General features: G+C 36.0%; 198 protein-coding genes, 5 tRNA genes, 1 other RNA gene and 1 pseudogene (2 of these 205 running past the window's edge). 94 read left to right on the top strand and 111 right to left on the bottom strand.

Going from position 1 to position 230,686, the window contains the following annotated elements:
* Positions 1 to 235: the 5' portion of a gliding motility protein GldC gene (gene gldC, locus EWU22_RS09355; protein ID WP_109323067.1), read on the bottom strand. The gene continues 116 nt to the left of window position 1, outside the view; the window shows 235 of its 351 coding nt (coding positions 1-235); its start codon is at positions 233 to 235; its stop codon lies beyond the left edge, outside the window.
* Positions 236 to 319: 84 nt separating this feature from the next.
* Here gldC and EWU22_RS09350 point away from each other — a divergent pair, with 84 nt between their 5' ends.
* Positions 320 to 1,573, top strand: a complete 1,254-nt coding sequence (locus EWU22_RS09350) for a competence/damage-inducible protein A (protein ID WP_130925316.1) — start codon at positions 320 to 322, stop codon at positions 1,571 to 1,573.
* A gap of 11 nt (positions 1,574 to 1,584) precedes the next feature.
* Positions 1,585 to 2,844 carry a dihydrolipoamide acetyltransferase family protein gene (locus tag EWU22_RS09345; protein ID WP_317127120.1) on the top strand — a complete coding sequence of 420 codons (1,260 nt, stop codon included), beginning with the start codon at positions 1,585 to 1,587 and terminating at the stop codon, positions 2,842 to 2,844.
* Between the two features lie 905 nt (positions 2,845 to 3,749).
* On the opposite strand, the gene EWU22_RS09340 is transcribed toward EWU22_RS09345, so the two are convergent.
* The 5 genes from EWU22_RS09340 to EWU22_RS09320 form a co-directional block, all read right to left on the bottom strand.
* Positions 3,750 to 4,511 carry an acyl-CoA desaturase gene (locus tag EWU22_RS09340; protein ID WP_109323063.1) on the bottom strand — a complete coding sequence of 254 codons (762 nt, stop codon included), beginning with the start codon at positions 4,509 to 4,511 and terminating at the stop codon, positions 3,750 to 3,752.
* Positions 4,512 to 4,600: 89 nt separating this feature from the next.
* Positions 4,601 to 5,260 (bottom strand): DUF4159 domain-containing protein, encoded by a 660-nt coding sequence (locus EWU22_RS09335; RefSeq protein WP_130925314.1) that lies wholly within the window; start codon positions 5,258 to 5,260, stop codon positions 4,601 to 4,603.
* Complete coding sequence (locus tag EWU22_RS09330) at positions 5,250 to 5,966, bottom strand: RsmE family RNA methyltransferase (RefSeq protein ID WP_130925313.1); 717 nt, start codon at positions 5,964 to 5,966, stop codon at positions 5,250 to 5,252. The genes EWU22_RS09335 and EWU22_RS09330 overlap by 11 nt, the downstream gene beginning before the upstream one ends.
* Positions 5,967 to 5,968: 2 nt before the next feature.
* Positions 5,969 to 6,526, bottom strand: a complete 558-nt coding sequence (locus tag EWU22_RS09325) for a hypothetical protein (protein ID WP_130925312.1) — start codon at positions 6,524 to 6,526, stop codon at positions 5,969 to 5,971.
* 11 nt (positions 6,527 to 6,537) lie between these two features.
* Positions 6,538 to 8,745 carry a glutamine synthetase III family protein gene (locus EWU22_RS09320; RefSeq protein ID WP_130925311.1) on the bottom strand — a complete coding sequence of 736 codons (2,208 nt, stop codon included), beginning with the start codon at positions 8,743 to 8,745 and terminating at the stop codon, positions 6,538 to 6,540.
* Positions 8,746 to 8,989: 244 nt separating this feature from the next.
* Here EWU22_RS09320 and EWU22_RS09315 point away from each other — a divergent pair, with 244 nt between their 5' ends.
* Both EWU22_RS09315 and mtaB read left to right on the top strand, forming a co-directional pair.
* Positions 8,990 to 10,003, top strand: coding sequence for a glutamine synthetase beta-grasp domain-containing protein (locus tag EWU22_RS09315; protein WP_109323059.1), 1,014 nt, complete (start codon positions 8,990 to 8,992; stop codon positions 10,001 to 10,003).
* Positions 10,004 to 10,090: 87 nt separating this feature from the next.
* A complete protein-coding gene (gene mtaB, locus EWU22_RS09310) occupies positions 10,091 to 11,416 on the top strand; it encodes a tRNA (N(6)-L-threonylcarbamoyladenosine(37)-C(2))-methylthiotransferase MtaB (protein WP_130925310.1) in 1,326 nt (441 codons plus the stop codon).
* Positions 11,417 to 11,515: 99 nt separating this feature from the next.
* Here the strand turns inward: mtaB and EWU22_RS09305 are convergent, their stop codons facing one another.
* The 3 genes from EWU22_RS09305 to EWU22_RS09295 form a co-directional block, all read right to left on the bottom strand.
* Entirely contained in the window at positions 11,516 to 12,859 is a 1,344-nt protein-coding gene (locus EWU22_RS09305) for an ammonium transporter (protein ID WP_109323057.1), read from the bottom strand.
* Positions 12,860 to 12,880: 21 nt separating this feature from the next.
* Complete coding sequence (locus EWU22_RS09300; RefSeq protein WP_130925309.1) at positions 12,881 to 14,035, bottom strand: porin; 1,155 nt, start codon at positions 14,033 to 14,035, stop codon at positions 12,881 to 12,883.
* Positions 14,036 to 14,389: 354 nt separating this feature from the next.
* Positions 14,390 to 14,737, bottom strand: coding sequence for a 4Fe-4S dicluster domain-containing protein (locus tag EWU22_RS09295; RefSeq protein ID WP_130925308.1), 348 nt, complete (start codon positions 14,735 to 14,737; stop codon positions 14,390 to 14,392).
* A 148-nt stretch (positions 14,738 to 14,885) separates the two neighbouring features.
* On the opposite strand from EWU22_RS09295, the gene EWU22_RS09290 reads away from it, so the two are divergent.
* The gene (locus tag EWU22_RS09290) at positions 14,886 to 15,899 is read left to right on the top strand and encodes an acyl-CoA reductase (protein WP_130925307.1); all 1,014 of its coding nucleotides are present in this window, start codon (positions 14,886 to 14,888) and stop codon (positions 15,897 to 15,899) included.
* Here the strand turns inward: EWU22_RS09290 and EWU22_RS09285 are convergent.
* The 3 genes and pseudogenes from EWU22_RS09285 to trpS form a co-directional block, all read right to left on the bottom strand.
* Entirely contained in the window at positions 15,872 to 16,420 is a 549-nt protein-coding gene (locus EWU22_RS09285) for a phosphatase PAP2 family protein (protein WP_130925306.1), read from the bottom strand. The two genes, EWU22_RS09290 and EWU22_RS09285, sit on opposite strands and share 28 nt — an antisense overlap.
* A gap of 2 nt (positions 16,421 to 16,422) precedes the next feature.
* Positions 16,423 to 17,169, bottom strand: a complete 747-nt coding sequence (locus EWU22_RS13560; RefSeq protein WP_262708125.1) for a tryptophan--tRNA ligase — start codon at positions 17,167 to 17,169, stop codon at positions 16,423 to 16,425.
* A 111-nt stretch (positions 17,170 to 17,280) separates the two neighbouring features.
* A pseudogene (trpS, locus tag EWU22_RS13500) lies at positions 17,281 to 17,787 on the bottom strand (tryptophan--tRNA ligase); the annotation flags it as partial.
* 116 nt (positions 17,788 to 17,903) lie between these two features.
* On the opposite strand from trpS, the gene EWU22_RS09275 reads away from it, so the two are divergent.
* From EWU22_RS09275 to trxA, 3 genes are all read left to right on the top strand, one after another.
* Positions 17,904 to 18,587, top strand: a complete 684-nt coding sequence (locus EWU22_RS09275) for a DUF2461 domain-containing protein (RefSeq protein ID WP_231962867.1) — start codon at positions 17,904 to 17,906, stop codon at positions 18,585 to 18,587.
* A gap of 3 nt (positions 18,588 to 18,590) precedes the next feature.
* Positions 18,591 to 22,154: a DNA polymerase III subunit alpha gene (dnaE, locus tag EWU22_RS09270; protein ID WP_130925305.1), complete on the top strand. Its 3,564-nt coding sequence runs from the start codon at positions 18,591 to 18,593 to the stop codon at positions 22,152 to 22,154.
* 64 nt (positions 22,155 to 22,218) lie between these two features.
* Positions 22,219 to 22,542: a thioredoxin gene (trxA, locus tag EWU22_RS09265; protein WP_109323049.1), complete on the top strand. Its 324-nt coding sequence runs from the start codon at positions 22,219 to 22,221 to the stop codon at positions 22,540 to 22,542.
* Here the strand turns inward: trxA and EWU22_RS09260 are convergent.
* Positions 22,539 to 23,741 carry an aspartate aminotransferase family protein gene (locus tag EWU22_RS09260; protein WP_130925304.1) on the bottom strand — a complete coding sequence of 401 codons (1,203 nt, stop codon included), beginning with the start codon at positions 23,739 to 23,741 and terminating at the stop codon, positions 22,539 to 22,541. The genes trxA and EWU22_RS09260 overlap by 4 nt on opposite strands.
* A gap of 132 nt (positions 23,742 to 23,873) precedes the next feature.
* Here EWU22_RS09260 and EWU22_RS09255 point away from each other — a divergent pair, with 132 nt between their 5' ends.
* Positions 23,874 to 26,462 (top strand): DUF5686 and carboxypeptidase regulatory-like domain-containing protein, encoded by a 2,589-nt coding sequence (locus tag EWU22_RS09255; RefSeq protein ID WP_130925303.1) that lies wholly within the window; start codon positions 23,874 to 23,876, stop codon positions 26,460 to 26,462.
* 66 nt (positions 26,463 to 26,528) lie between these two features.
* Positions 26,529 to 28,697, top strand: coding sequence for a sodium-translocating pyrophosphatase (locus EWU22_RS09250; protein WP_130925302.1), 2,169 nt, complete (start codon positions 26,529 to 26,531; stop codon positions 28,695 to 28,697).
* A gap of 208 nt (positions 28,698 to 28,905) precedes the next feature.
* Here the strand turns inward: EWU22_RS09250 and EWU22_RS09245 are convergent, their stop codons facing one another.
* The 3 genes from EWU22_RS09245 to EWU22_RS09235 form a co-directional block, all read right to left on the bottom strand.
* Positions 28,906 to 29,472, bottom strand: a complete 567-nt coding sequence (locus EWU22_RS09245; RefSeq protein WP_109323045.1) for a 50S ribosomal protein L25/general stress protein Ctc — start codon at positions 29,470 to 29,472, stop codon at positions 28,906 to 28,908.
* 59 nt (positions 29,473 to 29,531) lie between these two features.
* Positions 29,532 to 30,473: a ribose-phosphate pyrophosphokinase gene (locus tag EWU22_RS09240; protein ID WP_109323044.1), complete on the bottom strand. Its 942-nt coding sequence runs from the start codon at positions 30,471 to 30,473 to the stop codon at positions 29,532 to 29,534.
* 85 nt (positions 30,474 to 30,558) lie between these two features.
* On the bottom strand, positions 30,559 to 32,823 hold the full coding sequence (locus EWU22_RS09235) for an aconitate hydratase (RefSeq protein WP_130925301.1): 2,265 nt from the start codon (positions 32,821 to 32,823) through the stop codon (positions 30,559 to 30,561).
* 224 nt (positions 32,824 to 33,047) lie between these two features.
* Here EWU22_RS09235 and EWU22_RS09230 point away from each other — a divergent pair, with 224 nt between their 5' ends.
* From EWU22_RS09230 to EWU22_RS09220, 3 genes are all read left to right on the top strand, one after another.
* A complete protein-coding gene (locus EWU22_RS09230; RefSeq protein ID WP_130925300.1) occupies positions 33,048 to 35,297 on the top strand; it encodes a DUF5686 family protein in 2,250 nt (749 codons plus the stop codon).
* A 108-nt stretch (positions 35,298 to 35,405) separates the two neighbouring features.
* Positions 35,406 to 37,895 carry a type I DNA topoisomerase gene (gene topA, locus EWU22_RS09225; protein WP_130925299.1) on the top strand — a complete coding sequence of 830 codons (2,490 nt, stop codon included), beginning with the start codon at positions 35,406 to 35,408 and terminating at the stop codon, positions 37,893 to 37,895.
* Between the two features lie 22 nt (positions 37,896 to 37,917).
* Positions 37,918 to 38,808, top strand: coding sequence for a bifunctional 5,10-methylenetetrahydrofolate dehydrogenase/5,10-methenyltetrahydrofolate cyclohydrolase (locus EWU22_RS09220; RefSeq protein ID WP_130925298.1), 891 nt, complete (start codon positions 37,918 to 37,920; stop codon positions 38,806 to 38,808).
* 6 nt (positions 38,809 to 38,814) lie between these two features.
* Here the strand turns inward: EWU22_RS09220 and EWU22_RS09215 are convergent, their stop codons facing one another.
* Genes EWU22_RS09215 through EWU22_RS09195 form a run of 5 tightly spaced genes read right to left on the bottom strand, consistent with a single transcriptional unit; the run spans position 38,815 to position 43,025 of the window.
* Positions 38,815 to 39,720: a class I SAM-dependent methyltransferase gene (locus EWU22_RS09215; protein WP_231962864.1), complete on the bottom strand. Its 906-nt coding sequence runs from the start codon at positions 39,718 to 39,720 to the stop codon at positions 38,815 to 38,817.
* A 2-nt stretch (positions 39,721 to 39,722) separates the two neighbouring features.
* Positions 39,723 to 41,336 carry a hypothetical protein gene (locus EWU22_RS09210; RefSeq protein ID WP_130925297.1) on the bottom strand — a complete coding sequence of 538 codons (1,614 nt, stop codon included), beginning with the start codon at positions 41,334 to 41,336 and terminating at the stop codon, positions 39,723 to 39,725.
* Positions 41,337 to 41,341: 5 nt separating this feature from the next.
* Positions 41,342 to 41,746: an EVE domain-containing protein gene (locus tag EWU22_RS09205; RefSeq protein ID WP_109323038.1), complete on the bottom strand. Its 405-nt coding sequence runs from the start codon at positions 41,744 to 41,746 to the stop codon at positions 41,342 to 41,344.
* Position 41,747: 1 nt separating this feature from the next.
* Positions 41,748 to 42,572: a 1,4-dihydroxy-2-naphthoyl-CoA synthase gene (gene menB, locus EWU22_RS09200; protein ID WP_109323037.1), complete on the bottom strand. Its 825-nt coding sequence runs from the start codon at positions 42,570 to 42,572 to the stop codon at positions 41,748 to 41,750.
* Positions 42,573 to 42,575: 3 nt separating this feature from the next.
* On the bottom strand, positions 42,576 to 43,025 hold the full coding sequence (locus EWU22_RS09195; RefSeq protein WP_109323036.1) for a DUF2452 domain-containing protein: 450 nt from the start codon (positions 43,023 to 43,025) through the stop codon (positions 42,576 to 42,578).
* An 83-nt stretch (positions 43,026 to 43,108) separates the two neighbouring features.
* On the opposite strand from EWU22_RS09195, the gene EWU22_RS09190 reads away from it, so the two are divergent.
* The 11 genes from EWU22_RS09190 to EWU22_RS09140 all read left to right on the top strand — a co-directional run bounded on the left by EWU22_RS09190 (position 43,109) and on the right by EWU22_RS09140 (position 55,882).
* Positions 43,109 to 44,191 (top strand): AMP-binding protein, encoded by a 1,083-nt coding sequence (locus EWU22_RS09190; RefSeq protein WP_130925296.1) that lies wholly within the window; start codon positions 43,109 to 43,111, stop codon positions 44,189 to 44,191.
* Entirely contained in the window at positions 44,178 to 44,927 is a 750-nt protein-coding gene (locus EWU22_RS09185; RefSeq protein ID WP_109323034.1) for a hypothetical protein, read from the top strand. The genes EWU22_RS09190 and EWU22_RS09185 overlap by 14 nt, the downstream gene beginning before the upstream one ends.
* Positions 44,928 to 44,932: 5 nt before the next feature.
* On the top strand, positions 44,933 to 46,348 hold the full coding sequence (locus EWU22_RS09180; RefSeq protein WP_130925295.1) for an aldehyde dehydrogenase family protein: 1,416 nt from the start codon (positions 44,933 to 44,935) through the stop codon (positions 46,346 to 46,348).
* A 47-nt stretch (positions 46,349 to 46,395) separates the two neighbouring features.
* On the top strand, positions 46,396 to 49,149 hold the full coding sequence (locus EWU22_RS09175; RefSeq protein WP_130925294.1) for a hypothetical protein: 2,754 nt from the start codon (positions 46,396 to 46,398) through the stop codon (positions 49,147 to 49,149).
* Positions 49,150 to 49,250: 101 nt separating this feature from the next.
* A complete protein-coding gene (locus EWU22_RS09170) occupies positions 49,251 to 50,231 on the top strand; it encodes a tetratricopeptide repeat protein (protein ID WP_161566825.1) in 981 nt (326 codons plus the stop codon).
* Positions 50,232 to 50,284: 53 nt separating this feature from the next.
* Complete coding sequence (gene thrS, locus EWU22_RS09165; protein ID WP_130925292.1) at positions 50,285 to 52,225, top strand: threonine--tRNA ligase; 1,941 nt, start codon at positions 50,285 to 50,287, stop codon at positions 52,223 to 52,225.
* 118 nt (positions 52,226 to 52,343) lie between these two features.
* Entirely contained in the window at positions 52,344 to 52,904 is a 561-nt protein-coding gene (gene infC, locus EWU22_RS09160; protein WP_109323029.1) for a translation initiation factor IF-3, read from the top strand.
* 86 nt (positions 52,905 to 52,990) lie between these two features.
* Positions 52,991 to 53,185, top strand: a complete 195-nt coding sequence (gene rpmI / locus EWU22_RS09155; RefSeq protein WP_109323028.1) for a 50S ribosomal protein L35 — start codon at positions 52,991 to 52,993, stop codon at positions 53,183 to 53,185.
* An 82-nt stretch (positions 53,186 to 53,267) separates the two neighbouring features.
* Positions 53,268 to 53,612: a 50S ribosomal protein L20 gene (gene rplT, locus EWU22_RS09150; protein WP_109323027.1), complete on the top strand. Its 345-nt coding sequence runs from the start codon at positions 53,268 to 53,270 to the stop codon at positions 53,610 to 53,612.
* A 96-nt stretch (positions 53,613 to 53,708) separates the two neighbouring features.
* A complete protein-coding gene (locus EWU22_RS09145; protein ID WP_130925291.1) occupies positions 53,709 to 54,839 on the top strand; it encodes a cysteine desulfurase family protein in 1,131 nt (376 codons plus the stop codon).
* Positions 54,836 to 55,882, top strand: coding sequence for an XdhC family protein (locus EWU22_RS09140; protein ID WP_161566824.1), 1,047 nt, complete (start codon positions 54,836 to 54,838; stop codon positions 55,880 to 55,882). The genes EWU22_RS09145 and EWU22_RS09140 overlap by 4 nt, the downstream gene beginning before the upstream one ends.
* Before the next feature lie 96 nt (positions 55,883 to 55,978).
* On the opposite strand, the gene dnaK is transcribed toward EWU22_RS09140, so the two are convergent.
* Positions 55,979 to 57,868 (bottom strand): molecular chaperone DnaK, encoded by a 1,890-nt coding sequence (gene dnaK, locus EWU22_RS09135; RefSeq protein WP_130925289.1) that lies wholly within the window; start codon positions 57,866 to 57,868, stop codon positions 55,979 to 55,981.
* A 171-nt stretch (positions 57,869 to 58,039) separates the two neighbouring features.
* Here dnaK and EWU22_RS09130 point away from each other — a divergent pair, with 171 nt between their 5' ends.
* Positions 58,040 to 59,041, top strand: a complete 1,002-nt coding sequence (locus EWU22_RS09130) for a fatty acid desaturase (RefSeq protein ID WP_109323024.1) — start codon at positions 58,040 to 58,042, stop codon at positions 59,039 to 59,041.
* Between the two features lie 46 nt (positions 59,042 to 59,087).
* Here the strand turns inward: EWU22_RS09130 and EWU22_RS09125 are convergent, their stop codons facing one another.
* Together EWU22_RS09125 and pgmB are read right to left on the bottom strand one after the other, a co-directional pair.
* Positions 59,088 to 61,388: a family 65 glycosyl hydrolase domain-containing protein gene (locus EWU22_RS09125; protein ID WP_130925288.1), complete on the bottom strand. Its 2,301-nt coding sequence runs from the start codon at positions 61,386 to 61,388 to the stop codon at positions 59,088 to 59,090.
* A gap of 30 nt (positions 61,389 to 61,418) precedes the next feature.
* Positions 61,419 to 62,066: a beta-phosphoglucomutase gene (pgmB, locus tag EWU22_RS09120; RefSeq protein WP_130925287.1), complete on the bottom strand. Its 648-nt coding sequence runs from the start codon at positions 62,064 to 62,066 to the stop codon at positions 61,419 to 61,421.
* Positions 62,067 to 62,244: 178 nt separating this feature from the next.
* On the opposite strand from pgmB, the gene EWU22_RS09115 reads away from it, so the two are divergent.
* From EWU22_RS09115 to EWU22_RS09090, 6 genes are read left to right on the top strand one after another with little or no spacing between them, the layout of a single operon-like run.
* Positions 62,245 to 63,951 carry an alpha-amylase family glycosyl hydrolase gene (locus EWU22_RS09115; RefSeq protein ID WP_130925286.1) on the top strand — a complete coding sequence of 569 codons (1,707 nt, stop codon included), beginning with the start codon at positions 62,245 to 62,247 and terminating at the stop codon, positions 63,949 to 63,951.
* A gap of 20 nt (positions 63,952 to 63,971) precedes the next feature.
* The gene (locus EWU22_RS09110) at positions 63,972 to 64,763 is read left to right on the top strand and encodes an N-acetylmuramoyl-L-alanine amidase-like domain-containing protein (RefSeq protein WP_161566823.1); all 792 of its coding nucleotides are present in this window, start codon (positions 63,972 to 63,974) and stop codon (positions 64,761 to 64,763) included.
* On the top strand, positions 64,760 to 65,896 hold the full coding sequence (locus EWU22_RS09105; RefSeq protein WP_130925284.1) for a MalY/PatB family protein: 1,137 nt from the start codon (positions 64,760 to 64,762) through the stop codon (positions 65,894 to 65,896). The genes EWU22_RS09110 and EWU22_RS09105 overlap by 4 nt, the downstream gene beginning before the upstream one ends.
* Before the next feature lies 1 nt (position 65,897).
* Complete coding sequence (locus tag EWU22_RS09100) at positions 65,898 to 66,548, top strand: hypothetical protein (RefSeq protein ID WP_130925283.1); 651 nt, start codon at positions 65,898 to 65,900, stop codon at positions 66,546 to 66,548.
* Entirely contained in the window at positions 66,545 to 68,260 is a 1,716-nt protein-coding gene (locus EWU22_RS09095; RefSeq protein ID WP_130925282.1) for an IlvD/Edd family dehydratase, read from the top strand. Before EWU22_RS09100 ends, EWU22_RS09095 begins: the two co-directional genes overlap by 4 nt.
* 54 nt (positions 68,261 to 68,314) lie before the next feature.
* Complete coding sequence (locus EWU22_RS09090; protein WP_109323016.1) at positions 68,315 to 69,064, top strand: SDR family NAD(P)-dependent oxidoreductase; 750 nt, start codon at positions 68,315 to 68,317, stop codon at positions 69,062 to 69,064.
* Between the two features lie 99 nt (positions 69,065 to 69,163).
* Here EWU22_RS09090 and EWU22_RS09085 read toward each other — a convergent pair whose 3' ends face one another.
* Genes EWU22_RS09085 through fucP form a run of 10 tightly spaced genes read right to left on the bottom strand, consistent with a single transcriptional unit; the run spans position 69,164 to position 78,626 of the window.
* Positions 69,164 to 70,231: a dipeptidase gene (locus EWU22_RS09085; RefSeq protein ID WP_130925281.1), complete on the bottom strand. Its 1,068-nt coding sequence runs from the start codon at positions 70,229 to 70,231 to the stop codon at positions 69,164 to 69,166.
* 1 nt (position 70,232) lies between these two features.
* The gene (locus EWU22_RS09080; RefSeq protein WP_130925280.1) at positions 70,233 to 71,324 is read right to left on the bottom strand and encodes a D-TA family PLP-dependent enzyme; all 1,092 of its coding nucleotides are present in this window, start codon (positions 71,322 to 71,324) and stop codon (positions 70,233 to 70,235) included.
* Position 71,325: 1 nt separating this feature from the next.
* Positions 71,326 to 72,108 carry an L-fucose dehydrogenase gene (locus tag EWU22_RS09075; protein WP_130925279.1) on the bottom strand — a complete coding sequence of 261 codons (783 nt, stop codon included), beginning with the start codon at positions 72,106 to 72,108 and terminating at the stop codon, positions 71,326 to 71,328.
* Positions 72,108 to 72,938 carry an amidohydrolase family protein gene (locus EWU22_RS09070; RefSeq protein ID WP_130925525.1) on the bottom strand — a complete coding sequence of 277 codons (831 nt, stop codon included), beginning with the start codon at positions 72,936 to 72,938 and terminating at the stop codon, positions 72,108 to 72,110. The genes EWU22_RS09075 and EWU22_RS09070 overlap by 1 nt, the downstream gene beginning before the upstream one ends.
* 1 nt (position 72,939) lies before the next feature.
* Positions 72,940 to 73,788, bottom strand: coding sequence for a fumarylacetoacetate hydrolase family protein (locus EWU22_RS09065; RefSeq protein WP_130925278.1), 849 nt, complete (start codon positions 73,786 to 73,788; stop codon positions 72,940 to 72,942).
* A gap of 23 nt (positions 73,789 to 73,811) precedes the next feature.
* A complete protein-coding gene (locus EWU22_RS09060) occupies positions 73,812 to 74,489 on the bottom strand; it encodes an SGNH/GDSL hydrolase family protein (RefSeq protein ID WP_109323010.1) in 678 nt (225 codons plus the stop codon).
* Between the two features lie 10 nt (positions 74,490 to 74,499).
* Positions 74,500 to 75,264 (bottom strand): SDR family NAD(P)-dependent oxidoreductase, encoded by a 765-nt coding sequence (locus EWU22_RS09055; protein ID WP_130925524.1) that lies wholly within the window; start codon positions 75,262 to 75,264, stop codon positions 74,500 to 74,502.
* Between the two features lie 14 nt (positions 75,265 to 75,278).
* Positions 75,279 to 76,934: a UxaA family hydrolase gene (locus EWU22_RS09050; protein ID WP_130925277.1), complete on the bottom strand. Its 1,656-nt coding sequence runs from the start codon at positions 76,932 to 76,934 to the stop codon at positions 75,279 to 75,281.
* A gap of 14 nt (positions 76,935 to 76,948) precedes the next feature.
* Entirely contained in the window at positions 76,949 to 77,260 is a 312-nt protein-coding gene (locus EWU22_RS09045; protein WP_231962856.1) for an L-rhamnose mutarotase, read from the bottom strand.
* A gap of 22 nt (positions 77,261 to 77,282) precedes the next feature.
* Entirely contained in the window at positions 77,283 to 78,626 is a 1,344-nt protein-coding gene (gene fucP, locus EWU22_RS09040; RefSeq protein ID WP_109323007.1) for an L-fucose:H+ symporter permease, read from the bottom strand.
* Between the two features lie 222 nt (positions 78,627 to 78,848).
* Between fucP and EWU22_RS09035 the strand changes: the two genes are divergently transcribed.
* Positions 78,849 to 80,285: an alpha-L-fucosidase gene (locus EWU22_RS09035; protein ID WP_130925276.1), complete on the top strand. Its 1,437-nt coding sequence runs from the start codon at positions 78,849 to 78,851 to the stop codon at positions 80,283 to 80,285.
* On the opposite strand, the gene EWU22_RS09030 is transcribed toward EWU22_RS09035, so the two are convergent.
* Genes EWU22_RS09030 through ligA form a run of 4 tightly spaced genes read right to left on the bottom strand, consistent with a single transcriptional unit; the run spans position 80,251 to position 83,885 of the window.
* Complete coding sequence (locus EWU22_RS09030) at positions 80,251 to 80,700, bottom strand: hypothetical protein (RefSeq protein WP_109323005.1); 450 nt, start codon at positions 80,698 to 80,700, stop codon at positions 80,251 to 80,253. The genes EWU22_RS09035 and EWU22_RS09030 overlap by 35 nt on opposite strands.
* Entirely contained in the window at positions 80,681 to 80,983 is a 303-nt protein-coding gene (locus EWU22_RS09025; protein WP_130925275.1) for a Dabb family protein, read from the bottom strand. The genes EWU22_RS09030 and EWU22_RS09025 overlap by 20 nt, the downstream gene beginning before the upstream one ends.
* 4 nt (positions 80,984 to 80,987) lie before the next feature.
* A complete protein-coding gene (dapA, locus tag EWU22_RS09020; RefSeq protein WP_130925274.1) occupies positions 80,988 to 81,881 on the bottom strand; it encodes a 4-hydroxy-tetrahydrodipicolinate synthase in 894 nt (297 codons plus the stop codon).
* Positions 81,882 to 81,884: 3 nt separating this feature from the next.
* Positions 81,885 to 83,885 carry an NAD-dependent DNA ligase LigA gene (gene ligA, locus EWU22_RS09015; protein WP_130925273.1) on the bottom strand — a complete coding sequence of 667 codons (2,001 nt, stop codon included), beginning with the start codon at positions 83,883 to 83,885 and terminating at the stop codon, positions 81,885 to 81,887.
* Positions 83,886 to 83,966: 81 nt separating this feature from the next.
* Here ligA and rpe point away from each other — a divergent pair, with 81 nt between their 5' ends.
* From rpe to EWU22_RS08990, 5 genes are read left to right on the top strand one after another with little or no spacing between them, the layout of a single operon-like run.
* Entirely contained in the window at positions 83,967 to 84,629 is a 663-nt protein-coding gene (rpe, locus tag EWU22_RS09010; RefSeq protein WP_130925272.1) for a ribulose-phosphate 3-epimerase, read from the top strand.
* 5 nt (positions 84,630 to 84,634) lie between these two features.
* Positions 84,635 to 86,662, top strand: a complete 2,028-nt coding sequence (locus tag EWU22_RS09005; RefSeq protein ID WP_130925271.1) for an OmpA family protein — start codon at positions 84,635 to 84,637, stop codon at positions 86,660 to 86,662.
* A complete protein-coding gene (locus EWU22_RS09000; RefSeq protein WP_130925270.1) occupies positions 86,662 to 87,786 on the top strand; it encodes an acyltransferase family protein in 1,125 nt (374 codons plus the stop codon). The genes EWU22_RS09005 and EWU22_RS09000 overlap by 1 nt, the downstream gene beginning before the upstream one ends.
* 1 nt (position 87,787) lies before the next feature.
* Positions 87,788 to 88,537, top strand: a complete 750-nt coding sequence (locus EWU22_RS08995; RefSeq protein WP_109322998.1) for a glycosyltransferase family 2 protein — start codon at positions 87,788 to 87,790, stop codon at positions 88,535 to 88,537.
* On the top strand, positions 88,534 to 89,925 hold the full coding sequence (locus tag EWU22_RS08990; RefSeq protein ID WP_130925269.1) for a protoporphyrinogen/coproporphyrinogen oxidase: 1,392 nt from the start codon (positions 88,534 to 88,536) through the stop codon (positions 89,923 to 89,925). The genes EWU22_RS08995 and EWU22_RS08990 overlap by 4 nt, the downstream gene beginning before the upstream one ends.
* Positions 89,926 to 89,932: 7 nt before the next feature.
* On the opposite strand, the gene EWU22_RS08985 is transcribed toward EWU22_RS08990, so the two are convergent.
* Positions 89,933 to 90,505, bottom strand: a complete 573-nt coding sequence (locus EWU22_RS08985; RefSeq protein WP_130925268.1) for a carboxymuconolactone decarboxylase family protein — start codon at positions 90,503 to 90,505, stop codon at positions 89,933 to 89,935.
* A 46-nt stretch (positions 90,506 to 90,551) separates the two neighbouring features.
* A complete protein-coding gene (locus tag EWU22_RS08980) occupies positions 90,552 to 91,100 on the bottom strand; it encodes a peroxiredoxin (RefSeq protein WP_109322995.1) in 549 nt (182 codons plus the stop codon).
* A gap of 101 nt (positions 91,101 to 91,201) precedes the next feature.
* Between EWU22_RS08980 and EWU22_RS08975 the strand changes: the two genes are divergently transcribed.
* Positions 91,202 to 92,122, top strand: a complete 921-nt coding sequence (locus EWU22_RS08975) for a hydrogen peroxide-inducible genes activator (RefSeq protein ID WP_130925267.1) — start codon at positions 91,202 to 91,204, stop codon at positions 92,120 to 92,122.
* Here the strand turns inward: EWU22_RS08975 and EWU22_RS08970 are convergent.
* The 4 genes from EWU22_RS08970 to EWU22_RS08955 are packed head-to-tail and all read right to left on the bottom strand — an operon-like array spanning position 92,109 to position 98,295.
* Positions 92,109 to 93,422: an MFS transporter gene (locus tag EWU22_RS08970; protein WP_231962849.1), complete on the bottom strand. Its 1,314-nt coding sequence runs from the start codon at positions 93,420 to 93,422 to the stop codon at positions 92,109 to 92,111. The genes EWU22_RS08975 and EWU22_RS08970 overlap by 14 nt on opposite strands.
* Positions 93,423 to 93,424: 2 nt before the next feature.
* Positions 93,425 to 96,142: a DNA gyrase/topoisomerase IV subunit A gene (locus EWU22_RS08965; protein ID WP_130925266.1), complete on the bottom strand. Its 2,718-nt coding sequence runs from the start codon at positions 96,140 to 96,142 to the stop codon at positions 93,425 to 93,427.
* A 9-nt stretch (positions 96,143 to 96,151) separates the two neighbouring features.
* Entirely contained in the window at positions 96,152 to 96,727 is a 576-nt protein-coding gene (locus EWU22_RS08960) for an NUDIX hydrolase (protein WP_109322992.1), read from the bottom strand.
* Positions 96,728 to 96,735: 8 nt separating this feature from the next.
* Positions 96,736 to 98,295 carry an NAD(P)/FAD-dependent oxidoreductase gene (locus EWU22_RS08955; RefSeq protein ID WP_130925265.1) on the bottom strand — a complete coding sequence of 520 codons (1,560 nt, stop codon included), beginning with the start codon at positions 98,293 to 98,295 and terminating at the stop codon, positions 96,736 to 96,738.
* Positions 98,296 to 98,335: 40 nt separating this feature from the next.
* Between EWU22_RS08955 and EWU22_RS08950 the strand changes: the two genes are divergently transcribed.
* The gene (locus EWU22_RS08950; RefSeq protein ID WP_130925264.1) at positions 98,336 to 100,285 is read left to right on the top strand and encodes a thioredoxin domain-containing protein; all 1,950 of its coding nucleotides are present in this window, start codon (positions 98,336 to 98,338) and stop codon (positions 100,283 to 100,285) included.
* Here the strand turns inward: EWU22_RS08950 and ruvC are convergent.
* The gene (gene ruvC / locus EWU22_RS08945) at positions 100,278 to 100,850 is read right to left on the bottom strand and encodes a crossover junction endodeoxyribonuclease RuvC (RefSeq protein WP_130925263.1); all 573 of its coding nucleotides are present in this window, start codon (positions 100,848 to 100,850) and stop codon (positions 100,278 to 100,280) included. The two genes, EWU22_RS08950 and ruvC, sit on opposite strands and share 8 nt — an antisense overlap.
* 20 nt (positions 100,851 to 100,870) lie before the next feature.
* On the opposite strand from ruvC, the gene EWU22_RS08940 reads away from it, so the two are divergent.
* Both EWU22_RS08940 and EWU22_RS08935 read left to right on the top strand, forming a co-directional pair.
* Positions 100,871 to 101,500 (top strand): polysaccharide deacetylase family protein, encoded by a 630-nt coding sequence (locus tag EWU22_RS08940; protein ID WP_130925262.1) that lies wholly within the window; start codon positions 100,871 to 100,873, stop codon positions 101,498 to 101,500.
* Complete coding sequence (locus tag EWU22_RS08935; RefSeq protein ID WP_130925261.1) at positions 101,497 to 102,270, top strand: TatD family hydrolase; 774 nt, start codon at positions 101,497 to 101,499, stop codon at positions 102,268 to 102,270. The genes EWU22_RS08940 and EWU22_RS08935 overlap by 4 nt, the downstream gene beginning before the upstream one ends.
* On the opposite strand, the gene EWU22_RS08930 is transcribed toward EWU22_RS08935, so the two are convergent.
* Entirely contained in the window at positions 102,256 to 103,005 is a 750-nt protein-coding gene (locus EWU22_RS08930) for an ATP-binding cassette domain-containing protein (protein WP_130925260.1), read from the bottom strand. The genes EWU22_RS08935 and EWU22_RS08930 overlap by 15 nt on opposite strands.
* A 14-nt stretch (positions 103,006 to 103,019) precedes the next feature.
* On the opposite strand from EWU22_RS08930, the gene EWU22_RS08925 reads away from it, so the two are divergent.
* On the top strand, positions 103,020 to 104,495 hold the full coding sequence (locus EWU22_RS08925) for a xylulokinase (protein ID WP_130925259.1): 1,476 nt from the start codon (positions 103,020 to 103,022) through the stop codon (positions 104,493 to 104,495).
* A gap of 34 nt (positions 104,496 to 104,529) precedes the next feature.
* On the opposite strand, the gene EWU22_RS08920 is transcribed toward EWU22_RS08925, so the two are convergent.
* Positions 104,530 to 104,613: transfer RNA gene (locus EWU22_RS08920), tRNA-Leu, on the bottom strand.
* 71 nt (positions 104,614 to 104,684) lie between these two features.
* Positions 104,685 to 105,923, bottom strand: a complete 1,239-nt coding sequence (locus EWU22_RS08915) for an ABC transporter permease (RefSeq protein ID WP_109322984.1) — start codon at positions 105,921 to 105,923, stop codon at positions 104,685 to 104,687.
* A gap of 65 nt (positions 105,924 to 105,988) precedes the next feature.
* Between EWU22_RS08915 and EWU22_RS08910 the strand changes: the two genes are divergently transcribed.
* Positions 105,989 to 107,260: an asparagine synthetase B gene (locus EWU22_RS08910; protein WP_130925258.1), complete on the top strand. Its 1,272-nt coding sequence runs from the start codon at positions 105,989 to 105,991 to the stop codon at positions 107,258 to 107,260.
* On the opposite strand, the gene EWU22_RS08905 is transcribed toward EWU22_RS08910, so the two are convergent.
* Genes EWU22_RS08905 through EWU22_RS08880 form a run of 6 tightly spaced genes read right to left on the bottom strand, consistent with a single transcriptional unit; the run spans position 107,257 to position 116,060 of the window.
* A complete protein-coding gene (locus EWU22_RS08905) occupies positions 107,257 to 109,236 on the bottom strand; it encodes an ArnT family glycosyltransferase (RefSeq protein ID WP_161566822.1) in 1,980 nt (659 codons plus the stop codon). The genes EWU22_RS08910 and EWU22_RS08905 overlap by 4 nt on opposite strands.
* Before the next feature lie 40 nt (positions 109,237 to 109,276).
* The gene (locus EWU22_RS08900) at positions 109,277 to 110,347 is read right to left on the bottom strand and encodes a DegT/DnrJ/EryC1/StrS family aminotransferase (protein WP_130925256.1); all 1,071 of its coding nucleotides are present in this window, start codon (positions 110,345 to 110,347) and stop codon (positions 109,277 to 109,279) included.
* Positions 110,348 to 110,349: 2 nt separating this feature from the next.
* A complete protein-coding gene (locus EWU22_RS08895) occupies positions 110,350 to 111,570 on the bottom strand; it encodes an ABC transporter ATP-binding protein (protein WP_130925255.1) in 1,221 nt (406 codons plus the stop codon).
* A gap of 5 nt (positions 111,571 to 111,575) precedes the next feature.
* On the bottom strand, positions 111,576 to 112,379 hold the full coding sequence (locus tag EWU22_RS08890) for an ABC transporter permease (RefSeq protein WP_130925254.1): 804 nt from the start codon (positions 112,377 to 112,379) through the stop codon (positions 111,576 to 111,578).
* A 5-nt stretch (positions 112,380 to 112,384) separates the two neighbouring features.
* Positions 112,385 to 113,443 (bottom strand): hypothetical protein, encoded by a 1,059-nt coding sequence (locus EWU22_RS08885; RefSeq protein WP_130925253.1) that lies wholly within the window; start codon positions 113,441 to 113,443, stop codon positions 112,385 to 112,387.
* A gap of 4 nt (positions 113,444 to 113,447) precedes the next feature.
* On the bottom strand, positions 113,448 to 116,060 hold the full coding sequence (locus tag EWU22_RS08880; protein WP_130925252.1) for an SLBB domain-containing protein: 2,613 nt from the start codon (positions 116,058 to 116,060) through the stop codon (positions 113,448 to 113,450).
* Between the two features lie 122 nt (positions 116,061 to 116,182).
* Between EWU22_RS08880 and EWU22_RS08875 the strand changes: the two genes are divergently transcribed.
* Positions 116,183 to 118,063 carry a DNA topoisomerase IV subunit B gene (locus tag EWU22_RS08875; protein ID WP_394364565.1) on the top strand — a complete coding sequence of 627 codons (1,881 nt, stop codon included), beginning with the start codon at positions 116,183 to 116,185 and terminating at the stop codon, positions 118,061 to 118,063.
* Here the strand turns inward: EWU22_RS08875 and EWU22_RS08870 are convergent.
* Positions 118,060 to 118,368, bottom strand: coding sequence for a tetratricopeptide repeat protein (locus tag EWU22_RS08870; protein ID WP_130925251.1), 309 nt, complete (start codon positions 118,366 to 118,368; stop codon positions 118,060 to 118,062). The two genes, EWU22_RS08875 and EWU22_RS08870, sit on opposite strands and share 4 nt — an antisense overlap.
* A 56-nt stretch (positions 118,369 to 118,424) precedes the next feature.
* Between EWU22_RS08870 and EWU22_RS08865 the strand changes: the two genes are divergently transcribed.
* The 8 genes from EWU22_RS08865 to EWU22_RS08830 are packed head-to-tail and all read left to right on the top strand — an operon-like array spanning position 118,425 to position 124,242.
* The gene (locus EWU22_RS08865) at positions 118,425 to 119,156 is read left to right on the top strand and encodes an electron transfer flavoprotein subunit beta/FixA family protein (protein WP_130925250.1); all 732 of its coding nucleotides are present in this window, start codon (positions 118,425 to 118,427) and stop codon (positions 119,154 to 119,156) included.
* 1 nt (position 119,157) lies between these two features.
* Entirely contained in the window at positions 119,158 to 120,114 is a 957-nt protein-coding gene (locus EWU22_RS08860; protein WP_130925249.1) for an electron transfer flavoprotein subunit alpha/FixB family protein, read from the top strand.
* A 43-nt stretch (positions 120,115 to 120,157) separates the two neighbouring features.
* Entirely contained in the window at positions 120,158 to 120,751 is a 594-nt protein-coding gene (locus EWU22_RS08855; RefSeq protein ID WP_130925521.1) for a bifunctional nuclease family protein, read from the top strand.
* The gene (locus EWU22_RS08850; protein ID WP_130925248.1) at positions 120,748 to 121,632 is read left to right on the top strand and encodes a cell division protein FtsX; all 885 of its coding nucleotides are present in this window, start codon (positions 120,748 to 120,750) and stop codon (positions 121,630 to 121,632) included. The genes EWU22_RS08855 and EWU22_RS08850 overlap by 4 nt, the downstream gene beginning before the upstream one ends.
* 1 nt (position 121,633) lies before the next feature.
* A complete protein-coding gene (locus EWU22_RS08845) occupies positions 121,634 to 121,846 on the top strand; it encodes a DUF3098 domain-containing protein (RefSeq protein ID WP_130925247.1) in 213 nt (70 codons plus the stop codon).
* Positions 121,846 to 122,634 carry an undecaprenyl-diphosphate phosphatase gene (locus tag EWU22_RS08840; protein ID WP_130925246.1) on the top strand — a complete coding sequence of 263 codons (789 nt, stop codon included), beginning with the start codon at positions 121,846 to 121,848 and terminating at the stop codon, positions 122,632 to 122,634. The genes EWU22_RS08845 and EWU22_RS08840 overlap by 1 nt, the downstream gene beginning before the upstream one ends.
* On the top strand, positions 122,622 to 123,311 hold the full coding sequence (gene truB, locus EWU22_RS08835; protein WP_317127118.1) for a tRNA pseudouridine(55) synthase TruB: 690 nt from the start codon (positions 122,622 to 122,624) through the stop codon (positions 123,309 to 123,311). The genes EWU22_RS08840 and truB overlap by 13 nt, the downstream gene beginning before the upstream one ends.
* Positions 123,295 to 124,242: a bifunctional riboflavin kinase/FAD synthetase gene (locus EWU22_RS08830; RefSeq protein WP_130925244.1), complete on the top strand. Its 948-nt coding sequence runs from the start codon at positions 123,295 to 123,297 to the stop codon at positions 124,240 to 124,242. Before truB ends, EWU22_RS08830 begins: the two co-directional genes overlap by 17 nt.
* On the opposite strand, the gene pheA is transcribed toward EWU22_RS08830, so the two are convergent.
* Positions 124,216 to 125,295, bottom strand: a complete 1,080-nt coding sequence (pheA, locus tag EWU22_RS08825; protein ID WP_130925243.1) for a prephenate dehydratase — start codon at positions 125,293 to 125,295, stop codon at positions 124,216 to 124,218. The two genes, EWU22_RS08830 and pheA, sit on opposite strands and share 27 nt — an antisense overlap.
* Positions 125,296 to 125,384: 89 nt before the next feature.
* Here pheA and EWU22_RS08820 point away from each other — a divergent pair, with 89 nt between their 5' ends.
* Entirely contained in the window at positions 125,385 to 126,479 is a 1,095-nt protein-coding gene (locus tag EWU22_RS08820) for a glycosyltransferase family 4 protein (RefSeq protein WP_130925242.1), read from the top strand.
* Here the strand turns inward: EWU22_RS08820 and EWU22_RS08815 are convergent.
* From EWU22_RS08815 to EWU22_RS08805, 3 genes are read right to left on the bottom strand one after another with little or no spacing between them, the layout of a single operon-like run.
* Positions 126,469 to 127,662 carry an MraY family glycosyltransferase gene (locus tag EWU22_RS08815; protein ID WP_109322965.1) on the bottom strand — a complete coding sequence of 398 codons (1,194 nt, stop codon included), beginning with the start codon at positions 127,660 to 127,662 and terminating at the stop codon, positions 126,469 to 126,471. The two genes, EWU22_RS08820 and EWU22_RS08815, sit on opposite strands and share 11 nt — an antisense overlap.
* Positions 127,663 to 127,666: 4 nt before the next feature.
* A complete protein-coding gene (locus tag EWU22_RS08810) occupies positions 127,667 to 128,215 on the bottom strand; it encodes a WcaF family extracellular polysaccharide biosynthesis acetyltransferase (protein ID WP_130925241.1) in 549 nt (182 codons plus the stop codon).
* Positions 128,212 to 129,096 (bottom strand): glycosyltransferase family 2 protein, encoded by an 885-nt coding sequence (locus EWU22_RS08805; RefSeq protein WP_130925240.1) that lies wholly within the window; start codon positions 129,094 to 129,096, stop codon positions 128,212 to 128,214. Before EWU22_RS08805 ends, EWU22_RS08810 begins: the two co-directional genes overlap by 4 nt.
* Positions 129,097 to 129,299: 203 nt before the next feature.
* Here EWU22_RS08805 and EWU22_RS08800 point away from each other — a divergent pair, with 203 nt between their 5' ends.
* A complete protein-coding gene (locus tag EWU22_RS08800) occupies positions 129,300 to 130,439 on the top strand; it encodes a glycosyltransferase (RefSeq protein ID WP_130925239.1) in 1,140 nt (379 codons plus the stop codon).
* On the opposite strand, the gene EWU22_RS08795 is transcribed toward EWU22_RS08800, so the two are convergent.
* The 11 genes from EWU22_RS08795 to EWU22_RS08745 all read right to left on the bottom strand — a co-directional run bounded on the left by EWU22_RS08795 (position 130,425) and on the right by EWU22_RS08745 (position 142,259).
* Entirely contained in the window at positions 130,425 to 131,612 is a 1,188-nt protein-coding gene (locus EWU22_RS08795; RefSeq protein ID WP_130925238.1) for a glycosyltransferase, read from the bottom strand. The two genes, EWU22_RS08800 and EWU22_RS08795, sit on opposite strands and share 15 nt — an antisense overlap.
* 22 nt (positions 131,613 to 131,634) lie before the next feature.
* Positions 131,635 to 132,933: a hypothetical protein gene (locus EWU22_RS08790; RefSeq protein WP_109322960.1), complete on the bottom strand. Its 1,299-nt coding sequence runs from the start codon at positions 132,931 to 132,933 to the stop codon at positions 131,635 to 131,637.
* Positions 132,934 to 132,990: 57 nt separating this feature from the next.
* Positions 132,991 to 133,064, bottom strand: a tRNA-Arg gene (locus EWU22_RS08785).
* Between the two features lie 60 nt (positions 133,065 to 133,124).
* Positions 133,125 to 133,198 (bottom strand) — tRNA-Pro (locus tag EWU22_RS08780).
* A gap of 11 nt (positions 133,199 to 133,209) precedes the next feature.
* A tRNA-Ser gene (locus EWU22_RS08775) sits at positions 133,210 to 133,296 on the bottom strand.
* A gap of 63 nt (positions 133,297 to 133,359) precedes the next feature.
* Positions 133,360 to 134,856: a glutamate synthase subunit beta gene (locus tag EWU22_RS08770; protein ID WP_130925237.1), complete on the bottom strand. Its 1,497-nt coding sequence runs from the start codon at positions 134,854 to 134,856 to the stop codon at positions 133,360 to 133,362.
* A gap of 9 nt (positions 134,857 to 134,865) precedes the next feature.
* Positions 134,866 to 139,434, bottom strand: coding sequence for a glutamate synthase large subunit (gene gltB / locus EWU22_RS08765; RefSeq protein ID WP_394364564.1), 4,569 nt, complete (start codon positions 139,432 to 139,434; stop codon positions 134,866 to 134,868).
* 202 nt (positions 139,435 to 139,636) lie between these two features.
* Entirely contained in the window at positions 139,637 to 140,074 is a 438-nt protein-coding gene (locus EWU22_RS08760; protein ID WP_130925236.1) for an STAS domain-containing protein, read from the bottom strand.
* A complete protein-coding gene (locus EWU22_RS08755) occupies positions 140,064 to 141,011 on the bottom strand; it encodes a phosphoribosylaminoimidazolesuccinocarboxamide synthase (RefSeq protein ID WP_130925235.1) in 948 nt (315 codons plus the stop codon). The genes EWU22_RS08760 and EWU22_RS08755 overlap by 11 nt, the downstream gene beginning before the upstream one ends.
* A 2-nt stretch (positions 141,012 to 141,013) precedes the next feature.
* A complete protein-coding gene (locus EWU22_RS08750; protein ID WP_130925234.1) occupies positions 141,014 to 141,556 on the bottom strand; it encodes a hypothetical protein in 543 nt (180 codons plus the stop codon).
* Between the two features lies 1 nt (position 141,557).
* Positions 141,558 to 142,259 carry a hypothetical protein gene (locus tag EWU22_RS08745; RefSeq protein ID WP_109322955.1) on the bottom strand — a complete coding sequence of 234 codons (702 nt, stop codon included), beginning with the start codon at positions 142,257 to 142,259 and terminating at the stop codon, positions 141,558 to 141,560.
* Positions 142,260 to 142,321: 62 nt separating this feature from the next.
* Between EWU22_RS08745 and EWU22_RS08740 the strand changes: the two genes are divergently transcribed.
* Together EWU22_RS08740 and EWU22_RS08735 are read left to right on the top strand one after the other, a co-directional pair.
* A complete protein-coding gene (locus EWU22_RS08740; RefSeq protein WP_130925233.1) occupies positions 142,322 to 143,533 on the top strand; it encodes a pyridoxal phosphate-dependent aminotransferase in 1,212 nt (403 codons plus the stop codon).
* Complete coding sequence (locus EWU22_RS08735) at positions 143,530 to 144,267, top strand: queuosine precursor transporter (RefSeq protein ID WP_109322953.1); 738 nt, start codon at positions 143,530 to 143,532, stop codon at positions 144,265 to 144,267. The genes EWU22_RS08740 and EWU22_RS08735 overlap by 4 nt, the downstream gene beginning before the upstream one ends.
* Here EWU22_RS08735 and EWU22_RS08730 read toward each other — a convergent pair.
* A complete protein-coding gene (locus EWU22_RS08730; RefSeq protein WP_130925232.1) occupies positions 144,264 to 144,992 on the bottom strand; it encodes a TrmH family RNA methyltransferase in 729 nt (242 codons plus the stop codon). The genes EWU22_RS08735 and EWU22_RS08730 overlap by 4 nt on opposite strands.
* Before the next feature lie 3 nt (positions 144,993 to 144,995).
* Between EWU22_RS08730 and tamL the strand changes: the two genes are divergently transcribed.
* Positions 144,996 to 147,278 (top strand): translocation and assembly module lipoprotein TamL, encoded by a 2,283-nt coding sequence (gene tamL / locus EWU22_RS08725; protein ID WP_130925231.1) that lies wholly within the window; start codon positions 144,996 to 144,998, stop codon positions 147,276 to 147,278.
* Position 147,279: 1 nt separating this feature from the next.
* Here the strand turns inward: tamL and EWU22_RS08720 are convergent, their stop codons facing one another.
* From EWU22_RS08720 to sucC, 5 genes are read right to left on the bottom strand one after another with little or no spacing between them, the layout of a single operon-like run.
* Entirely contained in the window at positions 147,280 to 148,230 is a 951-nt protein-coding gene (locus EWU22_RS08720; RefSeq protein WP_130925230.1) for a transketolase family protein, read from the bottom strand.
* A gap of 9 nt (positions 148,231 to 148,239) precedes the next feature.
* Complete coding sequence (locus EWU22_RS08715; protein WP_109322949.1) at positions 148,240 to 149,097, bottom strand: transketolase; 858 nt, start codon at positions 149,095 to 149,097, stop codon at positions 148,240 to 148,242.
* Positions 149,098 to 149,106: 9 nt separating this feature from the next.
* Positions 149,107 to 149,553, bottom strand: coding sequence for a thioredoxin-dependent thiol peroxidase (bcp, locus tag EWU22_RS08710; protein WP_130925229.1), 447 nt, complete (start codon positions 149,551 to 149,553; stop codon positions 149,107 to 149,109).
* A gap of 1 nt (position 149,554) precedes the next feature.
* The gene (locus EWU22_RS08705; protein ID WP_130925228.1) at positions 149,555 to 150,166 is read right to left on the bottom strand and encodes a fumarylacetoacetate hydrolase family protein; all 612 of its coding nucleotides are present in this window, start codon (positions 150,164 to 150,166) and stop codon (positions 149,555 to 149,557) included.
* Positions 150,167 to 150,176: 10 nt separating this feature from the next.
* Positions 150,177 to 151,367, bottom strand: coding sequence for an ADP-forming succinate--CoA ligase subunit beta (gene sucC, locus EWU22_RS08700; protein WP_109322946.1), 1,191 nt, complete (start codon positions 151,365 to 151,367; stop codon positions 150,177 to 150,179).
* Positions 151,368 to 151,462: 95 nt separating this feature from the next.
* Here sucC and EWU22_RS08695 point away from each other — a divergent pair, with 95 nt between their 5' ends.
* The 11 genes from EWU22_RS08695 to EWU22_RS08645 all read left to right on the top strand — a co-directional run bounded on the left by EWU22_RS08695 (position 151,463) and on the right by EWU22_RS08645 (position 161,469).
* The gene (locus EWU22_RS08695) at positions 151,463 to 152,116 is read left to right on the top strand and encodes an ABC transporter ATP-binding protein (protein WP_130925227.1); all 654 of its coding nucleotides are present in this window, start codon (positions 151,463 to 151,465) and stop codon (positions 152,114 to 152,116) included.
* Positions 152,117 to 152,168: 52 nt separating this feature from the next.
* The gene (gene miaB, locus EWU22_RS08690; RefSeq protein ID WP_130925226.1) at positions 152,169 to 153,587 is read left to right on the top strand and encodes a tRNA (N6-isopentenyl adenosine(37)-C2)-methylthiotransferase MiaB; all 1,419 of its coding nucleotides are present in this window, start codon (positions 152,169 to 152,171) and stop codon (positions 153,585 to 153,587) included.
* Between the two features lies 1 nt (position 153,588).
* A complete protein-coding gene (locus tag EWU22_RS08685; RefSeq protein WP_109322943.1) occupies positions 153,589 to 154,899 on the top strand; it encodes a sigma-54 interaction domain-containing protein in 1,311 nt (436 codons plus the stop codon).
* Positions 154,877 to 155,383, top strand: a complete 507-nt coding sequence (locus EWU22_RS08680) for an LptE family protein (protein WP_130925225.1) — start codon at positions 154,877 to 154,879, stop codon at positions 155,381 to 155,383. Before EWU22_RS08685 ends, EWU22_RS08680 begins: the two co-directional genes overlap by 23 nt.
* Before the next feature lie 3 nt (positions 155,384 to 155,386).
* The gene (locus tag EWU22_RS08675; protein ID WP_130925224.1) at positions 155,387 to 155,929 is read left to right on the top strand and encodes a hypothetical protein; all 543 of its coding nucleotides are present in this window, start codon (positions 155,387 to 155,389) and stop codon (positions 155,927 to 155,929) included.
* Positions 155,930 to 155,936: 7 nt separating this feature from the next.
* Positions 155,937 to 156,263: a preprotein translocase subunit SecG gene (gene secG / locus EWU22_RS08670; protein ID WP_109322940.1), complete on the top strand. Its 327-nt coding sequence runs from the start codon at positions 155,937 to 155,939 to the stop codon at positions 156,261 to 156,263.
* 134 nt (positions 156,264 to 156,397) lie between these two features.
* Positions 156,398 to 156,676, top strand: a complete 279-nt coding sequence (locus EWU22_RS08665; protein ID WP_109322939.1) for a co-chaperone GroES — start codon at positions 156,398 to 156,400, stop codon at positions 156,674 to 156,676.
* Between the two features lie 46 nt (positions 156,677 to 156,722).
* The gene (gene groL / locus EWU22_RS08660; RefSeq protein ID WP_109322938.1) at positions 156,723 to 158,354 is read left to right on the top strand and encodes a chaperonin GroEL; all 1,632 of its coding nucleotides are present in this window, start codon (positions 156,723 to 156,725) and stop codon (positions 158,352 to 158,354) included.
* A 62-nt stretch (positions 158,355 to 158,416) separates the two neighbouring features.
* Positions 158,417 to 158,941 carry a 5' nucleotidase, NT5C type gene (locus EWU22_RS08655; RefSeq protein WP_130925223.1) on the top strand — a complete coding sequence of 175 codons (525 nt, stop codon included), beginning with the start codon at positions 158,417 to 158,419 and terminating at the stop codon, positions 158,939 to 158,941.
* A gap of 12 nt (positions 158,942 to 158,953) precedes the next feature.
* Positions 158,954 to 160,090, top strand: coding sequence for an MFS transporter (locus EWU22_RS08650; protein WP_130925222.1), 1,137 nt, complete (start codon positions 158,954 to 158,956; stop codon positions 160,088 to 160,090).
* A 65-nt stretch (positions 160,091 to 160,155) separates the two neighbouring features.
* Positions 160,156 to 161,469, top strand: coding sequence for a sugar porter family MFS transporter (locus tag EWU22_RS08645; protein ID WP_130925221.1), 1,314 nt, complete (start codon positions 160,156 to 160,158; stop codon positions 161,467 to 161,469).
* A 19-nt stretch (positions 161,470 to 161,488) separates the two neighbouring features.
* Here the strand turns inward: EWU22_RS08645 and EWU22_RS08640 are convergent, their stop codons facing one another.
* Together EWU22_RS08640 and EWU22_RS08635 are read right to left on the bottom strand one after the other, a co-directional pair.
* Positions 161,489 to 161,941, bottom strand: coding sequence for a GNAT family N-acetyltransferase (locus EWU22_RS08640; protein ID WP_130925220.1), 453 nt, complete (start codon positions 161,939 to 161,941; stop codon positions 161,489 to 161,491).
* Positions 161,922 to 162,965, bottom strand: coding sequence for an RluA family pseudouridine synthase (locus EWU22_RS08635; RefSeq protein ID WP_130925219.1), 1,044 nt, complete (start codon positions 162,963 to 162,965; stop codon positions 161,922 to 161,924). Before EWU22_RS08635 ends, EWU22_RS08640 begins: the two co-directional genes overlap by 20 nt.
* On the opposite strand from EWU22_RS08635, the gene EWU22_RS08630 reads away from it, so the two are divergent.
* The gene (locus tag EWU22_RS08630; RefSeq protein WP_161566820.1) at positions 162,958 to 163,827 is read left to right on the top strand and encodes a 1-aminocyclopropane-1-carboxylate deaminase/D-cysteine desulfhydrase; all 870 of its coding nucleotides are present in this window, start codon (positions 162,958 to 162,960) and stop codon (positions 163,825 to 163,827) included. The genes EWU22_RS08635 and EWU22_RS08630 overlap by 8 nt on opposite strands.
* 1 nt (position 163,828) lies before the next feature.
* Here the strand turns inward: EWU22_RS08630 and sufB are convergent, their stop codons facing one another.
* Both sufB and EWU22_RS08620 read right to left on the bottom strand, forming a co-directional pair.
* Entirely contained in the window at positions 163,829 to 165,277 is a 1,449-nt protein-coding gene (sufB, locus tag EWU22_RS08625; RefSeq protein WP_130925217.1) for a Fe-S cluster assembly protein SufB, read from the bottom strand.
* An 81-nt stretch (positions 165,278 to 165,358) separates the two neighbouring features.
* The gene (locus tag EWU22_RS08620; protein ID WP_109322930.1) at positions 165,359 to 165,823 is read right to left on the bottom strand and encodes an Lrp/AsnC ligand binding domain-containing protein; all 465 of its coding nucleotides are present in this window, start codon (positions 165,821 to 165,823) and stop codon (positions 165,359 to 165,361) included.
* A 407-nt stretch (positions 165,824 to 166,230) separates the two neighbouring features.
* Here EWU22_RS08620 and EWU22_RS08615 point away from each other — a divergent pair, with 407 nt between their 5' ends.
* Genes EWU22_RS08615 through pgi form a run of 3 tightly spaced genes read left to right on the top strand, consistent with a single transcriptional unit; the run spans position 166,231 to position 169,316 of the window.
* Positions 166,231 to 166,866, top strand: coding sequence for a peroxiredoxin (locus tag EWU22_RS08615; RefSeq protein WP_109322929.1), 636 nt, complete (start codon positions 166,231 to 166,233; stop codon positions 166,864 to 166,866).
* 33 nt (positions 166,867 to 166,899) lie between these two features.
* Positions 166,900 to 167,664 carry a glycoside hydrolase family 25 protein gene (locus EWU22_RS08610; protein ID WP_161566819.1) on the top strand — a complete coding sequence of 255 codons (765 nt, stop codon included), beginning with the start codon at positions 166,900 to 166,902 and terminating at the stop codon, positions 167,662 to 167,664.
* A gap of 5 nt (positions 167,665 to 167,669) precedes the next feature.
* Entirely contained in the window at positions 167,670 to 169,316 is a 1,647-nt protein-coding gene (gene pgi / locus EWU22_RS08605) for a glucose-6-phosphate isomerase (protein ID WP_130925215.1), read from the top strand.
* A 48-nt stretch (positions 169,317 to 169,364) separates the two neighbouring features.
* Here the strand turns inward: pgi and hisS are convergent, their stop codons facing one another.
* Complete coding sequence (gene hisS, locus EWU22_RS08600) at positions 169,365 to 170,723, bottom strand: histidine--tRNA ligase (protein ID WP_130925214.1); 1,359 nt, start codon at positions 170,721 to 170,723, stop codon at positions 169,365 to 169,367.
* 89 nt (positions 170,724 to 170,812) lie between these two features.
* On the opposite strand from hisS, the gene EWU22_RS13495 reads away from it, so the two are divergent.
* The 11 genes from EWU22_RS13495 (at position 170,813) to EWU22_RS08550 (ending at position 181,506) form a co-directional block, all read left to right on the top strand.
* Positions 170,813 to 170,956: a hypothetical protein gene (locus EWU22_RS13495; RefSeq protein ID WP_193495299.1), complete on the top strand. Its 144-nt coding sequence runs from the start codon at positions 170,813 to 170,815 to the stop codon at positions 170,954 to 170,956.
* Positions 170,957 to 171,043: 87 nt separating this feature from the next.
* The gene (locus tag EWU22_RS08595; protein WP_109322925.1) at positions 171,044 to 171,799 is read left to right on the top strand and encodes a 3-keto-disaccharide hydrolase; all 756 of its coding nucleotides are present in this window, start codon (positions 171,044 to 171,046) and stop codon (positions 171,797 to 171,799) included.
* A 61-nt stretch (positions 171,800 to 171,860) separates the two neighbouring features.
* Complete coding sequence (locus EWU22_RS08590; protein WP_109322924.1) at positions 171,861 to 172,625, top strand: class I SAM-dependent methyltransferase; 765 nt, start codon at positions 171,861 to 171,863, stop codon at positions 172,623 to 172,625.
* Positions 172,626 to 172,629: 4 nt separating this feature from the next.
* The gene (locus EWU22_RS08585; RefSeq protein WP_130925213.1) at positions 172,630 to 173,925 is read left to right on the top strand and encodes an aminopeptidase P family protein; all 1,296 of its coding nucleotides are present in this window, start codon (positions 172,630 to 172,632) and stop codon (positions 173,923 to 173,925) included.
* Positions 173,926 to 174,141: 216 nt separating this feature from the next.
* Entirely contained in the window at positions 174,142 to 175,929 is a 1,788-nt protein-coding gene (lepA, locus tag EWU22_RS08580) for a translation elongation factor 4 (RefSeq protein ID WP_109322922.1), read from the top strand.
* Between the two features lie 72 nt (positions 175,930 to 176,001).
* The gene (locus EWU22_RS08575; protein WP_130925212.1) at positions 176,002 to 177,612 is read left to right on the top strand and encodes a 2-oxo acid dehydrogenase subunit E2; all 1,611 of its coding nucleotides are present in this window, start codon (positions 176,002 to 176,004) and stop codon (positions 177,610 to 177,612) included.
* A 61-nt stretch (positions 177,613 to 177,673) separates the two neighbouring features.
* Positions 177,674 to 178,537, top strand: coding sequence for an ATP phosphoribosyltransferase (gene hisG / locus EWU22_RS08570; RefSeq protein WP_130925211.1), 864 nt, complete (start codon positions 177,674 to 177,676; stop codon positions 178,535 to 178,537).
* Positions 178,538 to 178,541: 4 nt separating this feature from the next.
* Complete coding sequence (hisD, locus tag EWU22_RS08565; protein WP_394364567.1) at positions 178,542 to 179,810, top strand: histidinol dehydrogenase; 1,269 nt, start codon at positions 178,542 to 178,544, stop codon at positions 179,808 to 179,810.
* Positions 179,807 to 180,856, top strand: coding sequence for a histidinol-phosphate transaminase (hisC, locus tag EWU22_RS08560; protein ID WP_130925209.1), 1,050 nt, complete (start codon positions 179,807 to 179,809; stop codon positions 180,854 to 180,856). Before hisD ends, hisC begins: the two co-directional genes overlap by 4 nt.
* A 4-nt stretch (positions 180,857 to 180,860) precedes the next feature.
* Entirely contained in the window at positions 180,861 to 181,382 is a 522-nt protein-coding gene (locus EWU22_RS08555) for a hypothetical protein (protein WP_109322917.1), read from the top strand.
* 50 nt (positions 181,383 to 181,432) lie between these two features.
* Positions 181,433 to 181,506: transfer RNA gene (locus EWU22_RS08550), tRNA-Ala, on the top strand.
* A gap of 194 nt (positions 181,507 to 181,700) precedes the next feature.
* Here EWU22_RS08550 and nspC read toward each other — a convergent pair.
* From nspC to EWU22_RS08530, 4 genes are all read right to left on the bottom strand, one after another.
* A complete protein-coding gene (gene nspC / locus EWU22_RS08545) occupies positions 181,701 to 182,849 on the bottom strand; it encodes a carboxynorspermidine decarboxylase (RefSeq protein ID WP_231962835.1) in 1,149 nt (382 codons plus the stop codon).
* A complete protein-coding gene (locus EWU22_RS08540) occupies positions 182,839 to 184,053 on the bottom strand; it encodes a saccharopine dehydrogenase family protein (RefSeq protein ID WP_130925207.1) in 1,215 nt (404 codons plus the stop codon). The genes nspC and EWU22_RS08540 overlap by 11 nt, the downstream gene beginning before the upstream one ends.
* A gap of 61 nt (positions 184,054 to 184,114) precedes the next feature.
* The gene (locus EWU22_RS08535) at positions 184,115 to 184,630 is read right to left on the bottom strand and encodes a C40 family peptidase (RefSeq protein ID WP_130925206.1); all 516 of its coding nucleotides are present in this window, start codon (positions 184,628 to 184,630) and stop codon (positions 184,115 to 184,117) included.
* A complete protein-coding gene (locus EWU22_RS08530) occupies positions 184,623 to 187,949 on the bottom strand; it encodes a UvrD-helicase domain-containing protein (protein WP_130925205.1) in 3,327 nt (1,108 codons plus the stop codon). The genes EWU22_RS08535 and EWU22_RS08530 overlap by 8 nt, the downstream gene beginning before the upstream one ends.
* Positions 187,950 to 188,050: 101 nt before the next feature.
* Between EWU22_RS08530 and EWU22_RS08525 the strand changes: the two genes are divergently transcribed.
* Genes EWU22_RS08525 through EWU22_RS08510 form a run of 4 tightly spaced genes read left to right on the top strand, consistent with a single transcriptional unit; the run spans position 188,051 to position 193,843 of the window.
* Entirely contained in the window at positions 188,051 to 189,700 is a 1,650-nt protein-coding gene (locus EWU22_RS08525) for a CTP synthase (protein ID WP_109322912.1), read from the top strand.
* Positions 189,701 to 189,716: 16 nt separating this feature from the next.
* Positions 189,717 to 191,534: a membrane protein insertase YidC gene (gene yidC, locus EWU22_RS08520; RefSeq protein WP_130925204.1), complete on the top strand. Its 1,818-nt coding sequence runs from the start codon at positions 189,717 to 189,719 to the stop codon at positions 191,532 to 191,534.
* A gap of 2 nt (positions 191,535 to 191,536) precedes the next feature.
* The gene (gene hemL / locus EWU22_RS08515) at positions 191,537 to 192,829 is read left to right on the top strand and encodes a glutamate-1-semialdehyde 2,1-aminomutase (protein WP_130925203.1); all 1,293 of its coding nucleotides are present in this window, start codon (positions 191,537 to 191,539) and stop codon (positions 192,827 to 192,829) included.
* A 27-nt stretch (positions 192,830 to 192,856) separates the two neighbouring features.
* Positions 192,857 to 193,843, top strand: coding sequence for a glycosyltransferase (locus EWU22_RS08510; protein WP_130925202.1), 987 nt, complete (start codon positions 192,857 to 192,859; stop codon positions 193,841 to 193,843).
* Here EWU22_RS08510 and rfaD read toward each other — a convergent pair.
* The gene (rfaD, locus tag EWU22_RS08505; protein WP_130925201.1) at positions 193,824 to 194,789 is read right to left on the bottom strand and encodes an ADP-glyceromanno-heptose 6-epimerase; all 966 of its coding nucleotides are present in this window, start codon (positions 194,787 to 194,789) and stop codon (positions 193,824 to 193,826) included. The two genes, EWU22_RS08510 and rfaD, sit on opposite strands and share 20 nt — an antisense overlap.
* Before the next feature lie 132 nt (positions 194,790 to 194,921).
* On the opposite strand from rfaD, the gene EWU22_RS08500 reads away from it, so the two are divergent.
* Both EWU22_RS08500 and lpxB read left to right on the top strand, forming a co-directional pair.
* Entirely contained in the window at positions 194,922 to 195,344 is a 423-nt protein-coding gene (locus tag EWU22_RS08500; RefSeq protein ID WP_130925200.1) for a 6-pyruvoyl trahydropterin synthase family protein, read from the top strand.
* Entirely contained in the window at positions 195,345 to 196,451 is a 1,107-nt protein-coding gene (gene lpxB, locus EWU22_RS08495; protein WP_130925199.1) for a lipid-A-disaccharide synthase, read from the top strand. It abuts the gene before it with no gap.
* Here lpxB and EWU22_RS08490 read toward each other — a convergent pair.
* From EWU22_RS08490 to EWU22_RS08455, 8 genes are all read right to left on the bottom strand, one after another.
* Positions 196,439 to 196,999 (bottom strand): 1-acyl-sn-glycerol-3-phosphate acyltransferase, encoded by a 561-nt coding sequence (locus EWU22_RS08490; RefSeq protein ID WP_109322905.1) that lies wholly within the window; start codon positions 196,997 to 196,999, stop codon positions 196,439 to 196,441. The two genes, lpxB and EWU22_RS08490, sit on opposite strands and share 13 nt — an antisense overlap.
* The gene (locus EWU22_RS08485) at positions 196,990 to 197,628 is read right to left on the bottom strand and encodes an HAD family hydrolase (protein WP_130925198.1); all 639 of its coding nucleotides are present in this window, start codon (positions 197,626 to 197,628) and stop codon (positions 196,990 to 196,992) included. Before EWU22_RS08485 ends, EWU22_RS08490 begins: the two co-directional genes overlap by 10 nt.
* Before the next feature lie 5 nt (positions 197,629 to 197,633).
* Entirely contained in the window at positions 197,634 to 198,590 is a 957-nt protein-coding gene (locus EWU22_RS08480; protein ID WP_130925197.1) for an acetyl-CoA carboxylase carboxyltransferase subunit alpha, read from the bottom strand.
* A gap of 33 nt (positions 198,591 to 198,623) precedes the next feature.
* Entirely contained in the window at positions 198,624 to 200,048 is a 1,425-nt protein-coding gene (locus EWU22_RS08475) for an MBL fold metallo-hydrolase RNA specificity domain-containing protein (protein WP_130925196.1), read from the bottom strand.
* A gap of 75 nt (positions 200,049 to 200,123) precedes the next feature.
* A complete protein-coding gene (locus tag EWU22_RS08470) occupies positions 200,124 to 201,173 on the bottom strand; it encodes a DUF6807 domain-containing protein (RefSeq protein ID WP_130925195.1) in 1,050 nt (349 codons plus the stop codon).
* A gap of 72 nt (positions 201,174 to 201,245) precedes the next feature.
* Positions 201,246 to 202,922, bottom strand: a complete 1,677-nt coding sequence (locus EWU22_RS08465) for a RagB/SusD family nutrient uptake outer membrane protein (protein ID WP_130925194.1) — start codon at positions 202,920 to 202,922, stop codon at positions 201,246 to 201,248.
* An 11-nt stretch (positions 202,923 to 202,933) separates the two neighbouring features.
* On the bottom strand, positions 202,934 to 205,933 hold the full coding sequence (locus EWU22_RS08460) for a SusC/RagA family TonB-linked outer membrane protein (protein WP_231962833.1): 3,000 nt from the start codon (positions 205,931 to 205,933) through the stop codon (positions 202,934 to 202,936).
* A gap of 313 nt (positions 205,934 to 206,246) precedes the next feature.
* Positions 206,247 to 206,816, bottom strand: coding sequence for an RNA polymerase sigma factor (locus EWU22_RS08455; RefSeq protein ID WP_130925192.1), 570 nt, complete (start codon positions 206,814 to 206,816; stop codon positions 206,247 to 206,249).
* A 266-nt stretch (positions 206,817 to 207,082) separates the two neighbouring features.
* Here EWU22_RS08455 and EWU22_RS08450 point away from each other — a divergent pair, with 266 nt between their 5' ends.
* Entirely contained in the window at positions 207,083 to 208,492 is a 1,410-nt protein-coding gene (locus EWU22_RS08450; RefSeq protein WP_130925191.1) for an APC family permease, read from the top strand.
* Here the strand turns inward: EWU22_RS08450 and EWU22_RS08445 are convergent.
* The 11 genes from EWU22_RS08445 to EWU22_RS08395 form a co-directional block, all read right to left on the bottom strand.
* Positions 208,477 to 209,328 carry an alpha/beta hydrolase gene (locus tag EWU22_RS08445; RefSeq protein WP_231962831.1) on the bottom strand — a complete coding sequence of 284 codons (852 nt, stop codon included), beginning with the start codon at positions 209,326 to 209,328 and terminating at the stop codon, positions 208,477 to 208,479. The genes EWU22_RS08450 and EWU22_RS08445 overlap by 16 nt on opposite strands.
* 50 nt (positions 209,329 to 209,378) lie before the next feature.
* Positions 209,379 to 210,302, bottom strand: coding sequence for an EamA family transporter (locus tag EWU22_RS08440; RefSeq protein WP_109322895.1), 924 nt, complete (start codon positions 210,300 to 210,302; stop codon positions 209,379 to 209,381).
* Between the two features lies 1 nt (position 210,303).
* A complete protein-coding gene (gene trmD, locus EWU22_RS08435) occupies positions 210,304 to 210,978 on the bottom strand; it encodes a tRNA (guanosine(37)-N1)-methyltransferase TrmD (protein ID WP_109322894.1) in 675 nt (224 codons plus the stop codon).
* Entirely contained in the window at positions 210,968 to 211,501 is a 534-nt protein-coding gene (gene rimM, locus EWU22_RS08430; RefSeq protein WP_130925189.1) for a ribosome maturation factor RimM, read from the bottom strand. The genes trmD and rimM overlap by 11 nt, the downstream gene beginning before the upstream one ends.
* A gap of 65 nt (positions 211,502 to 211,566) precedes the next feature.
* Positions 211,567 to 212,205 (bottom strand): 30S ribosomal protein S16, encoded by a 639-nt coding sequence (locus tag EWU22_RS08425; RefSeq protein WP_130925188.1) that lies wholly within the window; start codon positions 212,203 to 212,205, stop codon positions 211,567 to 211,569.
* A gap of 93 nt (positions 212,206 to 212,298) precedes the next feature.
* Positions 212,299 to 212,656: RNase P RNA component class A (gene rnpB / locus EWU22_RS08420), an RNA gene on the bottom strand.
* Between the two features lie 20 nt (positions 212,657 to 212,676).
* Positions 212,677 to 213,957 carry a DUF4403 family protein gene (locus EWU22_RS08415; RefSeq protein ID WP_161566817.1) on the bottom strand — a complete coding sequence of 427 codons (1,281 nt, stop codon included), beginning with the start codon at positions 213,955 to 213,957 and terminating at the stop codon, positions 212,677 to 212,679.
* Positions 213,954 to 215,768, bottom strand: a complete 1,815-nt coding sequence (locus EWU22_RS08410; RefSeq protein ID WP_130925186.1) for a hypothetical protein — start codon at positions 215,766 to 215,768, stop codon at positions 213,954 to 213,956. Before EWU22_RS08410 ends, EWU22_RS08415 begins: the two co-directional genes overlap by 4 nt.
* Complete coding sequence (gene fabG, locus EWU22_RS08405; RefSeq protein ID WP_109322889.1) at positions 215,768 to 216,514, bottom strand: 3-oxoacyl-[acyl-carrier-protein] reductase; 747 nt, start codon at positions 216,512 to 216,514, stop codon at positions 215,768 to 215,770. The genes EWU22_RS08410 and fabG overlap by 1 nt, the downstream gene beginning before the upstream one ends.
* Before the next feature lie 18 nt (positions 216,515 to 216,532).
* On the bottom strand, positions 216,533 to 219,079 hold the full coding sequence (locus EWU22_RS08400; RefSeq protein ID WP_130925185.1) for an ATP-dependent Clp protease ATP-binding subunit: 2,547 nt from the start codon (positions 219,077 to 219,079) through the stop codon (positions 216,533 to 216,535).
* 44 nt (positions 219,080 to 219,123) lie between these two features.
* Positions 219,124 to 219,735 carry a WbqC family protein gene (locus EWU22_RS08395; protein WP_130925184.1) on the bottom strand — a complete coding sequence of 204 codons (612 nt, stop codon included), beginning with the start codon at positions 219,733 to 219,735 and terminating at the stop codon, positions 219,124 to 219,126.
* 63 nt (positions 219,736 to 219,798) lie between these two features.
* On the opposite strand from EWU22_RS08395, the gene EWU22_RS08390 reads away from it, so the two are divergent.
* Positions 219,799 to 220,671 carry a lysophospholipid acyltransferase family protein gene (locus tag EWU22_RS08390; RefSeq protein ID WP_130925183.1) on the top strand — a complete coding sequence of 291 codons (873 nt, stop codon included), beginning with the start codon at positions 219,799 to 219,801 and terminating at the stop codon, positions 220,669 to 220,671.
* Here EWU22_RS08390 and EWU22_RS08385 read toward each other — a convergent pair.
* The 5 genes from EWU22_RS08385 to EWU22_RS08365 are packed head-to-tail and all read right to left on the bottom strand — an operon-like array spanning position 220,668 to position 224,749.
* A complete protein-coding gene (locus tag EWU22_RS08385) occupies positions 220,668 to 221,294 on the bottom strand; it encodes an L-threonylcarbamoyladenylate synthase (protein ID WP_109322885.1) in 627 nt (208 codons plus the stop codon). The two genes, EWU22_RS08390 and EWU22_RS08385, sit on opposite strands and share 4 nt — an antisense overlap.
* Entirely contained in the window at positions 221,275 to 222,225 is a 951-nt protein-coding gene (locus tag EWU22_RS08380; RefSeq protein WP_109322884.1) for a YihY/virulence factor BrkB family protein, read from the bottom strand. Before EWU22_RS08380 ends, EWU22_RS08385 begins: the two co-directional genes overlap by 20 nt.
* 1 nt (position 222,226) lies before the next feature.
* Entirely contained in the window at positions 222,227 to 222,631 is a 405-nt protein-coding gene (locus tag EWU22_RS08375; protein ID WP_130925182.1) for an acyl-CoA thioesterase, read from the bottom strand.
* Positions 222,632 to 222,633: 2 nt separating this feature from the next.
* A complete protein-coding gene (gene mltG / locus EWU22_RS08370) occupies positions 222,634 to 223,668 on the bottom strand; it encodes an endolytic transglycosylase MltG (protein WP_130925181.1) in 1,035 nt (344 codons plus the stop codon).
* Position 223,669: 1 nt separating this feature from the next.
* Positions 223,670 to 224,749 (bottom strand): Ldh family oxidoreductase, encoded by a 1,080-nt coding sequence (locus EWU22_RS08365; RefSeq protein ID WP_130925180.1) that lies wholly within the window; start codon positions 224,747 to 224,749, stop codon positions 223,670 to 223,672.
* Positions 224,750 to 224,860: 111 nt separating this feature from the next.
* Between EWU22_RS08365 and EWU22_RS08360 the strand changes: the two genes are divergently transcribed.
* Genes EWU22_RS08360 through EWU22_RS08350 form a run of 3 tightly spaced genes read left to right on the top strand, consistent with a single transcriptional unit; the run spans position 224,861 to position 229,594 of the window.
* Complete coding sequence (locus EWU22_RS08360; protein ID WP_130925179.1) at positions 224,861 to 226,450, top strand: FMN-binding glutamate synthase family protein; 1,590 nt, start codon at positions 224,861 to 224,863, stop codon at positions 226,448 to 226,450.
* Between the two features lie 23 nt (positions 226,451 to 226,473).
* Complete coding sequence (locus EWU22_RS08355; RefSeq protein ID WP_130925178.1) at positions 226,474 to 228,354, top strand: ABC-F family ATP-binding cassette domain-containing protein; 1,881 nt, start codon at positions 226,474 to 226,476, stop codon at positions 228,352 to 228,354.
* A 4-nt stretch (positions 228,355 to 228,358) separates the two neighbouring features.
* Positions 228,359 to 229,594: a type IX secretion system plug protein gene (locus tag EWU22_RS08350; protein WP_130925177.1), complete on the top strand. Its 1,236-nt coding sequence runs from the start codon at positions 228,359 to 228,361 to the stop codon at positions 229,592 to 229,594.
* On the opposite strand, the gene ychF is transcribed toward EWU22_RS08350, so the two are convergent.
* Positions 229,595 to 230,686 carry the 3' portion of a redox-regulated ATPase YchF gene (gene ychF, locus EWU22_RS08345; RefSeq protein WP_130925176.1) on the bottom strand. Its footprint extends 12 nt past the window's final position, so 1,092 of the gene's 1,104 nt are visible here — the last part of the coding sequence; its start codon lies beyond the right edge, outside the window — the gene reads right to left on this strand; it ends in the stop codon at positions 229,595 to 229,597.

Raw genomic sequence — 230,686 nt, 5'->3', positions numbered from 1 at the left:
CTGAAACAGTACCTAAGATTTCAATGAAAAAACGCTTCATGTCCAAAACCTCCATGTCTTTGGTCCAAAGAGGTAAGGTTAATGTACCTTTGTGGTATGGATCCCATGTCGCCACTAAAATCGCTTTGGTTTCTTCTATTCCTTCGTTAGGGTTATCAGTAGCTGACCAAGAAATTTGTTCAGGAATGTTATTTTCGTCTAAACTAATTTTGAAATTTATCTCTGATTGTTTCATCGCTTAATTTGAATTGTTTTTCGATTCATGGACTAAATTCTATCCCAAATAAATCGTATTTTCGTACAAAAGTAAGAAAACTTAATGGTTCGAGCAGAAATTATTACGATTGGGGACGAGATTCTTTATGGGCAAATATTGGATACCAATACCCAATGGATTAGCCTTGAATTAGATAAAATAGGAATTAAAACCATCAGAAAGTCGTCCGTAGGCGATCAAGAAAGTGAAATTTTAAGCATTCTGGAAGAAGCTCAACATCGGGCCGATATCGTATTCATTACTGGAGGATTAGGGCCAACCAAAGATGATTTGACCAAAAAAGTTCTAGCTAATTTCTTTGATTGCGACATGGCGTATCATCCACAAGCATTGGAAGATGTACGTGTTTTCTTTGAGAAAAGAGGAAGAGAATTAAGTGACTTGAATCGAGATCAAGCTCTGCTGCCTATCAAAGCGCAATATGTACAAAATAAGCAAGGTACCGCACCAGGCATGTGGTTTGAAGAAAAAAATACGGTTTGGGTATCTATGGCAGGTGTTCCATTTGAAATGAAAGCGATCATGGAAGATTTGGTCTTGCCTCGAGTAGCCCAACATTTTAAAACGCCAACCATTGTGCATAAAATTGTAAAAGTGGTAGGCATAGGTGAATCCTATTTGTCAGATATGATACAGGATTGGGAATTGTCTTTACCCAGTCATATTAAATTAGCGTATTTGCCTTCTTTGGGAATCGTTAAATTGCGTTTGACGGGCTTTGGAGACAGTGTTACTCAATTGAATCAAGATATTCAATTGGAAATAGACCGTGTCATGCCCCTCATTAAACCCTATGTGTTTGGTTATGAGCAAGACGAATTATCACAAGTTATAGGTCAATTATTGATCGAAAAAGGCGCTAATATTTCCGTGGCAGAAAGTTGCACGGGTGGTTATTTAGCACATCTATTCACAGAAATAGCAGGAAGTTCAGCCTATTTTAAAGGTGGAGTTATTTCTTATGCCAATGAAGTTAAAATAGAAACATTAGGTGTTTCTCATGCTATATTAGAAAACGATGGAGCTGTCAGTGAAGCTTGTATCATAGCTATGGCCAATGGGGTCAGAGAGAAATTACAAAGTACTTTATCTCTAGCCACTTCTGGAATTGCTGGTCCAGATGGAGGTACTGAGGAAAAACCTGTAGGAACGGTATGGATTGCTTTATCTCATGCTGATGGTGTCATTACTCGTAAATTGCAATTAGCTGGTACTAGGAAGCAAATAATACATATGACGGCCCTGAACTGTCTGAATTTAGTTAGGAAATTTTTGTTAAACGAATTGACTCAATAGTTATGGCCATCATGGAAGTCATCATGCCTAAAATGGGTGAAAGTATCATGGAAGCTACCGTATTAAACTGGTTAAAAAAACCAGGTGATTATGTGGAAGCAGATGAATTTATTTTGGAGGTAGCTACTGATAAGATAGATACCGAAGTACCAAGCCCCGTTTCAGGTTATTTACAGAAGATTATTATCCCTGTTGGCGAAATAGCTACCATTGGAAAGGCCATTTGTGTCATTGATTCTACGGAAAATTCTGCTGAACCCTCTCCTAGTACTTCTACCGTTACCATGTTTCCGCAACAGGAAGAATTAGCTTTATTGACAGATGTAAGCTTAGGGATTTTAGGTCAAAATGAAGAAAAATCAAACCCTTGGATTTCACCATTGATCAAACAAATTTGCTTGCAAGAAAATGTCACTCAGCGTGAACTAAGCACTATTAAAGGTTCGGGTCTAGACCAAAGAGTTACCAAAAAAGATGTTTTGAATTATATCGCTGTTCGGAATTCCAAGCGGATGATAGCCTCAGGAACGCTGAGTCAAGGTCCAGGCTTACGTTTACCAGGTGATGTGGTGATAGAAATGGACCGTATGCGCAAGATGATTTCTGAGCGTATGGTAGACTCTAAGCGTATTGCTCCTCACGTTACCTCATTTTTGGAGGCTGATATGACAGCTATGGTTACTTGGCGCGAAACTGAAAAGGCCAATTTTTTGGCCAAATACAAAGAGCCAATTACCTATACCCCTTTGTTGATTATGGCGACAGCCAAAGCTTTGAAGGATTTCCCGGGGATGAACATTTCTGTGGAAGGAAATTATTTAGTACAGCATGAACAAATCAATATTGGCATGGCAGTAGCCTTACCTAATGGTAATTTGATTGTTCCAGTTATTCATGAGGTAGATAAATTATCATTATTGGAATTGACTAAAAAGGTCAATGATTTATCTAATCGAGCTAGATTGAATAAATTAACACCATTTGATTTAGAAGGAGGCACTTATTCTATCTCAAATATTGGTTCATTTGGCAATTTGATGGGTACTCCTATCATTGTTCAGCCACAAGTAGGGATATTGGCCTTTGGAGTAATTGAAAAGAAACCTGCGGTCATTTCTGGGCCTCAAGGTGATCAGATTGCGATTCGTCAAAAGATGTTCATATCACATTCATATGACCACCGAGTAATCGATGGTTCTTTGGGTGGAGGTTTCTTGAAACGAGTTTCCGATTATCTAGAGAAATTCAATATTTCTGATCACGAATTGTAGTCAGATCTTTATTTTACATGAGGCTCAGGTTGTTATTTAACGTTACTTGTTTTAGATTTTTCGACATAATTTTTGAAGCAATATATGTTATTTTATATCGTACTCTACTTTAATACCAATACTTAGGTATTTCTTTTTTTCAAAAAAAAAGAAACAAAAAAAACAGATGATTACGGTTAATCCTAAGACGAATTCCGCTACGCGGAACCGATGTTCACTTCGCATACGGCTTTAATCTTTGACGCTAACACACATAGCCTATGCGCTGGGTCAAACATCCGCCTTACGCTTCGCTTATGCTACGTTCCCATCTTTCGTTGGGATTAACCTCATTAGTTGTTAGTTATTTGAATTAAGTTTTAGAATGAAGTTTGATATTTTTTGATAGAAAATACATTCGGTCAGCACGAGCGAAAGATGATGAACGCAGCGGTAGACGAGGTTTTGACCTTAGCAAAGGCGATGTGTGTCGGCGTCAAAAATATAGGCGATAGCGTAGTGAATCACGGTTTCGCGAAGCGAAATTCGCCTTTGCTGACCGACAAGAAAAGAAGTTTTTTTGTTTCTTTTTTTTCAAAAAAAGAAATACCATAAAATTGTGTTTTAAGTGATGGTATTTAGGTTAGATTCAACAGAACCATAATCATATCATTTACTTTGGCCTTTTATCAGGACAAGACAACACTTTGAACATTTTAAATAAAAAAGACTCAGAATCTAAGTATTGGCATTAAAGTAAAGTACGATATAAAATAACATGGATTGATTCAATTATTACATATCGGAAAATCTAAAATAGTATTGACCAACTCTGTCGACCTAAAAACTGTCAACTTATTTCAGGACGAGACATGTTAATAAAAAAGCCCTGAATAAATCCAGGGCTTTTTTGATGTTTTGTGTAATTAAAACTTGGAATTCGGGTCCTTGACATTAGGACGAATAATGCGTAACCAAGTTAATAATTTAACCATTGGATAGGTTGGATCAATCTCAAACCATTTGGTAGCAAAATTGACACGATTCGGTAATTTATGGTGATTATTTTGGAACAACTCTCCCATCATCAACACATCCACGACTAAAGAGTTCTTTGAGTGATCATGATTGTCATAATTTTGGTAGCCGTACTTGTGCCCAGACCAGTTAACAATAGCACCGTGAACAGGTCCCATTAAAAAGTGTACGGGTAACAAAAAGAAGAATGCCCAGTGCATATCAAAATATTTATAGGCAACAATGTAGAATGAAGCGTAAGCAACTCCCCATCCAATTCTTGAAATCCATGAATCGCCAATTTTTTCAATTGTTTTAGAAACTGGATAATCATGCTCAAAACGTTCTTCTACTTTTTGAGAACGGTTTAAAACCGCATTGTAAATGTTCTTTGTTTTCCACATCATCGTGAAGACATTGCTAGAGAACATCGGCGAGTGTGGATCTTTAGGTGTATCAGAAAATGCATGATGCATTCGATGTAGAATGGCATAAGCTCTTGGACTTAAAAAAGAAGACCCTTGAGATAAATAAGTAAGGAAATAGAAAAATTTCTCCCAGAACTTGTTCATTAAGAACATTTTATGTGCTGAATAACGGTGTAGGAAGAAAGTTTGACTAAATAAAGATACGTACCAATGAATAATAAAAGCTGGAAGTACTAATTGCATAAAAGTAATAATAAGGTATGGCCACAAATTTAGCCATGAAAACTCAAAGAATCTCTAGTATTCCAATATACTTTTATGATTTTTATCAGTTATGGGTGTAGGAAGGCGTATTGAAGGATATTGACTCCCATTTTAAGGGCAGCCTCTCTTTTTTCTGCCGGATCGTGGTAAATACTTTCATCTTCCCAGCCATTTCCTAAATCGCATTCATAGGAATAAAAACAGATGAGTCGGCCTTGATGAATCAATCCAAATCCTTGAGGAGCTTTGCCATCATGCTCATGCACTTTGGGCAAACCTTTGGGGAAAGAATATGCTTGAGAATAAATGGGATGATTAAAGGGTAATTCAACAAAACTTAATTCTGGAAAGACTTTCGCCATTTCTCTACGAATGGATTTATCTAAACCATAATTATCATCAATATGCAGAAAACCACCCCCTAATAAGTATTGACGTAAGCTCTTTTGTTCTTCTTTATCGAAAAGCACATTACCATGACCCGTCAAATGGATAAAAGGATAATTCCAAAGCATAGGGCTTGTTAATTCTACGGTCTCTGGATTAGGATCAATGCCCATTTTTTTCTGCTGGTTAGCAAATTGAATGAGATTAGGTAATGATGTCTTATTGGCATACCAATCTCCTCCCCCTTTGTATTTTACTTTAGCAATTTTAAACAAAGGGTTTTGAGCCAAAAGCTGTTGACTGAATAAAAATATTAAGAAAAGCAGTGCCTTAATTCTCATGTAATAAATGTATGGCATGTGTAGCAGCTAATCCTGCTGTTTCTGTTCTTAAAATAGCTTTTCCAAGGCTAAATGGAGTCCAATCGCTCGCTAGTAAAGCCTCACTTTCTTCTCGTGAAAAATCTCCTTCTGGACCAATTAAAATATGATAAGGGTGATTCAGTTGAATACTTTTAGATAGACTCGGACATGGTGGCTCGGAAATATAGGCAAATAGTTTTTGTTCAACTGGCTTGTTTTCCATTTGATGAACAAGCTCTTTTAAAGAAATGATGGGGTAAATAGCAGGTAAAAACAGGTTTTTCGACTGTTTTAATGCAGAAATGACAATTTTTTCTAAACGGTGAGTCTTAATTTCCTTTCTTTCAGAATATCGGGATTGAAAAAAACCAATAGATTGAATTCCAAATTCAGCACATTTCTCCACCATCCATTCCATACGTTCCATTTGTTTGGTTGGCGCTATCCAAAGATGAATAGCATAGGTAGGCTTGGCCTCATTTTCAATTTCTTTAAGTTGATGAAATGAGGTCTTTTTACTAGTTGATTGGTCAATCTTAGCTTCAAATTTTTGACCTTTCCCATTTAAAATAAAAATCGGGTCTCCCGCTTTTAAACGGAGGACACGATGGGCATGAATGGATTCATCTTCGCTTAAAAAAGGGCTAGCAATAGGATTTGGCTCATAAAAAACCGGAATACTCATGCTTACTCTTCTTCAGATTTAAACGAATATAAAGATGTATCTAATTGTAAAGCATCTGCATTAAAGTCATGAATGAATTCCTCAATAACCTCGTCAGTTAATGCTGGAACGTATAAAGCAGCCTCTAAACCGATACCAAAATCAAAATCTTTATCTACTTCTACGTATTCACTCACCTTGATTTCATCATTTTCCTCCATTTCTTCGATGATTTCCAAAACCATCATTTCCACTTCCTCGTCTAATGAATCATTGGCTTGATATGTTTCATCTCTATTTTCAATAGGGACATATAACGGAAAGTGTTGGATAGCCTCTCTTTCCGCCGCTTCATACAACAAGCTAGAATAATGTAATTGTAGCGTGCATAGGATGGCATCATAAATAACCTCCTTTTGCTCAAAATGGCCCACAAACTGTATGTGGACCATTTCTCTATCATTGCTTACCGGAAGATCTTCGTCTTCGATCAAAATAAAAGTACGTTGTTCGGTCGCGCAAAGCTCCTTTAAACGTTTGATTTCCTCTGGAGAAAATCCGGGATTGCTAATTTGTGTCATATGGTGACAAACTATTTAATCATTAATAATTCTCTGTACTTTGGCAATGGCCACTCATCGTCGTCAATGATTAATTCCAGTTTATCCACTGCGTATCGAATATCTTCGAAATATCCTTTGACCTTAGAGCCATACAAGAACGCTCTTTCTTCGATATTTTCCACATTGTTTGCCTCTTTTCTTGCTTCCGTCATATCATTTTGTAATAAAACGATTTTCGACGTATACTCAGAGATTTTTTTAATCATTTCAACGGTAGGTGCATAATATTGAGGATCAATACCAATTTCTTTCTGACCTTTCACATTTTCTACCAATTGAGTTTGGTATTTTAATGAAGTAGAAACAATATGGTTAATCGCCATATCACCTAATACACGAGATTCAATTTGGATTTTCTTGATGTAGTTTTCCAATTCGATCTCATAACGAGCATGCATTTCCTCCTTAGAATAAATGCCGTATTTAGTGAATAATTCAATCGACTCTGGGCGAGTGTAAACTAAAAGTGCCTCTGGAGTAGTTTTCATGTTTGATAAACCTCTCTTTTCTGCCTCTTCTACCCATTCATCGGAATAGCCATTTCCTTCAAAACGGATTTTTTTGGATTCTTTGGCATAACGCTTTAACACATCCATGATTGCCAATTCTTTCTTCACTCCTTTTTCTAAGATAGCATCTACCTCTTTACGGAATAAGATTAATTGGTTCGCAACAATTGTATTCAAAATCGTCATTGGTGCAGCTGAATTAGCAGATGAACCTACAGCGCGGAATTCAAATTTATTTCCAGTAAAAGCAAATGGCGATGTTCTGTTACGATCCGTATTATCCAAAATCAAAGAAGGGATTTTATTGATACCTAATTTTAGGTACACATTATCTCCTTTTTCTAATTGGAATTCTTCGATATCCTTCATATTCTCTAAATCATCCAACACATTATTCATGGTTGATCCTAAGAATACAGAAACGATTGCTGGAGGTGCTTCATTAGCTCCTAAACGGTGTTCATTTCCTGAAGAAGCAATCGATGCACGTAATAAATCAGCATTATCATGCACGGCTTTTACTACGTTTACAAAGAAAGTCAAGAAACGAAGGTTTTCTTTTGGCTTAGATGATGGTCCCAATAAATTGACACCCGTATCTGTACCTAAAGCCCAGTTGTTATGTTTACCTGATCCATTGATACCAGCAAATGGTTTCTCATGGAACAATACTTTTAATTTATGTTTAACAGCTACTTTCGACATCAAATCCATCAAAAGGGCGTTGTGATCACAAGCTAAGTTAGCCTCTTCAAAGGTTGGAGCAACTTCAAATTGCGCAGGAGCCACTTCGTTGTGACGCGTGCGAACTGGCATACCCAATTTTAAAGCTTCAATTTCAAAATCAACCATGAAAGCATTCACACGTGTTGGAATTGATCCAAAATAGTGATCTTCTAATTGTTGACCTTTTGCTGGTGCATGACCGAATACTGTTCTGCCTGCCATCATCAAATCGGGACGGGCATTGTAAAGAGCCTCATCAACTAAGAAGTATTCTTGTTCAATACCTACTGTAGGAACAACTTTCGTTACATCGCGATTGAAATATTCTTTCACAACTGCCGTTGCAGCTTTGTCGATTAATTCAATGGATTTTAATAATGGAGTTTTATAGTCAAGTGCCTCACCTGTATAAGAAACAAATACTGAAGGAATACATAATGTAGCCGTTCCTGCTGCATTTTCCATGATAAATGCAGGTGAAGAAGGATCCCAACCTGTATAACCACGAGCTTCAAATGTAGAACGAATTCCACCATTAGGGAATGAAGAAGCATCCGGCTCTTGTTGTACTAAAGCTGATCCTTTGAATTTTTCAACTGCCTTACCTGTACTTAAATCAATATCAAAAAACGAATCATGTTTTTCAGCAGTAGTACCTGTTAAAGGTTGAAACCAGTGCGTGTAGTGAGTCGCTCCTTTAGAAATAGCCCAAGATTTCATCGCTGCTGCAACCTCATCAGCCGCATCACGGTCGATTTTGGAACCAGTATTAATGGCTGTTGTAATCTTAAGGTATGCTTCAGGAGATAACAATGAGCGCATTACCTCATCATTAAATGTCATATTGCCGTAATAATCACTAACTTTTTCAGTAGGGATTTTCACAACGGCAGTAGCTCTACTTTGAGCTAATTCAAGAGCTTTGAATCTAGTTATTGCCATGGTTGGAATTTGGTTATCAAGAACGTAAAAATAGGATTTTTGCTTGTTACTTGAAACAAATTTAATCTCTTTTTCCCGTATTTCTCGTTAATTCTAATAAATGTCATGTTTTTTATTTTCAAAATTAATCGTGACGAAATTGTATAATTTTTATTTCAAAAAATTGTTTTTCTTAAAAACAGGTTTATTTTTGCATTGTATTTGGTACAAAAAATGAATTTTTAATAAAAACACGTTTAAAATCATGGCAAAATCTAAACTTGAATACATTTGGCTTGACGGTTACAAACCTACTCAGAGTTTACGTTCTAAAACAAAGATTGAAAATAACTTCAGTGGCAAACTAGAAGATTGTGATATGTGGTGCTTTGATGGCTCATCGACTGAGCAGGCTCCAGGTGGTTCTTCTGACTGTCTTTTGAAACCTGTGTTCATTTGTCCAGATCCTGCTAGAAAAAGTGCTTACTTAGTGATGTGTGAAGTGTTGAATTCTGATGGATCAGCACACGAAAGTAATGGTCGTGCGACTATCGAAGATGATGATAATGATTTTTGGTTTGGTTTTGAGCAAGAATACTTCTTGTGGGATCCTGAAACTAATAAGCCTTTAGGTTTCCCTTCTAATGGCTATCCAGCACCACAAGGACCATACTATTGTTCGGTTGGTGCTAAAAATGCATTTGGTAGAGATATTGTAGAGGAGCATTTAGACATCTGTTTAGAAGCAGGTTTAAATGTGGAAGGTATTAATGCCGAAGTAGCTGCTGGTCAGTGGGAATTCCAAATTTTCGCAAAAGGAGCTAAAGAAGCAGGTGATCAAATTTGGGTTGCTCGTTATTTATTGGAAAGATTAGGAGAGAAATACGGTGTAGCTATTAACTGGCACTGTAAGCCTCTTGGAGAATTAGATTGGAATGGATCAGGTATGCATGCTAACTTCTCTAATACTGCTTTACGTACATGTGGAGAAAAAGGTACTTATGACGCTATCTGCTCTGCATTTGCTCCAGTAGTGAAAGAGCATATTGAAGTATATGGTGCTGATAATCACTTGCGTTTAACAGGAAAACACGAAACACAATCTATCCACCAGTTCTCTTATGGAGTTTCTGATCGTGGAGCTTCTATTCGTATCCCTATCGCTACGGTAGAAAAAGGATGGAAAGGTTGGTTAGAAGATCGTCGTCCTAATTCAGCAGCTGATCCATATAAAGTAGCTTCAAGAATTATTAAGACTGTTAAAACGGCTAAATATTAGTATTTAGAGGTTCGATTCATTCATAATTGATTAAAATGGCGGATTTATCCGCCATTTTTGTTTTAAATTTGCAGCTTATTATTCCGAATGAAAAAATTAGCTTTTTATACCTTAGGTTGTAAGTTGAATTTTGCCGAGTCTAGCACCATTGCTCGTTCCTTGGAACCCATGGGCTTTGAACGGGTAGAATTCCAGCAATCTCCTGATTTATTTGTCATAAACACATGTAGTGTGACAGATCAGGCCGATAAAAAGTGTAAAAAAGTAGTTAAGGAAGCAAAAAAAATCAATCCTGAGTCGGTCGTGGTGATATTAGGTTGCTATGCTCAATTGAAACCTGATGAAATTGTTCAGATTCCAGGAGTTGATTTAGTTTTAGGGGCTAATGAGAAATTCCAATTAGCGGATATTATTTCACCCTATTTTGTTTCCGATACTAAAAAGTCCCTTCCCAAAGTCATAGCTTCTGAGATTCGGTACGATTTAGATTACCATGCCTCCTATTCAGTGAATGACCGGACTCGTACTTTTTTGAAAGTTCAGGATGGTTGTGATTATCCTTGCTCCTATTGTACCATTCCTTTGGCACGAGGACAAAGCAGATCGAGTACTATTGAAAATGTGTTAGGCTTAGTGAAGGAAATTGCAGAAAAAGGAGTAAAAGAAGTGGTTTTGACTGGTGTAAACATAGGCGATTTTGGTATTCAACAAGGTAAACGAGTAGAATCCTTTTTTGATTTGGTGAAATCTCTTGATACTCAAAGTGATTTGAATCGCTTTCGTATTTCGTCCATTGAACCTAATTTATTACACAGCGAGTTATTACAATATTTGGCCGAATCACAGCATTTTGTACCTCATTTTCATGTACCGTTGCAGTCTGGTTCCAATGCCGTTTTGCGTTTAATGAAACGTAGATACCAAAGAGAATTGTACGCTGAACGTGTTCGAGAAATTAAATCATTGATGCCTCATGCTTGTATTGGTGTAGATGTCATTGTCGGTCATCCAGGAGAAACTGAGGAGATGTTTTTAGATACCTATCATTTTTTGAATGATTTAGATATCTCTTATTTACATGTTTTTACTTATTCTGAAAGGGCAAATACCTATGCGGTTGATATTCAGCCTAAAATAGATGCCAAAGTGAAAGCAGAGCGCTCGAAAATGTTGCATATACTTTCTGATAAGAAACGTCGTGCATTTTACGAAACTCAATTGGGGAGAAAAGGTAAAGTGCTTTTTGAAGAAGCTTCTTCTGATGGTTTTATGGAAGGGTTTTCTGAGAATTACGTGCGTGTTCGTGTTCCTTATGATCCGCTTTTAATTAATACCATTCAACCTGTTCGTTACAAATCTTTGGATGAAGAAGGTTTAATGCGTGCTGATATCTTGCTAGAACAATTCGTTTAGTTTATAGAAAACAAAAAAGCCGGAAACTAGAAGCTTCCGACTTTTTGATTGAAACAAAACCACAAGAACCATTACTTGCGGCTTTGTCTATATGTTAGACTATTCCGAGATCGACTCGTCGTGTTGCGAAATGTCTAAACCTAATCTTTCTTCTTCCTCATTAACACGTAATGGAATGATTTTGTCCGTTACAATTAAAAGGATATAAGATACGCCGAATGCAAAGGCAGAAACGATTGCAAGAGCTAAAATATGTTTTACGAATAAATCAGTTTCTCCGTAGAATAAGCCGTTTCCTGCAACAGCTGAGTTTACAGCGCTAGTAGCGAAAATACCTGTCATTAACATACCCATCATTCCACCTACACCATGGCAAGGGAATACATCTAACGTATCATCTAAGTTAGAAGAAGCTCTCCAGTGTGCGATGATGTTAGATACTAAGGCTGCAATAACACCGATGAAGATGGCTACTGGCAATGTTACGAAACCAGCTGCAGGTGTGATAGCAACTAAACCAACCACAGCACCGATACAGAAACCTAATGCAGAAACTTTTTTACCACGAGTTACATCAAACAATATCCAAGATAAACCTGCAGATGCTGCGGCAATGTGCGTAGTTGCGAATGCTGTTACAGATAAAGAGTTAGCACCTAAAGCAGAACCAGCATTGAAACCAAACCATCCGAACCATAATAAGGCAGTACCTAATAATACGTAAGGAATATTAGCTGGAGGCAAAATGTTAGATTCAATATGTGATTTTCTACGACGAAGGTAAAGAGCACCTGCTAATGCAGCCCAACCAGCTGACATGTGAACTACTGTTCCACCAGCAAAATCCAAAACTCCTAAATTGAATAAGAATCCGTCTGGGTGCCATGTCCAGTGAGCCAATGGCGAATATACACAGATGCAGAAAAGCACCATGAATAATACGTAAGCTTTGAAGTTAATTCTTTCTGCTAAAGCTCCAGAGATCAAAGCTGGCGTGATTACAGCGAACTTCATTTGGAAAAAAGCAAATAGAGCAAAAGGAATCGTGAATTTAATTTGATCAGAAGATCCTAATGATAATTTGTGGTCAAACACATGATTGAACATAAAAAAGGTAGTTGGATCACCTATCCAGCCGCCAATGGAATCTCCAAATGCTAAGCTGAATCCAAAAATCACCCAAATAACACTGATTACACCCATGGCAATGAAAGATTGCAACATAGTAGAAATCACATTTTTATGATTTACCATTCCCCCATAGAAATAAGCTAATCCAGGAGTCATTAGGAGTACCAAGCCAGAGGCAACAATTAGCCAGGCTGTGTCACCTGTGTCAATACCTTCTGTAGGAATTGTTCCAGGTAGATCGGTAAACAATGCAAGCACCGCAACTGCAAGTAATACTAGAAGCGGAATCCAAGTTGGTTTTTGTGTTGTCATGTCCGTAAAAGTTAAGTTAAATTAAAATTTGTATATAAAGACTGTTCCAAATGTGGCTTGTGATTTTTGAGACTTTCCATCGCCATCCACAAATTGGGCAGTTTTGAATGAGTCTGTTCTTAATTCTGGTTTAATCAATAAGTGTCCTTCTGCTGTTGTGAAAGTAGCTGTCAATGTGAATGAACTAACATCGGTTCCTACTGTCTCGCCTGCTGCATTAATTCCACGTAGAGCTCTAGCGCCACTTGTATTATCAAATACCTCGTAACGGCCTCCTAAGCTGAAGTGGTCTGTGAAAGCATAGTTGGAGTAAAGTGCTACGCCGCCCCAAGTTTTGCTATTACCTACATTTCCACCACCTTGGAAATCACCTGTTTGAGAACCGTATGCAGCGTTTAAACCAATTAAATATTTAGGGCTAATTTGATATGAGGTGGTTAAGTCTAATAAGTTGTAACTGCCCGAATCATCTTTTCCGCTAGCCAATGGAGCAGATTCATTGGAAGTAATTCCGTTGATATACACATTCCAACCTTCTTTAGGAGCAAAAAAGAATTGTCCAATGAAACCTTTAGAAGAGTTATTATCATTCAAATTGTCTACATTGTTCACGATACCTAACATCAAAGCAGATTTAGCTGAGAAAGCATAGTTGGCTTTGGCTCCAATGTGATAGAATGGACCGTTGTTGAATAAGTTAGATAAGGAATAATTATAATTCACTGGAGCATCAATGACTTCATATCCAATGTGTGTGCCAAACTGGCCAACAGTAAATGTCCATTTGTCGCTTGGCTTCCAGTTGAAATACGCTTGCTTGATGGCTAAAGCTGTAGTAGCTTTTCCAGCGCCCAATGGTCCGATCACGTTTCCGTATTGACCAAGATCTGCATTAGGTCCGAAGGTTAAATCAACCACAACATCAGATGTTTTTGTAGCATAGCCGAACTTAGTTTGTACCAAGCCTAATGAGAATTGATTTGATTTTTGATCAAATGCTCTTTCGTTTCCTGCAACACCTAGATTGCTGCGATTTGTCGGATTGTTAAAATTTAACATATAGTACGAATCGATGTAACCCGAAAATGTAAATTTTGAGCTCTCAGCTTCTTTTTCTTGGGAAAATCCCAAAAAGCTAATTCCTGACAATAAGAGGGTAAAGATTGATTTTTTCATATTCTTTAAATTTTAATGGGAAAATAAATGCTTGACTACGGGACAAATATTGGTTTAAAAAAAATACAAAACAAGAATTATTGATAAAAATTAAACCTAAAAATGATATTTATTCAAAAATATTACAATTTGAGGTTAAAAATTAAACCTAAAATTTGAATAATTACAAAAATGAATAAAAATGACACTTGAAATGAAACTGGTTTTTGTAAAAAATGAAATTTTGGTAGAAGTAATCTTAGAATAATATAAATTAAGTATTTAGACTAGCGAAAAGTCTGTTTGGATTAAACTGAGGCCAAAAAAAAAGACCTGCACTAGGCAGGTCCTCATATTAATCTATATTATGACTAATTATTCAGCATGTAACCATGCTTTTTTAGCTAATAAGGTATCTTTATCTTCTACATGATCCGGATCTGGAACGCAACAATCCACTGGACAAACGGCCGCACATTGTGGCTCTTCATGAAATCCAGTACATTCAGTACACTTGTCAGGTACGATATAATAAAACTCTTCTGAAACTGGCTCAACAGGTGCTTTGGCATCCATGGTTGAACCATCTCCTAATTCTACTTCTGTTAAAGCAGTTCCCCCAGCCCATGTCCACTCTACACCACCTTCATAAATTGCTGTATTAGGGCATTCCGGTTCGCAAGCCCCACAGTTAATACACTCATCAGTAATAATAATAGCCATAATCTTTTGTTTAAGACTTTAATCGTCCTTTTTGAAAGAAATTTGTGCAATTTACATCCAAAATTTTGAATACTATATATTTTTAAAAGACTATTGCAAAATTTTTAGAACTTTGCAATCCTATTGCAAGCTAAGAACCATTCCATTTATGAGAAAAGAGTCATTTTTACAGCTCATTGCCTTTTTGTCGGATTATTTCACAAAGTCATCTAACAAGGAAAAAATAGAACTTTTTATAGATAGAGCTAAAAATGAGAATCCTTGGTTCTCTGAACACCTGATTCTTGAAGCCATGGAAGCGGTTCATCTTCAGTTTTTTGATATAAAATCTTGGGAAATATTTTTTGAGAATCATCCACACCAAGTTCATTCAAGTAAAAAAGTGGGCTTGATTTTGGCGGGTAATCTCCCGGCTGTTGGAATTCATGATGTATTGATGACTTTAGCTAGTGGAAATGAAGCTTGTATCAAATTAAGCTCTCAGGATAAGTCCATCATGCTGCTTTATGTGCAAGCAATGCAAGAATTTAGTGTCGATGCCCCCATTCAGTTGATTGAACGATTGCAAGGTATGGATGCCGTTATTGCCACTGGAAGTGATTTTTCAGGGTCCTATTTTGCTCATTATTTTGCTTCCACACCACATATCATACGTAAGAACAGAACCTCCATTGCTATTTTAGATGGTTCAGAATCTCAGGAGGATTTTCATCAATTGGCTAAAGATGTATTTTCTTATTTTGGTTTAGGTTGTAGAAATGTTTCTACCATCGCCATTCCTGAATCGTATGACCCCACTCCTCTTTTTGATGTGCTGACTCAGTATCACTGGGTGTTAGATCATACTAAGTATTCCAACAATTATCAATATCATAAAACCTTGTTTCTCTTAAATCAGATTCCTCATTTTGATTTAGGAAACTTATTGATTCAAGAAAGTCAGGATTTAGTCTCACCTGTAGGTGTGGTATATTTAAGGAGATATTCTTCTGAAGACGAATTAGAAGCTTGGATACATGCCTCAGAAGAAAAAATTCAGTGCATTGTTGGAGCAGATTCAGCCAAAAAGAATCAAGTGGGTTTTGGTAAAAGCCAAGAGCCAGGATTAAGCGATTTTGCAGACGGAATTGATACTTACGCCTTTTTGACCAGCTTGTCGTAAATGAGGTATTTTAATATATACGTTCCCAAAATACCCACTATAGCTCCAGTAATAACATCCAAGGGATAATGAGCTCCCAAGTAAACGCGGCTATAGGAGACTAGAAAAGCCCAAACTAATAATAAATTTCGCGCTATTTTGTTTTGGGTCAATATATAAAAGCCAAATGCTAAAGCAAATGAATTGGCAGCATGGGACGAGCAAAACCCATATAATCCTCCACAGCCATCTGGTAAATGGATCCAAGAGCTAAATGCTGGAACATGGCAAGGTCTTAATCGTTGAAAATACGGTTTCAAAACACTAGATGATATTTGGTCAGCCCAAACGATGCTCAAAACTAAATAAGATATGGATGCTAAAAATAGCTTTTGCTTTTGTTGGTATATGACGTATATCAAATAAAGGTACATGGGAACCCATATCCATCGATTGGATAATAGCACCATGATTTCATCCAGACCACTCGCATGCGCTTGGTTGATCCATTGAAATACATCACTATCCCATTGTGGCCACATGATTAAAACTGAAAAATTTCACGTACTCGTTGGATGGTAGCTTCTGCAATAGGTTTTACACGAGCCTCTCCTTCTTCTAATTTGGCTTCTATTTCATTAGGATTAGCCATATAATAATCGAATTTTTCACGGGCTTCTTTGAAATAAACCAAAACAGCCTCATATAAAGCTTGTTTAGCATGCCCGTATCCATAGCCTCCTTGTAAATAATTTGCTTTCATCGTAGCTATTTGCTCAGGAGATGCAACGAGTTGATACAATTTAAAGGTAATATCTTCGTCTGGATTCTTGGGATCTTCTAATGGAGTGGTATCCGTTACAATCTTTTTGATTTGTTTCAGTAAATCTTTTTCTGGCAAAAACACATCAATGTAATTGTTTAAAGATTTGCTCATCTTTTGACCATCGATACCTGGGATCGTCATGACATGTTCCGAAATTTCAGCTTCTGGGATGACGAAAACACTAAATGGTGAATAGTTTGAAATTTTATATTTAGAAATAAATTCAACTTTATCTTCATGATCAAAAGTGCCGTAATATGAACTTTCTGGTAAAAACTTAATCAAATTTGAATCAATAGATTCGGAAATTTTAATTATGTTATTTAAAATTGTGATATCCAGATTGTCCAATCTGATATTAGATGGCCTAGACAGGAAGTTGTTATTAACAGCAATGATTTTTTCATTTAAATGGAATATTTCATTTAATATTTGATTGGAAAAAACTTTATTTTCTTCAATCATTAATTCAAAATGAAATTTAAAATTTGAGTTAATTCTATTAATAATGATATTAAGATTATCAATTTTTTTAAATACTGAACCTAATATTTCATTAAAATCATTTTTGAAATTATTATAGAATAAACGATTAATCACCCCTGCCATATCCCTCGTCATTTCTATATGCTGACGCTGATCTTTACCTACTGGTATCAAATTGGCATCATACAATAAGATATCAGCAGCTTGTAAAACGGGATAAGTAAATAAACCCGCATTCACATCGGCCAATTTATTGGATTTATCCTTAAAACTATGCGCGTTCGCTAGCATCGGGAAAGGCGTCACGCAAGATAAATACCACAATAATTCCGTATGGTAAGGAGCCAATTTCGATTGGCGATAAAAATAGGTATGTTGGGTATCCAATCCACAAGCTAACCAAGCGGCAGCTATGGATAAGGTATTGGCTCGGATGGTGGCACCATCTTTTAAACTCGTTAAGGTGTGTAAATCGGCTATAAAAAGGAATGATTCATTACCCGTTTTCTTAGAAAGTTCAACCGCTGGTAGAATCGCTCCTAATATATTTCCTAAATGTGGTCTACCAGAAGACTGAATGCCCGTCAGAATGCGCATGCTTAAAAATTTAATGTTTTACAAAAATCAAGAAAATAGCGCGAAACTCCCAAAGTTTGCGGGCAAGTATTGACTAATTTATTTAAATTCGTTTATAATTTTTCATTAATAGGCCCATGTCCATTCCAAGTTCCCTTTTGACCTTTTTATCTGATTTAAAAGAAAACAATACAAGAGAATGGTTTGGTGAAAATAAGGATAGATTCCTGGAACAAAAGACGGCCTTTGATCAATTTACCATTCAACTCATATCGCTTTTTTCGGAGTTTGAAAACATGGATGGTGTAGAATTGAAGCATTGCTCTTATCGGATTTACCGTGATGTCCGCTTTGCCAAAGATAAGGCTCCCTATAAAACTTGGTTTTCAGCTAGTTTTTCAGAAGGTGGTCGCAAATCGGGTTTAATGGATTATTATGTTCACATTGAACCTGGTGGAAAATCCTTTTTAGGTGGTGGAATGTATAGCCCTACGCCCGAGCAATTGGCCTTATTTCGACAAGAAATTGATTATAATGCCAAGCATTTAAAAGGTATCATTCACTCTCCTACCTTTTTGAAGGTATTCGGGGAGCCTGTAGGCGATGCTCTAAAAACTATGCCCAAAGGATATCCAGTTGAACATCCTGAAATCGAATTGTTGAAGAAGAAACAATTGTTTTTTTGGAGGAAATATAGTGATTCCGAAGTGTTAAGTCCCTCGTTTGTTGAAACACTTATTCAAGATGCACAGGTATTAAAACCTTATCTAGATTTCTTGAATGCCATTTTTTTTGATAAAGAACCCTTTTCTATTAAGTAATATATGCAGTTTTCGCATTTGCACAATCACTCTCAGTTTTCCCTTTTGGATGGTGCGTCCAAGATATCTTCTATGTTTAAAAAAGCCAAGGCTGACAATATGCCAGCGGTGGCTATTACAGACCATGGAAATATGTTTGGAGTATTTCAATTTGTTGCCGAAGCAGGCAAACAGGGAGTAAAACCGATTGTGGGGTGTGAGTTTTATTTAGTGACAGACCGTCATAAGCAAAGCTTTACTAAAGAGCAAAAGGATAAAAGGTATCACCAACTATTTCTTGCTAAAAATCCTGAAGGGTATCAAAACCTAGTGAAATTATGTTCTCTAGGATTTATGGAAGGCATGTATTCCAAATATCCCAGGATAGATAAAGAGTTGGTTTTGAAATACCATAAAGGCTTGATTGCTACCACTTGTTGTTTAGGAGCTAGTGTCCCTCAAGCTATTTTGCGTGCTGGAGAAGCTGAAGCCGAAAAGGAATTTAAATGGTGGTTGGATTTATTTGGAGAAGATTATTACATCGAGGTACAGAATCACCATATTCCAGAGCAACAAACCGTCAATGAAGTCTTGTTGCGATTTGCCAAGAAATATAATGTGAAAGTTATTGCTTCCAATGATAGCCATTATTTGGATCAAAAAGATGCCAATGCACATGATATTTTATTGTGTATCAATACAGGAGAAAAGCAGTCCACTCCTACTTACAAGGATATAGAAGGAGATTTTGACATGAAAGGAAAGCGTTTTGCTTTTTATAATGATCAATTTTATTTCAAGACGACGGAGGAAATGACCCAATTATGGTCACACATTCCTGAGGCCATAGACAATACCAATGAAATCGTTGGTAAAGTGGAAACCTTGGAATTAAAAAAGGACGTGCTATTACCCAATTTTCAAATTCCAAGCACCTTTTTAAGTCAGGATGATTTCTTAGAACATTTGACCATGGAAGGCGCTAAAAAGCGTTATGTGGATATCAATCAAGAGATTGAAGAGCGTTTGCGTTTTGAATTGCATACCATTCGGACCATGGGATTTGCGGGTTATTTCTTAATTGTAGCCGATTTCATTAATGCAGGTAAGGATTTGGGTGTTTATGTGGGCCCTGGTCGTGGATCTGCAGCAGGTTCCGTAGTGGCATATTGTTTAGGTATTACTAATATCGATCCCATTAAGTACAATCTGCTATTTGAACGTTTCTTGAATCCAGATCGTAAGTCATTACCCGATATAGATACGGACTTTGACGATGAAGGTCGACAAAAAGTTATTGATTATGTAGTCGAGAAATACGGTCGCAACCAAGTAGCACATATAGCCACCTACGGTACTATGGCTGCCAAAATGTCCATTAAAGACGTTGCTCGTGTATTGGATTTGCCTCTTTCTGAATCCAATGCTTTGGCCAAATTGGTGCCAGATAAGCCGAAAATATCCCTGGAACGTGTGATTAATGCACCATTAACGGGTGATGGCAGTTTGGCAGATAAAGAAAATTTATCGAGTGAGGAATTAGAGCAAGTGAAGCAATTAAGGCAAATTAAGGCCGATGGAGGTTTAGCCTCTCGGGTTATTGAAAATGCCTTGGTTTTGGAAGGTTCCGTTCGAGGAACAGGAATTCACGCGGCGGGTATCATCATAGCCCCCAATGATCTAACAGATATTTTACCCGTTGCCACATCGAAAGACGTCACTTTATTGATTACCCAATTTGATGGTTCTGTTATCGAAAACGCGGGTGTAATTAAAATGGACTTTTTGGGCTTAAAAACCTTATCCATTTTAAAAGAAGCCATCCGATTAATAAAGCAAAATCATGGAATCATCATTGATTTGGACAGTCTTCCACTGGATGATGTAAAAACTTTTGAATTGTATCAAAGGGCTGAAACCAATGGTACTTTCCAGTTTGAATCTCCTGGGATGCAAAAGCACCTCAAAGATTTAAAGCCCGATCAGTTTTCTGATTTGATTGCCATGAATGCCTTGTTTAGACCAGGTCCTATGGTTTATATTCCCAATTACATTGCTCGTAAGCATGGAAGGGAAAAGATTGAATACGATTTGCCAGAAATGGAAGAGTATTTAAGTGATACATATGGTATTACGGTTTACCAAGAGCAGGTGATGTTGCTTTCTCAGAAATTGGCCAATTTCACCAAAGGTGATGCGGATGTTTTGAGAAAGGCCATGGGTAAAAAGGATAAGGCTACGATTGATAAAATGAAGGGTAAGTTCATGGAAGGTGGACAAGCTAATCAACATCCTGCCGATCGATTGGAGAAAATATGGACTGACTGGGAAGCATTTGCTCAATATGCCTTTAACAAATCGCACTCAACGTGCTATGGCTTAGTGGCTTACCAAACGGGATACTTGAAAGCAAACTATCCTTCTGAGTTCATGGCCGCGGTACTTTCCAATTCCTTGGGAAATATTGAGAAGATAACATTCTTCATGGACGAATGTAAACGCATGGTAATACCATTATTGGTTCCAGATGTAAATGAATCGGAAAGGTATTTTGCGGTTAATAAAAAGGGGCATATTCGTTTTGGTCTGGGTGCCATCAAAGGTGTGGGTGAAGCAGCCGTAGATGCCATTGTGGAAGAGCGGGCTAAAAATGGAGAATATACCGATATTTTTGATTTTGTTTCAAGAATCAATGTGCGTCAGGTAAATAAAAAAAGTTTAGAATCCTTGGCATTCGCCGGAGCTTTTGACTGTTTTTCAGAAATACCTCGCTCCCATTATTTTTATGTGGATCAAGAGAATACCACTTTTATTGAGAAGATTGTCAGATATGCCTCACGCATGGCTGAGTTAAAAGCTAGCGCTACCCAGTCTTTGTTTGGCGAATTAGGTGCTGGAACAGGCAATGACATAGCCAAACCTAGAATACCAATTGCCGAGCCTTGGTCAGTGATGGAGCAATTGAAAAATGAAAAAGAAGTGGTAGGTGTCTATATTTCAGGACACCCATTGGATGAATACCGAATAGAAATCAATAATTTCTGTAATTCTAGTGTCTCTCAATTGGAATTAAAAGGTGGAAATGTACAGTCATTTGCCGGTATTGTAACCAAAATGAATGTGAGAACATCTGGAAATGGGAATCAATTCATGATTTTCAGTTTGGAAGATTTTACGGGAACCACCGAGTTTGCTCTTTTTGCTAAGGATTATATTGAGTTTGAACGATTTATAGGACTCGATAGGCTTTTATTTATACAAGGAGTTTATAAAAATAAAAACTCTTATTCAGATCAAAAAGCATTCAAAATTCAATCCATTGAGCTATTATCAGAAATTTTGTCTTCGAGGACCAAGGAAATGAAACTTTCTTTGAACTTACATAGTTTAAACAAAACTTCACTAGATTATTTACTAGAAACCTTAGAAAGACATAAGGGAAATAAAAAGCTAGTGATCGAGGTATATGATGAGGTTGAAAGATTGCAACTTGATTTTATGTCGCGTAAAATGCAATTGAATATAGAAAAGTCTTTAATGGACGAATTGGCTGAAATAGAGAATATTACAGTAAAGTTGATATCTTAATTAGCCTGTTTATCCAATAGAAATAATAAAAATGTTAATTTTGAATCTTAATAATAAATAAATCATGGGAAAATACGTAGAGGCTACTGATGCCAATTTTCAAGAGTTAATAGGTTCTGATACTCCGGTATTAGTGGATTTTTGGGCAGAATGGTGTGGCCCATGTAAAATGATTGGACCAGTAGTGGAAGAATTGGCAGGTGAAGTAGAAGGTCAAGCGATTGTTGCTAAAATGAATGTCGACTTAAATTCAGCGGTACCAGCTTCTTTGGGTATTCGTTCTATTCCAACTTTGATGGTTTTCAAAAATGGAGAAATGAAAGAGCGTTTAGTAGGTGGAAACTTACCAAAATCAGTATTAGCTGAAGCTTTATTGAAGCACGCTTAATTTTTTGAAGAAACTTGTTCAATAGCCTGTAGCAAAATGTTGCAGGCTATTTTTATTTCCTCTACTGTAATTACTAATGGAGGAGCAATGCGAATGGAATAATCGCAAAACAAAAACCAATCGGTGATTAAGCCTTGTTCAATACAAGTATCAATGACAGCTTTAACAGTTTGGAAGGAATCCATTTCCACGGCTAGCATTAGACCTATTCCTCGAACTTCTTTGATACTTGGATGAATTAAAAGGTCTTTAAAAAGTCGACTTTTCTTTTCAACATCATCTAATAAACATTCCTCAAAGACCGTTTCTAAAGTAGCTAAAGATGAGGCGCAAGAAACGGGGTGACCTCCAAAAGTAGTGATATGCCCTAAAACAGGTCTAATAGTTAAGGTCTGCATGATATCTTCTGGAGCAATAAATGCCCCGATGGGCATGCCCCCTCCCATTCCTTTGGCAGAAAGTAAAATATCAGGTTCAATATCCATGGCCTGAAAAGCCCAAAATGTCCCTGTTCTTCCAAAACCTGTTTGTATCTCATCAATAATCAATAAACAACCAGTTTCTTGACATCGCTGCTTTAAGGCCTTAAAATAAGCCTTGGAAGCTAAACGCACACCTGATTCCCCTCCCACTATTTCGATGACTATAGCAGCTGTTTTATGAGTAATTTGAGTCAAATCATCCAGATTTCCATGTCGAATGTGGCGTATATCAGGCAAAAGGGGTCTGAAACTATTCTTAAAATTTTCATCACCAGCTAGCGACAAGGCACCTTGGGTAGCCCCATGGTATGCTTGAAAGCAAGATATGATTTCAGTTCTTCCCGTGAATCGTTTGGCCAGTTTCATGGCTCCTTCTACCGCTTCCGTTCCTGAATTGGTAAAATAGACTTGATTCAATTTTGAGGATTGGGTTGATTTAACTAGAGCTGCTGCAAGTTTGACCTGCGGGCTTTGAATATATTCTCCATAAACCATTAAATGCATGTAGTCATCTAATTGGTTTTTAATGGCAGAAATTACTTTAGGATGCCGATGACCCACATTTGATACAGCAATACCTGAAATTAAATCGATATAGGACTTTCCATGAACATCATATAAATAGATATGTTCCGCTTTTTCAATTTCTAAAGCTAGTGGTGCATCAGAAGTTTTAGCAAGATGATTAAGAAATAGTTGTCGATGTGTAATAGCCATAATCAAAAGAAAAACAAATTTATCTTCTTTACGTTAGGATTGGTAATTCTACTTACTACTTTATTTTACCCTTTGTCATAAAATCAGTTTACTTATAATATCTCATTCTATTTTTGTAGTAAATCCCTAAATATGAAATCCATAAAACTACTTTACTCTTTAACTATATTAATCGTTTTTGCATCGTCCGTAAATGCCCAACAAATTCATGGAATTATTCGAAACAAGCAAGGTGAAATAATGCCTTTTGCTACTGTTTGGGTATCGAATCTAAATAAAGGAACCACTGCCAATGAAGAAGGTAATTATTCGATTAAAACAGGGATTGGAAAACATACCTTGGTTTTTCGTTTTTTAGGACATAGTCCCAAGACTTATACAGTGGAATTAGAATCAGCGAATTCAGATAAAAAATTGGATGTGGTTTTAGAAGAGCAAGCTGTAGCCTTAGCAGAAGTCAATGTGGGAGGTTTAAAAGAAGATCCTGCCATTGGTATTATGCGTCGAATGATTGCTATGGCACCATTTCACTTAAAAGAATTAGATGCATATGAAGCCAAAGCTTATGTCAAAGGTTCGGGCAAGGTAACTGAAGTGAGCGCTTTGGTCAAAATGTTAGGAGGAAAAAAGATTGAAAAGGAAATGGGGGTAAAAGTGGGAAGCACTTATGTATTGGAAGGGATCAACCAAATCAGCTATCAAAAGCCGAATCGATTGCAGGAAAAGGTGATTTCGAATCGGAATAATCTTCCTGCTGCTATTAATCAAGGATTAAACTTACGCGTGACCCAGACCAATTTTTATCGTCCTAAAGTATGGGGAAGTTTATGGTCGCCCTTTGGTCCTCAAGCATTTCAACTCTATAAATTTGCCTATTTAGGTAGTTTTACACAAGATGGAATGACCATCAGTAAGATTCAGGTCCAGCCTAGAGCAAGCTACGATGATTTATTTGAAGGTACGGTACAAGTAGTAGAAGATACTTGGAGTATTTATTCATTTCAGCTAAGATTTAAAGATCCCAATGGCTCTTATGGCTTTACACAGCAAAATGCTTTATTTCAGGGTGTTTGGATGCCCATTCAATATGATTCACAAGTCAATTTTGATGCATTTGGTATCAAAGCCAATTTTAGGTACATCACCCAAATTAAGCAATATCAAATTAAGGTTAATCCAGCTTTTGTAGTCAAACCAGCTATTATCGAAGAACGATTAAATAAGGAATTAGCCAAGGAAATCAATCGAGAGAAAGTAAAAGATCCCAAACAGGCCTTGGGTAAAGAGCTTACTAGAAAGAAGTTAAAAGAAGTATTGAAGGAGGTAGATAAATTAGAGAAAAAAGAGAATTTGGCTAAAATGGATGGTTTGACTTCTGATTATACTTTTGAAGTAGATTCAATGTCGAGAAATAAGTCGGAAGGCTTTTGGGAAGAAGAACGACAAGTACCTCTAACGGAGGCTGAAAAAGTAGGATATAAAGAAGCGGATAGTTTATGGATAGCTGGTGCAGATAAACGAAGGAAAGATTCCATCAATGCCTTACCTAAATTCCATTTTGGCCAATTGTTCTCAGGGAAATTTTATAATTATGAAAAGAATTTGATCGGGAAAAGTTTGAATCTAAGTTCATTCGGTGGTGGATTTAATGCTGTGGATGGCTTTTATCTCGACCGAAGTTTAACTTATAGAAATCGATTTGGTAGAAATAACTATTTGACATTGGGTGGCAATGTGCGATATGCTTTTGCTCGTCATAACTGGAATGGTGATGTATTTTTGGAGCGTAATTTTGATGAAAATCGACAGTATTTGAAAGCAGAAATAGGAAGTAATGTTTTTCAAATAAACCGTAGTAATCCTATTTCACCATTTTTGAATATGTTTTATTCTTTATTAGTATCAGAAAATTATGTTCGCTTATTCCAAAAGAATTATGTGAGTTTGAACTATCAATATCAATTCACTCCAAGCATACGATTTCTTTCATTATTTGAATATCGAAATAGGGAAATATTGACGAATTCAGTGGAGCATGGTTGGTTGGATCAGGAAAAGCACTTTGAACCCAATATGCCATCCAATACAGCTTGGGGGAATCAAATCCCAGCTCGCGGTAATCAATTTGCTAGTTCATTAGGGTTTCGTTGGCAACCCAAAGCTACTTGGAATCGATTTAATGGCGTTCGGCGAATTAATAATAATGAAGGCCCATCCTTTAATTTCATTTATGCATTCGGAACAGGTGATGATCAATTTCAACGCTTGAATGTAGATTACAACCAGTACATTAATTTGGCTCGATTAGGTACATTGAATCTTCATTTTAATTATACCACATATTTACAAACGGCAACTAATTTTTTAGATTATACACACTTTAATGGCAATCAAACCATTTTTATAAGTGCAAACGATCAATCGTTTCGAGCATTACCATATTATGCATATAGTACAACCGATAATCATTTTAAAATGCATGTAAAATGGGAACCTCGGAAATTGATGTTGAGTCAATGGAATGTTTTGACTCAATATGGGATTCGAGAATATGTGGTTTACAATCGACTTCAATTACTTGCTGGGGTAAATCAAGGGGCATATCAAGAGCTTGTCTATGGTATTTCGGGAATAGGCAAATTTCTTGGTTTAGAGGTAGCTTATCCTATGAGTAATTGGGTTCCGGAGCGCTTCAAGCTCTTGCTTAGATTTCCTTTTTAGTTGTTTTATATGCCAAAATTCTTATTTTTGTAACAAATTTTTTTGGAATAATCTAAAACACACTTTATGGATTCAATTGTTTACTTAGTTCCTGCTTTTGGAATAGTAGGATTGTTGTACACGGCTTGGAAGTTTAGCTGGGTATCGAAGCAAGATGCTGGAAATGACACAATGAAAGAGCTTTCGGGTTATATTGCAGACGGTGCGATCGCCTTCTTGAAAGCAGAATGGAAAATATTAGCCTATTTCGCTATTCCCACAGCGATATTATTGGCATGGTTAGGAAATCAGGAAGGTCCTGGATTTCACTCTTCTCCCCTTATTGCAGTTGCCTTTTTAATTGGAGCTATATTTTCTGCTACGGCAGGTTATATAGGTATGATTGTGGCAACTAAAGCCAATGTTCGTACAGCAGAAGCGGCTAGAACTTCTTTAGCTAAAGCTTTATCTGTTTCATTTACAGGAGGTTCTGTTATGGGAATGGGAGTTGCTGGATTGGCTATCTTAGGTTTAGGAGGTTTGTTTATTACTTTCTATCAGATTTTTGCTCAAGGACAAGCGCTGACTTCCAATGAGATGAAAACGGCTATCGAAGTTTTAGCTGGTTTTTCATTAGGAGCTGAGTCAATTGCCTTGTTTGCTCGTGTTGGTGGTGGTATTTATACCAAAGCTGCAGACGTAGGAGCCGATTTAGTTGGTAAAGTAGAAGCTGGAATCCCAGAGGATGATGTTCGTAATCCGGCAACAATTGCGGATAACGTAGGAGACAATGTGGGTGACGTAGCCGGTATGGGAGCCGATTTGTTTGGTTCTTATGTAGCAACCATTCTTGCAACGATGGTTTTAGGACAGGAAATTGAAGTTAGCGATAACTATGGTGGCTTCTCCCCTGTTTTATTACCGATGTTAATTGCTGGTGTAGGTTTATTAGCCTCTTTAGTTTCTACCTTCTTTGTACGTATTAAAGATGAAACATCTTCAGTACAAAATGCATTGAACACTGGAAACTATTTATCTATTGCCATTACGTTTGTTACTTCCTATTTCTTAGTGAAGAACATCTTGCCTGAAACTCTGGTATTACGTGGATTTAGTTTTACAGCTATGGATGTATTTTATTCCATCATCGTGGGACTTGTGGTAGGGACCTTAATGTCAATCATTACGGAATATTACACGGCTATGGGAAAACGCCCAGTTGATTCAATCGTTCAGAAATCAGGTACTGGTCATGCGACAAATATCATTGGAGGTTTGGCAGTAGGTATGGAATCTACGGTATTACCTATTTTGGTATTAGCTGCAGGTATTTACTTCTCTTATTTCTTTGCTGGAATTTACGGGGTATCCATCGCTGCTGCGGGTATGATGGCAACTACTGCTATGCAATTGGCTATTGATGCATTTGGACCGATTGCAGACAATGCAGGAGGTATTGCTGAGATGTCACAATTGCCAGCTGAAGTTCGTGAGCGTACAGATAATTTAGATGCAGTTGGAAATACAACAGCTGCTACGGGTAAAGGATTTGCTATTGCTTCTGCGGCATTGACTTCCTTAGCTCTTTTTGCTGCTTTCGTTGGTATTTCTGGAATTACACAAATCGACATTTACAAAGCAGATGTGTTAGCAGGTTTATTTGTGGGTGGTATGATTCCATTCATTTTCTCTGCCTTGTGTATTTCAGCAGTAGGAAAAGCGGCTATGGAAATGGTGAATGAAGTTCGTCGTCAGTTCCGTGAGATTCCAGGAATTATGGAATATAAGGCTAAGCCAGAATATGAAAAATGTGTTGCTATTTCTACCGAAGCATCTATTCGTCAGATGATGTTGCCAGGAGCCATTGCATTATCGGTACCAGTTATCGTTGGATTTATCATGGGACCTGAAGTATTGGGAGGTTTATTAGCAGGTGTTACTGTATCAGGTGTGTTGATGGGTATTTTCCAATCGAACGCAGGTGGTGCTTGGGATAATGCCAAGAAATCATTTGAGAAAGGAGTATTGATTGATGGAGTAACTTACAAGAAAGGTTCGGAGCCACATAAAGCTGCTGTTACTGGAGATACTGTGGGTGATCCTTTCAAAGATACTTCTGGTCCATCCATGAACATCTTGATTAAATTAATGTCGATCGTTTCCTTGGTTATTGCTCCTTATATTGCAAAAACAGATGGTAAAGTTTCTCATGTAGAGAAAGCACCTATTGTGATGAAAGTAGTAGCTAAGAAATAAGTATCATCTAGTTATTTTAAAAGAGGTCAATCCGTCAGGGTTGACCTCTTTTAGTTATTAGATATTAGGGTTTAGTGTTTTATTAATAATTAATGAACAATTTATATCCCCAATTCGATACTCAGTAAATCCTCTAATAACTAATAACTAAAAAAGCCTTCCGATTGGAAGGCTTTTTTGAATCTCTATCAGAAAGATATTCCTAGAATTAAGCAGTTAATTTACCTCTTAATGCTCTTGGGATATCGATCGTTGCAACTGGGTTAGACATTGGATTCAATATCTCACATCCTTCAACAACTAATTTGTTAACTTTTACTGTTTGTCCTAGATCTAATCCAGAAATATCAGCAGTAACAAAATCAGGAATGTTTTCAGCTAATCCTTTCAAAGTTACTTTACGTAACTTTTGGATCATTTTACCCCCTTTAATAACACCTGGAGAGTTTCCAATAATTTTGATAGGTACATCGATCTTGATAGCTTTGTTATCAACAATTTCTAAAAAGTCAACGTGTAAAATCATTTCATTTACTGGGTGAAACTGCGCATCTTGTAAAATAGCGCGGTATACATCACCTTCTATGTTTAATGCTACTTCGTAAACATCTGCTGAGTAAAGTAAATCACGGAAAAGGATCATTGGAACAGCGAAGTGAACCTGCTCTTTTCCACCATACAATACACAAGGAGCTAAAGCTTCAGTACGCAAATCTTTTGCGCCCTTACTTCCGAGATTCGCTCTTTTATACCCTACAATCTCTAATTTTTTCATGTTGTTTTTGTTAAGTTTCCAGTCTTTCGCTTTTTGCTATCCCCTGAAAACGGTTGAAATTAATATTTAATAAATAATGAACTGATAGATTCGTGATCTCGAATTCTTCCGATTGCTTTTGCAAATAATTCTGAAACGGTAAGAACTTTAATTTTGGCGCATTCTTCTTTTAGTGGTATGGTGTCTGTCACTACTAATTCCGTTAACACAGAATTAGAAATGTTTTCATAAGCCTTACCAGATAAAACTGGGTGAGTCACAATTGCTCTCACCGATTTAGCACCTTTGTCCATGATCAATTGAGCGGCTTTACACATTGTACCACCTGTATCAATTAAATCATCTACTAAAACGACGTTTGCACCCTCCACATCACCAATTAATTGCATGGATGCAATTTCATTAGCACGTTTTCTGTGTTTGTCGCAAATAACCATGTTGGCGTTGAAAAACTTCGCCATGTTTCTTGTTCTAACCACACCACCCACATCAGGAGAGGCAAAAGTTAGATTTTCAAGTTCTAAGGATTTCAAATAAGGAATAAAAATGGCCGTTCCTTCCAAGTGGTCCACTGGAAAATCCATGAAACCTTGAATTTGACCGGCATGTAAATCAATCGTCATTAAACGATCAGCGCCAGCAGCAGTCAACAAGTTGGCAATTAATTTTGCACCAATACCTACTCTAGGACGATCTTTACGATCTTGACGAGAGTATCCAAAATAAGGAATAACCGCGGTAACATAGTGTGCGGAAGCTCTTCGGGCTGCATCAATCATCAATAGTAATTCCATCAGATTATCGGCCGATGGGAATGTAGACTGAATGATAAATACATCACAACCACGTACAGACTCATCAAAACTTGGAGACATTTCTCCATCTGAAAAGCGCAATGTAGTGGCTGCACCCAAATCTTTTCCGTAGTATTTAGCAATTTCTTTGGCCAAATAATTGGACGCTGAACCTGAAAATATTTTTACTGCATTAATCGCTGCCATCTGGAAAAATTAAGGAACAATGGTTGGTTTATCTGAAATAAGGCGCAAAACTAGTGAATTTTGCGCCCTTTTACAATTTTATACTTTATTTAATCGATGCACGAATGATATTCAAAGCTCCACCAGCTTTAAACCACTCAATTTGCTGTGCATTATAAGTATGATTAACAGGGAAACTATCTGTGCTTCCATCTGCGTGAACTAATTCAATTGTTAATGGCTTTTCAGGAGCAAAATCATTCAAACCAACAATATTAATGCTGTCATCTTCTTGGATTTTGTCGTAATCAGCTTCATTAACAAATGTTAAAGCTAACATACCTTGCTTTTTCAAGTTCGTTTCGTGAATACGAGCAAATGATTTTACTAATACAGCACGAACGCCTAAATGACGAGGTTCCATAGCAGCATGCTCACGAGAAGAACCTTCACCGTAATTGGTATCACCCACTACGATGGTTCCGATTCCTGCAGCTTTATAAGCACGTTGAGTATCAGGTACAGCACCATAAGCTCCTGTTAATTGGTTTTTAACATTGTCTGTTTTTTCATTAAAGAAATTCACAGCACCAATCAACATATTGTTGGAGATATTGTCTAAGTGTCCACGGTATTTCAACCAAGGCCCAGCCATGGAGATATGGTCAGTGGTACACTTACCTTTTGCTTTAATTAATAATTTTAAGCCTTTCAAATCAGTTCCTTCCCAAGCTGAGAATGGAGCTAATAATTGAAGACGATCAGAAGTTGGAGCTACTTTAACTTGAACACCTGATCCATCAGCTGCAGGAGCTTGATATCCAGCATCCTCAACAGCAAATCCTAATTTTGGTAATTCATCTCCTGTTGGAGCTTCTAATTTCACTTGTTCTCCTTTTTCGTTAGTCAACGTATCAGTCAAAGGATTGAAAGTTAAATCACCTGCAATAGCTAATGCTGTTACGATTTCTGGTGAAGCTACAAAAGCATAGGTATTTGGGTTACCGTCGGCACGTTTGGCAAAGTTTCTGTTAAAAGAGTGAACAATGGTGTTCTTTTCTCCTTTTTCAGCACCTGGGCGAGCCCATTGTCCTATACAAGGTCCACAAGCATTTGAAAATACAGTGGCACCGATGGAATCAAATGTCGAGATAAAACCATCTCTTTCGATCGTGTAACGTACCTGCTCAGATCCTGGAGTTATGGTAAATTGTGCTTTAGTTTTTAAACCTTTCGCTGCTACTTGTTTAGCTAATGATGCTGCACGAGCAATATCTTCATAAGAAGAGTTAGTACATGAACCAATCAAACCAACCTCTACTTTAGTAGGCCAGTTGTTTTTGATCGCTAATTCTTTCAATTTAGAAATAGGCGTAGCCAAATCTGGAGTGAATGGACCATTTACATGTGGTTCCAATGCATCCAAATCAATTTCAATTACTTGGTCAAAATAAGCTTCTGGATTGGCATAAACCTCAGAATCAGCCGTTAAATGCTCACGAATGCCATTTGCTAAAGCAGCAACGTCAGCTCTACCTGTAGACTCTAAATAACGAGCCATTGAATCATCATAACCAAAAGTAGATGTGGTAGCACCAATTTCCGCTCCCATGTTACAAATGGTTCCTTTTCCTGTGCAAGACATAGATGTAGCTCCTTCTCCAAAATATTCAACCACACATCCAGTACCACCTTTAACCGTTAAAATACCTGCTACTTTTAAGATAACATCTTTGGCAGATGTCCATCCGTTTAATTTACCAGTTAATTTAACACCAATCAACTTAGGGAATTTTAATTCCCAAGCTAAACCAGCCATTACATCACAAGCATCAGCTCCACCTACACCAATGGCAATCATACCTAAACCACCTGCATTTACAGTGTGGGAGTCTGTACCAATCATCATTCCACCTGGGAATGCGTAGTTTTCTAAAACAACTTGGTGAATAATACCAGCTCCTGGTTTCCAGAAACCAATACCATATTTATCTGAAACAGATGATAAGAAATCATACACTTCTTTATTCTTGTCAACCGCCACTTTAAGGTCAGTTGTAGAAGCTACTTTAGCTTCAATTAAGTGATCACAGTGTACAGTAGAAGGAACGGCAACTTGCGGACGACCTGCCTGCATAAATTGCAATAAGGCCATTTGAGCCGTCGCATCTTGCATCGCAACACGGTCTGGAGCAAAGTCCACATAGGAACCCCCACGCGTAAATGTGGTAGAAGGGGTACCTTCCCACAAGTGACTGTAAAGAATTTTTTCCGTTAAAGTAAGCGGTTTTCCTGTCAATGCACGTGCTGCGGCAATTCTAGCCGGCATGCGGTCATAGACAGCTTTAATCATTTCAATATCAAAGGCCATGAGTCAATGTTGGTTTTAATAAATTGTTCGTAAAATTAATAGATTACTGCCACCTTTTTGCCACTTTTTGTAAATATCATTTCCTTTGCACCAGTTTTTTGTGAATTTTACATTTTAATTGAGTTTTTATCGAGTAAATTCTCGTTTTTGAAACCATTGTTAAGCCCAATTTGAGATTTAAGCAGATTTCTTCTTTTTGTTTTCTCGTTTTCTTTTCTGGAAGCATGGCAGCCTTCGGTCAAAAAACCAATGCTATGGATAGCTTGATCAATAGGGCTTTGGAATTAGCACCTCAACATAGTGCGTTGATGGGGCAATTTTCAGCGGAGGTTATAACGAAAGAAAAAGGTCGTTTTAATCAGGTTCTTGGCTTAGCTAAAAATCGATTGAAAAAAAATGAAGGAATTCAGGAAGGCCAATGGTATGGAAATCAAACACATGCTAAAGTATATGTAAAAAGTTTGAATCAAATGATACATGAGGTCATTGATGTCAAAGGATTTCAAAAAAAATACCCTAGGCCTACCCTATTTTTCTGGCCTGACTTCTATCAAGATTTCATTGGTACTAATTGCGTTTCTCCTTTGAATTATCATGGTCGAGATTATTATTCTTATGATTATCAAGGAGATACCTTGGTTGATGGTCAAATTGGTTACCAATTTAACGTTAGACCATCCTCCTCTGGAGATCGGTTGTTTTCAGGTAAATTGACATTAAGTAAGACGGGTTGGATTATTCGTTGGGAAGCTCAAGTAGAGTCTGATGCTTTACTTTATCACATGGATTTGCAACATCAATGGGTAAATCAAGCTTGGCTACCTAAATCAGCTTACTTTAAATTGGAAGGTGGACTCATGGGCAATTATGGGGAATTTCTTTTACAAGAAGAGGTTCAACAGAAACCTCAAACTTGGAAAGCAGAATCAGGATTTCAAATTCCCAACCAATCCCAAGAGCGTTTAAATATTGCAGAAATAGGATTTGATGAGGTCTTTGCAACCCAATTGTTAGGTAATTTTCATCAATCATTATTAAGAAAATGGAAATCGCGCCCGCAAAGTGGACTAGTTACTTTGGACTCCGTTCGATATGTGAAGCGGGAAGAAGTTTTACACAATACCCAAGAAGATCAATTTTTCCAAGGGTCTATGACTTCCAATTTATTAGAAGCATCCATTGATACGTTGAGAAAAAGTCCTTTTTCTTTGAATCAATTGCTGTTTTCAAAATCGTTCTATTACGGTCCTCGACAAAAGGATTTTTATCCATTTGAGATATACTATAAATCTCCTGTATTTGATTCGAATTTCAATACGGTGGAAGGTTTTGTTGCTAACGCTGGATTAGTATTTAGAAAACGTTGGGCCAGGTATCGATTTTTAGAAGCAGAATTTTTGGGAAGGAGATCCTTTGGTTTGAATCGAAATACGGGATACATTAAATTGAGATATAAGACTGATTCATTTGATATTTCCTTAGCTCAAGGGGATTTTGTCCAACAAATGAATCCAGATAATTCCATTTCTCCTGAGATGAATTCCCTTTCAACACTTTTGTTGAAAAATAATCAAATGAAAATCTATCGCAAAGAATATTGGAATTTAGCTCTCACCAAGCGTTTTTCTTCTAAATTTTTCTTTAAAAGTAGTTTTGAGTGGTCGCGCAGAAGTCAAATGGATAATACGACGGATTATTATTGGTTCAATTACCTGAACCGTAAATTCACGTCGAATAATCCTCAAAATGAGGAATATAAGCAAGATGGATTTCAAACTCACAATTCATTTATAAGTCAAATTACCTTAGGATTTAGACCATTCTTAACTCAGTATTATCGTAACCATATTCGAGAAAGCGAATGGGGCTCTTCTCCTCTTATTTTATTCAAATATCGTGCAGGATGGAAAGGTGTAGCTGAATCATCAGCTCCATTTACGATGGTGGAGTTATCGTATTTACAAAATATGGCACTTTCTCCATGGGTAAAATCTGGTTTTATCATCAATGCTGGTACATTCATAGGGGAAGCACCTCAGTATTTTGTAGATTTTAAGCATTATAATGGTACGATGAATTTGGTACAGGCTGGAGAAATGTTGGCGTCCCACCGACTAGTCGGCTACTACCAAAATTTCACATCAGGGGCTAATCAGCGACTGAATGTAAATCACTATTCATATAGTACTGCTGGTGCTTATGTGGAAGGATTATCTTTATTTCAGTTTTCTAATTTGTGGTTGAAACCCATTTTAGGAATGAAAAAGTCCTATGTGAAAGAATTGTTGATTGCCAATACGGTATATATCCACAATCAAAAACTTTTATACTCTGAAGTCGGTTATGGATTAGATGGTTTATTGAAAATATTTCGATTAGAGGCAATTGGAAGTTTTATCAACGGTCAATTTAATTACGTCGGATTACGCTTAAATCTTAATTCAAGAATACGAATTGGTAATATCCCAGATTAATTGAACAAATAGATTTTTTTTGATTGCTTCTTTATCATTGGCTAGAAATTCATTTTAAGCAAGTATATTTGAGGTCATTTTTTAGTTTACATTATTCAATTTAATAGAATGGCAAAAAATTTGGTCATCGTGGAGTCGCCTGCAAAAGCTAAAACCATCGAAGGGTATTTGGGTAAAGATTTTGTGGTGAAATCTTCGTTTGGTCACGTGAGGGACCTTCCTATCAAAGGCGATAAGGCAATTGATATAGAGCATGACTTCACGCCAACCTATGTGATATCACCCGATAAAACCAAAGTGATTTCAGAATTGAAAAGTTTAGCTAAATCATCTGAAGAAGTTTGGTTAGCAACTGACGACGACCGTGAGGGAGAATCCATTTCTTGGCATTTAAAGGAAGCATTAGGATTAAAAGATGATACAAAAAGGATTGTCTTTAGAGAAATTACGAAATCGGCTATTCAAAACGCGATTTTAGCTCCTCGAAAAATAGATATGGATTTGGTGAATGCTCAACAAGCTCGCCGTATCATGGATCGATTAATAGGATTTGAATTATCACCTGTTCTTTGGTCTAAAGTTCAAAAAGGTCTTTCTGCAGGACGTGTACAATCAGTGGCAGTTCGATTAATTGTTGAAAGAGAGAAGGAAATTGAAAAGCACGAAAGTGTAGGAACCTATAAAATTTCAGCCTTATTCAATTTGCCTGGCAAAAAGGTGTTGAAGGCCGAATTACCTAAGAATTTCGCGACAGAAGATGAAGCAGTCGCTTTTTTGAAAAAATGTGTTGGTGCAGACTTTAGTATCAAGAGCTTAGAAACGAAACCCGCTAAGAAATCTCCCGCACCTCCATTTACTACGTCAACTTTACAGCAAGAAGCATCCAGAAAATTGGGGTACTCGGTAGCTACTACCATGCAGATTGCTCAAAAATTATATGAATCAGGACGTATTTCTTACATGCGTACTGACTCAACCATGTTATCTCAAGAAGCTAGAGATAAGGCAAAAGCAGCCATTGAGGCAGCTTATGGTGCTAAATTTCATCATGCTCGCCAGTTTAAAACTAAGAGTGAAAGTGCACAAGAGGCTCACGAAGCCATTCGTCCTACTGATTTTGAAGTAAATTCTATATCAGGTGATGCACGTGAAAAACGTTTATATGAATTAATTTGGAAACGGGCCATTGCTTCTCAAATGTCAGAGGCTGTGATTGAACGTACTACGGCTCAAATCCAAATTTCTAGCACTTCAGAATTGTTAATTGCACAAGGAGAAGTGGTTACTTTTGAAGGATTTTTAAAGGCATATTTAGAAGGAAAAGACGATGAGGAAGAAGATGAAAATAAAGATATGCTACCTCCTTTATCCATTGGTCAAGTACTTGACTTATCGGAATTAAAGGCCCAGGAGCGTTTTTCTAGACCAGCGGCCCGCTATACTGAGGCTAGTTTGGTGAAAGCATTGGAAGAAAAAGGCATTGGCCGTCCTTCTACCTATGCTCCTACTATTTCTACCATCATCAAGCGAGCTTATGTGGTAAAAGAAGATCGTGCTGGAAAAGAACGTGAGTTTCAAACGTGGATATTAAAAGATCAAGAGATTGTTGGTCAAAAGAATACCGAGGTTGTTGGAACAGAAAAAGCTAAACTATTTCCGACTCATATAGGTACCTTAGTTACTGATTTTTTGGTTGAGAATTTTGAAGATGTTGTGGATTATACCTTCACAGCTGAAATGGAAGATGAGTTTGATAATGTTGCCAAAGGAAAATTAGCCTGGACGCAATTAATGAAGAATTTTTATGGTTCTTTCCATCAAACCATTGAAGATAGCAAGTCGATTTCACGTAGTTCTGTTGGTGGAGGAAGAGAATTGGGAGTTGATCCAGTTTCAGGAAAGAAAATATCGGTTCGTTTGGGAAAATTTGGACCATTCGTTCAATTAGGGGAATCTGGAGAAGACGAAAAGCCTGTTTTTGCTAATCTTTCGAAAGACCAATCCATTTCTAATCTAACATTAGAAGAAGCTATTGCTTTATTAGAGCGTCCAAAATTACCTCGGGAAGTAGGAATTCATGAGGATAAACCTTTGATTATTGGTGCAGGTAAATTAGGTCCTTACATTAAGTATGACGGCAAATTTACTAGTTTACCAGACATAGAAGATCCATTTACCTTAGATATGGCTGGAGCTATTCGTGTGTTAGAATCAGCACAAAAAGTGGCTGAAGCGGAAAGTCTAGGTACTTTTGAAAATGAATTAATTTCTACCGGAAAAGGTCGATTTGGCCCATATGTTAAACATGCGGGGAAATACTATTCATTAGGTAAAACAGATAATTTGGCTAGTTTAACTTCTGAACGAGCTATTGAAATCATTTTAGCTAAGCGTAATTTAGAAGCCAATAAATTCATTAAAGAATTTGCAGAAAATGATCAAGTAAAAATTGTCAATGGTATGTATGGTCCATACATTCAAATAGGAAAACGCAATGTCAAAATTCCTAAGGATCAGAATCCTTCTGAATTGACATTAGAACAGTGCTTAGAACTGGGTGAACAAGCTCCAGCACCTAAAAAAGGTAGAAAAAAGTAATATTAACATTTAATTTAAGGGTATGAGTCAAATTATTGATGGCAAATTTGTTTCTGAAACAATGAAAGCCTCGATTGCCAAAGAGGTACAAGAATTAGTAGCAGCAGGTCATAGAGCACCTCATTTAGTAGCTATTTTAGTGGGAAATAATGGCGCATCTGAAACCTATGTGGCTAATAAAGTCAAATCTTGTGAAGAATTAGGATTTACGTCTACCCTTTTACGTTTTGAACCAAGCATTACAGAAGCTGAATTGTTGGCCGCTGTTCAAGGTGTAAATGATAATCCTGATATGGATGGTTTGATTGTTCAATTACCCCTACCCGATCATATTAATCCGGATAAAGTGATGGAAACGATTCATCCTTCTAAAGATGTAGACGGATTTCATCCAATCAACATAGGTCGAATGGCTAAAGGCTTACCTGCTTATATTTCAGCCACTCCTCAAGGGGTATTGGATTTATTGGCTTATTACAATATTCAAACGGCCGGTAAACATTGTGTTGTAGTCGGTAGAAGTCAAATTGTAGGTTTGCCAATGTCGATTTTGATGCAAAGAAACCACCCTCAAGGAAATTGTACAGTTACATTGACTCACTCAAGAACTCCTAACTTGGAAGAAATTTGCGCTCAAGGTGATATTGTCATTGCCGCATTGGGTAAACCAGAGTTCATTAAAGCGGCACACATTAAAGATGGAGCTGTGGTGATTGATGTAGGTTTGACCCGAGTAGTAGACGAAAGCAAAAAATCAGGTTTTGCTTTAAAAGGAGACGTGGATTTTGCAGATGTAGCCCCTAAATGTTCTTACATCACTCCAGTACCTAAAGGTGTAGGTCCAATGACAATTGTTTCATTAATGAAAAACACCTTATTGGCTGCCAAAGGGACAATTTATCCCAAAAATTAAGCCCATTTATATGTGATTATAATAGCGATGAAAGACTCCCAAAGGAAGTTTTTTGTCGCTATTGTCATTTAAATAGAGTTCTCCTGATTCGGCACTTGAAGGCACATCAAATATACCATTCATGAGATTTTCAACCACTAAAGTGGAGAAACCAAGTGAATACACATTACTTAATAACAAGTGCTCTTCTGGATCCAATATTTCTTTGACAGAAAGTAATAAATCTTCAATTTGCTCTTCTAACACCCATTTTTCACCATCAGGTCCACGTCCATAGGCTGGAGGATCTAGCAATATTCCTTGATAGAAATTACCTCTTCTAGCCTCTCTTTTGACAAACTTTAGGGCGTCTTCAGCCATCCAACGTATGCCGTCAAGTTTGGATACTTCCATATTTTCTCTAGCCCATGATAATACAGGCTTGACAGAATCTACATGGGTTACTTCTGCTCCCATTTGTCGACATACCAAACTTGCTCCCCCTGTATAGGCAAATAGGTTTAAAAACTTGGGATTGGGTCTTTTAAAGAGAGGAATTTTTTCTGCCAAAAACTCCCAATTGGAGGCTTGCTCAGGAAATAATCCCACATGTTTAAATGAGGAAAGAGAAATTTTGAAAGAAAGTTGAAGGCGATCAGATTGATAAGGCATGAACCATTTGTCGGGTACTTTGCCTTTCACTTCCCATTGTCCACGTTCCTGGCTTCCCTTTTCCTTTTTAAAATGGGCATGACTCAATTTTTGCCATTCATTTTCAGCAAGTGATTTACCCCAAATAGCCTGAGGTTCAGGCCGTCTAACGGTGAATTCTCCAAATTTTTCCAGCTTTTCAAATCCACCTGAGTCGATTAACTGATAATTATTTCCCCAAAATTGAGGTGTTTCAATGGCAATGGATGTGGACTGCTTCAAAATTATTTTTGGATTTCTATCTTATTTAAATAATATACCGATCGGCGACCTTCTTCGTTGGAAATCGTCTGGTATCCATTGGCTAGGAAATAGGGTCCAAACCAATAATTTAACTCAGAACGACTACTTCTTCTGATTTTGTCACCCTCATTTTCCGTACTGATGTTTTGTATACTCTCACTTTCTGATTTACCTTGATTTTTAATGGTCTTGGTAATAATTTGATTATCTAAGTTAAAGGAAAGTACGATTTGATCTCCCTGAATGGATGTTTTGATTTTTTGAATCAATTTAGGTTCTTTAAGGTCTTTCATGTCAATGCAGTGATCCCAAAGTAATTCTCCTTTTTCATCCAATTCAACGATAACCGCATGGGTGTAAACCCAACCATCAAATTGTTGTTGGTTTCCATAATAATTGTATCCACGGTATCCCCAAGGACTATAATAACTTGAATAAGGGGAATACAAACCATAATATCCATAACCCCAACGGTAGGGATTATACATCATGCTCCATGGTGAATAAAAGCTTCCTAAGCCCATCATTGAGCCATAAGGGCCAAAATTATTGTATTTGTAATCAGGATAAAATGCTTCAGCCACCACTATGTAGTGATCTCCCTTTTTAATGATTTCATGAATTAATAAACGATAATCAAGTCGAAGATCCTCACCCTTACTTTCCTTATCCTTGATTTTCTTCTCTTGTTTTTCTTTTTGTTTGGGAGTCAAGAAATTAAAGAAGTTCGAAAATTTAGTAAAACTATGAAACTTAGATTGAAGCAATTCCCCATCTAAATATGAGTTAAAATAGATCCCTTGAGAACTTGGTCCTTTAGATGAACCAATGGTGGTCTTGTGCCCATAAGTGCCCACAATTACCTGCAACGAGTCATTTAACTGAGTTGATTTTGCATTCATCATAGCAAATTCTTCATTGGGATTCATGACAATTTGTCCAATTTGTCCGCCATCTTCATCAAATGATTTAATGATTAATTGATAGTTTTTAGCTCGATTTCCAACAGAATAGGTCACATTTACCTGCTGTTGGATGGAGTCTAAATCCATGGACTGAATCTCTGCTTGTCCTTTAACTACGGAAGGAAGAATTCGGGTTTTGCGTTCTTTTAAATTGGTAAATAAAATGACAGGTTGATTATTGACAATTCCACCAATGAACAAAGACTCGTTTAAGGCTTTAAAATTGGAAATTTCCATTCGATCCACGGAATAGATTTGGAATTTTTCAAACGAACCTTTCGATACATTAACACGCACTATTTGGTAGGAATTACTCTTAAATCGACTGAATAATAGATTTAACGATTTACCGTCGAAACTATAATTTACATAATCCAAGCCATTATCAATTGTTCCAGAGGTATACCAAACTTGCTCCAAGTTGGTGGAGAATTTTTGTATACTAAATTCTTGCTTGCCTAATTGGTTTAAGATGATAACTCCCTGATTACCAATAGGTATGGTGAAGGATTCTAAGTCTTTACCTCCTACTGGAAATTCAATTCGTTGACCAACTTGGGCTTGCGCTTGAAACAAGGTTGAAAGCAAAAGGCTACACAACACTAGCTTGAATTGATGAAAACGTTTCATAATATTTATTCTGTTAGGCTCATGATAATATCAAATTCAGGCTTGTCAACTGGCGTTACTGAAAGTCTAGATTGCTTTAATAAGGCCAAATTCCCTAAGCGATCATCTGATTTCATCTGTTTTAAGGTTACTGTTTTATTAAACTTCCTTATAGGAATCAGTTCAACAACTACCCAGCGAGGATCATCCGTGGTAGGATCAGGATAATGTTCCTTACTTACCTCGGCTAATCCAACCACTTCAAGGCCTTCATTGGAATGATAAAAATACACCCAATCACCCTTTTTCATGGCCATCAAGTTATTTCTGGCTTGGTAATTTCTTACTCCATCCCAAACGGATTTACCTTCTTTAACGAAATCATCCCAAGAATATTTGAAAGGTTCTGATTTTACTAACCAATGATTCATATCAAGGAAATTTAGGGAATTTAGAGAAATCTGGCTTTCTTTTTTCTAAAAAGGCATTTTTACCTTCCTTAGCTTCATCGGATAAATAATATAACAAGGTGGCATTGCCAGCTAATTCTTGAATTCCTGCTTGTCCATCTAACTCAGCATTGAATGAAGATTTTAGCATACGAAGAGCTATTGGACTTTTCTCCAATATTCTTTCACACCAAGAAATGGTAGTAGCTTCTAACTGATCTAAAGGAACCACTTTATTTACCAAACCCATTTGTAAAGCTTCTTGAGCATCATATTGATCACATAAATACCAAATTTCTCTGGCTTTCTTTTGTCCAACCACACGCGCTAAATAAGATGCACCAAAACCACCATCAAAAGACCCTACATTGGGTCCAGTTTGACCAAAACGGGCATTATCTGCTGCAATAGATAAATCACAAACTACATGTAAGACATGTCCACCACCAATGGCCCAGCCAGCAACCATGGCAATTACTGGTTTTGGTATAGTTCTAATTTGTCTTTGTAAATCCAAGACATTTAATCGGGGAACTAAATCTTGACCTACATATCCCCCATCACCCCTAACACTTTGATCTCCGCCTGAGCAGAATGCCTTTCCACCCTCGCCAGTTAATATTATGACGCCAACTGTTGTGTCTTGTCGCGCTAATTCCATCGCTTCAGACATCTCCTGCACCGTTTTTGGTGTAAAAGCATTGTGTTTATGAGGGCGATTAATGGAAATTTTGGCGATTCCATTGTATTGTTGAAATAGAATTTCTTCGTACTCCTTGATCGTTTTCCAGGGAAAATTAGATGTCATGGTTTATTCGTTTTCTTGGTTATAAATCACATCCCATGTATGGTCTGCTAATAATGTTACTTGGGCTAAAAATCGACTGTATTTAAAAGAACGGCCCCATTCATGTGGAGCTACTAAAGATAGTAAATCCGTTCCATTCTCTTTTTCATATAGATAATACGTTTCACTGATGATAGGTTCAAAACCCATAGCTGCATCGTAAATTCGCTCCGATATTTCTTTTCTTTCAGCTAATAATTTGGCTTGTTTAGCCAATACCTCCATTTGTTCATACAACTGGTTCATTTGGCGGTCTGTTTGCTGCCGCATTGCTTTCACCGATCTACCTTTCGATTTTCCCATGTCCTCAGGCTTAATGACAGCAGAACCAGCCGTATGCGCATAAGGTAAAAGTCCAGGGTTTTGGGCTACTTTTTCTGGATTAATGGGATTTAAGAAAGGATCTTCAGACATGCTCAATTAATTAAGGTAAATCCTAGCTGTAACCCTCAAAATTAGAGAATGTTTGGTTAATTTTGGAATGATTCACTGATTATATGCTGGTAATTTCTCCAAAGTCCAATGTGTTCCCTGTTCCATCCACTCCTTTTGAAGCTGAGGTGATTGAATTTTGTCAATCGTGGAACGCAGGAAATGAGTGGTTTAACTTCCATACGTCGGGGTCAACTGGGCAACCCAAAGCTATTCGAATTCATCGAGATCAAATGATTCATTCTGCTCAATTGACTGGAAATTGGTTGGGATTGGAAGCTGGCGACCGTGCATTATTGTGCTTGCCCGTAAAATTTATTGGAGGCGTGATGGTTGTAGTAAGAGCCTTAGTTTGGGATTTACAACTTATCATTGTTGAGCCTAGTAACCAGCCAGATATTCCCATTGATTTATCCATACAATTGACCTCCCTCGTTCCTCCTCAATTACAACATATACTGCAAAATGACTCTTTATTGAAGCCTTTTCATCTTGCAAAAGGGGTTTTAGTGGGTGGTGCAGCTATTTCTGTTGAGATTGAAAGTCTAGCGATGAAACAAGATTTTCCAATTTTTCTTACTTATGGGATGACAGAAACGGTTTCACACATAGCTTACAGACCTATTTCTTTACAAATTGATGATTACCTAAGTCCACTTCCAGGAGTGAAACTAAAATTGAATGAGGAAGGCTGCATTTGTATCCGAGCAGAGGTGACTAATCGAGCATGGATAGAAACCAATGATTTAGCTGAATTGAATGAAGATCAACGTTTCAAGATTTTGGGACGAAAAGACTTTGTCATTAATTCTGGTGGAATGAAATTGTTACCTAGTCAAATTGAAAAACACGTTCAAGCCTATTTTTTAGAAAATGGCATTTCTAAACATTCTTTTGTAGCTGGTATTCCGGATATATTTTACGGGCAAAAAGCCGTACTTTTTATCGAATCACCTGAAGAAGTGTCATTTGAAGGTCATTTAAAACAATATTTATTACAGCATTTGTCTTCAAAACAAATCCCTAAGTCGATTATTTGCCTTCCAAAATTCTTATTTAATTCAAATGGTAAATTGGATAGCTTGAAAACGGTAGCTTTGTACCTCCAATCTTTATCCAAAGAATCTTCTGCCCATGACAAATTTTAATTTATTTTACGAGAGTGCTAACAATGTGCCAGCTCCTTACCATTTTGAATCATTAATTCGATTTATTGAATTTGGAACTCCGCAGGCGTCTTTGGAAGTGGAGATTCAATACACTGATCGGGATGATTTTTCTAAAGAAGAATTGATCGCTGAAGGTTTACCTACTGAAGAATCATGGGCCTGGAAAGGAAGCATATCACCAGCATGGCAACAAAGATTAGCCATTAGATTTGAAACATATAAATCGGGATCATGTAAGCCAAGAGATGAAGAGCCGTTTATTATGTTGGAATATCCCAATTCGACCACTAAGGTGCCAAGGATGTTGGAAATAGAAGAAAATTTAATTCAAGAATTCATTCAATCCATTTTCGAGACGGCCGGTAGAGAATTGCCTTTGTTTCTAGGGTTTCAGTTTAAAAATGAATTGGATGAATGGATTAGGATTGAAGGAGAATTATCTTTCCAAAATTTGAATTTCACTTATCAAGAATCAGGTTCAGTGCTTAAAACAATTTCAGATTGGGATCGTTTACAGACTTTAATGAATACTGTTTATATTGCTGATTTTCAAGCGGATAAAGCAAAAGAGGAATTGAGAAGCACACAGTCATTTGCTGTTTACCCTGGGGATGGCTTATGGTATGTGGCTGGAGATTCTTTAAGAAAACCTTCGGGAAATAACCGGTATTTTGATGGATTAGAAAACAGTTTAAGAGAATTATTTAAGTCTTAAAAGCTATGGTTTCACTAATAGAAGATCAAATTGCAGAAGTATTTTGGATTCAAAAATCGTCTTTATCTCGTCTTAAAAATACGACCCATAAAGAACGTATTGACAAATTGAGATCCATTGAGAAATACATGATTTCTCATAAAAAAGAATTGTTTGATGCTTTGTATGACGATTTTAAAAAACCATCTTCTGAGGTCATTTTAGCAGAACTTTTAGGTGTAAAAAGAGAAATAGATCATATATGCGCTCATCTGAAATCCTGGATGAAGCCTCAAAAAGTAGATACTCCACTCCTATTGTTAGGTACACAAGGATACGTGCAAATGGAAGCCAAGGGGATGTGTTTGATCATTGCTCCTTGGAATTATCCCTTTAACTTGGCTATCTGTCCACTCCTATTAGCTATAGCTGCCGGCAATGCAGTCATGCTAAAACCTTCTGAATTAAGCCCAGCCACTTCTACTTTTATTAAAAAAATGATTACATCACTATTTGATCGTAGTGAAGTAGCTGTATTTGAAGGTGATGCAGCGGTTTCGACCTGTTTATTAGACCAGAAATTCGATCATATATTCTTTACAGGTAGTCCCATGATTGGCAAATTAGTCATGAAGGCTGCTGCCGAACATTTAACTTCTGTTACCTTAGAATTAGGAGGAAAATCACCAGCAATTATTGGCCCTCTGGCTGATATTGAAGCTTCAGCACAAAAAATTGCCTGGGGTAAGTTTTTGAATAATGGACAGACTTGTATTGCTCCAGATTATGTATATGTACATGAGAAGCATTATTTCGCATTTTTAGAAGCACTAGAAAAGTCGGTTAATTCGTTTTATAATCCTGATAAAAAAGGTGTTCAGCAAAGTAAAGATTATGCTAGAATTGTCAATTCCAGACATTTTAGTAGGATAATGAATTTAGTGGAGGACGCTAAACTGCATGGAGCCAATATTCTATTTGGTGGAGATACAGATGAGCAAGATTGTTTTATTGCACCTACGGTATTGACTAATTGCCACCATGATATGAAAATCATGCAGGAGGAGATTTTTGGACCGATTTTACCCATTTTAGTTTATAAAGATGAGCAAGAAATTATCGACAAATTAGCAAGAGAAGAAAAACCCTTAGCATTGTATATTTTTTCAGAAAATGAAGAGTTTACTCAGCATATTCTGAAAAATACAAGTTCGGGTGGTGTAGTTGTTAATGATTGCCTTATCCATTATGGGCATGGCGAGTTACCTTTTGGAGGTGTTAATAATTCTGGAATTGGTAAAACAGGGGGTAAATACGGATTTATTGAGTTCTCAAATCAGAAATCAGTGTTAATTCAACATAGTCGAATGATGAAGTTTTTATATCCCCCTTATCAGTTAAAAGTTCGTTGGATGCTTGATTTTATTCTCAAATGGCTTTAAAAAAAGTATTCATATTCTTGTTGTGTTTGGGCATTGCCCCAATGACTATGGCACAGTTAAATTATGCCTTATTAGATCAAAATCCAGCATCAGTTCAATGGAAACGCATTCAAGTTCCTAATCATGCCATTCAAATTATTTATCCTGAAGATGCTGATAGTTTAGCTCAATTAACAGCGTTTTACCTTGAAAAACATGTAAATCAAGTTGGAAAGACTCTACCCAGCAAACTGCATCCTTGGAAAATTGTATTACAAAACAAAGGGATATATTCTAATGGTTTTGTTAGTTTGAACGCCCCTAGGGCGGAGTTTTTCTCTATTCCCACACAAAGTCCAGCTTTAGTGGGTACCAATGAATGGCTTGAGATGTTGGTGAGTCATGAAACTCGACATATGTTTCAAAATGAGTTGGGTCGACAAGGTTTAGCCAAGGTATTTAGAAGTTTATGGGGAAGTAATGGCCAAGCCTTATATTCCAATTTAATAGTACCTAATTGGCTTTGGGAAGGAGATGCTGTGGAAACAGAAACAAAGTTAAATCCTATTGGCCGAAGTAAAATACCAGAGTTCTATTTGCCTCTTCACGCGTATTTATCGGAATTTGGTATTCCATCTTACGGAAAATTGATGGGGAAATCGTTCCGAGAGTTTGTCCCTAATCACTATGTATTTGGCCAGTATTTGAGTCAATATATTCGTCAAAAACAAGGTGAATTTGCCATAGGTCAGATTTGGCAAAACGCCTTACAGCGCCCTTATCCTTTTGCATTTTCTTCGGTGGTAAAGCAAAGAACGGGATTGAGTATAGATCAGCTGAGTCAATTGGCTTTAAAGGAATTAAGTGATTCTATTCAATTGAAACAGCAAGTTAACGTCGATAATGCGGTGCAAATTAGTCCCAAGGTTTCTAAAGGATATACTCCTTATGAATATCCTTGTTGGATTTCAGATAATACATTTGTGGCAATTAAATCGGGATTTTCAAGTATTCCTGTGCTGGTAGAAGTTAGTCAGGGGCAAGAAAAGGAGTTAACGAAGCTAGGACCAATAGCAGAAATGAATATGCTTTCTGCCTCACCCAACTGGATTGTATGGTCAGAAATCAAATTTGATGTTCGTTGGGGGCAAAAGCAAGGGACTCGTTTGGTCTTATTTAATCGTGAAACAAAGGAAAAGACATTTTGGGATGGAGATGAAAAATGGATAAACCCTTCCATCAGTCAAGATGGAAAACAAGTATTAACCCTAGTCCAAAATAATTCAGGCTCATCTCATTTGTTATTATTGGATGTAGAAACCAGACAATTGATTAAAAAAATAGCTATAGCTTCTGGAGAACAGGTACTTCATGCTCGATTGGCTGACCAGAACAGGATGGTATTTGTTGTAAAAAGACAACATCAGAAATCCATTCGAGTGATGGATTTGGTGCATTTTAATCAGTTGTATGAGATTGGATTAGGGGCTAATAATATTGGTGCACCTTACTTACAAGGAGATTATGTTTATTTCAATGAACCAGTTAATGGCATTGATCAAATTGTTCGCATTCATTTAAAAAATAAACAGCAACAAATCTTAACGCATTCGCAATTTGGAGCTTATTCTGCTCAGGCTTTTAATGATGAAAAGATCATATATCAATCCTACAGAGCCTCTGGTGATGCAATCATGCAGACAAATTTGAAGAATGAGGATTGGAAACCATTCGTTTCAGAAGCTTCACCAACGTACAATCACTTAGTGAATCCTAATTATGCTGCTCAAAAATATTCTAAATGGAATATTTTTAATGTGTATTCATGGGGACCATTAATAGCAGCTCAGGGAAATCAATTGGAAGTAAGTTTATTGTCTAAAAATATAACCAATACCTTTCAGGCTGGTTTGGGGTATCAATATGATCCCAATGAGCGTGCTGGTACTCAGTTTGCTCGCTTTTCTTACCAAGGATTATTTCCAGTATTTGATGCATCGTTTCAAAATAGTCAACGTAGTACAAGTTTATATATTGATAAAAGAGCACCATTTGATAGTTTGAGGACAGATAGTTGGACGCAAACGAAAGGAGATTTGGGTATACGTTTACCTTTTAATTTGACACATTCAGCGTATTCAGAGTTTTTAACCATTTCGTCTACCTATTCTTTTTTTCAAGTCAGTGGTTATGATTTACCATTAAGATTTAAAAGTGAGGCATTTAATGGCATGTATTCATCCATGACGCACGCACTCTCCTATTCAAAATTGTTGAATAAGGCATATTGGGATGTTCAGTCACCTTGGGGATATCAAATTGGATTGCATTGGCAAGGAACCCCATTTAGTCAAAATTTGAATTCAGAAATTTGGTCTGCTCAACTAAAAGCATTTGTTCCTGGCCTATTTAAACACCATGGTATTTCCTTAAGAGGAGCCTACCAGCAGCAATCTAATGGAAACTATACATTTGCTAGTACATTAGCCTTGCCACGTGGATACACCACCGTGTTGTATAATCGATTATATTCTTTTTCTGCAGACTATAAGTTTCCTATTGCCAATACGGATTTCAATGTAGGTAGATTATTGTATGTGAAGCGATTAAAAGGTAATTTGTTTTTTGATGCATCTCAAGGAGAAAATATACTAAAAGATGGAACTACCTCCACGACTTTCCAATCATTCGGTGTAGATTTGTCGTCTCAATTTCATTTGATGCGATTTTCTCAAACATTTGAAATCGGAGTTCGTTGTTTATATAAATCTCAAACCAAGCAAATCGAGTGGTATCCTTTGGTAATCGATATAGGTTTTTAATTTTTTCTTGGATTGGACTGCTTGGATTAAGCTTTTTTTTACTTTCCTGTGAAACAAATCAAGATTCAAAAGGCGAAAAAATACCTCCTTCTACCGCATTTTTGAAAGGTGAAGATCCACAGCGGGTGATTCAATACGTCAGCGCCATTTTAGAAGATAAACCATCTTCCTCCTTATATTATATACGTTCCAAAGCTTATTTTACTCAAAGAAAGTATCTGAAAGCCTATGAAGATATACAAAGGGCCTTACAGATAGAATCCGGTGATTTGGACTTTTTATTTCTGTCGGCACAAATCCACTACCATTTAGAAGAATATACCGACGCTTTAAAAGATGCGAAATCATTAGAAGAAGCGGGTTTTTCTGCCCCAGGTTTATGGATTTTACTTGCAGAAATATATGCCCAACAGAAGCAAATTAAAATGGCCAATTACTATTTGGCTAAAAGTCTAAAAGTAGGTTTATCACCCAAGGATAGAGCTTATGTTTATACTTTGCGTAATTTATCTGTGGGCGATACTTTAGCATGGATGAAGTCTGTACGTGATAGTAGTAACATTTATCTATCTGAAACTCCCTTAGCTCGATTGTATTTTCAACATCAAGGTGTTCGAGTTCCTTTGATGATATATCAAGCTCAGTTATTAGCTGCAAGAAAAAAGTACCCCAATGACCCACATTTACTTCGTTTTTGGGCTCGCTTTTTGGCCCAAATTCGACAAATTCCTAGAGCAGAAAAAGTATATGCCAGTGTGTTGGCTTCATTTTCTAACAATATTAGTTTATTCGCTGAGCTAGGTAACTTTTACTTTAAAAATAGAGATTATTATAAATCAATCGCTTTTTATGATAAAGTGCCTAATGACAATGCATTTAGTTCTGAAGCCATGTTTACTAAGTCGATTTGTTGGCTTTATTTAGGAGAAAGGTTAAAAAGTATAGAGCTTTTGGATTCAGCTCAAAGATTATATCCTGCAGATGCTAGGTTTAAGAGTTTAAGGTATCGATTGATGAATCGAAATATAGATTCTACTCGAGCTCAAAGGGATAGTTTGTATACGGAGACACCTGAAAATTAAAATACGCTCCTAATATTCCTGCTTAATTTGTAAATTGCATAAAATTTGTTCGAATGATAAAAATTACTTTTCCCGACGGAAATATCCGTGAGTATAATTCAGGTGTGACACCTATGGAAGTTGCCTTGTCAATTTCAGAAGGTTTAGCACGAAATGTGTTGGCTGCCAAAGTGGATGATCAAGTTGTAGATGCCTCTACTCCTATTCAAAGCGATGCGCGTGTTCAATTATTGACCTGGAATGATACGGATGGGAAAAAGACATTTTGGCATTCATCTGCCCACTTAATGGCAGAAGCTATTGAGGCTTTGTATCCAGGTACAAAGTTTGGTATTGGTCCAGCCATTGAAAATGGATTTTATTACGATATAGATTTAGGAGGAAAGGAATTTGGTAGTGATCAGTTTAAGCAGATTGAAGACAAAATGCTCGAATTGGCTCGCCAAAAGAGTGAATATTTGAGAAAGCCTGTGGCCAAAGCAGATGCTATTGCCTATTTTCAGGAAAAAGATGATGAGTATAAATTAGAACTTTTAGAAGGTTTGGAAGATGGTTCTATTACTTTCTATACACAAGGAAACTTCACTGATTTGTGTCGTGGGCCTCATATTCCTCAAACTGGATTTATTAAATCTGTCAAGTTATTAAGCGTAGCGGGTGCATACTGGCGCGGCGATGAGAAGCGTAAGCAAATGACCCGTATATATGCCATCACTTTCCCTAAGGCGAAAGAATTGGAAGAGTATTTATTCCTATTAGAAGAAGCTAAACGCCGTGACCACCGCAAATTAGGCAAGGAATTAGAGCTTTTTGCATTTTCTGAAAAGGTAGGTTTAGGTTTGCCTTTGTGGCTGCCTAAAGGAACGATTCTTCGTGAAAGATTAGAGAACTTCTTACGTAGAGCTCAGGTTCGTGCAGGTTATTCTCCAGTTGTGACTCCACACATAGGAAGTAAAGAATTGTATGTGACTTCTGGTCATTATGCCAAATACGGTAAAGATTCATTTCAACCAATCAATACTCCTGATGAAGGTGAAGAGTTCTTGTTGAAACCGATGAACTGTCCTCACCACTGTGAGATTTATAAAACTAAACCTCGTTCTTATAAAGATTTACCTTTGCGTTTAGCAGAGTTTGGTACGGTTTATCGTTATGAACAATCAGGAGAATTACATGGCTTAACGCGTGTTAGAGGCTTTACTCAAGATGATGCGCACATATTTTGTCGTCCAGACCAAGTAGAGGATGAATTCATGAAAGTGATTGATTTGGTACTTTATGTATTCAAGGCGCTTGGTTTTAATGAATTTTCGGCCCAAGTTTCATTGAGAGATAAAACAGATCGGGAGAAATATATCGGTAGAGATGAGGATTGGGAAAAGGCAGAAGCAGCTATCATTAAGTCGGCAGAAGAAAAAGGCCTACCTTATGTGGTGGAATATGGCGAAGCCGCATTCTATGGTCCCAAATTAGATTTTATGGTTCGTGATGCTTTGGGTAGAAAATGGCAATTAGGGACTATTCAAGTAGATTATCAATTACCTCAGCGTTTTGAATTAGAATATACAGGTTCAGATAACCAAAAGCATCGTCCTGTTATGATTCACCGGGCACCATTTGGCTCTTTGGAGCGTTTTGTAGCAATTTTGATTGAAAATACGGCAGGAAATTTCCCATTGTGGTTATCTCCGGATCAATTGGCAGTCTTACCTATTTCCGAGAAATACGAAGATTATGCCAATGAGATTTATTTACGTTTACAAGAGCGTGATTTAAGAGGATATGTAGATCACCGTGATGAGAAGATAGGTCGTAAAATCCGAGATGCTGAAGTTTCAAAAGTTCCCTTCATGATTATTGTCGGAGAAAAAGAACAGGCAGAAGGATTGATCAGTATTCGTAAAAAGGGTCAAGGAGATTTAGGTTCGATGACTTTGGATGCTTTTATGGCTATTGCTCAGGAAGAAATTCAACAATTGACTCAGGATAGATAAGTTTTATTGGCGATTATCAATTGCTTGAAACTCTTTTGTTTGCAAATGCGTTAAAATTGATATAGCTTTCGAATTGAATACGAGAATTAACAATAATTATTAAACGAAATTTTACTTTATGGCTTTACGCCCCAATAACAATTACCGAGGAAACAAACGAGAAGAGGAGCCTTACAGAATCAATAATTTAATTCGAGGGGTTGCAGAAGTGCGATTAGTAGGAGAAAATATTGAGCAAGGTGTTTATGAGTTTTCTAAAGCGCTAGCGATAGCTGAGTCTCAAAGTTTAGATTTGGTTGAAATCTCTCCTAATGCCGTTCCTCCTGTTTGTAAGGTCATTGATTATGCTAAATTCAAGTATGATCAAAAGAAAAAGCAAAAAGAAATCAAAGCGAATGCTACGAAAACGGTTATTAAAGAGATCCGTTTCGGTCCTAATACCGACGAGCATGATTTTAATTTTAAGTTAAAACACGCAGTTAACTTCTTAAAAGAAGGCGCTAAGGTAAAGGCTTATGTTCACTTTGTTGGACGTACTATTGTTTTCAAAGAGCGTGGCGAAATGTTATTATTGAACTTCGCTAAAGGCTTAGAAGAGTTTGGCAAACCAGATGACATGCCGAAATTAGAAGGTAAGCGTATGAGCATTATCTTCTCTCCTAAAGCTGCTAAGAAATAATTTCAATTTTTTTTAATCAAAACAGGGAATTAAGGGGTATTTTTTATACTTTTGCATTCCCAATTTTAAATTTAATTTTTACAATAATGCCAAAAATTAAAACCAACTCTGGAGCAAAGAAACGTTTCAAAGTAACTGGAACTGGTAAAATCAAGCGTAAACACGCTTTTCATAGCCATATCCTTACTAAAAAAACGACTAAGCAGAAGCGTAACTTAGTTCACGCTACTTTAGTTTCTCCATCTGATATGGACCGTGTAAACTTAATGTTAGGTCTTTAATATCAATTTAAGTTATTGTTCAACCAGAAATAAGGCCTAAAGTACTGTAAGAAGTCGCCTCAATTTCAAAAAACAAATTTCTATGCCACGTAGTGTCAACCATGTAGCTTCTAGAGCTCGCAGAAAAAAAATCTTAAAATTAGCCAAAGGCTTTTATGGTCGCGGAAAAAACGTTTGGACCGTAGCCAAAAACAAAGTTGAGAAAGGTTTGCAATATGCATACCGTGATCGCAAAGTAAAGAAAAGAGATTTCAGAGGATTGTGGATTCAGCGTATCAATGCTGCTGCTCGTCAAGAAGGAATGTCTTATTCAGCTTTCATGGGCAAATTCAACAAATCAGGAATGACTTTAAACCGTAAGGTGCTTGCTGATTTAGCGATGAACCATCCAGAAGCGTTCAAAGCAGTAGTTAATAAATTAGGTTAATCCTTATTTAAATACTTAGTAAGAAAGTCCCAAAGAAATTTGGGACTTTTTTCATGCCCTTCATGTATCTTTGTTATACATCCACCAGCTAATAAATTGAATCGTCCCATTTATTTAGATTATGCTGCCACCACTCCTGTTTCCGCAGAAGTTATGGATGCTATGATTCCTTATTTTAGTTTGCATTTTGGTAATTCAGGCTCAAATCAGCATATGTTTGGTTGGGAAGCAGCTGATGCTGTAGATCAAGCCCGAAAAAGCATTGCCTCCTATTTTTCTCTTAAACCATCCTCTATCCTATTTACTTCTGGAGCTACAGAGTCTACTAATTTAGCCATTTTGGGTTTGCTAGAGCATCAAAGCCCTGGGCACATTATTTCTTCTGTATTAGAGCATAAAGCAGTGTTAGAGCCTTTAGCTTTTTTAGCTTCTAAAGGCTGGGATATTACTTACCTTAAGCCCAATGAATTAGGTGAAATAAATATAGATCAAATAAAAGCTGCACAAAAGTCGAATACCCAATTCGTATCTATCATGTGGGTTAATAATGAAATTGGGACAATTAATGATATTTCTACTATTGCTCAATGGTGTAGTAATGAAGGAATAAGTTGTCATAGTGATGCCACACAAGCCTTGGGTAAATTGGATATATCTCAAGCTTATTTACCTGATTTATTGAGTTTTTCTGGACATAAAATTTTTGGTCCTAAAGGAATAGGAGCTTTAGTTCTTAAAGATGGAATTCGTTTGCATCCAAGACAATGGGGAGGATCCCAAGAAAGAGGCTTACGTGCCGGTACTTTGCCTGTTCCTTTGATTGTAGGACTTGCCAAAGCAGTAGAAGGTATTCCACAGCTTTTGACATATTTACCTCAAATACAAGCAATCAAGCAAGAGTTTGAAAAAGCTCTTACTGCGTCCCTTGGAGAATCAATGATATTAAATTCTGTTTCTGAAAATCAGATTCCAAATATCCTTAATTTTTCCATTCAGGGGATTGACTGGGAAAGGCTTTTTAGATCGATGCCCCAATTAGCCATTTCCAATGGTTCTGCTTGCAATTCTAAATCCACATTTCCTTCCCATGTAATTAAGGCTTTGGGAAGAGATGATGATACTGCATTGTCTACAGTACGTATATCATTGGCATATACTTATTTGAAAGAGGATCATGAATGGGTTATCAATTACCTCGTTCAAAGTTTACAAAAACTACTACCATGAAAGATTGGATTCAAATAGTTAATCGACTAGAGCAATTATTATCAGAGAATACTGAGTTAGCCTTAGCCACAGTGGTACATGTGGATGGTTCGGCATATCGAAGGCCCGGTGCCCGAATGCTGGTTACAGGAGATGGAAATTGGTGGGGTGCTATAAGTGGAGGATGTCTAGAGGGAGATATGTTGAAAAAAGCACAAATGGCTATGATGACTCAACAAATCAAACTAGTGACTTATGATACTAGAGAAGACGATCCTTTTCAATTAGGTGTAGGACTGGGTTGTCAAGGCTTAATTGATATCATTATCGACCCTATTCGTTCTCATTTGGAAGCTTTTTGTTTGGCTATGAAACAAGCTATATCTTCCTATGAACCCGGGGTTTTATGTAGTAATTGGGATGAAAAAGACTTGACTTCTTTTCAGTTTATGTATGTTCCACAGTCGGATATTCATTCCTATGATGCCGATAAAAAAGAAATTTTAGTTCAAAAAACTGCACATTATCGCTTACTAGAAGGTAAATCTTCTTTGTTGGAATACATCCCTCCCATGCCTCGTATTTGGATAATGGGGAATCAATTTGATGCAATGGCTTTAATTCAACAAGTTAATTTGTTAGCCTGGGAAATACATTGGGTGGGTAATGTTCAAAAAATGAATCCTCTTGGTAAAAAATTGGTCAATCAAGTTTATGATTGGGAAATGGATTATCAAATTCTTCCTGATGATGCTATCGTCATGATGACTCATGATTTTGATCGGGATGTATTTTTAATGAAGAAATTAAGTTCATTAGAACACTTTGCTTTTTGGGGGATTTTAGGCCCACAAAAACGTATGGATAAATTACAAGGGCATTTAAAAGATGAAGGAATCGATATATCAGTGCTTAGAAAAAAAATATCCAGCCCTATTGGCCTTGATGTGGGAGCAGAAGGTCCAGAAGAAATAGCTATTTCAATTATTTCCGAAATAATTGCGCAAAAAAATAAACGAGATGGTCAGCCTCTAAAATTCAGGGAGAAGCCTATTCATGTATAATAAGACTGTTTAAAGGTGTATTTCTAACTCCTTTTAAAAACAAAAAACTCCCAGCGTATCTGCTGGGAGTTTAAATAAACCTCTAAACCTATTTAACTATTTTACTTCCTCGAAAGCTACATCTTCTGCTTCACTAGCACCATTGGCAGTGGCATCAGCTGTATTTTCTGTCGCACCTGCAGTTTCACCAGCAGCGTACATTTCTTGGGAAGCGGCAGTCCAAGCTGTATTAAGTTTTTCCAAGCCTGCATCAATAGCGGCTACATCTTGGGAAGCATGAGCTGTTTTTAATTCAGCTAAAGCACCTTCAATGGCTGATTTGTTTCCTTCGGAAAGCTTCTCTCCATATTCTTTCAATTGCTTTTCAGATTGGAAAATTAAAGCATCAGCTTGGTTGATTTTCTCAACACGCTCTTTCTCAATTTTATCGTTCGCTTCGTTGGCCTTTGCCTCGTTGCGCATTTTTTCTATTTCAGCATCTGTTAAACCGCTGGAAGCTTCGATACGGATTTTTTGTTCCTTACCTGTTCCTTTGTCTTTAGCAGATACATGTAAGATACCATTGGCATCAATGTCAAAAGTAACTTCAATTTGAGGTATTCCACGTTGTGCTGGTGGCAAACCATCTAAATGGAAGCGTCCTAATGAACGGTTATCCTTCGCCATAGGTCTCTCTCCTTGCAATACATTTAACTCAACAGAAGGTTGGTTATCAGCTGCTGTTGAGAATACCTCTGACTTCTTAGTTGGGATGGTTGTATTCGCTTCAATTAACTTAGTGAACACGCCACCCATCGTTTCAATACCTAAAGATAATGGAGTCACGTCAAGTAACAAAACATCTTTTACTTCTCCTGTTAAAACTCCACCTTGAATAGCAGCTCCTAAAGCCACTACTTCGTCTGGATTCACTCCTTTAGAAGGTTTCTTTTCGAAGAATTTTTCTACTTCTTCTTGAATTCTAGGAATACGAGTAGAACCACCTACTAAAATAACCTCATCAATATCAGAATTCGAGTATCCTGCATTTTTCATGGCTCTTTTGCATGGCTCCAAAGTACGTTGAATCAAACTATCAGCTAGTTGCTCAAATTTAGCGCGTGTTAAATTGCGAACTAAGTGCTTTGGAATACCATTTACCGGCATAATATAAGGCAAATTGATTTCAGTTGAAGCACCAGAGCTTAATTCAATTTTAGCTTTTTCAGCAGCTTCTTTTAAACGCTGAAGAGCCATTGGATCCTTACGCAAGTCGATATTTTCATCTGAAATAAATTCTTGAGCCAACCAATCAATGATTACTTGGTCAAAATCATCTCCACCTAAGTGAGTATCACCATCAGTAGATTTTACTTCAAATACTCCATCACCTAATTCTAAGATAGATACGTCAAATGTTCCACCACCTAAGTCGAACACAGCAATTTTCATATCTTTACCTTGCTTGTCAACACCATAAGCTAAAGCAGCAGCTGTTGGCTCATTGATGATACGTTTCACTTCTAAACCTGCAATTTGACCTGCTTCTTTAGTAGCTTGACGTTCAGCATCATTAAAGTAAGCTGGTACTGTTATAACAGCTTCGGTTACAGTTTGTCCCAAATAATCTTCTGCAGTTTGCTTCATCTTGGTTAAGATTTGTGCAGAAATTTCTTGTGGAGTATATAAACGATCACCTATGCGAACACGAGGAGTATCATTATTACCTTTTTCAACTTGATATGAAATAGTTTTTAATTCAGAACTAACATCACTATATTTTTTACCCATAAATCTTTTAACAGATGATATGGTATTTTGAGGGTTGGTAATCGCTTGTCTTTTGGCAGGATCTCCTACTTTACGCTCACCATTCTCTAAAAACGCTACAATTGAGGGAGTTGTCCTTCTTCCTTCTGAGTTAGCAATAACAACTGCCTCATTTCCTTCCATTACGGCCACACATGAGTTGGTGGTACCTAGGTCAATTCCAATAATTTTTCCCATGATTATTATTTTATTTTTTCCTCCCATGTAACAAGGAATATGCCATGAGAGTCGTTTTAATTAAATGCTGACATATTGTCACATACTGTCCCCGGAATAATAAAATTCAATAAATTTCGTCAGTAAATAGGCATATATGTTATCTTTGTGAATAAGAAAATATGTTCAATTATGTCTGAATTTAATGACTTTACGTGGGTAGAAGGTTCAGAGCCTCATCGTCAACGTACAAGAGAAATCATCAAGAAACACCCCGAAGTAAAAAAACTTATTGGAAAAAATCCGAATACCATTTGGTGGATTTTAGCTTGTGTAGGATTACAAATTACCCTAGCTTATTTTTTAAAGGATTCACCCTGGTGGCTAATTGTCGCTGTAGCTTGGTTTGTGGGAGCCTTCCCTACTCACACATTATTTGTTTGTATCCATGAGACTGCCCACAATTTAGTATTTAAAAAGAATTCATGGAATGTGTTTGCTGGGATTATAGCTAACTTCCCCTCCTTATTCCCTACTGCCATTTCTTTTAAAAACTACCACTTAAAGCATCATGCTTTTCAAGGAGTACATGAATTGGATGCAGATTTGCCTGATTATTGGGAAGCAAAATTGATCAACAACTATTTCATAGGTAAAGCAATCTGGCTGCTACTTTTTCCTTTCTTTCAAGCTATCCGTACTATTCGCTGTATCGAATTAGCCGTTTTTGATCGTTGGGTAATTATGAATATCATAGCTCAATTCGCTTTTGATGCATTGATTGTGTATTTATGGGGCTGGCCAGCATTGGCTTACATGGGTTTAAGTTTCATGTTTTCAGTAGGTCTACATCCACTTGGTGCCCGTTGGATTCAAGAGCATTATTTAGTTTTAGATAAAAATCAGGAAACGTATAGTTACTATGGTGGATTGAATGGAATCAACATGAACGTGGGTTACCACAATGAGCACCACGATATGCCTTCTATTCCATGGAATAATCTTCCCAAGTTAAAAGCTGCAGCTCCTGAATACTATGACAATTTGAAATACCATACATCTTTTGTCAAATTGTTCTTTACTTTCCTGTTCTCTCAAGAAGTGGGATTATATTCAAGAATTGCTCGTAAAGAGCGTGGTGGGGTTGTTTTAACGGATGTTTCTACACCTGATATCGATTTAGCTAAAGATTAATTAATCTTTTAATAGCAGTAAAAAGGCCTCATTTAGAGGCCTTTTTTTATAGATTGACAGTTGAATTAGCTACAATTTCATACTTCTTATCATGTATGACAATTTCAGTATCATGATTGGCTAAATTTTGCACTTTCACTCCTTCTCGATTCACTTCTATTTCTAAATGATCTTGCCTGAAGTTGATTTTAAAACGATAGCTCTTCCATTGTTTTGGTAAAAATGGAGCTAAGTGCAATAGGTTGTTTTGAACACTTTGACCAGCAAAACCTTTGATGATGGACATCCAGGTTCCAGCCATACTGGTAATATGACAGCCATCTTCCGTGTCATTATTATAATCATCTAAATCCAAGCGTGCAGCACGAGTATAAAATTCATAGGATTTATCTTCTTTACCCAGTTTCGCCGCCAAAATACTATGTACACATGGGCTCAAGGATGATTCATGTACAGTTAGAGGCTCATAAAAATTGTAATTTCTTTCAATTTCCTCCAAAGTGAAATCCGATTCAAAAAAGTACATACCTTGTAAAACATCTGCCTGTTTAATATAACAAGATCGTAAAATTCGATCCCAAGACCAATGCTGATTGATGGGGCGCTGATGAGCAGGTATATGATTTACAGAAGCTATTATTTTATCTAAAAAGCCGTCTTGCTGAAGATAAACTCCTCTTTTCTCATCCCTAGGAAAGTACATATGTTGAACAATATGTTCAAATTCAGTTAATTCCGTAACAGAAAATTGACCTTTTTCAAATTTCAGATTGGCCTCCTTGGGATATAATTGGCTAATTTCTTGATAAACCTCTTGCACATACTTTAAGCACCATACTGCCAAATAATTGGTATACCAGTTATTATTGACATTGTTTTCATATTCATTTGGTCCAGTGACACCCAGCATGACATATTTTTGCAGATTTTCTGACCAATTGACACGTTGTTTCCAGAATCTAGCAATCGCAATTAAAACATCCCAACCAAAATCAAGCAAATGTTGCTTATCATCTGTGTATTGCACATAATCCTTAATGGCATAAGCGATAGCCCCATTTCGATGAATTTCTTCGAATGTGATTTCCCATTCATTGTGACATTCTTCTCCATTCATAGTGACCATAGGGTAAAGCGCTGCACCTTGATTAAAACCAAGTTTTTGGGCATTTTCAATGGCCTTGTCCAATTGTTTCCAACGGTAGATCAAGAGATTTTTGGCAACTTGTGATGGCGCTGTTGATAGGTAAAAAGGAATGCAATATGCTTCAGTATCCCAATAGGTGGAACCGCCATACTTTTCTCCTGTAAATCCCTTTGGACCAATATTTAAGCGATCATCTTTACCTGTATAGGTTTGATTGAGTTGAAAAATATTGAATCGAATACCTTGCTGTGCGGCTACATCACCCTCTATAACAATGTCATTACTATCCCATTTCTTTGCCCAAGCCAGTGCGTGTTCTTTCAACATTTGATCAAATCCTTTGGAAGTAATCTTGGTGAGGTATTGCGATAATTTTATTTCAAATTCGGAAGTAGAGTAATTTTCTGAACTTAAATTAACAGCATATTTTAGTATGGTAGTAGTCTCATTTTCAAGCACTTTTACATGGTAAGTTAAAGCACTGTATTTTTCTTTTGTCTCGAATTCGGCTAAATGATCTACTTTTTTTCCAGCTTGATATATTTGAACTTCCTGTCCAGTAATAACTTCAAAGTGGGTCTTTTTTGTTTTAGACCAAACAAAAGATTGATTTTCGGAGGCGTTTACTTTGACTTGGTCCCAAAATTTTTCATTATAATTCGAATCTTTGTTTTGAATATCACCATCAATAAATGCTTTGATTTGAATTAGTCCTGAGAAATTGATGGGTGTAATCGAATAAGAAATAGCACCAGATTCGTCGTCTGCCATACTATTAAAACGAAGGGATTCTATTTTTAATCGCATGCCATTAGCCAAGGAAATATCACATTTTCGATGTAGAAAACCCTCTTTCATATTTAATTCACGATAAAAATCATGCATGGTAGCTTGATGTAAATCGACCTTCACTCCTTCTATTTCAATGTCAATTCCAATCCAATTGGCGGCGTTTAATACTTTAGCGAAATATTCTGGATATCCGTTTTTCCACCAACCTACACGTGTTTTATCTGGATAGTACACTCCTGCTACATAATTTCCTTGAAGTGTTTTTCCTGTATAAGTTTCTTCGAAATTGGCTCTTTGACCCATTCGTCCGTTTCCTAATGAAAAAATTGATTCCGTAATTTCATTGAACTCGGGATGAAATTTATCTTCGATCACTTTCCACTCATCGTGCTTTAAATATTGCTTCATATTTGTCTAATTAGGGTCGAAAAAAGTAAATTATAAAGTCAAAAAATCGGATACTTGTATTTCGGTAAAGGAAGAAATAATTTTATCAGCTCCACTTAAAACCAAAGGCGAACCAATTCCAATGACTTTCATTCCACCTGTTTTGGCCGCATCTATGCCTGCTTGGGCATCTTCAAAAACAATGCATTCTTCTGCGGTGCAGCTAAGTGCTTCTGCACCTTTTTGGAAAACTTCTGGATCGGGTTTGCTTTTAGTGACTTTATTCCCATCAATTATGGCGTGGAACCAGGTAATTAAGCCCGTTTTTTCTAAAATGATTTGAGCATTTTTACTGGCAGAACCTAAGGCAATCAAATACCCTTGTTCTTTTAATTGCTGTAAAAAAGGAATGACTCCTGGCAAAATTTCGCTGGAATTCATATTCGAAATAAGCGCTAAATAATTCTCATTTTTTTCTTTGAGCCATCGATCTTTTTGCTCTTGGGTAGCCTGATAATTTGCCCACTGCAAGATTTTTTCCAATGATTCAACTCGAGAAATACCTTTTAGTTCTTCATTCTGCTCATGACTTAATTCAAAATCAAATTGTTTTCCTAAGGTTTTCCAAGCTTGAAAATGGTAAATTGCTGTATCTACAAGAACGCCATCAAGGTCAAAAAGACAGGCTTTATACTTCATTTTATAATTTTAAGGGTTATGCTATATTTCAAAAATACGAGATTTTCAGCTGGGTAAAAAGCTAAATTTGGCTTATTTGAGCCTTTTATCTTGTATTTGAGGAATTATTTAATTTTATTTAAAAAGAATTAAACTGGTCTAAGACCCATATTTTTACAATTGCATGACCCTGAAATAAATGAAAGATAATAACTCCCATAAGTTTATTGTATATCAAATGATGTTCCATTTATGGGGTAATACAAATACAGATTTAGTCTTTAATGGTTCATGCCAAAGAAATGGAGTAACCAAGTTTAAAGATGTTTCATCGAAAGCTTTACAGGCATTAGCAAAAAAAGGATTTACTCATATTTATGCTACTGGTATTATTGAACATGCGACCATGGAAGATTTTTCTGCTTATGGTTCGCCTTTGGATCACCCTTCTATCGTTAAAGGGCGTGCAGGTTCTCCTTTTGCGATCAAAGATTATTATGATGTCAATCCCTTTTTAGCCACAGACCCAGCCAAAAGATTGGAAGAGTTTGATGAAATGCTGCTTAGAATTCATGCTTGTGGTTTGCAGTTAATTTTAGATTTTGTCCCGAATCATTTAGCTCGACAATATTATTCAGATAAAAAGCCCATTGGTGTAATTGATTTTGGTGCGAATGACCAGACAGATAAATCATTTGACCCCAATAATAACTTTTATTACTTACCTGGTACTCAATTTTCTGTTCCAGAAGGACTTGATATACCTGTTCCATTTTCTATTCCCTACATTGAAATTCCAGCCAAAGTGAGCGGGAATAATGTTTTTTCTGCTCAGCCGTCCAAAGATGATTGGTTCGAAACAGTGAAGTTAAATTATGGCATTGATTTTCAACATGGAGAAACGACATATTTTGATCCTATACCAGATACTTGGTTAAAACTGTTAGATGTTCTGACTTATTGGACGAACAAAGGGGTGGATTCTTTTCGCTGCGATATGGCTGAAATGGTTCCTGTAGCATTTTGGGCATATGTCATTCCTAAGATTAAAGCTATTAATCCTAAAATAACTTTCATTGCCGAAATTTATCAACCTCACCGTTACCATGAGTATATTTTCCGAGGTGGATTTGATTATTTATATGATAAAGTGGGGCTATACGATGCTTTAAGAAGGTTAATGGAAGAGAGACCAGAGGCTACAGTAGAGGATATTACGCGAGTTTGGCAAAATGAATCTGGTGATTTTGCGGAGCATATGTTACGCTTTTTGGAAAATCACGATGAAACCAGAATAAATAGTCCTGGTTTCGCCCAATATAACCTATGGTCAACTATTCCAGCCATGGTCATTACAGCTTGTCTGCATCATGGGCCATTGATGACCTATATGGGGCAGGAATTTGGTGAACAAGCTAATGAGGTAGAAGGATTTAATATGGCGCAAGACCGAACTACGATGTTTGATTTTTGGAGAGTAGAGACGCATCAAAGGTGGATGAATCAAGGGAGCTTTGATGAGGCACTATTAACTACAGAGGAGCAACAATTGGATGAATTTTACGTGGATTTATTCCAATTTGTGCATTCTCATCCCGCAATTCAAAAAGGGCAATTTTTTGATTTGCAATATGCTCAAAATGAGGCCTATCCTAAACGAAAAGTTTATTCATTTTTGCGATATACTGCTAAAGAGAAATTGTTAATCGTATGTAATTTTGATTCTCAATATTCCTATTCAGTGGATATTCATTTACCTACATTAGCTAAAGATATGATGAAGGTGTCTAAGGTAAAATTAAAATTGGATAAAGCATTTATTCCTCCTGCTTTAAAAGAACATAAGCAAGCCATCAATGAGGCTATTTTGCCTCCTAATAGTGCTTATATATTTAAGCTTTCATGATTTTCTTGATGCATACCTATATGCGATATTTACTATTTCTGTATTGTCTTGTTTTTAGTCTGGAAGGAAAGGCGCAAGAGAAATGGATTCCATTGGATTTGCAAAGCAGAATAGTTTTAGCAGAAAAAAATAGAAATCATGTGATTTTGGCAGAGTATTTCTTAGGAAAACCCTATGTGGCGAATGCCCTTTCGTCTGAAAATCCTGAGAAATTATATGTTTCCTTAGAGGATTTTGATTGTGTTACATTCATTGAAAATGTTATGTCATTATATCAATCCAAAGGTCAGGATTCTCTTTATAAGAAAAACTTAATTCATTGGAGATATTCCCAAGCAAAGGATATTCGATTTGAAACAAGAAATCATTATTTCTCATCCGCGATGCAACAATTAATAAAAGATGCATGGATTAGTCCTGTTCACAGTCCTGAGGAAATACAAATCAATAAGAGCTTTACTTTTTTATCTCAATTTTATCTGAAAAAGAATAAGAACATTTCTATTCCTGCTTTAGAACAAGTTGAGAATCAATTGAGATTTAGCCCTTTTACCTATGTCCCCACAGCTCAAGTAAGTAAACTACTCCCAAGTTTAAAAGAAGGTGATATCGTTACTTTTGTTTCCAAAAGAAATGATTTGGATGTACAACATACAGGCTTTCTGACTTTTAGAAAATCAAATTGGTATTTACTCCATGCTTCTCAAGAAGTACGAAGGGTCTGCGTGTCGGATAAGAATTTATTGGAATACTTAAAATCGCATCCCTCCTTTCTTGGCATTCAGGTTTTTAGACCTAATTTTAGTAAATGAAAATATACGACTTTGATCGAGTAATTGATCGTAAAAATACTTCTAGTTATAAGTGGGATAATCCCTTGTATCAAGGTAAACCCATGCTACCTATGCCTGTGGCAGATATGGAATTTGCTGTGGCTGATGAAATATTGGAAGCATTAGATAACACAACTCAACATGGTGTTTTAGGTTATTCTATAGTCCCAGATTCATTGAAATTATTGGCTCAAAAAAAAATACAAGAGGATTATCAATGGGAAACCGAGCTAGAGTGGCAAGTATGGCTACCTGGAATTGTGCCTGGCATAACCTTAGCTTGTGATTTATTTGCCAATGAAACAAGAGGAGTAGCAACAACTATACCTGTATACCACCCTTTTCATCTAATTCCAACATGGTTAGGTAGACCTTTAATTACCTTTCCTATGGTAGAAAAAGAAGGCCGATGGACATATGATTTTATAGCATTTGAGGAAGCTTTAAAAAAACAACCAGCTGTTTTTTTGTTTTGTAATCCACATAATCCTGGGGGTACCGTATTTAATCAAGCCGAAATTGATCTAATAATAAGTCTATGTAAGCAATATGATTGTATGATTATTTCTGATGAAATACATGCTGATTTACGCATACATCCCCAATCGAAACATATTTGTATTGGCCAATTCATCGAAGAAATACCCTCAATTAGTTTCTTTGCTACGTCAAAAGCCTTTAATACTGCTGGCTTAGGAGGTTGTGTAGCTATTATTCCTCACAAATCTACTCGAGAAGCTTTTGTAAAGAAAACCTTTGGGTATATGCCCATGCTGAGTCGGCATAGTATTGATGTAATGTCGGCAACTTACCAACACGGTTCGAATTGGTTATCTCAATTAATCCCCTATTTGAAACAGAATCATGATTTTCTCATGGATTTTGTCAAGCAACAAGCAGGTTTGGATATGATTCCATTAGAAGCAACTTATTTGGCTTGGATTTCATATGATCAAAGTTGGGGAGATTTACCCGAGCGACTGTTGGAACATGGACTACATGTATTGCGTGGAGAACAGTTTAAGGGAAAAAACTTCATACGTTTGAATTTTGCTTGCCCTCATTCTCAGTTAGAGGAAGCCTGTCAGATTATTGCCAGTTTGTCACACTAACATGGTAAAGATTATTCGCTTTTTTTCATTGTTGTTATTGGTTTGTCTACTCGTAGGGTTGATATATTATGTACAACAGAAAGAAGAAACAGAAGAGCAGTCGACTATTAGATTGGAGGAAATGGATTTGGTGCAACGATACCAAGATTCCTTGAATAATCCCCCTAAACTCATTGAGCAAAGTAATTCGTCAGAATTCTACACTAAATTTGAGGACATTGAAGCAAAAATTGAGACGGAAACCAATAAAATTGTTTTCAAAGTTTCAAAGAGCAATCAGCCAATCTTTCAAAAGGAATTTTTACATGTCAACTGTAAACAAATTATATCTTCTGATTTGAATGGTGATATGCAACCTGAGTTTTGGATTTTGGTGACAAAGGGTAAAAGTAGCCTTATTTATGCTTTTGAATATCAAAAGGGAAATTTGAAAGTGGTTCAATTTCCTGTACTTAAAGGTCGACAAAACTTTGGGTACGCAGGAAATGATAGTTTACATGTAGATAAATCTTATATTGTGAGGTCATTTGAATTTAAAAATGATCCCTATTCAGACCTCCCTGAAGGAATGAGGGCATGTTATTATAGCTTTGGTACAGACCGAAGCTTTGTATTAAACAAAACGTTAGACTTAGAACATATTCAACAATGAGTGAGCAAAAATTACGATCGCAACAATGGTTTGGCAAAACAGGTAAAGATGGATTTATTTACCGGGCTTGGATGAAAAATCAGGGTATTCCTGATGATTATTTTCAAGGTAAACCAGTTATTGGTATTTGCAATACGTGGTCAGAATTAACCCCTTGTAATGCTCATTTTAGAGAATTGGCAGAATTTGTCAAAAAGGGGGTCATAGAAGCAGGAGGATTTCCTGTTGAATTTCCAGTTATGTCTTTGGGTGAAACACTGATTAAACCCACAGCCATGTTATACCGTAATTTGGCAAGTATGGATGTCGAAGAATCCATTCGTGCAAATCCGATTGACGGTGTAGTTTTGATGTGCGGTTGCGATAAAACAACACCTTCCCTAGTGATGGGTGCATGCAGTGTGGATTTGCCTAGTTTAGTTATTTCAGGTGGACCCATGATGAAAGGGAAGTTCAAAGGAAAGGAAATTGGGACATCGGATGTGTGGCGTTTTGCAGAAGCTTATAAATTAGGTGAATTATCTCAAGCTGAATTTATTGAGGCCGAAGCGTGTATGGCGCGTACGCCAGGTCACTGTGCTGTGATGGGTACAGCCTCTACCATGGCAACGATGGTTGAAGCATTGGGATTAAGTTTACCTCAAAATGCAGCTATTCCTGCTGCTGATGTGCGAAGAAAGGTGTTGGCTCAGCATTCAGGAAGAAGAATTGTGGAAATGGTAAAAGAAGATTTGAAGCTTTCCAAAGTATTGACTCGTGAAGCATTTGAAAATGCCATTCGAGTGAATGCTGCTACTGGAGGTTCTACCAATTTCGTGATTCACTTATTAGCTATTGCTGGTCGAATTGGTGTAGAATTGGATTTAAATGATTTTGATAAATTTTCGAAACAAATTCCTTTATTAGCTAACATTCAACCATCAGGTGTCCATTTCATGGAAGATTTATATTATGCCGGAGGTTTACCTGCATTGATGAATCAAATGAAGGAATTCTTGCATACTGGAATTATTACCGTAAATGGTAAAACAGTGGGAGAAAACATTGCGAATACTCCAATTTATGATTCCAACATCATTTCTACCATGGAGAATCCTTTTAAACCGGATTCTGGGATTGCGGTTGTGAAAGGTAACTTGGCTCCTAATGGAGCTGTGGTTAAACCTAGTGCAGCATCTCCTGAGTTATTTAAACATCGTGGTAAAGCAGTAGTATTTGAAAATATTGAAGATTATCATGCTCGAATTGATCATCCAGATTTAGATATCGATGAAAACTCTGTGATGGTATTGAAAAATGTGGGGCCAAAGGGTTATCCGGGTATGGCTGAGGTAGGCAATATGGGTATACCCAAAAAACTCCTAGAAAAAGGTGTAAAAGATATGGTTCGTATATCTGATGGACGGATGAGTGGAACTGGTTTTGGAACGGTAGTATTGCACGTATCTCCGGAATCAGCTGCTGGTGGGCCATTGAATTGGGTTCAGAATGGCGATTATATAGCCTTGGATTTAGATAATAGATCCATCAACTGGGAAGTTTCAGAGGAAGAATTAGAAGCACGTAAGTTAGCACAACCTTTCCAAGCACAAGCACATATAAGGGGTTATGTAGGTTTATTTATTGACCGCGTTTCCCAAGCCCATGAAGGAGCTGATTTTGATTTCCTTAAGGGAGGATCAGGTTCTATCGTTACAAGAGATTCTCATTAATTTCAAATAAAGAGGCCTTATTGATTCAACGAGGCCTCTTTTTTATACGTAATTATGTTAAAGTATATTGTTACTGGTGCTGCACAAGGTATTGGCTTTGAGATAGTTAAGTCTATCTTATTGCAGGGCAATTATGTTATCTGGAATGATATCAATCAGGAACAAATTGATCAAGCAAAAGCACAATTACACCATCTTGGTTTATACCAGTTTTCATGTATCTGTGCTGATGCAAGCTCTGATGAATTCCTAGATTCTCTTTCTATTTTGATTGATGAAACGCCCGGTACACTAGCTGGATGTGTTTGCAATGCAGGCATTACTACTTTCGGAGATTTTTGGTCATATACCAAAGAATCTTTAGATCACATTTTGAAGATAAACATCAAAGGAACGTTCTTTTTGGCTCAATTAGTAGCTCAAAAGCTTAGAGATGCAGGAAATGGAGGAAGTATTTTATTGATGTCCTCAGTTACGGGTCATCAAGCTCATCCTGATTTAGCTGCATATGGAATGACAAAGGCTGCTTTAAATCAATTGGCTAAGAATTTAGTAATCGACCTCTCTCCTTTTCAAATTCGCATCAATACGATTAGCCCTGGGGCAACTTTAACTGAAAGAACACTTTCTGATCAAGATTATATCAAAGAGTGGTCAGCCATTACACCTTTGGGCTATCCAGCCACAGTGGAAGACATCGCGAATGCGGCTTTATTTTTCCTCTCACCTCTTTCTAAACACATCACTGGCCAGTTTTTGGTCATAGATGGTGGTTGGACTTCGGTAGGGATACCCCCTAAGTAAATGGTGAATGGTAAATTGTGAATTGTTATTGGTGGTGAATTGTAAAAAGGAAATTCCAATAAATACGTCATTTACAATTTACCATTCACCACTTACAATTTATTTCCAGCTTTTCTCTAAAAAACCAATCCAGTTTTTATGACATATCTTTTCAATGTCATTGGCTGAATAGCCTCTCTTACTCAGTAAATCTGGTATTTTTTGCAAATCTGCAATGGATTGTATGTCATAAGGGCATTGTTCTGTTCCAAATCCACCATCTAAATCAGTGCCTAAACCTACATGGTTGGTATTACCGGCAATTTGACAAATATGATCTAAGTGATCAATCATGGTATTCAAACTTACTTGCATATTTTGAGGTGTAGAAACTCCTCTTACCCAATTAGGGACCATCATCCAGGCATCCAATGGCATTCCTATTACTGCGCCCCGACGAATCAATTCTTTGAATTGTTCATCCGTAAATTGGCGATTATGATCTACTAAAGCCCGACAATTATGGTGGCTTGCCCAAACAGGGCCATCATAATGCTCCATCGCTTCCCAAAAGCTTTCATCACATAAATGGGTGGCATCTAGAATAATGCCTAACTGCTTCATTCTAGTTAAAAGAGCTCTTCCGTTTTCGCCCAATCCACCTGTCGCATTGGTACCTTGTGCATATCTACCAGGACCATAATGTGCTGGTCCTAAAGCTCTTAAACCATAGTTGTAAGCTATATCTAAATGATCTACCGTAATAATGGAATCTGCTCCTTCTAAACTTAAAATATAGCCAATCTTCTTTTTGGGTTCTTGGCTATTATTCCAATAGGTTAAATGAGCTTGCAATTCTGACCAGTTTCTGATAGGACTTAATTCTCCCAAGGTTTCAAGTGCCTTGTAATAAGCTAATTGTCCTTGAGTTTGCGCCCAAGCTTGTTCAGGTGAATGCCATCCGGGTATAGTAGAGTTTTTTTCTACATATCGAGCTATTTGGGTGGCAACTACAATTCCTATATTCCCTTTTCTTAATTCATCTAATGAGATGACAGCATTCCCACGATCGGGTTTGTCGGTCATACCATATTCTCTCTCATTGATGTCTTGTAAGGAAGATCTTAAATCCCGATTCCATTCCAAGGCATTCATACTCAGGTCCAAATGCGCGTCAAATAGTAGCATCTTATATGTTGATTTTTCTGTTTCTGGCTTTTACTTCCCAAATTCCAGCAAGCTGGTTATTTTCTATTACTTGCAAGTTAGCATGTAAGGCAACGGTTGGACAAACATGATAAGGAATCATGTAAAATTCTTGACCTATTTCAAAAACATCAGAGTCTGGCACTTCGACGATACCATGTTCTTCACTTTGGCTTACTAATATAAATTCTGGACGGTCGATGAATCGAACTCGGTTTTCAATGGTGTTTTCTGCTGCAACCGATTTATGACCCAAATCCAAGCATATCGTTGTTTTACTAGGTTTTGAAATGATTCGACTTATAATATAAAGTGCTGGTTCTAAGCTATTTTCTGGATAAAGAGCAGCATATCCAGCATCGAAAAAGACAAAAGTACCAGGGCTACACACATAGGCAGGGTTTTTATGATGAACTAAAAAACTAGGTGTTCCCCCAACACATAATTCTAAGTCTGGAAATTCAGATGAAATAGCCTGAACTAATGCCTCAAATTCGACAAAATCGGTTTGGACATGTAATTTTCTATCTTCTAAATTCAAGTCCCGAATATGACCATCATAGGCATGCAATCCTTTTAAATTTATTGCAGGTAAACTCTTTATCTGTTGAATCAAAGTAGCCGCATCTGCTGGACGGATACCCGTTCGATTCATCCCTACATTGATATCAATAAATACATCAATGTTTATACCATGACTTTGAAAGATAGAAGAAATAGCCTCTGCCGCATGAAAATCATCAATTAAGCAGGCAAAACGGCTTTTGGGATAGGTTTTTACCAATTCAACCAAACGATAAATGTAAGGTCCAGTTGCCTGCATACTCAACAAAATTGAAGGAGCATGCGATAAAGCGAGTAGTTCGGCTTCAGCAATTGTAGCACATTTGAATTTAGTTATTCCCGCAGTTAAGAGTAAATCATTTACCTCTTTTGTTTTATGCGTCTTGATGTGAGGTCTTAATCGATTAGCATCTCCACCAACTAAACTCAACACATAAGCAATATTTTCTTTTACCTTTTCAGGAAAGACCAATAAACCCGGACTTTGAATATTTGTACAATCAATGCTCATATTATATTAATGCACGATCTAAATGAGTATATCCGCCGTCTACGTGAATTAATTGACCAGTCGTATGGCTTGATTTTTTTGACATCAAGAAAGTAACCATGTCTCCTAATTCCTCAGGCGTAGTCATTCGTTTACCCAAAGGTATTTTTTCCGTAATCGAAGCTAATGTTTCTTCAGGATTAGGAAGGGTCTTTAGCCATCTGTCGTACAATGGAGTATAACATTCTGCTACAATTACCGCATTTACACGAACTCCTTCTTTCAATAATTCCACAGCCCATTCGCGGGTTAATGCATTTCTTCCACCGTTGGCAGCTGCATAGGCAGAAGTTCCACCTTGACCGGTTTCAGCTACTTTGGAACCAATATTAACAATTGCTCCTTTCGATTGAATTAAATGCGGTAAGCAAGCCTTTGCCATTAGGTAATAATGAATCAAATTGGAATGTAGCGACTGCATAAATTTTTCATAGCTTCCAGAAGCTAGACCTACCCCATCGTTTATTCCAGCATTGTTGACTAATCCATCGATTCGACCAAAAAACTGATATACTTCATTGACTACACGTTCACATTCTTCTGGGCGACTTAGTTCCGCTACAAAAGAAAATGCTTGTCCACCTGTAGCTTGAATCTTGGCTATTGCCTTTTCATTATCTTCCTTATTTCTCCCCACGATAGCCACCATAGCTGATTCTAAAGCTAATGATTGACTGATTCCTTCTCCAATTCCTTTGGCACCACCCGTTACGATGATGACCTTTTCTTTAAGTCCTAGGTTCATTATAGTTCTACTTGATAAAAAGCTAAACAATTATTCAATTTAATATCTGCTTGTTCGGATGCAGACAAGCTGGCAATACTTTCATGAAATACTTCCAGCCATTTCTCTAAGGTTGATGCGACTAAAACAACGGGGTAATCGGAACCAAATAATAATCTTTTGGGACCAAATACCTCTAAAGCTACATCAATTGTTTCTTTAATTTCGTCTTTTGTCCAATTAGCCCAATCAGCTTCTGTAACCAATCCTGATATTTTAGCCAATACATGGTCAAGAGATTGATATCCTTGAATATCTTTCTTCCAATTGGTCAAATCTTTTGATTTATATGGAGGCTTGGCCAAATGATCTAAAATCAATTTTTGATCAGGTAACTTTTTAGCAAAGGCAACACTTTCTTTTAATTGATGGGGATAAATTAAAATATCGTAGGTGTAATCAAATGCAGCTAATTGTTTAACCCCTTGAATGAAATTTGGTCTTTGAAAGAACAAAGGGTCTTTTTCTCCTTGAACAACATGTCGAAAACCTACGCATTTTTCAAATTGAGAAAAATATTCTAATCTACTCTCCAGATGATCATTTTGTAAATCTGTCCAGCCAACAACTCCTTTTATAAAGTCATTTTGTTCAGCCAATGCTAATAAAAATAGTGTTTCCTCTTCAGATGAATCTGCTTGTACAGCTATGCAACCTTGTATTCCATTGCTTTCAAATACAACCTGACTTTCATTGGGATAAAAATCCGTTTGAATTCGGGACATATCATCTGTAATCCAAGTGTCTCGTTCAGGCTGATAGTTCCAAAAATGTTGATGTGCATCAATCATACTAAGCTGAATAGGCAATTGCCTTTTGTTTTTGCTCACCTAAACCATCCATGCCTAATGTCATGACATCACCCGGCTTTAAAAAAACGGGAGGATTTAAACCAAGGCCAACACCGTGAGGTGTTCCTGTGGAAATAACATCTCCTGGCAATAAAGTCATGAATTGCGAGATGTAAGAAACAATTTGTGGTACATTAAAAATCAATTGTTTCGTATTACTTGTTTGAAAACGCTTTCCATTGATATCCAACCACATATTTAGGTTATGAACATCTTGTATTTCGTCTTTGGTGGCTAAAAAGGGTCCCAATGGAGCAAAAGTATCGCATCCTTTTCCTTTTGACCAGTTACCTCCTCTTTCTAATTGGAACTCTCTTTCAGAAATATCATTGTGTAAACAATATCCAGCTACATAATCGTATGCATTGTCCTCATTAACATATGAGGCTTTTTTACCAATTACAATGGCAAATTCAACTTCCCAGTCCGTCTTAACGGAGTTCTTGGGAATAATAACATCATCAAACGGACCGCTTAATGCAGAGGTACTTTTGAAAAACAAAATAGGTTCTGTAGGAATGGCTGCACCTGTTTCTTTGGCATGGTCAGCATAATTTAAACCCACACAAATAATTTTTGAAGGACGAGCTACACATGAACCAATTCGCTCTGGATTATCTACTTCCTCCAATATTTCATTATTGACTACGTCTGCCAATTTTTTTAATCCGTCTTGTTCAAAAAATGCTTCATTGAAATCTTGAAAAAATGGACTGACATCGAAATACTTACCATCTATTAAGACAGCAGTTTTTTCTTTATTAAGGGCTCCTAGACGAACTAATTTCATACGTAAATTGAATTATAAAGGTATTATTTAATGTCTTTTAAAACAGACCACATGGTTTCAGCCAAAAACTTATTGCCAGTTTCATTTAAATGAACTCGGTCACTAGTTAATATGCCAGATTCTTTATTCTCAGGGTTATTGTTTTGCTCATAAGTTAAAAAAGCCTTACGCAAATCAATCAAGGTACAATTATTGTTTTTTGCAATTCGACGAATGATATCAGAATAGCGATTTAAATCACCATCGTTTTCATTCGTAGCATCATAGCGCTCTCCAATAACGGTTGGTGTACAAATAAGCACCTGACTTCCAGCAGCTTGAATTTTCTTGATTAAAGCATTGTAGAAACGCTCAAACTTATCAGCATCTGTACCTGTTCTCGAAGATGTTTTATGCCAAACATCATTGATGCCAATGTAAATGACTGTGATATTAGGCTTTTTTGACAATAGATCATCTTCATGACGAAGGTATAAATCATAAATTTTATTCCCCCCTATTCCTGCACCAATTAATTCGTATTTATCGCCGATTCCTTGAGCAGCTAACATGCCTTGCATTTGAGTGATATAACCCGTTTTAGAAACTCCAGCCTGCGTAATAGAATCACCAAAGAATACGATTTTGATGGGATTGGCTGGACTAAATGAACTTAATGTTGCCAACAATAAGGCAATGGAGAGAATCAACTTACTTTTCATACGATTTAAATTAATTGTTTAAATATGTAAAACCACCGTCAATCGGATAATCACAACCTGTGATGAACGAGGCTTCATCAGAACATAAATATAGGGCTAAATGAGCAATTTCTTCAGGTTGAGCCATACGACCTATAGGCTGAGTTGCCGATAATTTGGCAAACATTTCTTCCTTTTTGTCTGGATAATTTTTAGCAATAAACCCATCTACAAAAGGAGTATGCACTCTACCAGGAGAAATGCAATTACATCGAATACCTTGTTGGATATAATCTTTAGCTACTGATTGGGTCATAGATCGTATAGCTCCTTTTGTCATGGAATACCCAAATCGGTCAGGTATACCAACAGAGGCAGCTACAGATGCCATATTGACGATTACTCCTTTGCTTTGTTGCAACATACTAGGTATAAAAGCCTGCATACAATGGAAGGCACCTTTTACATTGACATCAAAAATGGCTTGAAATCCTTCAGAAGTCGTATTTTCTAAATTACCAATTTGTGCAATACCCGCATTATTAACTAAAATATCGATGTTGCCTATAGAAGAAGCTAGCTTTTTTACTGCCTCTAAATCGGTGATATTAACGATGTGCAGTTGAGATTTTCCTGAAATACTTTTTAAATCCTTTTCAGTTTGGCGGGAAGTAGCATTTTCTAAATCAATCATATGCACTTCTGCCCCCTGACGGGCAAAAAGTAAGGATATCGCTTTTCCAATACCTGAACCACCTCCAGTTATGATGGCCTTTTTATTTTTCAATGAAAAAATCATAGCACAAAGTTTTATAAAGATACTCCCCTTCTCCAGAACATGAAATCATCCTGACCAAGCTCCATGGCCTTGGTATTGATTTCACCTGATGCTAAACGAATAACATAATCCAATATTTCTTCTCCCATTTCCTCCACTGATTTTTCACCTGAAATAATTGGACCACAATCAATATCAATGATTTCTGGAAGCTTTTCTGCTAATCGAGTATTGGTAGACAATTTAACCATAGGACTGATGGGGTTACCAGTAGGTGTACCTAATCCTGTAGTAAATAATTGAACTGTGGCACCAGCTCCGGCCATACCAGTAGTGGCTAATACATCATTTCCAGGGGTGCAAACTAGATTTAAGCCGTGTTTTTTGGCATATTGTCCGTATCCTAATGCATCCACAATAGGAGAAGTTCCTGCTTTTTTGGCAGCACCTGCTGATTTAATAGCATCTGTAATTAATCCATCTTTAATATTACCAGGAGAAGGATTCATGTCAAACCCAGCACCAACGGCCTCAGCTCTTCTAGCGTATTCACGCATTAATTTGCCAAAATTATCAGCCACAGTGGCATTCACTGATCTATTTTGTAATTCTTGTTCTACACCGCATAATTCTGGAAATTCTGCAATCATAACGGTACCTCCAAGAGCAACTAATAAATCAGCTGTGTGACCTATGGCAGGATTGGCAGAAATGCCTGAGAAACCATCAGAACCACCACATTTAACGCCTAAGCGTAATTTAGAAAGTGGAGCCTCTGTTCTACTAATTTTATTTATTTCTACTAAACCTTGGAATGTCTTTAAAATAACATCACTTAATAGATTCTCCACACCACTTCCCTCGTCTTGTTGTTGTTCAAAGAAATGAATGGGTTTCGAAAAATTAGGATCAATGGCTTTTAAGCTATCTTTAAAGGTCTCAATCTGAGAATGTTGACAACCTAGGCTTAAAACAGAAATTCCACCGACATTCGGGTTGACACAATATCCTGCTAATAATGAGCAAAGCATGTCTGAGTCATCTTTACTCTCTCCACAGCCACTTTCATGACGTAAAAACTTGATTCCGTCTACATGGGGAAAAGCAGCAGATTTCTGTAATAATTCACCTTTGAATGTACCTTTAATATCGTTTGTTTTTAGGTCTTGACCACTTTCTAATTGTTTCTTTAATTCAATTACTTGATCAGTGAATGGATCATTTTTTTGAAAACCTAAACCTTTAATAAAGGCATTTTTTAGTAATTCGATATTTCTGTTTTCACAAAAAACCAATGGAATAACTAGCCAATAGTTTTGAGTTCCTACCTGACCATCTGGTCTTTGGTAACCTTTAAATGTGGTATTTTTCCATCGATCAACATTGGGAGCTTCCCAATTATATTCTTTTTGTTTTCCTAAAAAGTCTTGTGATGCATGATGTAAGTTGAACGTATGAATTAATCCTCCTTTGGGAATATCTTGAGTTGCAACACCTACCAATACACCATACATGGTGGCGGTATTACCTTTAGGAATATCAACTGTACTAAATTTATGTTTAGCTGCTATATCATCTTTCAACGTAATTTCCTGACCTTGATGTTGTATAACAGTACCAGCTTTTAAGTCTTTAAGGGCAACGAGTAAATTATCAATGGGGTGTATCTGTAAGTAAGAACGGGACATTAAAATAGTTTTAATTAAAGTTTAAAGATTTGTTTAGTTAATACCCATTTAACTCCTTCTGGAGTACCGGGTATCACTTGCTGAAATTGACTCATGAGTTGTTCCCATGCTTGAACCTTCTCATTGGAGGCGTCTAGCTTACTTTTTTCCTCGAAATCGAAATGGTCATGGGCGACAATCTCCATGACTAGTCGGTTTTCAAAGCGATAAATTTCCATGGATTCAATTCCAGATGCGCGAATGCTCTCCGCGATTTCGGCGGGGATGTTTTGATGATAGTTTTCATAGGTTTGAATAAGTTTAGATTCATTTTTTAAATCCAGCATTAGCATAAATCGTTGCATAATCCTAGATTTTTTGGATTTTAAATCCTTGGTACGCGTAATATACAATAAACACAAAGCAAGCCAAAGGAATGCCCAATGCCAAAGAAGGCCCTATTTTAAATAAATAAGCAGTAAATGGGGGAATAATCGCTCCACCTACAATGGACATGATAATTAACGATGAGGCTAATTTAGAGCCTTCACCTAAATCTTTACATGCTAATGCAAAGATAGTAGGAAACATAATGGATTGGAAAAAATATACCATCATTAATGCAATTACAGCTAAGATTCCTCCTCCTAGTATAGCAATAATGATAGAAAGTACTGATCCAATGGCATAAATTCCTAAAACTCGATTTGATTCATATTTACCCATAAAATAAGTACCAATGAATCGGCCAATCATAAATAAAATGAAAGCAAATGATGCATGAAAACTCGCAATTTGAGTTGGAGTCATGCTTTCTGTTGTTTGGTATATTTGTTCAACAATCCATAAATTGGAATCTCGCGCAAAGTCCAATTTGAAATCAACAAAATTTCCCCAAAGTGAAACTTGTGCTCCGATATTACAAAATTGTGCGATGACGCCTAGACGTAAATGTTTGTTTTTTAGTAGACTAACGATGGTAATTTTACTACCGCTCGATTTACTTTCTCCTACCGCTTTCACCTCGGGCATTTTAGTGATTGCAAATAATACAGCAACAATTGCTACCACAACTCCAATGACTAAATAAGGACCTTGAACTGATTCAGCTTGACTCACTCGAATAGCTTCAGCTTCTGCTGCTGGTAATGCTTGTATCATATCCCGAGTATACTCTCGATCAGAAAAGATAAATAAACCACCAATGACCGGGCCTAAAATGGTACTAATTCCATTGAAAGACTGTGCCAAATTAAGTCGAAAATCTCCTTTCTTAGGATCCCCTAGTACAGTAACATATAAATTAGCAGCTGTTTCTAAAAAAGCAATTCCACTAGCTATTAGAAATAATGCACCTAAGAAAAAACTATATTCTCTAACCGAGGCAGCAGGGTAAAATAAAAATGCTCCAGCAGAATAAAGGATTAGGCCCATTAATATGCCCATTTTGTAGCCTAATTTACGCATCACCATTCCAGCAGGAATAGCCATGACAAAATAGCCCATATAGAAAGCCGTTTCAACAATATTAGCTTGCCACCTTTGTAGATCTAAGGCTATCTGAAATTGTTTAACTAAAGTACCATTCAAGCTATTGGCTAAGCCCCAAAGAAAAAATAGACTTGTAACTAAAATAAAAGGAAGTAAATAATTAGTATTGTCTTTACTTTGACTTAGTTCTAATTGTTCTTCCGAGTTTATGGGTAAGGCCATGCAGATACTTTATGTTAAAAGAGTTTAGCAGCTTTAATTTACCTGCTTTTTTTTATTAATTTTAGTTTTATACTAATTAATCTTATGTTAAATGTTAAAATAGTTCAATATAAATTCAAAAAAATCTTCAAAACGGTTCTTTATTTAGAATTATTGTATCAAATATATAATTAGTATTAAATTTTTTCAAAGTCAGATTGCTCCATGTTTAAACATAACTTCATGCGTTTTGTAATTCTTATTTTCCTTTTTTTAAGTTCAATGGGTATTAGCTTTTCTCAAAAAATTCAACCTATTGCTCCTCTCCCTTCCTCCAAGCAGATTCAGTGGCAAGCTCTAGAATATTATGGCTTTATCCATTTTAACATGAATACATTTACGAATGTGGAATGGGGCGAGGGAAAAGAATCTCCATCCAATTTTAATCCTAGCGCTTTGGATTGCCGACAATGGGCTAGAATAGCTAAAGCAGCAGGTATGAAGGGGCTGATTTTAACAGCTAAACACCACGATGGATTTGCTTTATATCCTTCAAAATTCACGACACATTCAGTGGCAAAATCACCTTGGAAAAACGGAAAAGGCGATGTTGTCAAAGAATTAGCACAAGCGTGTAAAGAATATGGATTAAAATTGGGAATATATCTGTCACCATGGGATCGTTTTCATCCCGCTTATGGCACTGATGAATACAATAAGATTTATGCTGAAATGCAGAAAGAGCTACTAACTCAGTATGGTCCTATTTTTGAATTTTGGTACGATGGAGCCAATGGGGAAGGACCTAATGGAAAGAAACAGGTTTATGATTGGTCTTTGTTTCACTCGATGGTTAATAAATATCAACCTAATGCCGTCCAATTTTCTGATAATGGACCCGATATTCGTTGGGTAGGAAATGAAAGAGGATACAACTATGATACTTCTTGGAGTCCTATCAATCGTGATGAGATATACCCAGGTTATCCCAAATTTGATCAATATAAAAATGGTCAAGAAAATGGAACGCATTGGGTAGCCCCTGAAGTTGACGTATCCATTCGTCCAGGCTGGTATTACCATCCTAAAGAGGATAATCGAGTAAAAACTCCTGATTCATTAATGAAGATTTATGTAGCTTCAGTTGGCCGAAATGCTAATCTACTACTTAATATACCAGTAGATACTCGAGGATTGATTCATCCCAATGATTCAGCTACCATGATGGGTTTCGCGGCATTGAGAAAGAAAAGCTTGATTAATTTGATGAATACAAACTCAAGCAAGATTCAAGTAAGTTCAACGAATAATTCGACTTATTCTGTAAAGAACTTAGTAGATACGAATCCTGCGAGTGCTTGGGCTCCTCTAGTGAGTGACAAGCAACCAAGTATTGAAATTAAAGTAACTACTCCTGTTTTCTCCAATACGTTGATGCTTCAAGAACCTATTGCTCTCGGGCAAAGGATTAAATCATTCTCCGTCGAAATTGAGTCTGAAAATGGAGATAAATGGTTAATTAAAGCTAAAACCATTGGAAATAAACGAATGCTTACCTTCCCAGAAAGAAAGGTAAAGCAAATTCGCATCATTTTAGAAGATTACAGAGCCCAACCTTTGATTTCGAACTTGGCTCTTTATCGAATTATTTCAGTACGTAACGAATCGCTTTACCACTAAAAGTATAGCCATTGGCATATTGAGTACTATAAACTTGGTATTTAACGTCCATTAAAGCACTAGCTCCCATTTCGGTGGCTTTTTCTACCAATTGACTTAATATTTCTTGTTTTTTGGTCTGGTGATTTCCGCGGTTCAACATTTTTCCGTTCACCGTTTGGTTATTTTCTAAGGGAACTTCACCAGAAATACTGATACTTTCAATGACCTCGTAAGATTGTTTAGGACTTTCATTGAAATAAAATACATCGATGGCATACTTGACCGGTATTTCAAAACCTAAACCATCATGACGATCAACTCCCCCGTCTTTGTAATTTGGAGAATAGTAAGAGGATGGCTTAACGTTTTTTGAACAAGCTGCTAACAAGATTATAAAGCCTAAGCTTAGTACTTTAAATGCTTTCTGAGTCATAAATTAATACTCTGTCCCAATATTGAGCACAGTTTTTGATGAATTCTAAATGAATTGGCGCCGTTTGATAGTAATCATGCCCTGCTTCATCCACAAAAGTTGTTAATAAACAATAATCATAAGAACGATCAATCACTGGTCGGTCTGTACTAGCTGGTTTCCCAACATTGAAATCTTTAACAGTTTCTACTTTCTCTAATGACAAGACCCCAGCTTCAAATTGTTGAATTTCTTTTTCGCTCAAGCCATTTTTTAACCAAAAATTTACTACGTGAACAAACATATGTTTAATTAGATAAGTTTTCTTGTTGAATAATACGGTTCAATTTAACACCCAATTCTTCGGATGCTTCTGCTAATGGCATACGAACTTGAGCATGAATCATTCCTTTTAATGCTAAAATTTTCTTCACTCCCACCGGATTACCCTCTTCATATAAATATGGATCAATGGCTAAGAAGCTACCTAATGATTTTCTAGCTTCGGCAAAATCACCTGCTAAAGCCGAATGTATCATTTGAGAGAATTGTTGAGGAAAAGCATTGGCAATAACTGACATAACGCCAACTCCACCTATGGAAATAATAGGTACAGCTTGCACATCGTCACCAGAGATTAAAAGGAAATCAGCTGGTTTATGTGCTGCAATTTCCATGCATTGTTCAATGATACAAGAAGCTTCTTTTACTCCGATGATATTAGGATGTTCAGCTAAAGTTAAAATTGTTTCTGGAGACAAATTAATACCCGTTCTTCCTGGTATATTGTATAAAATTACAGGAACAGGACTAGCATCTGCCACGGCACGATAATGTTGAATTACTCCACGTGCACTTGGTTTGTTATAATAAGGACAAACAGATAAAATGGCATCAATACCATCAAAAGACGTTTGTTTGATTTGAGCAATTAAATTTTCAGTATGGTTTCCACCTAAACCATATACAATAGGTAAATTTTTAGAATTTGATTCCTGAACAGTGGCAATGATTTTCTTTTTTTCATCGGCACTGGTAGTAACTGATTCACCTGTGGTACCTTGAACCACTAAATAATCGACACCACCTGTTGATACGTATTGAACAAGTTTTCCTAAGGCGGTCCAATCAATCGTTCGATCGGCTTGCATAGGTGTAATCAGGGCTGGTGCTACCCCATGAAATTTAGGTAATGTATGCATGTGCTAGTGTAGAAGAGCTAAAAACTCGTCCTCTGTGATAATTTTTATAGATAATAAATTTGCCTTTTCTAATTTGGCAGGTCCCATGTTTTCACCAGCAACTAGATAATCTAATTTGGATGAAATACTGGATACAACCTTACCTCCATTGGCAATAATTTTGTGTTTCAATTCTTCTCTTTCGAAGTTTTTAAACACCCCCGAAATTACAAAACTTTTTCCGACCAAGGCTTCTCCCTCCAAAACTATTTCTTGAATTTCTTCAGATAACTGTACTCCGGCTTCCCTTAAACGCTCAATTTGTCCAATATTATCTGGATCATCCAAATATTCCCTCAAACTTTGCGCTATTCGTTCTCCAATTTCTGGTACAGCAATTAATTCTTCTAAGCTTGCCAACTTTAATTTTTCCATCGAATGAAATTGAAGGACTAATTTTTCTGCAATGGTTACTCCAACATGTCGAATCCCTAATCCAAATAATACTTGTCTGAAAGGAATCGACTTAGATTTTTCTATTGACTGTAAAATATTATTGATTGATTTACTTTGAAATCCTTCTAATCCATTGAAATGACCTTCATTTAATTGATAAAGATCAGCTATATAATGTATGATGCCTTTTTCTACCAATAAGTCGATTGTCTCCACTCCAAGGTTTTCAATGTTTAACGCTTTTCTTTGAATGAAATGCTCTATTTTACCTTTAATCTGGGGTGGACAATGCTTGTCGTTTAAACAATAATGATTCGCTTCTCCTTCCTGTCGAACCAAGATAGTTCCACAGGCAGGGCATTCTTCCGGGAATTGAAATTTAGGAGAATTTTCTTGTCGTTTAGCTACATTGACAGATGTGATTTTGGGTATAATTTCTCCTCCTTTTTCAATAAAAACGAAATCTTTTTCTCTCAAATCCAAACGGTCCATTTCATTGGCATTGTGAACTGAAGCACGTTTGATCATGGTTCCAGCTAAATAAACGGGCTTTAAATTCGCAACAGGTGTCACATTGCCTGTTCTGCCTACTTGATAACTAATGCTTTCTATTTCCGTTTCAGCAATTTCAGATGGATACTTATAGGCAATGGCCCATCTTGGCGATTTGGCTGTAAACCCCAGTCGTTCTTGTTGAGCGTAATCATTGATTTTGATAACAATACCATCTGTGTTCAAAGGTAATTCATTCCTTTTATCTTGCCATTCATGAATGTAGTTAAGCACCTCAGATATTGACTGACATTTTCTCCAAGTCGGAGAAATAGGAAATTGTGCCTTTTCCAGAGCAATTAAGCTTTCTTCATGTGTTTGAAAAGGATTTTCATTTCCCACCATAGCATAGATATAACAAGCCATGTTTCTTCGAGCTACCTCCGCTGAATCTTGCATTTTAAAGGTTCCTGAGGCGGCATTTCTAGGATTAGCTAATGGAGCTTCTCCCCGACTGACTTTTTGGTCATTGATTGCCTCAAAGGATGACAAAGGCATATATCCTTCTCCTCGAAGCTCAAATTCCCTTGGGAAAATGCTGGAATTTAATCGAATCGGTAAATCCTTAATAGTTTTGACATTATTAGTGATATCATCTCCTCTAGTTCCATCTCCTCTGGTAACCCCTTTTATTAATTTACCGTTTTCATACCAAAAAGATAAGGCTACTCCATCAAATTTAAGTTCGCAGATGTATTCATATGCTTCACCATCCAATCCTTTGGCTACTCGTTCATCAAAATCTCTTAAATCTTGTTCATTATAGGTATTACCCAAAGAAAGCATGGGGAAGCGGTGGGTGACGCTTTTAAATTGCTTGGTAATTGTTCCTCCTACCCGTTGAGTTGGACTATCAGGTAAGGCAAAAAGCGGATTTTCTTCTTCTAATTTTTGGAGTTCAGCCAATAATGCATCGAATTCCTGATCAGAAATGAGGCTTTCATTTTGTTGGTAGTAAGCTTCGTTGTATTGATTAATTTGATGGATTAATTCTTCCATCCGCATTTTCACATCCATGTATCAATTTTTAACAACCTAAAGTTAAATGGAAAGCACTAAGAAATAAACCTTAGCCAATAATTTTCATACCTTTGCAAGATGGAAAGTTTAATCATTGCCCCCTCAATTTTAGCTGCAAATTTTGCAGAACTAGGTTCCGAAATTGACATGTTGAATGCTTCTCAAGCAGAATGGATCCACGTGGATGTGATGGATGGAATGTTTGTACCCAATATTTCTTTTGGTTTTCCCGTTTTAGAGGCAGTCAATAAAAGAGCAACTAAAGTATTGGATGTCCATTTGATGATAGAAAAGCCTGAAAGGTATTTAGAAGCATTTGCTAAGGCGGGTGCTCAGGTTTTAACAGTACATTATGAAACATGTCCTCATTTACATCGTACGATTCAACAAATCAAAGACTTGGGCTGTATAGCAGGTGTTGCTTTAAATCCATCTACTCCTGTTCAAGTTTTAGAAGATATCATTTCAGATGTTGATTTAGTTTTAATTATGTCGGTAAATCCTGGTTTTGGTGGTCAAAAATTTATTCCAAACGCCATTAAAAAGACCAAAGAATTAGCTGAATTAGCTGCATCAAAAGGATTGACAAAACTGAAAATAGAAATTGACGGTGGAGTTTCAATGTCCAATGCTGCTGATTTAATTGATGCTGGAGCCAATGTTTTAGTGGCGGGTAATTTTGTTTTTTCTTCATCTAATCCCATGGAAACCATTGCCAATTTGGTGAAACTAGGTAACTAACATTCATGAATTTGAAAATCCGCTTAATTTTTGGAATTTTCTGTTGTCTGCTTGTTTTTAGCTTGCCTGCACAGCGTGTTCGCTGGGCCAATAAAGTCATATCGGTTTCGAGTGAGTATTCAGACCCCTTATTGGGTTTAGAATTTCGAGCTTTGCATATTTTGGGTAAACCGAGTAAATACCCAGCATTCAGTAATAGTCCTAGTGCTTGGCAATCTTTGACCCCTGATAACCCAGCAGGAGAATACATTATTGTTTCATTTGATAGTATAGCTACGGTCAAACAGGTGGCTATTTTTGAAAACTTCGGTGCGGGTTCCATAGTGCGTGTTGATGGATTAGATGAAAATAATAAATTGATTTTGTTAAAAGAGTTTAGCCCAGGTTATGCATTAAAATTGGCCCAAGTCACAACCATCCATTTACCTTCTCCTTCTGTGCCCATTCGTGCGATAAAAGTGTCCATGAATTCAGAGCGGGTTAGAGGTTATTCTCAAATTGATGCCATTGGTATTTCGGATTCAGATGTTCCCATTGAAGAAAGCTTAAAGTTGAATAAGGATTTAAATGCCTATTCCTTTAAAGAAAACTTAGGCAAAGAAATCAATTCACCATACAATGAGATTTGCCCTGTTATAAGCCCAGATGGCAAAAAACTCTATTTTACACGTTGGAAACATCCTTCCAATATGGGTAAAAATAAGAATCAAGATATTTGGGTTTCTAATTGGCAGGCGGATACCAAAACTTGGTCTAAAGCCGAATTATTTCCTGAGCCCATTAACAATGATGAAAACAATGCTGTTTGCGGAATCTCGCCAAATGGCAAAACTATGTTGTTGAACAACGTGTATCGTAATGATGGTCAAATGGAGAAAGGAGTATCCATGTCATTTCTATTGAGAACGGGCGACTGGAGTTTCCCAAAAGCATTGAAAATATTGAATTTTAAAAATAAGTCAGAATTTTCAGAGTATTCCTTGGCTCCCAATGGTAAGATTTTAGTGATGACCACTGAAATGAAAGATTCCTTTGGAGGTAAAGATATTTATGTATCGTTTTGGAAAAATGATGATAGCTGGACAGAGCCAAGGAACATTGGACAAGTAGTAAATACGGGAGAATCTGAATCTACCCCTTTTATAGCTCCTGATGGAGTAACCATGTATTTCTCTTCCAGTGGACATGTGGGATATGGCAATAATGATATTTTTCTTACACGTCGTTTAGATGATACGTGGTTGAATTGGTCTGAGCCTGAAAACTTGGGTCCTATTGTTAATACTCCACAATGGGATGGTTATTTTTCTGTAGCTGCACAAGGTGATTATGCCTATTTTAGTTCTGTTGAAAACTCGTTAGGTGCTGAAGATATCTATCGAATTAAAATACCCGAGAAAGCAAAACCTTTGACCTTGATTCAAATGGCAGGTCAAATTCTTAATCAAGATACTCAAGAGACTATTGCAGGTAAAATTTTAGTTAAATCAGTAGCTGGAACTGATTCATTGTGGGTTGATTATGATCCGTATTTGGGTGATTATAGTTTTATGTGGCCAGCAAAAAAAGCTTTTACCATGCAAGTGGTGAAAGATGGTTATATCTGTCGGGTGGAAAAATTTGATTATACAGCTGAGCGCAACTTTAAAAACATTCAAAGGAACCTTTTGATAATTCCTATTCAATTGAACAAGCAATATCAAATTCCTAATATTAACTTTGATCAAAGTAAGGCAGAACTGATTCCAAGTTCATATGAAGAATTAGATAAAATAGTTAAAATTTTAAAAGACAATAGTAATTTTAAAATCCTGTTGGAAGGTCATACGGATAACCAAGGAGATTGGAATGAAAACATGAAACTCTCTTTAGAAAGGGTTGAAAATGTCAAGGCATATATTGTTTCCAAAGGAATAAGCCCCAATCGAGTGCGTGTCAAAGGCTGGGGAGGAACCAAACCTATGGCAAGTAACATGAGTGAAGAAAGAAGGAAATTAAATCGAAGAGTGGAGTTTACACTTCAAGGAGATTAATGAGCGATAAACACGCAGTATATTTCACGCAATTAAACGGGATTCGCTTTTTAGCGGTTTTTTTGGTGCTAATGGACCATTGGTTGGTACCAACTATCCCCTTTCCTCTTGGGCATTTAGGAGTAGTCATATTTTTTGTGCTGAGTGGATTTTTAATTACGCGTATTTTATTTCAAAGTGCTGATGATGTTGCAGAAAAAGGTCATTCGCCATGGAATAAAATTAAGACTTTTATTTTACGTAGATCTTTACGGATTTTCCCGATTTACTTTCTTTTATTAGCCATTGGTGGGTTATTACGCATAGAACCATTTCCTCAAGTCTGGAAATGGTTAGTATTCTATATGCCTGATTTTTACATCATGATTCATCATCAATGGCTTGGAGTTTGGGATCACCTTTGGTCATTGGCAGTAGAAGAACAGTACTATTTAATTTTTCCATATTTTATTCTGTTTTTACCTCGAAAATATTTCGGTCGATTATTTCCGTGGATGATTGTTTTGGGCTTTTGTTCTCGATTGTTTTTTTACCTTTTTGCAAGCCATAATTTTAAAGAATCTTCATGGATGTGGTCTTATGTTAATCCTTTCAGTGCCATTGATAGTTTTGGTTTAGGAGGATTATTAGCCTATTTCTACCACTATCATCAAACGATATTTCAAAAAATAAGCAACGTTAATTTTATACTTCCTATCACATTAACTTCCTTTTTTTTAGTTCTTTGGTTTTCTCATTTAGCGGAATATACTTACGATAATGTATGGTTTATTGTTATAGAACGTAGTGTGGCAGCTATCTTTTCTTTCTTTTTAATTGCGGAAGCTGTTTCGGAAAGACAACATCTCTTTGGTAAGTTTTTATCATTATCCTGGGTTGATTATTTAGGTAAAATATCCTACGGTCTATATTTGTATCATAATTTTATTTATAATTATTACCATCAAGAAGGAAATACTTTATGGTGGGCTATTTCTAAATATATGCCCCTATTTCAAACAAATTTCCTTAATTTTATATTGTCAAAATTTTTCGTCAACCTAATTTTATTACTATTTGTTGCTAGTGTTTCCTGGTTTGTTATTGAGAAACCAATAAATAGTTTCAAGGATAAATTAAAATAATATGAGTTTGGAATTAGTGGTAGTAATACCTGCTTACAATGAAGAGGAATGCATTCAGCAAGTGGTTGCCCATTGGATCAATGGAATTTCTACCTATGTAAGTCCTGATAAATTTAAATTACTGATCATTAATGACGGTTCTAAAGATCGTACTGGTGCTATTTTAGATGAAATTTCAGGTATTTATCCTAATCTTATTGCCAAACACCAATTAAATGGAGGTCATGGTAATGCGGTAGTTAATGGATATCGCATGGCAGTTGAAATGAATCCTACTTACGTATTTCAAACAGATTCTGATGATCAGTTTGATGTTAAAGATTTTGGAAATTTCTGGGAAAAAAGAAATCAATCTGAGTTTATTTTAGGATATCGTAAAGTAAGACACGATGACCCTTTCCGATTGGTTATTACCCGTATTTTGAAATTCTCATTATTGTTCATTTATGGTACCTATATTGATGATGCCAATATTCCTTTCCGTCTATTCAAAACAAGTTTCTTAAAGAAATTGTTACATGCTTTGCCTGCGCAGACACCTTTTGCTCCCAATATCTTTTTAGCCGTTTTAGCGAAAAAATCGGGTCAGAATTTATATAACATCCCTGTCATTCACCGTGAAAGAGAAACAGGTGAAGTATCTATTCGTCATATGAAATTGCTTAAAGTTTGCTGGCAAAGTTTCAAAGAATTATTGGCCTTTAGAGTTCATTTAAACAGTTTAGTTAAAGAAATTACCCAAGGAAAATGAAATATAAATATGTCATCCTAGGTGGAGGACCCACTGGTTTAGGTGCAGCTTATCGTTTAAAAGAATTAGGGATTACTGATTTTATTGTCCTTGAAAAGGAAAACTTCGTTGGAGGTTTAGCCACCAGCTTTGTAGATGAAAAAGGTTTTACTTGGGATGTAGGTGGTCATGTACAGTTTTCTCATTATCAGTATTTTGATGATTTAATGAAATTAGCCTTAGGCGAAGAAGGCTGGTATACACATCAAAGAGAATCCTGGGTTTGGATTAGAGATCGTTTTGTTCCATATCCATTCCAAAATAATTTAGGTTATTTACCTAAAGAAGAGCAGTGGCAATGTTTACAAGGATTAATTGAATTGTATAAAAAAGGTCCGTCTACTAAATTAGCCAATTTTAGAGATTGGATTTTAAATACTTGTGGACAAGGTATCGCAGACGTATTTATGTTTCCATATAATTTCAAGGTATGGGCCTATCCTCCTGAAATGATGAATGCCAATTGGGTGGGAGAACGTGTGGCAGTAAGCGATTTAGGTCGGATTGTAGAGAATATTATATTTGAAAAGGACGATCTTTCTTGGGGCCCTAATAATTTATTTCAATTTCCTAAATCGGGTGGTACAGGAGCTATTTGGAAGGCAGTTGGTCAATTGATTGGAGAAGAATATTTCCGATTGAATTCTACGGTAAAATCTGTGAATTTAAATGCGCATCAAATTACCTTGGAAGATGGTACTCAGATTGAATATGATCAAGTAATGAGTACGATTCCATTGGATATATTCACCCAAAAGTGTGAGGATTTACCTGCGGAGATTACTCAAACGGCCCAAGGTTTGAAACATAGTAGTACGCACGTGATTGGTATTGGTTTGAAAGGTAAACCTGTAGAACAATTAGCCAAAAAATGTTGGATGTATTTCCCAGAGGATAATAGTCCATATTACCGGATTACAGTATTTTCAAACTACAGCCCGGATAACGTACCAGATCCAGCAAATCAATGGTCATTAATGGCAGAAGTCAGTGAGTCTGACATGAAGCCTGTGAATCGAACTACTTTGGTGGAAGATACCATTAAGGCGATGTTAGAAGATGGTTTAATTGAATCTGAAGATCAAGTGATTTCTAAATTCTATTTTTCTACATCTTACGGATACCCTACTCCTTCCATTGAACGTGATGGAATTCTAAAACAAGTATTACCCGTTTTAGAAAAAGAAGATGTTTATAGTCGTGGAAGATTTGGAGCGTGGAAATATGAAGTGTCTAATCAAGATCACTCCATGATGCAAGGAGTAGAATGGGCCAATCGCATGGTACATCAAGTACCTGAATTGACCCTTCCCTTCCCGAACACGGCTAATGCGATGTGGGGTAAATAATTTTACCCTACAATAATACGATTAAGCTTTTGAAAATTGCGGTTAAGCGGATAGCATCCATGATGCGAGCTTCTGTAGCTCCGTGATTAATGACGGATTGTTCGTGAGATTTAACACACATTTCACAACCGTTAATAGCTGAAACAGTTAAACTCGCTAATTCAAAGAATTCTTTTCCCAATACCGGATTCATCATGATCGACATTCTGATTCCCGCTGGTGCAGTGTTGTAATATTCTTTGCCAACAAAATGCTTGAAACGATAAAATACGTTGTTGGCATTCAATAAAGATGTTAACGCATGAATTTCGTTGATTTCAGCTTCAGTGGCTCCTTTTAATTTAGCCAATTCAGTTAATGAATTAATAGTAATTTCATGCTTCTGATTTACTGAAACGGCAAGGGCCAATAATACGGCTTCTTTTTCTGTTAAAGTAGCATATTTTAGTGCATTGGAAACGTTGATCTTTAAATCTTTGATATAACGATTATCCGTAGCATCTAATTGGTCCAATAAAGGGAACTGGCTAGTGGCAGGTAAATTAATTTCGGCTAATAGATTATCTCTAGTTTCACTCATGATCTTGTTGTTAAAAAGCCCCAAATGAATGGGGCTTTAGTTGATATTATAAAGTTGCTTCTCCAGCTTTCCAGTTACATGGGCAAAGCTCATCTGTTTGTAAAGCATCTAACACACGTAACACCTCATCTACATTACGTCCTACTGATAAATCATTAGCAGATACCCAACGAATGATACCATCTTGATCTACGATGTAAGTCACACGGTATGCTACTTTTTCATCTTCTGTCAAAATACCTAATTCTTCAGCCAAGCTCTTAGAAGTATCAGCTAACATTGGGAATTTTAATCCACGTAAATCATCATGATCTCTTCTCCAAGCTGCGTGAACGAACTCAGAATCGGTAGATGCACCAATTAAAACGGCATCACGATCAGAAAAATCACCCGAACGACGATTGAATTCAGCAATCTCAGTTGGGCAAACAAAAGTAAAATCTTTTGGCCACCAGAACATCACCATCCATTTACCATCTTTTTTATGATCTTCTGCAGTAATCGTTGCAAACTCCTTATCTTTTTCTAATGACACTACTGCTTTTTTCTCAAATGCTGGAAACTTACTTCCCAAACCTAACATGTGTGTAGACATAATATTAATTGTTTCGTTTAAATGTGATACAAATTTCGATAAGTTAATTCTATCAAGCAAATCTATATTTACTATATTTGTATAGTTTTAAACTATACGATATGACTATCACTCAGTTAGAATATATTGTGGCCTTAGATGACTTAAAAAGTTTTTCAAAAGCGGCAGATTTTTGTTGCGTTACACAACCCAGCCTTAGCATGCAGATTCAAAAATTAGAATCTGAATTAAATATTGTCATATTTAACAGAAAGGATAAACCTTTAAAAGCAACAATACAAGGTCAAGAAATCATCCGACAAGCAAGAGTTATCCTGAAAGAAACAGCTACACTAAAAGATCTTTCCAAAGGTTGGAGCAATCAAGTTTCAGGTAATGTCAGTATTGGTGTGATACCCACAATCGCTCCCTATTTGATGCCGCGATTCTTATCAGGCTTCCAACAAAAATTTCCTGATCTCCATATTAATATTTCAGAAACGACAACTTCCAATATTGTTAAAGAAATAAAAGAGGGGAAATTGGATATCGGAATTTTAGTAACGCCTCTTGGTGATCAGCTCATTGAAAAGCATTTATATTATGAGGAACTGTATCTATATTCCAACCTACGCTTAAATTCTGGTAAAATTTGTAAGTCGGTGGAGCCAGAGAACTTATGGCTTTTGGAAGAAGGCCATTGTTTAAGTAGTCAAATTAATTCCATCTGTAATTTAAAATCTGGACAAACCTTAAGTCCAAGAATTACCTATCAAACAGGAAGTCTAGAAACCATCGTCCGTATCGCTGAAGATGCTGGAGGTCAGACCATTATCCCTGAAATGTTGTATGATTTTTTAGATTCGAATAAACAGGATCATGTATTCCCTTTACCTTTTCCCAAACCTGTACGTGAAGTTTCTTTGGTGTATTCTCCTAGCTATGCGAGAAAAGGTATCATTCAAGCTTTGCACAATGAAATTTTATCTGTGGTTCCTGAATCTTGGCGTGAATTAAATGAACGAAATATTATTCCGATCTAAGAACTGCTGGATTTATTTTGTTCAATCTAGCCATATAAATTAAGCTAAGTAAGAATACGAATGCTAGAACTAAAATTCCTAAACGCATATTTCCAGTTAATTGAATTAATAGGCCAAAAATAAATGTGCCGACTACGGTAGAAGCACGATCGCATACATCAAAAAAGCTGAAGTAAGAAGCCGTATCATGTTCGTTTTCAGGACATAACTTAGCATATGTAGCTCTGGAGTTCGATTGGATTCCACCCATGACAAAGCCAATGGCTGTGGCTAATAAATAGAAATGAAATGTTTCATGAACAAAATAGGCTGAACAGCAAACTAAAATCCAAAATACAATAATGACACGAATGGCATTGACATTGCCTATTTTCTTTGACAAATGAGCACAAACATATGCACCAGGAATTGCTACTAATTGGATCAATAATATAGTGATAATCAGCGATTCAGAAGGTAAATGCAACTCTTGGCTTCCAAAAAGTGCTCCCAAAAGCATAACTGTCTGCGAACCCATATTATACAGAAAGAAGCCTAGCAGAAAGTTTTTTATGGAAGGAATGTGAGTGATTTCATGGAATACTTTTTTTAATTCTTTGAATCCACCTAACCACCACCTTGGATGGTCTTTTTCCTTTTGAACAGATTTGGGTAGGTAATAAAAGGGTATTTGTGCGAAAATGAACCACCAAACACCCACGGTTAAAAATGATATTCGAGATGCCATTTCTACGGATATTCCACCATATAAATCAGGCATTAAAATCATGCTTAAATTTTGTAACAATAGGATAACACTACCAATATAACCTAATGAAAAGCCTTTGGCACTTAACTGGTCATAGCGATCCGGGCTAGCAATTTCGGGTAAAAAAGAATTATAGAAAACTAAACTTCCCCCCCATCCTATGATTGAAAAAAGAAAACCTAATGATCCTATGATGTATTGACCCTTTGTGAATAAATACAATATCATACAGCTAAAAGCACCTAAATAACAAAAGAAGCGCATAAAGCTTTTTTTACTCCCAGTGTAATCAGCAATACCTGACAAAAAGGGCATAAATATGGCAAGAACTAAGTAGGCAAATGAAATGATGTAAGAATATACAACTGTGTTTTGTAAAGAAAAACCCGCAATTTCAATTAACTCTGGATGCTTGCTTCCCATAACAATAGCTGCTACAGGAAAATAAATGGGAAATATCGCTGAAACAATAGTTAATGAATGTACAGAATTAGCCCAATCATAAAAGGCCCAGGCATTCATGGTTTTTTTATTGTTCAGTGTTTGTTCCATAGTTAAAATAGGCCTAATTGTTCCCCAGTTCCAGAATCTTTATTCTCAGATGGTAAATTCTTAATTTCAAAAGGAATATCATCCACATCATTTGAAGCATTCTCTGATTCTGATTCAATTGAACTTTCCTCTTGATCCAAATCATCGGCTTCAAAATTACCTTCTAGATTTTTAATGATGAATTCTGGTTCATCATCACCATCTACCACAGGATTTTCATCTTCTAATTGGATAGGCGCTTTTTCATCGGTATCTACAAATTGTAAATCAGTTAATTTGGGATAGTTTAGCTTATTACCAATGGCTTTCCAGCCGCGTACATCTCCTAATTCAGAAATCGGCAATAATTCTACTTGATTGGTTTTTCCATCTGGTTTGTGCTTAATCTGCACATTAGGCGCATAATTATCTGTTGCAGCAATTAATCTGGAAGCTTTGTGGTCCGAAATAAACAAGAATTTTTTATCGATGGTTGTCGTTTCTAATTTAAATCTTTTGATAAAATGATTTTTACTACCTCCATCTAAATAAGCAGCTGAAATAATGCTATTGGCTTCATATTTTTTCAAATACAAAATATCATCAGCTGTATATCGATTGGTTAATTCGAAATTGGTTAATTCATAATTACCCGATTTATACAATACTAAAATACTGTCTTTAGGCTCAAAATTGCCAATAAATTGACCATGTTCATCACGATTTAATCTTCCAACAGTAGCATCATACCAAATATCCACACCCCCTAAAGTAGAAACTCCAGCCGATTTTTGAACAATTTTTCTAACGGGATATTTGGTCAATACGTTACCTAAAGATTCACGGCCTTTAATTGCTAATTTGGCAAAATCATAATCAAATTGCTTGATTTTGGCTGTACAATTGGCTGTTAAATTGATTTGAATAATTTCGGCTTCTCCATTTTCATTGGCAGAAAAATAGGTAATCTTGGATTTCGAATTATCACTTACCAGTTTATATTCTCGATCTCTTGTGACCGAAGTAACTTTAAATCGTTTGACATAAGAAATTCCATTTTTTCCGTCAAAATAGACCAAATTATAGACCTTTCTATCATCGTTTTTCTTGAAAACTGAGCAATACAAAATGTCTTTTCCGACAAAAACCTTCTCTTGAACCTTGGTAACAACACAAGTTCCATTCTGACGGAATACAATGATATCGTCGATATCCGAACAATCCATGATGTATTCGTCTTTCTTCAACCCATAGCCAATAAATCCATCGGCTCTATTGACGTATAGTTTTTGGTTGGCGGCAGCTACAACCGTCGCAGAAATGGTATTAAAGTTTTGAATTTCAGTTTTCCGCTCTCTTCCCTTTCCGTACTTACTTAATAGATTTTTAAAGTAATTGATGGCATAGGTAATCAAATTAGCCAAATTGTGTTCTACTTCAGCTAATTCTTCTTCCAAACGTTTCATGGCTTCATCAGCCTTGAAAGCATCGAATTTGGAGATACGTTTGATACGGATTTCTAATAAGCGTAAAATGTCTTCTTCTACGATTTCACGATAGAAATCCTTTTTGTAAGGCTCTAAACCTTTATCTACCATTTCAATCACCGACTCAAAGGTCTCACATTCCTCAATATCTCGGTAAATTCTATTTTCAATGAAAATTTTCTCCAAGGAACTGAATAGAATACGTTCCATGAGTTCGGCCTTTCTAATTTCCAATTCTTGTTTCAGCAAATCAACAGTTTGATTGGTGCTTACTTTTAGAATTTCAGATATGCCGACAAAATGTGGTTTTTCATCAATGATGACACAAGCATTCGGAGAAATTGAAATTTCACAATCGGTAAATGCATATAATGCGTCTATAGTCACATCAGGAGATATTCCTGGAGCTAATTGAATTTGAATTTCAACATCTTTAGCTGTATTATCGATGACTTTTTTAATCTTAATCTTACCTGTATCGTTTGCTTTAATGATTGAATCAATCAAAGATGTAGTAGTAGTAGAATAAGGAATATCCTTGATAACCAGTGTTTTTTTATCTATTTCTTCAATCTTAGCACGAATTCTGATTTTCCCTCCACGTAAGCCATCGTTGTAATTAGAGGCATCCAGCATTCCTCCTGTCAAGAAATCGGGCAATAATTCCACTTTTTTGTTATTCAATAAATCAATGGATGCTTGAAGAATCTCACAGAAATTATGCGGCATGATTTTGGTAGCCAAACCGACAGCAATACCTTCTACCCCTTGAGCTAATAATAAAGGGAATTTAATGGGCAATGTGATGGGTTCTTTTTTACGTCCATCATAAGATAATTGCCATTTAGTGGTTTGGTTGTTGAAAACAACATCGTTGGCAAACTTAGATAGTCTTACTTCGATATAACGAGCTGCAGCTGCACTATCTCCAGTGCGCATGTCGCCCCAGTTACCTTGGCAATCAAATAGCAATTCTTTTTGCCCTAGATTAACCATGGCATCTGTGATGGAAGCATCCCCATGCGGGTGATATTGCATGGTTTGACCCACGACGTTAGCTACTTTGTTAAAGCGACCATCATCCATCTCCCTCAAAGCATGAAGAATCCTCCTTTGTACAGGTTTTAATCCATCTGCTACGGCTGGAACAGCGCGTTCAAGAATTACGTAAGAGGCATATTCTAAAAACCAATTCTCGTACATTCCTGCCACGGCAATTTGATTTTGCAAGCTGCCATCCAATGATTCATCCATATAATCGAACTATAGTGTTAACTCCCCTATTTTTAGGTGGAATAATTGGTATAAAAACAAGGCTGTGGCACCCCAAATAACTTCACCTTCAAATTCAAATTGTGGAGCCCAATAGGTCTCATTTTGAATTGTTAATTGATGCGCTTTTAATTGCGAGCTATCTTGGAAATGTGACACAGGTATTTCAAAAATACGATTTATTTCTCGTTTATCTAAAACGTAATTTTGCTTTTCTTCTAAGACTACAAAATATGGTTGAACCCAGTAATTGGAGACCATCACCCAAACAGGTTCCATGGCCTTTAAGGCATCATAAGGAACATCAATTCCGATTTCTTCTTTTACTTCTCTAATGGCCGTCACCTTCAAATCGTTATCTGATAATTCTTGTTTACCTCCAGGAAAAGCCATTTGCCCAGAATGGGCACCTTCATATTCATTTCGCTTGATCAGCAAAATGGTATTTTGGATGTCATTTTTGTGTATAATAGCCACAACTGCAGCTTGACGAGCATTTTCTTTCACCGAATCCATTTGCATGAAACTTTGATGAAGATTGAAAATAGGCTCAAACATTTCTTTCATGACATGATTTATTTTGCGATTGCTTCAGCACAACGAATTCCATCCAATGCCGCTGACATAATTCCACCTGCATAGCCTGCTCCTTCCCCGCAAGGATATAATCCTTTAATTTGCGGATGTTCCAAACTTTCTTGATCTCTTGGAATTTTGACTGGCGATGAAGTCCGACTTTCTAAACCTATGATTTGACCTATATTACTGGAAAAATTAGGTATCTTTTTATTAAAATCACTTAAGCCCAAAGCCAAAGGTTCTGCAATGAAATCAGGTAAAAAGTCTCGCATTTCTCCTGGAATTAATCCGGGGACATAGGATGATTCATGACTCGATCTACTCGTTTTTCTATGAATGAAATCTTGCGTTAATTGTGAAATGGCTTTTTGTGTTTCACCCGATAATCGATGTGCTTTTTGTTCTAATGATTCCTGCAAATACATACCTGCCAAGGCACCCTCTGATTTGAATTCAGCCAAATCATGGTCTAATAAACTGACTACAATCCCAGAATTGGCATATTGTGAGTCTCGTCTGGAAGGTGACATACCATTTACAACTACTTGGTTTTGACTAGTAGCAGATGGTACAATGAAACCACCAGGACACATACAAAATGAAAAAACGCCTCTTTGCAAACCTTTAAACTTAGTTTGGCTAACTAAACTAAAACTTGCTGGAGGTAAATAATCTGGCCTTTGTTTATTTTTATATTGACATGCATCAATGAGTGATTGTCGATGCTCAATTCGAACACCAATGGCAAAACCTTTAGATTCTATCAGAATATTTTTTTGTCTTAGTAATTCAAAAATATCACGGGCAGAATGTCCAGTAGCTAAAAGTAATTTATCTGCTTTAAATTCTTGATTTTGAGCAGTAACAACTCCTTTGATCTGCTTGTTTCGGATGATAAAATCTGATACTCGTTGCTGGAAATGCACTTCCCCTCCTGCTTCAATGATCGCATCTCGAATGGAGGCAATGATGGCAGGTAATTTATTGGTTCCAATATGTGGATGTGCTTCAAATAAAATATTTTGGTCTGCTCCATGTGCCACAAATGTTTCTAATACAGATTTTATATCACCTCTTTTGGTACTCCTGGTATATAATTTCCCATCAGAGTAAGTCCCTGCACCTCCTTCACCAAAACAATAGTTACTATCGGGGTCAACAATGTTAAACCGATTGATGGCTGCCAAATCTCTCCTTCTTTCACGAACATCTTTGCCTCTTTCTAATACGATGGGTTTAATACCCAGTTGAATGAGTCTAATAGCTGCAAATAAACCAGCAGGACCACTTCCTACAATGATAACCTGCTTAGCTTCGGGGCTTATCGCCTTTAATTTAGATAGATGTTGTAAAGAAAAATCATGGTTCTTTTCATATAAGCCAATGCGTAAATTGACTTTTATTTGTCGACTTCTCGCATCGATTGATTTTTTCTCGATTCGATATTGGCAGCTATTTAATAGATTTGTGCCTAATTCAGAAATAAGAAATGCTCGAAGCAATTCAGGAGAATGAGCAATTTCTGGACTGACTACAAAATCTTTTAGTTCTAACATCGTATAAATTTGTACAAATTTACTAAAATCATCTCTTTTAATGAACAAGCTTCAACACCAAGTTAGTCCCTATTTATTGCAGCACCAACACAATCCTGTTCACTGGCAGCCATGGGGTCAGGAAGCGCTTCAGCAAGCTAAAGACGAGGATAAGTTAATTTTGGTTAGTATTGGATATGCAGCTTGTCATTGGTGCCATGTGATGGAGAAAGAATGCTTTGAAAATCAAGAAGTGGCTGATTTAATGAACAAACATTTTATCAATATTAAGGTAGATCGAGAAGAAAGACCAGATGTGGACATGATCTACATGGATGCTATTCAACAAATGGGTTTATCGGGTGGTTGGCCATTGAATGTATTTTTAATGCCTTCTCAAAAACCATTTTACGGAGGAACATATTTCCCCAAAATGAAATGGATGAATATCTTGAGCTCTGTGCAAAACGCCTTTCAAGAACATCGTGCAGAATTAGAAGCTTCAGCTGAGGGATTCGCCAATTCAATTTCAGATCATGCTTCTTTATTTCAAATAATGGATTTAGAAGCTAGTCCTAGCTTTATCCCCATGAGTTTGAAAGTTATAGTAGGAAATATGGATCCAGTTTTTGGTGGCATGAATAAAGCACCCAAATTTCCTTTGCCTTCCTTATTAAAATTGATAGAGTCTGTTCCTGCTCCATTAGCTCAACAAACCAATGCCTATAAGGTTTCTGAAACCCAACTGAATAGAATGGCCCAAGGAGGAATATTTGATCAAATAGCGGGTGGTTTTTCTCGTTATTCCGTTGATTCAGAGTGGTTTGCTCCACATTTTGAAAAAATGCTTTATGATAATGGGCAGTTGTTGGAAGCCTATGCCAAAGCATATGGACGCACTAAAAATCCACTTTATTCGGAAGTAATAATTCAAACAATTCAATTTTTAAAGTCGGAATTGCTGGCAGAAAATGGCTTGTATTATGCTTCCTTAGATGCTGATAGTGAAGGTGTTGAAGGATTATTTTATACTTGGCATTTTGAAGAAGTTAATCGGATTATTCCTTCTCTTACCCATCCTGAATTTTATCGATCCTATAGTATTTTACCCAACGGTAATTGGGAAGACAGTCGAAATATTTTATTCAAAAAAGAGGTTATTCTTAATGATCAATTTAAAGATGAATTGGCCGCATTGGCAGCCGAAAGAAAAACTAGAATTAGACCAGAAACTGATACCAAGCAAATTTTAGCTTGGAATGCTTATGTTTTATCTGGCTTGGTTACTGCCTATCAGTCTCTTCATTCAGCAGAAATTAAACAAGATGCATTGGACTTAGCAGATGCCATTGAAAAACACTTATTAAAATCTGACGGAACTTGTTTGCATCAGGCCTCCTATTCTGGTCATCCCATTGATGGCTTTTTAGATGATTATGCAGCAACTGCTTTAGCATATATTCAATTGTATTTAGTAACATTTGATAAAAAATACCTGAATTTAGCTAATCGCCTTGTGGAGAAAGCAACGGAAATATTTGAATCAAAAGAAGAAGGATTTGCTTTATATAATTATGCTCAAAATAAAGCGCAGGAACTAATTGCAGACAAAGTTGAATTTACCGATTCAGTATGTCCTTCCTCTAATTCCATGCTTTGCGAATCATTACTTTGGTTAGGATTGATTCAATCACAGGTTGAATGTACTATGCGAGCCCAACAAATGCTTGAAACTGTTATGTCGAAGGCTCAGGCTAATCCTGCTTATTTCTCCAACTGGCTCCGCATTTATTCTCAATGGTTTGAAAACCCTCAAGCTCAGGTCAAATTCAATCATTCTTTTGTTTTGGAACATGGAATATTGGATTCTTTAATCGCATTAAATTGCACCCTGATTCCTGTGGATAATTTGCCTTCAAACAAGCATTTTTTAGTTTGCGTCGGAAACCATTGTCTAGCACCTGTTAGTACCATCGAGGAACTACATGAACAATGGAGAGAGCTTATTTAATTCTTTCTGGGTTTTCAGAGACAAAGGCCCCCCAGCCCTTTTTAGTACCTTTGACAGAAGAAGAAATATTATTTTGATGGAAATGATGGCAAATGGCAATACCTAATGCGTCAGTTGCATCAAATAATTTGGTATCCAATTTGATGCCTGTTATTACCTCGACCATTTTGGCCACTTGTTCTTTGGATGCATTACCGTTGCCCGTTACCGATTGCTTGATTTTTTTAGGTTCATACTCCACAATGGGAATTCCCTTAGAAAATGCCAAGGACATAACCATGCCTTGAACACGGCCTAATTTCAACATGGATTGAATATTTTTTCCAAAAAATGGGGATTCAATAGCTATTTCGTCAGGTAAAAATTCTTCAATGATTCCCAATACACGTTCATGTATTTTTAGAAATTTAGCCCCCTGAGTCGTGTATTTAGTCAGATTCAAAACACCATATTGTAAGACTGTTACTTTGGCTTTATCTACTTTTAATAATCCATATCCCAAAAAGCGGGTACCGGGGTCAATACCTAAAATTATTTTTTCTGCACCTGAACTAGTAATTTGCATGAATATTGGATCTGAAATATATGTTCATTCATCGTTTACCTTCTTTGGTGCCAGCTATTTTTCCTAGTTTGATTTGGGATAAAAAAGCAGATGCCAAAGAAAATCAAGTGTATTTCACTTTTGATGATGGACCTAGTCCTGAAATTACCAATTTTGTTTTAGAAGAGTTAGATAAATATCAGGCAAAAGCCACTTTTTTTTGCATTGGTAAAAATATGCGCTTATTTCCTGATTTAGCACTGACAGCTCATGCCGCAGGACATAGTTTAGGTAATCATACCATGAACCATCTCAATGCTTGGAAAGTATCAGAGGATGATTATCGCATTAATAAGCAAGCATGTGATGAGGTTTTTCTAGACTTAGATATACCTAGTGTAGGTTTTAGACCCCCTTATGGTCGAGTTAATCGGGCAATCATTAAAAATGCAGCCAATTTAGGACCTATTTTCATGTGGTCTTTGTTAACTGGAGATTATAATTCGACTTTATCTCATACATCTATAACTAGAAATTGCCTAAAGAATATTCAAGCTGGTTCGATCATTGTTTTTCATGATAGCCAAAAAGCATTTCCTCATTTAAAAGTAATTTTACCAGAATTTTTAGCCTATTGTTATGACAATGGCTTCCAATTATCCGCCCTATGATAGATACCCACGCACATTTATATGATGAGCATTTTACACAGCAATGGGATGTTCAATACAACGAAATGAAAATGGCAGGTATTGCGGAAGTATGGTTGCCTAATTGCGATCAAGAATCATGGTCAGCTCTATGGAGCTTGTATCAAGCAAATACGTCATTTTGTAAGCCGATGATTGGTTTACACCCAACCTATGTCAAAGAAGATTATTTACAGCAATTGACATTTTTTGAACAAGAACTACAAAGTAAAAAAGTACTAGCTATTGGTGAAATTGGTTTAGACTATTATTGGGATGTTAGTTTCAAATCTCAACAAATTGCAGCTTTCGAAATGCAATGTCATTGGGCGTTGGCGCATCATTTGTGGATCGATGTTCATTGCAGAAAAGCCTATGCCGATTTACTGGCTATACTTAAAAAGAAAGAATTCAAAGAGTTAACAGGTATTATTCATTGTTTCTCTGGGGATGCTCGAGAAGCTAATACCTTGGTTGATTTAGGTTATACTTTGGGAATTGGAGGTGTTTTAACGTATAAAAATGCTAATCTCCACCACGATATTCAAGATGTTCCACTATCCCAATTGGTTTTAGAAACAGATGCTCCCTATTTAAGTCCTGTACCTCATCGAGGAAAACCTAACTCCCCTGCCTACTTAGGCTTAATTGCTCAAAAATTAGCAGATTATAGAGAAATGCCTTTGGCAGAAGTAATTCAAATAACCACGCAAAATGCGCAGGCTTTGAAAGCTTATTCAAACTTTAAATAATGTATCTATTTTTTCCTTCCAAACCCTCATGGCTTGTTGCAATTTAAGGACATGCTTATTTTGGGATTTTTTGAATTTTACCCAATCACCCTGAAATATCAATTTACCTTGATGTAATATTCCGACTTGCTGACTTAGACTTAATATGTCTACTAAATCATGACTGATAAGCAGACAGGGTATTTTTTCTTCTTCCACCACCTGCTTGAAAATTTCAGAAAATTCCAATTTTTGCTCGGTATCAAGTTGACTAAAGGGTTCGTCTAAAACCAATAATTCAATTGGCTTGCTGATGGCTTCTAATAAGGCCAATTTTTGCCTTTCTCCTCCAGAAAGATGTTGGATTTTTGTGTTTTTAACAGATTTAAGTCGAAATCTTCTTAAATTTTTCTGAATGAATTTTTCTAAATCTTGACTAGTCATTTTTTGACCTAGACGACGAAGGTATTCCTCCACCGTATGGTGCGGCATTAAATGCAGGTTTTGAGGTACATAACCAACTTCTTTAAATACCTTGATCAAACGATCCATTTGGGTGTTTAATTCTTTACCATTAACTAGAATGGAAGCACCTGGTTGAATGGTTTGTCCAACGACAATGTTAGCAATAGTACTCTTTCCTGAACCACTTTTCCCGATGAGAGCAAATATTTCACCCGCTTTTACTTGAAAATGTATATGGTTTAAAGCAAAATGACTTGTAACTTGGTGGTGATTAATTTGAATCTCTAACATTTAAATGACTTTTTATGCTACTGTGTGGAATTGATGTAGGCACATCTTCGATTAAAGTTAGTATTGTTGATGCTGCTAAGCAAACAGTTCTTTTTTCTTGCTCTTATCCAGAGACAGAAAATGAAATATATTCACCCCAACCTGGCTTTGCTGAACAGGATCCTGCTCATTGGTGGTATTGTACCCAACAGGCCCTTTTAAAGGGAAATGCCTCGGGAACTTATAATCCATTGGACATTCATGCCATTGGTATTTCGTACCAAATGCACGGTTTGGTTGTTTTGGACAAAGATTTGCAAGTACTAAGGCCATCCATTATTTGGTGTGATTCCCGAGCAGGTGCTTTAGGTGAAAAAGCTGCTTCTGCTCTTGGTGAGGCTTATTGTCAATCACATTTATTAAATTCTCCGGGTAATTTTACTGCATCAAAATTAGCTTGGGTAAAAGTTAATCAACCGGAGATATTTGAAAAAATAAAGCATGTTGTTTTACCGGGTGATTATATTGGAGCTCAATTAACAGGAAATCTAACTTGTACTCCATCTTCTTTATCGGAAGGTATTTTTTGGGATTTTAAGGAAAATAGAATTTCGACTGAATTGTTAACTCATTTTGGGTTTTCTGAGGATTTATTTCCAACCATTCAACCTGTTTTTTCAGATCATGGTCAAATCTTACCCCAAATTGCAACGAGTTTAGGATTGAACGAGTACGTTAAGGTGACATACAAAGCAGGAGATCAACCTAACAATGCTTTGTCATTAGGAGTCTTAGAACCAGGAGAAATTGCAACTACAGCTGGAACATCAGGAGTAGTATATGGTGTAAGTGATGAATTAAAATATGACCAAGGAAATCGGGTCAATTCATTTGCTCATGTAAATTATCAAGAATCGCTTAGAAGAATTGGTGTGTTGATGTGTATCAATGGAACAGGAATTATGAACCGATGGTTGAAGCAAAACTTTTTTAGCTCAAGTTCATACCAACAAATGAATGATTTAGCTTCACAATCAGAAATTGGTGCTAAAGGCTTAATTGTTATGCCTTTTGGGAATGGTGCAGAACGAATATTTCAAAATCGTGTCATAGGAGCAAGTTTCCAACATTTAGATTTAAACCGTCATCAATCAGCAGAGATTTCTAGGTCCGTACAAGAAGGCATAGCTTTCTCTTTAGTTTATGGAATCGAATTATTGGATAAGGTAGGAATTACTCCACAGCGATTAAAAGCTGGGTTAGCCAATATGTATTTAAGTCCTGTATTTAGTCAGAGTATAGTCAATGCTACTCAAATATCGGTTGATTTAATGGATTCAGATGGTGCTATGGGGGCAGCATTGGGAGCAGGAATTGGCATTGGATACTTTAACTCGCCCAAAGAAGCTGTGTCACAATTGAAAATTCGTAAGACTATAGAACCTGATTTGAAATTTACTGAAGAAACAGTGCAGGCATATCATAATTGGAAAAATTACTTGCCCGCTTAAAAAAGTAAAAGCCTCCTGAATTTCAGGAGGCTTGTACCCAGAGCCGGAGTCGAACCGGCACGGGCTTGCACCCACGGGTGTTTGAGACCAGCGCGTCTACCAATTCCGCCATCTGGGCAATTCTTAATTGCGACACAAAAGTACTTCAAATCCTTCGATTAATCAAGTACCTATTTAATAATTTCTTAATTATTCGTAGCGTAGAGCATCTACAGGGTCTAATTTAGAAGCCTTAAATGCAGGGTAAATTCCTGAAAATAAGCCAACTAAAATACAAACAATGATACCCGTAATCATCCAAACCCAGGGTATAATAAAGCTAGCACTACCAGAGCTAATGCCTTGAGCAATGAGGTTTCCAATGGGTATTGCTAATACAATTCCTCCTAAACCTCCTAATAAACAGATAACAATGGCTTCTATCAAGAATTGTTGCAAGATTCTAAAAGGTGTCGCTCCTAATGATTTACGAATACCTATTTCTCTCGTTCTTTCTGTTACCGATACCATCATAATATTCATCAAGGCGATTGCTGCTCCTAATAAGGTAATAAAGCCAATGACAAAGCCCCCAATACGTAAGGAAGAAGTAATATTTTCAAAGCTTTTGGCAATTGAATCTGAGCGATCAATGGAAAAAGAATCTTCAGCGCCGATGGGATCCATTCTAACTTTACGCATGGCCCCTCTAGCTTCCTCCATAAAATCATCTAGATTTTTAACTTTGGTAGAAGAAGTAGTAATATCAAAGGTCAAATTTCTACCTACGGCCATTTTCCTGCCTGTTTCTAAAGGTACCATGATCACACGATCATCTCCCCCACCCATCATGCTTCCTTTTTTCTCTAGAATACCAACTACTTTTAGTTTTTGTCCACTGACAATGATTTCAGAATTGACTGGGTTTTCTTTTTCATACAACTGATCAATGACATCAACACCTAACAAACATACATTATTAGCGTGCTGAAACTCATGGGTGGAAAAATTTCTACCCAGACCAACTTTGTAACCTTTCAGCTCCATGAAATTATCATCTATTCCTACTAAGCGAGTATTGGGATTGGTCTTTTTAGAAGCATGTTTAGCTATAGCATTGAAATTTACATTCGTTTTTAAGGATACTTTTCCTTTGGAACTAAATAAAGTCTTATATCGACTAGCTTGACGGTAATCAATATTTTTAAATCTTTTTTCTCTTTGACCTTCTCTTCTTATTTGCATAGCAGGACGATTTCTGATGTCAAAGGAATTAGCCCCTAAACCCGAAAATGAATTATCTACAGAGCTCTGAATACCATCTATGGCAGTTAAAATTCCAACTAAAGACGTAATTCCAAGCGAAATGATTAAGGCCGTTAAAACCGTTCTAAGTAAATTACCTTTGATCGATCTTAATCCTTCAAATACGTTTTCCTTAAGATTCATGTTGTTCTCCTACCGTTTAAATTTTACCTTGCAATTTATTAGATAATTTACGTCTTAAGAAACCAATGAAAGGGCTAATTCTTCCATTAATCATTTTTTGTTCTTCATTCAGCTCTATACTAGCGAATAAGCTATTGATTCCTATGGATGAGAGCCAAACAAACCATTTAAAAGCCTATGGTTTTACCTACAAGGTCTTGCAAGGAGAAGATGCTAAAGTTTCTTGGCTTTTGAATTACAAAGGAGGATCTTTTCTGATGGAATATTATCCTAGTTTTTCAAAAGATCTATTAAGTAAAGGCATTTCATATCAAATTATCTCAGATCAATCAGCTAATCAAATTTTAGCTGAAGTCAATTCTGAAAGTTCAAATATGGAACAAGCTACCTTGCAAAAGGTTCCTAAAATAGCACTTTATTCTCCCAAATCGGCCTCTCCATGGGATGATGCCGTTTCATTGGCCCTCACCTACGCTGAAATACCCTTTGAGACGATTTATGATCAAGATGTGCTAGATGGTAATTTGGCTAAATACGATTGGGTGCATTTGCACCATGAAGATTTTACCGGACAAATGGGTAAGATGTTTACTCAAAAAGATCAAGTTTGGTATCAATTGCAATTGCAGGAAGACCAGCAGATGGCTAAGAAAAATGGTTTTTCAAAAGTTTCTCAAATGAAAGGAAAAGTGGCATCCATGATTAAGGACTTTATGTTAGGTGGCGGATATCTATTTGCTATGTGTACTGCTACGGATACATTTGATATTGCTTTAGCAACTTTGGGAATGGATGCTGTTCCTGCATTTTACGATGGAGATGCCACATCGTCCAATATTAGCGCTGATAATTTGAATTTTAAAAATACCGTTGCTTTTAAAGATTTCTCCTTAATTCTTAATTATCGAGTAAACGAATTTTCCACCATTGATTCGGCTCCCAATTATACTCAAAGGCCTATTGCAGAGGAGAATGATTTTTTTGAACTCAATGAGTTTTCTGCTAAATCAGATATGATACCCTGTATGTTAACGCAAAACCACCAGCAAGTTATTCACGGATTTATGGGGCAAACCACTGGCTTTGCAAGTTCAACAGTTAAATCAGAAGTAACTATTTTAGCCGAAAATGAAAGTTTAAAGGAAGTGAAATACTTGTATGGACAAGTAGGAAAAGGATTTTTCGCTTTTTTAGGAGGTCATGATCCAGAAGATTACCAACATTTTGTTAATGAAGAACATACCGATTTAAGTCTTCACAAAAATTCAGCAGGATATAGATTAATATTAAACAATATCTTATTCCCTTCTGCCAAAAAGAAAAAGCAGAAAACTTAGTGCAGTTTTCTTAAATAATAATCTTCTCCACGCACCAAGACCCCTTCTACCATCGTTGTATCCGTTCCTAATCGAATATCTCCTTTTTGAGGTTGAAATACGTTTTTGCTAAAAAATAAGTATTGAGCTTCAGCGGGAATTGCTTGAATGCCCTGTTCAAATGGGTTTAGTGGAATTAATTTTCTGCTAAATTTTGCACCCCATAATGGATATTCAAAATCATCATTAATTGTACCAAGTGCAACTGTTGCATTAACAGGTACTAATTTTTCAAAGTTTTGATATGCTTTTGTGATGTCTGGTCGATTGATGGTTAATGCCGACACCCTGTCAAGTTCTAATATGGACTTTTTTCCATAAGCATTAAACGGCAATGCTCGAATATTGAGGCCTAACGTCAATATGGCGGATAAACTGATAATGACAACCACGAGCCCCAAAATTATACTCGATATAAAATGTTGCTTTCTTTCGAAGATATAGCTGGAAATATAGGTTAACACAGGAAACAAATAGATAGCTGAACTTATCATGTAACGCCCTTTCCAAGGATCATATGCTGCTGTAAATGCCAAAGTTGCAAAATGGATGGCAAATGCAAGTGAAAACAAGCCCAGAGTCCAATTGGGCCTTCTTATAAACATCAATAAACTTGGTAGTACAATGAATATAAAAATGCTACCATAAATAGGACTACCATTAAAGTATTCAAATCGTTTATCGAACGTAAATGGAATAATGGTGAATTCAGTTACTTTTTCTAAGCCTAAATGCAAACCTTGGTCAATTACTCTAAAAGGTGCTTTCATGGCATGGTTAAGCTTTTCAACTACCATGATGTTTCTTAGACCATCAAAATTGAATAAATCAAATCCATACCTGACTACATTTCTACTTCCTTGAATCAATAAATTACCTAAACTTCCTGCTCTTTCAACTGATTGATGTTGCGTGGCTGTTGGAGGTCCAATAGGATGTCCATAATGTATATAATTAGCGATGTAACCTGTAGCTGCTACATACAAGAATGCACCTAAAAAGTGAGCTATAAATAAGTGCTTTATGACAAATATGGTCCGTTTTTTTATGGCTGGCATAAAGCAATAGGCATACAAAATAAGTAATGGAATGAATGAAAATACAAAGGTTATTTTATGACTTAAAGCTAAACCAAATGTTAAACCAGCTAAATATAAATAAATGGTTTTCTCTTGTTTTTTATATGCTACTAAGTAATATACAATCGTGCACAAATATGCCGCAAGTACAATATCCGTTTCTGTGGTAATGGATTGCATCAGAACATTAGGCAGGAATAAAAAGATGATGCTTAAGAATAACCTAGTTTTGAATTTAATTCCTAGATTTTTGAGTATTCCATAAATTCCAAAAGATAAAATCCAATATGATCCAATGTTGGGAAGCTTGAATAAATATTCATTGTAGCCACTCATTAAAAAGGGATACACTTGTAAGGAACAAAAACTTCTTGGATATGTGTCTATATTCCAATTAGTGCCTATAAAATGAGACATAGTGCCTCGTTTGAGGAAATAAATAACTCGATTCAAATGCCCAGTCATGCTGTCCCATTCATTGGGAGGACTATTGAATACCAAAGAGGTTTGTAAGACACAAATAATCAGGAAAGACCAGAATAGACAGGCAAAAATAAATCGCTCAATACCTGATAATTTGGAATAGGTTTGATGTGTTGTTTGAATTGCTGAACCTATAACTTTAAAAGCAGATATATGTTCCATTTCAAAGGCAAAAACAGGTCTTTGAAAAAAATAATAGGTCAATGAGGTTATGAAAAATGGAATAATAGCCCATAAAATACGGCTATTCCAAAGCCCAAAGGCAGATAATCCATAACCTGTTAAAATAACACTACTTGTATAAATGGTAAACCCTATAATTAGGATCTCTTCTAAGTTTTTGTTTGAAATCTTAGACGCTACCTTGTAGTTCATCAATATAAATGAAATGAATGCTATCCAATACATCGTTTTTTTAATTAAAGGATTGATTCACTAAATCCGCAATTAGTCTAATTTCATCTTCTTTGATTTCAGCACTTAAGGGCAAACACAAAACTCTTAATGCTATATCTTCTGATACAGGACAAGACTGTTTATCCACAAAACTTAGTGTATTCAAAGATGGGTAGAAATATCTTCTTGGATTAATTTGTACGGCATTTAACTTAGAAACAGCTTTTAATAATGAAACTTCATTCGGAAACATCACAGGATAGTAACTGTAATTCCTTTCCATGACAGGATTGAATTGAATCGCATTTCCAGGTACTTGTAACAGACTATCATATAGCTCACATGCCCATTTACGGTAATTTCTAATTTGATCAAAATGACCTAGATTCACCAATCCCATGGCCGCATGAAATTCTGAATTCTTTCCATTAATTCCAGCTGAGAAATAATCGTCATTTTTATGTCCAAAGCTCCGCAATTCAATGATTTTAGCGGCTAGTTTTGAATCATTTGTCACGACAGCTCCGCCCTCAACACTATGGAATACTTTAGTTGCATGAAAGCTACAAGTGCTTACAGTACCATAATTGAAAATAGACTTTCCCTTATAGTTAACTCCAAACGCATGTGCTCCATCGTAGATGAGGGGAATGTTATAAGCAGCCGCTACTTCTTCCTGAGCTTCTAAGTCGCCCGCATTACCATATACGTGAGTAGTTAAGATAGCTTGGGTATTCGAAGTAATTTTCGACTTAATTTGAGCTGATTCTACTGTTAGGCTATTGGCGTCAATATCTGCGAAAATAGGTGTAGATCCTTCCCAGAGGATGGAGTTTGAAGTAGCACAGTATGAGAATGGTGTAGTAATAACTTCACCTTTTACTTGTAGAGCTTTTAAAGCCAATTGCAAGGCAATGGTGCCATTGGTGACAAAAATAACGTGTTCAACTTGTAAGTAATCGCGAAGTTTCTGCTCTAATTCTCTTAATAAGGGCCCATCATTAGTTAAATGATTGCTCTCCCAAATACGTTCTAAATAGCTGACATATTCTTTTAAATCAGGCAAGAACGATTTGGTAACATGTAGCATAATTAGATAGTATCAGATAGTTGACGAATAGGAAAAGGAAATACTGGTCTTACATAACCCGGCCATTTGCCATACCAGGTAGTATCTTCCCTGAAATCAGCAATCTCAAAGTTAAATACTTCCTCGAAGTTATATAAGACAATGGACTTATCCTTGACAACCATAAAAGAAATAAGGTAAGTACCATCATTTAAGAAATGGCCAGGAATCTCTAAGTTAGCTTGTACCAATCCTATTCCAAAGTTTCCCGGAGGTGTGCCTACATTAAATACGCATTCACCAGTGCTAGCAAATAAATGTAAACTGATGTTTAATTGCTGGTTAGGTTCTGTATTCCAAAATTCAATACTAATATTAATCTTGTTCCTAATATCTAAATAAGTCTGCCCTTCTAGCAATTCAGGAATTAATGTAGCTTTTTTCAAGCGAATCTGCTGCGACCCTGGAGCGGCATCAAATGAATCATAACTTTGTTCCAAACGATTGGTTTGTAGCGCCGCCATATAATTGGAAAGCACCTCACCTGTTTCCCCAAATTGCTTTACCCTACCCTTTTCAAGGTGTAAGGTTTTATTACACAAATTAGCTACAGCCGTCAAGTTATGACTTACAAACAATATGGTTTTATCATTGGCTGCAACTTCACGCATTTTACCTAAGGACTTCTTTTGGAAATCGGCATCTCCTACCGCAAGTACCTCGTCTACAATGAGAATTTCAGGGTTTAAATGAGCTGAAATAGCAAATCCTAAACGAACATACATTCCAGAGGAATATCGTTTAACAGGTGTATCTAGAAAGCGGGATATTTGTTCACCAGCAAAATCAACAATTTCATCAAATTGCGATTTTATCTCATGCTTAGACATACCTAAAATAGCACCATTCAAAAAGATATTTTCCCTTCCAGTTAACTCTGGATGAAAACCTGTTCCAACTTCTAATAAGCTAGCTACTTTACCTCTTACATGAATTTCACCACTTGTAGGTTTGGTAATCTTACTTAAGATTTTTAATAATGTAGATTTACCCGCCCCATTACTTCCAACAATTCCTAGTTTGTCACCACGATTTAATGCAAAAGAAACATCATTGACTGCCCAAAAAATTTCTTTTTCTTCTTTGGTCAACAAGTTTTTCAAGCCATTCTTTATACTAACAGCCCCTTTATTGGCTGAAAGCTCGTACTTTTTAGAAATGGAATCGACTTCAATAATGTGCATAAATGTTATAAATAATCCACGAAGGAGTCTTCTCTTTTGTCAAAAATGATAATGCCTAGGATAAATACCAAAATACTAGCAATGATACTTATACTTAAATTTTGGACTGTTAGTAAATCGTATTGGCTAATTAAGCAAGCTCGAAACATTTCTACTAAACCTGCTAATGGGTTTAATATATTGTAATATAAAAACCATGATTTTTCAGATAATTGTTTCGTCGTATAAACAATGGGAGTTGCAAAAAATCCATACTGCACGATCAATGGAATGATTTGTTGTACATCCCGATATTTAACGGAAAAGGAGGCAAATATTAAACCAAATCCTAAGGCAAATAAACTAGTAATCAGTAATGCCAATGGCAGTAAAACAATATATGGTGATATACTTTGATGTAAACTAAGTGCCAAAATTAGATAAACAACTAAGCCTACTACGAAATCGACTAATGAAACAGCAATAGAAGAAAAACATATAATTAAACGCGGAAAATAGACTTTAGAAATTAAGTTACTATTCACTAATATAGAGTTGCTAATTGCCTGAAGTGAATTAGCAAAATAATTCCAAAATAGGATGCCTGAAAATATCACCAATTGGATAGGATAACCCGATAAGTCTTGAATTTTTGCAACCTGTTTATAAGCAAATAAAAATACTAACATGGTGGCCACTGGCTTAACGATAGCCCAGCTTAAACCTAAAATAGTTTGCTTGTACCTAACGGAAATATCTCTTTTGGCTAATATGACCAATAACTCCCAATCACTACTAATCTCCTTGATTTTCTGTTGTATAAGATTCATGTAAACTAAGCCATTAATTCTCTATAAACACTTCCTATATAAATCAATAAGGATGTTATTAACATGCCTATGACTACAGCTACTAAGGTAATGGGACCCCAAAAATAAACCTCAATTTTAGTAGGAAGCTCAGAATCTGAAATGATTGTAAATAAAGGAGACTCTTTAATAAGTGAGAACTTCAGGTTATCAAAATTCCGTACAGCTTCAAAATACATACTTTGTAGCTGAGAAGAATTCATTTGTAACCTTTCTGCTGTAATTCTAGCTCTTTGATAAATGATCTGTTGATTTTGGTCATTGTAATTCGCTAGTTTCCCTTGGGTATAGTACAAAGCTGAGCGCAGTGAATCTACCCTTTTATCCATAATCACTAAAAGTTCTTTGGATTTTTTAGTTTTTGTTTGAATGTAGAATTCAGTAACCGTTTTCAAATATAACTTGGACCATGTATAACTCAACGTATCATTACGCGTTTCAACCGTCATAGTTAAAAAGGAAGATTTTGGGTTTTCGTTACTGATTACCGTGTTTCCTTTTAAATATTCATAAATGGCGTTCATGATATTTCTATCTTGCTCATTGGCTTGACTTGGATCTGAGATTTTAAAACGGTAGTTAAAGAAATCATCAGGTAGGTCACTCCACTCGTGTTTTTTCAAATCAGCCTTTTGTAAGAAGAAATTGGCAAATAAATCCTCTTTGTCTCCAAACTTGACACGGGTTAACAAGGCTTTTCTGAACAAAGCTTTTGTTTTCAAAAGTTCTTTGAAATTTTCCCCGCTAAATAGTGAATTACTGGCAGTAAATCCTCCCAAACCTAAGCTACTAGCTATATCTGCTAATCCTCCGCCACTTGATCCTTCAGAATCCATGACAAAAACGATTTGAGCCTTATATATTTTATTTTGACTACGAATGATCTCAACACTAATACCTGCTGCAAAACCAATAAGTGCCCCTATGAGTAGTTTTTTACGATTCTTTTTGAAAAAAGGAATCAATAAAAAGCACTTAAACAGTAAGCGCTTGAAAGAAAATTGATCAGATCTTAACTCTGCCATGTGATTAGTTTGATGTAGCCTTAATCAAGGTAATAATACCAATTAAACTAGTAAGGGTTCCTGTGAAGATAGATACAACTGATACAATTTGTTGTCCAGTAGCCACTTTAGATTTCTTAGGAACAATAATTTCAGCCCCTTGTTCAATCTTAGGATGAAAACGAAAGAATAAAAATGATTTCGTTCTTTTCACTGATCCATTAGAATAAAGTACATAGGCTCTTTTTCTAGCAGAACTTGATGTAAACCCTCCCGCTTCTGAAATGAAATCATAGAATGATTTTCCATCTAAATACTTCACACTATTAGGATAAAGAACTTCGCCTGAAACTTTAACAGTTTGTGGTTCTTTCGGAATATCAATAATATCACCTTCTAAAACGTATAAATCATCTTCACCACCTGGGTTTTTCAATGCTTTTACCAAGTCAATGCCAATAGTTTCTTTCGTCTTATTAACAATGGTTTGTTCTCTTGGTGCAGTAATTCCAGTGAAGTTATCTTGAATTTCATTTAATTGCTCCGTTCTTCTATTTTTCTCAAATTCTGTTAATTGAATTTTACGAATCAACTTAGCTCCTTTAGGATAAGCTTGTCTATTTAAACCACCTGCTCTTGTGATAATTTCACTTAAACGTTCATCCTTCTTTTCCAAGCCATATACACCTGGATAAACAACCTGTCCTTGAATGGTAATGAATTGTTGCAACTCATAATTAGGTGAAGAGCGAATAAATACCTCATCGTAAGGCTGTAATTCAAAAGTTGAAGCAGTTTCGTCTAATTGCAACTTCTTACTAATAGAGAAACGTATAATCTCAGCAATTTGTGAATTGATTGGCGTATTGTCTGCCAAATTCTTCTTTCTTCGAACAATTTCAACTACACCTGTAGCTGCAGATTCTCTTAAACCACCAGCTTGTAGGATTAAATCCTCTACAGTCATTTTTTCTACAAATGGGAGTGTTAATTTTAATTGACGATTGATCAATTGATTCGCAGCTTCATTGGATTTCAACTCTTCCGATATTTCACTTTCTATCTGAACAGCATTGTTCTCCGAGTTAATTTTATCAGTATTAGATTTGATTGCATTTTCTTGTGAACTAGAAACCTTACCACCGTTGGATTCTAATTTATTACTACCGTCCAATTTATTATCCAAAATGATATCGTTTCGCTTTAAGTTGATTTCACCATGTATAGTCACGGTATAGCCTTCTTTCAAATCTAAAATGGAGAAAATGGAAACATTATCTTCTCTTCTTAATGGAATATCCTTTGATTTGTTATTTAAAATATCCTTTAAATTAACGGACAAATTTGTTTTAGATAAATCTGGATTGATACGTTGAATCAAAACACGATCCAAGAATGCATTTTCTTTTAATCCTCCGGCTCTATCAATTAATTTCAATAAGCTTGGACTTCCTTCTAACGCAAATTGGCCAGGTCTAAATACCTCACCTACGATGGTTAGTTTATTTTCAAAACGATCTTGATTAACTGATTCTACCTGAATGATATCTCCAGTTTGTGGGCTAAATGAATCCATCAATGCTGCATTTAGGTCAATTAACTTACGTTCACGATTTGTGTAACGAGTAATCTTTACTAATTCCTTAAAAGCATCTTCTGTAAATCCACCAGCAAATTCTTGAATTACTTTTGTCAAACTCTCCTGTGGCTTAATTTCAAATAAAGCTGGCCTCTTAACCTTCCCTTTTACCTCAATTCTATTTTTATAGACTCCAACTTTAATGATATCTTGGTCGTGAATATTGACATCATTTTTCTGAATTCCAGCTGTTAAAAAATCATATAAGTCAATCGTAGCAATTACTTTCTTATTTCGGATTAATTGAATCTCTCGATAAGTACCATTTTGATTAGGTCCACCAGCTAAGTATAAAACGTTCATCACTCTCGCTAAGGAAGGAACAGAATAAGTACCTGGGAATAAAACTTCTCCTTGAACCGTTACATTAACAGTACGGATGCTTCCTAATGATATAGAGGCGTATAAATTAGTACTGCTTGGGCCACTACCTTCTTTACGAAGTCCAACAAAAATTTGAGATAGTTTAGAAATAATTCTACTTTTTGCTTCTTCAATCGTTAAACCAGCCACATATACATTACCAACTCGGTTAATCTTCACGTAACCATCAGGACTAACCGTTAGGTTGTAATGATCTTCTGAATATCCATTGATATCAATGATTAATTCATCATCAGGCCCTAAAACGTATGATTTAGGTGTAGCTATTTTCAAATTAGGTTCAAAAGTGCCTGTTTTATTATTAAAGATAGAATAACCAAAAATTCGTTTTCTAAGGTTATAAACAGCAGTATCCTCATTGGCTATTTCACCAGCGTTTCTTTTACGCTCAGCCATTAAGCTATCGTAATTTTGCTTTTGCTTGGGTGTAGTTGTAATAGTTCTACGACCCACATTAGCTTGATTTTGAGGCTGAGTTCTGATTTGACTATTAGAAGGATTATTGTTCATTCGGTCTAAAAGCTGACCTTGTACTCCGAATGGAATCGTTTGACTCATCATTTTTGTACTTAACAACAAAATTGCCATTAAGACAAAAGAAAACTTTTTGTTCATAAAGTCTTTTATTTCTAATTTGACTGCAAATTAAAGAAAAAACATGATTTAATGCTAACTTTAAAGCTAATTGCACGATCGAGTAACGTGTTATTTAAATTAATATTGACAAAAATTATCTAGTGGAAGAAATTAACAGTAACCCCCCGATTTATAACGATGACAGTATCCGATCCTTAGATTGGAAAGAACATATCCGATTAAGACCGGGTATGTATATTGGAAAATTAGGAGATGGTTCATCTGTGGATGATGGTATTTATGTGCTCGTGAAAGAAATCATGGATAATTCCATCGATGAGCACATGATGGGTAACGGAAAGGTTATTGAAGTTAAAATTTCAGATCATAAAGTAGAAGTTCGAGATTATGGTCGCGGAATACCATTAGGTAAAGTCATTGATTGCGTTTCAAAAATTAATACGGGAGGAAAGTATGATTCTGGTGCTTTCCAGAAATCTGTTGGTCTAAATGGTGTTGGTACAAAAGCAACCAATGCACTTTCTCAATATTTCAAGGTACAATCATATCGGGATGGTCAAACAAAATGGGCTGAATTCTGTAAAGGTGAATTAACTGCTGAATCAGATGGATTTGAAGCATCTAATGCCAAAAGCGGAACACATGTGTGCTTTGAACCTGATAATGGCATATTTAAAAATTACCATTTCATCCCTCAGTACCTGGATTCCTTATTCTGGAATTACGCTTATTTGAACGCAGGATTGTCCATTAATTTTAATGGGGAGAAATATTTTTCTCAAAATGGATTATTGGATTTATTATCTAAAAAGACCAATGCCGAAGAAAATAGATACCCTATTATACATTTAAAAGGCAATGATATTGAATTAGCCATAACGCATAACAACCAATACGGAGAGGAATACTATTCGTTTGTCAATGGCCAAAATACGACGCAAGGTGGTACTCATTTAGCGGCATTTAGAGAAGCCATTGTTAAAACGGTCAGGGAATTTTATAAAAAGGATTTTGATCCTTCTGATGTTAGAGCAAGTATCGTTGGTGCAATTGCTATTCGTGTTCAAGAGCCTGTATTTGAATCTCAAACTAAGACAAAATTAGGTTCTACTACCATTTCTCCAGATTCTAATTCAACTTCCATTCGCTCCTTTATAGGAGATTTTGTTAAAACAGAATTAGATAATTTTTTACATAAAAATCCGAGCACTGCAGATGCCATTTTAAAGCGGATTTTGCAATCGGAACGAGAAAGAAAAGATATTGCAGGCATCAAAAAATTAGCCAATGAAAGGGCTAAAAAAGCAAATCTTCACAATAAAAAATTACGGGATTGTCGTGTTCATTTACCAGATGAAAAATCAGATGCTCGACATGATACCATTCTATTCATTACTGAGGGAGACTCTGCTAGTGGATCAATTACTAAATCTAGGGATGTTCAAACCCAAGCCGTATTCAGCCTTCGAGGTAAGCCTTTGAACTGCTTTGGTTTGACTAAGAAGATCGTATACGAAAACGAAGAGTTTAATTTATTGCAACATGCCTTAGATATCGAAGATAGCCTTGATAATTTGCGTTATAATAAAATTGTGATTGCTACCGATGCCGATGTGGATGGGATGCACATTCGCTTATTGATTTTAACTTTCTTTCTTCAGTTCTTCCCTGATTTAGTTCGTAATGGGCATTTGTATATTTTAGAAACTCCCCTATTTCGAGTTAGAAATAAAAAAGAAACGATCTATTGTTATTCTGACGAAGAAAGAAGAAATGCGATTGAAAAATTAAGTCCTAAGCCAGAAATTACTCGATTCAAAGGATTAGGCGAAATTTCTCCAGAGGAGTTTGGCACTTTTATCGGGGAAAATATCAAATTAGAACCCGTGATTCTTGAAAAGGAATTTACGATTCCTCAATTATTGACCTATTATATGGGTAAAAACACACCTGAGAGGCAAAAATTCATTATTGAAAATTTAATTATCGAAAAAGACTTAGAAGAAGTGTTGTTAACTTAAAAGTTTAGTTCCCATAATTGCCTTAATTCATGCAGCGCTTTGCTTGCACTTCCAATTTCGGCCACCTCAATTCCTTTTTTTGCAACTAGTTTGGCTTTGTCGTCTTGTTCTAATTCAATTAACAAGTCGGTAAAGCTATAATACGTTGGTATGTACATAGGGAATTGTTCCATCAATTGATCAAAAACAGTGATTGACCCATTCATATCCCCTTCTTTCTTTAATTCCAATGCCAATAAATAATAATTGAAAGGGTTCTCTGGCTCCTCTTTTATTTCATTTTTTATAAATTCTTTACGCTCCATTTTTGTAATTTTAAAAACAAATTAGTATGCTTGCATACATTTTTATTTAATCGCCTATGAAAATCTTAGTTTGCATATCAGTCGTACCTGATACGACTTCCAAAATTACACTAGATTCAACAAATACTCGTATTAATTCAGAGGGTATAACTTTTATTGTTGGTCCCTACGATGATTATGCCCTATCAAGAGCCATTGAAATCAAGGAACAAACCCAAGCTGAATTAGTGGTTCTACATGTAGGATCTTCTGATTCTGATGCATTAATCAGAAAATGTTTGGCATTAGGTGCAGATCGAGCTGTTCGAATTGATACGGCAGCATTAGATTCTTACCAAGTAGCTCAAGAAATTATCCACTATGCCAAAGATCAATCATTTGATCTCATTATGATGGGTAAGGAATCCATTGATTATAATAGCGGCATCGTTCATGCATTAGTAGCTCATGGTTTATCTTACAATCATTTTTCACCAGTGATGCATTTGGAGTTAGATGCTAATAAATTAATCCTAGAGATTGAAACTGATTCAGGTAAATCAAAAGTTAGCACGACACTCCCTGCTATATTAGGATGTCAGGAACCCATCGCTGAATGGAAAATACCTTCTATGCGAGGTATCATGACCGCTAGAACTAAGGAAATAGCTGTAATCTCCCCTATTCATTCAAATTTTGAACAGCATATTGCTGCTCATGTGGTTGAAACGGAGCGCTTACAAAAAATGATTTCAGCCGAAGATGCAGAATCATTAATCGACATATTAAAAAGTGAAAACCTGATATAAGATGAAAAATTTAGCAGTATTTATAGATAGTAAAAACGGTCAAATTTCAGAAAGTTCTAAACGCTTATTGGATCTATCAAGTAGTTGGCTTGTACAAAATGGATTGGAAGGAATTTATGTATATGGGTTTGAAGAACAATCATCTGATTCATTTAATTCGTTCAGTTCTATTAAGCAATATATCCATATCACAATTCCAGGATTAGTAAATAATAATCAGGTCATTGCCCCACTATTGGAGGATATTAAGCAAAAAGAAATTGATCAATTCTTTTATGTAAAATCATTACTAGTGGATAGTATAGCCGCATTTTTAGCAGAATCATTATCTATTCCACTCGTTTCTAATGTGATTAAATTAGCCAAAGTATCTGATGGTTATCAATTGACTAAATCGATATTTTCAGGAAAAGCAACATTAACTACTGAGATAAATAATAATTCATTTATTGCAGCATTTAATAAGTCGTTTACGTTTGAAACAACATCTCAGGCAGGAAATTTAGCCATAAGTCAAGCTGTAATTGCATTAGGAACTGATGCTCAAAATAAATTAATTGAAAATTATCCCTTAACGGGTGCAATTCCGTTACCAGATGCAGCCATTGTTGTAGGTGCCGGAAGAGGCTTTAATGATCCTTCCAATTGGGGTATTGTGGAAGATTTAGCAAAAGAATTGGGAGCTGCAACAGCATGTTCAAAACCAGTTTCTGACCTAAATTGGAGACCTCACCACGAGCACGTTGGACAAACTGGAGTTAAAATAGCTCCCAAATTATATATAGCATGTGGTATTTCTGGTGCCATTCAGCATTTGGCAGGAGTTAATGGATCACGAAAAATTGTCGTTATCAACAACGATCCTGAAGCACCTTTTTTCAAGCATGCCGATTATGGTATAGTTGGAGATGTATTTGATGTACTTCCAAGATTGTTAAATAAGCTTAAAAGCCATTAATTTTAGGCCATTTTTTGATACATTTGTTTTTTAAAATGTAGCCTTGAACGATTATTTAAAATTAAGTATAGTTTCTGTATCTCCTAGTTCAGTTGGAGCGAGTTCTTTTATTCTCCTCCTGCAATCAGAAGACCACCCCAACTTACGTTTTCCTATCGTAATTGGGAATCAAGAAGCTCAAGCTATTTCTGTTTACCTAGAGCAAATTCAGACTAGTAGACCTTTAACACACGATTTATTTATTCAAGTGATTGAAAAATCAAATTTAGATTTAAATCGTGTGTTAATTACAGATTTCAAAGAAGGCATATTTTATGCTAAAATCGAATTTTTTCAGGATGGTTCACTGATTGAAATGGATGCTCGTCCGAGTGATTCTATTGCATTGGCATTACGAGCTCAAAAATACATTTACATTAAAGAAAGTTTGCTGAAGTCTATCTGTATCCCAGATGAAGAAGAAGAGGATGAAATAGAAGAAGACCTCTCCTTTTCAGTGGATATTCCTGTTTATCAACCTAGTACTATCAGTATTGCAGAGTTAGAAGAGCTTTTACAAAAAGCACTTTTAGAAGAAAATTACGAAGAAGCTGCTAGATTAAGAGATCAAATTGAAGTATTAAATAATCAAAAATGAAATATTCCAAAGCTAAGCCGAGTTCTACCAACGTGTTGTTGATTTTCTCCATTTCTAGTTTGGCCTTTATTATCTGTGTATTCTTTCAATTATTCGTGGGTATAAAATCCTGGGGAGATGATATCAAATCACAGATGAAAATGTATGTATACATGGAAGATTCTTTAAGTAGTCAACAATTGATTGAATCTTACAAAATGCTCACTAAAAAGCCATTTATTCAAACATTGGGTGTAAAAAAAGATGTTTCATTTGTTTCTAAAGATAAAATTGCCTCCGATTTTTTAAAGTCGAATCATGAAAATTACCAAGACCTACTAGGAGAAGATAATCCATTTAAAAACCTCTTCATTTTAAGTATTGCTGACGAGTATAAATCAGGTAAATCATTTGAAAAAATAGCGAGTGAATTAAAGAATTTTCCAGGGGTATATGAAGTTACTTACCCAAATGCTTTTTTAGACTCATTCCTATCTAAAATCAAGCATGTAGGCTGGATTATTTTGGTGTTTATTATTATCCTAAGTGGATTCGTATACCTTCAATTGTCCAATTACATTCGATTGAATATTCATAGTAATCGGGTATTAATTAAAACAATGCAATTATTGGGGTCAACTAATGCGTTTATACGTAAACCCTATTTATTAAACTCTCTGTTATTAGGTTTATTAGGAGGAGGTTTAGGTTATTTAGTATCCAATGGCGTTTTTTATTACTTTATTCAAAACTTACCTGAAACTGGCTTTCTATTTTTTGATGTAAGTAATCAGCTTAAATTATTCTTATTAGCGGTACTAAGTTCTTCACTTTTCAGTGTTATTTCAACCTATTTTTCACTGAATCGATATTTAAAGATTCAACACACTAACTTATTTTAATATGGCAAATTCAACTAATTCCAACTTCCCATTAGACAGAAAAGATATCTTGATTTTAATAGCAGGACTATGCATCATGATTATTGGTTTTTTTGTCATGACCTTAGATAAGGAACCTTTCGGTTTTGGATTTTTGGGAATCACATTAGGTCCTATTTTAGTGCTTATTGGACTTATTATTCCTATTTTTTCCCTGTTTAAAATAAAGAAATAATGAATCAATTTTTAGAAGCTATTGTGCTTGGAATTGTAGAAGGATTAAGTGAATTTTTACCTATTTCTTCTACGGCTCACATCATTGTAGCTGAAAAATTGTTAGGAATTGAATCATCCAAATACCTGAATTTTTTTACTGTATTTATACAATTAGGGGCCATTGCCGCTGTTCCTTTTTTGTATTTTAAGCGTTTATTTCAATCGATAAGCGTCTATAAATATATTATTGCATCCTTTATCCCAGCCGCAATTTTTGGAGTTTTGTTAGATGATTTACTGGAATCCCTATTTCAGGGTTATTGGTTTATTGCAGGTTCTTGGTTTTTAGGTGGTTTGTTATTAATTAAAATTGATGATTGGGTGAAGGATAAAGACCATCAACATGACAATATTGATAAAATGTCAATATCACAGTCAATAAAAATTGGTTTATATCAATGTTTAGCCATGATACCTGGAGTTTCGCGTTCAGGAGCATCTATTATTGGCGGACGATTAGTTGGTTTAAATCATCGAGCTGCGGTAGAATTTTCATTTTTACTCGGTATCCCAACCATTTTGGGTGCTTGCGCTAAAAAATTAGTAGACTATCGTCATGATCTTGATATTATTTTAAATCCAACTAACAGTATTTCATTGTTAGTCGGAGCCGTGATTAGTTTTGTAATCGCCTTACTTACCATTCGCTGGATGGTTGATTTAGTGAATAAATTTGGCTTTAAATTCTTTGGGTATTATCGAGTTTTAGCTGGTATCTTTTTAGCAATATACTTGTGGATGAATTAGTACCCATAGAAGATAAATTCTATTTAATTGATAAGCCCAAAACGTGGACTTCTTTTGATGCCGTTCGAAAAATCAGAAATTTGGGTAAATTCAAAAAGATTGGTCATGCTGGCACGTTAGATCCTTTGGCTACTGGTTTATTGATTATTTGTGTCGGTAAATACACTAAAAAAATTGAGTATTTTCAATCACTCCCGAAAACCTATACAGGTTCTTTTGTTTTAGGTAAAACGACTCCTTCCATCGATTTAGAAACAGAATTTGATGAAGAGTATCCGATTGACCATATTACACCAGAGCTATTAGAAGCAGCTAGGCTATCTTTGTTAGGCGATATCGAACAAGTCCCTCCTATCTATTCGGCTGTAAAACAAAATGGTCAACGACTCTATGTTCAAGCGAGAAAAGGTTTGACGGAAAAAGATGTTGAAATTAAAATTCGACAAGCTAGTGTGTATGAATTTGAGATAGATACTTCGGCATTTCCGGAAATTCAATTTAAAATTAGATGTTCCAAAGGAACATACATTCGTAGTATCGTGAGAGATTTCGGATATTTTCTAAATTCAGGTGCTTATTTAAACGAGTTAGTTAGGAGTCAAATTGGGGATTATTCGCTAGAAAAAGCGCAATCCATAGAGAAATTTAGTGCTGATCAATATGAAATACTTTTATAGTTTCCCAGAAATACCTTTGGTTGAGCAATCTGTTATAACGATAGGTATGTTTGACGGAGTGCATTTGGGACACGCAAAAGTATTATCTGAGTGTGTCCATATTGCGAAACAAAAAGGAATTTGTTCCATTGTCATTTCCTTTAGTAATCACCCTGCCTCCTATTTTAATCAAAAGTATGATTCTAAGAATAGTTTGTTGAGTCCAGATAAAGAAAAAATTCAATGGATAGAGTCACTAGGTATTGATTATTTATTTATGATCCCATTTGACCATTATATGGCTCATTTACCTGCAGAGAGTTTCATGGAGGACATATTGCTGGCTAAATTTGGGATAAGTGATTTAGTCTTAGGCTATGATAATCGATTTGGATATCAACGAAAAGGGTCTGTTGAATTTGTCAACGAACACTATGCTAATCAAATTCATGCCTATTCGATTGATGTAGCGAAATTAGATGATGAAATCATTAGTTCATCCGTGATTAAAGAATACATCATACAAGGTAACATCAAGAAGGCAAATACCATGCTTGGTAGAAACTACTCTTTAAAAGGAAAAGTAATTCTTGGTAATCAGAAAGGCCGAGAACTAGGTTTTCCTACAGCTAATATTGAATTAGAAGATGCAGATAAATTAATACCTGGATTGGGAGTATATGTTAGTTATTTGAAAATGGATGGAAAATGCATTGGTGGCGTCACCAATATCGGAAAAAGGCCCACTTTAACAAATGACACCTATGTTTCCATAGAATCTCATCTATTTGATTTTCAGGAAGATATATACGAAAAAGAAGTTGAGTTAGAACTTCTTGAGAAAATTCGTGACGAGAAAAAATTTAATTCACTTCCAGAATTGATAGAGCAAATTTCCCTAGATGCTAATTGGGCTAGAACCCAATTAACAAAGATTCATATAGCTCCCTAAGAAAATAATTTCGTCTTTTCTTTTGTTCAAAATTTGTTGAACATTATCGTCTAACTTATTTCCTTCAATATCAATAAAGAACCAAAACTTAAACTCGTGTGTGTCTTTTTGAGGTCTGGATTCAATCTTTAATAAGTTGATTTGAACATCTTCAAAGTCCTTTAACAAGGATAATAATGCCCCTGGTTTATCATCATGTTTAAGTTTTATCGCTAAGCTAGTTTTATCGTTATCCGTTTTCTTCAAATTCTCTACTTTAGAAATAATGAAAAAACGAGTTTGATTCGCCTCACTATCTTGGATATTATCAAATAAAATCGGTAATGAATAAATTTTAGCCGCAATGTGAGAACAAAGCGCAGCTGCTTTAGTGTCTTCTACTGCCAATTTCGCTGCTTTTGAAGTGGAATCCACTTGAACAAAGAAATCCTCGGGTTTATGGCTAAAATAATCTTGTAAAAAACCTTTGCACTGTTGAAAGGCAATATCTTTTGAATATATTTTTTGAATTTGATGGATGGAATTTTCTTTCGATGCTAAACAGAAATTGACAGGAATTATAATTTCTGAAATAATGAACAGATTGCGTTCATTGAGAAGGTCCATTGTTTCTTTGACCATCCCCTCTTGATTATTTTCAATGGGTACAACTCCATATTTAGCTCTACCCGTCTCAACTGAATCAAATACAGAGCGAATGGAGGGTAATGAAATATAATCGGCTACTGCACCAAATCTACTTTCTGCAGCTTGATGTGTAAAGCTGCCTTCTGGTCCTAAAAATGAAATAATTTCTGGTAATTCTAAATTTCTTGATACTCCGAATATTTCTAAAAATATAGCTTCAATGGCTGCTTTGCTTAATTTACCAGTGTACTTAGATGCCAATCGGTCAACAATTTCCTTTTCTCTATCCGGATGATAAATAACGGTATTATTTTCTCTTTTTAAGCGACCAATCTCTTCAACAAATTCCATGCGTTCTACTAGTAGCTTTAATATAGAATCGTCAATGCTATCAATGCTTTCTCTTAATTGTTGTATGCTTTTCATTCGGGATAATTTTCAATGCAACCCAAAATTACTAATTTTGATCAGTAGTCGATGTTTTTATTCATATTAGCTCACTTTAATTTTGTTTAATGTCAAAAAAGAAAATATTATTCTTCTCTAGTAACTTTAATCGTACTGGTGCAGAGATAGTCTTATTTGATATTTTACATCAAATAGATCCAGAAAGATTTGAAATAGGCTTGGTTCTATTAGAACCTAATGGTTCCTTACTCAGTCAATTAGCACCTCATATTCAAGTATATTACTTAGATGTTCAATTTTCTTTCTGGGATAAACTGAAATTTCACGTAGGTCAAGATATCGTGCTTCAGCGTATACGCGAAATACAACAACAGTTTGGAGCTTCAATTTGGTATATTAATACCATACAAAATGCTTTTTTATTGCAGTACAAGCAACATTTTAACATATCTACATTTCTTCATGTTCATGAGTATTTATACAATTTTGAGCAATTAGAGATTAAAGATTGTAAACGGATGTTTGATCAAGTGGATTACTTGGTCACATGTTCTGACCTAGTTCAACAATTCTTTGCTCCTATTTTTTCGAAAACAAGTTTCGTCTTTCATTCGAGCATAAATAAGAATTTCATTGATAATTGCTTAGCTACTCAATCGGGAAAAAAATCATCCAAAAAAAGAATAGTCTCCTCTGGTACCATATGCTATCGGAAAGGCGTAGATATTTTCCTTCAAACTAGTTTGCTTGTTAGTCCATCTGAATTTGAATTTATTTGGCTTGGTAAATGGGCTAATAACGGCTATGCCGAAGTTATTCGTCGACAATTGTTAACAGGGAATTATCCAGCGGTTCAATTTATAGAAAACCTGAGTCCTGAAGAGTATTATCAAGTAATATCAAGTGCTGATGCTTTCATAACTTGCTCTAGAGAAGAGAGTATGGGTTTGGTGGCAATGGAGGCTATATATTGTGGAGTTCCTGTCTTAGCGACCAATTCTGGGGGTTCTAGCCTAATGGTCAATGAAACAAATGGTATTTTAAGTCAAGATTTTAGGCCTGAAACCTTAGCTAAAGAATTAACTAGCTTACTATCCAGAGAATTTGACAAAATCAAGATGCGAGAAAGCCTTTCTAGTTTTGATATTCAATCAGAATGTCAAAAATTGGAGTATTATTTATTAAATGCCCCTACTCTGTAATTGGAGGCTGGTTACTGGATAAATTAGTATTCTTTTTCTCTTCTACCAATTGAAGTCGCTTGACTTTATCAATTTTAGTATACTTCAATCGATCTACTGTGTTTGTATCAATATTTCTTGATAATAAATAAGCAGTATAGCAGTAAATTAAAAAAGTAACTAATAGCCCAAACAATACTTCGTGATTGGAATATTCATGACGAATGATGGTATATAAGGCTAATACACTTAGATTAAATGCGATTAGGATCATTGTTGCCCAAAAGTGACTAAATCCATTATCAATTAAAACATGATGTAAATGTTTTCTATCTCCTTTGAAAGGTGATACCCCTGTTGATATACGAATGATAAACATTCGTAAAGTATCAAAAAGCGGCAATAAGAGTATAATAATCGTCAATATAGGAGCATCTTTGACCAATCGTGGATCATAAACGTATGAACTATTATAGACTATGTATTTAACAGCAAAAAAGGCCAATAGAAATCCTAAAATCATGGATCCTGTATCTCCCATGAATATTTTATTTTTAGTAGACCAATTGAATCGTAAAAATCCAACTAATGAACCTGCTAAGGAAAGAGCTAAAGTAGCTAAAGCAAATAATCCAAGACTGTAAAATAGATAAGCAAATATGGCTGATGCTACAAAACCTACTGTCCCTGCTAAGCCATCAATACCATCTAATAAATTAATTGCATTGATAATGGCAATGATGATAAACAAAGTAAAAGCAATGCTAATAATATATGGAATATGATGGATATTAAATAAGCCGAAGAATGTTGAGATTCGTAAATCTCCAAAAGTGATTAATAAAAGTGAAGCTGCTATTTGAATAAATAATTTCTTTTTAGGAGATAAGATCAATATATCGTCTTTAATTCCTAAAAAGAATAAAATAATAAGGGCTGCCACAGCTAGGTGTATTTCGTGTCCTTCATTAGGATTATCCCAGATAAAATAGCTAATCAATGTAGCTGCAAAAATAGCTACCCCTCCTAAAGTGGGAGTTAATTCTTCATGTGAACTTCTCAATTCAATTTCTGCCATTAAGTCTTTCAATTTAGAAATATTAATAATGACAGGTATAGCCGTTACAGTAACCACGATGGATACTATAAAGGAAACAATGATTTGAAACTCTTTATTACTTAATAATTGCAAATATTCATTCATTGTACTAGCTGATTTCTCTTTGTTTAACTACTTGTGCCGGATTACCCTGATTAATGGTATATGAGGCTAAATCTTTACTGGTGAATGACCCTACGGTTAAGACACTGTGAGATTTCAATTTTATACCTCCACTAACAATAGATTTAGCTCCAACCCATACCCCATCTTCTATATTTATTCCTTGGGTAAATAAATCAAAAGACGACTTTTTATAATCATGATTTCCTGTGATAAGTAATGCCCCTTGTGAGATACATACATGGTTTCCTATCCTTATCTCAGATAGATTATCAAGCCATGCTTCCTCTCCCAACCATACATAATTACCTAGCACTAATTTCCAAGGAAATTTAATCTTTACCCAAGGTTTAATCACAACATGATGACCAATTTTTGCTCCAAAAATCCTCAATATGTTGACCTTTATAACATTGGGATATGGAATATTAGTCAAAAAAAATACATTAGAAAATAGAAGCCATACTAAATATTTCAATTTAGCTGTAATTCCAGGTGATCCCTCGCCAGTAAATGTGCTCAAATCAGTTTTCAAACGATTTCCTTTAAGGCTTCTTTTATCCTTGTTTTATCAAAATCAAAGGAATTCTCAAATTCATATACTTTAGCATCTACTAGGAATCGATACCAAAATACTTGAAGGATATTCCACATTAAACCACGTATTCCATCTAAAATCCCTAATCGAAAAAAATAGGAATAATGAAACAGAAGAATCGATCGTACAAAAATAGGGCTTTTGTTGTAAAAAGATTTTAATATATGAATGATGAGATCTTTTATCGGCAATTTATCTTGTAACTGATCCGCTTGTAAGTACCTGTGTTTTAATACTTCTAAGGACTCTCTGCTAGCATATAAATTGTGTTTTTGAGTCCACCAAGTTAAATTGTTCAAATTATGATCAATGATCAAATTCTTTAAATTATAGGTGTTAGGTTGTTTCAACACTATTTTTTCATCCATCCATTTATCATCACATTGGCCTTCTCCTCTTTTCCAAATGCGTAATAACCAGATTGGGTTTGTCATCCCATATTGTATGATTCCACCCATGAAAAAAACTTTTCTTTGCATGTAAAAACCATTGATAGAACTAAGCGCTTCATCATTTAAACAAGTGTGAATTTCTTCAATTAAAGAATCACTTAAAAGCTCATCACAATCCACACGTATAATGTAATCTGTTTCAAATGGATAAATTTCCAATGCCTTATTAATTTGATTGGCATGGTGTATGAATTTATTTTGTACAACAGGAATGTTATACTTGGCTGCAATAGCTAAAGTATTATCAGTTGAAAAAGAATCTATGATGAATATCTGATTGCTTAGTTTTTGAACATTATGAATGCATCTTTCTAAATGAATTTCTTCATTATAAGTAAGCAACAATACACCGATCGTTTTTTTCAATGCTTAATCTATTCAAATCTTATTTGAAACAATATGACTTAATTGAAATTAGTCATTATCTCGCAATTTAAGATATATAATTGAAATATGGCAAATATGGTAATCTAGAAATACATAGTTAAACCTAGTGCGTGACAGATATTACAAATGGATTCATTGTCATATTTAAAAAAGGGATTAGTTTTGTCCTTGAAATTCAATCTATGAGAATTCTTATTTTTCACAATTTATTATGGTCGCAATACAAATCCGTTGTATTTGAAAAAGTAGCGGAAATTTGTGTTGAAAACCAAGATGAATTATTAGTCATAGAAACAACAATTACTGAAGCTGGAAGAGAAGACTTAGTTGATTTCGATTTATCTACTTATCCATATAAATTTCCAGTTAAACTATTAAGCACGAAACCATTGCAACATATTTCTCAATGGAAAGTTGGGTTTGAGTGGTTCAAGGTTATACTGCAATTTAAGCCAGATGTTATCAATTTTACCGGCTATGCTGAAGCAGCAGCTTTGCCGACATTGTTACTTTGTAAATTACTAGGAATTAAAACCATCATGACTATTGAATCCGTTAGGAATCAATCTGAAAAACAGGGTGGTATCATCCATTTATGTAAATCCATTATAAAATCAGCCATATTTAAATTAACTACTGGTTTTTTTAGTTATGGTATCAATTCCAATCAGTTTTTATTTCGTTCGGGAGTTGCCAAAAAGAAAATTCTCTCTTTTTTGAATTCCTTTGATAAAATCAAATTCAAACAACAATTAGGTCATGAGATATCAAATCCATTAGTTCCTAATAACCAGCCGTATTTGCTCTATGTTGGACGTTTGTCCGAGGAAAAAAATCTGCTCGAGTTATTGAATTTGATGAAAGAACTACCCTACACATTAAAAATGGCAGGGAACGGTCCTCTCTATGACGAATTACAAGAAAAGATTCAAAGAGAACAAATAGTTAATGTTTATTTATTAGGTACGGTGGCATGGTCAGAATTGGCTGATTTATATAAAAATGCTTCTAGTTTGGTGTTGGTTTCTACTTCCGAAACTTGGGGTATGGTTGCCAATGAAGCTCAAGAATTAGGCAAACCCGTTATTTGTACCGAAGCATGCGGTTGTGCCAATGATTTAATCATTGATGGCTTTAATGGACTAGTGATTAAGCGCTTGGATGATTCCACGGAACGAGAGCGAATCAAACACTTTTTAGATGAATTACCACTAAATACAGTTAAGTACCATGAAAATTCATTGAGAAATTCTAAAATCTTTGAAGTAGATAAATTAGCCCGTGAAATGTATCAAGGCTTTCGTAAACTAACGATTAATTAATTGATCTAGTTTAATTTCAATAGCCTCGTAAGAGTAATTTAGTTTAGCAAATTCTCTCCCCTTTTGGCCCATTTCTATTCTTTTATTTGAATCGGCAAGTAGATCCAATAAGGCATCTTTCAGTGAAGTGTCTTCTAGTTTTATCACTTTTGCACATGCTTCATTCTTTATATCCATAGCTATCCCTACGTGTTCGGATATGATTACAGGAATTTCGCATAGCATCGCTTCAACCACTGACATACCAAAATTTTCGGATAGAGATGGCAATATAAATACATCAGAATCGGCTAGTAATTCTATACCCTCATTCGGAGAAAGCAAACCAGTAAAAATAATGTGTTTTTCTATTTGCTTTTCCTCAATAATGGCTCTAAGCTCATTGATGTAGTGATCTTCTTCGGAACCCGCAATGACATATACAATATTGGGGTAATTTTGGATTACTTCGGGTAATATTTCTAATACAAAATTGATTCCTTTTTTGATGGTCACACGACCAAAATGAGTAAGTATGATTTGATCTTTTGAAATAGAAAATTTACTTCGAAACGTTCCCTTTTCAGGAAGCTTATCGAATTTTTCTACATCAACGATGTTAGGAATGATGGATGATTTCAAAGGAATTGACAAGAATTTCTTCACCTTCAATTCTTCATCTTGAGTGGAAAATAGAATCCGATGCGCATTCATCAACATCTTTTTCACATATAAGCTAAAAAAGAATCTTTTGAATTTGGAAGATTTAAGATGAAAGGTTTCATCATATAAACTTCCATGCGGAATAACCACATAAGGCACTTTATGCCATTTACAAGCTAAATAGGCTGCCAAAATAGGGAAATTCCAAACGGCTTGAAATACAACCATGTCGAACTGACGAGTATGCTTCATTAACCAAAAAAATATGCCTGGAGAGAAAGTAAAGTTAGCATATCCGTAACAAGGAAAACGCCAAATGGGATATGAAAACTCAGAAGTAGATTTTTCGCCTACAGCTATTTGCTCTAGTTGGGCTTTCGAAAGACCTTGGGTTGTAGTTACTACTTCAATTTGGCAATTAATGTCTTCTAAAGCCTTAGAAAAGGTTAAATTGGTAAATATGGGCCCTCCTATTGAAATGGCAGGATAGTAAGCAGGAGAAACTTGTAAAACTCTTTTCTGAGTTGGCATATAAGGTTAGTCAATATCTATTCTAAAGTTGACTTTCAATTTCATTTTTATCCTTGACCATTTCTACATTCATGAATCGAATAAATATCAAAAATGAAACCCAATAAGCGAAGTCCATTGGCCTACCTGATGTAAACATTCCAACAAATGTATTTAGATAGAATAGGCCTATAAAATTTTGGAAGATAATTTGGGATTTAAAGCAACGGTAAGCAAAATAAAGAAATGCTACATGGAAACTAGCAAAGAGAATAAATCCAAATACCCCAAAATTAACGAGTGATTCTAACATGGGAATATCAATGTATCGATAACGATAACCATGACCAAATATAAAATCGATTCTACTCGTACTCCACAACTGCTTTATATAATTAATATTATTAACGCGACCCATGGCTGATTCATCTACTTCAGAACTTTTACCAAGGGTAACACCAGTGCTCATGGCACGAATAAACAAATTGAAAAACGAATTATAATAAGAATCTATTAATTCTACGATTCTCAATTTAGTTGCGAAATAATACAAATTCCCAATTACGAGTGCATAGAAAATATAAGATTGCCTCTTAATGTTTGAAAATATACTTTTCACAGGAACCATGAAAAATAGCATACAAGGCAATGCCATTAGCACGGTTAGAATCGTGGCTCTTGTTTGAGTTAATATAATGACAATTAAACTAAACCAAACGTTGATATGGGCTAACAATCTAGTTAAATAGACATGAGGCACTTTGATCGAATCCCAGCTCCTATTAATGATCAAAAATGAAATTAAAAAGCCTGCTAAGCCATTTCTACTATAGATATATGGATTACCCGTAAAATTCTCCGTTGTCTTACTCGTGTATTGAACAGTGGCTCTTGTTCCAAATACATAATTTGGATTAGTTGCTACAGAATAGATTAGAGCACAACTTGTTAAAAACGTGATGATCAATATCAATACAGGCAAATACTTTTGTACTTGATTGTCGACACGCAATAAGGAAAAGAAAAAACCAAAAATTAAGGCGAAATTGATTAAATCCGTATTAAACATGGTCATTTCTTTATTCATCAAAAAGAAATAAATCATGGCCACACTGAAAAATGTACCGCCCAATAACAAAAGGAAGGTATTGGGTTTGTGCCCAACTTTGGCATGAAAATGGTTTAGCATGAAGAGCAAACCAGAAACGTATACGATACCTGTAAATACGGAACCTCCACCGAAGCCTAGCTTTTCTTTGAAAAAATAAATTAATGGAGGAGCAATCCAGAATATCAATATTCCTATCGCATTTTTAACCAAGGTGATTTGCTTAATGGTCAACGCTTTGAAGGAAGGCTAGAAATGATTGATACGATTCGAAAGTCTAAAGACTTTTTGTGATTCCGTTTGGATTCGAACCAAAGACCTACTGCTTAGAAGGCAGTTGCTCTATCCAACTGAGCTACGGAACCTAAAAATAAATAGTCAATTTATTCTTGGTGCAAGCACTGTTAAATAAATTGACTATGTTGTCGGGGTGGCAGGATTCGAACCTACGACCTCTTGGTCCCAAACCAAGCGCGATACCGGGCTACGCTACACCCCGAAAAAACACTGCGGAGAGAGAGGGATTCGAACCCTCGGTACCGTTGCCAGTACGACAGTTTAGCAAACTGTTCCTTTCGGCCTCTCAGGCATCTCTCCTAGCATTTAAGAGAGCACAAATGTAGTAATTTTTTTTGAATATCGAAATTCAAAAATGAAAATTTATTTAAAAATATCGAAACTTGAGACACTTTTTCCTTCCAAGCTTGTTTTGCCCATTAAAAACTGATCAATATTTCTAGCAGCCTCTCTTCCCTCGGAAATTGCCCATACTACTAAGGATTGTCCACGTCTGGCATCACCTGCCACAAAAATCTTTTCTTGCGCAGATTGATAGTTTCCATTAGCTACAATATTTCCTCTTTCATCAGCAGAAATTCCAGTTTCAGTTAGCTCTTGAAAAAGGTTACCGTGATCAGTGTGTAAGAATCCAGCAGCAATTAAAGCTAAATCACAAGGGATTTCACGAATGTTTTCTACTTTTTGCTCCATCTTTCCATTCGACATATCGTAAGTTATGTCACCAATCTTAAGCGCTACCAATTCATTCTTATCATTTGTAATGAACTCTTGTAAGGAAATGGACCATAAACGGTTGGCGCCTTCTTCATGTGAAGTAGAAGTACGTAACATATTTGGCCAATTGGGCCAAGGAGTATTTTCTGCTCGATCAACTGGAGGCTTAGGCATTACTTCAATTTGAGTAATCGATGCAGCCTTATGGCGATTGGATGTACCTACACAATCTGATCCAGTATCTCCCCCACCAATAACAACCACATGTTTACCTGTAGCCAAAATATTACTATTAGTATATTCTTCTCCTTTATGATTTACCTCTAAAGCAATATTGGCATTGCGTTTATTTTGTTGAGATAAAAATTCCATGGCAGGATAAATACCGGCAGCATCACTTCCTTTCGTATTAATTAATCGAGGTGTTGTCGAACCTGTTGCAATTAAAATAGCATCATATTCGTTGGTCAATTTGGAAACTTTGTAGTTAACTCCAATATGAACATTGGTTTTAAATTCAACACCCTCCTTTTCCATGACAGCCACACGACGATCTACTACAGATTTATCCAATTTAAAATCAGGTATTCCGTAACGCAATAGGCCACCAATACGATCCGCTCTTTCAAATACGGTAACTGAATGCCCCACTTTATTTAACTGTGCAGCTGCTGCTAATCCAGCAGGACCAGAACCAACAACGGCAATTTTCTTTCCAGTTCTTTTCGTTGGAACAAATGGAACTACCCATCCTTCTGAATAAGCCTTTTCAATGATTGATTTTTCAATCAATTCAATCGCAACTGGTGGTTTATTTATACCTAAAACACAGGCTGATTCACATGGAGCAGGACAAATTCTCCCCGTAAATTCTGGGAAATTATTGGTCGAACTCAATATTTCATAGGCATATTTCCAATTTTGCTCATAAACTGCATCATTGAATTCAGGTATAATATTACCTAAAGGACATCCGCTATGACAAAAAGGTGTACCGCAATCCATGCAACGGCTTGCCTGCTTTTCAGTCTCTTCGGATGAATTTAATAATTCAATTTCTTTATAGTCATTGATACGCTCAGAAACCTCTCTCTTCGCAGAGGTTTTTCTATCAACTTCTAAAAAACCTGTTGGCTTCCCCATTTTCAATAATTAGTTTAATGCTACTTTAATATTTTGGTATACTTTGTCTTTGTCATTCAATACATCTGTGATGCTTAAATGTCTACTTGCCAAGGCATTTCTATAATCAATTGGTAATACTTTTTTGAATAGACTTGTCATTGAATTAAAGTTATCCATGACATATTTCCCTTTTACTGAACCAGTTAATTCAACATGCTTTGCTAAATACATGGAAACAATTTGAATATCTTCTTGATTTAAATCAGTAATCTCAACCATTTCACGATTTACCTTAGATTCAAAGTCATTCTTCTCATCTAAAATGTAAGCCACACCACCCGACATACCTGCACCAAAGTTTCTACCAGTTGCTCCTAAAATTAGGACTAAACCTCCAGTCATGTATTCACAACCATGGTCACCTATACCTTCTACCACCACTTTGGCTCCTGAGTTTCTAACACAGAAACGTTCTCCGGCCATACCAGCTAAATAAGCTTCACCCGAAGTGGCACCATAAAAGGATACGTTACCCACGATAGAATTTTCTGCCGCAATAAACTTGGCTGCTGGAGATGGATAAGCAATCAATGTAGCTCCACATAGACCTTTTCCAATATAGTCATTAGCATCTCCTTCGATTTCAAATTTCAAACCTCTAACAGAAAAGGCTCCGAATGATTGACCAGCTGTTCCTTTAAATTTAATATGAATTAAACCATCTGGGAGTGCTTTATCTCCGTATTTCTTGGTGATTTCATTCGATAGAATGGTACCTACTGAACGATTTACGTTAATGATATTAAATTCACCATTCACTTGTTTCTTCGAATCAATCGCAGCTTGAGCAATCTTCAAAATTTGCCAATCCAATTGATCTACTAAACCGTGATCTTGCTCTTCCGACTTAAACACTGCCACTCCTTCAGCAGGATTAGAAGGTTTTAAGATAGGTGATAAATCAATATGCTTAAATTTCCAATGTGAGGAAACGTCAGCCATGCTTAAATAATCCACACGACCAATCATTTCTTCTATTTTACGGAAACCTAATTCCGCCATAATCTCACGTAATTCTTGAGCTAAGAAATGGAATAAATTAACCACATGTTCTGGCTTACCAGTATATAAAGCTCTTAGTTCTGGGTTTTGTGTAGCAACTCCCACTGGGCAAGTATTTAAATGACACTTACGCATCATAATACATCCTGCCGTAACCAAAGCTGCTGTCGCAACCCCAAATTCTTCCGCTCCCAATAATGCTGCAATAGCAATATCGCGACCCGTCTTAATTTGTCCGTCTGTTTGAATCGTTACACGACCTCTTAATTTATTTTTAACTAAGGTTTGATGTGTTTCTGCTAAACCAAGTTCCCATGGTAAACCTGCATGACGAATGGAAGATAAAGGTGAAGCACCTGTTCCTCCATCATAACCAGCAATCAAAATATGGTCAGCATGTGCTTTAGCAACACCGGCAGCAATGGTACCTACTCCAGCTTCCGAAACTAGTTTCACAGAAATACGTGCAGCTCTATTGGCATTTTTCAAATCAAAGATTAATTGTGCCAAATCTTCAATTGAATAAATATCATGGTGAGGAGGAGGTGAAATTAAACCTACACCAGGTGTAGAATGACGAGTTTTACCGATCCAATCATCTACTTTATGTCCTGGTAGTTGTCCACCTTCTCCTGGTTTAGCTCCTTGAGCCATTTTAATTTGAAGCTCTACTGCATTAGTTAAATAATTAGCAGTAACCCCAAATCTACCCGATGCAACTTGTTTAATAGCTGAATTCATGGAGTCTCCATTCTTCATTTTTTCAAAACGAATTGGATCTTCTCCTCCTTCTCCCGTATTAGATTTACCTCCAATTCGGTTCATGGCAATAGCCAAGGTGGTATGTGCTTCGTAAGAAATAGAACCAAATGACATCGCACCCGTTGCAAAACGTTTTAAAATGCTTTCAATAGGTTCAACTTCATCAATAGAAATAGAATTAGCATTTTTGAAACGCAATAAACCTCTTAGAGTAATTGACTTCTTACTTTGATCATCAATTAACTTAGAATACTTTTTGTAAGTAGAATAATCGTTAACCTTTGTCGATTGCTGTAATAAGTGAATCGTTTGCGGATTAAATAAATGTTCTTCTCCACGTTGCTTCCATTGGTAAATACCACCCACTTCTAATTTTGGATGATCCGATTTCAATAAAGCAAAACCAGATTGATGCTTAATTAAAGCTTCTTTGGCAATCGTATCTAAATCAACTCCATTAATTCTTGAAATAGAACCACTGAAATAATTATCAACTACATCTTTGCCCAAACCAAGAATTTCGAAAATTTGTGCTCCTTGGTAAGATTGCAAAGTAGAAATACCCATTTTAGAGAAAATCTTCAATAACTCTCCATTAACAGCTTTAATATAATTGTATTCTAACTTTTCATAGGATAAACTTTGATCTACCAAATGATTGTCCTTCATAGCTTTGATCGTTTCAAAAGCCATATAAGGATTAACAGCTGAAGCGCCATATCCAATTAAAGTAGCAAAGTGATGCGTCTCCCAAACATCGCCAGCTTCAATAATGATGCCAACTTTAGCACGTTTTTTGGTACGAATTAAGTGGTTATGAACGGCACCCAAGGCTAATAGAGATGGAATTGGTGCATGAGATGAATCAATTCCGCGATCAGTCAATAAAATAATTGAATAACCATCATCAACAGCATCTTCGGCATATTGACAAATGCGGTTTAATGCTTTTTTCAAAACACCCGACTCCTCCGAGGAACGGAAAGTCATATGAATGGATTTAGTCTGAAAATTAGCATGATCAATCCAACGAATCTTTTCTACTTCTTTATTACGAAGTACAGGTTGTTGAATTTCGATTTGTCTACAATGACTAGGTGTTTCATCCAATAAATTGGATAAACCACCAATATCAGTCAATAGAGACATAACCATTCGTTCACGAATAGGATCAATTGGTGGATTGGTTACTTGAGCAAATAGTTGCTTGAAATAGCTAGAAAGATGTTGTGCTTTATCTGACAATACGGCTAATGGTGTATCAATACCCATAGAACCTAATGCTTCCTTACCTGTTTCAGCCATTTGTGCTAAGACAACTCGGATATCTTCTGTAGTAAAACCAAATATCTGTTGACGAGAAATTAACTCAACTGGTTTAGGTTGGCGGTATTCACTTCCAGCTTCAGGTAAATCCTCAACTCGAATTTTATTTTCTCGCAACCATTGTCCATAAGGTTGTTGCTGACAAATTTTTTCTTTTAATTCTTCATCTGGAATGATTCTACCCTGCTCCATATCAACAACGAACATCTTTCCAGGTTGTAAACGACCTTTAGAAACAATAGTAGCTGGATCTAAATCCAAAACCCCTGCTTCTGATGCCATGATCACATGATCATCTTCCGTTACCCAATATCTAGATGGACGTAATCCATTTCTATCTAAAGTAGCTCCAATCATTTTACCATCGGTAAATGAAATCGAAGCTGGACCATCCCAAGGTTCCATCATGGCAGCATGATACTCATAGAACTCCTTTTTATAGCTTTCCATGGACTCATTACCATCCCACGCTTCAGGGATTAACATCATCATGACATGAGGCAAGCTACGTCCACTTAAATATAAGATTTCAATAGCATTATCGAGAATGGCTGAATCCGATTGGCCTAAACTACAAATAGGCAAAATCATATCTAGTTCTTCTTGTGTAAAATACTTACTAGAGAACAAAGCTGATTGAGCTTGCATCCATGAAGAGTTCCCTTTTACCGTATTGATTTCTCCATTATGAGCAATGTAACGGAAAGGCTGAGCTAATCTCCACTCAGGAAATGTATTAGTCGAGAAACGTGAGTGAACAATAGCTAAGGCAGATGTAAAGTTATCTTGGAACAAATCCTGGAAATAACCAGGAACCTGCATGGTTGTCAACATACCCTTATAAATAATGGTACGGCATGACAATGACGCAAAATAGAATTTACCATTTAGTTGAACAATCGTCTCATTCAATAAACGAGTCACATATTGACGGAAAACATATAGTTTTCTTTCAAAGTCTATTTCACTTAAACAGGATTCAGGTCTTTCTATGAATAATTGCTGAATGGAAGGCTCTTCATTTCCTGAGTCTGCACCTAAGATTTCTGAATTGTCTACTGGTACAGTTCTGTAACCAATGATACGTAAACTTAATTTCTTAGCTTTTCTTTCAATGATTTCTTTACACTCTTTAATAAGAGTTTCATCTTTGGGAAAGAATACCATTCCTACGCCATATTGACCTAAGGATGGTAAAGTAAATCCTAATTTGGCTGTTTCTTCGAAAAAGAATTCATGAGGTAATTGAACTAATACTCCGGCTCCATCACCTGAGTTAGGATCACAACCGCAAGCACCACGGTGGTCCATACGAATCAACATCTTAATTGAATCTTGTACAATTCGATGCGATTTAATGCCTTTCATACTGGCTACAAAACCAATACCACAAGCATCATGCTCAAATTCTTTCCGATACAATCCCTCTTCATTCATGACTTCCATAAGAAACTATTAATATTCTAATAATAAACTAAAAATTCTCAACAAAATTAAATATCAGTAATGGTTGCTAATTTGATATTTATATAAGCAATATCAAATTTAATCAAAAATATATTTGGCAATTCATTGAATAAACAAAATATAATACTGTTTTTAAAATATCACTAAACAAGTACAAAATATCTTGCTAGAGTACAATTAATTAGTAATCATCACCGTAATCAGATGATTCCCCTCCGAATTCATTCTCCTCTTCCCCATCTCCATCACCAAAATCATTTTCCAAATCATTTAGATAAATGGCATCTACGCCTTCTCTTACTGTATTCAAAATAGTTAGGTTTTCTATTTTGGCTTGATCTAATCGCTCTACTACTGATTCTTCTTTACTCACAACTACAAATAAGCCTGACTCATTAGAACAAATTTTAGTTCCTTTACGAATCGCAGATACACCATATCCATCCAATTCTGTGACTTTGGAGATATTTAATATCATATTTGTATACTCTTTCTTAAAAAGCAATCGAACGACATTTTCTAATTCTTCATAATTGCTTTGAACCAAGTTTTCGCCTTTCCAATCAATTAAAGCATAACTTTCGTTTTGATCAAGTTGAAATAAAGCATTAGTCGACATTTTCTAAATATTGGTTTACGTGATTAAATATACGTTGTTCTAAATTTTCTTGTGGTTCTTTCTGAAATTTCTGCCCAGTGATTTCTTCATATAAAAGTATGTAGCGATTAGAAATTTCTGTTACAAATTCATCTGAGATATTAGGGACTACTTGCCCTTCTTTACCTTGAAAACCATTAGCTATAAGCCACTCTCGCACAAATTCTTTGGATAACTGCTTTTGAGGCAATCCTTTTTCCAATAATTCTTGATACGTGTTGGCATAGAAATAGCGAGATGAATCAGGAGTATGTATCTCGTCCATTAACATGATTTGACCATCTAATAGTCCAAATTCATATTTGGTATCCACCAAAATTAATCCTTTTTCTTTGGCCATTTGAGTGCCACGATCAAATAACGCCAACGCTTTTTGACATAATTGATTCATGATATCTGGAGAAACGATACCTAATTCTAAAATTTTTGCCACAGAAATATCTTCATCATGACCTTCACTGGCTTTAGTAGTGGGTGTAATGATCGGAGTTGGTAATCGATCATTTTCTTTCAAACCCTCAGGTAATAACACACCACAGACCTCCCTTTTACCCGATTTATATTCACGCCATAAATGGCCAGCTACATAACCACGTACAACCATTTCTATAGGAATAGGTGTGCATTTATAGCCATAAGCCGCATTAGGGTCCGGTGTATCAATTAACCAATTGGGGATTACATCACGTGTTTTATTCAAAAAATAGGCAGCAATTTGATTCAAAACCTGTCCTTTAAAAGGAATGGTTCTTGGAAGAATTACGTCAAAAGCAGAAATACGATCGGATGTAACCATCAATAATCGATCAGCTCCGATACTATATACGTCTCTTACTTTGCCACGATAAAAAGCCGTTTGGTTTTTAAAATTGAAATGACCTTGAGCCTTATTTTCCATGATTAATAAATTAAAATTCTCTCTTTCTTTTTCATTAAATCCAACAATCCCAATGCTTCTTTGGTATTAATTCGATTCATATTTTGCTGTTCTTGCAGCCACTGATTTTGCTTTGCCATTTTCAAAACGGGAAGAAGTTTTCTCCATTTAAAGGCATATATCTCATATTGCTTTATTAGCGTATCTGAAAGTGGATTATCCTTAATTCCTCTTTCAATTAAAGAAATAGCTTGGTCAATGTTTCCTTGCTTTTCTAAAATGGCAGCTTCAATTAATAATTCATTTGAATCAGTACTAGAAAATCGCGTGTTATTCTCTACTAGTTGATTCAACCGAATATTTAATAAAGCTTGCGTTTTCTCTAATTCTTTGTTGATGAAAATATCTTTACCCTTTGCTTTTCGTATCCAAAACAAGGCTTCTGCATTTCGCTTATTCTTGATTAGATAGTTAACCTGCTGAATATCTTTATTGTATACACTAGCCCTATTTGAAAATAGGCCCTGATAAATCAATAAAAAAATGTACAAATAAGATGTAAACAAACTATATCTTAATTATATGCAGAATAAAGAGTAAATCTGATGTGATTAATATCAATAACAAAATTAATAAATATACCTTCATATCGACTAATTCAGTCCAATTATTCGAGCTAAGAAAAGTAAAATAGGAAGTTTCTTGGTTGGTTAGGGTAAATTCCTGACTTGCATTTCCTTTTTTTACCAATTTAGTAATTGGGCTAAACTCTTGAATCCCTCCTTTTCTGTCTCCTGATTTGGAACTTGCATCTTGAAGAATGGAATGTCTTAAGTTTAATACCTCCGGATTTTCAATCAAACTAAGAAAAGAATGCAATGGTGTTGCTGGAATTAAAGTCTCTAACTTCTTATTCTTGAATTGAGAAATTACAAGACTAACATAAACTGGTTGTGTTCGTTTTAAATCTTCACTAATCACAGATTGTGCCTCTTGCCAACTTTCTTTCGACAAAGTATAATACTGGGGAACTTGATAAATGGCTTTTACAGGTTCAGCAAGGTTTTTAGACGAATTATTAGGCTCCAAATAGGAAATGAATAGCCAGAAAAAAAGTAAAAAAATACTTAGCCTAGCCAATATCTTAAAAATAAATATCCCTGAAATACGGAAAATACCTCTTGAATTTCGCCAATATCTCCACAGTATAAGGAGATAAATAACTGAAAATAAACTCAATAGAATAATAAATAGTTGTGTGAAATTCATTAAGTGAGCTTAAAAACAATTCAAAAGTAAATTACTATTTTTACAATTCTTATTTTTTTTCAATGGATATATTAAAAAGTAGCAGGTTAGAGCATTTGAAGTATGAAATTCGTGGACCTGTATATGATAAGGCGCTGGCTCTTCAGAATCAAGGTTATAAAATTACATCTTTAAATATAGGTAATCCTGCAGCATTTGGTTTTGAAACTCCAGATGAAATCGTTCACGATATCATTGTCAATATCCGAAATGCCCAAGGCTATACAGATTCTCGTGGCCTATTCGCAGCTAGAAAAGCTGTCATGCAGTATTATCAAAACAAAGGTGTCAAAAACATTTTGATTGAAGATATCTACATTGGAAACGGTGTCAGTGAATTAATTTCCCTTGTCATGATGGCTTTATTAAATCCAGATGATGAAGTTTTAATTCCTTCTCCTGATTATCCACTTTGGACTACTGTAGTAGGATTAGCAGGCGGAAGCTCCGTTCATTACGTTTGCGACGAATCAACGGATTGGCAACCCGATTTAGAGGATATGGAGGCCAAAATCACGGACAAATGCAGAGCCATTGTCATGATTAACCCTAACAACCCTACGGGTGCAGTTTATTCTAAAGAAACAGTAGAAAAAATTGTTCAACTAGCAGCTAAGCATAAGTTGATTCTATTTTCAGATGAGATTTATGATAAGATTTTGTACGATCAACATGAACATAATTCTGCTGCAGGTTTAAGCGATGAAATATTAATTGTTACCATGGGTGGTTTGTCTAAAAACTACCGTGCTGCAGGTTTTAGAGGAGGTTGGATGATTTTAACGGGTGCTAAGCATAAAGCTAAATCATATATCGAAGGTCTAAATTTCTTATTTAGTACAAGATTGTGTGCTAACGTTATTACTCAATTTGGTATTCAAACGGCATTAGGTGGCTATCAATCCATCAATGACTTAGTGGCGCCTGGTGGTAGGTTATATAAGCAAATGCAATTGGCTTATGAAAAACTCAATGCTATTGATGGCGTTAGCTGTGTAAAACCCAAAGGTGCTTTATACCTTTTTCCCAAAATTGATCTAGGTAAATTTACGTTTGAAGATGATGAGCATTTTGTCATGTCGCTATTGGAAGAACAAAAGATTCTTGTTGTAGCAGGTAGAGGTTTTAATTTCAAACAAAGAGATCATTTCAGAATAGTGTTTCTACCTCATGTAGAACAACTTTCATTAGCATTAGATAAAATTGCCCTGCATTTTGATAACTATAGAAGATGATTTTTAACCAATTTTCTCGCAAGCAAAAACTATTTATTTTCCTATTTGGAATATTTTTAACGAATGCTATTATTGCTGAGATTATTGGAGTTAAAATAGTCAGTATTGAAAAGTCCTTAGGTTTCTCTCCACTTGGATTATTAACCCCATGGGGAGAAACTTGGGATTTTAATCAAACTGCTGGTGCGCTCAATTGGCCTATTGTTTTTATCACCTCTGATATTATCAATGATTATTTTGGAAAAAAAGGTGTACGCTTTATATCATACACGACAGCCCTATTCATTGCCTATTCATTTTTAATAATCTATTGGGCAACCTTGTTAGTACCTGCTGATTTCTGGCTTCAAGTTAATAATTCCAATGGATTTGATATAAATCTTTCATTCGCAAGAATATTCCGTCAGGGCTTAGGAATTATTACAGGATCGTTAACGGCATTTTTGGTAAGTCAAATGTTAGATGCTGTTATTTTTGAAAAGATTAAATCCAGGACCGGCCAGAAACATATTTGGCTTAGAGCTACGGGATCCACACTCATTTCTCAATTGATTGATAGTATAGTGGTCATTGGTATAGCTTTTTATTTCTTTGGAAATTGGAGTTTGAGTCAATGGATGAATGTTTCCTTCAATAATTACTTATACAAGTTCATTATTGCCATTCTTTTCACTCCCGTACTGTACCTAGCTCACTATTTGATTGAATTGTATTTAAAATCAGAAAAAGATTAACTTTTTCTGAAATGGTCTAATATAATTCCAGTTGAAATAGCCACATTAAGGGATTCTGCTTCCCCAAATCTAGGGATGGTAATTCTTTGTTGAATAAGTTTACTTACCTCAGGCCTAATTCCGTGAGATTCGCTTCCCATGACAATAAACACCTTTTGTGGAAATTGATAATGGTGTAGATTTTCTCCAGCTAAATCTGCTCCGATAATTGAATGACTAGGATTTGATAGCAGGAAATCTTGTAAATCGACATACAAACATTCTACTCGTTTAAACGATCCCATGGTGGCTGAAATAACCTTAGGATTATAAAATTCTGTACTGTCCTGAGAACACACTATTTGCTTAATTCCATACCAATCACAAATTCGTATAATTGTTCCTAAATTACCTGGGTCTCTAACACCATCAAGGACTAACACAACGTCATCCAAAGGTGTAATTTCATTACTTGATTTACTGCGTACCACGGCTAAACCATACTGATTAATGGTTAAGGTACTTAGTTTAGTTATTTCGTCCTTTGACAAAAAATACGTAGGAACTGATGTGGCAGAAAATAGATGCTGAAAATCCACGTTTATTACTAAAAACTCAACTTCATAGCTTGAATCTAGAACTTCTTGAATACCCTTCTCTCCTTCTACCAAAAATAGTTCGTTCTCCAATCGTCCTTTTTTAGAATGTAGAGAATTAATTAACTTTATTTGTTTATTCGTTAGCATCAATTGAAATCTAGAAATATACTTATTGGTTTATTAATAACTCAGGCACTGTTTATCTCCTGTACTGGCTATCGCCAATTTAAATTGTCTGAATATAAAGTAGACCGAATTGACATTCAAGGCAATAAATTAATATCCAAAGAAGACCTTAGAACAAATATACCTGGTTTAAAGGAATCCTATGCAAGAATTTTTTCACCTAAAACGTATGGATACTTTGAAGCCAAAAGAAAGCTAAAAGATTCATTAGGGAAATCTGCTGCATTTATTCAATTTTTTAATACACCCAATCCTAGTTTAAATAAGGGCTATTTAGAAATTACGAAAGAGACCATTTATAAATATTATCGAAATAATGGATTTTTAAAAAATCGTGTTTTTTTAAAAATTGACACACTCCATAAATTAGAAAAATTAGTTAATGTTACATACCAAATTGAAGAAAATACGCTGAGTACTTTTTCCAAAAAGGACTCATTTTTAGTAGATAATCCCCAGTTAGGAAAAAAAATAGAATCCTATTATGCTAAAGAAAGCGTTATTTCTATTAATGATCGACTAAACCTAGATTTACTCAAAAAAGAGAAAGATAATATTAGCCATTATTTAAAGAATCAAGGATATTTTTACTTTTCAAATGAAGCAGTTGGATTAAAGCTCAATGATCTCCAAGATACTAGCTTATTTCATGTTGGGATAATATATAAAATTCCTGATTTTAAAGAGGTTAACACTAACCGATTATATGATCGATTATTTCGATTCGGTAAAGCAAGCTTTATTAATAATCAATACGCAGATTCAAGCAATATTGGGGTATTAAATACTTCGGCTTTATCTAAATTAATTACTTTTAAAGAAGGTGATCTTTATTCAGTAGATCAGTTAAATCAAAGCTTACAAAATATCTATGCTTCTGATCAATTTAAATCGGTAGCAATCAAGTTTGACACCTCCTCTACCCGTGTATTCCCCAAAGTTGAATTAGTTCCTAATGAAAAATTCAATTTCTCATCAGAATTAGGAGGAAGTATTTTTAGAGGTATTCCAGGACCTTTCCTTACTAATTCATTTAAAGTGAGAAGAGTATTTTCTAGTTTAGATTACTTAGATTTTTCAGCTCGAGTGGGATTTGAAGCTCAGGCAGGATTTATCAATACAGATCAAGCAAGAAAGAATTTAGAGGTTAATTTAAGTACCACATTAAACTTCCCTAGGTTATTCTTGCCTACTAATATAAGACAACAATTAGGACCGCTGTATGCTTCTCAAACACAAATCGGATTTGGATATGATTACATCAATCGTCCAGAATATTTAAGAACTAATTTCAAGATTTTTCAACGCTACCAATGGAGAAAATCACCCTTTAAAACATTCCAGTTTTCATTAGTAGACTTGAATATTTTAAATACTAATTATCCTGAAACGGCTACAGCTAGTGCTTTTAAGAACTATTTAGAAGAATTGCGATTACAAGGAAATAACCTTTACCGTAGCTTTAATCCAAGTTTTGTATCAAGCATTCATTTCACATATTCCTATCGTAGCTTTTTACCAAGCAATGAATTGCAAGCAGGAGAATCGTTTCAATTGGGCTTGGAATCAGGCGGAAGTACTTTAAATTTAATTGGATCCAAGAAAATTGCTTTCATTGAAAATATATTAGGAAGCAATCAAAACATTCAGTTTTATCGATTTTTACGTTTCAATTTCGATTATAGAAAATACAAAATGTTAGGCTTAAATAGGAAGTCTCAATTAGCATTTAAATTTATTGGAGGTTTAGCCTATGCCTATGGTGAAGAAAACGATTTTCAGCTGCCATATGAGAAGAATTTCTTCATAGGTGGCCCCAGTAGTTTACGGGCCTGGAAGCCTCGTCGATTGGGGCCAGGAGCATATAATGCTATCAGTAATTTGATTGAGCAGCCAGGAAGTATATTGTTAGAATCGTCTCTAGAATACCGATTTAGAATGTTTCAACTTTTTGGTACCATGAATGGAGCATTTTTCATTGATGCTGGTAACATTTGGACATTTGCTAATTCCAAAGGTGAGAAAGATGGTTATTTTGCTTTTGATCGTTTTTACAATCAAATAGCTGTTGGAACCGGATTTGGTTTACGTTGGGACTTCTCTTATTTCTTATTACGTCTAGATTTGGCAACTAAAGTAATTAATCCTGCCAAGCCTGAAAATGAAAAATGGGTTCTCTCCAAAACTTCATTCAGTAGTGGAGAAAACCCAATTGAATTTAATATAGGAATTGGTTATCCTTTTTAATCTATTTTCTAGAGATTGCTTTTATTGATTTTTCAACAATTGCAGCTGCATTCAAACCATATTTTTTCATCAAATCAGCAGGCTTGCCTGATTCACCAAAAGAATCATTCACACCCACAAATTCTTGAGGAGTTGGACGATTTTGAGATAAAAATTGAGCCACTGAATCACCCAAACCACCATTGATTTGATGTTCTTCAGCCGTTACCACACAACCAGTTTTACTAATTGATGCTAAGATTGCTGCTGTATCTAGGGGCTTAATTGTATGAATGTTTAATACATCCGCTTTTATCCCTTTCTCTTCTAATATTTCAGCCGCTTGAATAGCTTCCCATACCAAGTGTCCTGTCGCTAAAATGGTTACATCCGTTCCTTCTATCAGATGAATGGCCTTGCCAATTTCAAATTTTTGATTTTCTGGAGTAAAAACAGGCACTACTGGGCGACCAAAACGTAAATATACTGGTCCTTCGTATTCTGCAATGGCAATTGTAGCTGCTTTGGTTTGATTGTAATCACATGGATTAATAACGACCATACCTGGAAGCATCTTCATTAAACCAATGTCTTCTAAAATTTGGTGAGTTGCACCATCTTCTCCTAAAGTTAAACCAGCGTGTGAACAACAAATTTTAACGTTTTTACCAGAATATGCAACCGATTGGCGGATTTGATCATATACACGACCTGTTCCAAAATTAGCAAAAGTGGTAGCAAATGGAATATAACCTCCAATAGCTAAACCCGCTGAAATACCAATCATGTTAGCTTCAGCAATACCTGTTTGAAAAAATCTTTCTGGACTATTCTTAATGAAAGCTTCCAATTTTAAAGAGCCAATTAAATCAGCACATAAAGCCACAACCTTAGGATTGTTTTGACTCAAATATTCCATTCCAGCACCAAAGCCTGAACGAGTATCTTTTTTTGTTTCGTAAGTAAACTTCATTGTAATTAATTAATAGTCGCCTAAAGTTTCATTTAATTGTGCTAATGCATCAGCTAATTGCTGATCGTTGGGAGCAACTCCATGCCATTTATGACTACCCATCATAAAATCAACTCCCGCTCCCATTTCAGTCTTCATCAAAATCATGATAGGTGACCCTTGACCCAATAATGATTTGGCATGCGCTAAAGTAGCAACAACCTCTTCCATATTATTTCCATCCATGCGCAAAACGGTCCATCCAAAAGCCTTATACTTAGCTTCTAAATCACGATTACTCATGACCTTCTCTGTTGGTCCATCTATTTGTTGGCCGTTTTCATCAATAAATGCGATCAGATTATCCACTTGATGATGCGGTGCATACATAGCTGCTTCCCAAACTTGCCCTTCATTTTGTTCTCCATCTCCCATTAAACAATAAACAGTTGACGAATCTTTTGAAAGTTTCTTTGCTTGAGCAGTTCCAATGGCAACACTTAAACCTTGTCCTAAAGAACCTGAAGCAATACGAATTCCTTCTAAATGCTCATGAGGAGTAGGATGACCTTGTAAACGAGAATTTAATTGTCTGAAAGTGGCTAACTCTTTTACAGGAAAATATCCTCTTCTAGCCAATATACTGTACAATAAAGGGGAAATATGGCCATTGGAAAGATAAAAAATATCTTCGTTAGCTCCAGACATATTAAAAACTACATTTCCGTTGGCATCTTGAGCCAATTTCATGGAATTAAAATATAATCCAACTAATAAATCAGTACAACCTAACGAACCACCTGGGTGACCTGATTGACATGCATGTACCTGACGAAGAATATCTCTACGTACTTGGCTTGCTACATTTTTTAATTCTTGTGTTTGCATAAAAATAAATTAGTGGATCTGAGAACTGTGATTTTTAGTATCCACCTTGGCTATAATATCCGTAATAATTCCGTTTTCATCAATCAAAAACGTAGTTCTAGCAGTACCCATGTACGATTTTCCATACATAGATTTCTCAACCCAAACGCCATATTTATTGACCAATTCGTGTTCAGTATCAGCTAAAAGAGAGAAATTTAATTGATATTTTTTCTTAAACTTGGTATGTGCAGCATTCGAATCTACACTAACACCTATAACTCGATATCCTTTGGAAGTCAAGTAATCTAAATTTTCATTTAGGTTACATGCTTGAGCTGTACAGCCAGGAGTATCATCTTTAGGATAAAAGTATAGAACGACTTTTGTCCCTTTTAATGCAGCTAAATCAACCAAATTACCATCTGAATCAGTCATGCTAAATGCAGGAGCTAATTCACCTATTTGTAAACTCATATTAAGAGATGTTTAGATCAAATAATTTATCTTCATAAAGGAAACCACTTAACTTATCTCCTATTTTCACAGGACCAACTCCAGCAGGTGTACCAGTAAAGATGTAATCGCCCGTTTTTAGGGTAAAGTATTGAGAAATATCTGCTATTAACTCGCTGATGTTCCAAATCATCAGATTGCTTTCACCTGATTGAACAGTCTTTCCATTAATATCTAATCGAAAAGGAATGGATTGCTCCAACTCTCCTTCATTTAATGGTCTCACAGAAGAAACAAAAGCTGAACCATTGAAAGCTTTAGATTTTTCCCATGGTAAGCCTTTTTCTTTGAGCTTAGCTTGTAAATCTCGCGCAGTAAAGTCAATACCCAAACCTATCCCGTCGATGTATTTATAGGCAAATTTTGACTCAATATTCTTACCCACTTTTGAAATACGAAATACTAATTCGATTTCATGGTGAACATCTTGTGAAAAACTCGGATAGTAAAAATCCGAGTTTTGATCTAATAATGCCGTGTCTGGTTTTAAAAAAATTACTGGATCCTTGGGTTTTTCATTCGATAACTCCTTAATATGATCCACATAATTTCTTCCTACACAAATAATTTTCATGTGTGAAAAATTATTTTAAAACTTCAGAAACTAATTTTGCTGCATCTTTTAATAATACGGCTGAAAACACTTTCAAACCAGAATTATTAATAATAGCCGCTCCTTCTTCTGCATTGGTACCTTGTAAACGTACAATGATAGGAACATTAATTTCACCAATATTCTTATAAGCTTCTACAACTCCATTTGCTACTCGATCGCAACGAACAATACCACCAAAGATGTTAATCAAAATGGCCTTTACGTTTGGATCTTGTAAGATAATACGGAAACCAGCTTCTACCGTTTTAGCATTTGCTCCACCCCCAACATCAAGGAAGTTAGCGGGTTCACCGCCTGACAATTTAATGATATCCATCGTTGCCATGGCTAAACCAGCTCCGTTCACCATACATCCTACATTACCATCTAATTTAACGTAGTTCAAATCGTTTTCAGATGCTTCTACTTCTAAAGGATCCTCTTCCGATATATCACGCAATACCGCTAAATCTTTATGACGATACAATGCATTATCATCTAAATTTACTTTAGCATCAACTGCTAAAATCTTATCATCTGATGTCTTTAATACTGGATTGATTTCAAACATGGATGAATCAGTCTCCACATATGCCTTGTATAAAGATTGAATGAACTTCACCATTTCCTTTAAAGCTTGGCCACTTAAGCCTAACATAAAGGCAATTTTACGAGCCTGGAAATCTTGTAATCCAACACGTGGGTCAATCCATTCTTTAATGATTTTCTCAGGACTGTGCTCTGCTACTTCTTCAATGTCCATTCCACCTTCAGTAGATGCCATGATTACATTACAAGCACGACCACGATCTAATAAAATCGATAAATAGTATTCTTTCGGTTCTGAATCGCCAGGATAATAAACATCCTCACTAATTAAAACTTTATTAACCTTTTTACCTTCAGGTCCAGTTTGGTGGGTAATTAATTGCATTCCCAAAATTTGAGAAACGCGCTCATTAACCTCGTCCATGTTCTTAGCAAGCTTAACTCCACCACCTTTTCCACGTCCACCCGCATGAATCTGAGCTTTCACCACAAACCAGCCAGTGCCTGTCTGTGCTTTTAAAGCTTCAGCTGCTGAAGTAGCATCTTCCAACTTGTCAACAACAATACCCTCTTGAATCCTTACCCCGTAACTTTTTAAAATTTCTTTTGCTTGGTATTCGTGAATATTCATTTATCAAAATTTTTATTTCGTGAAATTACTATTTATTTGCCAAACTTTTAAAATCTTATTGTATCAATCGTATTTTCTAAAAAAAAGACAAAAAAATGTTAGAATTAAAAAATATTTCCAAATCCTATGGGACTCAATTAATTCTGGACAACATATCATTTACTATCAATAACAATGAATTAATTTCTATTTTAGGACCTTCCGGTTCAGGAAAAAGTACCTTACTTCAAATCATTGGTTTACTTACAAACTACCATTCAGGTGAAATCTACTTGGATGGTGTCGCATATTCTAGTTTGAATGAACAGGAACAAAGTTTTTTCAGAAACAATAAAATGGGCTTTGTTTTCCAATTCCATCATTTATTGGGGGAATTCACTTGTGAAGAAAACATTAAATTTCCGCTCTACATTCGAGGTGGAAAGTTGACTCAAGAAGATGATGAATTCTATGACAAAATAGTTCAGAAGTTGGGGATTACTCAGATTCTGAAAAAATTCCCAGGCCAAATATCAGGTGGAGAACAACAACGAGTAGCTGTAGCTCGAGCTTTAATTAATCGTCCAAGCATACTTCTGGCAGATGAACCGACGGGTAATCTAGACAAAAACAATGCAGAGAATCTATACAATTTGTTTTTAGAATTAAAGCAAGATTGGAATCAACGAATCATCATGGTCACTCACAATGAGGCTCTCACTCATCAATCTGACCAAGTAATTATTTTAAATTCTGGCAAGATTCAATAGTCATTGTCTGACAAAATGTCATAAATTTGTGAATTAATTCAATTTTTAATTCATGCAAGATTTAAAAGTACTCTCACCAGAGGAGATAAAAGGATTGGATGAACCAAGAATTTCGCCCAGCCAGAATCAAACAGATTATTCGAAAAAAATTTATTTAGAAAGCTATGGCTGTCAAATGAATTTTGCAGATTCCGAAGTGGTGACTTCCATTTTAATGGAACAAGGTTATTCTACTACATCTAATATTTACGAAGCTGATACTATTCTACTAAATACTTGTGCCATTCGAGAGAATGCAGAGCAGAAAATACGTCATCGTTTACAAAGTTTCAAACCTATCAAAGCGAAAAATCCGCATGTTACAGTAGGTATTTTGGGGTGTATGGCTGAGCGCCTAAAGACCCAATTATTGGAAGAGGAAAAAATAGTTGATTTAGTAGCTGGACCAGATGCCTACCGTGATTTACCTCGATTATTGGAGGAAATTGAAGATGGGAACAAAGCTGTCAATGTATTCCTTTCTCGTGAAGAAACATATGGTAATATTGAACCTGTACGACTTCATACCAATGGTGTAACAGCCTTGGTCAGCATTATGCGAGGATGCAATAATATGTGTTCCTTTTGTGTAGTGCCCTATACAAGAGGTCGCGAAAGATCCAGGGATTTAGATTCTATTTTGAAAGAATGTACTAATCTATTTCAATCAGGCTATCGAGAGGTTACCCTGTTGGGTCAAAATGTGGATTCCTATCATTGGCAAAATCCTACAACGAATGAAAAGGTTAATTTTGCTCATTTACTGAAAAAAGTAGCACAATTGACTCCAGAGCTACGAGTTAGATTTTCGACTTCACATCCAAAAGATATTACTGACGAAGTACTGTATACGATGGCAGCCTATGATAATATTTGTAAGAATATTCATCTTCCAGCTCAGAGTGGAAACAATCGGATTTTAGATTTAATGAATCGTACTTATACGCGTGAATGGTATTTAGAACGCATTCAGTCGATAAGAAATATTCTAGGTGAATCTTGTGGCATCTCACATGACTTAATTGCTGGATTTTGCTCTGAAACCGAAGAAGAGCACCAAGATTCCTTAAGTTTATTAGAAGAGGTAAAGTATGATTTTGGTTATATGTTTTCGTATTCAGAGAGGCCAGGTACGCCTGCTGAAAAGAAATTAGTCGATGATATTCCTGAAGAAATCAAAAAAAGAAGACTCCAAGAAATCATTGATTCTCAAAGAATTCATTCTGCCTACAGAAATCAACTAATGATTGGTACAGTTCAACGTGTGTTAGTGGAAGGTGATTCTAAGAAATCTTCAGCCCATCATTTTGGAAGAACAGATAACAATAAGGTGGTAGTTTTCCCAAAAATGGAGGAAATGAAAGGGAAATTTGTTGATGTGAAAATTACTCATTGTACTTCAGGAACTTTATTAGGTGAATTAATCAATTGATATGGAATCAAGTCATCTGAATGCCATTAAGGCCCGTTTTGGCATTATTGGAAACTCTTCTGCCCTATTGCGTGCTATTTCGGTGGCAGAGCAAGTTGCACCGACTGATATGACCGTGCTAATAACTGGAGAAAGTGGATCAGGGAAAGAGTCTTTTTCCAAAATTATTCACTCCTTATCCAAAAGAAAACATGGTCAATTTATCGCAGTTAACTGTGGGGCCATTCCAGAAGGAACCATTGACTCGGAGTTATTTGGTCATGAAAAGGGATCATTTACAGGAGCTATAGAAGCCCGTAAAGGGTATTTTGAAGTAACTGACGGAGGAACCATTTTCTTGGATGAAATAGCTGAAATGCCTCTTGGAACACAAGCTCGCCTGTTGCGTGTGTTAGAAAATGGGGAATTTTATCGAGTAGGATCTTCCAAAGTTCAGAAGACCAATACACGTGTTGTAGCAGCGACCAACGTAAATCTTCAGGATGCTATATCTACGGGTAAATTCAGAGAAGATTTATACTATCGACTATGTACAGTGCCCATTTATGTTCCTCCATTGAGAGAACGTGGGGATGATATTGAATTGCTTTTTAGAAAATTTACTACAGATTTTTCTGAACTTCATCGAGTTAAGCCAATTATGCTAACTCGTGAAGCCAAGGATTTGCTTCAAAAACAACGATTCCCAGGAAATATTCGCCAGTTGAAAAACTTAGCTGAGCAAATATCTGTGTTAGAAATGGGAGATCGAATTGTAGACGACAATAAGTTGCAATACTATTTGGAATTTAATGAGCCCAAAATTAATTCATCTGTCATCAAAGGTGACTTTTTCACAAGTCCAGATGGTTTAAATGAACGCGAAATCCTTTATAAAATCTTATTTGATCTAAAAAGGGATGTCACAGAGTTGAAAAAGATATTATTGAAAGTGATAGAATCAGGTAATACGAATGCCTATGATATTATTTCAAATAATATGTCCATTTTTGAAGATATTAAACCCGAGTTTTCTGATTTACAAAAGAATTTAGCGCTTCCTTCTACTCCAAGTGCTGTGGAAGTAAGTACTAATCCAATTGAAATTCATCCAATTGGAAATTCACAGATAGAAGAAGATATTAATTTTGAAGATGTAAGTGCTCAAGTTCAAGATGTCACTTTGTCTTTGGAAAAGCAGGAAAAAGAAATTATCATCCGGGCTTTAAAGAAAAATAGAAATAAACGTAAATATGCCGCCAAGGATTTAGGGATTTCGGAAAGAACCTTATATCGAAAAATTAAACAATATGATTTGGAAGATATTGCCTAGATTGGCTGTTGTTATTTGCCTAATAAGCTTATTTAGTGGGTGCTATAGTTTCAAGGGAGCTAGCTTATCCCCTGAATTAAAGACCATACAAATCAGTAATATTCGTATGGAAACGGCCGGTGGCCCTGCTAATCTAAGTTTGGATGTCAATGAACGATTAAAAGAGTATTTTCAAAGAAATACCTCGCTGAAATTGACAACTCAAGCTCCTGATTTACTTCTTGAAGGAACTATAGTAGGTTATGAATTAAGCCCTCAAGCACCTACCTCGGATGATAAGGCAGGATTAAACAGACTTACATTACGTATTCAGTTTAGATTGACCAATCGCTTAGATGAAAATAAAAACTTTGATCAAGAGTTTTCTTTTTATCAGGATTTCCCTCAAAATCAAACGCTGAATCAAGTAGAAAAAGCATTGATTCCTAAATTATTGGATCAAATAATCTTAGATTTATTCAACAAAATTGCTGGAGATTGGTAATACATGGATAATAAAGCTCAAGATTTGTGGTTTCTGCTCAATAAAATAGATCGAAGTAATTTGAGTCTGCAACATTCTTTTGATGCTGACAAAGAAGCTTACCCTTATTTCTATCTGTTATTTTGGAATGAAAAATTCAATCCTAATCTCCAAAAGAAGGTAGCTTTAATGTCTTCTTCACGAAAACATTATTTTGAATCCATATTCGACATAGAAGAAAATGCTATTGCTTATGTAGACGTTGAAAGTTTTAAGGCATCGATTCCTGATGTTAAAGAACAATTACAAGTCATTGATGATTTTTTACAAAACTTACCTAGTATTGCCCGCCCAAAAAAGAATCTGTCAGAGGATGATTCTGATGTTTTAGACTTGGCGGAGCTGAAAAATGCAACTCCTGTGTCCGAAACTTTTGCTAAAATTCTTGAAAGACAAGAGAAATATGAAAGAGCTATCGAGATGTATGAAAAATTAAGTTTGATTAAACCTGAAAAAAGCCTTTACTTTGCGTCTCGAATTTCCGAATTGAAACATAAATTAATTTAAATAAACGATGTTCACCGTATTAATTTCTCTTATTGTTCTTTTTTCTGCACTTTTAATCGTCTTGATTTTGGTTCAAAATCCTAAAGGTGGTGGTATAAGTGGAGAGTTCTCATCTGCTGGAGCAACCCAAATGTTTGGTGTTCAAAAGACAGGTGATTTAGTGGAACAATTAACTTGGGGCTTTTCGATAAGCATTTTGGTATTAGTTTTATTAACTAATTTCACCATTTCTTCTGGTACAACAGATGCCACACAGTCTGTTAACGTAGAAAAAGCGGCAGGCAAAACATTACCAGCTGCCCCTGCTCCTAGCCCAGCTGCTCCAGCGAAATAAGTAGACTGACAATAATTGTCGATATACTGACAATTTTACAGCTTATATTTTTTGGCACACATCATGCTGATAAATGGAAAGTCCTTAGATGATAAGGACTTTTTATATGTTAATAACTTAAAATCTATATTATTATGTCAAAATTAAGTATCAAGCCCTTAGCAGATCGGGTTGTTGTTGAGCCTGCTCAAGCTGAAGAAAAAACTGCTTTTGGTATCATTATTCCTGATACTGCTAAAGAGAAACCACAAAAAGGAACGATTGTTGCCGTTGGTAATGGCAAAAAAGATGAGCCTATCACTGTTAATGTAGGTGATTCGGTATTGTATGGTAAATATTCTGGAACTGAGATTACAATCGACGGTAAAGATTATTTAATCATGCGTGAATCTGACATTTTTGCAGTTTTATAGTTTTCATACTTTAAAATATTTCAACCAGTAAAATTTATTTAACAAAATGGCAAAAGAACTATATTTTGACACCGAGGCGAGAGAAAAAATGAAAAGAGGGGTTGATACCCTTGCGAACGCCGTAAAAGTAACATTAGGACCTAAAGGACGTAATGTAATTATTGATAAAAAATTCGGATCACCTTCTATTACAAAAGATGGTGTGTCTGTTGCAAAAGAAATTGAATTAGAAGACGCCGTGGAAAACATGGGTGCACAATTAGTAAAGGAAGTAGCTTCTAAAACTGCTGATCAGGCTGGTGATGGTACTACTACTGCTACTGTATTAGCTCAATCAATCTACACAATTGGTTCTAAAAACGTGGCTGCTGGTGCTAATCCAATGGATTTAAAGCGTGGTATTGAGAAGGCTGTAGAAGCTATCGTTGGCAACTTAAGAACTCAATCTCGTCCTATCACTACTTCTACTGAAATTGCTCAAGTAGCAACTATTTCAGCAAACAATGATGTTGAAATCGGTCAAATGATTTCTTCAGCCATGGAAAAAGTAGGTCGCGAAGGTGTTATCACGGTTGAAGAAGCTCGTGGTACAGAAACAGAAGTTAAAACGGTAGAAGGTATGCAATTTGATCGTGGATATTTATCTGCGTATTTTGTTACTAATACTGACAAAATGGAAGTGGAATTAGAAAAGCCATTCATTTTGATTTCTGAGAAGAAAGTGTCTTCTATGAAAGAATTACTTCCAGTATTGGAAGCAGTAGCTCAAACTGGCCGTCCATTGTTGATTATCTCAGAAGATGTTGATGGTGAGGCTTTAGCTACCTTAGTTGTTAATAAAATCCGCGGTGCTCTGAAAGTAGCAGCTGTTAAAGCTCCTGGTTTCGGTGATCGTAGAAAAGCAATGTTAGAAGATATCGCTATCTTAACAGGTGGTACAGTTATCGCAGAGGAAAGAGGATTCAAATTAGAAAATGCTACTTTAGAATATCTAGGACAAGCAGAGAAAGTAATCATTGACAAAGACAACACAACAGTTGTTAATGGAAATGGTTCTAAAGACGATATCGAGAATCGTGTAAACCAAATCAAAGCGCAAATTGAAAACACGACTTCAGATTATGATCGTGAGAAGTTGCAAGAGCGTTTAGCAAAACTTTCAGGTGGTGTAGCTATTCTTTACATTGGTGCTGCTACAGAAGTTGAAATGAAAGAAAAGAAAGACCGTGTAGATGATGCTTTGCACGCTACTAGAGCTGCTGTAGAAGAAGGTATCGTTGCAGGTGGTGGAGTTGCGTTAATTCGTGCTATCAGTGCCTTAGATACGTTGACAGGTGAAAACGAAGACCAAAATACAGGTATCAATATCATTCGTCAAGCAGTAGAATCTCCATTACGTACAATCGTTTCTAACGCAGGTGGTGAAGGATCTGTAGTTATTAATGCTGTTAAAGCAGGAAAAGATGACTTCGGTTACAATGCACGTGAAGACAAATACGAAAATATGATTGCAGCAGGTATTATTGACCCAACTAAAGTAACTCGTTTAGCTTTAGAAAATGCGGCATCTATTGCAGGATTGTTATTAACTACAGAATGTGTCATTGCTGATAAACCAGCAGCTGAACCTGCACATGGTCACGGACCTGGTGGCGGCGGAATGGGCGGCATGATGTAATTTAATTAGATTTTTTAGTGAAAACTCCTCATCTTTGGGGAGTTTTTTTTATTACCCAAACTATGAAAAGAATTGCCATTGACATGGATGATGTCCTAGCTGACACTTCCTTAAAAATCATTGATCAAGTAAACCTTCGACTTAATAAAAACTACAATCATGCTGATTTGTTGGAAAGCGATGCCTTGAAATTAGCCTTTTATCAAGATTATCAATCCGACAACCAATTTCTATGGGAACCAGGATTTTTCTTAGATATTGCCGTTAAAGAAGATGCCGTGGAGGTTGTCAAACAATTACAGGAAAAATACGAAGTATTCATTGTATCTGCAGCTACCGAATTTCCTGAATCTATGAAAGAAAAGTTGACTTGGTTAGAAGAGCATTTTCCTTTTATAGGTTGGCAGCATACCGTATTCTGTGGACACAAACATATGATTCAAGCCGATTTCTTGATTGATGATCACGAAAAAAACTTAGTCAGCTTTACAGGAAAACCTATACTCTATTCAGCCTTGCATAACCTTCATATACACGATTACGAACGTGTGAGCACTTGGAAGGAAGTAAGTCAATTATTTTTATAGTTTACGTTATCTATGCCTCAAGCTAGACTCGCTATAAGCGTTTTATTTTTATTGTGTGGATTGAATTTCGCTTCTTGGGCAACCCGAATTCCAGATTTCAAAGAATTCTTATCCTTGTCTGATGCTGAATTAGGTAGTATTCTAATGGGATTACCCATAGGATCCATGGTATCCCTCCCCCTGGCAGGTTGGTTAATAGCTCGGTATAATTCTAAAATCATTTGTCTACTAGCTATTGTACTATATATCTTAATCTTACCTGCTTTAACATTTATATCCAGTTCATTATTTCTATTTGTAGGTCTATTTTCTTTTGGAATGGCCGGCGATATATTGAACATTTCAATGAACACACAAGTTGTAAGTCTCGAAAAGCTTACAAATAAAAAAACCATGTCATCTTTTCATGCCATATTTTCCATTGGCTTGATGTTAGGCTCTTTATTGGGTGGTTATTTAGTCAAATTGGACGTTACATTAAATCAGCATTTTTATATGATTGCTTTATGTAACTTAATTTCGATCATCGGGGTTTACAGGTATTTACTCATTGATTCTAAAAATGAGGAGCAAGAGAATAACATGGTAGAACCGAAATTTAAGTTGAACAATTATTTATTGATTCTCTCTTTTGTTGCTTTTTGTGGTATGCTTTGTGAAGGCGCCATGGCAGATTGGATCAGTCTATATTTCAAATTGTTACCCAATTTAGATGGATATCCATTCACAATTGGTTTTTCCTCCTTTGCATTTTCTATGGTGATTGGGCGCTTAATTGGTGATTGGGCAGCTAAGCATCTATCTATTCGTAACATTCTTATGATGAATGGATTGCTAATAGCACTAGGTATGAGTATAACGGTCTTTTTCACACAAGTACCCCTATTAATATTAGGATGCTTCATCACTGGTTTAGGCATTTCCACCATAGTTCCTATGATATATTCTCAAGCTGGAAATACCAAAGATACATCACCTGCCATGGCTATAGCTGCCGTATCAACCATTGCCTATGTTGGCTTTATGCTGGGACCGGTAGTCATCGGTTTTCTATCGGAATACTATGGCTTAAAACAGGCCTTAATCCTTCTTATTATCTTAGGACTATTAGCTAGCGGTATTAGTAAGTTTGCATTAAATAAAGAATAGCTTGGCTATCAATTGAATAATTTATATATTTAATTATCTTTATTTAATACATCTTTCAATTTATCATTGGCATGAACAAACACGTCATATTCTGGTCTATTACAGTTGGTTTAGGAGGAATGTTATTTGGCTTAGATGTAGCCGTTATATCTGGAGCAGAATTAGCTATTCAAAAACTATGGCACTTAGATAGTTGGACTCACGGCTTAGCCGTAGCCACAGCCCTTTATGGAACAGTAGTGGGAGCCGCATTAGGAGGAATACCAGCAGATCGATTTGGTCGGAAGCAAACCCTATTATGGATAGGTATCAGTTTCTTTGTTTCTTCATTAGGTGCTGCGTTAGCAACTGATGTAAACTTATTTATGCTATTTCGATTTTTAGGAGGTTTGGGTATTGGGGCTTCGTCAGTAGTTGCACCAATTTATATTTCTGAAATTGCTCCTCCTGAGCACCGAGGCAAATTGGTTATTTCATTCCAATTGAATGTCGTTTTTGGTATTTTGTTAGCATATATCTCTAATTATTTATTACAAGGCGGCGATGACGATTGGCGTTATATGTTAGGAATGGTAGCTCTACCAAGCTTACTATTTTCCATCTTAATTCTCTTTACTCCTGAAACACCCCAATTTTTACTATTAAAACGAAATGATCAAGCAGGAGCTTTAAAAGTCTTAACCTTAGCTGATTCAGATCCAGAAGGAACATTAAAACGAATTTTAGATAATGCTAAGGCACAGGTAAAAAAGGAGCACCTGTTTTCGAAAAAGTTTTTTACCCCTTTACTCCTCTCCTTTCTCTTTGCCTTTTTCAATCAAATGTCAGGCATTAATGCCATCATCTATTACGCCCCGCGTATTTATGAATTAACAGGCATTGGTAAAGAAAGTGCCTTGTTATCTACAGCTGGAATTGGAGTAGCTAATTTATTATTTACTTTATTAGGCTGGTATTTTATTGACAAAATAGGTAGGAGAATTCTGATGTATATTGGATCAGTAGGTTATATCATTTCTTTGGGACTTATCGCTTTCTCTTTTTATCAAGAATCCTATGCATTAGTACCTATCTATATTTTCCTATTTATAGCATCGCATGCAATCGGTCAAGGTTCAGTCATTTGGGTATTTATATCTGAAATCTTCCCAAATTCTGTACGAGCTTCCGGGATGGCCTGGGGTTCATTAACTCACTGGTTATTAGCTGCTCTAGTTGCTAATTTCTTTCCCATTTTGACAGAAAACTTTGGTGGAACATTCATCTTTAGCCTATTTGGAGTCATGATGGTTGGCCAATTCTTTTATGTCATGTTTTTAATGCCTGAGACGAAAGGGGCATCACTGGAGGATATTGAGAAACAGATAATCGTTCACTAAATTAAATGTGCATTTGAACTTATAGGTCCAAATGCACATTTAACCACCCTGCGTCAAATTTGACACCATATTTACTATAAAATTGAATAGCTGGTTCATTCCAATCGAGAACCTGCCACATCATACCAGTACATTGAGTTCGTTTAGCTTCTAAAACAGTTTCATCTAAAAGCATTTTACCTAAACCCAAAGAGCGAAACTCTTCCTTAATGTATAAATCTTCAAGGTATAACCTTTTGCCTTTCCAAGTTGAAAAACGAAAATACCACAAAGCAAATCCCGCTAATTTACCTTCAAAAAATATCAGGTTCGATGCAAAAATGGGATTCTCTTGAAAACCATTTTGAATAAAATCGTCGAAACTTGAACTAACTTCATCTGGGGCCTTTTCAAATAAGGCCAATTCCTTTACTAAGTAATATATGGCTGGAACATCGTCTATCCTCGCCTTTCTAATTTCTATTTGCTCCATGATTTGTAACTTCTCTTAATCGATATAGAACTTCTCGCATATCTTCAGGAAAATCTTGCTCAAAATATATTCTTTCGTTGGCTTTAGGATGATCGAAACCCAAAGAAAAAGCATGTAAAGCTTGCCTAGGACAAAGCTTCATTAAATTAGCCGCAAAGGTTTTAAAATTAGCAATAGAACTCATATAGCGAATTTTATCACCACCATACGCAGCATCTGATAATAATGGGTGCCCAATGGAAGCAGCATGGGCTCTAATTTGGTGGGTACGACCAGTTTCTAAATTAAAGCGAACTAAAGAACAAAAAACAAAAGACTCCATCACTTCATAGTGCGTAATGGCCAACTTTCCATGTTCCGCTTCTTCAGGAAACATCATCATTACTTTCCTGTCGCGAGGACTACGATCTATTTTTCCACGAAGAGTGGCTTTACTTTCTTTGGGCACACCCCAACAAATAGCATAATAAGTTCGATCAATCGTATGATCAAAAAACTGTCTAGCTAAGTGATTTAAAGAAAACTCTGATTTAGCGACAACTAAAATACCCGAAGTATCTTTATCAATTCGATGCACTAAACCAGGACGAATATCTCCTTTGCCCGGCAAATGTTGACAATGATACAGTAATGCATTTACCAAAGTTCCTTCCCAATTTCCATGAGCAGGATGCACCACCATACCAGAAGGTTTATTTACTAAAATAAGCTCTTCATCTTCGTAGATGATATCCAAAGGGATATTTTCTGCTACTATATCTTTATCTCTAGGTGGATGGGAAAAAGATACTACAATCTCGTCGAAAGGCTTAACCTTATAATTCGACTTAATATTAAGGCCATTTACTTTGACTGAACCAGCCTCAATTCCAGATTGAATTTTAGAACGAGTAGCATTGGAAATTTTTAGAAGTAGATATTTATCTATTCTAAGTAATTGTTGACCTTTGTCCACCGTGAAATTGAAATGTTCAAACAAATCATCTTCACTCTCAATGGGATCTATTTCATTATCTATGGACATATCTGCTTTTGAAAAAAACTATTTACATATACCATCACCGATCATTGAATTGTTCGATCCTCTTTGGAATGAACAAAACATAAGGATATTTTTCAAGCGAGATGATTTGATTCACCCCACCGTTTCTGGCAATAAGTGGCGCAAATTAAAGGAATATATCCGTATCGCCCAAGATAATCCTAAAAAGGGAATTATAAGTTTCGGTGGAGCTTATTCCAATCATTTATATGCCTTAGCCTATGTGGGTCAAATGTTACCAATATGTTGTATAGGAGTAATAAGAGGAGAAGAATTAGATTCAGAAAGTAATCCCTATTTGAGTCAAATGAAAGCCATGGGAATGGAATTACGCTTTATTGACCGTGAAAATTACCGCAGAAAAAATATTCCAGATCAATTTGACTTAGATGATTATTGGATAATTCCTGAAGGAGGATATTCTAGCCACGGAATAGATGGAATGAAAGCTTTGGTAGACGAAATTCAACAATTTCTAGCGCCCGATTTTCTTATTAGCGCTGTCGGAACAGGAACTACTATACTTGGTTTAGCCAAATATTCGAACGTCAACACCCTTGGTGTACTTTGCTTGAATAATGAAAAGGAGATTGAAGAACATCAACATGAACTTCGATTGGATCTGCCCAAACTTCACTTAACAAAAGATTATATATTTGGTAAGTATGCTTCTAGACCCACGGAACTCATTGAATTCTGCGAAACATTTGAAAATAAGCACAATATTCCCATCGAACCTACCTATACAGGTAAAATGATGTATGGAGTATATGATTTACTCAAAAAAAAGTACTTCCCGGAAGGAAGTACTTTGGTATGTATACACACGGGTGGTATTAAATAGTTTATCCTACTGATCCTTCGAGCGATATCGCCAATAATTTTTGCGCTTCAACTGCAAACTCCATGGGTAATTGATTTAATACCTCTTTGGCATAACCATTGACAATTAAAGCAATGGCAGTTTCTGTCGATAACCCCCTTTGGTTGCAATAAAAGATTTGATCTTCTCCAATTTTAGATGTCGTAGCTTCATGTTCTACAGATGCCGTATTGTTTTTAACCTCTAAATAAGGGAATGTATGTGCTCCGCAGCGATCACCTAAAAGTAATGAATCACATTGTGAATAATTTTTAGCTGAATCAGCTCGCTTAGCTACTTGAACTAAGCCACGATATGAATTTTGAGAAACACCAGCTGAAATACCTTTTGAAACAATTCGTGATTTAGAGTGCTTCCCTAAGTGAATCATTTTGGTACCTGTATCAGCTTGTTGGTGATTATTAGTTACTGCTACTGAGTAAAATTCTCCAATAGAATAATCTCCCTTTAAGATAACTGAGGGGTATTTCCAGGTTACAGCAGAACCTGTTTCTACTTGAGTCCATGATAATTTGGAATGGGCACCATCGCAAATACCACGTTTTGTTACAAAGTTATAAATACCACCTTTTCCTTCTTTGTCCCCTGGGTACCAGTTTTGAACGGTAGAATATTTCACCTCAGCTCCGGCATGTACAAATATTTCTACAACTGCCGCATGCAATTGATTTTCATCACGCATGGGTGCCGTACATCCTTCAAGATAACTAACATATGAATCTTCATCTGCCACAATCAAGGTACGCTCAAATTGACCAGTACCTGATGCATTAATACGGAAATAGGTAGAAAGCTCCATTGGGCAACGAACACCCTTGGGAATATAACAGAAAGATCCATCGGAAAATACAGCCGCATTTAGTGCCGCAAAGTAATTGTCTTTGACAGGAACTACACTTCCTAAATATTTCTTGATAAGATCTGGATGTTCTCGTACAGCTTCTGAAATAGAACAGAAAATAATACCTTTTTCAGCTAAGGTTTCTTTAAATGTAGTGGCCACTGATACAGAATCAATCACTGCATCTACGGCAACATTGGATAAACGTTTTTGCTCATCTAATGATATCCCTAATTTTTCGAAAGTTCTACGAAGTTCTGGATCAATCTCATCCAAAGAATTCAATTGCTTTTTAGGCTTAGGGGCTGAGTAATATTTAAGCGCCTGATAATCCGTAGGCTTATAAGACACATTTGCCCAAGTTGGCTCTTGCAATGTTTTCCAATAACGAAATGCCGCTAATCGCCACTCATACATCCATTCAGGTTCATTCTTTTTATCAGAAATGAAACGAATGGTGCTTTCATCTAAACCGATAGGAGCCTCATCAGTATCAAAATGAGATTCAAATCCGTATTTATAATCGGAACTAGTTACTTCCTGTAAAATATCATCTACCTTTTCTGCCATGACCTTTGTTTCTATAGAGTTACAAAATTACAAAGCAAAATTTAGTTTTGTAAGCATTTAATTAGAACTAATCTAAATAACCTAAAATAATGGTGTATTTCTAATTAAACTCTCTTCTAAAGAGATGAAAGTCTCTGTGCGTTGAATACCAGTTACCCGTTGAATTTTATCGTGCAGTACTTCTCTCAAATGCTGGGTATCTCGACAAATAATTTTGGCGAAAATGGAATATATACCTGTTGTATAGTGAATATTGACCACTTCAGGTATTTTTTCTAATTGCTTTGCCACATCCTCGTAAAGCGAACTTTTATCTAAGTAGATGCCTAAAAATGCTGTGATGTCCCAACCAATTTTTGAATAATCAATTAATAGCTGAGCACCTTTAACGATCCCTAAAGCTTCCATTTTTTTCATTCTAACGTGTACAGTCCCACCAGAAACATCCAATCGTTGTCCAATTTCTGTATAAGGGAGGTTAGAATCACTCACTAAAATTTCTAAAATTTTATAGTCTAATGGGTCTAGGTCAAATTTTTTATCCATAATATTTTCAACAAATTGATATTATTTTTAAAAATTACTCAAAAAAATTATAATTTCTTTAAATTATTTTGAAAAATTAAAAATGATTTCTAATTTTGTCTTATAATAGTTACAAAGGTAAATATTATTTCACTGTAGGGTGATGAAATTGGCAGACGTGCCCTCCTGTCTCGGGGGTGGTGAGTTCGGGATAAACGTAGCGTAATGGGTTGACCACTAAATCAGTTCTGCGATATGGCTAACCGCACCTTGGAGGTTCGAATCCTTCTCCTACAGCATTTTTATTATTTGGTTTTTAGTTTGTTGATGAAGTGTAATGTTAAAAGCAATTCTATTTTAGGATTGCTTTTTTATTTGATAATTAGTCTATAAATTCGGTAGATAAATCACCATAAACACCTATCATTATGTCATTAAGATTAGGAGATATCGCGCCAGATTTCAGCGCTGAAACAACACTTGGACCTATTAATTTTCACGAATGGATTGGAAATTCATGGGTATTATTTTTTAGTCACCCAGCTGACTTTACGCCTGTTTGTACTACTGAGTTAGGAAAAACCGCATTACTTAATGGAGAATTTAGCAAAAGAGGTGTAAAAGCTATTGCTATTTCAGTCGATAGTTTGGATTCACACAACAAGTGGGTTCCAGATATTGAAGAAGTAAATCATGTGGAAATGAACTTCCCAATTATCGCAGATCCAGAGAAAAAAGTCGCATTGTTGTATGATATGATTCACCCCAATGCATCAGAAAAAGCTACAGTTCGCTCTGTGTTTATTATTGGGCCTGATAAAAAAATCAAATTGACGTTAACCTATCCAGCATCTACTGGTAGAAATTTCACAGAAATTTTGCGTGTTATTGATTCTTTACAATTAACAGCTAATTATCAAGTAGCTACACCGGCTGATTGGGTAAATGGAGAAGATGTTATTATCACTCCTGCCGTTTCAAACGAGGAAGCTCTTACTAAATTCCCAAAAGGATTTACAGCAGTTAAACCATATTTGAGAAAAACACCACAACCAAATCTATAAGATTTTGTAAATTTGGTTATTCCAACCAAAAAATTGAAGAAAAAGAGAATCCAGCTTATTGTTAGCCTCGTTGCAGTGTTTAGCTTTTGCTGGATTCTTTTTTCTTATATAAGTTCACTAACGGATGATGAAGGACATCAATTTTCCTATAGTGATGCTATTCAAATAGAAGTTCCTCAAAAGCACCCAATTCACGGTATTGATGTATCACATCATAATGGAATTGTACCTTGGAACCATCTCACGGAATTAGAGATTTTCGATACGGTATCTTTGAAATTTGTTTTTATCAAAGCAACAGAAGGTCGGAGTTTACAAGATCCCAATTTCCAAGTTAATTGGCGAAAGGCCAAACAAAAAGGATTAACTGCCGGAGCATATCATTTTTACATACCTACCAGGGATCCCATTGAGCAAGCTAAAAACTTTTGTAAGATGGTCCAACTTCAAGAAGGTGATCTCCCTCCTGTTTGTGATATTGAAGTTACCAATAGCGTGAGTCACAAAAAAATCAGAAAAGATATCAAAGCATTTTTGAATTATTTAACCGATTACTATCATACCAAACCAATCTTATATACCAATACACGGATGTACTCTGATTTATTTAATAATGAGGAGTTTACTGATTTCCCTTTATGGTTAGCTAGCTATGAAACCAATACCATTGTAGATGCGGATAATCTGCGTTTTTGGCAATACAGTAAGCATGGCAAGCTTGAAGGGAATTCCAAATCTTGGGATTATAATGTATTTTTGGGAGATCATTCCGAATTTGCTTCCATGCTAATCAAATAAATACCATGCTATCCACGATTAATTTTACCCAAACCACTGCCTACCAAAAGTTATTATCAGACAAAAAGCGTTTAGAATCTAGTTCTATTTCAGCTTTATTTCATGCTGATAGCGAAAGACAAAAAAAATACAGTTTGTTCTTTCAAAATATTTTGATCGATTATTCTAAAAATATCCTTGATGCTGAAACTTTCGAACATTTAATTGAATTAGCGAAAGAGTGCCAATTGGAATCGGCCATTCAAGCTCAATTAAATGGTGAAGCCATTAACCAAACGGAAGGAAGAGCCGTTTTGCATACTGCTTTAAGAAAACCAAAAGGACAATCACAGCTATTAAATGGTGTAGATATCAATGCAGATATTCATCAGGTGAGAGCTCATATGAAAGAATTTACTGAGCAAGTAGTTTCAGGAACTTGGAAAGGATTTACAAATAAGAGCATCACTGATGTTGTCAACATCGGTATTGGAGGTTCTGACTTAGGTCCTGTCATGGTGACAGAAGCGTTGAAACCTTACAAAACACATTTGAATGTACATTTTGTAAGTAATGTGGACGGTACACATATTGCTGAAACACTGAAAAAAGTAAACCCAGAAACTACTTTATTTTTAATTGCCTCTAAAACATTCACTACACAAGAAACCATGGCCAATGCTTTTACGGCGAGAGATTGGTTCCTGAAAACAGCTAAGGATGAAGCAGCAGTTTCGAAACATTTTGTTGCCTTATCAACAAATAAAACCCAAGTTGAAAAATTCGGTATAGATTCTGCCAACATGTTCGCATTCTGGGATTGGGTTGGTGGAAGATATTCCCTTTGGTCTGCCATTGGTTTGTCTATTTGTTTATCCATTGGTTACGACAACTTTGAATCTCTTTTATCAGGAGCACATGAAATGGATTTGCATCTTGCCAATACTCCACTAGAAGCTAATGCACCCGTTATTTTGGCCCTTCTGGGAATATGGTATGTGAATTTTTGGAATGCTCCTACGCAAGCCATTTTACCGTACGACCAATACATGCATCGTTTTGCTGCCTATTTCCAACAAGGTGATATGGAATCCAATGGTAAAACAGTTGATCGAACCGGAAAGCGCGTCAATTATGCTACTGGCCCTGTAATTTGGGGTGAACCTGGTACCAACGGTCAACATGCCTTTTACCAATTGATCCATCAAGGTACCCAAATGATTCCTGCCGATTTTATAGCTCCTGCTAAAACGCATAATCCAATAGGTAATCACCATACACTTTTGATGTCCAACTTCTTTGCTCAAACGGAAGCGTTGATGAATGGAAAACCATTAGAAATCGTTAAGTCCGAATTAGTTAAAGCTGGTCTAAATGAGTCAGAAATAGAAAAACTTGCTCCATTTAAGGTTTTTGAAGGAAATAAACCCACTAACTCCATCTTGGCGAAAGAAATTAATCCTGCCACTTTAGGAGCTTTAATTGCCATGTATGAGCACAAAATTTTTGTACAAGGAGTAATCTGGAATATTTTCAGTTACGACCAATGGGGTGTGGAATTAGGAAAGCAATTAGCTAATTCGATTTTGCCTGAATTGGAAAATGAAGATAAAATCCAAAGTCATGATAGTTCAACCAACGGATTGATCAACCAATTTAAGGATTGGAGATAATCAAAGGGGATACCAATGAAAAAGGCTAGTCTTTCAACTAGCCTTTTTTTATTTTATTTTTTCGATTAAGTCTTGCAGACTGAGCAATTCCTGCTCACCACTATCCATATTTTTTAGATTCATTTTATTTTGAGCCATTTCTTGTTCGCCTAACACAGCTACATAAGGAATCTGCTTTTTATCGGCAAATTCAAAAGGCTTCTTGATTTTAGCCACTTCTGGATAAATTTCCGATGGAATTCCTTGTTTACGTAATTCATTTACATATTGAAAAGCCTGTGTTTGTCCAGCCTCATCAAAATAGGCAAACAATATTTTAGATCCACTAAAAGGTATTAAAGGAAAAAGATTTAAAGCATCCATGACATCAATCATGCGTTCAATGCCGAAGGACAAACCTACGCCCGACATATTTGGTAAGCCAAAATCAGTTGTCAAGTTATCGTATCTTCCACCTCCTGCAATTGACCCAAAAGGAATATCGACAGCTTTACCTTCAAATATTAATCCAGTATAATAACTTAAACCGCGTGCTAGACGATAATCAAAGATGATATTGGTATTTACAAATCCATTTTGTTGAATGAATCGTAATACGTCTTCAATTTCCTTTAAACCTGCCAAACCTTGGGTATTACCGTTAAAGAAAGTCGTTAATTTATCGATCTTAGCTAAGTTATTTCCTTCAAATACAATCAAATCAGCTAAAACAGCGCATTGCTCAACAGTAAATCCTTTTTCTACTAATTCTTTAGCAACTGCATCCCAACCAATTTTATCCAATTTATCAATTGCTACAGCAAAATCGACAAAATGCTTATTCATCCCAAGAACATCTACAACACCAGCTAAAACCTTTCTAGAATTTATAACTAGGTTAGCTTTGAGGTTTAAGGAATTAAAAATGGCTTGGAATAAAGTAATTAATTCGGCTTCATTCAGTAAGGAATTAGATCCAATAATATCTGCATCACACTGATAAAATTCACGATAACGACCTTTTTGGGGTCTATCTGCTCTCCAAACGGGTTGAATTTGATACCTCCTAAACGGAAATGCCAAATCATTACGATTCATGGAAACAAAGCGGGCAAATGGTACGGTTAAGTCGTACCGTAAGCCTTTTTCACTGACTTTATACGTAAATTTCTTACTACCTTCTTGAAAATCCTGTTCTGATAATTTGGAAAGATAATCTCCTGAATTTAAAATTTTAAACAATAATTGATCTCCTTCATCACCATATTTGCCTGTCAATGTAGATAAATTCTCAATGGCTGGAGTTTCTATGGCTTGGAAACCAAATTGTTCAAAATGCTTTCTAATGATATTGAAAACATAATTTCTTTTGGCCATTTCTTTGGGACCAAAATCTCTTGTACCTCTTGCGTTACTGGGCTTTTGCATAATTTCAAAAAACAAATTTAATTAATCGGGGCTTATTATTTGATTAATAAACGATATTTCGTATTTTTGCACACCAAATTTATCAAGACATGGCCGTAACTAGACTAAAACGTAAAGACAGAAGAAATCACGCAGTAGCGAATAATAAAGTATCTGCTATCAAAATTTTAAAGCAGAGACCGATTATCAAATTGGTAGATGTAGAAGAAATCAAAGCAAGTTTCGCTAAATAAGCATTATTTCAGTAAAGAGAAACCGGTATATACCGGTTTTTTTTTATCCAAAAATTGCTGTAATTTGATTTTCTAAATCCATTATACATGAAAAAAATTACTTTCATTTGCACCACTATTTTAGCAGTAGGTGTATTTAGCTTACAAGCACAAGACCACAGATTCATTGAAGAGAATCCAACCAAACCAGACAAAACTGAATTTTGGGATCCAGAAATCCGCGTAGTTAGTCCTGGTAAAACACCTTCAGACGCCATTGTATTATTTGATGGTAAAAATTTAGATAACTGGGAAACTGTCAAAGACGGTAGTCCAGCAAAATGGAAAGTAGAAGATGGAGCCATGACCGTTGTAAAAGGGGCTGGACATATTTCTACCAAACAAAAATTTACCAATTACCAGTTGCATATTGAGTGGCGCTCCCCTATTGAACCTGAGACTTTGAAAAGTCAAGGTAAAGGGAATAGCGGTATTTTTATGCAAGGAATGTATGAAGTACAAGTATTAAACTCTTACCAAAATAGAAGCTATCGTAATGGACAAGCAGGAAGTATTTACAAACAATCTGCACCATTAGTTAATGCTACTTCACCAATGGGAGAATGGAATACGTATGATATCATTTATACTGCTCCAAAATTCACCATCAATGGTGGAATTGATACTCCAGCCTATGTGACAGTTATTCACAACGGAATTGTGGTACAGAACCATACGAAAATTCAAGGAACTACGGAATACATTGGGCAACCTAAAAACCCAGTTCATGGTCCTGGTCCTATTAGTTTGCAAGATCATGGTAATCCAGTTAGTTTCCGTAACATCTGGATTCGTGAAATGTAATTATTAATTCATTATTTTAGGGAAGGGTTTTCTAAGAAAATTCCTTCCCTTTTTTTATCCTATGAAATACCTTATAAGTTGGATTTTACGCCATATTCCTAGAAAATACATTCAGTTGGTGGCCCACCAATTGCTAAAAGCATATAGTATATTCTTAAAAGGAAATAAAGTCCACTGCCCTATTTGCCAAGAGAATTTTTCCAAATTTTTACCTTATGGCAGATTGCATCCTAGAGAAAACGCCTTGTGTCCATCTTGTTTAAGTTTAGAAAGACATCGATTGATGTATCTTTTTTTACAGAAGGAAACTAGCTTTTTCCAAAGTCAACCTAAATTATTACACATAGCTCCAGAATATTGTTTCATAGACAGATTTGAGAAATTATTAGGCGACAATTACATTACAGCGGATATCGAATCACCATTAGCTAAAGTAAAAATGGACTTACATGATATTCCATTTGAAGACAATACCTTTGATGTGGTGTTTTGTAATCACGTGTTAGAACATGTTCGCGATGATGTTCGTTGCATGCAGGAAATTCGACGAGTTTTAAAGCCTGATGGATTCGCCTTATGCCAGAGTCCACAGCGATTGGACTTAGCTACCACCTACGAAGATGCGAGTATTACCGATCCTAAGGAAAGAGAAATTCATTTTTTACAAGATGACCATTTACGTATTTATGGTCGTGATTATGGTACTCAATTAGAAAATTCAGGATTTCAAGTAAATCCTATCAACATGATTGAAAAAATCGGACTAGATGAAAGTAAAAAAATGGCTTTACCTCTAGGCGAAATTATATATCTATGCCACAAATAATACCATGAGATACGAAAAACTTCCAGCTCAGCTGTACATCAACAACCGTCAAAAATTAATACAACAATTAGCACCCAAATCCATCGTGTTAATTTGTTCCAATGATATCATGCCAACCAATGCTGATGGCAGTATGGGTTTTAAGCAAAATTCTGATTTATTGTATTTATCAGGCTTGGATCAAGAAGAAACTATCCTTCTTTTGTATCCTGATGCTCCAGAAGACCATTTAAAAGAAATAGCTTTTGTCAGAGAAACGTCTGAATTAATATCTATTTGGGAAGGACATAAATTCACCAAGGAAGAGGCTCAGGGTATATCTGGAATTAAAAACATCCAATGGACTCGGCAATTTGAATCCATTTTACAAACATTAATTTATACCGCTGAAAATATCTATTTGGTAGATAATGAGCATATAAGAAATAGTTCAACGGTGGAAACACAAAATGCACGTTTTACTAAATCTTTGCAAGCTAAATATCCTACTCATAGCTATAAGCGTCTTGCTCCTATTACGAATACCATTCGTATGAAAAAGGAGATGGATGAAATTATGGCGATGCAAAAGGCCATTGATATTACTGAATCGGCTTTTAGACGAGTATTGAAATTTACTCAACCTGGAGTAACTGAATACGAAATTGAAGCAGAATTTATCCATGAGTTTATTCGATTAAAAGGAGATGGTTTTGCCTACACTCCTATCATTGCATCAGGTGCTAATGCTTGTGTATTACACTATATTGAGAATAAAGAGGTTTGTCAGGACGGTGATGTGATTTTGTTGGATGTAGGTGCAGCATATGGAAATTATAATGCCGATATGACTCGAACTATACCGGTAAGTGGGAAATTTAGTCCAAGACAAAAACAGGTTTACCTGGCTGTTCATGATGTATTAAATTTTGCTAGTCAATTAATGCGTCCATCCATTTATTGGGTTGATTATCAAAAAGAAGTGGAGCGGTATATGGAAGGGAAATTGATCGACTTAGGTCTGTTTTCACGTGCCGATGTTGAGAAACAAGATAAAAATGCCCCATTATTTAAAAAATATTTCATGCATGGTGTAGCTCATCATTTAGGCTTAGATGTGCATGATGTTTGGGATAAATACAAACCATTTGAGGCGGGGATGGTTTTAACCTGTGAACCAGGTATTTATATTCGAGAAGAAGGATTAGGTATAAGGTTGGAGAACAACTTGTTAATTACTTCAACTGGAACAGATAATTTAATGAAACACATTCCAATTGAATGGGATGAGATCGAATCCATCATGCAATCGAAGATCTAACCAACGAATTGCCATTTTATTCGATTTAATACACTAATAATTAGCTTAGCATGTGGTTTGTCAGCTTTGGCTTACCTATCTTTGTAAGGTGGAAATATACTTTCCTAGTATTGATTTTAAATAGACGGAATGTCATGGTAAATATGAATTCCAATTGCCAAGAATAAGAATTAAATACATCGATTCCATTTCTAGGTAAAACATATATTAACATAAATGAAGAACCTTCGTAATTTTTGCATCATCGCCCATATTGATCACGGAAAAAGCACCTTGGCCGATCGATTAATTGAATTCACGAATACAGTTCAAAAGCGAGATATGATGAATCAGCTTTTGGATGATATGGATTTAGAAAGAGAGCGTGGAATTACTATTAAATCTCATGCTATTCAGATGCAATATCCCAAAGACGGGGAGATTTATACATTTAATTTAATTGATACACCTGGCCACGTCGATTTCTCTTATGAAGTTTCTCGATCCATTGCTGCTTGTGAAGGTGCATTATTAATTGTTGATGCGTCTCAAGGTATAGAAGCGCAGACCATTTCCAATTTATATTTGGCAATCAATCACGATTTGGAAATCATTCCAGTCTTGAATAAAATAGACTTGCCAGGTGCTATGCCTGAGGAAGTTTCGGATCAAATTATTGATTTAATTGGTTGCAAAAAAGAAGATATCATCCATGCTTCAGGAAAAGAAGGTATTGGAATTCAAGATATTTTAGATGCCGTAGTTACCCGCATCCCAGCTCCCAAAGGAAACCCTGAAGAGCCCTTACAAGCGCTAATTTTTGATTCAACATTTAATTCCTATCGTGGAATAGAAGTAATATTCCGTGTATATAATGGTGAGATACGAAAAGGAGATCGTGTTAAATTCATGAATACAGGAAAGGAATACTTTGCCGATGAAATCGGCACACTTGGATTAGAGCAAGAACCTAAGTCAATTATTAAAACGGGAGATGTAGGTTATCTTATTTCAGGTATCAAAGAGGCAAAAGAAGTTAAAGTAGGTGATACTATTACCCATGTAGCTAACCCATGCAAATCTGCTATTCAAGGATTTGAAGAGGTAAAACCTATGGTTTTTGCAGGTATCTATCCAGTAGAAACATCTGAATTCGAGGATTTAAGAGATGCCATGGAGAAGTTGCAATTAAATGATGCTTCATTAGTTTGGGAACCAGAGACATCCATGGCTTTAGGCTTTGGGTTTCGTTGCGGTTTCTTGGGCATGCTGCACATGGAAATTGTACAGGAACGTTTAGAGCGTGAGTTTGATATGACGGTGATTACTACTGTACCGTCAGTAAAGTTCAAAGTTTTAACAACTGCGAATGAGGAATTGTGGGTATCAGCACCGAGTGATTTACCTGAACCCAATTTGATTAACATCATCGAGGAACCATATATTAAAGCTCAGATTATCACCAAATCAGAATATACAGGTGTTATTATGAGTCTTTGCATGGATAAACGTGGAATTTTAATTAATCAAATTTATTTGACCACGGACCGAGTAGAACTTACTTTTGATATGCCTTTGTCGGAAGTAGTATTTGATTTCTTTGATCGTTTAAAAACCATTTCCAGAGGTTACGCGTCTTTGGATTATGAATATAAAGGATATGAACCAGGTAACATGGTTAAATTGGATATCATGTTAAATGGTGAAAAAGTAGATGCATTGTCAGCAATCGTACATCGTGATAAGGCCTACGATTGGGGAAAACGTTTATGTGAGAAATTACGTGAATTATTACCTAGACAACAATTTGAAATAGCTATTCAAGCAGCTATTGGTCAAAAGATTATTGCTCGTGAAACAGTAAAAGCTTTAAGAAAGGATGTACTTGCCAAATGTTATGGTGGTGATATTTCTCGAAAAAGAAAGTTATTAGAAAAGCAGAAGAAAGGTAAAAAGCGAATGCGTCAAGTAGGTAATGTAGAAATCCCACAAGAAGCATTCATGGCAGTTTTAAAATTAGATTAATCAAATATTTTTACATAATAGTTTTCGAAACAAGCTTCTAAAGCTTAATTTTGGATTTTTAAAAATAAGATAATGGCTGAAGTAATTAGAATGCCCAAGATGAGCGATACCATGGTTGAAGGTGTGATCGCTAATTGGCTAAAGAAAGAGGGTGATGTAATCAAATCTGGTGACATTATTGCTGAGGTAGAAACCGATAAGGCAACAATGGAGTTGGAAAATTACGAGGATGGAACATTATTATATATTGGAGTTAAAGTAGGCGAAGCGGTTCCTGTTGATGGAATTATTGCCATCGTTGGTACTCCAGGTGAAGATTACTCTAGTTTATTAGCTGGTGCACCAGCAGCTCCAGTTGCGGCTGTGGAAGCTAGTCCTGCACCTGAAGCAGCTCCTATAGCTGCCGCTCCTGCTGCACCTGCAGTTGATCTAAGTTCAATTCCTGCAAAAGCAGTAAGAATGCCAAAGATGAGTGATACTATGGTGGAAGGTGTCATAGCTAAATGGTTAAAGCAAGTAGGTGATGTAGTTAAATCTGGTGATATCATTGCCGAGGTTGAAACTGACAAGGCTACTATGGAATTAGAAAACTATGAAGATGGAACTATTTTATACATTGGAGCCAAAGAAGGTGAAGGTGTCATTGTAGATGGTATCATCATGATTGTGGGAGAACCAGGAACTGATTTTCAACCAATCTTACAACAAGCAGCTACCCCAGCTGCACCAGCGCCTGCTGCTCCTGTAGCGGTAGCTGCTCCAGCGCCTGTGAAGGAGGCTCCAAAAGCACCTGAAGCGAAGGCTACAACTTCTGGAATACAAGCTGATTCAAAAGGTGGAATAATTAAAGCTTCTCCCCTAGCTAAAGCATTAGCGAAAGAAAAGAATATTAATCTTAATTGGTTACAAGGAACAGGTGATGGTGGAAGAATAACCAAATCTGACGTTGAAAACTACAAACCTAACGCGGGTGGAGCTACGGGTAACTTCATTTCTGGAGAAGAGAGTTTCGAAGATATTCCTAATAGCCAAATGCGCAAGACAATCGCTAGACGTTTGTCTGAGTCTAAATTCAGTGCTCCAGAGTTTTATCTAACCATGGAAATTAACATGGATAAAGCCATGGAAGCACGTGTTAGCATGAATGAAGTATTGCCTGTCAAAATATCATTTAATGACATGGTTATCAAAGCGGTAGCTTTATCACTCGTTAAACATCCAAAAGTTAATTCATACTGGATGGAAGATCGAATTCGGGTTAATAAGCATGTTCACATTGGAATGGCCGTAGCTGTAGAAGATGGATTATTAGTGCCAGTTATTCGTTTTGCAAGTGAGAAATCCATTGCACAGATTTCTGCGGAAGCAAAAGAATTAGGTGGAAAAGCTAAAAACAAACAATTGCAACCTAAAGATTGGGAAGGTAATACATTTACTGTCAGCAACTTAGGCATGTTTGGAATTGATCAATTCACATCTATTATCAACTCTCCAGAATCATGTATTTTGGCTGTAGGTGGTATTAAAGAAACAGTAGGTGTAAAGAATGGTCAATTCTATGCAACTAATATTATGAAATTAACCTTGACTTGTGACCATCGCGTGGTAGATGGTGCAACAGGTGCTGCTTTTTTACTAACATTAAAACAGTATCTAGAGGATCCCATTAAGATGTTTATCTAAACAAAAATAATGGCAAGCCTCGAAAATTTCGGGGCTTGTCTATTTTAGGAAAAATACGAATATGAGCAATACCAACATAAGAATCGCAGTTCAGAAATCAGGAAGATTAAGTGACGATTCATTGAAATTATTTAAAGAATGTGGAATTAAGTTTGAGTCGGGCGGATCTAAATTACGCTCAATCTCAAGCAATTTCCCAATAGAGTTTTTATTCCTTAGAGATGATGATATCCCTGGATATGTAGAGGATGGAGTAGCTGATTTAGGAGTTATTGGTCTGAATGTATTAGAAGAAAATCGTAAAGACGTTGAGATTGTTAAGGAATTAGGATTTTCAAAATGTCGCTTATCCTTAGCTATCCCAAGAAATGAGGTATATACAGACTTAAGTTATTTTGAGGGAAAAAATATAGCAACCTCCTACCCTAACTTGACTAATACTTTTTTAAAATCAAAAGGTGTTACTGCTCATACACATGAGATCTCAGGTTCAGTGGAGATTGCACCAAGCATAGGACTAGCGGAAGGAATTTGTGATATTGTTTCTACGGGTGGAACACTTTTAAGCAATGGATTAAAAGAAGTCGCAGAAGTATTTAAAAGTCAGGCCGTATTGATTTCCAACAAATCATTAACTGCTGAGAAGACCAGCATTTTAGATAAACTTACTTTTCGAATTGATTCAGTACAAAGAGGTCAAAATGCCAAATATGTTGTTTTAAATGCTGAAGAAAAGAATTTAGACAAAATCATAGCGCTATTACCGGGAATGAAATCTCCATCTCGAGTTCCTCTCGCTGAAAAAGGTTGGTATTCTTTACATTCTGTTATTTCTGAAAATGATTTCTGGGAAATCATCGAGTCTTTGCGAGAAGCTGGTGCTCAAGGAATTTTAGTGTTACCTATTGAGAAAATGATTCTTTAGTATGATTCCTTTTATTAAATATCCTTCTGTAGACACCTTTGTTCAAATTTGTCAAAGACCCAGCCTAGATGCCCAATCTTTGGATCAAATCATTGAAGGGATATTCACTCAAGTTGAAACTCAACAAGATCAAGCTTTGCGCGATTTAACGTTGAAATTTGAAAAAAGGGAAATTCAGGACATTTTGTATAGCCAACAGGAAATATCTGAATTAGCAGATCAAGTTCCTGCTTCGTTGAAAAAAGCCATTCAGCAAGCTTATGCTAATATTCATACTTTTCATGAATCTCAGCAGTTTGTATCTCAAAAAATAGAAACAAGCCCAGGAGTGGTTTGCTGGCAAAAAGCTAGTCCAATTGAAAAAGTGGGTATCTATATTCCAGGTGGAACAGCACCTTTGTTTTCTACCATATTGATGTTGGCCATTCCTGCCCAAATAGCAGGCTGTAAGGAAATTGTTTTATGTACACCAGCCGTTCATCCAGCCATATTTTATACGGCACAACTATGTGGAGTCACCAAAATGGCAAAGGTGGGTGGAGCGCAAGCTATTGCAGCTATGGCTTTAGGTACAGAATCCATCCCAAAAGTTTATAAGATTTTTGGTCCTGGTAATCAATATGTGACCGCTGCTAAAATGTATGCGAATCATAAAGGAATAGCCATTGACATGCCTGCTGGACCTTCAGAAGTGGCCGTATATGCAGATAAGATGGCCAATCCAGCCTATGTAGCTGCAGATTTATTATCACAAGCTGAACATGGAGTTGATTCTCAAGTATTTTTAGTGGCATTGGAAGAAGCATTCATTGAAAAAACACAAAAGGAATTAGAAAAGCAAGTACAGTTATTGGATAGGAAGGATTTAGCTTTACAAGCCTTGACTAATTCTAAGGCTATTTTGGTGAAAGATAGACATGAGGCCATTCAACTATTGAATGAATATGCCGCTGAACACTTGATATTAGCCTGTGATCAACCAGAGGAATTTGCTGATCACATTGTGAATGCAGGGTCCATTTTTCTAGGTAATTTTACCCCAGAGGCAGCTGGAGATTACGCTTCGGGAACCAATCATACCTTACCTACCAATGGTTTCGCGAAAGCTTATTCAGGTGTAAACTTGGCGAGTTTTCAGAAAAAAATTACACTTCAAAGTATCAGTCAAGCTGGCTTAGAAGTTTTAGGTCAAAGTATCATTGACATGGCAGAGGCTGAATCGTTACAGGCGCATGCTAATGCCGTGGCAATTCGATTAAATACACGTTCATGAATTATCAATCCATCATTTTACCACATATTTGGAATTTGAAACCTTATTCATCAGCTAGAGATGAATTTAAAGGTAAGGAAGGTATATTTTTAGATGCAAATGAAAATCCATTAGGCTCTCCCCTTTCAGAAAATTGGAATCGTTATCCTGATCCCATGCAATGGGAAATTAAGGAAGAGTTGTCTGATATTAAGCAAATTCCGGCAGAGCAAATATTTATTGGAAATGGATCTGATGAAGCTATTGACCTGATTATCCGAATGACTTGTGCTGGACAGGCCAATTCCATTATTCTATGCCCGCCAACGTATGGGATGTATGAAGTGAGTGCATCTATTAATCATGTCAACATTTTATCCGTTCCACTAACAAAGGAATATCAATTAGACGTTGAACAAATATTGTCGACTGTCAAAGAAGACACACGGATAATCTTTATTTGTTCACCGAATAACCCAACAGGAAATAAAATTAATCGAAGTGATATTTATCAAATCATAGAGAAGTTCCAACAAGGGTTTGTCATCATAGATGAAGCCTATATTGATTTTTCCGATGAACCTAGTTTCATTACTGAATTGGATAAATACCCCAATGTAATTGTCATGCAAACGCTTTCAAAGGCTTATGGATTGGCCTCTTTACGTTTGGGAATGGCATTTGCAAATCCACAAATAATTCAAATTTTAAACAAAATTAAGCCCCCATATAATATTGGAGGTGCCACTCAAGCATTGGTTTTAGAGGCTTTAAGGAATAGAGATTTTTTAATTAATTCTATTCAACAAATAAATCATGCAAAAAATACGTTAATTTCAAAGTTGGAAGCTATGCCTCAAGTGATTCGTATCTTTCCTTCACAAGCTAATTTTATATTGGTTAAAATGGAAAAGGCGCAAGAGTTATTTGATTATTTAATTTCACAACAAGTCATTACTAGAAACCGTTCTAATGTGACTTTATGTGAAAGTTCCATCCGAATTACAGTTGGTCTACCAGAGGAAAACGATATACTAATTCAAAAGATGCAAGAATTTTATTCTTAACTATATGTTTAAAAAGAGCCTTTTCATCCTTTTATTTACTTGTCTCTCCAACTTTGCTTTTGGGCAAATTCAAGAATGGGCTTCTGGTTTCAGAATTGGTGAACCAGGGGGATTCATGGCTCGGAAATATTTAAGTAATGGAATTAATGCCGTAGAAGTAAATATTGGAGCTTATGGAGGCTTGTGGGGAACAGATAGAAACTATAAGGATGGAACGTTTAAGAATATTGGATTTACCATGAATGCCTTGTATCTATGGCATCATCCCACTTTAGTAAATTCCGATATCCATACCTATTATGGCTTTGGCCCACAATATACATCTAGGGATTTGTATACTAAAGGTAGTACTACTCCTACTAATAATGGCGGATTTGGGGCAGCTGCAGTAGGTGGAATTGAATTCTATCCTGTTGATGCACCGAATTTATCTTTCTTTGGTGAGATCGGTTTTTACAATGAAATAGCTCCCAATCCATTCTTTTTCCACGTTCAAGGTGGCATAGGCGTTCGGGTTAATTTTTAGGCCATATTGCATTTTAGATTAAAAATCATGACATTTGCAATCCGTAAAAGGGGGATGTAGCTCAGTTGGCTAGAGCGCTTGCATGGCATGCAAGAGGTCGTCGGTTCGAGCCCGATCTTCTCCACTGGTGAAATGTAGATTGAAGAATGTAGAATGAAAATTCAGTTCTTCGATCTACATTTTTTTGTTGGGGAAGTTTTCAAATAGACTTGTCAATGAAATTTGAGCTAGAGATTCGCCCAAGAGATTTGTCAAATTTCAAAAATTTGACAAATCTAAACGGAAATAGCTGCAAATTCAATCATAGAAATTGATAATCTACAATCGATCTTTAAACGACTCGTAACCGAAACTCTTAAATAACACGAAGTTCTGATCCTGATCTAATTTACCAATGCTTGGTAAGTTAACACCATTGAAGGTTGTCGTTTTCACCATAGTATAATGAATCATATCTTCCAAAATGATTTCATCTCCTATTTGTAAGGGTTCATCAAAAGAATAGTCACCATAATAATCTCCAGCTAGACAAGTCATGCCTCCAAATCGATACGTTGGCTTTCCAGCAACTGGTTCTGAATCAGCAAATCGAATTCGGGGTTTATAAGGCATTTCTAAAGTATCAGGCATATGTGCCGCAAAAGACACATCTAAAATAGCTACATCAATTCCTGCTGAGTGAACTATATCTAAAACAGTTGACTTTAGAAATCCAGTTTGCCAGCCTACAGCTGATCCTGGTTCTAAAATAATCGATAAATTAGGGTATTTAGTTTTAAAGCGAGTCAGAACTTGAATTAAATGATCTACTTGATAATCTGCTCGCGTTATCAAATGCCCACCTCCGAGATTTAACCATTTTATCTGATGTAATAAATCACCAAATTTTTCATTAATAACAGCCAAGGTTCTCTCCAAAACGAAAGAATCATTTTCACATAAAGTATGTGAATGTAAACCTTCTATTCCTTCTGGCAATGTTTCTCCAATATCAGACCGACGAATTCCCAACCTAGACCCAGGAACACAAGGATTATACATGTCTGTTTCTACTTCAGCATATTCGGGATTAATACGAATTCCACATGATATCCCCTTTTGTGCCGCACGATGATAAAACTGCTGATATTGATTCAGCGAATTAAAAGACAAGTGACTTGTATAAGAAGCTAATTCTTCAAATTCCTTTTCCAAATAAGCTGGTGAATAGACATGGCACTTCACCTTCATTTCTTCAAAAGCCAAACGAGCTTCATGCAATGAACTAGCTGTAGCTCCTGCTAAATACTGACGTACCAAAGGAAATTCATGATAAAAAGAGAATCCTTTTAAGGCACATATAATTTCAATACCTGCTTCTTGTTGAACTCGTTGAAGCAATCTAAGATTTTTCAGCAACAAGTTCTCTTCTAAGACAAAACAAGGAGAAGGTATGGCAGGAAATACTGCTAGAGGTCTAATACTCATGTGGAAGTGTGATATTGTGCAATTCATGCCATGGTAAGCCATGAATATTTAACATCTCCATAAACGGATCTGGATTAAACTCCTCTACATTATATACTCCAGGTTTCATCCATTCTCCCTGAATCATTAAGCTAGCACCAATCATGGCTGGAACCCCTGTTGTGTAGCTAACTCCTTGCGCCTGAACTTCTTTGTAGCATTCAGCATGGTGACAGTTATTATACACATAATACGTGGTGTCCTGTCCATCTTTAAGCCCCTTAATCTGACAACCAATGGAAGTCTGGCCAGAATAATTCTCACCTAATGTTCCAGGCTCTGGAAGTACAGCTTTCAAAAATTCCAATGGGACAATATCCATACCATTGAATTTAATTGGCTGTATAGAAGTCATCCCAACATTTTGCAATACGTCTAAATGAGTTAAATAAGCCTGACCAAATGTCATCCAGAAGCGAGCTCGCTTCAATGAAGGAAAGTTTTTAGTTAAAGACTCTAACTCCTCATGATATAATAAATAGGATTCCTTTGGTCCAATATTGGGATATTCGATAGGTTTATGAATGGACATAGCATCAATTTCTACCCATTGACCATTTTCCCAATATTTACCTTTTTGAGTAATCTCCCGAATATTAATTTCCGGATTAAAGTTAGTAGCAAAAGCTTTACCATGATCTCCAGCATTACAGTCGATGATATCTAAATAATGCATTTCATCGAAATAATGCTTATTAGCATAAGCTGTATAAACACCCGTCACCCCCGGATCAAAACCACAGCCCAATAATGCCATTAATCCCGCTTCTTTAAATCTTTCTTGGTAAGCCCATTGCCATGAATATTCAAATTTGGCTTCATCTTTAGGCTCATAATTGGCCGTATCCAAGTAATGAACTCCAGTAGCTAAACAGGCATCCATGATGGTTAAATCTTGATATGGCAAAGCCACATTGATGACCATATATGGCTTTTCCTCTGTAAACAACTGGATTAATTCTGGAACAGAATCCGCGTCAACCCGACGTGTTTTAATTTCGATTGGAAGCCCAATGTTTTTTGCTTCTAGAGCAATGGCATCACATTTTGATAAAGTTCTTGAAGCCAATACCACTTCAGAAAAAAACTGGGGATTCATAGCGCATTTCTTCACTACCACGTTTCCTACACCACCTGCACCAATTACAATTACCTTTTTCGACATAGTTTTATTTAAAAAGAATGCAAAAATACATCAAGAGAAGCTTTTATCCTTCAAGCTTTGATTAATTTTTAAATGGACGTATAATTTTCACATAACTTACAAGCCAATATTTGGTGTACAAATTATCTTCCCGAACACCTTTGGAAGTACTTGCATGAAGAAAATAGACTTCATTGGCAGATTTAATCTGAGAAATTATACCCGAATGATTAATAACTTTTGCCTGACCGGTGGCAAAAAAAATCCAATCACCAACTTGAGCTTCTTGAATGGAAACAGGTAAACCAAATTGAGCTTGATCTTTGGAAAGTCGAGGAATCTGGTAAAGTTGATCTGTATAAATTCTAAACAACAAGCCCGAACAATCCATTCCCTTTCGATCAGTACCGCCAGTACGATAAGGAACTCCTTTATAAGACATTCCTGATTGAATAATTTGATCTACTTCACGAATAGAATAATTGTTTTCAATGGTTTCTTTCTTGGATATGCCTAAAAAGCGAATGGTCTTTTTCCAAACTGAACAGGATGAAACAAGAAAAACAATAGATAAAATACAAACAACTCTTTTAAACATAATTCACTTCTTTATCTTCTGTGTAAATAATGGCCCCTTTTACAACAGGATAACCCATTTGTCGCAAAGCTTCACAGTAAGAATTTACTTGAATAATATGTTTATCATCTTTTTTACCCGTTTTATAGTCGACCACAACCAATGAATCTTGCTGTCTAATAACGCGATCTGGTCGAATCATATTTCCGTTTGGCATTAAAATATCTTCTTCTGAAAACAAGAGTTCTCCTGGCTTGAAAAATTGCTTAATATCTTCTATTTCAAGTAATTCTAAAACTTCTGGCAAAAACTCCGCTTCAGTTAATTCTTCGTATGAATTCAATTTTTCCAATTGATCATGAATAATTTTGCCCCTCTCTCGCTTTTCTTTGGCTAATGTATAAAGATCTGTTTGCGAAGATTTGATCCTCAATAAAGGTTTTGTAGAAGTCTTTGCATTCAAAGCTAAAGAAATCGGCAAATTGCTTTTTGTTGCTAATGATTTACTAATAAATAACTCCGATTTACTGATTAAATAATAGAGGCTATTTTCAACATATTCTGGTTTCACAAAAGCGGGTAATTCATCAGAAGAAGTTTTAAGCGTTTCTACATATTTCATTAATAATTGTCCAATAGATTGCTTAAAAGTTAATTGTGTTTTCGAGTGCGCATCAGGACTAGGTTCCGCCAATAAAATATGTAAATGCTGTTTTGCGCGAGTGCTAGCTACATATAACATATTCAAAGCATCTAAAAATATGGCATCAATTTCCTTTTGTTTTTGAAGCGCTAAATCAGGAAACAAATCCAGGTCACTGGCATTAGCCCTGGCATAAAAATAAGGTAATTGCCCCTTTCCATTCAATTGAAAAACATCTACTTCCTCAGCTAGTTTAAACCATATTTTATCCCTTTCACTTACTTGATGTGTCCATGCGGCAAAAGGTAATATGACAACTGGATATTCCAAACCTTTAGATCTATGTATACTAGTAATGGTAATGGCATCAATATTTTCTGGGCATGAAATACTAAAACTATGCTTATTAAGATCAAAATACTGAACAAAGTCAGCTATCGATGCCGTATTTTTCAGTGTATATTCCTGAATAATATCTAAAAACTTAAGTACATATTCTGATCCTTCTGATTGATTAAATAAGTCGAATATTCCGATAAGTTGATACACCATATCAAACAGGTTATCCTCTTTCCAATTTATATTGAATGAAACGTCATAGTAAAGTTGTAAATATTGGTCTAATATAATTTGTTGATTTTTGGCATATTTACCATGCTTTTGCAGATAATCAAGTGCTTCTAATGAAATCGTTTTTCCATGAACATCTGCCAATGCATAAGCGGCTTCAAAAAGCAATAATTGCTTTTCCTTATCTTCTTTCATTTTCAATATGGCTAAAATGAAAGTCACAAGTGATGAATAATAAACCAAAAGGGAGTCGGCAGAAATGACAGGATACCCCGCTTCTTTTAATTGCAAAGCAAGAAAATTTGACTGCTTATTTTTCCGAGTTAATATGGCAATATCCGCCAATTTAAAACCCAGTGATAAATTATATTCAATCAATTGAACAACTTGCTCAAGCATCCAAGAAGATTCTAAGTCCTTGTTTTCAAGCGTATTTACAGGTTTTTGAAAAACCAAGAGATCAACTTGGCCAGATAGATCTTGAGAAGAAACCTGGGGAATTTGAGTCATAAATTGCCCATAAACAGGTTCCAATAATGCGCAAATACTTTGATATTCCTGCTGCTGAGAAATCCAAGTAAACAAAGCATTATTAAACTCAACTATTTCTGGAGCACTTCGGTAATTACTTTCTAACTGATTTAATTGAATCTGTTGGACCAGATAATCATAGCGAACTTGATCTAGTTCTGTGTTATTAATTTTATTTCCAATCAATTCAGGATTTTTGGCCGTTAATGACGCTATTAATCCCACCTCCCCTCCTCTAAATTTATAGATAGATTGTTTTGCGTCTCCTACTAATAAATTACGTTTCCCTAATGAGACCGTATTTTCCAACAAAGGCATGAAATTCTTCCATTGCAAAATAGAGGTGTCTTGAAATTCATCAATCAAAATATGGAAATAACGATCCCCTAGTTTTTCATAAATAAAAGGGACTGGGTCCTTTGATATTATTTCGTTAATCCTGCGTGCAAACTCCGAAATAGAAATACTTGACTGCTCATTTTGATATACCTGATATTCTTCATTGATGGAAGAAATAAGAGCTACCTTCTTTAAATCCTTGGCCACCAACTTGAATAACAAATAGCGTGAGATTTCATCATCATACAGTTGAAGAAACTCCTGAGCATATTCAGTCAATTGATCTGAAATTCCTTCAATATTTGATTTAGTAATTGGGTCTACTTTGGAAGAATACCACTTATTCTGTTCTACAGCCTTACGCAAAGTGGAATATGCTTCCAATTTTAAACTTTGACCCGTCGCCAATCGTCTAAACGTATTGATAGGCCCTTTGGCGCCACCTGTTAATTCAGCATCTGAAATATGACTTGATTCTACTAATTCAATAATTTGGTTGGCAATATGTACTACTTGAGATTCTAATAACTTTATTCTTTCATAAATTTGACTTTCAATTTGGATAAAATCCGCCATGGAGAATACATCCATTTCGTCCTTAATTCTAAAGTAATTCTCATTAAAAGTAATCTGTAAGAAATCAGTTAAACTTTGTCTAATTCGATTCCAATTTCGCCCATCCGTTACTTCTTGTCGAGCAAAGGAAAGCACCAATTCTGTTAAATTCTTATCTCCAGTTTGATTAACCTTATCCAATAATTGATCCATCAAATCATTCATCAAAGTTGGAATATCCAAAATCACTTCAAATTGACTAGGTAAATGAAGTTCTTCCACAAATGAACTACTTAACCTTTGAACAAAGGCATCAATGGTCATCACAGAAAAAAGTCCATAATCTTGAAGAATTTGCTGTAAAGTAACAAAAGAGCGAGTTGCTAATTCTTCCAGACTTACATCTATCCCATCTTGGGCTAAATCATGTTGAATTCTGGCCAACAACTGCTTTGATTCTGAACTACCCTTTTCTGGAATTCCAACAAAATCAGGATAAGCCGAAATACCAGACAATGCTTTAATGATTCTTGTGCGCATTTCCTCGGCAGCTTTGATGGTAAATGTTACTGCTAGAATGCGACGAAAGTACCCTCGAGGTTCAACTTCTCGTAATGATAATTTTAGGTACTCCAATGTTAGCGTATAGGTTTTACCGGACCCTGCAGATGCAGAAAAGAGTTGTAAAGGTGAGGCTAACATGAAAAAACTGTTTAGAATGCAAGATAAAATAAAAATAGGATTAATTCGGTGTGCCTTTTATTGCTATCTTTGTTTCCCGTAACCAAACAAACAAATTCCCAATGTCAGGTAAAGGGACCACAAAGAAATCAAAGTACATTTTCGTTACGGGTGGAGTAACTTCTTCATTAGGTAAAGGCATCATAGCGTCTTCCTTAGCCAAACTTTTACAGGCTCGAGGTTTAAGCTGTACCATTCAAAAATTCGATCCATATATTAATATTGATCCAGGAACATTAAATCCCTACGAACATGGGGAATGTTATGTAACCAATGATGGTGCTGAAACTGATTTAGACTTAGGCCATTACGAACGATTCTTAAACACGCCAACGAGTCAGGCGAATAACATTACTACTGGTAGAATCTACCATAATGTCATTACTAAAGAAAGAAGAGGAGATTATCTAGGTAAAACTGTTCAAGTAGTTCCTCATATTACCGATGAAATCAAAAGAAACATTTTGCTCTTGGGTGAAACTGGAAAATTTGACATTGTAATTACTGAAATTGGAGGCTGTGTAGGAGATATTGAATCTTTACCATTCATAGAAGCTGCACGTCAGTTAAAATGGGATTTAGGTGAGAAAAATACCTTATTTATCCATTTGACATTAATTCCATATTTAAGCTCTGCTGGAGAATTAAAAACTAAACCAACACAGCACTCTGTAAAAACGTTATCAGAATCAGGTATTCAACCTGATATCTTAGTTTGTCGTACAGAACATCCTTTACCTCAAGAGATGAAGCGCAAAATTGGTTTGTTCTGTAACGTGACAGAACAAGACGTAATTGAAGCGATGGATGCTGAAACGATTTACGATGTACCTTTATTGATGAAGGAAGAGCGTCTGGATAGTCGTGTTTTATATAAATTAGATATCTACAATGATAAGGATTCCAATTTAGTTAATTGGAAAAACTTTTTGTCGAAATTAAAAAATCCAAAATTCGAGATTTCCATAGGTCTAATTGGTAAGTACGTAGAATTAAAAGATTCATATAAATCCATAGCAGAAGCATTTATACATGCGGGTGTGGCTAATGAGATTAAAGTAAATGTCAAATGGATTTCTTCTGAAACAATGGATGAGGAAAATATCCAAGATACATTAGCAGGTCTAGATGGTATTTTAGTAGCTCCAGGATTTGGAGAAAGAGGTATTCAAGGGAAAATTAATGCAGTTAAATATGCTCGAGAAAACAAGATCCCATTCTTAGGTATCTGTTTAGGAATGCAATGTGCAGTCATTGAATTTGCTCGCAATGTCATTGGTTTAGATGATGCTCATTCTTTTGAAATGAATCCCGAAACACCTTATCCTGTGATTGATATCATGGAAGATCAGAAGAAAATCTCTGAAAAAGGTGGAACCATGCGATTAGGAGCATATCCATGTAAAATAGAAAAAGGTACTTTGGCTCATAAAATTTATGGTAAAACTTCTATTCAGGAACGCCATAGACACCGCTATGAATTCAACAATAATTTCTTAGACCAGTTTCATCAAGCAGGAATGGTTACATCAGGGCTTAATCCTGATAGTAATTTGGTGGAAATTGTGGAATTACCGAATCATCCATTTTTTGTTGGAGTACAGTTTCACCCGGAATATAAATCTACCGTAGAAGCACCTTCTCCCCTGTTTGTTCATTTTGTTAAAGCGGCATATCAACATGCTGTCCCTTTTATTAAAAATTCAAAATAGTATTTAGATATATCTTATGGATAGGAATTCAGTTACCGGTATTGTATTGATATTAGCCATGTTATTGGGGTATCAATACTTCTTTGCACCCAAAGAACCGATTAAGAGTGAAACCAGTGTTAAAGCAGCTTCAAGCCCGAAAAAAGTTGATTCTTTTGTATCCAAAGCGACACCAGCTGTAGCAAAATTGGATACCACGGTGGCGACCATTAAAAAAGAGAGCTTTGTATTAGAAAATAAAGATATCAAAGTTCAATTGAGTAATTACGGAGGAAAAATTGTTTCTGTGATACTTAAAAACTACGAATCTTATAAAAATTACAATCAAGGTCTAAAAGCTGGTTTGAAATTATTCGATGCAAAAAAAGATCAATTTGATGTAGAGCTGCCAATCTCAGGTAAAAAAGTCAAACTGAACGACTTAACTTATCAGGCCAAAAAGTCTGGTGAGAGTATTGAATTTATCAGCACCTTGCCTTCAGGTAAATTAATCAAACAAACTTACAGTCTTGCCAAAGAGGGTTTTGAATTGAATTATGCCATTGATGCAAAATCATTAGGAGCCGATTTAGGTACTGAATACCAAATTCATTGGAAAGAGAATATCCATCAAACAGAGAAAGATATAGCCGAAGAAAGAAAGGCTACCATCAATTATCTTTTACATGAAGACGAGGAGTTTGATTATTTATCAGAAAATCCTTCGGCCAATGAAGCAGAAAATATCACGTCTAAAGTAGATTGGATCACTTTCAAAAAGAAGTATTTCATCGCAGGTTTGATTCCACAAGGTTTTCAATTCCAAAAAGCCTCTTTGAGCAGTACTCCCAACTTAAATGATTCGTTGAATATCAAAACCTTAGATGCCAACATTGTTGCTTCTTCTCAAGATTTGGTTTCAGGAAAATCTAGTTTCAAATTTTACTTTGGACCCAATGATTATTCCATCATCAAACATGTAGCTCCTTCCTTTGGAAAGAATGTCAAATTAAGTTATGACTTCTTATTACCAATTACTCGATATGTGTTTGTACCTCTGTTTGACTTTTTAGAAAGTATCGTCTCCAACTATGGTCTATTAATCGTTTTATTGGTTTTGATTATCAAAACAGCCTTATTACCATTGACATATAAGTCATATGTATCCATGGCCAAAACGAGAATATTAGCTCCTGAAATCGCTGCCATTAAAGAGAAAATTGGGGATGATGCAGCCAGAGTTCAACAAGAAACCATGAAATTATATGGTGAAGTAGGTGTCAATCCTCTGAGTGGCTGTATCCCTGTATTAGCTACTATGCCGGTATTGATGGCAGTATTTATGTTGTTCCCGAACTTAATTAACCTAAGACAGGAGTCGTTTTGGTGGGCAAATGACCTATCAACTTTTGATTCAGTTTTGGATTTGCCTTTCAATATTCCTTTCTATGGTTCTCATGTGAGTTTATTTTGTTTATTAATGACCTTGTCGCAATTGGCATATGGTTATTATAACAACCAAATTACACCGGATCAACCTGGACAACCAATCAATATGAAAATGATGGCTTATGTAACTCCTGTCATTTTCATGTTTGTGATGAACTCTTTTCCTGCAGGATTAAGTTTCTATTATTTTGTATCTAACTTGGTCACTATTGGTCAACAACTTGCGATTCGTAAATTTGTTGATGAAGATAAAATCAAGCGTTTATTAGATGAAAATCGCAAGAAAATAGCTGCTGGTGGTGGAGCTAAAAAATCTCGTTTTTCTCAATACCTTCAAACACAAATGAAAGCTATTGAAGAACAACAAAAAGACCAAAAAAATACCAATCCTAAGAAGAAGAAATAGATATGGGATCATTAAGTGCTTCCTATTTTGAACGTGCCCAAGAAGTTATACCGGGTGGAGTTAATTCTCCAGTTCGTGCATTTAAATCAGTAGGTGGCTCACCTCTTTTCATCCAATCGGCTAAAGGTGCATACCTGAAAGACGTCGATGGAAAAGAATACATCGATCTCATTGGATCATGGGGACCCATGTTATTTGGCCAAGCACATCCAAGTATTGAAAATGCCGTTCGTGATGCATTGTCAAAGGGATTTTCATTTGGCGCACCTTCCTATAATGAGGTATTAATCGCGGAGAAAATTGTTTCCATGATTCCATCGATCGAAAAGGTTCGCTTGGTTAATTCTGGAACAGAAGCCACCATGGCTGCGATTCGTTTAGCGAGGGCTTATACCAAAAGAGATAAAATCATTAAGTTTGAAGGCTGTTACCATGGGCATGGTGATTCCTTTTTAATAGCTGCTGGTTCTGGCGTTGCCACCTTAGGTACACCTGATAGTCCGGGTGTTACAGTTTCTACAGCAAAAGATACCTTAACGGCCGTATATAACGATTTAAGTTCATTAAGAAACTTATTCGAGGCCAATCCTACTGATATTTCAGCAGTCATTTTAGAACCTGTAGTCGGAAATATGGGATTAGTTATCCCTGAGCCTGGTTTCATTGAAGGAATTCAACAATTATGTAAGACTTACGGGAGTCTATTGATATTTGATGAAGTTATGACAGGTTTCAGACTGTCATCATCTGGTTATCAAGGTCTCACGAATATTCAACCCGATTTAACCACTTTAGGTAAAATCATAGGTGGAGGTCTACCAGTGGGTGCATATGGAGGAAAAGCTGAAATCATGAACATGATAGCTCCAGCTGGTCCAGTATATCAAGCCGGTACCTTATCAGGAAATCCTTTAGCTACTTCAGCCGGATTAGCCATGTTGAACTTAATCACTGAGCATCCCGAGGTCTATGAAGCATTAAATCAAAAGGGAAAAACATTAGCTGAAGGAATTCGTCAACAATTATCAGAATTACAAATTGATGGATTTGTCAACCAAATAGGTTCTATGTTCACTTTGTTTTTCACCAATAAAGCTGTGAAAAATTTTAGTGATGCTAAAACTTCTGATACTGCTAAATTTGGCATTTATTTTAGAGAAATGTTGAACCTAGGTGTTTATTTACCACCTTCGCAATTTGAATCATGGTTTTTATCTGCTGCGCTAGATGAAGCACACATTGATCATATTTTAAAAGCGAGTAGGATAGCCTTGGAAAAAACGCTTGTGGCCTAGTGTCAGCCTAAACAGCTCTATAGCTATATGAAAGAAGAATCAACTTTCTTCAGTGTTATAATTCCAGTCTATAATCGTCCGCACGAATTGGATGAGCTTTTAAACTGTTTAACTCGTCAAATCTACCGACATTTTGAAGTGCTCATTATCGAAGATGGGTCACTCATTTCATCGAAAGATGTGGTGGATCAATATGTCAATCAATTAGATATACACTATTATTTCAAAGAAAACGGAGGACAAGGATTTGCTAGAAATTATGCCTTTGAAAGAGCAAAGGGTGATTTTTTTGTGATTTTGGATTCAGATGCATTGGTTGAAGCTAACTATTTAGAAGAAGTAGCAATTGGAATCCGAGAAAAGAATATCGATTTATTTGGTGGGCCAGATAAAGACCATGTTAGCTTCACCCCTATTCAAAAAGCAATTAGCTTTAGTATGACAAGCCTATTTACTACAGGTGGTATACGTGGTAAAGAAAAAAACGTAGGTGGTGCCTTTCACCCAAGGAGCTTTAACATGGGTATATCAAGGAAAGTTTGGGAAGCTACACAAGGCTTTAAAATAACTCGAATGGGAGAAGATATTGAATTCAGCATACGTTGTTTATCCTTAGGTTTCACTTCTGCACTCCTACCGAAAGCATTCATTTATCACAAAAGACGTACTGACTTTGCTCAATTTTATAAACAATTACACTTCTTTGGTCGAGCCAGAATCAATATTTCCAGATTCTTTCCTAAAGAATTGAAATGGGTGCATTTTTTCCCGGCTTGTTATTTCATAGGAATTCTATTCGTTCTATTAAGCTTGATTATACTTCCTAGTTTAGGAAAATACTTAGCAGGGCTTGTCTTATTGTATTGGTTAGGAATAGTAATAAATGCATTATTTCAGACAAAAAGCCTTAAAATAACAATCCTTGGCCTTATTGCAGCTAACATACAGTTAATCGCTTATGGCCAAGGATTTTTAGAAGAGGCATGGAAAAAGATTACCAGTAAGCCTTCTTAAGTAAGTAATTCTGAACGTAATCTTTCACCCCTTCTTCCAATGTATGGAATGGTTGTGTAAAACCAATTTGACGTAACTTCGACATATTTGCTTCCGTAAAATATTGGTACTTATCACGAATATCGATTGGTGTATCAATATAATTAATAACCGCTTCTTTACCCATGGCAGCAAAAGTAGATTTGCCTAAATCATTAAAAGAACGCGCAATGCCTGTTCCTAAATTATAGATTCCCGAATTCTTACGATGTTCCATGAAGAATATGCATACATCAATTAAATCTTTTACGTAGATAAAATCACGCATTTGTTCGCCGTCTCCATAATCTGAACGATGGGATCTAAATAGATTTAAACTACCTTTTTCATTAATTTGACGAAAGGCATGCCAAATAACGGAAGCCATGCGACCTTTGTGGTATTCATTGGGTCCATAAACATTAAAAAACTTCAAACCAGCCCAAAAGAAAGGTTTCTTTTCTTGTTTCAATGCCCAAATATCAAAATCGTTCTTTGAGTCTCCATAAGGATTTAAGGGTTTTAATCCTGGAATTTTACTCTCATCATCATCATATCCCAATTCACCCAAGCCATATGTGGCTGCAGATGAGGCATAGACGAGTGGGATTTGATACTCCACACATCGATTCCAAATTTCTTTGGAATAATTAACATTCAATTCATCAAAAATTGATTTGTCAAATTCGGTGGTATCCGTCCGAGCTCCAATGTGAAAAATAAACTCAACTTCTCTGAAATTGGCGTCTAACCAAGTGAAAAACTGAGTTCTTTCCACTTTTTCCTTGATTTTTTTACCAATCAAATTTTTGTTTTTTTCTTCGAAAGAAAAATCATCTACTGCGATAATGTAGTTAAAATTTAACTCGTTCAATTTTTGAATTAAACAACTACCAATGAATCCAGCAGCTCCTGTAACAATGATCATAATTAAATAGATTATATAGATTTAGCCCCTAAATTTACGTAGAATCCCAATAGCATTCCATACCTTTGCAGAATTAATGGTGATTCTGCTAATGTTTTCCCAGTTCACCTTCACTTTAAACAACTGAAAACAATGGTTTACGTCATCCGCAAGGAACATTTTAATGCCGCTCATCGGCTTTATAATCCCAATTGGTCAGAAGAGAAGAATGATGAAGTTTTTGGTCCATGTGCCAACAAAAACTGGCATGGGCATAATTTTGAATTAATTGTGACCGTTAAAGGAAATCCTGATCCAGAGACAGGATTTGTATTTGATTTGAAAGAATTAGGTAAGCTAATCAAGAAAGAAATTATTGATAAAGTAGATCATAAAAATTTGAATATGGACGTCGATTTTATGTCTGGCAAATTGGCGAGTTGTGAAAATTTGGTCATGGAATTTTGGAAAATCTTAGCTCCAAAAATCCAATCTGCTTCCACTAGTGCCCTATTGCATAAAATCCATTTGGTTGAAACCAACAAAAACTCAGTAGAATATTACGGAGAAATATAAATGAAGTATTTCATACTAGCAGGAGAAAAATCAGGTGATTTACACGGTTCCAAATTAATTAAGGAACTATTACTATTGGATTCAACTGCTACTATACAAGCATGGGGTGGAGATGATATGCAGGAAGCTGGTGCTGAAGTACTTATTCATCACAAAGAACTTGCCATCATGGGTTTATTGGGTGTTTTGCAGAACATTCAACGGCTGAAAGGTTTATTTCAAAAATTTAAAAGTCAAATTCAGCAATTTCAACCTGATACTGTCATCTTCATTGACTATGGTGGTTTTAATCTCAAAGCAGCCAGAATTGCCAAATTGCAAGGCTTTCATACCCAATTTTACATTGCACCTAAAGTTTGGGCTTGGAATAAAGGACGAGTGGATGTAATCAAAAAATGGGTAGATCAATTGTATGTGATTTTCCCCTTTGAAAAGACACTTTTTGAAGAACATGGAATTTCCACTCATTATGTTGGAAACCCATTGAAAGATTCCATTGATGACTTTCAACCTAATCCTCAATTTGCCGAACAAAATTCCATCAAACAACCTTGTATATCCTTGTTAGCTGGCAGCAGAAAGCAAGAAATCAATGCCGCTTTGCCTGTTTTCCAAGAGATTAAGCAGCAGTTTCCAGATTTGCACTTTTATGTAGCAGGACTTAAAGAATGGAAGTCTATTTATAAAGCCTACGATTTAGATATCATATATGATGATACTTACAATTTGTTACATGTATCTCAAATTGCCATTGTAACTTCAGGAACAGCCACCTTAGAAACTGCCTTATTTAAAATACCTCAAATCGTTGTATATAAAACAGATTGGATATTTTATTCTTTAGCCAAATTGCTAGTAAAAATAAAATTCATTTCCTTAGTCAATATTATTTTAGGAAAAGAAGCCGTACCAGAGATGATTCAATCTAAGTTTACCGCTTCCCATATTTCTCTAAAAATCAAGCAACTACTTGATTCGAATGCTGTTAGCAAGCAAAAGCAATTAAATTGTTATAATGAATTAATACAAATCATTGGCCCTGCTGGAGCATCAAAAAAAACAGCCAAAATGATGTATGATTATGCCTTATCCTATCAGGCTAAGTAATTTTTAATCCATGATTTTTGAGTCCCTGGAATAGATGCATAGTAATTTGCAATAACTTTCTTATCCACGTCAAAATCTCCACTAGGATAAAAAGGATCATTAATGTGAACCCATTTATTTACATAATCAAAGCCAACCATGATAATGGGAATATTAGCTTTTACAGCTATATGGTAAAAACCTGTTTTTAATTCTTGCACATCTTTGCGTGTACCTTCAGGGGCTAAGGCAGCATGAAAATATTTATTCGCTTGATAAATATCTACAATGGCATTGACCAAATTTTGGTTCTTCGATCGGTCTACTGGATAACCTCCCAACCAACGAAATAACCATCCAAAAACACCTTTAAAAAGCTCTTGTTTACCCCAAAAATAGATGTTCATATTTAATAAGGAACGTACACCTAAACCTATAGGAAAGTCGACCCAAGTGGCGTGTGGGCACACTATGACTATACTTTTCGGAATATTTCGTGGAATATTTCCTTTCATTTCCCAACCCATCCACTTAAAGAATAAGTCGAACAATGCAGATTTTATGAGCATAATTGCAATAAATAGGAGTCAATTTGTTGTAAAGAACACGAAGGATTAATGAGCACTCCATCAATGCCTACTCGTTTTGCTGATTCAATATTATGAAAATTATCATCAAAAAAAACAAGATTTTCTGGTTTTAACGATAAATCTTCTAATACATGGTGATAAATTTTTTCATCTGGCTTAACCATACCTAAGTCGAATGAAAAATAAGTTTTCCTAAACAAACCAAATAATGACTCTCCTTGGGGACCTAAAGGAACCTGTATAAATTGCTTAGCATGAATTAAGCTGGTATTACTTAATAAGTATATAGCATATTGCTTGGCAATATTTTCTAACCAGGTATATACTTGGGGATGAAAATCCAATAAAAGAGCTGAAAATGCCAAATCAAACTGTTCATCTGAACAATTCAATGCGAGAGAATGGCGAAGAAAATCTCTAAATTCTTCTTCTGTTTGCAATCCGCTTTCGTATCTAGTCCAAAGGGCTTGACTGTGAGTCAATTCCTTCACTTCTTCTGCGGAAAAACGATCTGATAAATCTGCAAAAGCCTGAAACGTCTTGTCTAGGTCAATTGGTAATAATACATTACCTAAATCAAAGAGAAGTGATGGTTTAGAGGATGACATAATACCTACTCAACAACAACACCCATTTTACCGTACTTATCTATACGTGCATCTATACGTGCACGAACATCCATAGCACATAGTTTTTTCAATTCTTCTTTAATAACAGCTTTCATTTTAGCCGCTGCAGCATCAGGATCTAGGTGTGCACCACCCAATGGCTCAGAAATAATCCCATCGATCAAGCCATTTTGTTCCATATCATTGGCCGTCAATTTCAACGCTTCGGCAGCTTGCTCTTTATAATTCCATGATCTCCATAAAATCGAAGAACAAGATTCCGGAGATATCACCGAATACCATGTATTTTCCATCATCAAAACACGATCACCTACAGCTATCCCCAATGCACCACCAGAAGCACCTTCACCTATGATGATGCAAATTACTGGTACCTTTAACATAAACATGTCACGGATATTACGTGCAATAGCTTCTCCTTGCCCTCTTTCTTCTGCTTCTAAGCCTGGAAATGCACCTGGGGTATCTATTAAGCATACGATGGGCTTATTGAACTTCTCAGCCATTTTCATCAAACGCAAGGCCTTACGATATCCTTCTGGATTTGGCATACCAAAATTACGATACTGTCTTTGTTTCGTATTACGTCCTTTTTGTTGACCAATGAACATAACAGAAAACTCCCCATCAATATTTCCAAATCCACCCACCATGGCTTTATCATCGGCCACAGAACGATCTCCGTGAATCTCGATAAACTCTTCACATATTTTTTCAATATAATCAAAAGTATAAGGACGATCAGGATGTCTAGATAACTGAACTCTTTGCCAACGAGTTAAATTAGAAAATGTCTCTTTTTTCAATTCTAGAATTTTTTCTGTCAATGATTGTACTGTAGCAGTGACATCGACATTATTTTCAATTGCTAATTTGCGCATTTCTATCAACTTATCCTCTAATTCAGCAATTGGCTTTTCAAATTCTAATAATGTTCTCATAGTAGATGTTAATTTCAATTGTAAAATTATCAATTAAAGAATGAAAGTTTGATTCTTTTCGGGCAAAATAACATCCTGATATCCCAAATTTGTTAACTCTTCTTTGAATTCTACCATACTTTCTTCTTCACCATGGCTTAGAAATACTTTTTTTAAGGTAGATGGACTTTGAACTTTGACAAAATCCAACAAACCTAATTTATCTGCATGTCCTGAAAAGACATCAATTTTACGTATTTGTGCGTGAACTTTGTATTCTCGATCTCGTACTTGAATATGATCTGTTCCTGCTAATAACTGTCGGCCTAAAGTACCTTCAGCAGCATAACCTATCAATAAAATCGTACAATAAGTATTTGAAATATTGTCTGCAATATGTGTTTCTACCCTTCCACCTGAAATCATTCCTGAAGAAGAAATAATAATACATGGTTCATGGTAGTTCTTAATGGCTCTACTTTCTTTTTCAGTTTGCAAAAACTTCAAATTATCAAAGTCAAATAATTCATCATATTCAGCTTGAAACTCTCTAGCTTCTTGATTTAAGTAAGATGAATATTTGGTATAAATACGGGTAGAACTTTTTCCCATAGGACTATCCGTGAATACACGAATAGCAGGAAAATGGTCTTCTTCGATTAATCGATTTAAGGTATATAAAACAGCTTGGGTTCTACCTACTGAGAAAGCAGGAATAATTAATCTACCTGGTTTGTCTATACAGGTCGATTTTATAATATCGCCCAAAGCTTTTTTAGTCGATTCTTTATCTTCATGGATACGATTTCCATAAGTAGTTTCGCAAACTAAATAATCACATGCTGGCATGGTTTGCGGATCAATATGCAATGGGTAATTTTTACGACCTACATCTCCACTAAAACCAAGGGTTTTCTTTACTCCGTTTTCTGTAATACCTAAATGTACATGGGCAGCACCTAAAAGATGGCCAGCTGGTATAAAGGTGATTTCTAAATTCTCTGTAGCTCTAAATTTCTTACTAAATGGAATCGTAATAAAATGGTTCACAGAATGTTCTACATCCTTTTGCAAATACAAATCGCCTTTTCGTAATAGGCGATCCATTTGTTTATGCTTTTTACGACTTTCACCTTGAGCAGCTTTCAACTTTCTCAAATGCAAATTAGCCGAGTCCATTAAAAGTAATTCCGCTAATTCAGCTGTTGGAGGAGTACAAAGCACTTGTCCTTCGTATCCTTCTCGATACAGCATAGGAATATTGCCAGAGTGGTCAATATGGGCATGTGTAAGAATAACTAAATTAATCAAGGACGCATCAAATTGGAAAAATGCTTTGCTCTCATATGGTTCATCAAAATCAATCTCCCGCTCCATGTCCGTACCACAATCAATCAAAATCTTAAAGCCATCTTCCAATTCTAGCAAGTACATACTTCCTGTTACTTGTTTGGCCGCACCTAAAAATTGTAGCTTCATAAAATCAAATAAATAGGGGCTCAAAGAGCCCCTGATACATGACAAAAATACAGCTTTTTCGTGAAATAGAAATGCCTATTTCACTTGCTTAGCAAAATCAGCCTGCATTTTATCTAAAACATCTTTTGTTAATTGCTTATCTGCGATAACGGTTCTGTATCTAAATGTTACGGATTCACCTTTTTTCAAAGTTAAATTACGCTCATCCTTGCCATTACTAAACACTTTAGCACCTAGTGGATTAACTGCAAATAAACCATAACCTCTAGCATGCCAATAACTTGGATAACTAACATTGGAAGGGTGATCTAAAATAGCAATATTGATAGGATGATTATCCAATACACCTTTCAAATTCATCCATTTAGCACGTGTGCTCCAAACTTTCTCGCCAGTAATACCTTCACTACTTTCATAATCTCCACTAACACCTGTATTATCTAACACAGGAACTTTCGTTTCAACACCATGAGCATCCGTAAAGATATCCGGTTTATTCGACGGAATTTCTAATTGACGAGCTACACGTATAGCAAACATTCCATCTTTAACATCTTTAAAAAGAACTGATTCTGCTAAAGCAGTTAAGGTGGTAATTCGATCAATCACACGAATATCCGATGTTCCTGAGAATACATAAGTTGTCTTTTCTGCCAATACCTTCGCTCCTTTTCCATCACTATCAATCCAGGTTGCTGAAACACCCAATTCTCCTTTTTCTTTACCTGATTTCATGTTCAATACCTGCTCATGAACAATCGTTCCAAATTTATGGCTCTTCATGCCATCGGAGATATTGTTAGAATTATTCCAGTAGTCAAATCCATTAACATCTTCATAGTTTAACCACATCCCTACATGGTGAGGGTGGTCTGTACGTTCGCCTGGGCGAATAGCTACTGGATAACCACGTGTAATAGTACTTCCTTTAGCACTTAAAATTGGATAAAGAACGGCCTTTTTTAAGATGGCTTCACCTGGAAAAAAGTAAGAAGTAAAATATTTACCCCCAACTAATACGTCAATTTTCTTTTCAGCATCATTTTTTTTGAAGCTAACTGATTGGTTTTGAGCATTTACTTGAAAAGCGATGCAAGCAGATAAGATTAAAAATAATTTTTTCATAAAAATAAGTTTAAAGTAAAATTCCGAGAATTACTCCTCGGAATTTTACAAAATAACAAAATCAATTTGACATTAATAGCCTGGATTTTGAGGGAATCCACCATTTTCAGATAGATCGACTTGTTTTTGTGGAATTGGGCGTACTAAATGTCTATCAGCTACACCATTAGCTGCATCAGTGTTATATTGTTTAACACGAGCAACTAAATTATTCCAACGTTTTAAATCCATCCAACGAGTTTGCTCACCGGCCAATTCTCTCGCTCTTTCTTCCATGATTAAATCCATGTTTACTTGATCTTGAGCCACTGTCATAGCACTTTCTTTTCCTGGCCAAGCAGCACGTACACGTACCATATTGATTGCATTAGTTGCTTCAGCAACTTTTCCTAATTTCAAATTAGCTTCTGATAGCATCAAATAGGTATCTGCTAAACGGTGTACAATGTAATCGCGGCTACCATTTTCATAAGTTCTATCCGGACGAAGTGGATCAAAGAACTTCTGTAAAGTTGGGAACAAGGCATAATTGTACATACTTGGAGTTAATACTTGGTATGGTTTCTTAGCACGTTCTGCTAATGGCATTTCATATCCTGGGATATAAATAGTAGTGTCATTCGCTTTAAATGTTAAAGATTTCTTAGATCCATCAAACAAGTTGGAATAAGTACCTGGTGAGTTTGATAACCAAGTATCTCTGAAAGTCTTCTTATAACGTGAATCATTCACACGATCAGCAAATACTTTTTCCAATAAATATGGAGTTGGTTTCAAACGCTTAAATGGACGTCCGTAAAAAATATCGCGAACCATACCAGCTTGAACATCATATTGCATACCGAAATACAAGTGAAGCTTGTTTCCCTGATCAGCTGATACACCATTGGTTAATGGATCAGACGTATATTGAACAGAAAAAATCACTTCTGAGTTTTTCTCACCTGAACCCTGTAAAAATACACTAGCAAAATCTGGCAATAATTTAAAGCCATAATTGTTAATCACATTATTACATAGAGTCGCAGCATTAGCATAATCAGAGGCTTCAGCAAACTTAGAAGAAGCACGAGTCAAGTATACTTTAGCTAACAAATTCTCTGCCGCAGCTTTAGTAGCACGACCATAATCTGATGCAGCAGCTTTACTTTCCAATACTGGAATTGCCGCTAATAAATCGCTTACAATTTGCTTATAAACATCTGCTTCAGGAGTACGAGTTGCCGTTTTTGTTGGTCCTAACGTTTCTTTCAAGCGCAAATCCAAAGGTCCAAACTGTTGAACTAAGATGAAGTAATAGTGAGCGCGCAAATATTGCATCTCTCCTACTCTTTGTTTCTTAACTGCATCAGAAATACCTGTTACTGCAGAAGATCTTTCAATCACAGCGTTACAAGCATTAATACCCTTGTAAGTTTCATCCCATAATTGAGACAAAATATCTACCGAACCAACTAATTGAGAATCATAAAAGTGAAAACCTTTATATGATCCGTCGGCACCAGCACTGTAAATATCAGTTCCATATTCCGACATAGAGATACCTCTTTCTGTACCGTAAAAACTACGTAAAGTGGTATAAGCTGCATTCGCTGCTGCATTGTAACCTGCAGTTGTTGCGATGTAATCATTACTAATATTAGAGATTACATTCTCTTTTAATAAATCACTACAAGATGTTTGGCTTAAGGTCAAAATGGAAATTAAGCCTAGGGTCTTTAATGAAGTTTTTATATGTGTGTTTTTCATTATTCTAGGAATTAAAATTTAATGTTCAAACCAACAGTTGTTACTGAAGTAGCTGGAGTTACGTTGTTATTAACGTTACCGTCAGCTGATTCTGGATCCACACCATTCTCTTTAGATCTATATTTAGAGAAAATGAATGGTTGTTGGATACTAGCATACAATCTAAGTGACTGCAATCCCAATTTTTGAGCTGTCTTAGCAGGGAAAGTATAACCTATGTTGATGTTTCTAACTTTAATAAATGAACCATCAAAATACATGATAGCTGTATTATAAGCTGGGAACTCTTGGTTAAAGTTAGGACGAGGATAGTAAGCATTTGGATTGTTTGGAGTCCAATAATCCACTTTAATTTGGTTGTAACGTCCTTGTAAGTAGTTAGAATTTTGGTGGAATCTACTTACAATCATTTGACCTTGACGTGTGAATACAAAGAATGATAAATCAAAGCCTTTGAATGAGAAACGGTTAGTAATACCTCCTGTATAATCAGGAACGTCAGAACCTAAAATAACACGGTCATCTGCTGTGATTTTTCCATCATTATTGGTATCTGCCACTTTAATTTGACCTACAGTAAAGCCCATTGCTTTTGCTTTATCTGCTTCAGCTGTTTGCCAGATACCTGCATACTGATAATCATAGTATGAGTTCAATGGATGTCCAATAAACCAACGGTTACCTACGTCATCTTTAGCTCCATTGTACAATGACAAAATAGCCTCTGAGTTTTTGTAGAAAGTAAAATCGGTAGTCCATTTAAAACCACTAGGAGAATCTACGTTAACCGTTGATAATGAAATTTCAATACCCTTATTTTGAGTCTCACCTACGTTACGAGTTACTGCCGCAAAACCTGTAGATGTTGGTAATTGATCTGACAATAATAGGTCTGTCGTGTTAGTTTGATAGTATTCTACCGAACCAGCTACACGTCCACGTAAGATGCTAAAATCAAAACCGATGTTTTTAGAAGTTGACGTTTCCCATTTCAAATCTGGGTTACCAATAGTATTAGGGCGATATCCATAAGCAGCATTGTTATCCCAAGCATAAGCAGTTCTTGCCATCAATCCTTGAGTTTGATATGGAGATAAACCTTGGTTACCTACACTCGCTACACTAGCACGTAATTTTAACTCGTCGATCCATGTTAAATCTTTCATGAAATCTTCTTGATGTAGATTCCAACCTAAAGCTAAACCTGGGAAATTACCATATTTAGTATTCTCACCAAAACGAGATGAACCGTCACGACGAACCGTAGCTGTTACTAAGTATTTTCCTTTATAGTCATAGTTAATACGAGCCATGTACGAATTAATCGTCCATTGAACTAAATCAGAACCTACTCCTAATACTTGTGAAGCATTACCTACATTGTAGAATTGTTGAGTTTCAACTGGAACACCCATCACACTTTGTGTATAACGCTCAAAATTATCACGTTGAATCGAGTGTAATAAAGTAACATTCAAGTTATGATTCTGACCCAATTTCTTATCATAAGTCAAGATATTCTCCAATGTATAGTTGAATCCAAAGCGATTATCTGTACTTGCTGTTGGATTACCACCTTTATTAGCATTTGTCATAGCACCTACAAAACGACCAGCACGAGTAATTGTAAAGTCTGGACCGAAGTTGAAACGGTATTTCAAACCTTTTGCAATATTATACTCAGCATATATACTGTTGAAAATACGGTATTTCTTGGTCTCATCCACTTGAGCACCAGGAACAATTTCCGCCATTGGGTTAGTTAATAAGGCATCTGTAGTTTGAGCAAAAATTAAATTTCCACTATCATCATATGCCTTTGCCAATGGGTTTTGAGGTAGTAAATCTCCATACGGATTTCTATTTGCACCATTCGTTACACCATACATGAAATAAGAGGAAACACCTACTTTAAACTTATCAGTAATTTTGTGATCCACATTGACACGCAATGAATAACGGGTAAAATCTAAGCCTTCAATAATACCTTTATCTTGAAAATAACCAGCATTTAAACTAAACTGTGTTTTTTCTGTACCACCTTGAATCCCTAATGAGTGATTTTGTTGAAAACCCTTCTTTACCATCATATCTTGATAGTTTGTCGTTCTTCCTTGAGCAATACCTTCTAATTCTACAGCTTCAAATAGTTTAGAATCAGCATAAGCATCAACAACACCTGTAGGAACAAGTACGCCATTAGCATCTTTATAAGTACCAATAGTACGACGAGATTCACGCTTCATTTCAGCGTATTCAGCGCCAGTAAACAAGTTAATCTTATCCAATGTTTGAGTTACTCCCACATAAGAATCATATGAAATAACTGTTTTTCCATTTTGCGAACCACGTTTTGTCGTAATCAAAACCACACCATTTGCTCCTCTAGCACCATAAATCGCAGTTGCGGTAGCATCTTTTAAGATTTCCATAGAGGCTACATCGTTTGGATTCATATCTTCATAACCACCAGATAATGGGATACCGTCCACTACATATAATGGATCATTACCTGCATTAAATGAACGACGGCCACGAATCAATACCTTAGGAACAGTACCAGGTTTAGAACCCGACTGAGCCACGTCAACCCCAGCTACACGACCTTGCATCGCTTGACCTAAGTTAGTAATCGGCATTTCGGTGATTTGCTTAGAAGTTACAGATGAAATAGCACCTGTTGTTTGACTCTTCTTTTGAGTACCATAACCAACGACCACTACCTCAGATAATGCTTTAGTATCAGTCGACAAAGTCACATTGATCTGACCTTTAGAACCAACATTTACTTCTTGGGAATTAAATCCTACTGAAGAAAATACCAAAACAGAAGAAGCACCAGCAACTGGTAAACGATAGTTACCATTTCCATCCGTAGTAGTACCACGTGATGTACCTTTCACAGAAACACTAGCACCTGGGATAGGAGAACCATCATCAGAGGCCGTTACTCGTCCCGTAATCGTACGGTCTTGAGCCATCAATTGAATTCCCATCAAAACAAATAACATGCTAAACAGGAATTTTGAAAGTAATTGTTTTCTCATTTGTTTGAAATAATAAGTTAATTAAGAATGCAAAGTGTTTTGAATTCTACTCCATAATGCCTTGCTCTCATCAGGAGTTAGCTGGTCCTTAGGGTTTGTGAATTTTCTAGGTTGGTTCCAGTTACCCATAGAAAACTTTAATAAAAATTGAGAAATGCGTTGCCGCATTTGGCGACTTAATGTTTTTCTTGGATTTTCATTTTGATGTAACATTTAAAGGATTTTTTGTACAATTACTATATAAAGTAGATGTACTCTCCTTTTTACTCATTTTACCTCAAAAAGCTACATGATCATACACAATGTTTTCCTTCATTTGACGTAAAGCCCCAAATATTAGATTGTATACCGATTGTGGATTAATTTTCATGGATTGGCTAATTTGATCAGTATCCATATTATGATAGAATTTCAATGAAATAGCTTCCCTTTGTCTTTTACTTAGTTTTAATAAACATTGTGACAATTGTTTATTCGTAGCAATTTCTTCCTCCATACGGATCATCATATACTCTTGGCTGTAATCACGATCTACTGAATCTAAATAGTAATTAGCATGATGCTGAGCGCTCTTCAATTGTCCATCCAAATGACGAACCAATTTTCTTTTAATGGATGCCATCAAATAGAATTTGACACTTGTGGTTGGACCCAAGTTGGCATGATTACGCCATAGCTCCACAAACAAATCATGTAGGCAATCTTTGATTAATTCCTTATCACTTGTAATCCCCATCGAATAGGAATATAAGGGCTGAACAAAATGCTGATAAAGACTAGTAAAGGCCTGATGGTTTCCATTTCTGAATTGATCCCAAACTTCCACCTCATTAATGCTTTGTTTCATTGGTATACTGATTAATTGAACTTTTAAAAGTAGCGAGTGAATTTCACCTTCATTTTCACCCTTGAGTGAAACCAATATAGATATACCAATTATAATAATTCAAGGAAAATCTTTAATTTTTTTCCGTAAACGTTTACGTAAACGTTTACAATTTTTGGCCATGAAAAAAAAGAGAAAAAGTCAGTCAAAAAATGAACTAATTAATATTTCTACCAAAAAAAATACCAAAAACTAAAAATTGACTATTTTTAAGTTTTCCAAATAATATGAATCAACAAATTAAAAAATTAAATACCCTAGATGCCTCTATGCTTGTCATGGGATCTATGATTGGATCAGGTATATTTTTAGTAAGTTCTGAAGTTGCTCGACAAATCTCTAGCCCGTATATGTGGCTGGGAACCTGGATACTAACGAGTTTTCTGACGATTACAGGAGCATATGCTTATGGTAAACTTTCGACTCTTTTCCCTCAAACTGGTGGACAGTATATCTATTTAAAAGAGGCCTACTCTCCCATGACTGGATTTTTATTTGGATGGACAACCTTTCTTGTTATCCAAACAGGAACCATAGCCGCAGTAGCTGTTGCATTTGCCAAGTATACAGGCTTTTTATTTCCCAGTTTTGTCAATGAAGATGCCATCTTATTTAATTACATTAATAGTCAACAAATTCTAGCCGCTGGATTAATTGCATTGCTGACTTACTTCAATTTAAAAGGTATTTCCTTTGCTTCATTCATTCAAAACCTGTTCACATTTACCAAAATTGGCGCCATCATTGTACTCATCTTAATCGGATTTTATGTTGGGATACAAAATGATTGGATACATTTTGATCAATTTTTTAGAGAAGTTAAAACATATGATACCGTCACAAATCAATTCCTTTCCATTGATACTCTTACATTAGGCAGTTTATTCGGAGTGGCTATGATTGGCCCACTATTTTCATCTTCCGCCTGGAATAACGTCACTTTTGCCAGCCAAGACTTTGAAGATCCTAAAAAAACCATTGCAAAAGGACTTGTTTATGGTTCTGCCTTGGTTTGTTTATTATATATTTTAACCAATATCGCTTATCTTGGCATACTCCCATTGGATGGGAATCCTTCAGGCGCAACAGCCTATGAACGTGGCATCATGTTTGCCAGCCAAGACCGATTGGGGTCCGCTGCATTACAGAGTGTATTTGGGACCATTGGCGCTACTTTAATGGCCATATTTATCATGATATCTACATTCGGCTGTAATAATGGAATTATATTAGCTGGTGGCCGACTATTCGAAGCGATGGCTCAGGATAAATTATTCTTTTCAAAAGCTGCTTATTTGAACAAAAATGGTGCTCCATCATACTCCTTGATTATACAAGGAATATGGGCTATTCTTCTTTGCTTTTCTGGAGGGTATGGTACCTTATTGGACTTTACGGTATTTGCTATATTATTATTCTACTTCCTAACAGTGATGTCGCTATACAAGGAAAAGATTTCAAAAGGATTATTAAGTAATACCAACAAAGTATTATTTGCTGTTTACTTAATAATCCTAGTAGCCATAGCAGCTAATTTATTATATGTTAAAACACTCTCCTCAACAATCGGATTAGGTCTCGTGATATCAGGAGTGCCTTTTTATTATTTAATGAAAAGAAATCAAAGTAAAGACTGAGTTTTAAACCATTTCACTAAACTTTCGAACCAATCATCGCTGGTTGTTTTGTTGTTAAGTCCAAAACCATGTCCACCTTTGGCATAAACATGCAAATCACTAGATATATTAAGATCGCTTAATTTCTCTACATACAATAAAGAATTTTTGACGGGTACCGCTTTATCGTCAGCTGCATGTACTAAAAATGCTGGAGGTGTTTGAGAAGTAACTTGTTCCTCATTTGAGAACAAGTGTAAATCTTCTGCCGACATCTCTGGGCCAATTAAATTTTTAGCTGAACCTTGATGCCCGAAGGATCTAAAGCTAATAACTGGATATAATAGAATTTGAAAATCTGGACGTAAATTGGCTCCATCATTGATTCCGGTATAATCTTTCGTAAAATGAGTTGCAGCACTTGATGCTAAATGCCCACCAGCAGAAAAACCCATGATTCCAATTTTCTTAGGGTCAATTCCCCATTCTGAGGCATGTTGACGAGTGATACGAATGGCTTGTTGGGCATCTTGTAATGGAGCGATTCGTTTATCTACTTGTCTTTTAGCATCTGGCAAACGATAAAATAAGACCAGAGCATGAATACCCTTTTCGTTGAATTTCTTAGCTATATCTGAACCTTCGTGAGAAGAAGCTAATATTCCATAACCTCCTCCAGGACAAACAATCACACAGGGTTTATTGGCTCCTGATCCAGCAGAATAAAATTGGTAAGTAGGAATCGTAACCTTAGCAATGCGCGATATACCATTCGTTACTGCTACGTTTTGTTCATTTGGACCATCAATGTAATTGGGAACTGCTCCAGGATACAGAGCTTGGGGACCTTGAGCCATTAGACAAAAAGATAGGTTTACAATAGATAAAAGAGTCAATACAATTTTTTTCATGACTTAATAACAGGTTTAGTTTTATCGGTAGTAATTAAAACGACTGCCAATAGTATGAAAAAACTAGCAAATAATAAAATAGGATGTAACTCTTCATCCAAAACTAAATTCCCTAAAATTAAAGCCACCACTGGATTAACATACGTATAAGTGGCCACTAAAGTTGCGTCACATTCTTTCGACAAATACCCAAATAAAGAAAAACCAGCCATAGAACCAATTAATGTTAAATAGGCAAATACGGACCACGCTGACATGGGAACTGCATCAAAATGCAATAAAGCTAAATCTCCTTTCATTGAACTAATAAAAATCAGAGGAATACTACCTGAAATCATTTGAATGGCACAAACTTGGGTAAAATGATAAGTGTTTGCTTTGGTTGATTGAACTCGAAATACAGCAATATTCCAGGCTATCACCGCACCTAATAATAGTAAAATACCAGTGAAAAATTCATCTGCTTTACCTGGAATAGATAATCCTTTTTGAGAACTCATTAATAAAATACCCACTAAGCCTAGCAGTGTAGCTACTATTTTTTTAAAACTGGGCTTCACTCCTTCCAGCCAAAAAAATATCACTAAAATCAAAGGGCCTAAAGCCATAAAAACCGCTGAAAAACCAGATGGAACTATCGCACTGGCCACAGCTAAAGATGCATTATTGACCGTAATAAATAGCATACCTGCCATGATGTGGACACGCAAATGTTTTAATGGCATCTTTACCCAATAGCCCCCTAATATAGACCAGCTTAATAACAATAATCCAGCTGTCATATTCCTACCATAAGAAATAAACAAGGGAGGAAAATATGCCACTAATATTCGTACGCTTAAAAATGTGGAACCCCAAATTAGATAGAGTAAACCTAATGCAATTAGATTAGGTAAACTCATTGAACCTTTTTTTAACATGCTATTGTAATAAATCTGGTCTACGATCTTGTGTACGCTTTATTGACTGTTCATGTCTCCAAGCTTCAATTTTCTTTTCATGGCCTGAAAGTAATACCTCTGGTACGTCCATCCCTTTGAAACTTGCGGGTCGAGTATATACTGGTGGAGCTAATAATCCATCTTGAAACGAATCTGTTAAGGCTGAACTCTCATCACCGATGGCTCCAGGTATCAGTCGAATAATGGCATCCGCACATACAGCTGCCGCAATTTCTCCTCCAGATAACACATAGTCGCCAATCGATATTTCTCGAGTAACGTATTTCTCTCGTATCCTCTCGTCGATTCCCTTGTAATGCCCACAAATAAATAATAGGTTTTCCGACAAGCTCAACTGATTAGCTAAACCTTGTTGGAATGTTTGTCCATCCGGAGTAAGAAAAATAATATCCTGATAGGTTCTTTCCGCCATTAAATGATCCAAACAAGTAGAAAGAGGTTCTACAGCGATTACCATTCCTGCACCTCCACCAAACGGATAATCATCTACTTGCCTAAATTTCTTGGAAGAATAATCATGCAAATCGTGCAAATGTATAGATACCAAGCCTGCTTGACTAGCTCTTTTGCAGATGGAATGTTCAAAAAAACTTTGCATCAAGGCAGGAACCACCGAAATGATATCAATTCGCATCATCTAAATATACTTCTAAAAGTCCATCTGGTAAAACACTGTGAATCACTTGATTCTTCTTATCAACTTTGGGTATAATAGCATCCATCAAAGGAATTAACACTTCCTTAGATTGATAATTCATAACCAATACATCTTGCGCTCCAGTAGAGTATACTTCTTTTACTGTACCTAATGGACCATGATGTTTATCTATTACCTGATATCCAACTATTTCGTGATAATAAAATTGATTATCTTTTAATTTGGGTAACATCGATACGGGTAAAAAGAGCTTGACTCCCACCAATTCTTTGGCAGCATCCAAGGTTTCAATACCTTCTAAACTCAGTAAATTCAGGTTAGATCTAATTTGTAAATCAGTAATAAAATAAGGAACCATTTCATTACCTAATTGTAAGAATACAGCATCTAAATCCTCATATTCTTCCGGATCATCTACATCCAAATAAACATGGAAAGCCCCCTTGATACCATGAGGTTTAGAAAGCATCCCTAATTCAAAATATTCTGTTACTGCCATAGGTACAAAAAAAAATCATACAAATCTGAAGATCAAATTTGTATGATTTTAAATGAATTTAAAAATTATTCTGCAGCAGGAGCTTCTGCTTCTGGTGCAGCTTCTTCTGTTGCTGGTGCTTCCTCAGCAGCAGGAGCTTCTTCTGCAGCTACTTCAGCTACAACAGTTTCTTCTACTTCTTCAGCTGCATCATCATCACTTTCATTGATAGCTTCTACTACACTAGCTACTAAAGCTTCTTCTTCTACTTTGTTTTTCGCTGCAATAACTTCAGCACGAGCCGCAGAAACTTTCGCTTCAGCTGCTAAACGAGTAGCTTTAGACTTATCTTTAGAATCTTGGATGTTAGTAGACTTAGTTTGAATCTTAGTCTCTTTTTCAGCTTTCCAAGCTTCAAACTTAGCGTCTGCTTGCTCTTGTGTAATAGCACCTTTGATCACACCTACTTGTAAGTGTTTCTTGTATAAAATACCACGGTAAGACAAAATTGCTTTTGCTGTATCCGTAGGTTGAGCTCCATTCATCACCCATTTAAGTGCTTGTGCATCGTTCAAGACGATAGTAGCAGGATTTGAATTTGGGTTATACGTACCAATTTTCTCAATAAAACGACCGTCGCGAGGTGCACGAGCATCTGCTACAACTAAGTCAAAAATTGCCAATTTCTTGCGTCCACGACGCGCTAGTCTGATTTTAACAGCCATTATTTGTTGGGTTATGAGGGATCTCGTCCCTCGAGTTTATAAAAATGTTTGCGAAATTAACAATTTTGGAGAGAATTTCCAAGTAAAAGAAATAGAGAAAATAAATCTATAAGCCGAATTCTGTAAGCTGTAAAGCCTTCTTATCATTTATCTTGGATGAACATCACTGTTCACCTCTAGCAATCTACCCGCTGACATCGGACGAGCAACCCTTTTGTCTTTCGACAGCCAGCCTATTTGATCTTGCAACGCGTGAGGTTTACCTATGCCTATTTTGTCACCAAAATAGCGGTGAGCTCTTACCTCGCCTTTTCACCCTTACCCCGAAAGGCGGTTATTTTCTGCGGCACTATCTGTGAGATTATAAATAATCTCCCTTCCCGTTAGGAAGCACGATGCTCTATGTTGTTCGGACTTTCCTCTTTAAAAAAGCGATAAGACGATTTATTTTCTCTAGCGCAAAGGTAGTATTTATTTCCTTATCAACCATTTACCCTGAATTTTACCCTGAACATTCAAGACTTCCTTATTCCATTGCAAACTATCCAAACGAATTAGCACATCAGAATCAATCATCCCACTATTCATCCACTTGGAGCGATCAATAAACAACATGGGATCTATAGTAAATTGATTTAAATTCTTCTCTAATCTCCTAACAACTTGTTTCTTAAATAGACTAGAAGGAAAACTCAATCCAGATAACTCTTTCGATACCAAACGAATACTTAATTTATTGTCTTCCAATAAAACAGGAATAAAATCAAAACTAAATGAACTCGCCTTTCCTTTGTAACCCAAAATACTACAATGGATCCATCTAGAATCCAACGTTTGTAAGGTCAATATTAAATTAGGTTGCTTAGCCCCTTTTCTCATTTGTGTTTCTACCAAAGCTCTCAAATATTCCCAACTTAATTGAACTGAAAATGGAGCTCCAGATTCTGCTACGGAAGGTACATTAGAAATCAATTTAATAGCATTCTTTTGTAATACTCGATTGTCAAACACATTCGTAAATACCAAAGAAGAATTTACATATACCGATCCACGCATACTAGTAGTCCCAAAAACGACTTTATCTAAGGCTATTTGATTAACGGATGGAAGTAATACAAAATCCGCTACTGGCATACTATGTATGGCATTATTTAGCATTTTTTCCAAGTTAGCCACTTGAAGTGATTGATTAATCTGAGATGATATTTGACTGATCAACTGCTCCTGCTTACTAGCTAATAGACGATCAATGACAGATGAAACATTCACACCAAAGCCAGCCACGCGTAAACTAGGCTTTTCTTTCCATTGGTAAGAATATTGAATTTTCTGAACAGAAAGAGAACTAATTGGCTTTGAAAGGACATCAGCTTGCACAGTTAAATCCATTTGTCCATTCACCTTGCCCGCCGAAAAACCAGCTAAACTAGGCTCTGCAGTAAAACTAATTGGCAATTTTAAGCTGAGCGATTGATCATTGTTTCCTTGGATTTTAGCCCGATTCAACAAATTCACTTGTAAAGGAAAGCCCACGACAGATGCATCAGAACCAGTTTTAAATAAGGTCTTTCCAGGTTGCCATTGCATCCATTTCTGCAAAGTGTCATAAGAAAATTCAAAATCGACCTGCGTAAAAGCTGGTTTTAGCGGGGTAAAATTCTCCTGATAAACGGCAGATTTGGAAGGTAAAACGACATCCTTACGACAAGAGAAGCCCAAAAAACAAACCATTAAAACTAAAAAATACCTCATATTTGATTTAATCTTTTGCGAATAATCCATTCCAATCCTACTAGTACTAACATCAATAAACCAAAATAAGGCCACTCCCAAAGGTTAATTTCTTTGATACTAACTCTCTTTGTATCTTCTATATTATTTAAAGCGAGGTTTTTTATCTCAGAAGATTCCAAAATCTTCACTCTTTCCCGATGACTTAAAACTTGAAAATTGGCATTGTTTCTACCCATTATTTTTTCTGGATTATCATCCAAAACAGTAAACGCCCCACTGAATTCCAATTCCTTACCTTGATAAACCAATTTTGCCTGGTATTGATATTTACCTTTCTTAGATGGCTGAAAATTGACTATTTGGTGAGCTTGAGATAAAGTCCGTTTGAACTGAACAGTTGAATTTGTTGAAACAATTTTAAATTGAACGTCGATTTTTTGCTTATCCTTTAATTCAGGATTTAACTGCCTAACTTCAAAAAACAAATCCTCACCTAGCTTAATCTGTGGCTTACTTAATTCAATAGAAAATAGATCATCTGCTTGTCTCAAAAAACTAATTTTTAACATTTCGTGCAAAGTAGAATCCAAGATTTCATAAGACCCCGTGCTTTTCACTTCTGCCATCTGTTCTCTCCAAAGTGCCACATTAGAACACCATAGACTTGTTCTAATATCAGATTGCTTCTTCCATAAACTAGGAAAATGTAAACCTACATTTCCAAATTCTTCAAATGTTGGCCAATCCTTCTTCAATTCTGTAGGGATATTTAAGTACCAAGCCGACTTATCTTTGGGCAATTCTTTTGGTAAGATTCCATAAAAAAGATAATTATCTGCACTAGGTAAAGTTGAAATTGATGGGACAAAATTCCAATGAATGTTGATTTTAGCTTCTTGAGCAACACGATTAATTACTCCTAAATTGGGATTAGGAGATGTAGCAAAACCTTCTACTTTGGCATGAAAATCTTGTATTACCCAAGTAAATCCTTGAGGTAGTGATGGATCATTTTCAATTTGAATTTGTACCGTATGCTTCCCAACAACAGACTTACTTAATTCTAAGTCAACTAGTTGAAAATCTTTCCATGAGCCTCCTGATGCTTTTAATGTTTGATATAATTTGCCATCCAATAAAACTTCAATTTTGGGAGATTTTTCACCTTGATTAAAATTTGTCCAAACAGAAACCGGAATATGAATTCGTTCTCCTGGGACAGAATAAACTGTTATGGTTGGAATACTTATTCCCATTTTATGTTGGGAAACTATTTTACCAAAAGGTACGATATAGACAGAAGCACCTCGGTGTATTGGAGTTTCTAAATCGCTCAATTGTCCATCTGTAACAAAAAAAACATGGGATAATTGAAAGTTCTTACTCTCTTTTCTAATCAATTCTTGCACTTTACCCCAAGATGAATATTTACCAACCGGAGAAATTGCTTGTATAGAATTCACCGGAATGTTTAAGCCTACAATTTTCAATTCACCTCGATTACTTGCAATGTCTTGAATTTTCTTACTCGCATCCTGAATAAAACCAGCATAAGTAGCTTGATTCATGGATTGTGAATCATCGATAATCAATAAAACCTTAGAAGGAAGTACGTTTGATTCCTCAATAGAAATCTTCCAAGGAATAAAACATAAGGCAATCCCAACCAAAAACAACCCTCTTAAAACAGCTTGAACCCGGCTCAACAAGCTAAAGGAATAATTTCTATTTTGAAACCAATAATAAGCTAGACCCAATAAAAAAGCTAAGCTCAATCCCACCCAAAGGGGAACTGAGCTTAGCCATAAATTCAAGAGAATCGAATGCATTAGGTTAATAGACCCCCATCAACTTGTAATACTTGACCCGTTACATAAGAGGACAATTCTGAACCTAAAAATAAGCATACATTAGCTACTTCTTCTGCTTGCCCACCTCTTTTCAATGGAATAGCCTTTGTCCACTCATCTACTGTGGCTTCATTTAATTCACCTGTCATTTCTGTTTCAATAAAACCTGGTGCTATGGCATTACAACGAATATTTCTTGAGCCTAATTCTAAAGCTACAGACTTCGTAAATCCTATAATACCTGCTTTTGAAGCTGAATAATTCGCTTGACCAGCATTACCCTTTATTCCAACAATGGATGTCAAATTAATGATAGAACCTGACTTAGCTTTCATCATAGGTTTGATAACAGCTTTTGTCAAATTGAAAACAGATTTAAGATTTACACGTATTACTTCATCCCACTGTTCTTCGCTCATGCGCATCAATAAACCGTCGCGTGTAATACCAGCGTTGTTGATTAATACATCAATAGAACCAAAATCTTCCAATACTGAATTAACCAACTCTTCTGATTCTACATACTGAGAAGCATCCGAACGATAGCCTTTGGCTCGAATTCCATAAGCAGCTAATTCTTTTTCAAGAGCCTCTCCTTTTTCAACAGAAGATAAATACGTAAAAGCTACATTAGCTCCAGATTTAGCAAATGAAGTAGCAATGGCACGACCAATACCTCTCGATGCTCCTGTGACTAATACAACCTTGTTTTCAACTAATTTCATACAAATAATTTAATCTTTTTATTGGTTTTTTCTTGTTAGTACTATTTCCGTTGCACCTTCCACAAAATCGGCTTCGATAATCTCATTTTCAGCTAAAGGTCCTTTTAAAATCTCTTCAGCTAATGGATCCTCCAAGTATTTTTGAATGGCACGGTTCAAAGGCCTAGCTCCATATTGTGGATCATATCCCTTATCAGCAATATAATCCTTGGCTTTGTCTGTCAAAGTTACCGTATATCCTAAATTGCTCAAACGAGTTTTCAATTTAATCAACATTAAATCGATGATTTGATGCAAATCAGCTCTTTCAAGGGAATTAAATACAATAATATCATCCAAACGATTAATGAATTCAGGTGCAAATGCCTTTTTCAATGCATTTTGTATCGTTGATTTAGCGTGTTCTTCAATATTATCCGTTCTTGACTTGGTTGAAAAACCAATTCCTGATCCAAAATCTTTCAAATCACGAGCTCCAATATTGGAGGTCATAATAATAATCGTATTTCTAAAATCAACTCTTCTACCTAATCCATCCGTTAAGATTCCATCGTCCAACACTTGCAATAACAAGTTGAAAACATCTGGATGTGCTTTTTCAATTTCGTCTAAAAGAACTACCGAATAAGGTTTTCTACGGATTTTCTCAGTTAATTGACCTCCCTCTTCATATCCCACATATCCTGGAGGCGCTCCAACTAAGCGTGATACACTGAATTTCTCCATGTATTCACTCATATCTATACGTACCAAAGCATCTTCTTTATCAAACAAGTAAGAAGCTAATACTTTCGCCATTTCCGTTTTACCTACTCCAGTAGGACCTAGGAAAATAAAGGATCCAATTGGCTTTTTAGGGTCTTTTAAACCTACACGAGTTCGTTGAATGGCTTTCACTAATTTCTTAATGGCATCTCCTTGACCAATCACATGTTTGGACATTTCTTGCTCCATCAACAACAACTTCTCTCCTTCTTTGGCAGCTACTCGATTCACTGGAATACCCGTCATTTGAGCAATTACTTCAGCAACATGCTCTTCGGTTACAGTAAATTTCTGCTTTTTAGACTCCTCTTCCCAAATATTTTTAGCTTGCTCTAACTGATCAATCAATTTCTTTTCACGATCACGCAATTGAGCGGCCTCTTCATATTTCTGAGATTTAACTACTTGATTTTTTTCCTTCTTAACTACCTCTATCTGAGATTCTAAAGCTACAATATCAGCAGGAACATTAATATTGGAAATATGTACACGAGCACCCACTTCATCCATCACATCAATGGCTTTATCTGGTAAGAAACGATCTGAAACATAACGATCAGATAATTTCACTGCAGAAACGATAGATTCTGGCGTATAAATTACATGATGATGCTCTTCGTACTTATCCTTAATGTTATGTAATATCTCAATGGTTTCATCAACGGTAGTGGCATCGACCATCACTGTTTGGAAACGACGAGCCAAAGCACCGTCCTTTTCTATGTATTGGCGATATTCATCTAAAGTTGTAGCTCCAATAACTTGGATATCCCCTCTCGCTAAAGCTGGTTTAAACATGTTAGAAGCATCCAATGAACCAGAAGCTCCACCCGCACCCACAATGGTATGCAATTCATCAATAAACAGTATGACATCTGTTGATTTTTCCAACTCATTCATGACCGCTTTCATACGCTCCTCAAACTGACCACGGTATTTAGTCCCAGCCACTAAAGATGCCAAATCAAGTGTCACAACTCGCTTACCAAATAACACACGAGAAACCTTCTTTTGAATGATTCTTAGCGCTAATCCTTCAGCTATAGCCGTTTTACCCACACCTGGTTCACCAATTAAAATGGGGTTGTTTTTCTTTCTACGAGATAAGATTTGAGCTACACGCTCAATCTCCTTTTCACGACCTACAATAGGATCTAACTTACCGTTCTCCGCAATTTTAGTTAAATCACGACCAAAGTTATCTAAAACAGGTGTCTTACTCTTTTCTGTACTTTTAGTTCCAGAAGATGCTGAACCTGAACCGGCCGCTCCACCTGAACCAGAAGAATACAAACGACTATCATCATCGTTATCATCGGTATCAGAACTTGCCTTAGGGGAATTTTCTTGACCAGCCCCATTTTGGAACTCAACCATTTCTTTAATCAAATCGTAGTAAACTTGATATTTTTCCAAAATTTGAGTTGCTACATTATCTTCATCACGCAAAATAGCCATCAATAAATGATCTGTACCAACTAGATTGGTTTTGAAATATTTAGCTTCTAAATAAGTCAGACGCAAAACCTTCTCCGCTTGCTTGGTCAAAGGTATGTTCAACATATTTTGCTTATCAAAGGAAGAACGACTCGTTGACGAAGTTGAATGCTCAATGCTCTGCCTTAATTGATCTAAGGATACACCAGACTTCAACAATAAATCAATTCCTGGACCTTCTCCATCACGAATCATTCCTAGCATTAGGTGCTCTGTCCCAATGTAATCATGTCCTAAACGTAAGGCCTCTTCTCTTGCTAGAGAAATCACTTCTTTCACTTTATTTGAAAACTTAGCCTCCATATAATTTATTTTTATGCCGAGAACAAGAACACCGTTCTATTTGTTCATTTTTTGTTCAATTGATTTAAAATCAAATTAGCATCTCTGCCCTGATTCATTAACAAATCCAACACCGATAAGTTTGGGTGGAATGTATTACCGAAACATTGTGGATAAGCTAATTCTGAATAAACGTTTCTTTCCCGCCAATCTTGTTTGGCTTGGATATAATTCCAAAATACATCTTTATCTTCTATTTCAAACGAATTTGAGAGAGAATAATTCCATTTTCTTCCTAAAATTCGACCGAACAATTCAATGTATTCAATATTTAAATCTACTAAAAAAATTATTTTTTTTGCAAAAATAGATCGTATATATGGCTCAAAATATTCAAAATAAGGAGCTTTTCCATAAGCAGCTTGAATTGCCCCTTGATGAATCCTTACCCAATTTTGACCATAATCAATACGAACATCTTTCATCAACATTTTTCCAGCATGGACATGTTGAATAGGAACTGTTAAGGTTTCAATTCCGTTAGCACCTAAAATAAGTGCTCTATTGCGGTAAGTTTGCTTTTGGAAATGTTCGTAGACTTCGAATTGAACTTGCTCTTGGGAAAGAAGTAATGATAAATATTCTATACTTGGTAAATAGTGGATCTCAATACGCATTCCCAAAAATTAATCGGATATTTGCAAAATTAATAGAATATAGCCAATAAGTTCTGAAATCAAATGATGTTTTTCTTTAGGTTACTGGGTCAACTACCCTTATTTGTTCTTTATCGATTAGCAGATGCTTTAAAGTGGCTATTTTATGCGGTAATTTCCTATCGTAAAAAGGTCATTATGGGGAATTTAACCTCCTCTTTTCCAGAAAAATCGGAAAAAGAAATTCGTAAAATTGCCTTTCAATTTTATGGGTATTTAACTGACAATTTATTGGAATTTTTTAAAGGAGTTTCATTAACGGAAAAACAAGTTTTAGAACGTGTTAAATTAAATAATCATGACTTGGTTCAAAACTATATTGATAAAGGTATTCCCGTCATTTTAGTGGCTGGACATCAAGGAAACTGGGAATGGGCTATACATCGTTTAGCACTAACCAAAATCACCAATGATATCGTTTATCAAAAACTAAATAATCCAAATTTCAATGAGTTTAGTAAACAAGTTCGACAACGATTTGGGAATATTGTGTTGATGGAAAAAAGGGAATCAGTCATTTTAACACGAGATCGAAAATTAATTCCAAGAACTATTTGTTTAGCGGCCGACCAAGCTCCCCAAAAACCTGAAACTGCGTATTGGACTCAATTTTTAAATCAGGATACGGCATTTTTCACTGGTATGGAGCGTTTTGCTCGAGAATACCAATATCCCGTGGTTTTTGCTGAATTAATTCGTGAAAAAAGAGGCTATTATTCCATGACTTATGAATTATTAGCTGAACCAAGCTTTGATAATTTACCCAATGGAGAAATTATTGAGCGTTTTGCTAGAAGATTAGAGAAATCAATTGTAAAATATCCAGATCAATATTTGTGGTCACACCGCCGCTGGAAACATAAAAAACCAGAGCAAATATCTATTAAGTGGAATTAAAGAAAATCGGAGCAATCCCCTGCTCCTTCCCTGATCACTTCAATTTCATCTTCGCTGAGGTCAATGACACTGGATGCGATTAATCCACCAAAATCCCCATCAAGGACTAAATCTACCTTATTTTTATAGGTATCAAAAATTAAACTTGGGTCTGTAAAATCCTCGACATCCAATCCTTCTTGAGGAAGAGTAGTCGTCAACAAGGGGTGTCCTAACACCTTGACAATCTCTAAAATGGGTAAATAATTAGGAATACGAATACCGACCGTTTTTTTACCTTGTACCAAAACGGAAGGCACTTTGGAACTGGCTGGAAGCACAAAAGTGTAAGGACCAGGTAAATATCTTTTTAATACTTTAAAGGCAAAATCACTTACTTTGGCAAAGTTGGCAATAGAGCTCAAATCTGCACAAATAAACGAAAAACGGTTTTTATTTGGCTTAATTTGCTTGATTTCGCAAATCCGAGAAATAGCTTGAGCAGATTGTATAGAACATCCTAAGGCATACATCGTATCTGTAGGATAGATAATTACTCCATTTTTATTTAACACTTGCACCACTTGATCAATCAGTGCTTGTGAATTATTCTTCTCGTAAATTTTAATCCATTGAGCTTCCATTTTTTAGTCGAGAAGGTGGGTAAAAAAAATCATTAGGCTCTTGTTCGTTATCCTCTATTTTAACTTGATCAATGCTCGCATTAATTTCAAATCCAACAAGCAATATCAGTGCGAAAAAATACAGCCAAACCATCAAGGCAATAAGTGAACCAATAGAGCCATATACCTTATTATAACTCGCAAAATTCACTAAATAATAAGAGAAAATATTTGTAATGCTGATCGTTAAAATAGACGCTGTAATGGAACCTGCATTGAAAAATTTCCATCTTTTATGAATAGCTGGAGCATAAAAATAGATAATGGATATCGTCAAAAAGAATACTGAAAATATAACAAAATAGGTAAGTATTTTGATGAAGTAAAACGTGAAGTCATAATTTATTAAACCTTTATTTGCCAAACTATGAACAATTAAATTACCCACAATGAACACCAAAAAGGCAGTAATTAATACAAAAGTCAACAGAAAGTTCAAGGCGACCGCTATCACCCTTTCTTTAATATAACCCCGATTTTCGTTGGTTTTGTAGGTCAAGTTAAAAGACCTAATTAATGCCATTATTCCACTCGTAGACGCATAAAGAGCCAAAATAAAACCAAATGACAAAACTCCTCCCCTTTTATTACTAACTAATTCTACCACCAGCTCGGATAAATCCTTGAGCATACTTTTGGGAATAGATCCTTTTAAAAACCCAATCATCTTAACATCTAAATGTTCAATGGGCAAATAGGCTAATAATGAAAAGAGAAAAATAATGGCCGGGAAAAAGGCTAATGTAAAATTGTAAGCTACTGCTGCTGCACGTACATCGATATCAAATTGAAAAACCTTTTGATATAGAATAGTCAAAATTCTAGCTAAGACATAGTGTTCCTCTAGTTCCTTCCAAATTATTTTAAGTTCACGGAGTATACTTTTTTTCATATTAAAAATATGGCTTCAAAACTTCCAATAAATAATCGGGAGCCTTCACCATTTTTTGTCGTTTCATATCCATAAAGACAAGCGTAGTTTTCCCTTCATGGATTAATTCCTGCTTACTATTCAATATTCGATAAGAAAATTGAATGCGTACCTGAGGTAATGACAATAATGTGCACTCAATTGTCAATAACTCATCATAATAAGCGGGAGCTAAAAATTTGGAATAGTTCTCATATACTGGCAAACCGATTCGTTGGTCTTCCAGATCCTTATAGCTGACACCTAAGCTACGTAAAGTCTCTACTCGAGCAATTTCAAATAAACGAGCATAGTTACCATAGTAAACATATCCCATTTGATCCGTATCGGCATAACAAACTCGATAATTTACTGCGTAGCTATACATATCTATTTAATTTTCAAAGCATTTAAAGCACTTTGATACCTTCTTGCATTTTGCATATGTTCCTCATAGCTAGTGGCAAAGGAATGGTATCCTGAAAAATCTTCTTTGGCACAAAAATACAAATAGGAATGTCTTTCTAAACTTAACACCTTATCAATAACCTGAGGTGAAGGAATAGAGATTGGTCCCGGAGGTAGTCCTGTTAATTTGTAAGTATTATACGGAGAACTAATGGCAGTATACTTTCCAGTAACTCGTTTAATGGTGAAATCTTTCCATGCAAAAACAATCGTTGGATCAGCTTGCAATGGCATACCTGTTTTTAATCGATTCCAATAAACCCCAGCAATCCGAGATTGCTCATCTGACTTTTTACTTTCGCCTTCTACAATGGAGGCCAAAATTCCAACTTCGGTAGGATTTAAAGCTAATTTTTTAGCCTTTTCTTTTCTTTCAGAGGTCCAAAACTTAGTATACTCTTTGTTCATTTTTGACATGAATGATTCAAAAGAAGAAGTCCAAAGTATTTCATAGGTATTCGGAATAAACATACAAGGAATGGTTTCCTTGTTGAATCCAAATTGACTTACATACTCGTTGGAATCTAATTGTTTGTAAATAAATGTCGAATCAAATGGTAATTGTTTAGCCAATTTCCCCGCTAAATCCTCTTTTAATCGAAAGGTATTGATTACCAAACGAATGGCGTCTTGTCGACCATTTCTTAGCTTCCTGATTACTTCAAAGTTACCTGACTCGGAATAAATTAAATACCTTCCAGCCTTTACTCTTTCTGGATAAGACAAGATCTTAGCTAGAAAGCGAAAGCTCAATTGATCTCTAACTAATTTATGCTTGTCTAGGGTATCTAAAACCGTTTGAAAACTTGCACCTTTAGGAATCAATAAAACAAATGGCTTATCAGCTTTAACATCAAAATTTGGTGTCTTGAAAACCTGCCAAACGTAATATGAAAACATGGCCGCCAATAGCGAAAACAGCAATATGAAAATCTTGAATTTCTTGTTATCTATCATGTTAGGCTAAAATAAAAGGTACATTAAATCGATTGGCAAGAGTTTCTAGATCTCTTACAACAGGTTCCAATAATGGTATTCCATTTGCTTTACGCTCCACTTCTAATTCTCTTTCTGGGTCACCAGGGATAATAACTTGCTTTCCTTCCACAGCTTGTGCAGAACGAAACCGTTGAATCCACTTATCCATATCTTTTTTAAACTCATCAGCAGGCCTAAAAGCGTCAATCCGCATAGCACCAAGAAAATGACCTGTTCCAATTCCAACAGATTCTCCAGCCGACATAAACCCTGCTGTGGCGAATGGTGGTACCCAAGGGCCAAAATTAGCACCAGACAATACGCCCGATAGAATATCGACCATAGCACCTAAAGCATATCCTTTATGTGATCCATGTTCTCGATCTCCACCTAATGGAAGCAATGCTCCTCCGTTTTTAATGGCAAAGGCATCATTGCAAGGATTTCCTTCAGCATCTTGTACCCAGCCATCGGGTGTATTTAGACCTTTTCTTTGTAATATTTCTAATTTACCATAAGCTACTGCTGTGGAAGCAAAATCTGCCACAAATGCAGGTTCGGTCAATGCCGGAATTGCCATGGCAACTGGATTCGTTCCTAATAATTTTTCCCGTGAAAAGGTGGGAGTAACCAATGGAGCCGCATGAGTCATAGCCCAGCCAATCATTTGATGATTTAGCGCTTTCATGGCATGATATCCGGCAATACCAAAGTGATTTGAATTTCGAACTGCAATCCAACCTGTACCTGCTTTTTCTGCTTTCTCGCACGCTATTTCCATGGCGTATGGTGCAACCACTAAACCTAAACCCTTATCTCCATCGATCACAGCTGTAGAAGGTGATTCATGAACAATCTTAATCTGTGGATTCGGATTCAAGCGTCCATGATCGAATAATCGAACATAACCCGCTAATCTAGCAACTCCATGTGAATCGATCCCACGCGCATCCGCAGATACTAAAACCTCAGCGGCCAATTGGGCTTGAATTTCTGGAGTACCAATGGATTCGAAAACCGAGGCCACAAAATTTTGTAGGCGGTTAAAATCTGCTTGCATAGTCTTAAAAACAAAACACAAAGATAAAAATAATATGGGGGAATAAAACTTTTAAGGGCATGCCAACGTTCTTTGCTATATTCGTTTCACCGAATTTTACTTCATCTGATTATGCAAACTAATTATCTACTAGAAATAATCTCTTCATTTTGGTTTTGGCTAGTTTTTCTCCTCGTTGCCGTTATCATACGTGATGTTTTCATTCAGAAAAGTCACACCATCACACACAATTTTCCCATCGTAGGGCATATTCGATATTGGATTGAGCGAATTGGGCCAGAAATTCGACAATACATCGTTGCTAATAACCGAGAAGAGCTCCCATTTAATCGTCAAGAGCGGTCATGGATTTACGCTTCTTCTAAAAATGAAAACAATTTACAAGGTTTTGGAAGTGATCAAGATTTCAATTCTCCAGGGTATATTTTCATAAAAAATGCCATGATGGGTTATAATCCACCCAAAGATCATCCATTTAGAAGTAATCCTGGTGTTATTCCAGCTGCTAAAATTATTGGCGCTTATCATGAAAGAAAAAGACCTTTCCGCCCCTATTCTGTCGTTAATATCTCTGGCATGAGTTATGGTTCTTTGTCAGCCAAAGCGGTAGAATCACTAAACAAAGGGGCCTACTTAGCAGGCTGTTTTCACAATACTGGTGAAGGATCATTATCTCCTTACCATCAAATGGGTGCTGATATAGTCTTAAATATTGGAACCGCATATTTCGGTGTAAGGGATTTGGACGGGAAATTTTCCATGGAAAAGTTAGTGGAAAAAGTGCAAGCAAATCCTAGACTAAGAGCCATTGAATTAAAACTCTCTCAAGGAGCTAAGCCTGGTAAAGGCGGTATGCTACCTGCTGCCAAGGTGAATAAAGAAATTGCGGATATTCGTCATATCCCTATTGGAAAAGATGCCTTCTCCCCTGCTTTTCATTCTGAATTTTCCAATATTCCCGAAATGGTGGATTTCATAGAAAAAATGGCAGAGGCTACCGGATTACCTGTCGGGATTAAATCTGCCATTGGAAAATTAGAACAATGGGAAGAATTAGCACTGTACATGAAAAAAACAGGTAAAGGACCTGATTTTATAACCATTGATGGTGGCGAGGGCGGAACGGGAGCAGCACCACATGCCTTTGCTGATCATGTATCCATGCCATTTACTTTCGCATTTGCCAAAGTTTACCAAATATTCCAAAGACAAGAATTAACAGAGCACATCTTTTTTATTGCCTCTGGAAAACTGGGATTTCCTGAAAAAGCCTTAATGGCCTTTGCTATGGGTGCTGATTCAGTAAATATAGCTCGAGAAGCTATGATGTCCATTGGCTGCATTCAAGCACAAAAATGTCATACAAATCATTGTCCAACAGGAATTGCGACTTCTAACAAATGGCTACAAGCTGGTATCGATGTAACATTAAAAAGTGAACGCTATTATTTATACCATTATACCTTAATCAAAGAAATCGGTGAAATAACGCATGCCTGTGGATATGAACATCCATGTCAATTAACCATGGATGATATTGAATTCTCTATGGGTGATAATAATCGGACGATAGCTCTTTCTAAGTCATTAGGTTACCACAAAGACCCCGTAAAATATGGTAGTTTCAATGATTTATTGACTTGTTCTCATTTAGGTGGTGATGGTGCAAGAAAACGATTAACATTTGCACCTCAGGTTTAGAAAGGTTTGGTTATCTTTGCACTATGTTATCCATATCCAATTTAAGTTTCTATTTCGGTAGTCGGGCATTATATGAAAATGCCAATTTACATATCAAACCTAAAACCAAGATTGGTCTCATTGGGGCCAATGGTACAGGTAAATCCACCCTTCTTCGCTTAATATCTGGCGAATACTCTCCTGATGGAGGAAATATTTCTAAGTCGGGAGAATGCACCATCGGTTTTCTGAATCAAGATTTATTATCCTATCAAACAGACGATAGTATCTTGGAAGTTGCCATGCAGGCTTTTGAGAAGCAATTAGAGCTTCAGCACAAAATAGATGCAGTCTTGCACAAGATGGAAACCAACTATGAAGATAAGGATATCGATGTTCTTGCGCATTTACAAGAAGAATTTGAACGTTTAGACGGGTATACAATCCAAGCAAAGACAGAGGAAATTCTTGAGGGTTTAGGATTTAGTACGGAAGATTTATCTCGACCTTTACGATTATTTTCAGGAGGATGGAGAATGCGTGTGATGTTGGCTAAATTATTATTACAAAAGCCTGCCTTGCTATTACTGGATGAGCCAACTAACCACTTGGACTTACCTTCTATCGAATGGGTAGAAAAATACATCCATGATTACGAGGGATCCATTGTCGTTGTATCACACGATCGCTATTTCTTAGATAGAACCATAGATCATATTGCTGAGGTTTCCAATGCTAAAATAACTTTATATCCAGGAAATTATTCCTTTTATATGGAAGAAAAAGCCTTGAGAAATGAGGTCCAAAAAGGAGCCTATGAAAACCAACAAGCTCAAATCCGACAAACGGAACGTTTTATTGAACGATTCAAAGCTAAGGCTTCTAAAGCCCGTCAAGTTCAATCGCGCGTAAAAGCATTAGATAAAATTGATATCATTGATGATGTCATCGATGAAAAAGCTAAGGTCAATTTCAAATTCAACTTTGGAACTCAACCAGGTAGATTTATTCTCTTTTTGGAACAAATTTCGAAAGCTTATGGAGAAAAAATTATCTTAAAAAACACCTCAGCTACGATTAATCGTGGAGATAAAATTGCCTTAATTGGAGCCAATGGTAAAGGTAAATCCACCTTATTGCGAATCATTTCAGGAACAGAGAAGATTGAAGGCGAAAGAAGATTAGGACATAATGTGATTGAATCCTTCTTCGCTCAGCATCAATTGGAAAGTTTACAAGTAGAAAATTCTCTTTTAGATGAATTAAAATCTACTGGAACAGCTAAAACTGAAATGGAATTAAGAAGTATTTTAGGATGCTTTTTATTTTCTGGTGAAGAGGTTTTCAAGAAAATCAAAGTGCTTTCTGGAGGTGAAAAATCTCGTGTAGCCCTTGCTAAGGTATTGATTTCTCAGGCTAACTTCCTTTTATTAGATGAGCCTACCAACCACCTCGACATGCAATCGGTGAATATCTTAATTCAAGCCTTGCAGCAATATGAAGGTAGTTATGTTGTCGTTTCCCACGATCGATTCTTTGTATCTCAAATTGCCAATAAAATCTGGTATTTAGAGGATTATGAAATCAAAGAATATCCGGGCTCTTTTGAAGAATATGAAACTTGGCAAGAAACTAGGAAAGTAGAATTACCTAGTGGAAATAAAAAAGCAACGGAGAAGCCTAAGCCAGAAATTGAGAAAACCATTGCACCTACTACTCCTGTCGTTAATAATGCCAAACAGATTGAAAAATTAGAGGCGAAAATCATGGACTTGGAAAATAAAAAAGGGGAAATTGAGACTAAAATGTCAGATTTAGCTCAAAATAATGAATTTCAAGAAATGAAAACTTGGGAAGAAAAACTAAGATTAGTTTCGGATGAATTAAGTCAAGTCATGAGTGAGTGGGAAACCTTAATAGCCTAACTCCATGAAATTCAATGGTTTGACCTTCGTGTTTCTATTTTTTAGTCTTTCGGCATTAGGTCAGATTAAAAGTAAAAAATTCAAAAGCGAGGTTCAGACCATTATTTTAAGTAGATCAGAAGAAAAAACCATCATCACAGATAATCCGGTGATGGACATTGCTAGTCAAGGTAATTATCTATTATCATTTGACGATTTGGCGATGAAAAATTTAACTTACCATCTGCGTATTATACACTGTCAAGCCGACTGGAAGCCTTCATCCCTATCAGAAATAGAGTATTTACAAGACTTCAATGATGTGCCCATTCGCTCACCTAGAAATTCATTTGGCACTAAAATTCCCTATTTGCATTATCAAATCGAATTACCCAAAGTTAGAATAAGTGGTAATTTCATCGCTATGGTTTATGCTCAAAGAAATAAGCGAGATACCGTTTTCACCAAGAGGTTTTCAGTTTATGAAAATGCGCTAACAGTTGCTGCAAAAATATCCTTTGCTAGACCCAATAATCTACGAAATACTCACCAAGCCATTGATTTAACCATCTTATATCCTAATCAATTAATGTTGAATTCAGATGAAGGCTTAAGCATAATTTTGAGAAAAAATTATCAAACAGAAAATTGGTTGAATAAAATACCACGAGCACAAATTAATGGGCAAGAAAGGAGAATTACTTTTCCTTTCTATGATAACGAAAACGTGATTCCTGGAGGGAATGAATTTAGGCTGATCAATCTATCTAGTACCCAACAAAAAATGACATTTGTTGAGAATATTCGTCAATCCGATGCATTTACAGAAATAAGCACCCAAGTGGAAGTTCCTCAAGGGAATTATTCCTACGTCCAAAGACCTGATTTTGATGGGGCATTTGTGATTGACCATTATGAAAATGGTAATTCAAGTGTGGCATCAGATTATATCTGGTGTAATTTTCAATTAAAAATGGAAGAATTACCTAATGAAAAGATTTATGTGGTGGGTGCTTTCAACCAATTTGAGAAGAATACTGATAATCTGATGGAATACGATGTTTCTAAGCAGATGTACATGAAAAAGATTCGACTAAAACAAGGAATTTATAATTATCAGTTTGCAAGTAATTTACCTAATACGATGTTAGAAGGTAATTACTCACAAACTGAAAATACTTATGAAGTATTGGTTTATTTTAGAAAACCTGGCGATCGCCATGATTCATTATTGGGATATAATAAATTAACTTATCCCTAATTATACATTAAATCTAAAGTGCATGATATCACCATCTTGCACGACATATTCTTTTCCTTCCACGCTCATCTTACCCGCCTCTTTACAAGCTAACTCAGTCTTTAATGCTTGGTAATCAGACAGTTTGATTACTTCTGCACGAATAAATCCTTTTTCGAAATCCGTATGAATAACACCAGCAGCTTGAGGAGCCTTCCAACCTTTTTGAATGGTCCAGGCACGAACTTCTTGTACTCCTGCGGTGAAGTAAGTAATCAAGTTCAATAAATAATAAGAACTACGAATCAACTTACTTAAACCTGATTCTGTTAAGCCATATTCACCTAAAAACATAGCTCTTTCATCCATATCTTCAATTTCAGCAATTTGAGCCTCTAAAGCGGCGCAAACCACAATTACCTCGGCATTTTCAACCTGTACATTGGCTCTTAATTGATCTACATATTCGTTTCCACCTTGAGCTAGTGCCGATTCATCTACATTTGCCACATAAATAACAGGCTTATCGGTTAGCAAATATAAATCTCCAATGGCAGCGGATCTTAATTCTGGATCCATTTCCAAAGTTCGAGCAGATTTACCCGCTTCTAAAGTAGCTTTAAACTGTTGTAGAGCTGCCAATTCTTGTCTAGCCTTAGCATCACCAGCCTTAGCTGCACGTTCGGTTTTGGAAATCTTTTTATCAACAGATTCTAAATCTTTCAATTGTAATTCCATGTCGATGATTTCCTTATCACTAACTGGATTAACACGTCCCTCAACGTGAACAATATTTTCATCTTCAAAACAGCGTACTACGTGAATGATGGCATCAACTTCGCGAATATTGGCTAAGAACTTATTTCCTAAACCTGCACCTTGTGAAGCACCTTTTACCAAACCAGCAATATCCGTAAATTCAATCACTGTTGGAAGTACACGCTGAGGATTCACTAAGCCTTCCAAAATGGACAAGCGCTCATCAGGTACAGTAACAATTCCCACATTGGGTTCAATTGTACAAAAAGGGTAATTAGCTGCTTCTGCTTTATTAGAAGAAATAGCACTAAATAAAGTTGACTTACCCACATTAGGTAAACCTACAATTCCACA

The organism is Aquirufa nivalisilvae (genome assembly GCF_004307455.1).
Taxonomy (GTDB): domain Bacteria; phylum Bacteroidota; class Bacteroidia; order Cytophagales; family Spirosomataceae; genus Aquirufa; species Aquirufa nivalisilvae.
Note: the sequence above shows the minus strand (reverse complement) of the source record. Positions and strands in the feature narration are given on the sequence as shown.

Bases quoted from the DNA above. Each gene is read 5' to 3' on its own strand.
- EWU22_RS09350 (WP_130925316.1), top strand. From the start codon at position 320: ATGGTTCGAGCAGAAATTATTACGATTGGGGACGAGATTCTTTATGGG.
- EWU22_RS09345 (WP_317127120.1), top strand. From the start codon at position 1,585: ATGGAAGTCATCATGCCTAAAATGGGTGAAAGTATCATGGAAGCTACC.
- EWU22_RS09340 (WP_109323063.1), bottom strand. From the start codon at position 4,511: ATGCAATTAGTACTTCCAGCTTTTATTATTCATTGGTACGTATCTTTA.
- EWU22_RS09335 (WP_130925314.1), bottom strand. From the start codon at position 5,260: ATGAGAATTAAGGCACTGCTTTTCTTAATATTTTTATTCAGTCAACAG.
- EWU22_RS09330 (WP_130925313.1), bottom strand. From the start codon at position 5,966: ATGAGTATTCCGGTTTTTTATGAGCCAAATCCTATTGCTAGCCCTTTT.
- EWU22_RS09325 (WP_130925312.1), bottom strand. From the start codon at position 6,526: ATGACACAAATTAGCAATCCCGGATTTTCTCCAGAGGAAATCAAACGT.
- EWU22_RS09320 (WP_130925311.1), bottom strand. From the start codon at position 8,745: ATGGCAATAACTAGATTCAAAGCTCTTGAATTAGCTCAAAGTAGAGCT.
- EWU22_RS09315 (WP_109323059.1), top strand. From the start codon at position 8,990: ATGGCAAAATCTAAACTTGAATACATTTGGCTTGACGGTTACAAACCT.
- mtaB (WP_130925310.1), top strand. From the start codon at position 10,091: ATGAAAAAATTAGCTTTTTATACCTTAGGTTGTAAGTTGAATTTTGCC.
- EWU22_RS09305 (WP_109323057.1), bottom strand. From the start codon at position 12,859: ATGACAACACAAAAACCAACTTGGATTCCGCTTCTAGTATTACTTGCA.
- EWU22_RS09300 (WP_130925309.1), bottom strand. From the start codon at position 14,035: ATGAAAAAATCAATCTTTACCCTCTTATTGTCAGGAATTAGCTTTTTG.
- EWU22_RS09295 (WP_130925308.1), bottom strand. From the start codon at position 14,737: ATGGCTATTATTATTACTGATGAGTGTATTAACTGTGGGGCTTGCGAA.
- EWU22_RS09290 (WP_130925307.1), top strand. From the start codon at position 14,886: ATGAGAAAAGAGTCATTTTTACAGCTCATTGCCTTTTTGTCGGATTAT.
- EWU22_RS09285 (WP_130925306.1), bottom strand. From the start codon at position 16,420: ATGTGGCCACAATGGGATAGTGATGTATTTCAATGGATCAACCAAGCG.
- EWU22_RS13560 (WP_262708125.1), bottom strand. From the start codon at position 17,169: ATGATTGAAGAAAATAAAGTTTTTTCCAATCAAATATTAAATGAAATA.
- EWU22_RS09275 (WP_231962867.1), top strand. From the start codon at position 17,904: ATGTCCATTCCAAGTTCCCTTTTGACCTTTTTATCTGATTTAAAAGAA.
- dnaE (WP_130925305.1), top strand. From the start codon at position 18,591: ATGCAGTTTTCGCATTTGCACAATCACTCTCAGTTTTCCCTTTTGGAT.
- trxA (WP_109323049.1), top strand. From the start codon at position 22,219: ATGGGAAAATACGTAGAGGCTACTGATGCCAATTTTCAAGAGTTAATA.
- EWU22_RS09260 (WP_130925304.1), bottom strand. From the start codon at position 23,741: ATGGCTATTACACATCGACAACTATTTCTTAATCATCTTGCTAAAACT.
- EWU22_RS09255 (WP_130925303.1), top strand. From the start codon at position 23,874: ATGAAATCCATAAAACTACTTTACTCTTTAACTATATTAATCGTTTTT.
- EWU22_RS09250 (WP_130925302.1), top strand. From the start codon at position 26,529: ATGGATTCAATTGTTTACTTAGTTCCTGCTTTTGGAATAGTAGGATTG.
- EWU22_RS09245 (WP_109323045.1), bottom strand. From the start codon at position 29,472: ATGAAAAAATTAGAGATTGTAGGGTATAAAAGAGCGAATCTCGGAAGT.
- EWU22_RS09240 (WP_109323044.1), bottom strand. From the start codon at position 30,473: ATGGCAGCGATTAATGCAGTAAAAATATTTTCAGGTTCAGCGTCCAAT.
- EWU22_RS09235 (WP_130925301.1), bottom strand. From the start codon at position 32,823: ATGGCCTTTGATATTGAAATGATTAAAGCTGTCTATGACCGCATGCCG.
- EWU22_RS09230 (WP_130925300.1), top strand. From the start codon at position 33,048: ATGGCAGCCTTCGGTCAAAAAACCAATGCTATGGATAGCTTGATCAAT.
- topA (WP_130925299.1), top strand. From the start codon at position 35,406: ATGGCAAAAAATTTGGTCATCGTGGAGTCGCCTGCAAAAGCTAAAACC.
- EWU22_RS09220 (WP_130925298.1), top strand. From the start codon at position 37,918: ATGAGTCAAATTATTGATGGCAAATTTGTTTCTGAAACAATGAAAGCC.
- EWU22_RS09210 (WP_130925297.1), bottom strand. From the start codon at position 41,336: ATGAAACGTTTTCATCAATTCAAGCTAGTGTTGTGTAGCCTTTTGCTT.
- EWU22_RS09205 (WP_109323038.1), bottom strand. From the start codon at position 41,746: ATGAATCATTGGTTAGTAAAATCAGAACCTTTCAAATATTCTTGGGAT.
- menB (WP_109323037.1), bottom strand. From the start codon at position 42,572: ATGACATCTAATTTTCCCTGGAAAACGATCAAGGAGTACGAAGAAATT.
- EWU22_RS09195 (WP_109323036.1), bottom strand. From the start codon at position 43,025: ATGTCTGAAGATCCTTTCTTAAATCCCATTAATCCAGAAAAAGTAGCC.
- EWU22_RS09190 (WP_130925296.1), top strand. From the start codon at position 43,109: ATGCTGGTAATTTCTCCAAAGTCCAATGTGTTCCCTGTTCCATCCACT.
- EWU22_RS09185 (WP_109323034.1), top strand. From the start codon at position 44,178: ATGACAAATTTTAATTTATTTTACGAGAGTGCTAACAATGTGCCAGCT.
- EWU22_RS09180 (WP_130925295.1), top strand. From the start codon at position 44,933: ATGGTTTCACTAATAGAAGATCAAATTGCAGAAGTATTTTGGATTCAA.
- EWU22_RS09175 (WP_130925294.1), top strand. From the start codon at position 46,396: ATGGCACAGTTAAATTATGCCTTATTAGATCAAAATCCAGCATCAGTT.
- thrS (WP_130925292.1), top strand. From the start codon at position 50,285: ATGATAAAAATTACTTTTCCCGACGGAAATATCCGTGAGTATAATTCA.
- infC (WP_109323029.1), top strand. From the start codon at position 52,344: ATGGCTTTACGCCCCAATAACAATTACCGAGGAAACAAACGAGAAGAG.
- rpmI (WP_109323028.1), top strand. From the start codon at position 52,991: ATGCCAAAAATTAAAACCAACTCTGGAGCAAAGAAACGTTTCAAAGTA.
- rplT (WP_109323027.1), top strand. From the start codon at position 53,268: ATGCCACGTAGTGTCAACCATGTAGCTTCTAGAGCTCGCAGAAAAAAA.
- EWU22_RS09140 (WP_161566824.1), top strand. From the start codon at position 54,836: ATGAAAGATTGGATTCAAATAGTTAATCGACTAGAGCAATTATTATCA.
- dnaK (WP_130925289.1), bottom strand. From the start codon at position 57,868: ATGGGAAAAATTATTGGAATTGACCTAGGTACCACCAACTCATGTGTG.
- EWU22_RS09130 (WP_109323024.1), top strand. From the start codon at position 58,040: ATGTCTGAATTTAATGACTTTACGTGGGTAGAAGGTTCAGAGCCTCAT.
- EWU22_RS09125 (WP_130925288.1), bottom strand. From the start codon at position 61,388: ATGAAGCAATATTTAAAGCACGATGAGTGGAAAGTGATCGAAGATAAA.
- pgmB (WP_130925287.1), bottom strand. From the start codon at position 62,066: ATGAAGTATAAAGCCTGTCTTTTTGACCTTGATGGCGTTCTTGTAGAT.
- EWU22_RS09115 (WP_130925286.1), top strand. From the start codon at position 62,245: ATGAAAGATAATAACTCCCATAAGTTTATTGTATATCAAATGATGTTC.
- EWU22_RS09110 (WP_161566823.1), top strand. From the start codon at position 63,972: ATGCGATATTTACTATTTCTGTATTGTCTTGTTTTTAGTCTGGAAGGA.
- EWU22_RS09105 (WP_130925284.1), top strand. From the start codon at position 64,760: ATGAAAATATACGACTTTGATCGAGTAATTGATCGTAAAAATACTTCT.
- EWU22_RS09100 (WP_130925283.1), top strand. From the start codon at position 65,898: ATGGTAAAGATTATTCGCTTTTTTTCATTGTTGTTATTGGTTTGTCTA.
- EWU22_RS09095 (WP_130925282.1), top strand. From the start codon at position 66,545: ATGAGTGAGCAAAAATTACGATCGCAACAATGGTTTGGCAAAACAGGT.
- EWU22_RS09090 (WP_109323016.1), top strand. From the start codon at position 68,315: ATGTTAAAGTATATTGTTACTGGTGCTGCACAAGGTATTGGCTTTGAG.
- EWU22_RS09085 (WP_130925281.1), bottom strand. From the start codon at position 70,231: ATGCTACTATTTGACGCGCATTTGGACCTGAGTATGAATGCCTTGGAA.
- EWU22_RS09080 (WP_130925280.1), bottom strand. From the start codon at position 71,324: ATGAGCATTGATTGTACAAATATTCAAAGTCCGGGTTTATTGGTCTTT.
- EWU22_RS09075 (WP_130925279.1), bottom strand. From the start codon at position 72,108: ATGAACCTAGGACTTAAAGAAAAGGTCATCATCGTAACGGGTGGTGCC.
- EWU22_RS09070 (WP_130925525.1), bottom strand. From the start codon at position 72,938: ATGATTGATGCACATCAACATTTTTGGAACTATCAGCCTGAACGAGAC.
- EWU22_RS09065 (WP_130925278.1), bottom strand. From the start codon at position 73,788: ATGAAATTAGTTCGTCTAGGAGCCCTTAATAAAGAAAAAACTGCTGTC.
- EWU22_RS09060 (WP_109323010.1), bottom strand. From the start codon at position 74,489: ATGAAAAGTAAGTTGATTCTCTCCATTGCCTTATTGTTGGCAACATTA.
- EWU22_RS09050 (WP_130925277.1), bottom strand. From the start codon at position 76,934: ATGTCCCGTTCTTACTTACAGATACACCCCATTGATAATTTACTCGTT.
- EWU22_RS09045 (WP_231962856.1), bottom strand. From the start codon at position 77,260: ATGCTGGATTTAAAAAATGAATCTAAACTTATTCAAACCTATGAAAAC.
- fucP (WP_109323007.1), bottom strand. From the start codon at position 78,626: ATGGCCTTACCCATAAACTCGGAAGAACAATTAGAACTAAGTCAAAGT.
- EWU22_RS09035 (WP_130925276.1), top strand. From the start codon at position 78,849: ATGCGTTTTGTAATTCTTATTTTCCTTTTTTTAAGTTCAATGGGTATT.
- EWU22_RS09030 (WP_109323005.1), bottom strand. From the start codon at position 80,700: ATGACTCAGAAAGCATTTAAAGTACTAAGCTTAGGCTTTATAATCTTG.
- EWU22_RS09025 (WP_130925275.1), bottom strand. From the start codon at position 80,983: ATGTTTGTTCACGTAGTAAATTTTTGGTTAAAAAATGGCTTGAGCGAA.
- dapA (WP_130925274.1), bottom strand. From the start codon at position 81,881: ATGCATACATTACCTAAATTTCATGGGGTAGCACCAGCCCTGATTACA.
- ligA (WP_130925273.1), bottom strand. From the start codon at position 83,885: ATGGATGTGAAAATGCGGATGGAAGAATTAATCCATCAAATTAATCAA.
- rpe (WP_130925272.1), top strand. From the start codon at position 83,967: ATGGAAAGTTTAATCATTGCCCCCTCAATTTTAGCTGCAAATTTTGCA.
- EWU22_RS09005 (WP_130925271.1), top strand. From the start codon at position 84,635: ATGAATTTGAAAATCCGCTTAATTTTTGGAATTTTCTGTTGTCTGCTT.
- EWU22_RS09000 (WP_130925270.1), top strand. From the start codon at position 86,662: ATGAGCGATAAACACGCAGTATATTTCACGCAATTAAACGGGATTCGC.
- EWU22_RS08995 (WP_109322998.1), top strand. From the start codon at position 87,788: ATGAGTTTGGAATTAGTGGTAGTAATACCTGCTTACAATGAAGAGGAA.
- EWU22_RS08990 (WP_130925269.1), top strand. From the start codon at position 88,534: ATGAAATATAAATATGTCATCCTAGGTGGAGGACCCACTGGTTTAGGT.
- EWU22_RS08985 (WP_130925268.1), bottom strand. From the start codon at position 90,505: ATGAGTGAAACTAGAGATAATCTATTAGCCGAAATTAATTTACCTGCC.
- EWU22_RS08980 (WP_109322995.1), bottom strand. From the start codon at position 91,100: ATGTCTACACACATGTTAGGTTTGGGAAGTAAGTTTCCAGCATTTGAG.
- EWU22_RS08975 (WP_130925267.1), top strand. From the start codon at position 91,202: ATGACTATCACTCAGTTAGAATATATTGTGGCCTTAGATGACTTAAAA.
- EWU22_RS08970 (WP_231962849.1), bottom strand. From the start codon at position 93,422: ATGGAACAAACACTGAACAATAAAAAAACCATGAATGCCTGGGCCTTT.
- EWU22_RS08965 (WP_130925266.1), bottom strand. From the start codon at position 96,142: ATGGATGAATCATTGGATGGCAGCTTGCAAAATCAAATTGCCGTGGCA.
- EWU22_RS08960 (WP_109322992.1), bottom strand. From the start codon at position 96,727: ATGAAAGAAATGTTTGAGCCTATTTTCAATCTTCATCAAAGTTTCATG.
- EWU22_RS08955 (WP_130925265.1), bottom strand. From the start codon at position 98,295: ATGTTAGAACTAAAAGATTTTGTAGTCAGTCCAGAAATTGCTCATTCT.
- EWU22_RS08950 (WP_130925264.1), top strand. From the start codon at position 98,336: ATGAACAAGCTTCAACACCAAGTTAGTCCCTATTTATTGCAGCACCAA.
- ruvC (WP_130925263.1), bottom strand. From the start codon at position 100,850: ATGCAAATTACTAGTTCAGGTGCAGAAAAAATAATTTTAGGTATTGAC.
- EWU22_RS08940 (WP_130925262.1), top strand. From the start codon at position 100,871: ATGTTCATTCATCGTTTACCTTCTTTGGTGCCAGCTATTTTTCCTAGT.
- EWU22_RS08935 (WP_130925261.1), top strand. From the start codon at position 101,497: ATGATAGATACCCACGCACATTTATATGATGAGCATTTTACACAGCAA.
- EWU22_RS08930 (WP_130925260.1), bottom strand. From the start codon at position 103,005: ATGTTAGAGATTCAAATTAATCACCACCAAGTTACAAGTCATTTTGCT.
- EWU22_RS08925 (WP_130925259.1), top strand. From the start codon at position 103,020: ATGCTACTGTGTGGAATTGATGTAGGCACATCTTCGATTAAAGTTAGT.
- EWU22_RS08915 (WP_109322984.1), bottom strand. From the start codon at position 105,923: ATGAATCTTAAGGAAAACGTATTTGAAGGATTAAGATCGATCAAAGGT.
- EWU22_RS08910 (WP_130925258.1), top strand. From the start codon at position 105,989: ATGAAAGGGCTAATTCTTCCATTAATCATTTTTTGTTCTTCATTCAGC.
- EWU22_RS08905 (WP_161566822.1), bottom strand. From the start codon at position 109,236: ATGAACTACAAGGTAGCGTCTAAGATTTCAAACAAAAACTTAGAAGAG.
- EWU22_RS08900 (WP_130925256.1), bottom strand. From the start codon at position 110,347: ATGCTACATGTTACCAAATCGTTCTTGCCTGATTTAAAAGAATATGTC.
- EWU22_RS08895 (WP_130925255.1), bottom strand. From the start codon at position 111,570: ATGCACATTATTGAAGTCGATTCCATTTCTAAAAAGTACGAGCTTTCA.
- EWU22_RS08890 (WP_130925254.1), bottom strand. From the start codon at position 112,379: ATGAATCTTATACAACAGAAAATCAAGGAGATTAGTAGTGATTGGGAG.
- EWU22_RS08885 (WP_130925253.1), bottom strand. From the start codon at position 113,443: ATGGCAGAGTTAAGATCTGATCAATTTTCTTTCAAGCGCTTACTGTTT.
- EWU22_RS08880 (WP_130925252.1), bottom strand. From the start codon at position 116,060: ATGAACAAAAAGTTTTCTTTTGTCTTAATGGCAATTTTGTTGTTAAGT.
- EWU22_RS08870 (WP_130925251.1), bottom strand. From the start codon at position 118,368: ATGGAGCGTAAAGAATTTATAAAAAATGAAATAAAAGAGGAGCCAGAG.
- EWU22_RS08865 (WP_130925250.1), top strand. From the start codon at position 118,425: ATGAAAATCTTAGTTTGCATATCAGTCGTACCTGATACGACTTCCAAA.
- EWU22_RS08860 (WP_130925249.1), top strand. From the start codon at position 119,158: ATGAAAAATTTAGCAGTATTTATAGATAGTAAAAACGGTCAAATTTCA.
- EWU22_RS08850 (WP_130925248.1), top strand. From the start codon at position 120,748: ATGAAATATTCCAAAGCTAAGCCGAGTTCTACCAACGTGTTGTTGATT.
- EWU22_RS08845 (WP_130925247.1), top strand. From the start codon at position 121,634: ATGGCAAATTCAACTAATTCCAACTTCCCATTAGACAGAAAAGATATC.
- EWU22_RS08840 (WP_130925246.1), top strand. From the start codon at position 121,846: ATGAATCAATTTTTAGAAGCTATTGTGCTTGGAATTGTAGAAGGATTA.
- EWU22_RS08830 (WP_130925244.1), top strand. From the start codon at position 123,295: ATGAAATACTTTTATAGTTTCCCAGAAATACCTTTGGTTGAGCAATCT.
- pheA (WP_130925243.1), bottom strand. From the start codon at position 125,295: ATGAAAAGCATACAACAATTAAGAGAAAGCATTGATAGCATTGACGAT.
- EWU22_RS08820 (WP_130925242.1), top strand. From the start codon at position 125,385: ATGTCAAAAAAGAAAATATTATTCTTCTCTAGTAACTTTAATCGTACT.
- EWU22_RS08815 (WP_109322965.1), bottom strand. From the start codon at position 127,662: ATGAATGAATATTTGCAATTATTAAGTAATAAAGAGTTTCAAATCATT.
- EWU22_RS08800 (WP_130925239.1), top strand. From the start codon at position 129,300: ATGAGAATTCTTATTTTTCACAATTTATTATGGTCGCAATACAAATCC.
- EWU22_RS08795 (WP_130925238.1), bottom strand. From the start codon at position 131,612: ATGCCAACTCAGAAAAGAGTTTTACAAGTTTCTCCTGCTTACTATCCT.
- EWU22_RS08770 (WP_130925237.1), bottom strand. From the start codon at position 134,856: ATGGGGAAGCCAACAGGTTTTTTAGAAGTTGATAGAAAAACCTCTGCG.
- gltB (WP_394364564.1), bottom strand. From the start codon at position 139,434: ATGGAAGTCATGAATGAAGAGGGATTGTATCGGAAAGAATTTGAGCAT.
- EWU22_RS08760 (WP_130925236.1), bottom strand. From the start codon at position 140,074: ATGTCGACTAATGCTTTATTTCAACTTGATCAAAACGAAAGTTATGCT.
- EWU22_RS08755 (WP_130925235.1), bottom strand. From the start codon at position 141,011: ATGGAAAATAAGGCTCAAGGTCATTTCAATTTTAAAAACCAAACGGCT.
- EWU22_RS08745 (WP_109322955.1), bottom strand. From the start codon at position 142,259: ATGAATTTCACACAACTATTTATTATTCTATTGAGTTTATTTTCAGTT.
- EWU22_RS08740 (WP_130925233.1), top strand. From the start codon at position 142,322: ATGGATATATTAAAAAGTAGCAGGTTAGAGCATTTGAAGTATGAAATT.
- EWU22_RS08735 (WP_109322953.1), top strand. From the start codon at position 143,530: ATGATTTTTAACCAATTTTCTCGCAAGCAAAAACTATTTATTTTCCTA.
- EWU22_RS08730 (WP_130925232.1), bottom strand. From the start codon at position 144,992: ATGCTAACGAATAAACAAATAAAGTTAATTAATTCTCTACATTCTAAA.
- EWU22_RS08720 (WP_130925230.1), bottom strand. From the start codon at position 148,230: ATGAAGTTTACTTACGAAACAAAAAAAGATACTCGTTCAGGCTTTGGT.
- EWU22_RS08715 (WP_109322949.1), bottom strand. From the start codon at position 149,097: ATGCAAACACAAGAATTAAAAAATGTAGCAAGCCAAGTACGTAGAGAT.
- bcp (WP_130925229.1), bottom strand. From the start codon at position 149,553: ATGAGTTTACAAATAGGTGAATTAGCTCCTGCATTTAGCATGACTGAT.
- EWU22_RS08705 (WP_130925228.1), bottom strand. From the start codon at position 150,166: ATGAAAATTATTTGTGTAGGAAGAAATTATGTGGATCATATTAAGGAG.
- sucC (WP_109322946.1), bottom strand. From the start codon at position 151,367: ATGAATATTCACGAATACCAAGCAAAAGAAATTTTAAAAAGTTACGGG.
- EWU22_RS08695 (WP_130925227.1), top strand. From the start codon at position 151,463: ATGTTAGAATTAAAAAATATTTCCAAATCCTATGGGACTCAATTAATT.
- miaB (WP_130925226.1), top strand. From the start codon at position 152,169: ATGCAAGATTTAAAAGTACTCTCACCAGAGGAGATAAAAGGATTGGAT.
- EWU22_RS08685 (WP_109322943.1), top strand. From the start codon at position 153,589: ATGGAATCAAGTCATCTGAATGCCATTAAGGCCCGTTTTGGCATTATT.
- EWU22_RS08680 (WP_130925225.1), top strand. From the start codon at position 154,877: ATGATTTGGAAGATATTGCCTAGATTGGCTGTTGTTATTTGCCTAATA.
- EWU22_RS08675 (WP_130925224.1), top strand. From the start codon at position 155,387: ATGGATAATAAAGCTCAAGATTTGTGGTTTCTGCTCAATAAAATAGAT.
- secG (WP_109322940.1), top strand. From the start codon at position 155,937: ATGTTCACCGTATTAATTTCTCTTATTGTTCTTTTTTCTGCACTTTTA.
- EWU22_RS08665 (WP_109322939.1), top strand. From the start codon at position 156,398: ATGTCAAAATTAAGTATCAAGCCCTTAGCAGATCGGGTTGTTGTTGAG.
- groL (WP_109322938.1), top strand. From the start codon at position 156,723: ATGGCAAAAGAACTATATTTTGACACCGAGGCGAGAGAAAAAATGAAA.
- EWU22_RS08655 (WP_130925223.1), top strand. From the start codon at position 158,417: ATGAAAAGAATTGCCATTGACATGGATGATGTCCTAGCTGACACTTCC.
- EWU22_RS08650 (WP_130925222.1), top strand. From the start codon at position 158,954: ATGCCTCAAGCTAGACTCGCTATAAGCGTTTTATTTTTATTGTGTGGA.
- EWU22_RS08640 (WP_130925220.1), bottom strand. From the start codon at position 161,941: ATGGAGCAAATAGAAATTAGAAAGGCGAGGATAGACGATGTTCCAGCC.
- EWU22_RS08630 (WP_161566820.1), top strand. From the start codon at position 162,958: ATGGACATATCTGCTTTTGAAAAAAACTATTTACATATACCATCACCG.
- EWU22_RS08635 (WP_130925219.1), bottom strand. From the start codon at position 162,965: ATGTCCATAGATAATGAAATAGATCCCATTGAGAGTGAAGATGATTTG.
- sufB (WP_130925217.1), bottom strand. From the start codon at position 165,277: ATGGCAGAAAAGGTAGATGATATTTTACAGGAAGTAACTAGTTCCGAT.
- EWU22_RS08620 (WP_109322930.1), bottom strand. From the start codon at position 165,823: ATGGATAAAAAATTTGACCTAGACCCATTAGACTATAAAATTTTAGAA.
- EWU22_RS08615 (WP_109322929.1), top strand. From the start codon at position 166,231: ATGTCATTAAGATTAGGAGATATCGCGCCAGATTTCAGCGCTGAAACA.
- pgi (WP_130925215.1), top strand. From the start codon at position 167,670: ATGCTATCCACGATTAATTTTACCCAAACCACTGCCTACCAAAAGTTA.
- hisS (WP_130925214.1), bottom strand. From the start codon at position 170,723: ATGCAAAAGCCCAGTAACGCAAGAGGTACAAGAGATTTTGGTCCCAAA.
- EWU22_RS13495 (WP_193495299.1), top strand. From the start codon at position 170,813: ATGGCCGTAACTAGACTAAAACGTAAAGACAGAAGAAATCACGCAGTA.
- EWU22_RS08595 (WP_109322925.1), top strand. From the start codon at position 171,044: ATGAAAAAAATTACTTTCATTTGCACCACTATTTTAGCAGTAGGTGTA.
- EWU22_RS08590 (WP_109322924.1), top strand. From the start codon at position 171,861: ATGAAATACCTTATAAGTTGGATTTTACGCCATATTCCTAGAAAATAC.
- EWU22_RS08585 (WP_130925213.1), top strand. From the start codon at position 172,630: ATGAGATACGAAAAACTTCCAGCTCAGCTGTACATCAACAACCGTCAA.
- lepA (WP_109322922.1), top strand. From the start codon at position 174,142: ATGAAGAACCTTCGTAATTTTTGCATCATCGCCCATATTGATCACGGA.
- EWU22_RS08575 (WP_130925212.1), top strand. From the start codon at position 176,002: ATGGCTGAAGTAATTAGAATGCCCAAGATGAGCGATACCATGGTTGAA.
- hisG (WP_130925211.1), top strand. From the start codon at position 177,674: ATGAGCAATACCAACATAAGAATCGCAGTTCAGAAATCAGGAAGATTA.
- hisC (WP_130925209.1), top strand. From the start codon at position 179,807: ATGAATTATCAATCCATCATTTTACCACATATTTGGAATTTGAAACCT.
- EWU22_RS08555 (WP_109322917.1), top strand. From the start codon at position 180,861: ATGTTTAAAAAGAGCCTTTTCATCCTTTTATTTACTTGTCTCTCCAAC.
- nspC (WP_231962835.1), bottom strand. From the start codon at position 182,849: ATGAGTATTAGACCTCTAGCAGTATTTCCTGCCATACCTTCTCCTTGT.
- EWU22_RS08540 (WP_130925207.1), bottom strand. From the start codon at position 184,053: ATGTCGAAAAAGGTAATTGTAATTGGTGCAGGTGGTGTAGGAAACGTG.
- EWU22_RS08535 (WP_130925206.1), bottom strand. From the start codon at position 184,630: ATGTTTAAAAGAGTTGTTTGTATTTTATCTATTGTTTTTCTTGTTTCA.
- EWU22_RS08530 (WP_130925205.1), bottom strand. From the start codon at position 187,949: ATGTTAGCCTCACCTTTACAACTCTTTTCTGCATCTGCAGGGTCCGGT.
- EWU22_RS08525 (WP_109322912.1), top strand. From the start codon at position 188,051: ATGTCAGGTAAAGGGACCACAAAGAAATCAAAGTACATTTTCGTTACG.
- yidC (WP_130925204.1), top strand. From the start codon at position 189,717: ATGGATAGGAATTCAGTTACCGGTATTGTATTGATATTAGCCATGTTA.
- hemL (WP_130925203.1), top strand. From the start codon at position 191,537: ATGGGATCATTAAGTGCTTCCTATTTTGAACGTGCCCAAGAAGTTATA.
- EWU22_RS08510 (WP_130925202.1), top strand. From the start codon at position 192,857: ATGAAAGAAGAATCAACTTTCTTCAGTGTTATAATTCCAGTCTATAAT.
- rfaD (WP_130925201.1), bottom strand. From the start codon at position 194,789: ATGATCATTGTTACAGGAGCTGCTGGATTCATTGGTAGTTGTTTAATT.
- EWU22_RS08500 (WP_130925200.1), top strand. From the start codon at position 194,922: ATGGTTTACGTCATCCGCAAGGAACATTTTAATGCCGCTCATCGGCTT.
- lpxB (WP_130925199.1), top strand. From the start codon at position 195,345: ATGAAGTATTTCATACTAGCAGGAGAAAAATCAGGTGATTTACACGGT.
- EWU22_RS08490 (WP_109322905.1), bottom strand. From the start codon at position 196,999: ATGCTCATAAAATCTGCATTGTTCGACTTATTCTTTAAGTGGATGGGT.
- EWU22_RS08485 (WP_130925198.1), bottom strand. From the start codon at position 197,628: ATGTCATCCTCTAAACCATCACTTCTCTTTGATTTAGGTAATGTATTA.
- EWU22_RS08480 (WP_130925197.1), bottom strand. From the start codon at position 198,590: ATGAGAACATTATTAGAATTTGAAAAGCCAATTGCTGAATTAGAGGAT.
- EWU22_RS08475 (WP_130925196.1), bottom strand. From the start codon at position 200,048: ATGAAGCTACAATTTTTAGGTGCGGCCAAACAAGTAACAGGAAGTATG.
- EWU22_RS08470 (WP_130925195.1), bottom strand. From the start codon at position 201,173: ATGAAAAAATTATTTTTAATCTTATCTGCTTGCATCGCTTTTCAAGTA.
- EWU22_RS08465 (WP_130925194.1), bottom strand. From the start codon at position 202,922: ATGAAAAACACACATATAAAAACTTCATTAAAGACCCTAGGCTTAATT.
- EWU22_RS08460 (WP_231962833.1), bottom strand. From the start codon at position 205,933: ATGTTATTTGTTTTGATGGGAATTCAATTGATGGCTCAAGACCGTACG.
- EWU22_RS08455 (WP_130925192.1), bottom strand. From the start codon at position 206,816: ATGAAACAAAGCATTAATGAGGTGGAAGTTTGGGATCAATTCAGAAAT.
- EWU22_RS08450 (WP_130925191.1), top strand. From the start codon at position 207,083: ATGAATCAACAAATTAAAAAATTAAATACCCTAGATGCCTCTATGCTT.
- EWU22_RS08445 (WP_231962831.1), bottom strand. From the start codon at position 209,328: ATGGCTCAAGGTCCCCAAGCTCTGTATCCTGGAGCAGTTCCCAATTAC.
- EWU22_RS08440 (WP_109322895.1), bottom strand. From the start codon at position 210,302: ATGTTAAAAAAAGGTTCAATGAGTTTACCTAATCTAATTGCATTAGGT.
- trmD (WP_109322894.1), bottom strand. From the start codon at position 210,978: ATGCGAATTGATATCATTTCGGTGGTTCCTGCCTTGATGCAAAGTTTT.
- rimM (WP_130925189.1), bottom strand. From the start codon at position 211,501: ATGGCAGTAACAGAATATTTTGAATTAGGGATGCTTTCTAAACCTCAT.
- EWU22_RS08425 (WP_130925188.1), bottom strand. From the start codon at position 212,205: ATGGCTGTTAAAATCAGACTAGCGCGTCGTGGACGCAAGAAATTGGCA.
- EWU22_RS08415 (WP_161566817.1), bottom strand. From the start codon at position 213,957: ATGAGGTATTTTTTAGTTTTAATGGTTTGTTTTTTGGGCTTCTCTTGT.
- EWU22_RS08410 (WP_130925186.1), bottom strand. From the start codon at position 215,768: ATGCATTCGATTCTCTTGAATTTATGGCTAAGCTCAGTTCCCCTTTGG.
- fabG (WP_109322889.1), bottom strand. From the start codon at position 216,514: ATGAAATTAGTTGAAAACAAGGTTGTATTAGTCACAGGAGCATCGAGA.
- EWU22_RS08400 (WP_130925185.1), bottom strand. From the start codon at position 219,079: ATGGAGGCTAAGTTTTCAAATAAAGTGAAAGAAGTGATTTCTCTAGCA.
- EWU22_RS08395 (WP_130925184.1), bottom strand. From the start codon at position 219,735: ATGCGTATTGAGATCCACTATTTACCAAGTATAGAATATTTATCATTA.
- EWU22_RS08390 (WP_130925183.1), top strand. From the start codon at position 219,799: ATGATGTTTTTCTTTAGGTTACTGGGTCAACTACCCTTATTTGTTCTT.
- EWU22_RS08385 (WP_109322885.1), bottom strand. From the start codon at position 221,294: ATGGAAGCTCAATGGATTAAAATTTACGAGAAGAATAATTCACAAGCA.
- EWU22_RS08380 (WP_109322884.1), bottom strand. From the start codon at position 222,225: ATGAAAAAAAGTATACTCCGTGAACTTAAAATAATTTGGAAGGAACTA.
- EWU22_RS08375 (WP_130925182.1), bottom strand. From the start codon at position 222,631: ATGTATAGCTACGCAGTAAATTATCGAGTTTGTTATGCCGATACGGAT.
- mltG (WP_130925181.1), bottom strand. From the start codon at position 223,668: ATGATAGATAACAAGAAATTCAAGATTTTCATATTGCTGTTTTCGCTA.
- EWU22_RS08365 (WP_130925180.1), bottom strand. From the start codon at position 224,749: ATGCAAGCAGATTTTAACCGCCTACAAAATTTTGTGGCCTCGGTTTTC.
- EWU22_RS08360 (WP_130925179.1), top strand. From the start codon at position 224,861: ATGCAAACTAATTATCTACTAGAAATAATCTCTTCATTTTGGTTTTGG.
- EWU22_RS08355 (WP_130925178.1), top strand. From the start codon at position 226,474: ATGTTATCCATATCCAATTTAAGTTTCTATTTCGGTAGTCGGGCATTA.
- EWU22_RS08350 (WP_130925177.1), top strand. From the start codon at position 228,359: ATGAAATTCAATGGTTTGACCTTCGTGTTTCTATTTTTTAGTCTTTCG.